The following is a 230,686-nucleotide window of genomic DNA, read 5'->3' as shown; positions in this document are numbered from 1 at the left end:
CCTGTTCAAGTACCTCAAATAATAGCTTCGATATATCCACTTTGATTTCCTATTCACGAGCAATTTAATGGTTGGCTAAAAGCCTAATTGTATTATGCTAAAAATTAAGCATAAAAAAGCTTTTTCGCGAGCTATCTCTATAAATGAATATATTTGATAGTTATCGAGCAGTTAACTGTTGCTACAACAAACAACCTATGCCGCGCATTTATATAGCGCCAGAGTGACACTGTAACTAATTAGCCATCAGCATCGGGGAAATATCAATACACGCAAAATATACAATAATGAGCTCAACAAGTTGCAACTAACGTACTCAGGGCTGCCGACTTACTATTGGTTTAAAGACACCGAGAAGAACAATTTTAGCGGCAATGCATGGTCATTAATTTTAAAAGACATGCCGCCCACAATGTTTGATGGTTTAGAGAAGTCTAAATAACTAGAACCAATCTAATACCGTCTATTTGGGCGGTATTTTTGTATTTGGTGAAAGCAGGGTTAAAGAGTAGGGAAGTTAGTCAGTTACGTAAAACAAGAACATTATATCTAAGGCAATACAGTCAATAGATAGGTGTTTAATAAAAATGTATGCTTGCCGAGTTTTATCCCTTACAGAGGATAACTTGCAAATACCCCCTGCAAGGGATAATATTTAAATATCCCTTACAGAGGATAATTTAAATGTGGTGATAAAATGCAAATAACATCGGCAAAAATGCTAGCAAATGCAGTAAGAGACCAACGCAAAGCACAAAAAATAACGCAAAGTGATACCGCTAAATTAGTTGGCATAAAACAAACGACCGTATCAGCATTTGAGAATATGCCAGAAGGCACTAAGGTTGAGACGCTATTTAAATTATTGGCGGCATTAGATCTCGAATTGCATGTTCAGCCTCGTAATAGTAATACAGAAACACAGAACAGCAATCAACAATGGAATGAGGAATGGTAACTATGGAAAAGTTATCCGTGGCAATGAATGGGATTTTAGTTGGCACATTATCAAAAGCATCATCAGGTGCCATATCCTTTCAGTACCATTCAACATGGCTTGCTCGTGCAGGATCGCGTGCGATTTCACTTTCGATGCCATTACGTCAGGATCCTTATCATGGCGACATTCCCTATAACTTTTTTGATAATTTATTGCCTGATAACGAAGAAATCCGCAATCGCATTCAATCTCGTTTTAAAGCTACTACCAAGCGTCCCTTTGATCTCCTTAGTAAAATTGGAGGAGATTGTGTTGGTGCAATTCAGCTATATTCACCCGATGTAATTTTAGAAGATGTACGACAAGTACACGCAGAGCCATTAACTGATACCCGTATGGCACAAGTATTAAGAGGTTATCAAAGTGATGCACCATTAGGTATGTTAGAGGATACGGATGATTTTCGAATCTCCATCGCAGGTGCGCAAGAGAAGACAGGCTTATTGTGGTATAAAAATCAATGGCATTTACCACAAGGATCGACACCAACAAGCCATATACTTAAACTACCAATAGGGATCTTGCCACATAAAAATATCGATTTAAGCGATAGCTGTGAAAACGAATGGCTATGTTTAAAAATTGCAGCCGCTTATGGTTTTAGTGTTAATGAAGCTAACGTTGTTTATGTAGAGAACATTAAAGCACTAGCACTCAAACGTTTTGATCGCCGCTGGTCGCAAGATGGCAGTTGGCTAATGCGATTGCCACAAGAAGACATGTGCCAAGCATTGGGTGTTGCGCCAGCATTAAAGTATGAATCTGATGGTGGTCCAGGTATCTCTAACATCATGCAGTTTTTGCTAGGTTCTCGAACGTCAAGCCATGATCGCGAGGTGTTTTTTAAAGCCCAAGTTCTGTTTTGGCTCTTAGCTGCCATTGATGGACACGGAAAAAACTTCAGCTTATTTCTAGAACCTGAAAGCCGTTACAGCATGACGCCATTATATGACATTATTTCTGCTTATCCTTTAATGGATTCAAAAAGCATTCCGAAACAAAAAGCAAAAATGGCGATGGCACTCATTGGCACTAAGAAGTATTACAAATGGCAAACTATTCAACCACGGCATTTTTTAAGCACAGCTAAAGCTATTGGGTTTTCAGAGCAACGCGCCAGTGAATTAATGATAGAAATGAAAAGCCAAACACCAGCCGTCATCAACACTATTCGTGAGCAATTACCGAAAGACTTTCCTGATTATATTAGCGAATCGATATTTAATGGAGTGTTAAAGCAAGCCGAACGTTTGCCTGAATAATGAAACTCGTAGTACCAATCATGAATTGATCAGCTAGACATTTTAGTTTTGCAGAAAAGAGACACTTTACCTTGGGAGTTACACCTTAAGTGCGTATTATACTTGCCTTATGTTAAAGTTATTCCTTTATATCTTATTGATTTAATTGAATCACACCAAAATAAAAAGCAAAAAAAAGCATCCATAAAAACTTACCAAAACAAACGGAATGTAATGTTATGAGAACCAACCTTACTCAGAACTATATTTTCCGTAAATTCGTCTGTGGATTATCCAAAAAAGACACCGCTGCACTTTGTTTCAAAAGTGTGACAACCGTCACGCGATGGGATAAGGGAAATCCGATTCCGCCAGAGTGCAAAAGGTTAATGCGCATATACAGAGGCATGGAATTAGCAACCATTAATCCTAAGTGGAAAGGATGGCGGATTGATCACGGGGAGCTGACTAACGAGGCAGGCATCTCGCTCAAGCCAGAACAGATATTAATGGGTCATGCATTAATGGAGATTAACTCAGAGAACGAGAGGGTACTTAAAACAAAGATAATTCAAACAGCGAGAATGCTAAAGAACTTGCCTTGAGATGTCATCATTATTTATAACTTATATTTGAACATAATTTAATTAGATTAATGCTCTAGGTCAATCAATTAACTGGATCGATAGAGTGCTATATTGTTATATTATAAATCCTTTTTATTCATTTATTTATAAACTATGAGCACAACAATTAAACGTCAATATAAAGAAAAAGATGTTAAACAGCTTATTGCTTCCGCAGGAGGCCGATGTAGTTATCGACATGAGGGAGAAATATGCAAGCGGTTACTAATTAATAATAACTCAGTTATTGGTGAAAAAGCACATATTGTAGCTATTGGCAGAAAAGGAGCTAGATTTGATTCTAATTATCCAGAAGAGCAAATAAATTCTTACGAAAACCTGATATGGATGTGTCCCACTCATCACACAATGATCGACAAACTTGATGATGAACATATTTATACTACTGATGTTTTACTTGCTATGAAAAAAGCTCATGAAAAAGACATAGAGGTAGAAAACTATAGCAATGGTACAACTTTATATGACACAGTACTCCATGACTATTCTTCTCTAAGCACTTTATTTTATTATGTGAATATAAATAAGCTATATTCTAGTTCTATAGATTTACCCAATACATTTGATCACGATTTTGGGGAATTACATGAGATGCTAGATCTTTATAATTCTGATTTAGGAGAGTTTCATTTAAAAGATAAATATCTAAACAAATTATTTTTTAAAATGCTAAATACAGATCGTTTACTATCAGATAAAGTCAATGAAACGTTTAAAATTGAATATATTTTAAATAAAATGAAGCCAATAGAAAAATATTCTTGTTCTTTGATTGAAGGGAAATCCTTACAAGATATTCAACTTGTAGAAGATTATCAGTGTGATTACCAAGAAGCCGTAGACAATTTTTTAAACGCTATTCGGAATCGATACCCAGAGCTATTATATGCTCCGACATATGAACCAATAATATAGTTTAATAAATTATATTAGCCGACTAAATCTAGTCGGCTAAATTTATTAATATGGGTCTAGATTTAAACCTAGTTCTGTAAGAAGTGAAATAAATTCATTATTATTTCGTAATGATCTAGCTGGAGGAAGCTCCATAAATTGCATGCTAATCAAAACAAGCCTTAATTGAGAGAACTCCGTAAATGTTATCAATGTCTCTAATTGAGATTTTCGATCGTCATAAGTAAAACCGTTTTCTTCAGACAATTTCGTTGAAATCATTTTAGTCATATTATTGAAAATTCTCATTGTATTATATATTTTTTCTGATTCATCAACAATTAATAAGAATTCTTTAATTTCAGCATCATCAGAACCATTATCTCTAGCCTCTTCAATACAATTTTCTATCGCTACAACAGCTTCAACCCCTATATACTCATTAATAGTACCGTCATCATCATAGAGTTGAAATTTAAATTTTTCAAAAGCTGAACGTTGAGCTTCCAATAAATTAAAAAAATGTGATTCAAAATGTCTGAATTTTTCATTTTTCCTATTTACTTTTGTTTCTTTATGTAATTCTTTATTGGCTATATTCTGCAACTTTAGAGAATGTAGTAGAAATATAAATGACAAAAAGCTGAATGTTGTACCTAGAGTACCGCCAATATAATCACTAAAATCAACCCAATCTGATGGTTTAGATGATAAGGGATAATTTAATTTAATGTGGAAATGATAATAAAAAATAAAAATCACAACTAATGATATTACAATAGCCATACCTTTATATATGTTATACACCTATTCAACACCTTGAACTAGATACTTCACAATAGCACCATTACCATTGCGTAAAGTTGTACATGATAAAGTTAACGTATCCCAATTATCATTAGGAGTACCATTACATTTATCTAAATTATTAGTAAACATTTTTTTTGCATGATGTTTAATTTCTTTATATTTATTTGTAAAACCAAATGCAACAGTTCCATCAGCACCTTTAATATAAAGTCGACCATTACCTGTATTAATATTAAAACGAGTAATACTTGCGTCAATTACAACTTTAGTTAAATCCGTATTAGGAACTAATGATAAATAAGATTTTTGATCAATATTAGCCAATGTCACCTGTGTAGCTTTATTCTTTTTATAACGCAACTTTACTTTTTTACCAAAATTTTTAGAGTAACTATGCAACTTATGAAGTGATGACTTTTGTAATTGTGATACAAGCTGTTCTGGTATATCTTCACCTAAGTTAATAAGAATCTTTTCAGCTTTAGGTGATAGAACATTAGTTTCTAAATATAGAGCTTCATTTATGAAGTAAGATGTTAACTCCGCGAAAACTTCATGACCAATATCATTAATTTTTTGCTTAATTTCAATATCTTCACTTCCAATACAAAAATTCAAGCCATACGAACCTTGAAAAGTTCCCAGCATCGTTTGACTGATTCGACTTTTTTCTTTTTTTAATTTTCTAGCTACTCGGCCAAGTAAAAGAGCATGAGCAATATGACTGGTAGCATCACTAGCACCAACTAATGTTTCTAATCCAGCACTCATTTCTGCGGTGTAATCATCAGACTCTATAACGATATCAAAATTAATAGACATTATAACCTTATTTTATATATGCTTAAGTTTGAGCATTATATGCATATAGTTAAACAATGCCACATAATTAGCATGTTAGTCGTTTTTTTTGGTCATTTATGCTTATTAAATACATAAAATCATATTATGACCTAAATCCTTAAACATTTAGTCATAACTAATTAATCTAACTAAATACTACCATAGCATTAAAAATGCCTATCTCTTAGACAGATTCTGTAAATGTAATTTATCTGTCTGCTCATTATCAGACATACGTAAGTACTCCAAACGGCCATAACAGAACTGAATACGATTAAGTGTGAATACATGGTTTTCGTGTTGATTCATCCAATCTTTAATACCATCCAATAACACCACATCTTTTGGACGTGACGTTTTAAATTCACCGTCACCGGTAAATACCACTAACGATTTAATTTGATCTGTTGGCACAAAATCGAATAGGGCTTGGATAGCTTTTATATGTCTGTAATTTTGGTGGATAGGGTTCTGAAACTGAGAGCGCTTTTTAAATAGCACCTGCATCCATTGCTTTTGTTTAGAGTCCCCATAAATCCAACCGCTATAGTGCTTGGTTTCGATAACAAACACGCCTTTAGTGCAAATCAAAACATGATCAATTTGAGTTGTACTACCATCAATAGATAAAGTAACATTATTTACAACAATACCTGCTGTTTGCTCATGGAATAGATAGTCATTCAATTTCTTTGAAACCAAGGCCTCACCAATATTAAGGTTCTTTTGTTCATGATGTTGTTTCTTTTTATATCCATAAGAAACACCAAAAATGAAACTAACAAGTAGCCCAAAGATGTACCAAAAATCTAACATAATCAGCCTCATAACTAATGGCGAGAATCTACCACTAGCTAAAAACATTTACTAGCAAATAAATGCAACATGGTTCATTAATTTTAGATTTTGTGATCAAATGAAAATGAGTGATAGGATATTTGTGTCTGCCAATAAAACCGCAGAGTAGGGAAGCTAATTATTTTTCTTACTGTATTATTTTTGTCACCCCCCAGTGATGTACGCTATAATGTACACAATAAAGCACAAAAAAGGTGATAATATGACAACACAAAATATATACTCTCAAAAGGCTGTTAGTGTCACTTACGCAAGAAGCCATATAAAAGAGTGTTTAGATAACGGTACAACGGCACTTTTAAACAATAATAAAGTAACAGGATACATAGTTAACGCTGAAACTTTTGAGTCAATGATGAATATTTTGGATGGTTTTACATCAATCAAAAAGCAATTAAGTCCTGATCTTGAATCTAAAATAATTCGAGCCCAAAAAGCACTAAATGGGATTCAGAGTAAAAGTGCTAGTGATTACGAAAAATATAAACATATATCTGATGATGAGTTGTTTGAGTAGTTACTATTATGCCAGATAATATAAGGATTATTTCAACTAAACCTTTTAGAGATAGTTTTACAGATGATGTTGCTAGAGACTCAGTTAAAGAATCTTTTCTTGAGTACAAAACAACAAACAATAATATTCAAGATGGCTGGGTTTTTGGTCGTGATGTCCCATATCACCGCCCTAATGCTGTATTACAGGCTGAAATGCAACACGTCCATCTTTTAACCGTAGATAGCTACAACGAAGATAAACAGCAATACAATAACACCAGCGATTACCACCTTGCATATTGCTTTAATGACGATCAATCTATTTACTGTTTGCTTGATATGTTAACCCATGAAGATGCGGAATCAATGGACATAATGCTAAATCTAGCTGAATTAGCCGAACGCTTTAAAACACATTTCTAAATGAACGACACAGAACTTTAGGGTTTTGAACTGCCTTTGTAAGTGTGGATTAGATTTAAACATTGATCAGCAGATACTGATCACTATAGGAAAACAGGACATTTTAGCTTTGCAGAAAAGAGACACTTTACCTTGGGAGCTACAACCATTGTTTTCTCTCTTTTAAAATGTCCTCATTATTCCCCGATTAAAATGTCTCTTTTTAAGGTAGTTCATTGTGTTGAAATTGGGGTTATAGAGTAGGGAAGTCAGGGCTTTTTTCTGGTGCTGGGTTTAAATTGTTCAGGGTGAACTAACACTGGATTGATGGCTTCAAGTTGACGGATTGCCCGTTGTTGAGCAGTTCGTTTAGGGGCTTTTTTGCTGCGACTACGCTTTTGTTGTTGGTCATATTGTTGCTGTTTCGCTTGGGCAAATTTCAATACTGCGCCCAAACGTTTATTATCGACCACCTGACCTTGGTCAACATCTTCGAGCTTATCAAACACTTTAAATTCTAATTTTCGATGACCGTATTGAATGGCGATGGTGCCATCTGGGCGATCTAGAACGTTAACAACTTGATGTACAAGCCGTTGATTTTCTTCAGTTGGGTCGATTAAATAGATAACTTTGTCGTATTGAAATGTCAGTGACTTTGATAATTTCCTTGGTTCTTGCCACGCAAAAATATCGTGTAATTCATCAGTCGATTCACGTAATAGCCGATGCATGTCTTTAGGATATTGAGCAGCTTTAGCAAAACGTCGGTTAAAATCAGTGATAAAGTCGGGGAGCCACGCATTAGCTTGTTCAATATTATCAATGTGTTGTAAACGCATTTCTTTGACTAAGCGATCAAGGTTTCTAATCCAATTTTAATGCCGTGGCGTTCAATCAATTTTTCACGCGCCAATGTGGGTCCGAAGTCTGAATAATATTCGTGGATGAAATTTAAAATACGCAGCCTAAGATTATCATCATAGCGATGATTACTTGGTACGCCACGTTGTTGTGAAAGTAATCCGCTAGCACCGAACTGAGTAAAGCGTTTTACTAATCGTGATACTTGACGACAGCTCAAGTTCAGTCGGCGAGCAGCTTCAACACCAGTTATTTGGTTATCACAAACATCTTGAATAATTTTGATTCGGCTTAATTCATTTTCAGTCATAGTGAGCAACATTTATTGATTCCAGTTCATAGCAAAACCTATGATCTGAAGATAGTTCAACATGACATTTCTAACGGGTTAAAACCGGACATTTCTAAATGGGACTTACAACCTCAGTGCGCATTATGTACCTTATGTTAAATAGGATATTAGGTATTGATAACATCATACAGTTACACATAGGATATTGATTAATAATAGATAAATACACTCTCTCGCAATTTTTGATTGTGTATTTAACAGTATTCGTTATTTACCATAAAGTACATAATTAACACTTATTCTAAGATGCTACCTCAGACATTCTGTATTCGGTAGCCCCTTAGAAACATGTAATTATTAAACCTAATTTGATCAGGTTTACAAAATAGATCACCACAATGTAAACGCAAAAAATAACCCTGTTTCGAAAAACAGGGTTTAAATTTATTACAAACTTAATACAGCAACTATTTTGCTTACTGTGGGTTAAGTCCTAATTTTTGTAGCACTAGCTTAAAGTTGGCTTGGCGTTCTTTAATGTTATGAACATCACCAGTCGAACAAGTTGAATCTGGGCAGCCACGGTTCACAATACCAGAAACATCATCAATAAATTCAGTTCCTTGTAGACCACCGCTAACATACTTTTTCAGTTCGTTGTAATAGTTCCAATCTGCATAATCACCACCTTCATTAGAGTATGCTTGCACTGATGTTACCCAATAGAATAAGCCTGCAATCCATTTGATCTCTTTATTCTTCTCAGAGCTACAGATTAAGCCTGGGTTTGAACAGAAATCAAGATCAGCATATAGCGGGTTTACAGGTGGCGCTTCAACTGTTACACCATCAATGGTTTGACCAATTGTTGCAGGATCAACATGTGAACGGCCTAAATAATGGTTTAACGTACCAAAGTTTTGACGACCTGTGGTTTGAATAACGCCACGTCCCCACCAACCACAGCCTTCAACACTTTCTTGGCTGCTGCCATCCCATAAGAACGTACCGGCTTTTTGACCAACGTAGATTTTACACTCATCACGTTCCCATACTTGTTTCGAAGTATCGATTTTGTCTGGCACTGCATTACAGTGACCATTGTTAGTCCACCGTCCCACATGACCATTAACCAGTAAGCCTTGCTCTTCTAATACTGCATCGGGAGCTGCAAATACAGGTGCTGGTGCGCCGTACCATTTAGCATGGGTTAATGCGCTGACTTCCATTTTGTTATCACGCGGACAAGAATAAGCATAATCTAAACCTGATACTGGGTTAACACCGTAGTCTGCGTATTTTTGACCTAACTGACCACAACTTGCAGACATTGGGTAATCGGCAGGTGCGCCATATTTAATTTCAGACCAATTGTTTTCATCACATGCGTTATAACGGATTGTCTCTTGCATGCTTTGTGCTAAGAACGCAGCAATGGCGACTTTGGCATAAATAATATTAGTTGCATCATCTGCTTCATCAGTCAATAACCAGAACTTATTACCCGCGACACCAATATTGTGCATCGCATTAAGGCCATCAAGGAAGTCATTCCACTTATACACGGTCGATGGCACCCACTGTGACTGCGGGGTTTCATAGAGGAAGGCTTCATTATCCATGACATCTGAGGCATTCGTTAACTCAGTATTAAGTGCTTCAATACGTGTTAATGAGCCTTTTTCGAGTTCTTCACCAACGTAATATAATGGCACTTTCGCACTTTGGTAAGTTTCAATTTTACTGGTTAAATCTGCGCTGTCTTTATCAAATAAAATCGCAAATATATTGCTGTGAGCCGCTTTACGAATTTGCTGATCACGTGTTGTTTGACCCATAAAATAATTCGCAGCTTGCTCGGTTGGAATATTAGCAAGCATTGCAGGCGTCTTAATATAATCCGTAACTTGTTTTACATATTCAAGTGCGTTGTGCCATTGCTCAGTTGATAATGCAGCCGTTGTTGTTGATTTGGTAAAGCTAATAAAGTCAGCTTTGGTTAATGACTCTGCTTTGTAAACATCGAGAGTATTTAATAGATCTGCGGTGGCACTTGATGCAGCATTCCACACAGATTGGCGACCAGAATGGGTATCAAATGCAAAATCACCAATGCTGAAAGACCAACCAAAACTCGCTTCAGGAGCAAGCGTGGTTAGAATTAAGTTGTGAGCTTGTGACCAACCTTTCAAATCATCACTAAGGGCATTAATTTTATCAATATCAATACTAGCTGCGGTTGTATCTACGGCTTTGAGTAATGCCTCTTTAACTGCAATAACACCCAGAGACTGACCTTTATCTAATGTCGCTTTATCAAGCACATCACTACTAATAATGACAGATGAAGTCCCTGCTTGTGTCGCCGCCTCGATGATGGAAACAAACTTGGCAGTTAATTTATTAACATCAACAAGATCTTCAGTAGCACTCGTTGTAATAGTTATTGTTGGCGGTGCCGTTGATGATGGACTTGCAACCACAAAATCATTTGGCCATCCAGCAACTTCAAGGCGCACAGGATCCATAGGATTTGGTAATGAAAGTACAGCCGCAGTACCTGGCTCAGATCCATCACAATTAAGATGTAGAGTCCATGAGCTATCACTTCCAGGAGCTGATTGAGTCCAATAAACAGCAGAATAAGCAATATTTTTGTTAACCATTATATCGCCAGTACCAGCGTGATCACCCCGCGTCCAATCAGGATAAACATTAAATTCATCACATAATCCCGCAGAAGCCAAAGGTGCAACACTTGATATCTGATTAACATCAGAAGCACACACATAACCGCTAAGCATAGTACTGAATATCGCTATTGTTATTTTATTTATTTTTCTCACAAATTAATTCCTTCTATGTTCATGCGTTTAAATAGATCAAAAATCTAATCTGAGTAGTTATTGGCTAAAAATATTGTTCATTGACTATAAATACAGCACCTTATGTAACAGTTTTTTAATTACTTGCTAACTTATTTATCATTGCAAATTAAAAGCCACAATATGCAACCACTCAATATCAATGAAATATGATCGTTTGATCAAAGAAAAAAACAGTAAGAAGAGAGTATGGATTTTATAAATGTGAGATTGAGCCTAAACAATAAAAGCTGTAGCTAACTGTTGTAAGCGCCCTTTTTATCAAAAATCACCGAATGGCAGCACTCAATTATTGTTAATTGAGTGCGCTGTTTTAAACCATATTAAAAATTAATGGTTTGAGTTTGTGGTCCTCTATGAGCAAATTTCGCTTGCTCCATTGATACTGGTGTATCTAATGGTGGGTTGTTTGAATAACCAAAACGTTCAATAGGCATGCCATTGTTACCTATTGTTAAATTATAATCACCGTCGTTATCTTGAAATACAAGTACCGCATAATTCCCTGAGGGTAATGCACCTATTGTGACTCCTTGTGCTAATTTTTGTGGCGAATAGGCATTTAAATATACCGAGGGATATTGGGTTAAATCATCTTTTTCATCGTAAACCAATACTAATACTGATGTTTTGGGATCATTAATATTGGTAACTTTTATTGTTAACGGGGAAACACCTTCTGCGCTGACAATATTACCAAGCATGATGAAACTCAACATTACACTAAAGCCACTGACCCAATGTAAGCGACTTACTGTATGTGTGTTTAGTTTTTCCGACAGCAATGCTGCTATCCATAATGTTGCAGCAAAAGCGATGATAAGTAGCGTGTAATATGATTCTAAACGGAGATTATGCAGTAACGGTGCGCTTAAGTAGACAATAACAACTTGCCAACTGAACACACGTAATGAATGACGGCCAATATAACTTAATGCTTTAATATGAAGTGCATTAGGGTAACGTTGAATAATAATAGCAATCAAATAAACCCATACGGTGATGTTTAAGGTCCGTAACCAACCAAGTTCAGGTTTATCCGCATATGAAGACAACATCCACCGCTGAATACCATAATCACTGAATACACCGTAGTGCGCAGCAAAAAGACCCGTTGCAATAATCACGGCAATAACGGTTAAAGCAGGATGCTGCCAGCGTAATGTTTTATTTTGTAACATAAATCCAAGGGTTGATCCGCCGACAAACAATAGTTGCCATGCAAAAAGATTAAAATAACCCAGTTGTAGTTTAAAACTCGAAAATACAAACGAGAATAAAGGCAGCAGTATTGTTGTATTAAGCTCTTTACTAAAAATCCAGAGAATAATACTGATGCTAACAACCGCCCACCCTAACCCTTTACGGTATGCCATAATAAGCACAGGCAACAACAACATGAAAATAATATAGAGTGGCAGAATGTCAAAATAGTTAGGTTGATTAACCAACACAACACTGGCTATCAATGTCTTAAAGGGGTTTTCTAATACATTCTGTGCACTGTGTTCAAGTATAGGTAAAGCTGATGGTAATAAATATGCTGCGATAAGAATCCATGCAAACACTATCAACAAACAACCGATATGATAACGGTAGATACTAAATGCTCGGTGCCATGCCTTAGTGATAGTCTCGGTATTGGTTAATGATTCTCGACTGTATATAGCCCCGGCAAGTAAGCCAGAAATAAACACAAAACATTCAGCAGCACCAAACTGCCCTAAAGGCTGTAAAGTCACATTTTGAATGACAGAATACCCGCCACTTATCCATATTAAGTGATTGATTGTCATTAATAATAGTAATAAACCTCGAATACTATCTAACGCTGCTATCCTTTTCATTATCGTTACTCTAAATAATTGTATTGGCGTATTTTTATCAAAAAACATGCCTTTTTATATCTTTCATTGCCATTTGATCTCAAGCTTGGATGAAGCACCACATTTCGCACTGTAATAGTCAGGTAATTACAAAACTAGAATAATAATATTGCTTATCTTTCGCGCTAAATTAGGTATATTGATAATTCAATCTGTATGGAGACAACAATGACAAGCTCAACCTTAACGACCTCGAAAAAAACCATCGGCTTAACCAGTGACAATATTGCAGGTGTGTCACCTCAAATATTGCAACACCTTATTGAATATAGTGTTGGTGATGCCACACCGTATGGTAATGATGATTTATCGTTACAATTAGATCGTAAAATGAGTGTGTTATTTGAAACCGATGTTGCTGTCGTTTTAGTGCCAACAGGAACAGCAGCTAATAGCTTATGTTTAGCCGCAATGTCTCCTGCTTGGGGAGCGGTGCTTTGTCATCCAAATAGCCACATTAATAATGATGAATGTGGCGCACCGGAGTTTTTCAGTAATGGCGTAAAGCTTCTGCCGATTGATGGGGATGATTGTAAAATTGACCCTATAACATTGAGTCAACGTGCTACTTTAAAAATTGGGGATGTTCATACCGTACAACCAGCTGTGGTTAGCGTAACCCAAGCGACTGAAACTGGTAGCGTTTATACTATTGATGAACTTCGCGCAATTGGTGATGTATGTAAAAGCCACAATTTAAAATACCATATGGATGGCGCTCGTTTTGCTAATGCTATTGATGCCCTTGGTTGCACACCTGCTGAAATGACATGGAAAGCGGGTGTCGATGCCCTTTCTTTTGGTGCGACGAAAAATGGTGCTTTTGGCGTAGAAGTAATTGTTTTATTTGATACTAGCTTAAAAAATGAGATCGAATATCGCCGTAAACGTGCGGGACATTTGATGTCTAAAATGCGTTTTCTATCAACACAAATCGATGCTTATATTACCGATAATTTATGGCTTAACAACGCACAACATGCGAATGCAATGGCTACAAAATTACGTAACGGTATTCTGAACATCGATGGTGTTGAGCTACTCCACCCGTCAAAAACAAATATTGTATTTTGTAAAATGTCTCCGGTGACGATTGCAACCTTACATGAACATGGCTTTGAGTTTTTAGCTAATCGCTGGGGTGATGGTGTCGCGCGTTTAGTAACCAATTTTGCAACCAAAGCTGAAGATATTGACGCTTTTATTGATGTGCTTGCAGCTAGTAGTAAGTAGTAAGTAGTAAGTAGTAAGTAGTAAAAGAATAACGGCAATCACCTAATATGATTGCTGTTATTCTTCACACCACATTTATAGTTACAGTATGGTTAGTCATATAACACTACGCTTTACCTTGAATAATACGCGTTAATTTTGGCGCAATAAGTAATGTAAATATAGCAATAGCAGCGGTAACATACCCAATTTCACCAAAGACTTCCGCATAAAGAACAAGAGTTTGTGCTGGTTCAACAATCCCTTCAGGGGCTGCGGTTAAACTTGCGATCCAACCTGCTAAAATAGCCGCTGTGGCTGAGGTTAAAAACCACATTCCCATTGCAAAGCCCATCATGCGTTGTGGCACTAATTGAGCAATCATAGCGAGCCCTAGTCCTGACACTAACAACTCCCCTAGTGACTGTAATAAATAGCTTGCCACTAACCAATTTGAATTGATGATCCCTTGTGAATTTGCAAACCCAGTTGAGAATTTCAAAATTAAAAAAGCTAAACTACATAACACCATCCCAAACGCAAACTTAAACGGCATCGCAAATCGTTCGCCGAGTTTATTATAAAGAATGGCTAATAATGGACTCGCAATCATGATCCAAAATGGGTTCAGCGCTTGAAATTGTTCTGGCTCTACTTTAAAGCCAAATAAATCATGACTGACATTATGAATAGCAAAAAAGTTAAGTGACGTCGGCATTTGAAAATACAGCGCAAAGAAGACAATACCCTGTAGCATTAAAACAAAAGCGACAAACATTTTAGCCCTTTCTAGACCTTGGGTTTTAAATGCCTCTTTGAAATAAATAAACACTATTGTAATTCCGACTACAACCAAAATGGCATGAGCGTAAAACAAGTGTTGTAATAGAAACGCACTCAAAAAACTCAACACGACAGTGGCAACCACAACTGCGAAATAATAGCGTTTATTAACGGGCAACATATCAGGTTTTGAACCAATGTTTTTAACGATTCGACCCATCACCATAAAGTTAACCATAGTAATTAATAATCCAATCGCACTCACACCAAAAGCCACGCCATAACCCATTTTTTCAGCTATCCAAGGACTTAATAGCATTGAGAAAAATGAACCTAAATTAATCGCCATATAGTACATGGTAAATGCACCATCAAGACGCGGATCATTTTCCTCATAAGATTTTGCAAGTAAACTTGAAGGGTTGGCTTTAAATAAACCATTACCCATAGTGATAAAACCCATTGCTATATAGATAAGTTCTTTTCCGCCAAACCCTCCCGCTGCGGATAGCCCTAATAAAGAGTACCCAATAGTAAGAACAAACGCCCCGAGAGTAATGGTCCGTTTCGTACCAAGGATCTTATCCCCAACCCACCCACCAATCGCTACTGAACCAAATATTAACGCAGAAAATGCACCAAATAAGGTAAATGACTCGGCCTCTGACATGCCAAGAATGTTGACCATATATACAGTAAGAATGGCTTGCATGCCATAGAACCCAAATCTCTCCCAGAACTCTACTGAAAATATGAGATAAAACGGTTTAGGTTGTTTAAAAACATTCACATCTGACATACAGTCTTCCTTAAATCAGTCGCAATTGCTTTAATAGTAGTCGTTATATTAAAAATGCGGATTGCGAGACTGATTCAAAAATAGATATTATCGAATAGGGTTTATATCTTTAAGAGGAAGGTTGAAATTAGAAATAATAACGGGATTTAAAATAGATAACGTTACAATGCTGGTGGTTATATATAAACGAATAGAATTAAGGCAATAATCGTTTGAATTATTGCCTCATATAAACTACTGACCACTCAGATTTTTAGCGTATATAATTGGCTATCAACCGCCAGCTAATTTAACTGTATGGCCTTTCTTTTCAAGGTGCGCTTTTATTACATCACGCTTATCACCTTGAATTTCAATTTTACCCTCTTTTACTGCACCACCACAGCCACACACTTTTTTCAATTCAGCAGCAATGAGCTTCAGTTGGGTATCTTCAACATCAAGACCTGAAACAATACAAACGCCTTTGCCCTTACGTCCTTTTGTTTCTCGCTGAATACGAACAATACCATCACCTTTTGGGCGTACAGGTTGTTCTTTTTCTTCTTTAATTCGACCAGTTTCGGTTGAGAAAACTAAACGGCTATTATCACTCATTGTGCAATTTATCTCACTTGGTTGCTTGATTGTGTGAATAACATTAAAAGTTAGCACATCAATCTTGCGAAATACTCATGAACCAATACTATCAATAAATGGTACTCTAACGGAACATCTTATGATTCGTAATGTGATTTTTGATTTTGGCGCAGTACTATTTGAATGGAATCCACACCATATTGTTAATAGTTTCACCACATCACCATCAGAGAGAGAAATATTGCTGCGTGATGTACTTCAACATCCTGATTGGCTATCACTTGATCGTGGTACGATGCTTATTGCGGAGGTGATCCCGAAATTTTCAGCACGAACTCAAATATCATCACAACGTATAGAAGATTTTATCGCACATATTCAATTGAGTTTGACCAAAATACAACAAACAGAAACACTCTTTAATCAATTAACACAACAACCCTACTCACTTTATTATCTGACCAATATGTGTAGTGCCTTTTTTGATACACTGTATGAAAAGCATCATTTTATTTCATTTTTTGATGGTGGCTTAGTTTCAGGCAAAGAATTAGTCATGAAACCAGAACAAGAAATATTTCTAAGGCTCTGCGATCGTTATCAATTAACACCACAAGAAAGTCTGTTTATTGATGATAATAGTGAGAATATTCAAATAGCATCAGCACTCGGTTTTAATACTATTCAGTTTGACCAAACAACATCATGTTTCCAGCAAATCGAAAAGCAACTTTTTCTACATTAAATTCAAATAATTGCCTAAATTTTACATAAAATTGAACATTGTTATTACCACCCAGTCTATTATCTATGAATGAAGAGCTAATAAGATCAGGAGTTTATGTGAAAAAAGTTTTTATGTCTGCCATGTTCGTTGCTGCGGCAACACTATCAACCATGAGCTATGCTGACAACCAGTGTGATGGAAAGTACATTGTTGGCCCTGTTGAGACCATTTACGTTAAAGATCTTGATATGGATTACAAGGCGCGTATTGATACGGGAGCAAATACTACGTCCATTAATGCGTATGATTTACACGTTATCGATGGTAATAATAACCCTAACGATACCAAAAAAAGCTGGCAAGAAAACCTGGGTAAAATGATCAGCTTCAAAACAGCAAATGCACAAGGGCAAGAACAAACACACACAAGCAAAATAATAAAAATCAGTAAGATACGTAACGCTCAAGGTGTTGAGCGTCGCTATGCTGTTGTAATGGATCTAGTTTGGAATGGTAAAAATCATGCGATTCCAGTCAACTTACGTGATCGTAAAAAACTAGAGTATAAATTACTTATTGGCCGGAACTGGCTAGATGGCCGTTATTTAGTTGATGTATCAAAACACGACGATGATGATTAATTCTTCAACAAATAACTAAATCAGTGCCTGTAATCAATAGGCACTGTTTTTTAGGCTGTAAGCGTTCTATCTAAATATTTTTTTATTGAAACAATATCACCTTTAACTAACTGCCCGCGCACCATGACGTACCACTCATTGGCTTTACCGCTATCATTTTTTAAAACAATACCTCGATACTGTTCAGATTTAGCTATTACAGTTGATTGCCTTACCTGAGGATGAGTATTAAATTTTTCTGGCGGCACAAAAGCCTTGGTATCGCACCACCAATCTACACTCTTTTTAATGTTGGTTATCATTCCTTTGACGGTTTGCCCATTAATGGTTGTTTTCCAGTCTGATGTAAGCCCAGTGCTATTTTCAATAGTATAACCACGATGAAAAAGGCGTTTTTTAATTGTCATATCCCCAACCTTATTAAAGTATGAGTTTCTTTAATAATCATTATGTTAACTATTTATATAATATTAATTATTAAATAGCTAGGATAGCTTTTTATAAAAATTCTTTCGTTTTTCGATGATCGTTGTTATTATCAATATCATATAAAGTTATAGTGCATTAGAGGTGTTATGGCTAAGAAGATCACTGTTATTGAAGATGAAACTGTTCGTAATGCAAGTATTACTGACTTTTCAACCATTGCTGAGTCCATTACCGTTTGGCAACGACTAACACACCAACAATATGCCAAAAATACTTTGGTTGCATTTAAAAATGATTGGAATAATTTTTTACTTTTTTGTGAACAACATCAAGCGTCAGCATTACCAGCATCAGCTGAGATTGTTCATCGCTATATAGAAAAAATGGCACAAACCCGTAAGTTAGCCAGCCTTAAACGTTACATTGTCACTATTAGTTTGGTACACCGTTGTCATGCATTACCTAATCCCTGTTTAAGTAATGAAATTAAACTCGCCATGCATAAACAACGCCTTGATAAACACGATGATTACACTAATGCTCAGGGCTTTCGTGATAATCATTTACACGATCTTCTTGATGTTTTTATTCTTTCAACAAAAGCCAAAGATGTACGAGATATGGCTATTTGGGCGATGACTTTTGAAGCTATGCTAAAACGTTCAGAAGTAACAGCACTAACCATCAATGACATTGAAGTAACCCCCGAAGGCTTAATTACCCTGTCGGTGAATGGAACCTTAATTGCCCTAAGTGATGTGGCCTCTCAAGCGATTAATCGTTGGTTAACATTATCCATGATTGATAGTGGTTTTGTTTTTAGACGTATAGATCGACATAACAATATTGGTGATAATCCACTCGATCATTCATCTATTTATCGAATTTTCAGACGAGCGAGCCAAGAACTAGATCTGCCGGCGGATGTTATTTTTTCAGGTCAATCACCACGGGTGGGAGCAAGTCAAGATTTAGCCGATGCGGGGTTGTCTATTCATCAAATACAGCATCAAGGTCGATGGCGAAGCCCTGCTATGCCTGCTCAATATATAGGTCAACGTGCTAAACGAGATAACACCTTAAAGAAATTTGCCAATAAAAATGGAAAATAACACAGGCTCAGTAAACAGCATTAGCATGGCATAAAAAAAGCCAACCCTGTATTCTTTCTCGTTGAAAGTATAATAAGAGGTTGGCTAATAAAACACTTGGTCAGATATTACTTAACGGCGTTTTTAATCGCTTTTTCAATAAAGTCTGTAAAGTCATGGCCATAGTTCTCTAGCATTTTAGGGAACATTGAAATTGGCGTCATACCTGGGAAAGTATTAATTTCATTTAATAGAATTTCATTGTCTTCACTTAAAAAGAAATCAATACGAGATAAATCTTTCAGCTTCATTTGCTCAAACGCTTTACGCGCATAGTGCTGAATCGCTTCAATTTGTTCTTCAGTGATATTACGCGCTTCAACCTGAGTTGTTGACAAGCTGTCTGTGCTATATTTTTCTTCATAGCTATAAAACTTATCATCTGGGCATGATACTTCACCCGGCTTGGTAATGATTAGTTGATCACCAAATTGATAAGCAGCAACTTCTAGCTCACGAGGCTTAATTGTCTTTTCAATAAGCACTTGGTTAGAGTAACCAAATGCATTATTCACAGCTGTACGTAATTCTTCTGCGTTTGCAACGCTATAACAGCCTACAGATGAACCTTGGCACGCCGCTTTAACAAAAACCTTACCCCATTTATTCAATGCAGCTAACGCTTGCTGGTGCGCTTCTTCAGTGTTCTCACTCAAGAAAACATAGGGCGTATTTGGAATATTTAGCGCATCAAACCATAATTTAGTGGTAATTTTATTAAAACAATTCGTGCTTGCTTCTGCACCACAACCTAAATAAGGCAAACCAGCTAAATCAAACAGTGATTGCAGATCTCCTGTTTCACCAGGGAAACCGTGTACACAAGGGATCACGTAATCAATCGTGATAGGTTGCTCACCGACAGCTGATAATGTTTTATCTAAGTTCAATTCACAAGAATGTTGGTTTTCATTTAACCAACCTTCATTTTTAGTCATCTCAACACGTGTATAGCTAACGCCATCAATCGCTTTTAATTGTTGTTCAATAAAGTTTGCAGACACGAGAGAAACTTCATGCTCAGCACTACCGCCGCCGCACAATAATAATACATGGATAGAACTCATTATCGTTCCTTAATTAGACCAATCACAATACAATGCAGATTACAAAAGCCTTGATACACTACCAAGGTCACAAAGAATAAGGCATTCACTACTGAATATAGTAATCAAAAAACGAATGTGAATGCACCCTCTACATCATCTTATCGTGATTTATTTTTAAATCATGCGAAGTTTGTGCTAAAAATGGTGATTAAACCACCATTTATCTGCTGTTTACTCTTGAATTATTGTAATTGCTTCAATTGTGGTGAACGAGTATGTTCAATCTCATAAAAATTCCTCACAAATGCACCATTGTTCTGTACCGCGTCAGGTAGCAAGGCTAGTGCCGCTTTTGCTTGTTCATGATCAGAGTAATGCCCTAATAATAAAGTATAAACTTGGCTGCCATTGATCATTTTCTTATTCAGCCAAGCCGGTTGTTGGCTGTCTAATAGCGACAGCAATGTCACTAATGATTGTTCATCTCTTGATGCGGTAACTTGCACACTATAACCATGCATAACCGTTGTTTTATATTCATCATCAGCTGCTATGGGTTCATTCGCCGAGGCTTGGTCATCGACAACAGTTTGATCATCCACAGTAGTATCATTTGATGACTCAATTGGTTCAGGTTCATCAGTTACAGTCGCTGTCGTAACAGCGGCTGTCGCCGTATTATCTGTTTCTGTTGCCGCATTCACAGCTGATTCAATAAATGCAGCATCCATCTCCGTCACTGCATTTATGGCAGGTTCAGTCGCTACTACATCAACATCCGTTGTTGTATTTTCGGCCGGCTCTGTGGCAGCTGAATCAACATCTGTTGCTGCATTCTCGGCTGGCTCGGTGGCAGCGGCATCAGCATCTGTTGCTGTATTCTCGGCTGGCTCTGTGGCAACTGCATCAACATCTGTTGTTATATTCTCGGCTGGCTCGGTGGCAGCTGAATCAACATCTGTTGCTGTATTCTCGGCTGGCTCTGTGGCAGCTGAATCAACATCTGTTGCTGCATTCTTGGCTGGCTCGGTGGCAGCGGCATCAACATCTGTTGTTGTATCTACTGCTAGCTCATTCGTTTCTTCAATAGCAGTAGGTTCTGAGGTGTTTTCAGTTGTTGGTGTGGCCTTTGCGGCTGGCTGCTCTTTTATAACTTGTTCGCTGACGGCAATCGAATCTATCGATTGATACAGAGGGTCTGTTTTAACGGATTTATCTAACTCAGCAACGACCGTTGGTTCTACAAATTTTTCAGTCGATTGTGTTGTATTAATGGTTTCAATCGGGGTTTGTAATGATGTTTTTGGCGGCATCAATTGAGCACACCCCACTAAGCTCGATAACAGGCTCAATGTGATAATTTTTTTCATTTTATTCTCTCTTATTCTCAACCGAATATTGGGGTGCTCATCATCAAAACAATTGAATGACAAAGGATCTATAATAGTTTGCCGTAGCTTTTGATTACAATCAAACAGATCATAACGATTGATCAATCGAAAAGCATTTATGTTACCATGCTCACAATAAATATTGTTTTGTTAACAATAATATCACCCACCTTTTCTGCTACTGCCTAGGAGCCTCAATGGCTGATCCACATATTAAATGCGAACTCGATATACTTGATAAACTAACCGTTATCCTATACCGATCTGCATTCACTGTTGCTGCTATTATCATGACAATCATTGGCTCAGAAACCAATGCCGCAACCCCTTTTCTAGTTATGGTCGCTTTATTAGCATCAACAACTGTTCATATTTATGACAAACGTTTTCGCTGGCTAATCCAAGGCGCGGGCTTATTCTCAGCAATCTGGTTTATCGCGGGCTTATGGCAACCATTAGCCTTAGGTGCTGCTTTATTTGTCTTTAGCGCACTTTCAATAAAAGAATATTTCTGCTTTAAAGTAAAAATACTCTTATTAACCCCTCTTGCTTTAGCCGGTTTTTGGTTCTGCTTCGTATTTAATACTGCAAATATTGGAGTTGGCTTTGCTATGGTAGGTGCAGCATTACTTGCATTTGCTGCCTTTAGTAAATGGCGTATGCCGCTACATTTTGATATCGGTGATAAAAGCCGTTACCAGGTGTAAGCTACTTATAATAATTGAGCCACCTGCTTTATTATCCACCAGCAAAAAAAGAGATCATATGATCTCTTTTTTTTATATTTACGTGCATCACTTTGTTAGCTTTATAAAAGCGATATTTATACTAATTAATCATATCCAATACGCACATAATATTATAGAGACAACTCGGTTTACTCTATAAGTTAGAACACAATCATATTATGCCAATAAAGATTGTCGCTTACTTTTTCTAAATGCTTTTTCTTGATACATTGCAATATCAGCATGCTTAAGCGCTAAGTCAACTCCTGCTTCTAAAGAAGCTATTCCATAAGAAAAACTAAGTTGTATTTTTTTCTGACTAAAATAATATTCGATACTTTGTCTTAATTGTTCAACTCGTTGCTGAACGTTTTTAATCACATGACTATTTAATAGAATAACAAATTCATCACCACCAAAACGTATCATCACATCAGAATCTCGTAATAAATCTTTCATTGTTAAAGAAAAATCACGTAAGACTTCATCACCAACATAATGTCCTAATGTATCATTAATCTCTTTAAAGCCATCTAAATCAATAAAAACTAAAATCTTATACTGATTCATATAGTTTGATGATAAATAATTCTTTTGGTAACAATTAGTCAGAGGATCGACAACGATAGAATCAACGTTGCCATAAACAGAACAAATAATGAAATGTTGGCCGAAGTGAGATACCTTTTGCCTATATGTATGAACAAGCTCACTATTATCTTTTGTTTCAATGATCTCATCAGCCATCATAAAGCACGAGTCACTAGATAAAAGTTCATTATCAACATTTAAGCAACTACGATAATCTGTAATTTTTTCACATACTTCTTCTACAGGTACATCAACAAGATCAATACCAACAAAATTGATAAACTTTTCATTATTAAAAATGACATTACCGTCTTTATCACGAATAACGACAGCGCCATCGCAACCACATACTAATGATGCAGCAAGTAAAAAATGTGAACTTGTTTTATTTTTTGTAATTTCACGATAATTTTGGTTGATCCGTTGACGTTCACTATGTAGATCAAACGTATTTGATGTTAATCCAATAATATTATATTTATCTATTTCTTTGATTTGATTAATAGCTTTTTTTATATTTTCAGGCTCTTGAGACCGATTTAAATCAAAAATAGCTTGATCTAGTTTTAATGAAAATTCTTTCTTAGGTGCTTTTTTTAAAGATCGAAGATTAGCTATTTGTCGAATTTCACTAATATCAATCGCTTGAGAAAAATAAAATCCTTGATATAGCATATCACCAAATTCTTTTACTAAATTAAATTGCTCAAATGTTTCTATGCCTTCAATAATTACAATTTTACCGAGAACATTAGCAATATGTTCATATTTTGATTTAAGCACTGAATAAGTAATATAGTTATTATTAATATTTTTTATTAGTCTACGATCTAGTATTATATAATCCACGTCAAGATATAAGAAATTATCCGTATTCAAATATCCTTTACCAAAATCCCCAATCGCAAACCTAACCCCTTTATTTTTAAGAAGTAATATTGCTTTTTGGATAGCGTCGAAATTATCTGTTTTATCATGATTAGTTAATTCTAATGTGATATTTTTCTCCGTTTCAAAAATATCCAAGCATTGATTTATAAAATCATTATCGAGTAAACTTGCAATCGAGATATTCAATGATATGGAAACATCATCGCAAATATGCAATGATTTTCTGTCTTGAAGTACTTTCAAAATAATATTCAAATCAAAATGAGCTGAACATTGAATTGAATACACAAAATCCTCAACATTAAAATTGTGTATATGGCTTCTTAATAATGCCTCATAAGAGTATATCTCACCATTATAGTATCTGGGTTGATATCTAAAATATAAATCATGAATCATCTTAATTGTTTAACACCTAGAGCTTTAATTACCCATATATTAAGACACACAATATTAACATTATCAATACAATAATCGTGTATTTATCAATATAAATACGCAATAATACTTATAGGTATAATAATATTCAAAATAGAATATACACACCTAAAATTACCCGCTTATCTTTTCCTTTTATCGATTTTAAGTCACATAATAGCCACTAAATAGATACATTCTTCATATTTCTATATAAAATGTCAGAAATGTAAATATAAAGTGCATACAGTATGGACAACCTTACTTATTTTTTTAAGCCACATAGTATTGCCGTCATTGGTGCATCAAATAATCCCAATCGAATTGGCCATATAGTTGTTAGTAATTTGTTATCAGAATGTTTTTCCGGGCCAATTATTCCAGTCACCCAAAAGTATGCTGCAGTTGCCGGAATTCTGGCTTATCGCAACATTGAATCAATGCCCATTATTCCAGACATTGCTATTGTATGTACTCGCGCAGAGCTTGTTCCCGATATTATTAACCAGCTAGGGGAAAAAGGAATAAAAGCAACGATTGTTATTGCCGCGGGTATGGCTCCTCATACTAACAACAAAGAAGCTATTAGCTACCAGCAACAAATGCTTACCAATGCACAGCGTTATAATATGCGTATTATTGGCCCAAATAGCATGGGGATAATTTTACCTTGGTTGAACTTAAATGCTTCCGTCACCCCTACTCGTGCTAATAAAGGCAATATCGCATTTATTTCACAATCAGCAGCAGTGTGTACCACTATTCTTGATTGGGCACAGAATAAACAAATTGGCTTTTCTACTTTTATTTCTTTAGGAGATGCCTGCGACATTAATTTTGCCGAGTTACTTGATATTTTAAGCCAAGATACAAAAACTGAGGCAATCTTACTTTATATCGACAATATTAAAGATGCGCGCCAATTTATGTCAGCAGCCCGCGCAGCAGCAAGAAACCGTCGTATTTTAGTATTAAAGAGTGGCCGTACAAGCGCTGGACGTTCAGCAGCTTTATTACATACCAGTGGTGAGCATGGGGTTGATGAAATTTATGATGCCGCTATTCGACGCTCTGGTATGTTACGCGTACATACAACCCATGATCTATTTGCTGCGGTTGAAACACTGGCCCATTCAGTACCGTTACGCGGTGAACGATTAGCGATTCTCACCAATGGTGGCGGCCCAGCGATTATGGCATTAGATGCTTTATCGGATAGAGGTGGCAAATTAGCACAATTAAGTGCGGCAACAATAACAAAGCTGTCACAAGTATTGCCTTATTATTGGTCACAGACAAACCCGATAGATATCATGGGGGATGCTAATACAGCGCGTTACCAACAGGTGATTAATATTCTATTGGACAGCGATGATTTTGATGCCTTACTTATTATACATAGCCCGTCAGCGATAGCTCATAGCACTAACACCGCCAAAGTCATTATTGATATCCTCCACCAGCATCCTCGCAGCCAACGATTTAACATTTTAACCAATTGGTCAGGTGAAAATGAAGCGACCAACGCGCGTAGTCTTTTTACTCAAGCGCGTTTACCGACTTATCGTACACCTGAAAGTGCGATTTCAGCTTTCATGCATTTAGTCGAATACCGCCGTAATCAACGTCAGTTAATGGAAACACCTGTATCAGTCAGTGACATTACCGCAGACCCGCATTATGTTCGCCATGAAATACAACGTTTACTTCAGCAAAATATTTACCACCTTGAAACTCATGAAGTACGACCGTTACTAGAAAGCTATGGTTTTACAACATTGCCAACATGGATAGCCTCTGATGTCGCTGAAGCGGTACATATTGCGGAACAAATTGGATATCCCGTGGCTGTGAAGTTACGCTCTCCCGATATTCGTCATAAATCAGAGATCCACGGCGTTGTTTTATATCTACGAAATGCCAATGAAGTGGCTAATGCCGCCGATGCCATCTTATCTCGCGTCGCTTTACACTATCCAAGTGCACGAATTGATGGCTTATTGATTCAACGTATGGCTAACCGCTCCGGTGCGCAAGAATTGCGTATTGGTGTCCATAACGATCCTGTTTTTGGGCCTGTGATCATGTTGGGCGAAGAAACCATTCATTGGGATATTGAACGTGATGCCGTGGTGGCGTTACCGCCGCTAAATATGGCACTAGCCCGCTATATGGTCATCAATGCACTAAAGCGTAACAAAATCAAACAACGCAGCAGTTTAGAGAAGATATCTATTCCCGCGCTATGCCGATTATTAGTGACTATTTCACATATGATCATTGATTGCCCCAATATAAGCACACTGGATATTCATCCTTTGCTTATCTCTGGTGATGAATTAACAATTATTGATGCATCGATGGATATCGCCACATTTAATGGTGATATACAGCAACGGTTAGCTATTCGTCCTTACCCTAAAGAATATGAACAGCAATGCCAACTTAAAGACGGTAAAGTCATATTACTGCGCCCAATATTACCGGAAGATGAGCCTATTCATAAAGCCTTTATCAGCCAAGTATCAGAAGAGGATCTTTATAAACGTTTCTTCTCTGATATAGGGGAATTAAATCATGAGGCTTTAGCTAAATTTACCCAAATCGATTACGACCGTGAAATGGCTTTTGTCGCTATTTATGATGAGATGATTATAGGCGTTGTACGTGCCTTATCGGATGCAAATAATAATGATGCTGAATTTGCGATTCTTGTTCGATCAGATATTAAAGGTGTCGGTCTAGGGCGAATATTGATGAGTAAACTTATCAATTATGCTAAACAACGCGGGCTTCATACACTCACAGGAATGACAATGCCGACCAACCGAGGCATGATCACCCTAGCACAAAAAATAGGGTTTGAAATTAATGTGCAATTGGCCGATGGTATCGTTGATATGCTATTACCGTTAAAATAAGCACAGCCAATATAAAACAACATGCAGTGAATCATTAATAGTTATAAATAAGGTGATTTAATGTTTTTACAGCGTTACCTATTGTCTCATCCGCTATAATTATCACTTATGATACATCTATAGCAGTATGAGGTGACATCGTGAATAAACATTTTATCGCTTTTGATCAACTGGTTGGTGAAAAGGTGAGTGCAAAGGCTAATCCAACATTTTCGCAGTTATCATCCCCACTAAAGTTCATATACGGCTTATTCTGCCTGACACTCTCTTGCTTTAGTTACGCAGGAACAGACCAACCAACCGGCGGTAGCTATGGATTAGCATTAGATCCTGTCCCTACGGTTAACTTTGTCTTTCTCACGCCCGCTAACACCCAACAACAACAAGCAAAAGACATCATTCAACACTCCTCTATCCTCGCAACCATTAAACAACTAAGTCAGACGCGGTATATTTTTGCCCCTAGCTTAAATATCGTTTTTGGTAGCGCTAAAGGACCTAATTTTGATTCAACCAAAGGACAAATCCAGATCCCTTACCAATATATTGATCAACTTTTAGAACATGTATCGAAAACAGGTGCTTATCCAACCCAACAACAACGCTATCAGGCAACAACTGATGCCCTATTACTGACACTACTGCATGAGATTGGTCATGCTTATATTCTAGATCGTGCTATTCCCGTATTAGGCAATAGTGAAACAACCGTCGATAATTTTGTGGTTATTTTGCTACTTAATGATATTCATCGAGGTGATGACATTGCAATTAATGCTAGTCGCTTATTTAGTACTCAAGCCTTAAATAACTCGAACCTTAGAAATAACACTTTTATTCAGCAACATAGCCTTAGCCAACAACGTTATCAGCATATTTTGTGTTTGGTCTATGGCAGTAATCCTGCTCGTTACCAACGTTTGTTTGATTCTTTCCCTTTAGCACAGCGCCAGCAGCAACAAAGGCAATGTAACGGTATTTATTCAACCACCTATCAAGGATGGTTGTATTATTTAGACAATTAGTGCCAACAATAAAAGCGCATAGAAATTCAAACTAAAAGATGTAACACCGTATATTTTGTAACGATAAGAATAATTAGTCACTTTATAGTGAATTCTATTGAATTAATGAAGCGGATGACTTACGAATAGTAGAATCTGGTATATGTTTAAAGATGAGGTAAATGATCATCATTACACCTTATCGTTTATCGGTAGTTTATTACTAATAACGACATTATTCTTTTTCATAAGGTGACCTATCGCTGTGAAATCGCCTGAGCACAATATTACGCCATCACCACCAACGGAGGCTAAAACGTCGCGGTTACGTAGCGGCACTAAAATTGGGTTATCGCTATTGGGATTGATACTACTGATGCCAATAATTGGTCTTATATGGTTGCACATTAACCATGTAACGATCACTGATCTTAAAGGACTGCGTTATGACAATGGTCTTCATGCAGAACATGTTTCGTTACGCATTTTCAGTTACAACGTCACCTTCCACCAGCTTGCTTTACAACATCAAACAGATCCTAATAATGACCTTGATGAAGGCAGTTATCGCTTATTTGCAAAGAAATATGAAATTGAGCTTTCCCCAACGGCCACTGCGATACTCGAAAAACAACAGCTTTATTTACGTTATATCCACTTTTTTGATGCTACGTTTAGATTTGTTGATTTTAAATACCCGCTCGCGATTAACGCCCATGCTCGTAAGGTGACCACGTCAGCAGCACACAGTGATGGTAAAGAAGCCGCTGCAACCCAAATTTTAGAACAGGTTGATGTCACTATCAGTCATAATCCACATCTGGTTATTTCAGGTCATTCAAGTAAAGGTAAATTGAGCCTTTTCTTTCCTCATATTCAGCCCTCACCGCATTATTCCTTATTGTATAATAACAGCCAGTTCTCAATTGCATGGCTAGATAATAAAACCCCTGTTGCCGTTACTATTGCATCTATCCACCCGCAATGGGAAACACTAAATAACACACTAACTGAGCAAATTATCTCTCAATTATCGTTAACGTTTGATCTTAACCGTAGTTTACCCACAATGGTGCTAGCGGCTAAAACAGTAAAGCTCGAACAACCTCAATATTTGCCCGCGTTTATCAATCGCACAGACATCGATAGCAAAGGGATCCATCTCGGACAAGCTATTGCTAATCTTGCTCGTTTACCCATTAAAAAATTAAAAGTAAATGCACTAACTTATGGTGATTTATTAATTGATGCTAAAGTCATTTTAGAAACACCAACAGCAGCGGCATCGTCCACAATGGCAAACCTAGCAACAGCTGCAAACATCAACCACAGTACAATTACATTTGATAAGCCTTCAGCCGTTACCAGTGAGAATAAACAACAACGCCAACGTCGAAAACAAGCGCGTCAGAAAATAGATCAACAAGCTAAAGATTTAAATATAGCGACAGAAAAGAAGACCAAAGCGCGTTTTATTGTTAAGGGAAAAGCGTTAAGCCCACACCCATACCTGCTTGATGTTAATATTTATCATCTATCAAAAACAGACGCTCGTGCTCACACCATAATGACTCGAAGTGACGGTAATAACCTTAATTGTGATATTAAAGTCATTTTTCATCAGCCATTACCACACTATTTAAATTGCAATGCTAACTTCAAAAACACCAAAGAATTTACCGATCGGTTAGGGCTTGAAGATGTTCCTGACGCTAAAATAAACGGCCCATTACGCTTTTATGCGAAGCAAATTGTGAGTGGTTTATCTAAACCTTTTCATCCCATGGTTATTAATAACAAAATTGTTGATGCCCATTACTTGATTGGTATTGAATTACCGCCATCTTTTACTATTGAACTCAATAAATATGCCTTTGAAGCTCCGTTCTTTGCTACTAAAGACAAAACCAAACGCCATAATAATGCCCCCAAACATGTCGCGAATATTCAAATGAACAGCGATGGTAAAATAAACTTTAATATCAATTATCAAAATAAGCTTTTTAGTCTCGCTTTAAGTGATAAAAATGAAACCATCAGTTTTAACAACGCCAAAACAAAATCTAAACTGCAATTACTTATTAATGAATTCAATTGTTTGTACCCTAACTTGCAATGTCACCTTAACGCTAAGATCAATGCTAGTATCAATACATTACGACCCGTCGTTGATAGTCAAGTTGATGACATCATTTTTAGATCAAACATAAAAGCCACGTGGGCTAATAATTACTTGATATCACAATTACAACACACACATTTACAAACCAAAAAGCTTACCTTTGAAGGTGTTCCGACTTTAGCCAGTAATAAGATTGATGATATTGATTTCAGTTTAAATCAATTAATTGGATTGTTTGAAAAAAAGCAGGATCGCATTGCCCTGACGTTATACCAACCTCAACAAACTCAGGCACAGCTAACCGCCAAATTGGCAACCCGTCATCAAACACAAAAAACATTACCGATTACTGACTATAAAGCGCAACTCCACATTGATGTAAGCCAATTTTTATTACGCCATGAGTTCTTATTTGAAAAGACACCATTAAACGATTCTCTTTTGAAAAACCGATCCATAAAAAACACATTTCCCCCAACACCGACAACATTCTCAAGTCACTTTAAAATCATCATGGATGCCGCTCAACGTAATCGTAAACGGTTATTTCCATTAAGTACGCTGTACGGGAAATTCCATTTAGCAGAGAAGACGCTTAACGTTAACGCGACCTTGGCCAATCGTCATGATGATATTTTAGCAAAAATGGATATTAACGCTGATCTCACAACCCCAAAAACCCATGTTAAATTACACCGTCAGACCATTGCTTTTACACCAGCCAATAGCTTAAAAAACTACTACTTTCCAGCATTGGCTTTACCGATTGATATTACAGACGGAAATATCACCTACGGCGCTTCATTTATTATTGATCGTAATAGCCACATCATCGGCAACGCAACAGTTGCAACCGATCTACTTTCAGGCAGTTACTACGGCATTAATATTACTCAATTAGAAAGCAGTGCTAATATTGCTTTCTCTCCGCAAGGGATTCAAACCCTGCATCCTATTTCGTTATTTGCACAACAACTACATGCAGGCATCATACTCACTAACCCTAGTTTACTCATTGATATTAATACGCTAACAAACCAATATACATTACATCGAATATCAGCCGCATTACTGGGTGGAAGTGTCAGTGCACATAATATTAGCCTTACTAACTTGCATAAACTAACGCCCATACCCATCACTGTCTTTGGCCTTAACATTAAACAAGCAGCGGATCTTATTGATCATGAAAGCATTGAGTTCACAGGGATCCTTGATGGTACGATCCCGATCACAATGGTTGATGGTCACTTTGAGATTCATCATGCCACACTTCACTCTCGCTACCCTGGAGGGGTATTACGCTATATTGCAGGATCTGTCATTGATGAGAAAATCAAAGCTGTCGGTCATCAAAGTCCATTAATGGTCAGTGAAATACTTAAAAACTACCATTATCGTACCTTAGCCATAAAAGTTAACTATGCTAAAGATGGCGTGTTAAAAACACAATCTCATTTCAAAGGCTATAACCCTGATTTTCAATCTGGTCGCCCAATCAACATAAACGTAGCCATTGAAGATAATATTCTTGAACTTATTAGAACAATTAACATGCTAAATGCTTCAAATGTCGAGCAAAAAATTAGTGAGCATTTTAACCCCCCATAGCATTAAAGGTTATCAGCATGAACTATTTTCAAGCAACACTGCACCAGCCCAATTTGCATTACGTATTTGCTATTATCATCGTTCTATTGCTTATTGGGTGCACGCCAACCATACAAGTTGCAGCATCAGACAAACCAATAGAGGTTAATCTTAATGTTAAAATTGAACATGAAATCAAAATAAAAGTTGATCGAGAAATAGAACAATTATTTGATAATAAAGCCGTCTTTTAATGGTTTTTGTCATTCAATATTAAGGTAACCTTATGAAATCGTCATCCCTTTACGCTGTGTTACTTGGCGGTTATTTACTGTTGTTCAATTCAAGCACTGTACTTGCAATTACATTGCAGCAAGCCAAACAACAAGGCTTAGTCGGTGAAACAAACACGGGCTTTATTGCTGCGATTAAATCGAGTAATAACGCTGATGTAAGTCGACTTATAAACTCAGTTAATAGCCATAGACAAGAGACATACCAAGCCATTAGCCAATCGCATGATTTATCTCTAAGTACCGTCAAACAGCGGGCGTACCATAAAGCGATAGAAAAAACCCAAGCCGGTCATTTTTATCAAAACAGCCACGGTTCATGGCAAAAAAAATAACAATCAGCATCAATGAATATTCAATATCCCTTAACCCTCGTTTAAAAATATTTAACTAAACTAAATAGAATGACGTGCGTATAATTCGAGATCTTATAAATAACCCATCTCAACCATAAAAATGACCCTAAATCAAAAAATTAGAAACTTACGTCCTGCTGATATTATATTTATATTAGCTGCAATAATATGTTTAGCGCCTTTCATTAGCTCACCCATTGCATTAATTCTTGGTTTTACTTTAGCCAGCTTTGGTTTCGTACCGACCCAATTTAATCTTGCTGCTCTAACCAAAAAACTTTTGTCATACTCCATTATTGGTTTAGGGTTTGGAATTAATTTAAACGAAGCCATTGAAGCGAGCCGTCAAGGATTAGGGCTTATTATCTCTTCTATTTTCTTTACTTTATTTTTGGGTTGGCTAGCAACGCACTTTTTAAAGTTGGATAAAAAAACCGGCCATTTAATCGCTGCGGGTACGGCTATTTGTGGTGGTAGTGCCATTGCTGCGGTATCGCCTGCCATTAATGCGCGTGATGACCAAACCTCATTAGCATTAGCCACTGTATTTGTACTCAACGCCATGGCGCTTTTCCTTTTCCCTGCGGTTGGGCATTTATTAGAAATGAGTCAACATGCCTTTGGTACTTGGGCTGCCATTGCCATTCATGATACATCATCAGTAGTAGGTGCGGCGGGCTCTTATGGGGATGAAGCACTAAAAACTGCGACAACATTAAAACTGGCACGTGCACTATGGATCATTCCTGTCGCGTTTGGCAGTGCTTTAATGTTTAAAGGTGACAGTAAGAAAATCAGTATTCCTTACTTTATTGTGTTTTATTGCCTAGCTATCTTAATTGCGCATTTTATTCCACAATTTCACTCAACCTATATTCTTATCTTTGATGCATCAAAACGTTTATTAGTAGTGTGCCTATTTTTAATTGGCTCAGGTATAACCGTCAGCAAATTACGCAATGCAGGACATAAGCCTTTATTACTGGGTGTTATCCTTTGGTTAGCAATTGGTACTGCATCATTGACTTACATTGAGCTATTTCTTTAACTGACATTAATAAAATAGTGCTTTTATATTGACATAAAAAAACCTCTATTCTTCAACATGAAGATATAGAGATTTTTTATTTAATCTACTTTATTTTTACGTTGTATTACCTTGCTTTTTACAAGACAAAACTTGCGAAAATAAAGCCAAAGATAATACTAAATACCATGCTTAATAAACCTGGAATCATAAAGCTATGGTTAAAGATGTAACTACCAATCTTTGTTGTGCCAGTACGGTCAAAATCAATTGAAGCAATAATAGGGCCGTAGTTAGGAATAAAGAAGTAACCGTTAACCGCAACGAACGTCGCAATAATAACTTCAGGTGGTAAACCAAGTGTAATACCAACTGGCACAAGTACCGCTGTTGTTGCACCTTGGCTATTAACCATCACAGATAATGCAAATAGAGCAAATGCAAACGTCCATGGTGCAACTTCTACTAAGCCAGACACAGCCTCTTTCACCATTTCACTGTGACCAGCGATAAATGTGTCACCTAACCATGCAATACCAAAAATTGCTACAATCGCACGCATACCAGCATGGAAAACAGATCCTTGTGTGATCACATTACCGTCAGGCTTACAGATCAAGATGATCAAAGCTGCAATAGCTAACATCACGATCTCGATCGTGTGTGCCATGCCCATTGCAGATCCATTAAAGTTAGGACGTAGTCCAGGGAACGCACCCATAATAACAACAGCTAACGCACCAAATAAGAATAGACCAACCGCTTTCTTTGCTGCTGGTTTAATAACGATCTCTTCTACTTTAACTTCTTGTTCCATTTCTTTACGGAAAGCAGGATCTTGCATACGGCGTTGATATTCTGGGTCATCTTTTAGATCTTTACCCATTTTATTAACGACAACACACGCTAATGCTAAACCACAGAATGTGCCTGGGATAGTTACCATTAATACATCAGCTAATGTAATACCTTGAGGCTCAAGAAAAGCAACTAAAGCAACAACAGCCGCAGCAATCGGGCTTGCAACAATCGCAAACTGAGATGCAATAACAGCCATACCAAGTGGGCGTTCTGGACGAATGCCACTGCGACGGCTCACTTCAGCAATAACAGGTAATACAGAGTAAGCAACATGACCTGTACCCGCTAAAAAAGTGAACATATAAGTCACTAGCGGCGCTATAAATGTAATATGACGAGGATTTTTACGAAGAATATTTGACGCAATTTTAATTAAGTATTCAAGACCACCCGCCGCTTGCATTGCAGCCGCAGCCGCAACAACTGCCATGATCATTAACATTACATCAATTGGTGGACTGGTTGGTTGCAAGCCAAAAACAAAGCTTAGAATTGCAAGGCCGATACCCCCCATTACACCCAAACCGATACCACCGATTCGTGCACCCACTAAGATACATACCAATACAATCAAAAATTCAATAATAAACACATCTATACTCCCTAATAACAGCGTTTACATTACTGATGTAATATTCAGTAAAAATTCGTGCTGATAATAAAGTTTATATAGAAGCAATAATTAGCACCTAATCACATTTTATTAAAATATATATCAATAAAAGTATGAATATAAACGATTAACTGGTTGTATGTTCTGTTTTATTTGCATAATTGTTGCGTTATTGTATTTGCTTTTACCTATTATTCCTTGTGGAATTATCTCACTCTCCATAGGAATAACATCTTATTAGGGCTTAATTTTTATTTTTACAGAAGGAATTAATTACTCATTCGACTTATATCGGGGCTGTGATTCACACACCTTTAACCATACAACAGTGAATAAAATAGCAAATGCGCTTAAATCACATAATGCACTGATAAACCCTGTCGTAACTAAAGAAATTGCCACCAATAACATTGCAGCGACGGTTGCCATAATCAGTCGTTTACGGTCATGTATTCTAAGTAACCATGCTTTCATAAAAACGATCCATTCAAAACTCAGCTTGTTATTAATATGTTAACTAATGATTTGAGTTTTAAAAATACCGTTTCCCTCTATGAAAGAGTAAAAAAATATATGCCCTATTTAAACATCAATTATTCAAGAGAATATAACCTATTCTCATTTGGAATAGTTGACTTGATTAAAAAACATACATTTAACCTGTAATCTGTAATTATCATGTCAATTATTTGCCGTTTTTCGCTACAATACATTCTAAGTATAAAGACATTTGTTAATAGTGATATTTGCGTCATGAAAAGTCATGAATACTGCTACCACATTTACAAATTATTAAATATTCTTCGGAGAAAACAATGACATCTCGTCCATTAAAGGCAGCAGTTGTATTAGGTCTATTCGCATTATCTGGTTGTGCTTCATCTGATAGCCCTTGTGATTCTGGTTACCTGTTACCGTCTAAAGTTGATAGCGCAAACCTACAGTGTCAACAACAACCAGTAGAAACATCAGCACCAATTGAAACTGTTGCTCCTGAAACAACAGTAACTAACGAGCCAGTTATTGATAGTGATTACATTAATAATGATGATGCACATCTTGCTGATGAAGAATCAATGACCAACGATCAAGCGTTTGGCGATATTAACCCTTCACACTTTACCATTCAGATTTTAGCATTAAGTGAAGAACGTAACCTACGTGGTTACCTTCAGCCAATCACTAGCGATCAACCAATTTGGGTTAACTGGAAACATGCACTAGGTCGTAACTGGTATGCAGTTACTTACGGTAATTTTGCAACCCGTGAAGAAGCAAAACAAGCAATTCAAACATTACCAGCAACTGTTCAAGCGCAAGGTCCATTCGTATTAAGCTTTGCTGCTGTTAAAGCTGATAAAGAAGGTCAAGTGTACCAATTACGTTAATCGTATAACGACACTTCTTGCTGCAACCAATGCTGTAGCCAAAAAAAACCAGACACTCAGTCTGGTTTTTTATTTGTTAACGATTATTGAATCATTAACTATTAGTCATCTTGGCTTACATCAGTATTGCGTTTTTTCTTAGGGATAAAGACATCATTACCCACAGCTTGGTTTTCGTAAAAACGCTTATCAACTCTTTTCTTCGCTTTAGGTGCTTGCGTTTGTTTAGCAGTACCCGTTTTATTCGTTGTTGTTTTCTTAACAATCTTCTTCTTCGGTGCCGGTTTAAGACCTTTAAACTTACCAACTAAGCCTTCGATTGTTGTGAACTCAATCTTTTGTTTCAAGAATGCTTCAACCGCTTTAAAGCTCTTCCAGTCTTTAGGACCAACTAATGAAACAGCATCACCTTTGTTACCGGCACGACCAGTACGGCCCACGCGGTGAACATATTCTTCAGCATGTTTTGGCATATCAAAGTTAATAACAAGCGATACGCTATCAATATCTAGACCACGAGAGGCGATATCTGTTGTCACAAGAATCTTATGACAATTACGCTCAAACTGGCTCATGATGTTATTGCGTTGCGATTGATTCAAGTTACCGCTTAGTGCAACAGCTTTTAATTTACGTTCATTTAACTCAGCGGTTAGACGATCGGTATCAGCACGTGTTGCAGTAAAGATAATAACTTGATTGTAATCTTCTACTTCTAACACTTTATCAAGCAATGCTTGTTTATGATCTAAGTGATCACACAAAATAAAGCGTTGAGTAATATCTGTGTGTTCTTCTGCTGAGTGGCCAATTGAAATGCGCTTAGGGTTATCTAACATTTCAGAAGCCATATCAAGAACATCAACATGGTCCATCGTGGCTGAGAACATCAATGTTTGACGGCGACGGTGGTTAGCCGCTTCGTTAATACGACGTAGTTGAGGTTCAAAGCCCAGATCAAGCATACGGTCTGCTTCATCAAGAATCAGCATTTCTAAGCCATCAAGATGTGTACTGCGGTGCTCAAGGTGATCAGCAAAACGACCAGGAGTTGCAACAACAAACATCGGATCATTACGTAATGCTTTTACTTGGTCGTTGAAGTTTTCGCCGCCAACAATCAATGTGCCATCGTACGGTGTTCCCGCATTAAGCGTGCGTAACTGTGCAAAAATTTGTTTTGCTAATTCACGCGTTGGCGTCAAAATTAGAACACGAGGATCACGACGAGTAAATGGCTTGCTACGGTACATACGTTGCATCGCAGGTAATAAAAATGCCAGAGTTTTACCGGAACCCGTTTTCGACGATGCCAAAATATCTTTGCCTGCAATAGCAACAGGGACTGCCGTTTGTTGAATTTCGGTTGCTCGATCAAACGCCAAATGAGTCAGTTTCTTTAATAGGCGTGGGTCTAAGCCAAGATCTTTAAAATGCAAAATGATGCTCCGGTAAAAACAACTCAGATTATGAGTGTGTACTGTCAAATATGATGAATATCACAATATTGTGAAAACATTAGTTGGAAATTATAACACAAACCAATTTTAAAAAACCTAAAATAACGCACCTCACCTGCGTTAACATATTGATAATCTTTATTGCTATAACTACATCAAAAACGTTATCCTTTGGATCAATACTAATGATAAGGAATTGAAATGATTAAGAACAAATACCCCAAATGGTTAGCGCTGTGCTATATCATCTTTTTTATTGCGCTTGGCCTTAATCCTGCTTTTCGTGCAGTATGGATTGCAGAAGCTATTCCTCTCGTCATCGTATTTTTATTTTTAGTGATCAGCTACCGTTATTTTGTGTTTAGTAACCTTGCTTACACGTTAATGGCAGTATGGCTGGTATTACATAATATTGGTGCCCATTACACGTTTGCAAATGTCCCTTTTGATTGGATTAACCACCTTCTAGATTCAAACCGTAATCAGTTTGATCGCTTTGCACATTTTTCAATTGGTTTATATGCATTTCCAGTCGCCGAATTTTTAGTACGTAAAGGCCATTGCAAACCAATCATTGCTGCACTCTTTGGTTTATTTGCCATTATGGCAACAGCCGCCGCTTATGAAATTGTTGAATGGTGGTATGCCGCCAGTGCTGGTGGCGAAGCAGGTATTGAGTTTCTAGGATCCCAAGGTGATATTTGGGATGCGCAAAAAGACATGCTAGCCGATACTCTTGGCGCTATTGCTAGTTTGATCATCTTCTTTGTAGCGAAACCCTATGCTACCACTAATAAACATTATTAATGTCTATTCTTTCCTCATAAAAAAAGGCGCTAAATTAGCGCCTTTTTATTTAATCCAATCTAGAATTACTCTGCGTCAGGGTAACCATCTGGATTTGTTGACTGCCAACGCCAAGTATCTTGCGTCATATCATCAAGTGTTAGTTTTGCTTCCCAATGCAATTCAGCTTTTGCTTTCGCAGGATCAGCCCAACATTCAGCAATATCACCAGCACGACGTGGTGCAATCTTATAAGGCACTTCTACACCAGAAGCTTTTTCAAATGCTTTTGCCATTTGCAATACACTGTTACCGTTACCAGTACCTAAATTGTAAATGTGTAAGCCTGCTTCACGGCCTTTGTGTGTTAATGCTGCAAGGTGACCATCAGCAAGATCAACCACGTGAATGTAGTCACGCACACCTGTGCCATCAACTGTTGGGTAGTCGTTACCAAAAATAGATAAGAACTCACGACGACCAACAGCTACTTGAGAAATAAATGGCATCAAGTTGTTAGGAATACCTTGTGGATCTTCACCCATAGTGCCTGATTTATGCGAACCTACTGGGTTAAAGTAACGCAGTAATGTCACACTCATTTCAGGATATGCATGTTGAATATCAGCAAGACACTCTTCTACCATTAGCTTACTACGGCCATATGGGTTAGTTGCACTTGTTGGAAAATCTTCAGTGATCGGCACAGATGCAGGATCGCCATAAACTGTTGCTGATGAGCTAAAGATAATTGCATTAACACCAGCGGCACGCATCGCTTCAACAAGCACTAATGTACCACTAACATTATTGTCGTAATACTCTAGTGGCTTTTCTACTGACTCGCCTACGGCTTTTAGTCCCGCAAAGTGAATTACCGCATCGATATCATTTTCAGCAAAAACACTGTCTAAAAATTTACGATCACGAATATCACCTTTATAGAATGCAGGTGTTACGCCAGTTAAGTTATTAATGCGCCCTAATACGGTTTCTTTACTGTTATACAAATTATCAACAATAATTGGGGTCATACCCGCTTCAATCATTTGTACACAAGTATGACTACCAATGTAGCCCATACCACCAGTAACTAATACACGCATAGTGTCTCCTAGTCGTTAATACGTAGTTTCGATCTAAATATTAATACATATTTCGTATGGCAATAATACGATTATATATAAAAATTTATTATAGAAAAAGATTATGCTATCGATTGTTTTCTTTAGCAACATACTGATTAACATAAAATTGAATTTTGACATAATGCTAACTCAAAAAACAAATACAGACTTCACATTTTTATTTTTATTATTAGCTATGAATATTCTTACCAACAACAATAAAACATCGTATAATTAGTTCGTTTTTCAATTATTAGAGCAACCTATGAAACGATTTATACATTATTTTATCCTTTTATGGACATTAGTTTTCATGACTACGGGCTGTGAAGTTGTTCGTTGGAAAACAGAACACGATCAGTCATCTTTAGAGAAAGAAGGCTTTAGCAAGCACCAAATAACACTCAAAGAAGGCGGTAAACTAACCTATTGGGAAGGTGGTCAAGGTCAGCCTCTATTATTATTGCATGGTTTTGGCGGTACTGCGGCTGCGACATGGAAAGCTGAAATGCTACAGCTGAGTAAAAAGTACCATGTAATTGCACCTGATTTACTCTGGTTTGGTGAATCATACAGTGATAATGCCGCACAACTCTCAACCCAAACGAATGCTATTTGGCAATTAGTTGATACGTTACAGCTAAAGAAAGTAGATGTCGCGGGTATTTCTTATGGTGGTTTTATCACCTATGACATGATGTTGACACCTGAACGCATCAATAAAGCGGTGATCATTGCTAGCCCAGGCCCATTATTTAGTGATGACGATTTAGATGATTTAGTTAAACGCGCAGGTATTAACTCGCCAGAAGAGTTATTTGTGCCCAACAGTGGTGATGATGTTAAACGTCTTTATGACAACGTATTTATTGAGAAAAAGCGTATCCCTGATTTTATTGCAAATCAAATTTACCTTGATTACTTTTCGCAATGGAAGCCACAACGAACACAATTAATTAAAACATTGCCTAATGACAGAGATCGAATCCAACAATATGATCCTAAAAAACTGCCTCAAGCGCTTATTATATGGGGACAAAATGACCAAATATTTCCGCTTAATAGTGGCATAAAACTAAGTAAATATATTCAAGCACCTATCATTGTATTACCAAAAACAGCACATGGTATTACTAACGAGCAACCTCAAATAACAGCTGATTTGATTGATAATTTCTTATCATCGTTATAAATCTAAATATAGCTGCAATAAAAAAGAGAAGCCGACCACGCTTCTCTTTTTTTATTTATTATGATTTTTGTTGTAAATAAACAAAGATTTCATCTTTTAATAACAGCTTTTCTTTTTTCAATTGTTCAATGAGCGTTTCATCAAAACCATTTGCGGAAGTCATTACATTAATTTTATCATCTAATTCATTATGCTTTTTAAATAGACGATCAAAATGCACATCATGACCTTTTAGTGATGTAATTAAGCTTCTATATTCTGGAAACATTGTCGCTCCTACTCATTTTAAAACACACTTTATTTATACTAAACTAGAATAATTATTCATGGGAGTAGATCTCATTTTTAATCATTCAAGCTAAAAAGTTTGTATTCTCATAAATAGACATCATAGATAAAATCCATTTTTATACTTTCCATATCATACAGTTATACCTAAAAACCACATCTTTCGCATTCATTACGATAACAAGATCTCTTTTTAAAATATTATTTTACATTAAATTTAAAAAATAATTAGACATCAATCGCAATACTGATATGCTTCCCAAAAAAATGTACAATGTGTTGTATTTGTCCAAATGTTGTTATAAAGGTTTTTTCATATCATGGTTACATTGATTAAAAGTACTCAGCTGCAAGCTACAAACTTTGCCTATATTGAACTGAGTGAGAAAACATTAAAAAAACAACTTTCTTTATTATTTCCTTTTGCTGGCGCCATCTGTGCCATTATTGCCTTTACTTATTTCGTCTCACAACAAGCACATTATTTTACTGTCGTCGGTATACTCGGTATGACATTGTGCTACACCCTTGCAGCATTAAATCGAACCCTCTTTTCTGCCACTATTCTTTTTTGGATCTTTTTAATCGCTACTACACTTATTTGCTCAACTGGTTTTTATTTTACTGGTGCTCGTCATATCAGTAATACCATCGGCTTAACAATTCCATTATTAAGTTTTTTCGCTTTACAAATCAGAACGGCTGCTTGGTATAGTACTATTTTTGGGCTGTTGTATATCATATTGAGTGTGTCCGAAATAACGAACAAACATATGCAGATTTCATCTGCCCTTCAAAACATATGTGCATATTCTATTATCTTTGTCATGGCCTTTTTATTATCTCGTCATCGTTATGATGCTATTTTGCAAGTGAAAAGAACCACTACCAATGATTTCCTCACCGGTTTACTCAATCGTGAAGGGTTACTGCCCCTGTATCAAAACGAATCATCTCGTTGTAAGCGTTATCGCCGCGATATTTCAATGTTATTAATAAATATTGATAAATTTAGAGAAGTAAATGACCGATTTGGACTTGATGCTGGTGATAAAACACTCATGATGATGGCTAAATTCCTACGTGAAACCTGTGGGGATAATATGCATATTGCTCGTTTAAGTAGCCAAGAGTTTTGTATCATTATTCCAGATGCCGATATTCAAGCAGCGGAACAATTTGCCATCAAAATTCGTGATGAAATTAGTCAGTGGATATTAGAACTAACGACTGGACACCAAATAAAGATCACCGTAAGTATCGGTATTACTAACATTGAATATCAAGATTTTAGCTATGACTACATCAAAGCCGAAAGTGCATTGATGCGGGCAAAACGTTGGGGCTATAATCAAATAGCAACCAACGATTAGAGAATAGTAATGAGCATAAAAAAACACTACCAATGGAAATGTTTTAGTATTGAAGAACAGCCGCATTTGCTACCCGATGGCAGAGAAATAGCTTGTACTAGTATAAAACATCCTGGCGCTGTGATTATTATTCCAATAGATCATAATGGTGATCTGGTACTTGTTCATCAATACCGTCCAGCAGTCAGCCAATGGCTATATGAATTTCCAGCAGGCACGCTTGAAGTAAAAGAAGACATTTTCATTTGTGCACAACGTGAATTAGCAGAAGAAACTAACCTCGCAGCTAGTCAATGGCACCCTCTTGGTCAATTACTTCCAGCGCCTAGTTTTTGTGATGAAATACAGTATTTATATGTTGCTCAAGGGCTATCAGCAACCGAAGGCCAACTAGATGATGATGAAATCATTAATGTTGTGACATTATCTGTCGCTGAAGTAGAACAAAAAATTGCAGATAACCACATCCAAGACAACAAAACCTTAGCGGCTTTTTTAAAGGCACGGATTTCAGGCTTTATTTAAAAACAAATAAATATAAACATATTGCGATATTCGATAATAAATAGCGCAATATGTTTAATCTCGCTCATATCTGAAAAATTACTATTCACACAAATACATCGCGTTAAGCTTCATTTCAGTTTATAAAAGCATTTTTACGAGATGAACTATCGTGTCTTTCTTACTCGCTTTGATATTCTCCCTTTCATCAAATCTCGATAATTTCGTTATTGGCCTAACTTATGGCGTAAAGAATGAAAGGATCCCACTTGTATCTAATGCAATCATTGCTTTTATTACTGCATTAGTTACCTTTATCTCTATGCTTGGTGGACAATTAGTAACCCAGCTGATCCCTCATCAAGTCTCTAATGAATTAGGTTCTGTGATTTTCATTTTAATGGGAACGTGGTTCATTTGTGCCGATATGCTAAAAAAACAGCAACAAAAAGAAGAAAAGCAAAGCACTGTGCTAAATTTTAAAGGTGCAGTAATGCTAGGTTTATTACTTTCAATTAATAATATTGGCGTGGGTATTTTAGGTAGTATTACTCATCTCAGTATTTATTTGGTTGTCGCACTGACCTTTATTACAGGCATGATGCTCACTTATGCTGGTAACAATATTGGCGATAGTATGATAGGAAAAATGGTGGGGAAATATAACGATTTGATCTCTGGCGGGTTACTGATTTTATTAGGTATTCTGTCTTTGTTCTTTTCGTTTTAAAACAAATACACTTAAATAATATGAAGCCCAGCAATTATCTCGTAAAACAACAATCTGGGCTTCTATTTCTAAGATTATAATTTAATCTGCCAGCGTTTTAGTGGCTCGCTATGATTAATACCAACACGACCCCAACGATCAACACTATCAACAATGAGTACAGATGTACCTTTAGGCAATAAAGCCTGCTGAGATAAGGTTAATTTTTTTGTACTCAATAACCACAATGCTTTATCTTCTGCTAACAATGTTGTCAGTTTTTGTTTATCCGCTACTGTCCACTCAAGTTCAGGTTTGGTTAAACGATCCACAACAAAGAGCTGATTACCAGACGCGAAATCTTCAAGCTCAGTTGATAATAAGACTACTGAATCAATTTCTGCATCCATTAGCACTTGTTGTTGAGCATTAATCAACTTACGAACATCCCCCATCAGTTGCTGTTGATTTTGTTCAATTTGTTGCGCTTTATTCGGCCATAAACGCTGTAAATCATCACTTACAATAGCAGCCATTCGACTTAAATTGGTCGGATTTAACCACGAATACATTGATACTGAACCGTCATCTAAACGCAATGCAGCAATACCTTGCCCTTGTGGTGAAATCGCCTGTGATGCATCAATTTCAATAATATTAATATTGCCTTGGCGGGCATAGATATAAAGTGGGTCTTGCGGCCAAACAGCGCCTAATGTCACGACAGCTTGTGCATCTTTACTGGCCTCTTGCGTTACAATGTCACCTTTTGAAGCAAACCAATTCGGTAATCGTGACACACCGTAACGTTTAGGAGGCAGATATTTTGTCGTTATACCTGTGTCATGGGTCAGTTCAGATGCCAACATATAAGTTACGGGCGTTGCAGTTAAAATATCCTCTGCTTTTGCTGAATGACTATAACTGCTGCCGCTCACAATAATAGCAACAGCACAAACCGATTGAATCAGTGAACGTATTGGGTGAAGCTGGAGATGACTCATGATGATTCCTTAAACAAAATACAGCAACTACCCTTTACGAACAATGCGGTAACAGGTGGCGATTAAAAAGAACGTAGCAGCAACAATAATAATTGCCGCTCCTGATGGAATAGGTAATTTAAGCTCCATCGGTAAAATAGTACCAATCACACAACTTATGGTCGCTAATAACGATGACAACAAAACAAAGCTACCCATATTTTTAGTCAATAAACGTGCTGTTGCACCAGGAATAAGCAGTAAAGCACCGACCAGCACCGCCCCCACAATTTTAACGGATGCAATAGTGACGAGGGTTATCATGATCACAAACAGATAATCATAAAAATTCGTTTTATAACCTCGAATACGTGCAATGTCAGGGCTGATACAAGTTAATAATATTCGGTTAAATGTTGGTATGAGCACCATAATAATTAAACTACAGCTTATTAATAACACCCACAAATCTTGATCGGTTACTGTTAGAATTGAACCAAACAGGACATTTTCAAGCATATGAATATTTATTTTACGCGCAACATACATCAGTAATGCAGCACCAACGGCTAATGCTAACGCTAAAAATACACCGACTAACGTATCGTAAGGCACATTAGTTCGATTACGAACAAAGTGCAGCAGTAACGCGAAGATCATGCAAAAACTAAATAAACCGATAAAGGGATTTTCTGGCGGTTCACCTAATAACACTCCTAATGCGATCCCTGTTAATGCCGCGTGACCAACTGCCTCAGAGAAAAAAGCTAGTCGCTTAGCAATAACTAAAGTACCCAACCCTCCGAGTAATGGACCTAATAACAGTGCGGCAACGATAGCATTAACCATAAAGACATATGAAAAGCTGTCACTTAACAATCCCGCATCAACCCCCAGTTGTGCCCAATGACGTAATAACTCCATTACGCAACCTCGTGTTGATTTGCCACAATTGGCGCATGACTGTAATGATTAAATAACCGTTCAATTTTTTCAGAAACCAGTACTTCAGAGTGATGACCAGAATCAACAACGATACGATTAACCACATGTACTTGCGCATCAAGGCGTCGAACTGCGGTTACATCATGATGAACCGCTAATACAGTTTTTCCTTGCGCAACAAATTCATGAATTAATGATTCTAAATAACGAACTCCTTGCTCATCCATGCCCGTTGTCGGTTCATCAAGCACTAATAAATCAGGATCATCCAATAACGCTTGAGCAAACAAAACCCGTTGCTGTTCACCACCAGATAATTGCCCCATGCGTCGATCAGCACGATTGGCCATACCGACACGTTCTAGTTGGCTTAATGCAAACAACTTATCTTGTTGACGTTTACGCCAAAACAAAGGAGAACGGGTTAAATTTAATAAAATAAAATCCATCACTGTTAACGGTAAACTTTGTTCAAACATCGCTTTTTGCGGCACATAACCAACGGAGCCGGGTTTACCATTATTGGCAGCATCATTCCATAAAATATCAACGTTGCCTTTGAACGGTGTTAAACCTAAAATTGACCGTAATAACGATGTTTTCCCACCACCATTAGGCCCCATCACAACATGGCATTGCCCTGCTTCAAAACTATGGTTGATGTTAGATAAAATATGGTTTTCACCGTATTGCAGCTCAAGGTTTGCAATCTCAATGCGAGGACCAAAACTCATGCTTGATCCTTACTAACAGCAAATTGCATTGCTTCAACTAATGTGGTTAAGTTTTGCTGCATCTCAATTTCTACTTTATTCGCTTCATATTCGCCGTGCGTCATATGTGAAAAACGGTATAACTTCACTCCCGTTGCTTTTTCTATGGTGTCGACGTAACGATTAGGCATATTTAATTCATAAAACAATACATCAATACCTGATTGCTTTATTTTTTCGATGGTTTCTTGTAATTGACTCGCACTGGGTTCAACACCATGTGCTGGTTCAATCACTGCCGCGACATCAACACCAAATTCTTGTAATAAATAACCGTAAGCATTATGCGTTGTCGCAACTTTCATTCCTGAAGTATCTAAATCACCAAGTGCAAGCATGGCTTTACGTTTCATTAATCGAAATGTTTTTGCATAACTACGGGCATTTTTTCGGTATTCCGCAGCATTGTCAGGATCAAGCTCAGCCAACTTATTCGCAATGGTATACACTTTTTGAATCGTGGTTGATAAACCAACAAAGGTATGAGGGTTTACCGCACCATCACCTACAGACTGCCCCATTGCAGGTAGTAACGGCACATCATTGTTGGCTTTAATAACCACTAAATCATCACGTTGAGCCGCATCAATCACTTTCAGAGCAAAGTCATCGTGACCAATACCATTTACAACAATTACATCCATTTGTTTTAAACGACGTAAATCATTAGGTTGTGGTAAATAGTTATGCGGATTAAAACCTGCATCAACTAGAGGAAGAATATCGGCCTTATCGCCAACGACCGCTTTAACGTAACTATAATAAGGCTGCAATGTGATACCGATAGTTAATTTTTCAGCGGCAATACTCGAAAAGCTTGCGAATAATGCAACAGCTGTTAATGCTGTTTTAATGACTATTTTCATAATATTTTTACTTCAATGTTAAGAAATGAATACACCGCAAGCAATACACGATAAGTAAAACAAAAGAGGTTAATGCGCTAACGCTTGTTTATTACTGTCGTGATTAAACACAATCTGTGTCCAACCTTGATCAATCAATTGTTGCGGTTCAAAAGCACCATCATTGTTAGTGAACAGTGGTGTTGTCTGTTTAGAAAGAGCCAACCAAATATCAGGTTCAGGGCGACTACTATTAAGAATAACGGAAGATGCCCCCTGATTGTCACGGCGTAAACCTTGATAAATTGCGTCATTAATATGCTGCCACTGATGACGGCCTTTACGCTCCCAACTTTTATCTTCAATAAATGGCGCTAACCATAATTCAGATAACTCAGCCATATTTGGCCAATGATTCTGATGTTCAAATTCACGGCTATCTTGATGTAAATTCCGAATTTCTTCATGTGCCAAACGCAACTCAGCTACCATCGCGAGTTCTTCTGAACTTAACTCAGTGACCGCAATTTGATGAGCATCCAATGGTTGTATTTTTGTTTTATTTTGGTGATACGGTAACAACACCGTGGCAAGTAACAGGATAGAAACGATAATACCGCCAACCCATTTCCCTTCCTTACTGCCATTATCTGAAGATACGGCTTGACGGATCATTTTTCTTTAATCTCAACAACATCGACTTCTACTGGACTTTCATGCCCGGAATCAAACACTAAATAGAAATCAGTTTCAGGTTTAGAAAATTCAGCAATAGAACGTTTATCGGTGTTTACTTTAGCAATCAAATTATCATCGTAATCATACATATTAACGTTGTAATCAACTGCTTTACTGCCATCACTGTAGCCGGTTTCACATGCCACTTTATCGCTTTCAAACCAACAACTCATTAATGGAAAATGTGCATGAGCGGCACTTGAAAATAATCCTAACGTTAAGATTGATAACGTGATCATCGGTAACTGCTTTTTCATAACAACCTCAAACCTGCCCATGTAGTGGGTGTAGGTTACGCATTGTGGGTAAAGGTAACGTGCTGTATCTAGATCAGAAACAGCACATTGATAAATAGTTAGTGTAGCGATGCTTCAAAAGTGATATGCACGTTAACGTTAGCAGTATCTACCATTGGGTTATTAGCAACTTCACCGCGGTAGTTAGCTTTCATAATATAGCGACCCGCAATTTCAGGTGTGAAAGTCACCTTACCGTCTTTATCACTGATAACATCAATCTGTTGTTGATGATTACGGTATAACGTTCCTTCACGGGTTACTTCCGCTACAACGCCTGCTTGTGGTTTACCATTAAAGTAAAATTGGAATGTCACTGGCTCACCCTCAATAATATCGGCTGGGTGAGTGATCGGAAGCAACTCTAAATATTTGCCCGTAATCTCCATTGCCTTAGTGCTTGGCTTACCTACAGTTACGTATGTTTCAGCACGGGTGTAACCCACTTGAGTGACAACGTCACGTGATTTTGGTGGTAATACAGCATCACGCTCAACTTTGTTAGCAGCGATCCATTTCACGGTGTCACGACGACCCGCTTTGTATTGAGTAAAATATACTGGCGTTTGATTTACTTGAATTTTATGTGTGCCTTGCTCTTCAAAGTAAAAATCAAAAATAGCACGACGTTTACCACGAATAGTAAAATTAGGACGCTCATTACGCCCATCAGGCATGATCACTTCAGCTGTTTCTGTACTTGCTGGCTTATCATAAACAAACGTGCCGTGTGACGCGGTAACATCAAAAGATAACCAATCGCCACCCTCTTTTGATACGGTAAAATGTGAAGGTAATATCCAACGAGGGTGTGCATTTGCTGTTGCTGATACCGTTAAGCCTGCAATCACCGCACATGCCAGAGAAAACGCTTTTATTTTATTATTTTTCATAACGTTACTATTACTCAAAGTTTATAGTTAAGTTGAATAGCACCTGTTTCTTCTGTCGGTGCAATGACATGGCTAAACGCGTTTTCGCCTAGCTCAATTTTTTGTCGTAAATAGTTGCGGCCACCATGTTCACGCACAACTTCAACGTAGAAAGTATAATTACCTTGATCTACTCGCTGGCCTTTATCATTTAAACCATCCCAGACAAATTTATATTCACCAGCAGGACGGGTGGCTGACGTTACCGCATCAACTAACTCACGATCATAACGTCCTACTTTGCGCCACCAGCTGCGTAAATCTTTCAACCATTCATCTTTACCTACCCACAACTGCACAGTTCGTACGGGTTTACGATCTGCATCTTCAACCCAAACCGCAACATAAGGACGGGCATACATGGTGGTATCAATAGCCGGTAGCGCAAAATTCACTTCTAGTTGTGCCGCTTCCGGTACGGGTTTAGCTATTGCACTGGCCAATGGTGTTAACAATAACGCGACCAATAATGGTTTTTTGATGGTGTGAAACACGGTCATAATGAACCTTCAATAAAATCGACAATCAAATACTGGCTTATGGCACAGCAACAATATAAATCAGTAAACTCACCACAGAGCCCAACCCCATCCATTTCAATGACGTTCGAAAAGTTTTCTTTTTAGGGATCAATAAACACACACCAGTTAAAACAAACAACACCATTAATACTGCAGTAATATCAATAAACCAGCGCCAAACCTCACCACTATTACGCCCTTTATGGAGATCATTAAGCACTGCAATCACACCATAATGGGTACTTTCAATAGTGGCTTGTGCGGTTGTCATATCAATAAATACCGTGGCGTTATAACCAGGGCCTTTATAATCCAGTGAAATTTCACCTTCGACTAACTCATCGCCATCGATATCTGTAAAAATATCTATAGCTGACGGTGTTCCACGAACCTCACCATGCTTGGCAAGATATGCTATTAATGCAGAACGATTTGGTGCAAAAGGCCCTTTTTCTGACGCTAATAACTCATTGGGAATTACAAGTTGTTGCTCAACCACATTTGGTGATTGGCTAACAAAAAGATGCGGTCGATTTAATGTAATGCCTGTGATAGCAAAAAATAACACCACCAGCAGTAGTGCCATTGAAATATAAATATGTAAACGTCGCGCCCATAGTTGCACGGCTTTATTTTTTAACACCATCACTAACATCATGCATAAGAGTAACTGGAATAATGATAATTTAATTGATAATCGTTCTTATTGGCATTCAATTTACATTGTTTACGTTGGTTAGAAACGCGTTACGAAATAGGTGCGAGGTGCGAGGTGCGAGGTGCGAGGTGCGAGGTGCGAGGTGCGAGGTGCGAGGTGCGAGGTGCGAGGTGCGAGGATAATAAAGGCTATAAAAAAATAAACCCCTAATAAAAGATCATTAGGGGTAATATTTAACGTTGATCTATATAAACTGTCTAATTAGTACGACATTGACGAAAAATATCTTGCTTCGGTTTATAAACAGACGTCTTCACATTCATAATACCTAACATGGAACTAAAGACATTATCTTGTGAATAATCCCCTTGCTTCGCGTTAGTGGCAAGGCTTTTAAGGCAAGTGAGATTTAACCCACGATCTTGAGAAAAACCTTTAGAGAACCACATCATCATTGGCACTGTTGTTTGGTATTTAGGCGCTAAACTATAAGGTGTGCCATGTAAATATAAACCGTCTTCACCTAGTGATTCACCGTGATCTGAAATATAAAATAACGCGGTATTATATTTATCACTGTAACCTTTTAACTTTTTGATCAATTGGCTGATCATATAATCGGTATACAAAATTGTATTATCATAGCTATTTACTATTTGTTCTTTAGTGCAATTTTCAATATCAGCACGTTGACAGTCCGGCTTGAAAAATGCGCGATCTTTAGGATAACGTTTATAATATGTTGGTCCGTGACTTCCCATTATATGTAGCGTAATAAACTTGCTGCCCTTCATATTCGCCACTTCTTGATCGAAATTATTCAATAGCGCCATATCAAGGCATGATTCACCATCACATAATGGATCTTCAGTACTATGGTTCAAGGTTATTTTTTGAATACGATCACCTACCCCTTTATCTCCGCCATCGTTTTCTTTCCACAATATCGAAATGCCAGCGCGATGCAGAATATCAATAAATGTATCTTGGTTATAGGCAATCGCTTTTTTATAGTTACTGCGATTCATTGCAGAGAACATACAAGGAACAGAGACGGCTGTAGCGGTGCCACAAGATGATACATTTTTAAATGAAATCATATTATCAGGCTGAGTATATCGATTTGTTGTGCGATCATAGCCATTTACTTGATAATTTTGAGAGCGAGCGGTTTCACCAAGAACAAACACAAACAACGTCGGTTTACCATTAGATGTTGTTGTCGTTACCAACTTAGCATCAGTGCCAATGTGTTGATAAGGGATAGGTTTAGTTAAATAAGTTCGATCAATATATTTAATACCAGTATAAACATATGACGGGTTAATTACTCGATTAAGATATTTATTATTACGCCCTACAGACGCATAGTCTTTGTAGAAGAAGGCAGCAACTAATACAATAACAATAATAGATGCAACAATGGATATTATTTTATATATTACAAATGTTTTAAGAAAAGATTGCTTCTTTACCTTTATAGCTATAATAAATAAACAAGGAATAATACCAAGAGTGAAAATAGTTATAAAACCAGATAAACTTAGATAAGAAAGTGCCTCACCACTATTGGTTTCAAATATATTCTCCATCATTCCATAATCAAAAATAATTCCATAATGATATGATGCATAAGCTGTTATAGCTGAAATAAAGGTAAGAACACTAAACAATAAACGCCCAATATAAGGCCATGCTAAAAGTTGGAAAATAATGTTAAGCGCAGCAATAAGAAAGATAGGGAGTGATATTATAAAACCCACACTCACGATTTCTAGTTTTGATAGTATTTCATAAAACTTTTGCCATAGTGGAATATTTAAGACAATCCCAAAATATATAGCAATAAAAAAAACCAATATATTATAATTTAATTCTTTATTAAAAATAGAAGAAGAACGCTTCATTTATCTAACCTAAAATAATAGCACAACGAAATGTCAACCGATGACGATTTTTATGCGCACAAGTATACTATATGCCTATATAAATAGTAGCACTAAATAACTATGCTTTGGATATATATTTATTGAAGAGTTAATGCTATTTATGAGAAAGAAGCTTCTGTTCTATATAAAAAAAGCGAGCTTAATAACTCGCTTTTATAAAATAATACCTTATTAGTTTATTGCACTAGCTATTAAGCGCTTACATCCATCTTTCGCATCTGGCCTAAATATTTAATCCAACTTTTGGCGGCAGACGATGCCTGAATGTTATTTGCTTGCTTAGCATGAATAATGGCTTGATCGAATTTATTCAATTTGTAATAAATACGTACCTTTGCTAATTCAACGTCAGCGCGTTTATCTTTACGTTTAACACGATTAAGCTCAGTTAGTGCTCGTTGATAATGTCCTTCTTGCAATAGCAATTGTGATAACTGCCAGCGATAATGGTTATCTTTATTCGCTACTACTGCCCACAATGCGATAGCTTTATTCCATTCACGTGCCATTTGCCAGTAATTAGCTTGTTCAATTAATAACGTCTTATCACTATTGGCATCTTTCAATGCGGCTATTTGTTCCGCTGCACGTTCTGGAATACCACGTTGAGCATACAATTGGGCTAATACTTTAAGATCTTGCTGACTCAGTGCCACCCCTTGGTATTTTGCTAACTTTAATGTCGCTAATGCATCAGCATTTTTACCTGTTCGCATTTGAATACTGGCTAATTGCTGCCACCAAATTAACTTATTTGGTTCAAGTGCGATTAAACGATTCAATGTTGCCGAAGCACCTTGCCACTGTTTAAGTTGTAACTGTGCCCCAAGCTTAATCGATAACGGTGACATTGCGTCTTTAAGACGATAACCATCATAATGCTTCATCGCGGTTAACACTTGCTGCCATTGTGCTTGCTGGTAATGCGCTTGAGCAATCCGAAGCCACAATTCATCCCCTTTTTGCTTAGCAGGAATATTTTTAGTCAACTTATAATAATGCGGTAGCGCCTGGCTATATTTAGCTTCTGATAACAAAATATCAGCCAACATGCGTTCAGTCGCCCATGCTTGATCATCATGCAACAAACCACTGTTTACTGCTTTTGTTAACAAAGAAATAGCTTGTGACTGTTTCCCTTGCTGCCAATAAAACACCCCCAGCATTCGTTGCACATACGCTTTATCGTAGGCAGAACGTGGGTTCATTTCAGCTAATATTGCCACGGCTTGATCAAGCTTATTATCTAACTGTAAATTATTGGCACGTTGAACCTTATGGGCTGTTGCTTGTGATAACTGACCACCACTTGCATAAGCATTTGATAATGGCAGTGAGGCCGATAAGGTTAACGCGACAATAAAAGCAATCTTTTTCATTATTGATTCAACCTAAATTCAAGACGTACTGTCTGCCCTTGTTGTGCCATAGCCGTGCCATTAACGACTTGTGGTTGGTACTTCCACTTACGTAATGCACGAATGGCTTCCTTATCAAATAAACGACGAGGCTTAGCATCCATAACAGCAATATCGATTGGTCGACCTTGAGTATCAATGGTGAATTTAAGCACCACATAACCTTCTTTACCTTGGCGTAAAGCTCGAGATGGATAACGCGGCTCAACGCGATAAAGAGGCATTGCTTGTTGAGATTTACCTAATCCGTCACCTATTGCTGCTGCACTACTGAAATCAGTAAATTTAGGCGCGTTAACCGCTAAACCATGAATAGACGTATCTAAACCTAAGCTAGGAATTGACGCCATTGGCATTGTCGTTGATGTTGCCGCTTGTGACTGCGACGGTTGCGCTTCAGGTGGTGGCGTTGGCGTTTCTGGCGGTGGTGGAGCAACACGCTGACGACGCTGTGGCGCTTGTTCGTGTTCTACCATCACCATATTAAACGCTAACGGCGGTGTATTATCTTGAGGTTGATGATTACCGTTATCGACCATCCATGCCATCAGCGTAAACAGACCTAAAGCCACCGCGAGCGCCAATGGCAACGCCATTAATATGCGCATCATTAGTTTTTCTCCGCCGCCAAAGCAATATTCTTCACCCCTGCACCTTTTGCAGCATCCATCACCTTAACGACCGTACCGTTATAAGCATGTTCATCCGCTTGAATCACTAATGCGGCATCAGGTTGTTCTGTTAACATGTGCTCAAGTGTTGCTTGCACACGTTCGGCATCAACAACTCGCTTATCAATATAAATATCATTTGCTGCGGTAATAGCGACAAAAATACCCGCATCTTTTTGGCTAACCACATGGCTTGCTTGCGGGCGATTCACTTCAACCCCAGATTCACGCACAAAAGAACTAGTAACAATAAAGAAAATCAACATGATGAAAACGATATCTAACATCGAGGTTAAATCTATTTGTGCATCTTCACGCACTGACGAGCGACGACTGAGTCTCATTGTTGACTCCTTAATGATTTTTCTAATTTTAACTCACGCATTTGACACGCTTTTGCCAATCGAGCATGAATAAACATCCCCGCTAGTGCTGCCACCATGCCCGCCATAGTTGGTAATGTCGCCAGTGAAATTCCTGACGCCATCAATCGCGGTTGGCTACTGCCTTGGGTTGCCATTACATCAAATACTGAAATCATACCCGTAACCGTGCCAAGTAAACCTAACATGGGACAAATAGCGACTAACACTTTAATAAAATTAAGGTTTTTGTTTAACGCTATTTTAGCATCACTCAACCAGCCATCTCGAATTGCATGAGCATACCAAGATTGATGATCAGCACGTGCTGCCCATAATGTTATCCATTGTTGCTGTTGTTGTGGAAAGTAAAACACAAGGTAAATAACCCGTTCAAACACCAATAACCACAACACCGCAACCACAGCGGCTAACCACCATAAAATCACACCGCCTTGCGCCATAAAATGCGACAGTGATAACCACCACGTTTGTAATACGCTGCTATCCATTAGGCGGCCTGTTCAGTTGTCATGCCAGAATTTTTAATACCACGGTGGTCATTTTTCTCGGCTTGTTCCGCCACCAAGCTAATACCTTGTTTTTCAAGGATCATACGAATATTTTCAGCTTGAGAACTTAAAATGTTATGCGCCAATAGCAATGGCATCGCCGCCACTAAGCCTAGAACCGTGGTCACCAGTGCCATTGAAATCCCCCCCGCCATCACTTTTGGATCGCCATTACCAAACTGAGTGATCACTTGGAAGGTTTCAATCATGCCTGTTACTGTACCTAGCAAACCTAACATCGGCGCTAACGCAGCAAACAGTTTCAGCATTGACAGGCCTTTTTCTAGCCCTTGTTGTTCATCAACAATCGTTTCTAATAAACGCAATTCTAACGCTTCAACGCTGCGGCTTTGCTCTTTGTTATAAACCGCTAGAATATGACCCAGTGGATTATTACCCGGCTTAGAAGGTTGCTTTAGCTGTGCTTTGATTTGTTGACGAATAATGGCTAATTTCACACCACGGAAAATCGCAATACCGGCACCAATAGCCAGTAGTAATAGAATGATTTTGCCAACTGCGCCACCTGCTTGCAGACGATCCATTAATGTCGGTGCTTGGGCTAATTGCTCTAGCATCACCCCACGTGAAGGATCGACCACCAGCATGTCATTGCCCGTAGAGATTAGTTGATCGTAATCAGCCAATGTCGGTGCATGTTCAGGTTGCTGTAAATACGCCATTGCCACATGTTGGCTACCATCCCAATTGAGATAGCCGTTATCACCCACTAAGCCAATACTACCTAAACGCAATGCCTGAATATCACTTTGTTCACCATCACCGTTAATGTATGGCACGGTGACTTTCGCAATTTGCCCGCTCGCAACAATCTGATCAGTCATTGCTTGCCATAAACCTTGCAATTGCACCATTGATGGCAAGACTTTCGCAGCAACAATCTCATTCACAACGGCGTTATCTTGGCTGTTATCAATCGCGGTTACAGCATGTTGTTGTTCTGCTTGTACTTCTTTGGCGGTTTGACGCACCACACCAAATAACTCGCCTAAGCTGCCACTTTCTAGCCGTAATTGTTGCTCTAACGTCGCTAAATGTTGTTCATTAGCACTAAAAGTTGTACTTAATACTTCTGTAGCAGCCTTTAATTTATTACGTTCAGCTAATAACGCATTGTATTGCGCTTTAATATTATGATGAGTGCTATTAAAGCCCGCTTCACGTTGAACATTATGCTGAGCCTGTTGGCTATGCTCTTGTTGTGCTTGCTTTACTACAGATTCTGCATTAACGGTCAATGGCAAACTTGCAATACATAATGCGGCAACTAACGTTTTTAATTTCATGTTATTTACTCTCTACGCTAGTTGATACACCTGAAACAGGTAAGGTAATTAAACTTGGTGCAGCTTGGTTATCAGCAATCGCAAATGCTTTATCGATATTTGTCCCCTCACTTGCGTCAACAGGCTGCCATTGTTTAGCGGCTGTATTCCAACTCCAGTAATGGCTACCATTTAAACTACGGGCAACCAAAGCAATGCGACCTAAATGCAACACATTCACTTCGAGGGTTTTGTTATCAGCAAGGGTTATTTTTGCTTGATAAGCAGCAAGCTTGGTGCCGTAATCCATTTCAATTTGATAAGCTTCTAAAATACGACGGAATTTTTCAGCATCGCTAATATCGGCTTGTGACATCATGGTTTCAAGTTTACCCACTCGCACCAAACGCGCTTGACGTTTAATCGGCTTATCGTGCTCAACAATGGTCTTCAAGCCATCAATCATTTGGTACATCAATGGCACCACACCTTGACGGGTTTGCTTAATGTCAGTAATTTGTTGATCAATAGACGTCACTTCTTGCGCTTGATTTTTTACCAATCGCGCAAGGTGATCATGATAAACCGTTAAGTTTTTCACTTCTTCTTGCAGCTGTTCCATACTGGCTTTCATTGCTAAGACTGAATCTGCACTTTTGTCTATTTTATTCTGACTCACTGCTGATGCAGTATTAGTACTATTTTCAATCGAACGTGCATTATCAAGACTAGAAGCATGCGCTCCAGAAGTAATACTGAGAATAACAATAGCCAGGCTCGTTTTAATAAAATTCATAATATTCAATCAATCGTTATCTGTAATAACCAAAAAACAAAAAAGTGGTGTTAAAAATAAAAAGCACCGCAAAGTTGGCGAACTATAAACAATAACTATTATGATTAACAGTTTATAGACCGCCACATTCAGATCGCAACAAGGGGAAGTTAAGACTCCCCCTTAAATATTCAACTTACTTATTAATACTTAAACTCAATGGTTGCCATAAAGTTACGCCCTTCACCTAGGGTTACACCTGTTGCGCCCACATAATCTTTGCTGGTTGAACCACCACCCGCCATGTAGTCAGTATCAAACAAATTCTCTACATTTACACGACCAATGATATCCAATTTATCGTCATATTTATAAGTATGAGCGACACCCACATCAACCCGGGTATAACCGTCTTTCTTAAAGGTATTGGCTGCATCACCAAAACGTGATCCTTCATAGATAACACCAAGGTTGACATCTGTCGCAGGTGTTACGTTATAGGTTGACCACACACTTGCTGCAAACTCAGGCACATCAACAGGACGATTACCTTCATAATTCTGATCTTTAGTGTATTCCGCATCAAGGTACATAGCAGAAGCATTCATGCTTAGTTTATCAGTAATGTTACCTTGTAACGCAAACTCGACACCATTATGTACCCGTTCACCCGCTTGGGTTAGTGTTTGATTATTATCAGGTCCAACAGCAATCTTTGAATTTTCTTGCGTAATATTAAATACTGCCGCTGTTGCAAATAAACGTTTATTTAATAATTCCCACTTGGTGCCAAGCTCATATTGCTTACCACGTAACGGATCAAGGTTATCTCCCGCATTGGTGTAATCAGAAGACACCACACCTTGAGGCTCAAAACTTTCAGAATAAGCTAAGTAAATAGAGCCATTCTCTGCAGGATGATAAATTGCCGCTAATTTAGGTGATACTGCTTCTTCAGCAATGCCACTCTTCACTTGGCGATCAAAACGGATGCCAGCCAGCACTTGCCAGTTATCATTCAAGGTGATCATGTCTTGCGCATAGAAACCCCATGCATCATATGAAGAATTAGACACTTTTGGATCTTTATTTGAATATACTGGTGTAGGTGTTGTTTGACCTGGCTTAACATCGACTGAATCAAATGAACGCTGGAAACGGTCGTAGCTATAACCTAACCAGTTCGCACCAACTAATAGCTGATGTTGCATACCTAGCGTATCAAACTCACCCACAAAATCGGTGTAAGCGGTTTTAAATGCCCATTCATCATGGCGATCACTACCACCTTGTTTAATGGTGCCATTTTCTTCAAAATTACTAAAACTAGGGTAACTTTCTTTATCGTTACGAACAAAATCTTGGTAATTAAAACCAGTATTCAATGCCCATGTATCATTCAATTGCGCTTTAATATCAAAGCCAACATTCTGTACATCATTATCAATTTCAGACCATTGTGCGTCCCACACATGATCACGGCCCATAACTGGCTTACCATCGACAATATAAGCGCCAGAATCTACGCTGCCTTTATCTTGAGTGCGATCATAATGTAATGACACCATCACGTTATCATTAACATCATAATCAAGGAACATACCGCCAACAAAGCGATCTGTTGATGGCGTTGAACCATCACTGAACTTACGCCATGAGTCGTAGTCTTCTTTCGCTAATACTACGCGTCCACGCAGTGTTTGATCAGCATTAAGTGAACCACTGACATCTAACACACTACGGGTATGATTATTTGAACCCACATCTTGGCTGAAATTCATTTGTGTTTCATAGGTTGGCTTTTTTGACACCATATTGACTAAGCCACCAGGTGCTGATTGGCCATAAAGCAAACCCGCAGGGCCTTTCATAACTTCAACACGCTCTAATAACTCAACTGGTTGGCGGTAATGCGACCAATGCTGGTGGCCATCACGTAAGAAACCACTACTACTGCCTAATTCAAAACCACGTAAAGAAAAACGCTCACGGTTACGACTGGTGCCACCCGCTGAAATACTTGCGTCATTTTGCAACACTTCCCCTAAGGTACTTGCACGCTGTTCATCAATTAGCTTCTCATCGATAACGGCAACTTGTCCTGGCGTTTCTAGTTGTGTCATCTCCATTCGCATTGCGGTCGAATTAGTGTCAGCCTTATAGCCATAATCACGCCCGGTGACCACCATGTGCTCATCTGTATCTGTTATTTCTGCATGAGCAATCGGCGCTGATAATACCGCGCCAATCAATAGTGTTAGCTGACTTTTAGAAAACATATTCCGTTATCTCCAATTACCGTATCTTTGAGAATAAAACCAATATAGATGGGTTGTTCTTACTACTACTGCATCTTAAAAAACGAACAATAGCCCGCTTTTGAAGATACTCTGTATTGAAACCTACCCACCGTAGAGGTGATTTTGGCTGTCCACTGTTTGTTTTTATCAAACGTTAGTGTTAAACCACGAACAGGAATATAAGTGATAACCATTACCATTTGCATTAAATTTACATTCTTTGCATTCGTGAATTTTTTGTCAATAAATACAATTGATAATCAATTCGTTATCAATAATTACAACCTATTCTCAAATTAGAAAGGATTGCGCGCCCTAGAACACACAATTATTCCGTACTCAATACTGTTTTTTCGAAGACATTCAGAACAAACGGGCGTATAATTCGGCCGTTTTTATTGATTTCTGCGGTATTAAAAGTGACTCAATTAAGTCTTGAAGCTATTCATCAACAACTAGAAGAACGCAATTTTATTGCCGAGAAAGTCCGTATTGTAACGGTAGAGGCAATGGATCCTGAGGTATTAGCGGCCTGTACAACCACTGAAGATGAAACATTCTATAACAGTTATATGAATGTGATTTACTGTCGTGGTGATCGCTATGTTTTAGGTTATCGCTGTAATGAAGCAACAATCATTGACCAAGCGATTATTTTTAAAGATGGTAAGTATTACGATCCTACTTTACAAGCAAATGGCGAAGGTGAATTTGTCCCTTATTCCTTTGCTGTCTTAGCGGAATTTAAAGTCTTTGACATGATGACACATGCTAAAAACAATAAAGACTTCCCGCCAGATGTAGACTTCTTATTTACACGTAAGAAGCACTTCAAAAACGTTATTCGATAGCGATATCTGTACCCGTTATTAAGCTTTAATGGCGGGTATTTCTTCTCTAACCAGCCTCAATCTATAAAAATTAGCATAATTCGTCACATCCCCTCCCCTTTATATAATGGCATAAACTGTTTCAGTCTTGATACGCCATAAGCAAATAAACGCACGAACTATCCATTCAGTCCATCAAGCACTTGAGAATAACCACAATAAATGTACTATTTTGATATACACCGTTTTATATTGGATATCAGTATATGGATCAGGCAAAAGGATTGCGAAATTACTTTATAGATAATAAACGTCAGGATATTTTTATACAGCAAAAACACGTTCGACAATTAATCATTCAAAAAAGAAGCCACGTTGAGATTGCAGCGAGCCTCATTGAATTGGAAAAAGCGTGGATTGAATTTGAATATGAGAATAATCAGTAAGCAGCATGTGACTAACAACATAAAGTCCAGCGAATGGTGGACTTTATAGTTAACCTTTTGATGTAAATCTAACCGCTTCACCCCTCAATTCAATTTATCGTTATCGCGAGAGCTTCCTGTTTAATTATCTAAAGGCTACCAGTACGGTAGTTAGCCTAACGCATTCACGTTATTCATATTTAACACGTCCCTAAACTACCTATACGGTAGTGAACTAATAAACCATTGCGTAACAATAACCTCGTAGTTTCTAAGCTGCCTGTGCGGCAGTGAACAATAAACACTTAAACCGTCTTGTCTGTCATTCTTTCTAAGCTGCCTGTGCGGCAGTGAACAAGCAGCTGCAGATGTGATCAGCACTAAAGACTTTCTAAGCTGCCTGTGCGGCAGTGAACCCACTTATTAGTTCCATGCTGCGATGATGTTATTTCTAAGCTGCCTGTGCGGCAGTGAACTCCTGAGCCTGATTTAGATGGCGAGAATCACTTTTCTAAGCTGCCTGTGCGGCAGTGAACATTAATGCTGAGGGTAAAGTGTTTGCATCAACTTTCTAAGCTGCCTGTGCGGCAGTGAACTAAGCGTATTTATCGCCACGTTGGCGGTGGTTTTTCTAAGCTGCCTGTGCGGCAGTGAACACGTATCAATCGGCTAGTGAGTGAACATTATAATTTCTAAGCTGCCTGTGCGGCAGTGAACAATCTTTCGAAATGTCTCTTATGTGGCATCTTTTTCTAAGCTGCCTGTGCGGCAGTGAACTCCTGTTAAATCTGTAAATATTTCCGGGCTTATTTCTAAGCTGCCTGTGCGGCAGTGAACCGAGGTCGTATTATTAGATCATGGCAAGCTATTTTCTAAGCTGCCTGTGCGGCAGTGAACCACGATAGCCGTGCAAACCACGACCGCGCATATTTCTAAGCTGCCTGTGCGGCAGTGAACTCGCCTTAACTGCGTATTGCTGGAACTGTGCTTTTCTAAGCTGCCTGTGCGGCAGTGAACACTGACCACATAGCGTCATCAATTCAGAGTTTTTTCTAAGCTGCCAGTGCGGCAGTGAACTCAAATATCGAGCTAAACAATCTCATAAGTCATTTCTAAGCTGCCTGTGCGGCAGTGAACTTGATGCCTACTTTGTCTTTTTCCGTCAACATTTTCTAAGCTGCCTGTGCGGCAGTGAACTTCGACCTAGGAACGGGTGGCATTCATGGTTCTTTCTAAGCTGCCTGTGCGGCAGTGAACTTATTATTTAGTACAGGTTCGCTGAGTTCTGCTTTCTAAGCTGCCTGTGCGGCAGTGAACCCGTTGAGGTTCGAGGACATTAACTCGTTCGTTTTCTAAGCTGCCTGTGCGGCAGTGAACTTGTTTCAGATTTGCCACGAATTAGCGGCTACTTTCTAAGCTGCCTGTGCGGCAGTGAACAACGCGCCTTAATGTGAGGCATGATCGCATCATTTCTAAGCTGCCTGTGCGGCAGTGAACAATTAGCTTCCACCTTGTATTTCATGCTCACATTTCTAAGCTGCCTGTGCGGCAGTGAACCTGGTGATTCGGGTTCTGGTGATTCGGGTTCTTTTCTAAGCTGCCTGTGCGGCAGTGAACTGCAATCTGTTCAAACAATTGAAAAGCGTTTATTTCTAAGCTGCCTGTGCGGCAGTGAACTAAAAATATGTTTGTGTTTTGCGATTGGAACGATTTCTAAGCTGCCTGTGCGGCAGTGAACAACAGCAGGGGCTAAGGAATATGCTAACGCTTTTTCTAAGCTGCCTGTGCGGCAGTGAACATGGCTGGAGCCGCAGCCAGTGCCACTCCAATTTTCTAAGCTGCCTGTGCGGCAGTGAACTCATCTGGTTTTCGTGGTGGTGATCTTAATATTTTCTAAGCTGCCTGTGCGGCAGTGAACATAACCATCTTCATCAATACCAATTAATTTTGTTTTCTAAGCTGCCTGTGCGGCAGTGAACACACATACGCATCTACATTATTTTCCGATGCATTTCTAAGCTGCCTGTGCGGCAGTGAACTCGCAGTCGGGGCGGCTGTTCTGGGGTTCGCTTTTCTAAGCTGCCTGTGCGGCAGTGAACCTGTTCTGGGGTTCGCTGGCGGAATGTTTACGTTTCTAAGCTGCCTGTGCGGCAGTGAACCAGCGTCGGGCGTAATCACTGTTCAAGACGAGTTTCTAAGCTGCCTGTGCGGCAGTGAACTATGGGGCGGCATTAAAGGCACGTTCTCGACGTTTCTAAGCTGCCTGTGCGGCAGTGAACTGAAGCTTAACTATAATAAGCGATTGTTTAATTTAAATAAAACCCTAAAAACCCTCTTTTACCCCTTTTTTATCTGCTGATTATAAGTCATTGATTTTAAATACAACTAATAACGGCTAAAAAAAAGGGTTAAATGACTACTCATCTAACCCATTATTGCTATTACAATCAAAACAGCACTTAAAATACAGGGATCGTTGCGGTGGCACTTAATCCATAGCTACTAAATATACCGTCAGTTGCAGCACTCACAACTTGGCTATGCTCAATAAACACCCGCATCACATTCTGATTAGATAAGCTTTGTATTTGAACATAAGGCAAAGTTAACTTACGCTCTGCTGTACCAGGAATAGCATGGATCGCTTCATCTACACCGATCCAACCTTTAGCAATCGAACGCTTACGCTTATTATTGGCACTTTTAGTCTGTACACGCTTGACGGTTTGATAACCTTTGATGTCACTCGGAATTTCTGTAATAGTCGTTACATGCGTGTAATCTCTTAGCCCTTTCAGCCAAGTATTCGCCATCATTTGTTCAAGTGCTATTTGAGAACCGTGTAAACGTAGCGTATCACCTAATGTTTTATGCACATTAGGAAAACTGATCCCCACAGCACCATTACCAACAGTTGCTATTTGACGATGTAATTTAGCAAATAAGTTATTCATTAATACTGCCGCAGAAGTTTCTAAATCTGGCAGCACTTGAATATCAATGTAATACAACATAATCGCTATTCTCCAAATACACCGCCGCGCACCAACATCGCCATCACATAATGTTGTTGCTCTAATTCAGGCGCTTTATCTTTCAATAACCAGTTATCTAATAAGTTATAGAAATCTGTTTTTTCTTTAGGCTGACGGTACGCTTTACCGCGATTAGTGACCGAGCCATAAGGTTCAACGGCAATCGGTCCAACTTCTTCTGTTTCAGGATGCCATGTATCAATGGTACGTAATGCATTACCAATTTTTTGAGAGTGCATTGCCGCTTGACCATTAAGTTGATACAAATACTTACTCTTATCACCAGAGCCTGTATTCATAACCAACTCTTGAGATGGGAACACCGTTTGTCCATGACCTAATTGCACAAAAGCAGTCACCGTTAATAGTGTCGCTTTTTCGCCAAGTAATCCTTGCTCGATCACTTGTGATAATGCCGCTAAATCACCTTTTGCAGCTGCGAATTGGCGTAAGCTGAAATCTAAACTGTCAAACGTCCATACTTGATCATGATGCTGTACTGTCACCATCACATTTTCAGCGCCAACACGGTTACGCCATAAGAAACGACCATTAGCAAGATTCGTCGCGTAACGTGTCGCTAATTCTTTAAACCCATGATCAGTAACATAACCTTTAATTAATTGACTTAATGCCGCTTGGTAATCAGGGCTATTACACGTAGAAGGGATATTTAAATCGCCAAGCACACGCAACGTAAAGGTTAATTTGAGCGTATCGCAGTCAAATGATAACGCGGCATTATCAACCGTTTGTAAATTTGCCTTTTGAATTTCAGCATCTAATTTAGCCGGATCATTCGCTTTTGGTCCTTTCATGCGATTAGAGATTGTACCGCGCACTGATTTTTCATTAACAGCGATAGGCTGCCAATTTGCACTAGTGGCTATTTCATTCCAATTACCCGCTGCCATGACGGCATCTGAGCAAGCCAATTTGCCTTCAAAAGCTAATACTGATGGTGTGGTTAACTTCGTTGTCATTGTATACATCCTTGGCTATTTAATAAGAAAAGTCGAAATCTTCATTACTTTCAATAGAATGAATAGATTGTTGGGCGCGGCATAAGTAATACGGTGAACTATATTGATAACGCCATAAGATTTGATTGATAGATTCAACCCGACTCGGACGGCCTATCCACTCACCGACACTATAAACAGCCTCAGTAAATGCAAATGGGGTGGTGTTATCACGAACATTCGCCACCTCTCCGGCAGCAAATACATCACTAATTTGTTTGTAACCAATCATCAGTGGTACTAAATAGCCGCTTTGAGGCTTAGTAATAGACTTCCACTTGCCTTGTTCCGCTTCTACATTGTCACTATCAGTGGGCATTTCATAGCGATAACCTACTGCAATAAAATCGAGCCAATTCATGACCATATTTTGACTATCATTTTTATTTTCAGCATGTTGCTGTAGATAATCACTACGATCACATAAAATAAATCCGGGCAATAACGGTCGTAATATTCTGCGACAATCACTTGCCTCATTGGGCATTGGTTTAAATTGGCATATTTCAATATCAGTAATACGTCCACCAGCACAACGTTGACTTAATGCTAGCGTTTTTAAGGCATCACTGATAAGTTGTTCTTGGGCGCTGTTACCACCACTGAAACCTTTGCATTCAATTAATAACGACACACAAAGGTTCATTTTTCCTTCTTCAACGATAGGCGCTGTTTTACCGTCTTTCGCTAACGGATTACGGGTTAATGCAAAGCCATAATCATCCCAATCACTGCCTCGATAAGCATGCACTTGATGTTGATGACACATCACCGCACAGCCATCAAAACTGATCCCATGTTGAGGTTCAACTTTGCGTGATAATGCATGCACAAACCCTAAAAACTGGGTAATAGCAGGGAAACCATAAGTGAAACCTGCAATTGCGTTTGCACCTTCAATGTGCATATTCTTAATGATAAATAAACTCATCGTCCTGCCTCACGAATAGCGTCATGACATAATGCTTGCCAATGTTGCAACGCTTCACTGCCTAACATTAATTGCTGCTGACTGGCTTTTTCTAAACGATTATTAAGCCATAAGCCAAAATCACGACTGATCTCAGTTTGCCAATCACAGCTATAAAGGTGTTCGGCTTGTGGATCAAGCCAGCATTGTTGGGCAAAAGATAATTCACTATCTTTACTCCAGCCACAGGTATTTGTTTGATGAGCAGCAGCTAAAGTTAAAACTGTATCAATGATCTGATCTGCTAATTGATCTCGACGTTGACGAATACGAAGAGTGCTATCAAATGGTTTTGCTTTTATTAAAAATTCAGCTAATAACTTAACCTGATAATACGTCTTACGACCGACTTCACGGCTATCTAACCAATTTGCGCCAAACATCGGTGGTTGATATTGGCTTTTCCAGTCCGGTGCTGTGCAAGGGAATAAATAGGTTTTTCCATAACGTTTTGAATTTAATTGCGAAATATTCTGTGGTTTTGAGCCACCGCTGATAGTTATGGCTAAATCAGGGTAACGCACCACATCAACATCACTTGGTTGATTTTTCTTACGCGCATCCCTCGCGGCTTTCATTTCATCACTAAAACGTGAATGTTGTACCTGATGAAATAATTCATGAGCCAAAGCAGATGAATATAACGGGCTAATAAGATGATATTGATTATCGCCAATAGGGAAATAAATCTGTTTGGCTAAAGTATGACTACTGGGTGTTTTAACTTCTAATGCTTGACGCAACCCATCAGCCCACAATTGGCATTGTTCATCACAGCTTGCTAGAGGTCGTAAAACATGATCGTCCCCTTGCGATAAATAAATAGCCAATGTGGCATTGCCATCATCAAGTTGGAGTAACTTCGCCACATCTAACGCAGCAGCATTACCCACAGCATCTACTGCGGGGGTCACTATTGCGGAAGAATCAAGGTATGGCGCATCAGTAGCATCAGTATTCGTGGCTAGCGCTAAGATATTGCTACCTTTCGCACTGCCATGAGTAAACTTCACCGCATGGGTTGCTAAACTGATTTGTTTTGCTCTCACCGCAGCACTTGTCAGCCATGCCTGAACATTGAAATCTTGATAAGCAATTTGAGCAAGTTCATTCAAATTAGCTAATTCAATTTCTGACACCCCATTTTTGACGTTCTTTTTCTTTTCTATTTCATCAAGTTTCGTTTGACGTCGTTGTTCAATATACGCTTGAATCAATGTGCTGATTTCGGTTTGCATAGCAACTCCAGAGCCGGATTTCCTATGCCGAATATAAACCTAACCACATAAGCATCAAGTTAAATATTGCTACAATATGTATCACTGCACATTAATTAGGAATCATTCATTAAAATGATAAATCAATACATTATTTTCTATATTTCCCCTCAAACACACCTAACCACGGATGGTAATAAAATCGGGGTGTTTTATTTGAATCATTAAGATTAATACCACCAAATAATTCACTGATCTGCTCACTGTCTTTATCAAATATGTCACTTAATCCGTCATAGACTGTGCTGTATTGACAATCAAACCACGCGTGATTACCACTCGCTATATTGTCTATCGCTGCAAGGTGAAATAACTCAGTTTTATTAACAAACTCACCGCTGTATTCATCACGCACCTTAATGCTCAATGCTTGGTCTTCATTATCGATAAAGAAATGGTATTCCGTTTGCGGTAGAGAATCTCGAAAACGGGTTTGGTTCTGATATTCACCAAATAAGTGTAACTGAGGTTGTAGCCACCAATATTCGACCTTCTTAGCACTGTCTTTAAATAAGGTATAAATCAATGCATAGTGTTCTAACTCAATTAGACTAAAGGGTGGTTTTAATGGTTCTGGTTCCACAAATCGTGGATAAGCAGAAATAACCTGATAATCATCAACCGCTAATAACTGAGTCAAATCATGTTGGTTTAGCTGTAAATACCCTTTATTTATGTCATTTTTTTGCTGTTCAAAACCTGGCTTACAATAAGCAACATCTGCACCTAATAACGCCTTAATATTTTTACTTAATATCATAATGTTTGGCGAATTAGGCACACATTGGCGATGACGCTGAATACGCCCAGCAAGTTGAATAATAGACCGCATTGAACTCGGTTCAACCACAGCCCAATCGTAGTCATGATCACGCCCTACTTCTGCCACCGCAGTAGCGACCACCACAAAGATATGATGTTGCTGAGGCTGCTTCTCTAATACGGTTTTAATTTGAGGTAACTCTAATATCGCTTGTGGATTAGCAGGATCTCGCATTAATACCGTATCTAGCTGTTGCTCTATATGTGCTCTTACTGCCATCGGATGCTGACTATGATAAAAACAATAATGAATACAGGTATTTTCTGATGTCGGCATTGATAATAACGACTCACCCACCGCAATTAATGGCTCAATATTTGCCATTCTCACTAAGCCAATCGAGAATGTTTTACCGGTTGGTGCAATTTGACGATGGCGTTCATCTAAAGTGTAAATCGCTTGTTGAATATGAGTTGCAAGATAATTAACTGCATCGGTTTGCGTTAATTTTTTCGCATCCAAATGGATTAACTCAGCTTGACGTAAAGGTAATGATTTACGACTTAGTGTGTTTTTTCGTTGCGTAATAAACTGCGTGTGCTGTTGTTTAAAATCAGCATCATCAATACAAGCTGATTGCACATTAAATTCATCAAACCAGCCACATTGTACTGTTGTTTCAGTAATGCCGTGGCTATGATTATACTGCTGGCGGCCATGGCGATAGGTTTTAAATAAAGCGGTAATTAATGACGGTGCTAACGTCGCTGATGACAATAATACTCGTGAACCTAACATGCCAGCCCAATGGACTAAACGGCATAATGCAGGTAAATCTTCTAAGCCAAAATCATCCGGCTCATCAAGAATCAGATCCCCGGTAAACAAACGCAACATGGGGGCAATTTGCTGCCCACCTCGCGTACCTTCTGTCGCTGGCATTAAATAATCAATGGTACTGACTGTAATCGGCGCACTGACTAATTTATGAATAGTCGGTTTTTGCTTGAGCCACTGACTAAGATGACCATCATCAAGGCTACCGTCATAGCTGACATACATATGCTCTGAAAATAACGTTTCCGACTCACTGCCCGTTTGTTGTGCTTTTGCTTCTTGCTGGGTTGTGAGCTTACTTTGATGAAGATCTTTAACCGCTTGCGATCCGACTAACACCGCTAAATCATCGCTATCCAGTTTTAAACGATCTTTTAGTGCATCCCCTGTTTGTAGGGTTAATGTACGCAGTCCCAAAGCAATGCTAAATCGACACCCTTGTTGTTGATTAGCCAATCCATACATAATTCTCGCATTGGCAAAGGTTTTACCACACCCTGTTGACGCCATATTGACCCCAAAGAATCCGTGTACTTCAGAAATATCACGCACAGAGCATGCTAAATCATAGGCTTTATCCTGCCAGCGAAATTTATTAATTGTGGTACGTTTTTTAAATAACGAATGCCGAGTAATCGCAGGTAAACTCAAACGTAATTTGGGTAAGCCTAAGCTTAATCGATAGGCTAACTGCGCTACTCCGATATTATGCTCATCTAATTTTTGTTTTAATTTCCCCGTTTTACGATCGGTATTTGCATAAGCTTTATAGAGAGGATCTTGCCAAGCGACAACAGGCTGACTTGATGAATAGCAGTGATCAGCAAGCATTAAACTTAATCGTGCCATATGCAGTGGAAATGCGTTCTCACATTGTCCAAAATGACGCAAATTCGGGTGTGCTAATGCTCGTTTCGCCAGCTGTTGCGCTTTGTTTTGCCATGTTTGACTTTGTAGTGGAATACCATGAGGGAAAATAAAGTTATCCGCTATTTTTGCGATTAACTCAGGGTTTTTATGATTTTTTGCATTCCACTCAGGGCACAGTTTTTGTTCTAACCAATCATCTGAATCACCAATTGTCGGCTTAAAGTCTGACAGTTGATAAGTCGGCAAGCGATGGTGAGAAACAATTAACCATCCAATCGTTTTTGCTAATTCGGTCAGGCCAATAAACGGTGACAACGCTGGGGTATAGTGCACATCATTAACAATCTTGCTGATTTTTTGTGGTGATAAATCCGCTAATTCTGTTAGCCATTGATCATCGGTTTTATTCTTTGCAAATGCTTGAAAAACCAACAACGATAGCCATTCATGCCGCAATGGCTCGGCAATGCCACCTTTACCCGTTAGTTTCTGTTGAAATAAGCTGTTAGCTTTACCTACATCATGAAATAAACCCGCAAGTGATGCCATTAATGCAACAGCATAGTTACTTTGCCAGCCATTTTCATCTTCCGAACGTAGAATATTACGCTCAGTTGTATTTGTGGGTACTGTACCCTGTTCATTGAAACGACGTTTATTACCGACAATCCACATTAGTTCGGTATTATTTGCGCCTCGAATCCAATGGCAAGCGACCGCAGTATTCCGCCTTGCGGTTTGCTTTAATAATTGACGTAATGTTTTTAAGCCTTCTAACGTAATCGGCGTTTGCCATGTGCGATCACCTTTACGTTCTGCAAATTGATCCAGCACTTTACGGGTTTCATCAAGGGCTTTTTTATTACATTGAGAGATAAGAAGAATATTCATTTATAATTTTGCAACCGCTTGTGCTGTGTCTTTAATGGCATCGATCATCACATCTAATGCATTGGCTTTTCTAAATCCATTTAGGCATCGTTGACGAAATTCTTGCTCATCATCCCCGGCCATTGCGGCAATAAACGCATTCGGTAGCACTATCGCATCTTTAATTAAATCGGCAACATCAAACACCAATCCGCCACGACGGGTTTTACCGTGTAGAACAGCTAATCCATGAGGTAATCCGATAACCCAACACGCGGTTGCCCCTAAGCCATAGGCTAAATAATTACCATGATCTAAAAAGCGATTAGCAATATCGGTACTATTCCCCCGCGACGAACGGGTAAATTCACCATATTTCACCGTATTGACCGCAAGTTTATATAAAGCTTTGGTCATGACAGCTTCTAATAACAATAAATCAGTGCTGTTCTGGCAATGACTGAGTTTATTTTCAAACGCAGATAAAATATGTTCCAGCTTTTCCGCATCAATAATGAAATAATTATCACGCTGCATGGTCGCTGATAACCATACTTTCTTTATTTGTTGTAATCGGACTCTCTGGAACAGGATCGCAGCTTCTAATCGTTTCGTATCATCAAACCAAAAACTTACCCACGATTGAAGATATTCTGTTGGTCGATATTCTGATTGTGGTGTTAACCAACTAACATCAGGTTCAACTTCATTAGCTGAGAATAACGGCGTTCCGCCACCACCACAGAATCCAACTAGCACGCCTGCTTTTGCTAATTCACGCATTGCTGCTTGAGTGATCGATGTGCCAGTTCCAAGCATTATGACAGTCGTATTTGCAATGGGGATATTCCAATATAATGATTGTTTACCTTCATCAGTAACATATTCAACCCGTCCACCGTTCACTAACACACGACAATGTTGTAAATAATAAAGATTGGCACGTTTGGAATGAATAATTGTTTTTAGCTCACTCGGAGTGAAAGACTTAGCGCACATAGCGGTCACCAACAGTAAAAAATGCATTATATACATATGCACGCATAATGCTCTTAGTGCCTACTCACAAATACCCTTTTTATTTAAAAACAATTATAACCATATAAAACAATAACTTAAAACATATACTTAAAAAAGGGTTTTTAGCGAGGATTTGTGGTTTAGCTTTTATAAGCAATCACTTATACTAATTACGCTTCAGTTCACTGCCGCACAGGCAGCTTAGAAAATCCTCGCGGCTTTTACCACTGTACGTATATAGTTCACTGCCGCACAGGCAGCTTAGAAAGGGCTTACATTTAATGATAGTGTTGGCGAGTCGTTCACTGCCGCACAGGCAGCTTAGAAAACGCAGGTTGGCACGTTTACCTTTTTTGCCGAGTTCACTGCCGCACAGGCAGCTTAGAAAACGCTTCACTCATATTAGCGAACGTCACACAAGTTCACTGCCGCACAGGCAGCTTAGAAATCGTCGTCACCGTATTCACTGATCGTTAATGTGTTCACTGCCGCACAGGCAGCTTAGAAATGTCGCGTAATTAATCGTCCAGTCGTTACCCTGTTCACTGCCGCACAGGCAGCTTAGAAATGAATACAATATGTGGTGCTGTTAACGTTACACGTTCACTGCCGCACAGGCAGCTTAGAAATGATATAACAATATTACCGACAGGTTCGTGATGTTCACTGCCGCACAGGCAGCTTAGAAAATAACCAACCATCATAATCATGCGAATCTAAAGTTCACTGCCGCACAGGCAGCTTAGAAATCGAATGCTGGTGGCCTTACTGCGCATTTCCCGTTCACTGCCGCACAGGCAGCTTAGAAATTTTAAAGTCGGTAATTCAAAAACCTGAACTTCGTTCACTGCCGCACAGGCAGCTTAGAAACCAGGTATTCGTCAGTAGGGTATGATGAAATTGTTCACTGCCGCACAGGCAGCTTAGAAACCAGATGGAACAACGATCATTCAAGTAACACAGTTCACTGCCGCACAGGCAGCTTAGAAACTCGTAAACATCCAACTTTATATACTGGGGTAGTTCACTGCCGCACAGGCAGCTTAGAAACATGACCAGCCACCCTGTCGGGATTTAATTAAGTTCACTGCCGCACAGGCAGCTTAGAAATTTCAAAGTTGGCGCATCAATAATAGTGATACGTTCACTGCCGCACAGGCAGCTTAGAAAAAACGGCAAATGTACGCGGTGAAATATATTTTGTTCACTGCCGCACAGGCAGTTTTAATTACTTGCAGCAGCCATCGCTTCTTTGATTTCATCTGAGCTATAGCCCTTTGATGACAGGTAGGCATAGGCTTTACTTTTGTCTTTAAAATTCGACAAATCAAACCGCTTTTTCGCTAATACTAATTGGCAATTTTCATAAAAATCGACCTCACCCGCTTCCTCTAAATCATAGAAGACTTGCTCAAGATTAGTAATATCAACATGTTTCATTTTAAGCTCTTGCTTAATCACTGTTTTTCCTTTGAGCTTTCTCACCAATTTCAATACTTCGGTTTCAAGATCCGCATTCATGCCTTTGATTTTAGCTTTAGTTAATAGCGTATCGGCAGCATCATGTTCAGCAATCGCTCTTGAAATATCTTGAAAACTGTACCCTCGCTTAGTGAGATCGTTGGTTATTTTCTCTTTGGTGGTTTGACTAAAATCATCATAACTATCTAAACGACTTTTGATCATATCAAGTTCAGACACTTGTTTTTTCTCCATAATCTCAATTAATGCTTCTTCAATGATTATTGCAGGAATACCTTTACCTTTTAATTTCTGTTTAATGTACTGTTGTCCATGTTCATTAGAGAAAGCCATCTCACTAAAGTGCAGTGCAAATTGAAGATCTTCTTTTACATAACCGAAATCTTTCATTTGTTGCAACACAGTCTCAATCCAATCTTGTTGCTCTGTTTTGGCCTCTAATTTTTTTCGTAGTTCATACTCGGTATGATCACGTAAATTGAGATGATAAATCGCACTGTTAATCACATTCTGGATAGTTTTTGCTGGATACGGTTTTTTCATATGATTAACCCTTATTGATAATAAAAATTCGAATGAAAATGTTATTTAAACACAGCTGATCGTCGAATCGTTGCTCGAACTGTAATCGCGGTTAAGCCAATATAGTAAATAGCAATGATTACAGCGGGTAACGCATCACGATCAAATACTGAATGAACAGCAAAAATGCAGTAACTGATAATAATGGCAGGAATAATAAATACACTATTATTACGAGGATAAAGATTTAAGATCAAAAATAGCTGATGAACGCCCGCTAACACCAACGGTAACGTTATCATTAAAAACCATAACATAGTCAATTCCTTTGAAGCAAAAGTACCTTTAGTTCGCCATTGTATACTGATAATGAAAGAAGCTAACTATTATGCTTCGTTCTTTTTTGATTAAAATAGCAGACATTAAGCCTCCACTTTTAGACATCATTAAACCTTAACCGTCAATAAAGACGCATATGGCTAAAAATCATCAATACTTTAATAACTTACACTCGAAAATTTCAAATCATGAACTAAGATAATGAAGTAACGCGCTACGTTATTTAAATAAAATGAATACCGCATAGGAATGGATGTGCGAAATAATCACTTTAATATATCAGTTGCGTACATCCTTATGCGTTATGTGACTAATATCCCAGATATTTAGTCGATATAACGTAACTATAAACGACTAAGTAATTAAGGAGTTACTATGAATAATATCGCTAATCTTATTTATGACACTTTGGTCGATCTATCAAACAATGCACCAGAACAACACGCAAAAATCCGTCAAAATTTATACGACCAATTAGATCTACCATTAAACAAGCAACGCGACTTATATTCAAATGCACTTGGACCTGCAAGCTCAGGAATGCTAGAAAATAATACTGATATTAACAACACAGTTAATATCGCTATTAAAGCGCTTGAGACACCTGAAAAATAAATTAACGAAGATTAATAACAATATAAAAAAGTAATCACTATTTAGTTGAGGAAACAAAGCTCTCAGATAAAAACAATATCATTGTATGGTATTGTTCAAACGTATCAACTACATACGGAAACGCCCAAGGTTATTAGCCTCAGGCGTTTCTCTTCTTACGAATATGTGGCATTACATTAAAGGTTACAGTGTCACATACTAAGTCGTATAAAACATTATGCTATTGGTTTTAATGCTTTAGTTTGTGTTAAAAACACCCACAAGAAAAAAACCATAAACACAAGGTCATTAGCACCATAGATACTATAAAATATACCTGCAAATAAATCTTGATCATAAACAGCACTCAGATCATGACCTTTAAACCAACAGATCCACGATATTACATAGACTAATTTTTCAATAACAAATGCCCCAGCCAGCCACTTTAGATTAGATGTTATTGACGCCGCACCTAAATATGCCAATCCCCAGATAACAATCATTAACAACCCAAAATTGGACATAACAACAGGATCAAAATCATTAATAACTGAATTAGTAAATAAACGAGAAAAAATTAACACGCCACCGATATTCATCATGGCAGCAGCGACAAATCCCAATTTAACTATTTTGTCTTTCATATTTTACTCCCCTAAACTTACTAGAATAAAAATAAAACATATACATTACCTTAGTAAAAATAAACGCGTATTTATTTATATCTCGATACTTAATTTCACTTTGACAAATATTATACATATCGAATAAAAACAAGATGGATAACACATTTTAAGCTGTCACATAACAAATGTGGCCTGTCTTAATTGAAATATATACACACATTAAGACATGTTAGCATCATTTTTTTACCACAAAAAAGAATAACTAATGAAAAAAATCACCATTTCAGATTTAAATAATTGGAAAGTATTAGGTAAAAAATTTGCAGCAATCACCGCTTATGATGCAAGTTTTTCAAAGGCCTTTGATTCACAAAACATACCAGTATTGGTTGTCGGTGACTCCCTTGGTTCCGTTATACAAGGAAAACCCACAACACTCGATGTCAGTGTTGATGATTTGGTTTACCACACACAATGCGTGAGAGCAGGAAGCCCAAATGCATTTATTATTTCAGATTTACCTTTTATGAGTTATCACACGCCTAATACAGCATGCGAATCAGCCGCCAAGCTAATGAAAGCGGGAGCTAATATGATAAAAGTTGAAGGCGGTAGTTGGTTAATCGATACTGTTAAAATATTAACAGAACGGGCAGTACCAATTTGTGCACACTTAGGCTTAATGCCACAAGCTGTTAATATATATGGTGGATATAAAGTTCAGGGAAAAACAGAAGCACAAGCCACAGAAATAATGGATGGAACTCATTGGACAGCCAAATCTTTTTATTCTGATATAAACTTCAGTTGACTAAAAAGAAACCCCCAACGATTTTAATTCGCACTCACATTGTATTGAATCTTTAAATTGAATAGCAGAAAAACCTAATGTTCTAGCACCTTCAACATTAGGTGACATATCATCAATAAATACAGATTCAGATGCCTGAAGATTATATTTATTAAGTAAACAATGAAATATTGCTACCTCCGGCTTTAAGCATCCCACTTCAGCAGACACAATCGCACCATCAAACATTGGCCAAAAATCATATTGTTTTTTAAGATAATCAACAATTTCAACAACATTATCAGTCAAAGCATAAATATTGTAGCCAGCTAGTTTTACCCTATTAATCAACTCAACAGAGCCAAATAAAAGAATTTGACTTTGCTTTATATAATAAAATAACCGTTCAATATCCTCTTTAGAATACTTAAGCTGCTCTTGATATCTTATTTTAGCTTCTGATTCAGTCAATTCGCCTTTATTCAGCGCTGCCCATAACTCACTATGAAAAATAGTTTTTGTTAATTGTTCTGGGTATTCTATTTCACCAAAAGTTAGCTTAATAATTTCAAGTGGATTCCAACGTACAACTACATTTCCAATATCAAACACTATATTTTTAATGTTATTAGTCGTCATTATTCACCTCCTCTATATAACAATAATTAAACACAATTTATTTAAAATAATACTTGAAGTTAATATTTTAAAATGAGAAATACTCGACAATAATTTAAAACAGGATCGACAACACCCACAATCCTGGCTGTGATCGCGGTATCATTATCTAATAAAGATAAACACATCTAACTTGGATGTAACTGGTGGCTTGCTGATTTTCCCTTGCACCACTGCCCACCAACGCGTTGTTTGAAGGCACACATTTGAGACCATTTACCACTCACGTTGGCATAATGTTCCATAAATTGTTCACTATGCTCAAGCCAAGCATCTGATGTTATACCCATTTTCTGCAAAATTCTTGGTTGGTTGGGTGCAATAAACCCTTTTTTATCATTTCGAATAAATCGACCCGTCCAATCAATAAGCTCAAGATAATCGGCAAAAGTGACATTAACACCCACTTTTTTAGCTTGATGTTCACCACCAACAAAAGGTAATAATTGAAAACGAGAGATATCTGATGATGATTGTTGTGTCGATGTTTTCGTTTGGTGATGTTCACGAATACGTTGCTGAATAGAGGTAAAATCTGATTGTTCTAATGACGGTGTAACGCCAGCCCTGATCGGGTTTAAATCTACGTACATCATGCAAGATAATAATGCCTGTTCGTCTAACAACGCTTGAGATTTAAAACGTCCTTCCCAAAATGCACCTTTGCATTGATCTTCTTTATTGGCTTTTCGCGCGATTTCTTCATTAAGACAACGCATAAACCAGCTAATACTGCCTAATCGTTGTTGCCATTCAGCCACTAAATTTGATAATGCTTGTTGTTTATCTGCGGCTATTTGCCCATCTTTTAAAAAATCAACCGCGATAGGATGGCCGCTAAATAACTGTAACCAACGTGATATTACTTCTTCTGGGGTTAATTTTTGTTGCTGCTCAATATCTATTTTTAGCACTAAATGATAATGGTTACTCATAACGGCATAAGCACAAATATCAATACAAAATACAGCTGCTAATTGTTTGATTTTATTTACTATCCAACCACGACGATGTTGATAGTTTTTACCGTTATACGGATCATCCCCACACAGATAAGCACGACGCACACAGCGATTAATTACATGATAAAAAGGAGTAATTTGAGGTTCTATCAATTTTCGTCTTGAAATTGTCATTCGTTTCACCATAAGCAACTTGAAGCTTAAGTGTAGTCACTCATTATTGATGTGCAAGAATATGGCTGTCCACTGTTTTTTCTGTTTTTTGCTGTTTTATTTTGATATTTATGGTGGCGTAAAAGCCTAATATTTTAAGTCCGAAAGCAAAAAAGCCGCCATATAACGTGGCGGCTATTATCAATATTAATTTTAGTTAAGCGGCATTTCGGTAGGCAATTTACGTCCTGTCACTTGTTTCCAAACTTGATCTTTCGCACTATTACACACTTGCTGACCATTCACATCATGGCAATTAAGGTTAGTTAACATTTTACCCTGATACTCACCTGTTAACGTTTTCAGATAAGCAACCATCGCTTTTGTGTCTTTTGGTGTAAAATCAGTATTACACTGATACTTAGCCATTGCATTAACCGCTTCAGATAATGTCGCTGCGCGACCACCAGAGAAATAAGGCCCAGTTATTGCTATATTACGTAAATTAGGCACTTTAAAATAATGCATTTGCTTTTCATTATGAGTAACTAAATAGCGCCCTTTATCACCCTCAATATGCTTACCCTTAAGGTTACCAAAGAAGCTACTATAAACACCCATTTTCTCGTATGATTGCCCGCCCATACTTTGACCTACGTGACAAGTTTGACAGCCTGTTTTTAAGAATAATTTAAAACCTTCAATTTCTTCAGGTGATAATGCACTTAAATTACCTTCTAAGTATTGGTCAAAACGGCTATTAGGCGTGATCAATGTTTTCTCATACTCAGCAATCGCATTGGTGATATTTGCCCCTGTCATACCGTCTTTATACGAGGCATCAAATAATTTAACTAACTGAGGATCTTGCTTAAGTTTAGCTATAATATTGCCCCAATTTTTTGATCCCATTTCAACGGGATTAAAAATAGGGCCAGCCGCTTGAGCAGCCAAATCTGCGGCACGACCATTCCAGAACTGACTCATATTAAATGCAGAATCATAAACGGTTGGCGCATTCATAGGATCATTAAGATTATTAATACCTAAACTGGTTGGTAAGTTATCGGTACCACCAGTATGGATAGAATGGCAACTTGAACATGCATACTTATTATTAGCTGATAAGTGGATGTTATTGTAAAGCGATAACCCTAATGCAACTTTCGCTGGATCTGTTTTAAATACGGTATGAATTGGTTGAATAGCCAAATTCTTAAACTGTGGTGCTGCAGTTGGGTTTGGATAATATTGTTGACGTTGATGCTTGATCCAATCTAACAGCAACTGTCGATCAGCACTGTTGAGGTATGCTGATGGCCAGTGTATAGCTAAATATTTAGGAATTGGCATTGAGTTATTGTTAAGAACAAACTCTAATTTAGCAAGCGCGACTTGATTTACTGCTTGATGTTGCTCAACTGCCTGTACAACAGGAGCAAGTTCAAACGATTGATTAGCTTTATCAATATCTGCTTGCATCGTTTGTTTCACACCTGGCAATTTAGCATAAAAAGGCAATGGGCTATTGATCGTATGGCAATCTGCACAGCCTTTTTCAGCTAATAATCGCATCGCTTGTGCGGATAGATCATCAATATTATGTAATGATAAAGCATCTAAGCGTTTATTCGCTAAAGTGACATCTTCTTTATGCACAGCGTATACAATTACACCATAGCCAACGATACCTAATGCTACTGCACTCACAATTGCTTTTTTTATATATTTCTTATTAATCATGATATTACTCTTTTGAAAACTTCCGCCAGCAATATATACCTATGCAGAATAATCAAAATAACTAAATCACAAAAAAAACAAATACCTTGATTTAAATCAATATCATGTATCAGAATATTTTGTGTTGTTAATGAAAAATACACATCATAAAAACACAAAAATAATCATTATCTATTCTTTTTTAAAAAGCAGTGCATTAATTAATCACTTAATCGACAAAATAGATTAATAACTATATAACCAATCTACAAAAACTAAACTATAAATTTCATCTTTACATTCAATAAGTAATAATTATTCAAATGATATTCTTATTTATTCATTACTGGTAATAACAATTGAATTATCAAGCCATGAGGATGACGATTCTTCGCCTTCACGGTTCCATTCATTACCGTCATTGCTTCTTTAACAATCGCTAAACCGAGCCCATAACCTCCTGATTGTTTATCTCGAGCAACTTCAATACGAGTAAATGGATCAAAGATCCGTTTAAGATGTTGTGGTGCTATACCATGACCATCATCTTCGACACTCAATTGTACAAATTGCAGCCCTTCAATATCCACCAGCGCTAAATTAAGACTAATATGCGCATTTTCCCCCGCATATTTAATCGCATTTCCTAATAAGTTACTGATAGCTCGAACTATCAACCGACTGTCACCTCGTACCATCGGTATATCATTATCAATACCAATAGTTAATATCTGTTGTGCCCCTAATAGCGCCTCAATATCGGGCACAGTGGTTAAACATAAACTCTCAACATCAATTGGAATCAAGTGCGCATTATCGGTGGTATTTTGAAGCTGATTAAATTCTAAAATTTCATTAACCAGTTGGTTCATCTCTTCAGCTTCACGCTCTAATCTATCAACAAGATGTTGATGTTCAGACGCAACCCGTTTTCTCATTAAATGTAATGATAAGTTATGCCGAGCTAATGGAGTACGTAGTTCATGTGATACATCGCGAATTAGGCGGCGTTGACGTTCTGATAGCATCTGAATCTTTTCGGCCATTTCATCAAAATCAGCAGCAAGTGATTTAAATTCAATGGTGCTATCACTCACTGTATTGGCTACCCTTACAGAAAAATCACCACTCGCAAGGCTACGGCTCGCCTCTCGCAAAGTATTTAATGGACGCTGTAAATAACGAGCAATAAGAAATGAAAACATCAAAAGAATTAATGCGGCAATCACGACCTGAATTAATCCAAAATAAAATGAAAAATATTTGGCAGGATGTAATTGATACGGTAATTGCACCATTAGCTGATTGCCATCTTTTAGAGGGATCGCAAATATAGGCTGATTAACACGAGAATCTAAAATAGCATTAATTCCACGGGCATAAGTCAGTTTGAAAGCAAAATGAGGGTGCATTTTTCTATCCCCCATTTCATGTTGATCTTTATCTAACACAAATAAGTAATAAGGTTGTTGCTTTTCCCATTGACCCAGTTGTTGTTTATTACCTATATCAATTAACTGCTGGGCTTGCTCTGCCATTACTCGTATATTTTGCTGCACTTTCATTGGTACGTGCAGCATTGTTTTAACTAAGGCAATTTCAGCTAAATTTTGCAACAGTAATATTAATAATAAACTCACCGTAAAATACGAAAAAAGTCGTACAACCAAGCCATGTTGTTGATGCGGTTTATACCACGTTTTACGCTGGGAAAGGCTTTCCACTTAATGATCCTTTAATTTACTGGTTAACACTTTCGGTATAACTATAACCTCGGCCACGCACGGTCTTAATATGTAACTTAGACATACCCGCTAATACAATTTTACGGCGTATATTACTTATATGCATATCAAGATTACGGTCAAATGGACTTAATTCTTTTTTAAGCACTTGTTTTTGTAATTCGGCCTTTGATACCACAATCCCATCATGCTTGATTAAATACTCTAATAATTCCGCTTCTGTGCTAGTTAATGGTAAACGTGACATTTCTGCTGCCATATTTTCTTCACCAGAGCGAATATTATGACGCTGACGTTCAAGCCCTACACGCCGTAAAATAGCACTAATACGCGTCAATAATTCAGGTACTTTAAACGGTTTAGTAATGAAATGATCTGCCCCTGCTTGTAAACCATCAAGCATGGTTGCTTCATCACCTAATGCGGTTAACATCAAAATAGGGGTCGCAAACCGCTGACAAATACGACGCGCAACTTGCATTCCATCAAGATTAGGTAACATCACATCCAATAGAACTAAGTCGACGCCTTTATTTTGTAGATACTCAATTGCTGACTCACCACAATGAACACAACTGACATCATGACCTTCATCTTCTAGCACTTCAGTCAGCAATTCACACAACTGTATATCATCATCAACAACTAATATTTTTGACACAATAAATCATCCAAAAGAAAAACATCAGCATAGTAATATGCTTAACCTGTATATATCAACCATGCATCAACAATCACGTTATTCTCCGTATAGTTAGCCAATTCAAATAAGTGATTGTTGACTCAATTAAGCCCATCCTAACTACAACGAATTATTAACCACTGGTGGGGAAACCGTTATGGGTAGTGTTAGTGCTTGGCACATTTCAGCTAAGGTCTTCGCTTCACGTTGTGGTTGATACCAACTATTTAAACCCATTTGTACCGTCATTACCGCTTCTTCTGGGGTCATGGTGCCATTTAGTACTCCCACACTGGTTTCCCATAATTGCAATTCAAAATCGGGTTTGCCACGCGATAAAATTTGAGCTGAATTACGAATGGTAGAATCACAACTGTTACGCCACGTCATCATTTCATTGGCAATAGGATGGTTAACATCGAAAAAGTGATTAGATAACGAGAAAAACCCAGGAATACCATTTGTTAATAATTCTGCGAACTCAGCGGTTGTCATCCATTGTAGAAATGCCGTTGCTGCTGCATTTTGCTCTGATTTAGTGTTTAGTCCCATCCCCAAATCGGTATGATCACTGATATAGCATTCATCTCCTTTGTTAACGACTGGAGGTGGAAAAACACCAAAATCGACACTGTTAGCAAAAGTAGATATATCCCACGAACCTGTTGGATAAATTGCAGCCTGACCGTTTTTAAACAACTCAATAGCTTCAGCATAACTGCGTTGCTGATAATTACTGCCTAAATACGGTGTCCAATTGGCTAAAGCGCGATAAGTGTTCAGATATGGGCTATCAGAGAAACGTGCTTGTGCTTGAATTAAGCTTAAGCGCCCATCTTCACCCTGCCAATAATTAGGACCTATATTCTGAAACCCCATCGTTGCGGCTTCCCATTTGTCTTTGGTGCCTAAAGCAATAGGTGTATAACGTTGGCTTTGTTTGATTTTTTCAAGTACATGTTTAAATTCAACAGTCGTTGCTGGCACCTGAAGTTTTAATTCTGAAAAAATAGTTTTATTGTAAAAAAATCCATGAATAACCGATGCCATAGGTAAGCAAAATGTTTGAGCACCTGAATCTGTTTGCCATGGGCCTAACGCAAAGCTGGGAAAATTCTCCATGCCTTGCATTTCAGTAATATCACTAAAATGCCCTTGCTGAAAGAGTGCCAATGATCCATCAAATGGACGACAAGCAATAAGATCACCCGCAGTTCCTTGCGCAAGATCTTTATCTAGCTGTTGATTAAATGTTGATGGATCGACTGGTGAGCGGTATGTCACTTTAATATTAGGGTAATGCTGATTAAACGCTGGAATGATTGTTTTATCCCAAATAGCATTATCGTTACGCCAGGAATCAATAATAACCTGACCGCTGATTGATTGTGTATTCGCCAAAACTAAACTTGGGATTAATAACACTCCACCGCATACCATTTTGATGATGCTATTAGATGCTGAGCGTGTACGTTGAACAATATGTGAGTTTTGCATAATTAGACCTTAAAGCGTTCAATCAATTGACGTTGTTGAGCAGCCAGCAGCGATAATGCTTCGCTGCTTTGCGCAGATTCTCTCGCTTCATTTTCTGCGTTATATGCGACAGCCGCGATACCATTAATGTGCTCAGAAACATCTTGGCTCACTGAGATCTGTTCTTCCGTTGCATGAGCAACTTGTATCGCCATATCTAAAATAAGATGCATACGATCAACGATTGTCTGTAAAGCAACATCCGTTAAACGAGCTTGCTCTACACATTGTTCAGTTTGTATTTGTGAACGCGTCATAACCTGTGACACCTGCAACGCATTTTGCTGCAAATTAGTTATCATTCGTTGAATTTCTTCTGTTGACTGCTGCGTTCGATTAGCTAAGGCCCGTACTTCATCAGCAACAACAGCAAAACCACGACCTTGTTCACCGGCTCTTGCTGCTTCTATCGCGGCATTAAGTGCTAATAAATTGGTTTGTTCAGCAATACTACGAATGACACCTAATATACTGCCAATATTGTTAGAGAATTCAGATAATTTTTGAGTAATAGCAACAGCTTCCGTCATTTCTACTGCAAGTTGTTCGGTAATCGTTCGGCTCGTTAAGACTAATTCTCGTCCTTGTTGTGCCGCTTGATTCACCTCATCGACTTCAGCCACGGTTTGTTCTGATGAACGTGATATTTCTTTTGCACTCACTTCCAACTCTGAAATAGCCGCTGCAACTTGATCCGTGCGCGATTTTTGGTCTTCAACTCTATTCATCGCTTTTTCGCTCGTCGTCGCAGTTTTGTTCGCTTCTGATACCAAATGCGCAGAGCCAATATGAATCTGAGTTAAAATATCGGCCATGCTGATAGATAATTGATCAATCGATCGCGATAACGCACCAAACTCACATCCAGAATGATAATTTGTACGTTGTGTCATATCCCCTTCAGTCATTTTCTTTAGAACTGAATTAATTCTCACCAACGGTGTGTGAATACGTTTTGCAGTAGTGATCGCGATAACAACAGCAATCATCGTTGATACCAGTGCGGCAATAATAATACTTAGAATGGCTTGATTTGCCGCTTCATCCGCCGCTTGTTGGCTTGCTTTAGCGTTGGCTTGTGCATATTCCATATATACGGTTAATGCCTGTTGAGTCGCTGTTACCTGTTGGTTTGATTTTTCATTTAAAACGGCTAACTGTGAAGCTAATAAATGTTGCTTAGCCATCACCTCTAACATGCTATTCGCCCCTAATGTAAGCGCATAAACACGATTTAGATTTTTGCTATAACGTGCCTTAACATCCTCAGCAATATCAATCCTTGCAATACCCTGTGTCGCCATCTCAATATCTTTTGTGAGCACCGCCGATAATGTTTTAAGATCAGTTTGAGGCGTCGCTCGACGAACATTTTTTAAATCTCGGCTAATACCACTAGTAATTAATTCGACACGATTTCGCAATGAACGTTTATGACTGGCACTTTGAATAAGAAGGTTAGCTGCTGATTGGTAAGTATCTTCAAGGTGAATAAATTCAAGATTTAAACGTTGATGTTGGCGTTTAACCGCTAGCCATTGATCATAACGTTCAATAGCAGTATTTGATGAAGTAAAAAAAGCATTAGCAGCTATTAATGCCGTTGCTAATTCAGATTTTGCTCTTGAGTCAACCGCATAATGCTGTGCTTGCTGCTCTAGTAATCTAAAGTCATGTTCTGCTTTTTGAACATCAGCCTTTTTTATAGCCAACACCCCAATATTGGTGGTCGTTTGATAGTCAATTACCTTCAATTGATTTTCTCGCAAACTTGCCAATAATTGGCTTGCTGAAATAACCATAGGCGTTGATACTTCAGTAACATGTTGTAATCGGCTATGGATTCTGTCGGTATTACCATAACTTATGCCTCCAAGGAGGAGAATAAGTACCAGCATTAGAGTAAATCCAGCAATAGTACGTTGAACAATTGAGAGTGACATACCTGACTCTATTGTAAAGGAATGAAGCCATTACCAATAACTGCATCAATAATGGATAGCCGCTCAATATAATTATTTCATCGCCTAAAATAAAAAAATATCCGCCATTTCAAAGCATAGATCACACTATTTTGCTTCTAAATTCTTCTATGGTATAGGTTTTTTTATACTATGAAACAAAATCCTATAAGCAAATAATTCCCTTCCTAATTAGAAACAAATATTCAACATTCCACTCAGAATAATTTTTTTCCTTCGTTTTATATTTTAAATATTAAACTTTATTTGAATGCCAAATACATAAAATACGCTTTCTGTTTGATCATTGAACTAAATCAATAAATTTATAGTTATTAACAAAATTCAATTAACTATCTGTTGACTTTACCAGAGGCTGCACCAAATCTAGCTTTAGCGAATTTCCCACAGAGTTATGCACAGCTTCTGTGGATAAATGCATTTTAGTGGATAAAATAATAAAACATTATATTATTGATCGAAAATATATTACCAAAAACAAAATAAAAATATAAAGCATTGATATTAAAGTTAAAATATTTAAAAACTCAATATTGATAAATTTAATAACTAAATAGATAAAACTTATTTTTACTTTATTTATTATTTAAAACGCTTTGATTGTTAAAAAAATGTAAGTTATACATACGATTTGGACGATTTTTTCAAGTCAACAATAACCACAAAAGTATCTTTGTACTCTTTTGAGAAATGAGAGCCTGCACTATAAAAATTTAATATTGAAAAAAGCAATATATTGTTTAAATTATAAAAAAAATGGAAAGTAGCTAAAAAGCCACTTTCCACATCAATAACGTCTCAATCTACAATTAGAACCTCATAAACACTCACTTGACTCGGTTACAATCCTCTGCTTACTTTCTTAAACGTCTAAAAAACGCACTTGAACAAAGTAATAATAAGCCTATAAAACCGAAACTACCGCCACCATCACTATCTTTGCCTATATTACAATTATTCGCTGAAATGCTGTCATTGCACCCATCACCATCTTGATCGTCATATTTATCAGCAAGGAAATCTGGTGGAGTAATAGGTTGAGCCGGTACTTTATTGCTGTTCTCAACAATCCAATCGGTGTAGTTTCCCACTCGTGCATAAAAACCAGGTTGTGTCATTGAACCACATTGAAGTTCGGCCATCGAGCCACCACTGACAATACCTAATTGTAACCATTCATCATCTGTGTTTTGAGCTAAAATGGGACCACCGCTGTCACCAAAGCATGCATCAGCACCATAAGGAATAGTGTTTACTTGACCAGAAACATGAGGAGGTAAAGCACATAATTTAGTAATATTTGCAGGGCTATCAATAATTAAACTTGGATTACCATTAGCTTCAAGACGCTCATAGCATAAATCAATAGGGAATAGGCTTAACATTGCTTGTTGTAAAGTATCAGAAACTGAATGGTTACTTCCAGACGGATCAATAACTCCCCACCCCATAACCTTAAGATTTTCATAATGGCTACTTGAACCTAAATTATCACTTACATCCCATTGTTCTTTTAGCTCTTTTTCTATTTCAATAGATTGTTCCCGTGTAGGTAAATTAACATAAGCAACATCATTGAATTTATTGTTTACTCGAATCAATGCAACGTCATTATCTAATGCAGTAGTCACGACTTCTGTTATAACGGAGCCATTATCATTAGACATTGTTTTGATAGTAGGATTAGGACTATAACTTGGATAGACCACTATGTGGGTTGCTGAAAATTTGTGCTCTGCTGATGGCAGTCTGTTATCAAGTAACCCAACCGTGATCGTGATATCGGATGGCGGTGTCACTCTCGCTTTTTCGCCCTCTCCTATCACCACACAATGAGCCGCAGTTAATATCCATTGATCATTTATAATCGTGCCACCACAGAAAAATGCATCATTATTTTTGTTGTTTATCAACGATGCCATGAAATTATCAGTTGGCGCAATAACAGCATCAGTGCCACTAATTACGTATGATGAAACTTCATCAGTTAACGTTAATATATTCGTAGAGGCTATTGCTGGTATACTTATAGTTGCGCTAATGGCTAACATCAAAGCACTGTATTTATTCTGGAACATCCTTTTTCCTTTTTGCGTTAATATCAATCCTCGTAGCTTACCTCTATCATGCTAAAGCCGCAGATCGAAACCAGAACACTGCGATAAGCTTCATTTTTTCATGTAACTGTAAAGAACATTACCTCACATATTATATAAGTTGCGACACTATCTTATTTATATTCTCTGTATCTATATTGTTAAATATGAAACAACAACCAACCAATTCGGTTAATGAAACAAAGCACACTGGATATTAAACAGTCTGTTGTACTATAAATTTCGTGATCAGGGACATGTTTGCTTTTCTTCTGTACAATAGAACGGCATAATATTGGCACAATAAATCAATGGACAATTCCCATGACTATCGAACAAGCATTAAAAACGCGTAGTGAATCAAAATGTGAGCTATGTTCTTCTGAAAACAATCTAGCGGTATACGCTGTTCCTGCTTCTGAAGACAAGAGCGCGGGTTGCTGTGTACTACTTTGTGATACTTGCCGTGGTCAGCTTGAAAATCCAGAAACTACTGACGAAAACCATTGGCGTTGTCTAAACGACACCATGTGGAGTCAGGTTCCTGCTGTTCAAGTTATGGTATATCGCCAGCTTAAGCGTCTTTCAACTAAAACTGATTGGGCAATGGATCTCGTTGACATGATGTACTTAGAAGATGACGTTAAAGAATGGGCTGAAAAAGGTCTTGTTGAAGAAGAACAAGCTTCAATCCCTACTCGTGATGCGAACGGTGCAATCCTTCAAGCTGGTGATAGCGTAACTATCATTAAAGATCTACCAGTTAAAGGTTCAAGCATGGTTATCAAACGTGGTACGCCAGTACGTAACATCAGCTTGACTGATAACCCACTTCACATCCAAGGTCGTGCTGACGGTGTGCAAATGGTGATCATCTCAGCTTACACTAAGAAGTAATTCTTACTGTATTGAGAATAAAGAAAGCCCCTGTTGATATTATCAGCAGGGGCTTTCTTGTATGACATCGATAGTTTTATTGTTCTATTATAATGAGTTAACCACAACAGTATTGGCTAATTTATCATGCCAGCCTTGCTTTCTCTTATCCCAGCCAACCCACATCAAACCCAATCCCAAGGGAATAGTTGACACAAAATAGCCTAAATAACGTATCACCGATTGTTTCACACTGGGTTTGTTACCAGTGTTAGCATCAACTATCTGCGCTTTAATGACCATTTTCCCTGGTGTGGCTGATTTATAAATCCAAAATAAAATCACCCCCACAAACGGTAATAAATAATTGATCATTATATCCATCGGTCCAATAGCAAAACTATCGGTAGATGGGTGCATTTCACCATACGCGAGATACATAAGTGGCGCTGTAATCAAAGCGACAATAGCAGTATCAACCAAGCTAGCTAATACTCGAGGCCAAAATCCGACATACATTATTGTTATTTGCTCATTCATATCGAGATAGCTTTCTATTTATAATAAAGTTAATTAACCGTTTACCGATTTTTCCATAAGGTGCATAGAGATATTTAGTTGAACTTATCGCTGCTTGATGCATTACTGGACGCATTTTTGATAGCTGTTCAAACCCTTCTCGACCGTGATAATGTCCCATACCGCTATGGCCTATGCCACCAAAAGGTAAATCATCCTGCGCGACATGTAACATAACATCATTGATTGCAACCCCACCTGAACGCGTTTGGTTTAATACTTGCTGCTGTACCGCTTTATCATTACTGAATAAATACAGCGCTAATGGTCGCTCTCGCGCATTAATATAGTCCAAGGCTTGTTGAAGTGTTTGATAAGTCACTATTGGCAATAATGGCCCGAAGATTTCACGCTGCATCACTACCATCGCGTCTGTTGGTTGACAAACAAGCTGTAACGGAAATTTACGTTGTTGTGAATTAGGCTCAGACTGAGGAATCAAATTCACCACCGTTGCCCCCAGCTCAATCGCGTCTTGAGCGGTATCACATAAACGACAAAAAGAAGCGTCATCAATAATCGAGGTATAGTCAGAGTGGGAAATATCGGTAAACCGCTGTGCCATAATAGCTTGAGCTTGACGAATTACCTCACCTTCTAATGCTTGTGGGATCAACATATAATCAGGAGCAACACAGGTTTGACCGCTGTTATAAACCTTACCACCCAGAATACGAGATAATGCTATCTTCACATCATAATCATCGACCAAAATAACCGGCGATTTACCACCAAGTTCTAACGTCACAGGCACTAAATTAGTAGCAGCTGCTGCCATAACAGCCTTACCTGTGGTCGTTGAACCCGTAAAAATAAGGTGATCAAATTTTAATTGTGAAAAAGCAATCCCTGTTTGCCCTTCTTCTGCAACAATACAAATATGATCATTACTAAAATCAGCCGCAAATAATTGTTGTAATAGCTGACATAGATGTTGAGAATTTTCTGACATTTTAACCATCACACGATTACCTGCAGCGAGTGCGGCAACCATCGGTGCAATAGTCAAAAAAAGCGGATAATTCCAAGGAACAATAATGCCGACAACCCCTAAAGGTTGTGGAATAACACTGTTTATTGCGGGTTTGAACCATAAAGAAGTATGTCGACGCTGAGGCTTCATCCACGTCTTTACATGTTTAATTGCATCGTTTATCGATGCTAAAGACGTAAATATTTCTAATAATGCGGTTTCACTTGCAGAGCGACAACCAAAATCAGCCGCAATCGCTTCGCAAATCTGAGCTTGATGCTGAATGATTAATTGTTTTACTTTTTTTAGGGCAGCGATACGATCTTCAACCATCGGCATCAGTTGCTGCATAAAAGCATCATATTGACGCTGACGATATTGCTCAAGTCTGCTTGCTATCAACAAATCGCTCATAATATTCCTCTATAATATTCGCTACATGATATATCTAGCGGTAGTGAATAATGAAAATAAGCATGTGCAAATAGTAGTATCACTATCTCTAATAACAATACAGTTGAATACGTTAAATTTATCAATTATCAAGATTTGCACTAAACTTACCCCATTAAGGACGGAATTTTCGGAGGGATAAAATGACGCGACCAATACTGTACACGCTACGTCAATGCCCCTATGCCATTAGAGCGCGGTTAGGCCTACGACTTGCCGAGCAAGAAATAGACATACGTGATATTTCACTCACAGATAAACCCGCTGAAATGCTTAGCATTACGCCAAAAGGGACCGTTCCGCTATTAGTCTTAAGTAATGGTGATTATATTGATGAAAGCTTATCAATTATGGTATGGGCTTTAAATCAGCACGATCCGCACAATTTATTATTGGCAGATAGTACACATTTATTCACTGATATGATCAATCTTATTGCACGTAATGATTGTAAATATATTGCGGCATTAGAACACTACAAAGCAAATATACGCTACCACAATCCTGATGGTGTGCTTTACCGTCATTTATGCCAATCTTTTCTTGATGATCTTGAGTTGCGATTAAATAAACACCGCTTCTTTATGTGTGATAATCCAAGCCTCGCAGACTACGCTATTTTGCCCTTTATTCGTCAATTTTCTCATGTTGAGCGACAATGGTTTCGCCACGCTCCCTACCCTAAATTAAAAGCATGGCTAGATCAGCATTACCAAGATCCTATTTTTTCACAAGTCATGAAAAAGAAACCATTATGGCAATCAGAGGCTTCAGCCCCTTCATCTCATTACGAACCGGTATAACTTTATTCTCATGCAACCATTAGTCTAAATCACCCAGACAATATTGCACTGTCTGGGTGTGAAAATTATTTGTTACGACTCGCAAGATATTCATCTTGAAGCATGTACATACGTTTTACATCAGTGTATTGCCCATTAATAAAGATTTCTTTTACTAGGTGGCCTTCTTCAATAAAACCACATTCTTCATATAAATAAATGGCTTTTTCATTTGCTGTTGCTACATGCAAATAAACTTTGTGTAGATTCAAAATAGTAAAGGCGTAATTCAACGCACGATTAATTAATGCGCGCGCATAACCATTACCTTGAAAATCAGGAGCAATGATGATCTGAAATTCAGCACTGCGATGAATACTATTAATTTCAACTAATTCAACCAGTCCAATTGACTCTTTATCATTATTTTCAGCAATAAAACGTCGCTCAGTGCTATCGTGAATATGCTTGCGATATAGCTCTTCCAGCTCATAAAATGACTCATACGGCTCTTCAAACCAATAAGACATGATGGCACGGTTATTGTTTAGCTGATGAATAAAACGTAAATCAGTTTGTTCTAAGGCACGAAGGCGAATTTCATTATTCATTATGGTTATCCATTTCCTAAAAAATCACTATTTTAAAATAATATACAAATAAGCTTATTAAGCGCTAGAAAATATCACTAAAACGTAAAAATAAAAGGTAAATAATGTAAAATTTTACGTCTAAATACTTAAGCTACTGTTAATTGCTCATTCTACCTTCTAATAAGTCAATAAATCGCCTTACCTTGGCTGATAAATGTTTTCTGCTTGGATAAACAACATACACATTCACCAATGTCTTATCAAATTCAGACAATAGAATCGTTAATTCACCACATTGCAATTGTGGCTCAATATAAAAAGCAGGCACGTGACAAATACCCATGCCATCCACTGCCATTGCCACAGTCATCGGCGTATTATTACAGCGTAACTTTTGTTGAACATCAACATTAAAGACTTTATCTTCCGCATCGGTATATTGCCAGCGATTGGCCTGTTTTAAGTTACTGTAGCAAAGACAATGATGTTGATGTAATTCAGATGGGTGTGTTGGCGTGCCATATTGGCGTAAATATTCAGGCGATGCCACTGTATGAATTTTACAACTAAAAAGGCGTTTACAAATTAAACTCGATTCCGCTAACATCGCTGAAGCACGAATAGCAAGATCATACCCATCAGCAACAACATCCACTGTTTTATCACTCAAGTCTATATCTAACTGCATTTCTGGATACAGCGTTAAAAACTCACTAAATACCTGCTGTAAATATTGAGATCCTAACCATACAGGGCAACTTATTTTAAGTGTACCTTTAGGGTTTACACTATTTTGTGACATCAAACCCAGCGCTTGTTCAGCATCCATGACCAATTGCAAACACTCTTGATAATAGACCTCGCCCTCAGGCGTTAACGCGATAGATCGTGTCGTACGATTCAATAAACGAACCCCTAAACGAGCCTCAAGTTTATTGATCTCTTTACTTATATAAGAATTAGAATGCCCTAAAGCCTCCGCAGCAGCGGCAAAGCCCCTACTTTTTATAACTTGAACAAAGACGACAATACCATCAAACAATTTATTATTAGTCATATGGAAATAGTTAAAACACTTTTATGCTATTAATTATATTTAGACACTAATATACACTTAATCCACGCACTTAGGGATTTATTACCTAACCTTATTATTGATAACAACGTAATGTACGTTACAAGGAACTTAAATGAAATTATTGACCTTAGCAGCAAGTAGCAGCCGTCAATCAATCAATAAACATCTCGCAACATATGCCGCATCATTAGTTACGGATGCAAATGTGGATATCTTAGATATTAATGATTTCGAAATGCCGCTTTATAGTATTGATCGTGAGACAGAAACGGGGATTCCAGCACTAGCACAAGACTTCCTAAATCGTATAGCTGAAGCTGATGCCGTTATTATATCGTTTGCAGAACATAATGGTTCATACACTGCTGCATATAAGAACCTATTTGATTGGGCATCACGCATTGAGCCTAAAGTTTACCAAAATAAACCTATGTTATTATTGGCAACATCACCGGGTCCTGGTGGCGCTAACACTGTATTAACAGCAGCAGTTAACTCAGCACCTTACTTTGCAGGAATTGTGAAAGCATCGCTCTCTATTCCTAGTTTTTATGATAATTTTGATCTGGCTGTCAATAGAATCACTAATGCAGAACTAGATGCAGCATTAACAACTGCAGCGCATAGCTTAACCAATCATAAATAACGTTTAATCATATTTTGATCTTAGTTCCAGAGTTATTAATTTCCCCATACCATGGGCGTATTAATTGCAAGGAAGTGCTATAGCGATCACTATTATTAATAAAACCATCAGTATACTGCACGCTCTCCTCCAATGAACAGCGTGTTGCTAAATTACTGAGATTATTTATGAAATTAATTAAACGTCTTGCTGCGATTGCCATTACTTCAGCATTATTAGCTGGGTGTAATAATCATAATACCAATGACATTACACCTACAGCTAACGATGTCACTGTCGCAACTTTTAATCTTTCGTTTGATCGTAATAGTTTTGAACAACTGGTTGATGAAATGCAAACATCACCAGCAGAACAACAAATATTAATCGATGGTTTTAACACCAAGACGCTAACTAGTGCCCAAACAGACAAAGCACTGAAAATTATTCAAATCCGTAATGTCGCGGCAATTATTCAAACAAAACGCCCAAATGTTATTTTATTAGCTGAATTTAATAATGATGGAACGGGTGAAAATACAGCGGCATTGACTGGCTTTCAAAATAATTATTTATCCATTGGACAAAGTCCTAACAGCATTACTGGTGGCGATACATTAGACCCCATTAAATATCCTTTTTTTGAAAGCTATGCCACTAACACCGGTTTAATGAGTGGCTTAGACCTTAATAATGATGGCAAAGTAAATTCAGGCCCCAATGATGCATGGGGATTTGGTGTCTATCACGGCCAATACGGCTTCGCATTGATGTCTCAATATAAAATTGATACAGCAAAGACACGTACATTCCAAACCTTTAAATGGAAAGATCTTCCGTCAGCTGAAAACCCAATAATCACCAATTGTAATGATGCCAAGAACCCAATTCCAGACGGTATGGCATGTAGCGATAAATGGTACACTGCTGATGAATGGCAGCAACTACGCTTATCATCAAAAAATCACGTAGATGCACCCATCATTATTCCAACAGCGAATGGTGAACAAACTATTCATATTTTGATGTCACACCCAACCCCTCCAGTATTTGATACCGTGACTCAAAATAATAAAATGAAGAACCGTGATGAAATCCAATTCTGGAATAACTACATTACAAGTGGTGACTTTATTTATGATGATAAAGGCACAACGGGTGGCCTTGCGGAAGATGAAAAATTTGTGATTGTTGGTGATTTAAATGCCGATCCCTATGCTGGTGATGGTTATCGCCAAACCATTGAAAGCTTATTAATGCATCATCGTGTTAACCAACAGGCAAGTGATGGAGCATTAACGCCAACGAGTTTAGGCGCTGAAAGTTGCTACAGTGATAAAGAATGTCGTCAAGATAACCCTTATCCTAACCGCTTAACCAGTAACTTTGGTTTACAAGTCGATCATGCTATTCCATCTCATAATATGACTATCGTTGACTCTGGCGTATATTGGCCAGCACATGACGAACAAGGTCGCTTACTTGTTAATGATGATCGAATTGGTACAAAAGGCAAAGGTAAAGACGTTTCTTCTGATCACCGTATGGTATGGATAAAAGCAACACTATAACTAATATTGATATCTTAAATAGTGTACTAAAAACGCTTAATCATCATGATTAAGCGTTTTTTTATTTAAAACAAGCATTGTTGCGGATGATGAGCGACTGTGAGTGACTCAAGAGACGTTACTCCCTCAAAATGAACAATCCATGCCATATTGCTACGCGGGAACTCTTTTATAATCGATTTTTTTAACTGCTTGAGTAAACTTACATTATTGAGCGTCAATGTTTGAGAATCAAAACCAAATTGCTTAAATACGAAATTTTTTGCATCTAGCTTTAATACTAAAATACCACGATCTTTTTTAAAGGTTCTGGCCTCGATTGCTTCACCAACAACCATGACAGATAACGCTCGTTGAAAGGTATAAAATAATTGAGATATATGAACTTTAGACATACCTAATACCATCTAAACTAACAATATCCTCCCATAATAGAATGTTACTATTGTTATTCTCTATTCAATTATTCTTAATACTAATATAAATAAATTTGATACAACCGTTATCGCATTCTTCCTAGCATAGACCACCCTGCAGTATTACAGTTGTTATCACCGATCAGCAAAGATATAATTTATAGAATATTTTCTTATGAGACTTATCGACTATGTCACGCTTTAGCCAATTTTTTTACTCGCATTGGAAACTAATTAGCATTTTGATCCTTGCTTTAATTACTGTCTTATCTTTAACACCACAAGCAGAATTACCCACAGTCTCAGGAACAGATAAAACCCACCACTTTATTGCTTATGCAACACTAATGTTTGCGGTGGCTTTTGTTAAACCAAAACAATGGCAATGGATCGCTGTATTTTTCTTTTGTTGGAGTGGTGCGATTGAATTAATTCAACCTTACGTTCATCGTTTTGGTGAATGGCTTGACTTAGCAGCTAATACCGGTGGTCTGATTTGTGGTTTTATTATTGCAAGAATCTTCGCGTATATTTGTAAAAAAACGAACTAGTTGTTTACGTCTAGTAAACTTTTTTTATTCCCTGACTAACCGTTGACAAAATAATGGTTATTTACGTTTATTTTAATTTAAACTAAATATAGAGCCTATATAATCCTTCTTTTTCACTATTATCAATAATAAAAGACCGTATTATATAGGCTGATAATTCAGCATATATTATGTAAATATCATATTTAGAGCTAAATATAAGATTACTATTTTCAATACTTAGATTAAGTAAAATTTACATAATCAATAAAAAAACATTTTTAATCAAATAGTTATGGTCACCCTATTGTTTTTGTAAAATAAATCATAAACAATGAACATGATTCACTAACTTGAATTACCTAAAAAATGCGAGCAATATCCGAAAAATTATATCTAACTGGAATTTGATGTTTCTATGTATATCGTCATAACACAAAATGACATAACGACAAGGACGCTCAGATAGCATAGTAATGGCTAATTTGTTAACTTAATGTTTTTACAATCAACAACAAAACAAATAAAGCATTACACTAAAGTAATGTGGGGAAAAAAAATGAATCCTGAAGACAAGCAGTTTGCTGTTATTGGCCTTGGCCGCTTTGGTATGTCTCTGTGTGAAGAGCTTAGCGAACGTGGAGCACAAGTATTAGCTATAGATATTAATGAAACATGTGTTCGTCAAGCCGCAGATATTGCAACACAAGCTGTCGTTGCTGACTGTTCAAATGAAGCGACTATTGCAGAATTAAAACTTGATGATTATGATTTAGTCATGGTTGCTATTGGTGATGACATTAATGCCAATATATTAACTACCCTCTTGCTAAAAGATGCCGGTGTAAAAACGGTCTGGGTCAAAGCCAAAGATACTCCACATTGTAAAATCCTTTCAAAAATTGGCGCTGATAAAATCATAAGACCTGAACTGGATATGGGTATTCGTATTGCACGTAACATGCTCGATAAACGTGTCTTTGAATTTTCAGAATTAGGCAGTGGTATTTCATTAGCTGAAGTTGTAGTTACAGCTCGTAATATGGGTAAACCTATCTCGAAACATCCTTGTGCAAGCAGCGATGAAACACAAGTCTTAGCACTTAAACGTGGCCCTGAAGTACGTAAGGCTCCTGATATGGATATGGAAATGCAAGTTGGTGATATCCTTATTATTACTGGTCCTGAAGATGTACTATCAGAAACATTAAGAAAGTTATGAGTTTTATCCCGAATCGGACAATGTATGTCCCAATAAAAACAAATAAGCGCGATAAACGGTGGTCTGAGCCAAAAATTATCATCTTTAGTTTTTTGGCTATTTTGATCCCTGGCGCAATTTTATTAACATTACCCGTCTTTTCTGTATCAGGACTCAGTTTTGTTGATGCTTTGTTCACCGCAACATCTGCTATCAGTGTTACGGGATTAGGCGTTGTCGATACTGGGACTCACTTTTCCACCAGTGGTAAAGTATTATTGATGATCTTAATGCAGATTGGTGGTCTTGGACAAATGACCTTATCTGCTGTTTTGTTATATATGTTTGGCTTACGCGTTAGCCTACGCCAACAATCGCTAACAAAAGAGCAACTCGGGCAAGAAAAATTCATCAATATTCGTTTACTCGTTAAGCACATTATTATCTTTGTTATTGTCTGTGAATTAATTGGTACTTTTTTTCTATCACTACGCTGGGTACCAATGATGGGATGGGATAAAGGGCTTTTTACTGCCGTTTTCCATGCTATTTCAGCGTTTAATAACGCCGGTTTCTCACTTTTTTCAGATAACTTAACTCAATATGTTGATGATCCATTAGTAATCATTACTGTTGCGATGTTATTTATCTTAGGTGGTTTAGGCTTTACTGTTATTTCAGATTTACAACGTAATTTACATCGTGGTTTCCATTTTTTATCACTGCATTCAAAAATAATGATTATTGCAACACCCATATTATTATTGTCAGGTACAGTGATGATTTGGTTACTTGAACACGATAATATGCAAACACTTGGAAGCTTGAATACTTCAGGACAATGGCTGGCTGCATTCTTCCAATCAGCAACAGTGCGTACCGCTGGCTTTAATAGTGTCAATATTGGTGCGTTTACTGAGCCCGGTTTATTAGTCCTAATGCTATTAATGCTTATTGGTGCAGGCCCGACATCAACTGGTGGTGGTATAAAAGTTTCTACCTTTGTTGTGGCTATTTTAGCTACGTGGTCATTCTTAAAGCAGCGTGATCGTGTTGTACTTTTTAAGCGTACAATATCAAATCAAACAGTAACAAAATCATTAGCCATTATTGTGGTGAGTGGCATTGTATTGTTGATCGCGATGTTTGCACTAATGCTAACAGAGAAGGCACCTTTCTATGAGGTGATGTTTGAAACTATTTCAGCCTTTGCAACTGTTGGTGTAACCGCAGGCTTAACGGCAACACTGTCGGAACCGGGTAAATATATCATTATCATCGTGATGATTATTGGTCGTCTTGGCCCACTAACACTGGCTTATATGTTAGCGCGTCCAAAACCAACATTACTGCGTTATCCTGAAGATAACGTGGCTGCAGGTTAATCCTCACAACGCAGTCATTACTACTTTATGATGTTATACTCTACAAAAAGGCGTGTTTCCTAACTAAAGAAACACGCCTTTTTATTTACGTATGATTCACTATCGAGGAATCTCTGCAGCTAAATGTTCATCAAAACCTGCCGCGACTAAATTTTCATAAGCTTGCCATACTTCAGCAGGAATAACTTGCTCAGTTGAAAAACCTAATGTGGGATAGTAACGAATACGTTGTAAATCTCCTACCATCACATTGATCATATCACCATAGCTAATCACATCATTCGCAAACTCATCAAATGTTAATGACGGTGATGTTACTTGTGCTGTTTTATTTGGCCACAATTTTTCAAATGTAGCGAGCGTTCGACGTTCCATGAATGGCTTTTGAACCAAAATAAATCGCTGAGGATCAAGGTTTTTCTCCATGAGTAACTCACGCGTTTTAATTATATTTTCGCCAGTATTTGTCGCTACAGGCTCAATATAAATACAATCATTTGGCACCCCCATTTCACGAGCAATATTCGCAAAATGTTCAGCTTCTGCGCATGGAAATAAACCCTGAGTAAGTTCACCAACATTGCCAGAGAACACAATACAAGGTGCATAGCCTTTCATAAATAATTGAGCGGCATATTCTGCAACTCTAATATCATTACTGCACAGTACAAACAAACAATCACTTTTTACTAATGATTGTTGCAATAAATGATAATCCCAAATGATTTTAGCTGAACGATAAATTCCTGAAGACATAATCAATCCCTTTGTATCAATAGATTATATTTAAAACATAGGCTATTAAAATAATGAGCCTTTATAATAAAATATAACGTTAAAGATTGTCTTTCAATAACGAAAAATTAAATAATAATTTGCGGATTGCTAATATGCAAAATATTAATCCCATAATAAGTCGTATTTTAATATCCTAAACACCAGACACTAATGTATAGCATATCAACAAGGATGGCTTTGTCGTACTCAATAAAAATACACAATGCTATTTTGAACATAAAAAAGTGGAGCAAGCTTACACTTACTCCACTCATCCAATTATCGCCTATTTATCTCACGAGAACGATTAGCGTTGCCACCATTCAGGTAAAATAGCAATGCTAGTGCCATGTTGGTCGCTTAACCACGCTTGCTCACTTTCAATCGTTAACTGCAATTGCATTGAACGCTCAACCAATGTCTCTAGGCTTTTTAATTCTTCATCACGAATAAAGACTACAGATACATTACTTAATGCATTAATTTTGGTTTTATTCGCTTGCCACCATACAGGAGCAGCATGATCACCATAAGCATAAACAATCACTTTCTTGGCGCGATGTGACGCCTTGCGAATACGTTTTTCGTCAGGTAAACCCAACTCTACCCATAATTCAATTTCATCAACTAAGTTTTTAGTCCATAAATCAGGCTCTTCTGCAGAACTTACACCTTTAGTAAATTGTAATTCTGGATCTGCATTTAATCCCCAAGCAAGCACTCGCAGCATGAAGCGTTGTAATGTTTCTGATGGATGACAAGCAACAGTATGTTGACCATCAAGATAAACATGGCGATCCATGTCTGCTACGTTCATGTTTACTTTATATATAGTGGCACTGATCGCCATGGGTAACCCTTTAAATTATTACTAAATAACAAGTGCAAATATTTGCACATACGCTTATTGTCTGCACAAAAAATATGAATATCGTCTTAATCTGAAAACAATGTATATAACGATATATCTTGTTGGATGAGATCTTCTTTTTGTGCTTTTGTTAATCGTTTTTTAATATGATATTCAAACTGCATCGCATCACGTTTACAGTTCACTTGCTGTGACCACATCAATGTTAAAGGCCCTTTTCCCTTGAGATATTTGGCCCCTTTTTTACTGTGTTGATGCTCTTCAAAACGACGACAAACATCAACAGTAACGCCACAATAAAGCATCCCTTTATGGGTCCGAATAAGATAAACAAACCAAGGAGTGGTTGACATAATAACTGGCCCAAAAATAAACAGGCCCAACATACAATGTTGAGCCTATATAAACAATCAAAGCTACAGCAAAACTGGCGAGACAATCTACCAGTATTCTTAAATAATAGAAACTACTCTGTTAATGATTCTAACATTAATTGTAATTCAACGAGTTGTTGCTTTAATTGTTCAACATCTAATTCTAATGCGTTAATTCGTTCTTCATTGATAGCACTACCCGCTACTACCGATTTAGCTGGCGTGTAATTGTCAATATCAATATCACCACTGAGTAAGTGCACATAACGACAATCACGTTTTCCTGATTCTTTAGGTAACTTAACAACATAAGGTCCCTTATCTGCCGATGCCAATAGCTCTAATACCGCTTCAGCTTCTTGTGTGTCAGCAAAATCACATAACCGGTTAGTTCGAGTACGAATTTCACCAGCACTTTGAGGGCCACGTAATAGCAATACAATCATGGCTGCTAGTTCTTGTTTAGTGAACTGTAATGAACCAAATTCAGTATTACAAAAACGATGCTGAAATTTAGAAACACGACTACCAAAACTGGATACGTCGCTCACCATCCGCTTTTCTTTCAGTTCTTCAATTGTATCAAGTACTGTTGCTTCATCGAGCGCCATTACAGGCTCACGACTTGATTTTTGATTACATGCTGTCGTCAACGCATTAAGCGTTAATGGGTATTGATCTGGAGTAGTAATTTCTTTCTCAAGTAAGCAACCAATCACTCGAGCCTGTTGTTCTGTTAATTGCATATCCATGATCATCCTATTCATCTCACCCAATGGCTTTATTCATAAACGTAAGATCTCGACACTCATCACTGAAAAGCCATTACTACAATACAGTGTCAAAATACTCTTAGAAGATTAGCACATTTATCTTTACCAGCAAGTAGTTAGGCTCTCAAAATCATGACTTTTGACCACAGCAAAGTAAAAGTTAGTTTTCATTATGACTCACTAAAGAATATGGATATTCCGCAGTGACAAATTGATCTCGTCCATTATCCTTCGCTTGATATAATAATGTATCAACCGCTTGATATAAATGTTCAACTAATTCTAAGCCCGTTGGAACCCATGAAATCGCCCCTTGACTTACAGTTAGTTGATCACTAATTAATGAATGACTATGTAGTATCGCTAACTTCTTTATCGCATTTTTTAAACGCTGACACTCTTTAATTGCTTGTTTTTCATTACAATTACAAATTAAGATAATAAATTCTTCACCACCATAGCGACCACAAATCTCCCCCGCTCTATTGAATGTTTTTTTCAAACATGATGACAATAATTTAAGACAATTGTCACCTTCGATATGTCCCTGATAGTCATTAAAGAGCTTAAAAAAATCAACATCGAGTAAAATAATCGTCAGCGGCAAATTATTTCGACCATGTAACGCAATAAATTCAGTTAATTTTTGATCCAGATAACGACGATTAGCAAGTGTCGTCAATGGATCTTTATTTGCTTGTTCTAACAATAATTTATTTACTTTCTGTAACTGTGTTGTTGTATGCTCTAACCGCTGCCTCATCACCGCTATACGGCTCATTGCCTGCATTTTCGCCGCTAATATAATAGGATTTACAGGTTTAACTAAATAATCATCCCCACCAACATCAATAGCTTTTGCAATAATATGAGGATCATTTATACCACTTAGAAAAATTACGGGCACCCACTCTGGATATTGATACCGAATTGTATGTACTAATTCAATGCCATTTTGTTGCGGCATTTCAATATCAACTAATAACAGATCAGGCTGAAATGCTGAATAACACTTCAATAACTCCGCGGCTGATGATACTGACTTAACATGATGACCTAGGTTTGTTAGACATGCCGCTAAATATAGTCGTTCACTGGCGACATCATCGGCAATTAAAATCCGCATCATTCCCATATTAAATCCTTTACGATTGTAACCATACAATATAAAACATATTGCATTCTTCATGCCATATATTTTTTTTATAAAAAAAAAACTTAACAGCGTGATTACACCATGACTATTCACTAAAATAAATTTTATTATGACTTTTATAATCATATATTGACATTTATCAGTAGGAATATAGGATTCCTCCTCTCAAAACACAATGCGTTAGGAAAAACTATGTCTGAAATTAATAATAACGAAGAGCAAATCATCGAAGAGACAGTATATACATTAGATGACTGTTCTCCAGAACTTCGCCAAGTAGTCACATTTGAAGAAGTGCCAGCAGAGTTGATTGATATGCTTGTAAACGTTTATAAGGTATCAGAGCCTACATCACGTGAAGCATGGAATACATTACCAGCAAGCGCACAAAATGTTTTGGATAATTTTGAGCAATTCCACTCCCTAGTTGCATTAAGTCAAAGCTACTCTGGCGTTGATTTTCTTGGTGAGATGCAAGAGACCAAATTCCCAGAAGATATGAGTGCAGAAGAGCAAGCGGAATACAAAGCATCAATGCTTGATAAAGTATTAGCTAACTGCGTAAAAGACATGTGTAAGCAATTGAAAAAAGCGCGTCGTAACCCACCAATGAAGCGCGAGTTTACTGAAATTTTTCAAAAGTAATCATTATTACTACGATAATTAATATGAAAAGAAAGAGCGTCGAGCTCTTTCTTTCTTTCTCATCACAACATCAGCTATATATAGATACTCAAAATGAAGAATAGCCACTGTCAAAATTACGTCATATACGCTCAATTATTGATAAAAAACAATCTCTGACAACATAAGCCGTGCTTATTGGGTATATTCCTGTTTATTATTAATTTATAATTATATCATTAAACGATTATCTTTTATTTATCAGATAAATAGCAATTATAAATATTGTGTTTTATATCCATAGTTAATACTATTAGCCTGTTAAAACCATTAAATATGACTTTTAACACCTATAAGTTATATTATCCGCTTTTATGATAGAATAAAAAATTAAGAAAACATTTGAGGTTTATAGATGGCAAATACTGAGCAAATAAGATTTAGGACAAAAGTATGCTTTATAGCAAGTCAAGGTGTACTTAAAACGTCTGAATCCACGCTCAAGTTGAATTTGTCAGAACAATATATTTTAAGCCATCTGATTGAGAACCATAGCACGCCAGTCACTAAAGATGACCTATTAAAAGTTGGCTGGCCCGATCGTATCGTTACAGAAGCATCTTTATTTCAAGTAATTAGAGCATTACGCGTTAAACTTAATGAAAAAAATAAAGGTGATGTTATTGAAACATTACCACGAGTTGGTTATCAAATTCGTGAATTTACTCGTGAAGAAGTTGATCTAACCGAACAAAAAACAAACAATGTTATTCGTAAGATTAATAAAAAAACTATTATTTCTTTAGGTATAATTACTACTATATTATTTAGTAGTTGTGCATGGTATATGTCTCCGTCTCAAATAAATCCTACCAATTTCTTAATTGAACATGAAAATATTGGCTCCAATAATATTACCTTTATTACTAAGAATTTAGAACAACAAGTCGATTTAAGAAACAAGGCTAAAGCTATTTTTTCAGCACAAGCAGACAAGAACCAAAAAATATATTTTTACAAATCACATGATTATTATTCTATTGCTTGGTGTCAAATAATGGTAGACACAAACCAATGTAAACCAAGAACTGATTTTAGTTACAAAATCGCACCTGATGCATGGGAAAATTTCGTTCAAAATATAGCCGATAATAAAAAACGCTTTCATGAAAAAATTGGAAATGATTCCGATTTAATGCGTGAACCCCTATCGATTGTCTATCGTTCATATATTAGTAACAGCGGCATGATTTCAAAGATATCAAACTTTTATATCTCCCCAACAGGTAAAAGTAATGTATTTGATTATTCAAAAGTTAATTTTATTACCAATAGTGAAACTGGCCGTTATCAAGCATTATCACTCTCTGCGGAGTCATTAACAGTAACAAAAAAAGATTCACAATTTATTGCAACATTAAAAATAACACCAAAAGTTTTCCATTGGGCTTATCAAAATAATACTAATTTAAGTAACAACAAAGCGATTATTTTTTCAAGTGACGATAATCAAACAGATATGTATAAAAATAATAACGTTCATTATGATTACATCTTGGTAGCTCAAAAGCGATTAAAACTTATTTTAAATGAAAATTCAGGTCTATATTGGTTACATAGCAGTAGAAATAACCCGTTAACACTATTCCCAGCGGAGCATTACAAATAAATAAACATTAATGAGACAATGATCTCACCATTAAAATACACAATTTTTTCACAAAAAATATCACGAAACGATCACATTTTTTATCATCTCAATTAAGTATATTTAGACCTAAAACAATTACACTTAAATAATGATGAAAAAAAACACAGCGTCACTGCTTATTGGATGCCTTTTTTGTTTAAATTCTACTTTTTCGCAGGCTAATGATTTAGTCACACCTAAAAGTATTGCTTCTACGACGGACCTTTCCTCATATACCACCAAACGTCAAGTTGTTAATCAACTACTCACCGACGCACTTATTGCTTTTCAATCTCCGACTCGCATTTCCCATGCCGGTTTTACAGCAAAAATACCCAGTAATCTTGAAATAGTAACGTCATGCTTATTAGAGGCTTATCAACTCGAACCTTATCGTACTGATTTACTTATTTCAGCTGCAAATGCACAAATATATAACGGTAACGTTGATCGGGCAATTACACTCTTTAAACAAGCACAAGCGACTGCGCCTGATGATATTGATATCCTTTCATATCTTGCGGTATGGCAAAACTTTAAAGGCAATAATGCAGCCTCTATAAAACAGATGGCTAAACTTACATCCCTAAACCCTGGCCGTCAAGCTGATATAGAACACATTATAAATACCGTCGATCACGTTATTGCCACACCGCTAAAAACAATGGTTACCAAACCTTATAACGGTAATACAGCTATCATTACCTTAGGTTATGCACTAAATCCTAACGGAACAATGAATAAGATTCTTATTCAACGCCTAAAACTCACATTAACACTTGCAGAGCAATCCCCTAACTCTCTTATTATTGTCACTGGCGGTGTACCTCAAAATCATAACACTGAAGGTAAACTTATGGCTGACTGGTTAATTAAACACGGTATATCTCCACATCGTATCATTGAGGATAATTACGCACGCAGCACTGTTGAAAATGCGCTGTATGTCAGTTATGCCTTAGCGCGACACAAAATTGATCATGCGACGCTTGTAAGTTCGGCTAGTCATGTTAGACGAGGACAAACTTTATTTGATATTGCCAGTTGGCAAACAGGACCTCGTGGTATTAGTTTTGACAGTGTCAGTGTTGAAGATAAACCATTGGCGGAATTAACGATTCCCTCTGACAAAGAGCTACTTGGTATTTACCGTGATGCATTACGTGTTTATGGCTTATGGAGTTATCGTTCATATCCGCTAGAGCAACGCTAAACATCAACAAAGACAGGTACGCTTAAAGCCATTGTGCTGAGCGTATTTGTACCTGTTTAATCACCCCTCTCGCCATTACCCTGCTGTTAACAGCCTATGTCATTATTCAAACCATTTGTAAATATTCACATGTTATACATCACGAATGTGATAGCGTATAACGAGTATAAGAAACATGTGTGATAATATATTATTAGCTCAAAACACAAACAAATAGAACATTTCATATCAATTAATTAACTATTACATCAGTCTCAGTAAATAACATAAAACCTGAGTGTAATATTAAATAAACAGAAGGAATTGTACGCATGCCATTAGATCTAATTACTAACTTACTCTCCAGCCCACAATTATACTTACTCATATTTATTGTTGTTACGCTAAAATTAAGCATTATCTTTGTACCACAAAATGAAGCATGGCTTATTGAACGTTTTGGGAAATACCGAGCAACTAAAGAAGCAGGTTTAAATTTCATTATTCCATTTATTGATAGTATTGGTGCCAAACGCAGCCTTAAAGAAACAGCCGTTGATGTTCCTTCACAATCAGCAATAACAAAAGACAATATCAGCCTTGTTGTCGATGGTGTACTGTATTTCCGTGTTTTAGAACCTTACAAAGCCACTTATGGTGTTGATGACTATAAATTTGCGGTCACTCAACTCGCACAAACAACGATGCGTTCTGAATTAGGTAAAATGGAATTAGATAAAACGTTTGAAGAGCGTGATCTACTCAATGCAAATATTGTTGCCGCCATCAATACAGCTTCAGACCCTTGGGGCGTACAGGTACTTCGTTACGAAATTAAAGACATTGTGCCACCGAGCTCGGTTATGGAAGCAATGGAAGCACAAATGAAAGCAGAGCGTGAGAAAAGAGCGCAAATACTTGAATCTGAAGGTGATCGCCAATCAGCAATCAATGTCGCAGAGGGCAAAAAACAAGCCCAAGTACTAGCAGCAGAAGCAGATAAACAGGAACAAATTCTTAGAGCTGAAGGTGAAGCTGCTGCTATTTTAGCTGTTGCCGATGCACAAGCTCAGGCAATACGTAAGATCGGTGAAGCCGCAGATACAGAACAAGGCCAAAAAGCGATTCAACTTGAGTTAGCAACCAAAGCTATTGAAGCCAAAAAGGCCATTGCGAAAGAATCTTCCGTTGTTTTGTTACCTGAAGATGGCACCAATGCAAGTTCAATGGTCGCTCAAGGTTTATCAATTATAAACTCAATTAATAAAGCTCAAAAAAGTAACGCTTAGAGCTAAGGGGCAATATGTTTAGCAATATCCCACAAATATTAGTGATATTGGGATTACTTACTCTTATCATTGAAGTGTTAGTACTCGGCTTGAGTACCTTTGTGCTGCTTTTTTTTGGCATTGCAATGTTGATTACCAGTGGCTTAATTTACATCGGTATACTTGAGGCGAATTGGATAACGACGATGTTAACCTTAGCTATCATCACCTTAATATTAGCTATCACACTTTGGAAGCCATTAAAAAGATTACAGAACAAACCCAGTAAGACTGATATAAAGAGTGATTTTGCTGTTATAACATTTGAACTTGAAAAAGAGTTATTACCTTCAGAACGTTATACTTATAATTACTCAGGTATTCAATGGCAAATTAAGTCAAAAACACCCATAGAAAAAGGTGTCATGGTTGAGGTCATCAAAAAAGAAGTTGGTATTTTATGGGTAAAGCCTGTTGATCATTCTGTAAAATAACGTCTCACTTAACAAACCTCGTTATAACCAAGCCGCTAATATTACCTAGCGGCTTTTTCATCCATTATTATATCGATTAATCAACAAGTTCTGTTTTTTCTAATAACTTACAAAATTGATTTTTTATTATTGTCTGACTAATAAATATTACATTAATCGTATTATTAAAATAAGTATAAGCTAATCTAAATACAGCATCCTTTGCTACAACAATTTTATATTCAAAAATCCTCAAGCCACCACAACGTAATTGTCTTGCTGTCTTTATTTTTTCAGAACGTTGAATAATCAATTGAGGTAATCGCTCTCTTACATCCTGACAAATAATTGCCTGATATTGATTATGTAAATGGAAAAATTTACGTAAATGCCTATTTTCACTGTAAGTAATATTCATAATAAATACGTCTTTATATTTTTATTACAGTATATGACGTCACTTAGAAAGAATATAGTTGGAGTAAATTAAAGACGCTATCAAAAAAAGTGAACATTATTCACAATATCGATGTTCACACTGTGCAGAAACCAATAACTTGTACCACAATTAAATTGTACCTGCGATAAAAGGAATACGCTAATGAGTACAAGATTAAATGACACGATAAGTATTGAACTTCAAATTCAGGCTGCTGTCAGAGAGATAGCTACCTTTACTGAATTAACGGCTCAATCAGCGTCGATGGATGATCGTATCCATGAAGCTATTCATCAAGGGAAGATTTTTTTTACACTGTATTTAATGGTACAGTCACTTCACAGTGAAGCTAAAAACACCACAGCTCAGATATTGTCACAACATCATATAACGGCCTCTGAAGTAAACTTCGAAAGTGTTATCCAACAATGCTTTAATATGTTTTATATTTCTAATCATGATATTTCAGTCGACAAAGCAAACACCTGCGAGCAGATAACAACAGTCACATCAAGCGATATGCAACACTGGCAGCAATCTCCTATTCCTGAAAATATTGAGAATATGATAGCGGCACTCGCCACTAAACACGTCAAACTTCTTGCTTCCTTATTCTCACAAGCCGAAGATATTGATAACGAGCTCTTATCTGTTTTTAGCCGAGCTATGACAAACAACACTCTAGATCTAGGTATCAAACTATCATCTAAAGCGGGGACATTATTACTCGAACAAGTTATTCATTCACGTACAGGAACGGTATGCATTATCTTTTTAAATATGACTAAAAATAGTCAAGAAAAACACGCCATCAGTCAATATTTAGCAGATATCGATAATTTTTATACTACTTTAACCTCTCATGGTTTACAGCAAGGCTTACTTTTCTTAGATAAACTATCAAAATAACGTTCTACTTTTAACTATTTAATATTAGCTGATTATAAAATACTCATGAATATGTTATGAAAAATAATATAATTTACAGGTAAAAAACAAACACTATATATAAATATGCATATTTTAATAAATATATTCTGCACGCATTATTCACAGTAATAATAACAATAGATATTTTTGTAATTTAAATTCCAATTCTATTACTTTTCGTTTAACTTAACCTGAAATTGATAATTCATTACTATGATTAATCATCTATTATTTCTAGGATAGTCACGAGTGAAAAAACTTTCTTTGTATATAATGCCAATACAGTTGTTTTTAGCTGCATTTTGGTTTAAAAATGGCTTTCTTGATAAAGTAGTTGGTATATCTTTAGGGATCATACACCCAAAAACAGCATATCATGGTCTAACATGGGGAGGTTGGCATGATAATATTGTTGGAAGTTGGGATAATAGTCGAATAGGGCATTTATTTTTCACACCCTTTTTTGAACTACTATTCCCAATTATTATTATTTTACAATGCTTACCCGTTTTATTTATATTGATGTCAATTATAAATAAAGAGTTTCTTGTTGGCCGTGAACGTCCATGGTTAATGCGATCAGCAATCACATCATTTATTGTCACAACAATAATGTTATTCAGTCAAACATTATCAAATGCCCGTGATGCTGAGTATTTATTAAACTTATTTAGTATTAGTATGGTTTTAATCATCTACATCGTAGTTGTTGAAAAAATACTCGAAAAAAAACATAACAATTAAATATTTTAATCAGTGTGATTTATATCATGCTGATTAATTTCTTGATTGCATAAAAAGACACGGTGCATAACAATAGCTACATTCTATGATTCTTAATGTAAGAACCTAATTATGACTATTGACCCAACAACATTACTGGCTATTGCAATGATCTTTGTCGGATCATTTGTTCAAACAGCCATAGGTTTTGGACTTGCTATAGTATCAGCCCCTATTCTTATTATCATTGCACCTCAGTATGTCCCTGCCCCTATCTGTTTAGTTGCCCTCTTTATTTCATTACTTAACAGTCTAAAGCACCGTAATAGCATTGAATTAGGTGGTTTGAAAATGGCAATCTTGGGCCGAATACCAGGATCCATCGCAGGTGCAATGTTGCTTATTTTTATATCAACCCAAACCTTATCCCTTTGGGTTGGTCTATTAGTACTTCTCGCTGTATTTATTAGTGTAATGCCGTTTAGAATTGAGCCAACACCTAGAAGAATGGTGATTGCAGGATTTTTCTCAGGATTGTTCGGTACCAGTTCTGCTATTGGTGGTCCGCCGATGGCGATTCTATTGCAACACCAAGAAGCAAATCAGCTTCGTGGTAACTTATCGGCTTTCTTTGTGTTTAGTTCGATTATTTCATTAATAACATTAATACCTGTCGGCTTTTTGAATATCGAAAAATTATGGCTAACTTTACCGTTATTGCCTGCTGCATGGGCGGGATATTGGTTAGCACTCAAAACCACACAATCATTACCTAAACAAACCATTCGCTATGGTGCATTAACGTTATGTCTCTGTTGCGGTATTATTGCTGTCTATAAAAGTATAATGTGAATTATTTGGCACCACACGCTTATAGAGCATTTAGCTAGATTATTACTGGACAATTAAAGGAATAAAAATGTCACTTGCTACCCAACTATTATTATTTGCTGATGTTGTTAATCAAGGATCATTTTCAAAAGCTGCGACGTTACACGAAATGGATAATTCATCATTATCAAAAAAAATAAAAAAACTAGAAACAGAATTAGGTGTACAACTGTTGAATCGCTCTACCCGATCTTTTTCATTAACGTCAGCTGGTGAGGATATTCTCAAACAAACAACCAAACTCAGCGATGTTTTAAACGATATTCAATTAATTGCTAATTCATACCAATCGCAACCGAAAGGTATTTTACGTATCACTTCACCTATTTATTTTGGGCAAAACTATCTGCAACCAGTGATTTCACGTTTTATGACGCAATACCCTGATATACAAATTGTACATTCATTAGATGATAGAAAATCTGATATTATTTCAGAACAATTTGATATCGCATTTAGACTTGGAAAACTCACTGAATCTAATTTAATTGCCAAGAAAATTGCAGATACCCATTTTATTTTAATAGCATCAAACGACTTTATTCAGCGTCATGGTTTACCAACAACACCACAGCAACTCTCTGAACTTCCAGCGATTGTATACAGTAATGTCGACTTAACAATTGATCAGTTACAAATCAAAAGTGCCCATAAAAATGAACGTTTCTGTCACTATAAAATGCAAACAAAATATAAGGTCAGTGATGTAAAAACCATGATAAACGCAGCCAAAGATGGTATTGGCTACGCGCTTATTGATTTATCTAATTTAGAGGAATCATTGGAACAGCAGGGATTGGTGCAACTACTACCAAACATGATTATTTCGCGTGTAGATACGGCCATCTATGCAATTTGCCCACACAGAAAACATACCATGCTAGTAAAAGAATTTATTCGAGCGGTACAAGATCATATCGGTACACCACCGCTATGGGAAATGTACCTTTCTCATAAAGAAACAAAATGATAACTATTTATCAAAAAGTTACAGTACAGTAATGATATCTTCAGCGGCTAAACGTGCTTTAGGTAAACCGTAGTTATAATCTTGACCTTCTAAATGGTAACCCATCGCTAATGCAAACTCACAAACATAGCCATCTAACTCATTATTAAACAGGGAACCTATAAGTTCAGAATCGACACCTTCCATTGATGTTGATGCAATGTTTAATCGAGCAAGGACATGCAGAGTATTACCTAACGCAATGTATGTTTGTGCTTTAGTCCAATGACCATTAAATCCATTTTCATCAGTGTTTGATTCAGCGAAGCCATAAGCACCATTTAACATGTTGTCATAGTTTTCTGCGGCTAAATGACCAGAGGATACTTCAACGTCCACCACTTTACGGTAATCATCTTTGGTATAATATGGGTTATGAGCAAATAAAATGATATGAGATGCTTCAGTTGCATGTCGCTGATTCATTTGATATTTATTTGCAAATGTTTCATGGAAACGTAACTTTGCCTCATCACTTTCTAATACAATAAATTTCCATGGTTGTGAATTTATTGATGATGCCGATAACCGAATCGCTTCTTTGATCACATCCATATCTGCTGCGCTAATTTTTTTAGTTTTATCGTATTGTTTAGCAGTATAACGGTTATGAAGGTCTGTAATAATTTGATGTTGCATAATAATATCTCTCTTAACTCATTGATGGAGCAATAATAGAGAGAAATTAAGAGACAATAAATAGCATTAATTTCCAATTATTATGGCTATTTTGTCCATAATCAGACAGATTAACTTACCATTTAGTCATCAATTTTATCGTCTTTTCTTATTAATATTCGTTATGATACTGGCTAAAAATACCAACAAGCGATAAATTAGAGTCTCATCTCTATATTCTTAACTATCGTGCCAACCATGATTCAATCAAATATTTTGCTTCGTTACCCATCATTACGAACCTTTTTCAATTTAAGAACCAATATTGCAGCTCTCAGTTTTGTCAGTTGCTCTATTCCATTGTTTCTAATGGGACATGTCACCATGGGTATTGCTTTCTCACTTGGTAGCATTAGTTGTGGATTTGCTGATACGTCTAGTGTGACCAAATACCGTATCTATGACTTTCTGATAGCCTTACCCCTCTTTTTCTGTATCAGTTTAGGCATCGAAGTTGTCTTTCCACATTCATTACTCTTTGTTGGCTCGTTAGCCATTGTTAGCTTTGCACTATTTATGCTCGCGGTATTAACGCCTCGATTAGGTGCTATTGGGTTTGCAGCTATTCTGTTAGCTATTTATGCGATGTTATTACACCTAGACGGTCGTTCTGTGTGGCTGGTTCCTCTTTGGCTGACAGGAGGTGCGATGTGGTATATTTTCTGGCAAGTATTAGCGATATTTTTTCTGCCAAATCAGGAATCAAAAGATATTTTATCGGACCTTTATCAAGTATTAGCAAAGAAACTCATGCTTCACGATCAAGGTTTTGTACTTGCAACAGATAAAAACCAACTTTTTATTAAATCAGCCCAATTCCGATCTCAAATAGCAACCTTGTCACATACGCTTGAATATCGCATTCATCAGCAATTTTGTTGTGGTGAAGACAACGCTAAACTACAAGATATTTATCGTTTTTTAAAAATTGCAGAACGTATTAACGAACAAACACGTTTAATGTATTTCACGTCAACGCCGTTATTAAAGCAATACAACCCACAATGGCTAGAGAATATTCATTATGCTAACCAACAAATTAGTCAATATTTAGCGCAAGTCAGTGTTAATAACGTACACCATTTAACACTGCCTGAGATCGATTTCAAAACTCTACGTCAATATCAGGTAGCAGAAGAAGCGCAAGACGAAGCAATTACAGCACATTCGTTCATTAATAAATTAGATATTATTTATCTTTTATTACAAGAACTTAAAAACAAAGCAACCACGATTGCAATCACCCCTCAAATCGTATCTAAACCTATTGTTCTAACATGGAAATGGCAAGATATTGTTTCAAAACTTGTTAGCCAAATGACACTGAAATCAAGTTACTTCCGTCACGCACTGCGTGGAACATTAAGCCTTACTACGGGCCTTATCGTTGTACGTTCGTTGAATCTCGATTTTGGTTTTTGGACATTAATGACCAGCTTATTGATATTACGCCCGAATTTATCCATGACATGGACACGGCTGTTACAGCGTCTTACAGGTACGGTTTGTGGATTGATTGTGGTCGGTGGTTTACTGCACTTTCAAGTATCAACCGACATTTTACCTTTTGTCTTCTGTATTGCTGCTGTACTGTTTTTTCATACTTCTGCGCGTCATTATGGGTTTGCAGTCTTCTTCGTTACTTTATTTGTTTTTGCTGGCTTCTCACTCAATGGGCAGGGAGACAACATCATGCTACCGCGGTTAGATAACACTGTATTAGGGGTATTTATTCCTCTTATTTTTGTGTTTATTCTCACTCCAGGTTGGCAAAAGAAATCATTTCCAACCCAACTATCAACCACTATCAAGGGTTATACCGATTACTTAATTAGCTTTCATCTTTACTTAGCAAATAAAGATCCACAACACATTGAGAAATTACAACGTCACTTTCAGAATTGTGTCGTCTACGATACCAACCTATTTGATCACTGGATGGGATATTTAGGCGAACCACAACGTAATTCACAAACCAGTGAACACATTCTTCTTTGTAGCCGTAGTTCTAATATTATTTTACGCATATTAACCCAACTAAATGAAAATAAAGAAAAAATAACACTCAACAACCAGATAGAAGCTGAAATAAAAAGTGCGACTCATTCATTAATACAACTTCAACAGCTGTTGCAGCAAACATTAAATCATACTGAGTTATTCAAACATATTTCTAAACAAGAACAGTTAATTTATCAATCTTTTACTTATATTGAAGATGAGATATATCGTCTGGATAACAACCAGTTAATCACGTTACTGGCAAAAGAAATCACCTTATTTCTTAATGCCATCGACCATCAAGCACAAAAATAATTACGACGTCATTGTTTATAATAGCAGTACGTTGTTTCTCTATAAGCCAGTTATCATGCTGGCTTTTTTAAATACGGGTTAACCATACTATTTAATAACAATTATCAATAACTGAATTAGCGTTATTTAGCTATAAAACTGCTAGAATTGCATCCTTAAAAGCATCAGAAGTTAAGGACAGAATAATGCTAAAAAAAACGCAACTGTGCGGTATTGTTATTGCTTTAATCGCTTCAAGTTCAGCATGGGCAGCGGATCAAACCGTCACACTTAAAGACGGACGCCAGGTTATTCTGCATGATAACTTTACTTGGCAATATAAAGCACAAGCCAATGATCCAGCCACCAGCCCGCTCCTCAAAACAACCGCAACAGCAATTCCCGTTGTCGCAACATCAGCGGTAGCAATTCCTATTATTAGCGCACCCAAAGGTGTTGAAGTTGAATTAGGAACCACAAAAGCGATTCAACAACTCAGTGACAGTGGTATGGATGTGCTATTAACGGCAGCACATTACGAAAATGGCACACTGATTATTCCAACCATGATGACAAACCAAAGTTCGAAATCAGTGGTCAATGTCACCATGAAAGTACGTTTAAGTAATAGTGACGGCCAAACAATAGCCACGGACGAGTTCACTATATGGCGCTCAATTAACCGTATGCCAGACACCTATTTCCGTCCTAAAACACAGCATCAAGGTAAACCAATTATCTTTGATGTACCAAAAGCTGAGCGTTACTTTATTGATGCTGAAATCACTGATGTTGATATGAGATAAACAACAAAAAGCTCAAACTATAGTATAGCTTTGAGCTTTTTCATTAAAAAATTAAATGGTTATTTATTCAGTGCAAATACTGACATCAGTAAGTACCCCAAAATGATCAGATACCACACCATAAAAATCACCATTAAAGATAACTTGATGTTTTATTACAGGTAGTGGTTGATTACTAAAAATATAATCTAATCGTAATGATTCACTATTTTGCTGCCAGCCATCAATATTTTTAACAACTGTTGTCCCTATATCTTTCGTTTCTGCCATAGCATAACAATCAAATAAGTGACATTGTAACGCATAATCATAACCTTGATCACGAATATGGCTAGGGTTATTAAAATCACCTAATAAGAAGCTCAATCGTGGTGATAATGTCGCTATAATTCGATTTAAATGATCAGCAAACGAACCTTGTTCATCATTCCACCAACCACAATGGCAATTATAAAAATCCAACTCTAGTTGTTGATAAGCTACTTTAATACGTACAGCACGACGATGTTTCCAATTACTGACATCATAATTATCACTTAAATCGATCACTTGATGCTCAATAATGGGTAAGCGGCTTAAAAAGGCCAAGCCTTCTTGATAAACCTCATAGCTTTGATGAACAAAATCCCAAGTTAATTGATAATCATGCCCCAATTCAGCTAATTTTTGCTGTAATAAATAACCATAATTATCACTATGTACAGGATAATTACTGCACATTTTATCGCTTATGGTTGCACTAAGATGATGTTGATTAACTTCTTGTAATGCAATTACATCACAATCTTGATCAATAATGGCTTGAGCAACTATGGCTAACTTTTGTAATTGATCTGATTCTTGCCAACTGTGAGTATTTAATGTCAATAACTTCATAAATCATTCACTTACTAATGATGTATTGAGATAAAAGCGCAGTGTTTACCTACGCTTATCATAATGTCATTCTTCACAGCAGCGGATTAAGCCGTTGCAAACTTATCTATCAACGCTGACTTAATTACATCAACACCTGGGCCATAAATAGCTTGAACCCCTTGATCTTTAATCACTAAGCCTAATGCACCCGTTGACTTCCATAAGGTATAATCAGCCACTAATGCAGGATCTTTAACCGTAATACGTAGACGTGTCATGCACGCATCAATCTCTGCAATATTGCTACGACCACCAAGGTTTTGAATAATAATTTCAAGCTTATCGTCTTGTGACATCCCTTCGGCTTTCTCATCAATATAATTACCTGCACGTCCAGGGGTTGGTAAATTAAATTTAATAATAAGCAGGCGGAATAAAGCATAATTAATCGCAAAGAAGGCAATACACACCATCACAAAGCTAATTAAGTCCCCACCAATGCCCGCCGAAATCATCATGGGAACACGGGTAATCAATTCAATTAAACCAAAAGCATGCACACGTAAATCAATCAGATCCACCAGCGCAAAAGCCAATCCGGTTAATATTGCATGGGCTACATACAATACCGGTGCAACAAACATGAACATAAATTCAATCGGCTCAGTGACACCTGTTAGCAATACAGCTAAACAAGCTGAGAAGAACATTGCCTTATATTGCAGACGCTTATCGCTATCAACACAATGGTACATGGCAAGACCAATACCAATTAAAGAAGACGCAGCAATGATCACTTGGCCTGCTTTAAAGCGTGCTGGGTGAACCGTCGCAAGTAGATGTTGATAAGCTGCAGGATCCGTTAATTTGAGGTTGTTTAAATCACTCACCCATGCAAGCCATAATGGATCTTGACCATAAACACTGGAACCTGCACTTGGTCCGGTTAATAACTGATATGCCCCACCCAGCTCGGTGTAGTTCATTGGAATAGTTAGCGTATGGTGTAAACCAAATGGCAGTAATAAACGCTCTAAGGTACCGTAAACAAACGGAGCAACAATCGGTGCGCTATCTTTTGAACTTGCAATCCATTGACCAAATTCATTTAATGCACCTTGTACTAATGGCCAAACAACCGCTAGCACAAATGCAATGATCACTGAATAAATAATCACCATAAAAGGTACAAAGCGTTTGCCATTAAAGAACGCTAACGCTTCAGGTAAACGAGAGTAATCATAATAACGGTTATATAAATTAGCCCCTAAGTAGCCTGAGATGATGCCAATAAATACTCCCATATTCAGTGCTGGTGCGCCTAGAATAGTGGTGAAAAATTGAGAGACCGGCAACTCAGAACCAAACAGACTCATGACCGTTGCATGAGGATCACTCATCATGCCGCCATTAACCCCGAAAATAACCCCAGTAGTGCGGTTAATCAGTATAAAAGCTATCACGGCAGCAAACGCACCGCCTGCACGTTCTTTAGCCCATGAACCACCAATTGCAACGGCGAACAATAGGTGTAAGTTAACAATCACGCCCCAGCCAATATTTTCCATAATATGGCCAAGAGTTTCGATAGCGCCAATGCCACCAGCATACATAGCGACAACTTTACCTAACGAAATCATAATACCAGCAGCAGGCATTACGGCGATCACAACGATCAGTGATTTACCGAACCGTTGCCAAAAATCAAACGAAAGCAATTTACTCATAACTAATTCCTTGATTGAGGTGGCAGGTTTACGTCATCACTGACCTGCCATAAATATAACTATTGTTTTTTCACAAACACATAAGCCGCATAAGCTGGCGCTAATTGTGTCGCCATAAAGTCACTACGGGCGGTGTCATTATTTGGCGTTTGATTATCGAGAATGAGTTCCCCTAGCTGAGTAATATCAAGATCAACTCTTGTTTCGTGATCACTTAAATTCGTAATAACTGTCCACGTCAGATCTGCTTCAATCCGTTGATAAGCATAAATATGGGCATCATTTTCTAGTAATAATTGATAGCGACCTGTAATCAAACTTGGATTGTTTTTTCGAAGGGCGATTAACTGTTTATAAAACTGTAAAATCGAGTGCGGATCGCGCTGTTGTTGTTCAACATTAATATCGGTGTAATTAGGATTAACGACTAGCCAAGGTGCGACCTCAGAAAAACCACCAAATGCCTGCGTATTCCACTGCATTGGGAGTCGACTATGATCACGTGAAACTTGGTTTAGCAACTCTAATATCTGTTGATCTGTTTTTCCTTGCTGCTGTAATTTAATGATTAAGTTTTTAGCTGATACATCATTAAAGTCATCTAATGTAGAAAACGTATGATTTACCATACCGATTTCTTGGCCTTGGTAAATAAACGGCGTACCTTTCATTAGAAAATAACAGGCAGCTAATGCTGTGGCACTGCCATACCAATAATTGGCATTTGCAAACGTATTAATACTACGAGCTTGGTCGTGATTTTCGAGGTATAAAGCATTCCACCCTTTACCTTCTAACGCATTTTGCCAACGGGTTAAAATTTGCTTAAATTCTACCAAATCAAACTGCTCACGATTTTGCTCTTCTGACCACAACTTCATGTGTTCAAATTGGAAAATCATATTAAAGACGCCACCTTTATCGTTGTCAGTAGGCTCAGCCACCCACGTTAATGCATCTTGTGCTTCAACCCCATTGGCTTCACCAACAGTTACAATATCAAAAGGAGCAAAAGCTTGGTCACGCAGTTCATATAGATGCTGCTCAATACCATCAACATTCATGTGGTAATCAAACGAAGACACATAATCATCACCCTTTGGATTAGGTAATGATGGTAAGCCCGGTTGTTTTTGAATATGGCTAATAGCATCCACTCTAAAACCATCAATGCCGCGCGCTAACCACCAATGAATCATGCTAAATAACGCTTGTTTTACTTCAGGATTTTGCCAATTCAAATCTGGCTGTTTTTTAGAAAATAAGTGCAAATAATATTGCGCAGTAGCCTCATCATATTGCCACGCACTGCCATGAAATATACTTTCCCAGTTATTAGGAGCATTGGTAGGACTTGTCGGGGTTGGAGCACTACCATCGCGCCAAATATACCAATCACGCTTAGGATTAGTTTTGCTTTGGCGTGATTCAATAAACCATGGATGCTCGTCACTGGTATGATTAATCACTAAATCCATAATGATACGAATACCGCGATCATGTGCAGCACTGATTAAGCGATCAACATCGGCAAGACTACCGAAATCTGGATGAATAGCTTGATAGTCACTAATATCGTAACCATTATCATCATTAGGTGATTGATAAAATGGACAAATCCATACCAAATCAATACCAAGTTCAACTAAATAATCAAGCTTAGTAATAATGCCAGCAATATCACCAATACCATCTTGGTTACTGTCAAAAAAACTACGTGGATATATTTGATAAGCAGTGGCGGCTTTCCACCATGCAAGCGATGTTGCTGACGTATTATTAGGGTGATTCATCCATTTAACCTTACTAAACGTATACTACATATTTGTATGTGTTACCGATAACACATACGGTAAGATCGAATGTAGTGATATGCAAAAGGTTTTTAAATGAACTGAGAGCTTTCTCTAATTTTTAATTCAAATTGGCCTTCACAAGAACTTGAATCGCGCTTGATTAGCTTCTTCACTGCTTGATAACCCATTTGATAATAATTAAATGCCACCGTTGTTAAACTAGGCACTAACAAGTCGCTATAATCATAATCGCCAATACCTATCACCCAAATATCATGCCCTATTTTGAGGTGTTGTTCTTTGGCTCGACGGTATAAACGTATCGCAATATTATCAGTAGCACAAAAGTAAACATGGTTAGATTTCAATGTAATTGATTGATAAGCTTCTTTTTGTTCAGAATCAGCTAATGCTTGTAATGAATGCGGTAAGGTCGGTGCAATATAAGCCAACGTGGTTTGCATCAATAGAGTACGTGATGACAACATACGCGCGTCATAAATATAATGTATGGCTGTAAAGGGAGCTTGCTGTTGTTGTAACTGATGAATAGTATGAGAAACGAGTGCCGTAATCGCCGCTTGTTCTGGATAATATAAACAACAATGATCAGGAATAGCTTTACCTATAAAAATCAGGTTTTCTAATTTTTTATAAAATGGCTCTTCAACACTGTGCTTTGAAGCAATAACAATAGTACCAAGAGCATTAAGACCATTAAATTCACTTACCGCTTGGCGCTCTGATTCATGGCTAAACCCTGTCGCATGAAATAACATTCGAGCATTAGACTCATTTGCAGCCGCTAACGCACCTTTAATCACTAAGCTCGTCGTGTAAGACTCAATTCGTGGCGCAATAAAACCAATAATGTTCGATTGACTACGAATAGAGCGTGCAAATTTGTTTGGGGTATAATGGTTTTCTTTTACGATCGCATCAATTTTAATCCGATTTTCTTCTGAAACATAACCGCCATTAAAATAACGTGACACTGTCATTTTTGAAATTCCAAGCTGTTTTGAAATATCAGCCATAGTCATTTTTTGCGTCATAATATCTTCATTACTCTTTACTTATCATTTTGATAGTATCCAATATATTAGTTAATTAGACAGTAACTAAATACACAACACGACCGATTATTATCAATATTGTTATTCCCTTCCATAAGCGACAAACAGCGCCACAGCAAATGTCTACTAAATAACCAACAAATCAAAATCTTTTTTCAAAAATACAACCTAAGTACGTTTTTTAACATTTTTAATACATTTAAGTACAAATAGCGTTTTATTACTTACTTAAATTGATCAAGAATAGAGTAATAAAACTCATAACACAGCTTAGCCTAGAACACTTAACGTACAATAAATGATGGAAAAATAGCTTTTTTGTATTTTTAAACATTTATATACAAATAATTTTTATACATTGGTGAGTTATATTTCAATACTTGAAACAACGGAACAGCAACAAATTCACAACATTGAATAACAAAGGGGGTTGTTATCCAATAACGATTATTGTTTTGCCTTGTTATGAGTAATCAAGTTCACGGAGGAAAAATGAAAATAATTCGAAGTAAGAAGGTGATCATCATCCTGCTTACATTACTCTCAGTATTACTTTTGGTAACTCTTTTTACCAGCAGTAACATGGTGCTCTTTGATTCAAAAGGCAGCATTGGTGAAGCCCAATCATCTTTAATCATTACATCCGTGCTTCTAATGGCCATTATTATCGTGCCCGTTTTATTCATGACGATTTATTTTCCTTATAAATATCGCCACAGCAATAAAAAAGCGGAATACACGCCTGAATGGGAACACTCAACCAAAATAGAAGCGGTTGTATGGACTGTCCCCTGCTTGATCGTTTTAGCACTCGGATGGATCACTTACCAAACCTCTTACTCACTTGACCCAAGAAAAGAGATAGTTTCCGATCAAGAACCATTAACCATTCAAGTAGTTGCTATGAATTGGAAATGGCTTTTTATTTACCCAGAACAACAAATTGCAACGGTCAATGAAATAGCACTACCCGTTAACCGTCCTGTGAAATTTTTAGTCACTTCCGATACCGCCATGAACTCATTTTTTATTCCACAACTAGGTAGCCAAGTTTACGCAATGGCTGGTATGGAAAACCGTTTAAATCTCATGGCTAAAGAGGAAGGTTCTTATCGCGGTATTTCCGCCAATTACAGCGGTTATGGCTTTGCTAACATGCGCTTTAAAGCCCATGCAGTTAAAGATGCTGCATTTAAAGAATGGGTTCAAAAAGTCAAAGCATCAGAACTTGTTTTAAATAACAACAGTTACGATCAACTCACAGCCAATGCCAAAGAGCAAATTTCAAAGCCCCATCCAGTCACATACTTTGCCTCTGTCGCACCGCTAAAATTCAAAGATATTATTGAAAAACATGCAGGAGTCCAAAATGGCCTATAAAGGAGATGTATACGCCGAAGCGGATCCGATTTTCGGCAAATTAAATTGGGATGTAATTCCCTTTACCGATCCAGTCGTTTTCCCAGTCATGATGGCCGTAGTGCTTGGCGGACTAGGGTTATTAGGCTTGATTACATATCAGAAAAAATGGCACTACTTATGGAGTGAATGGTTTACCTCTGTCGATCATAAAAAGATAGGCATTATGTATATCATCGTGTCAATGGTAATGCTCGTACGGGGATTTTCTGACGCCATACTAATGCGATCTCAACAGGCAGCATCAACAATTGATGCCAGTTATTTACCACCAGAACACTACGACCAAGTTTTTACTGCCCATGGCGTGATCATGATTTTCTTCGTTGCGATGCCATTTGTCGTGGGTCTCATGAATATTATCGTGCCATTGCAGATAGGTGCTCGCGATGTTGCCTTTCCATTTTTGAATTCCTTGAGCTTTTGGCTATTCGTTGTTGGCGTTATTCTAATTAACCTCTCTTTGTTTGTTGGTGAATTTGCCGCAACAGGTTGGTTAGCCTACCCACCACTTTCAGGTATGGATGCTAACCCTTGGGTCGGGGTTGATTATTGGCTATGGTCACTGCAAATATCAGGTATAGGGACATTATTAACGGGTATTAACTTTGTTGTTACTATTATTCGTATGCGTGCACCAGGCATGAAAATGATGCAAATGCCGGTGTTCACATGGACATCACTGTGTGCCAACGCACTGATTGTACTTGCCTTCCCTATTTTAACGGTGACCTTAACTCTGCTAACACTCGATCGTTATGTTGGTACCCATTTCTTTACCACTGATATGGGTGGCAACCAAATGATGTACGTCAACCTAATCTGGGCATGGGGTCACCCTGAAGTTTATATTTTGGTGTTGCCTGCTTTCGGTATTTTCTCTGAAATTACAGCGACATTCTCACGCAAACGTCTATTTGGTTACACATCATTAGTGTGGGCAACAATGGTAATTATGGTGTTGTCATTTATTGTTTGGCTGCATCACTTCTTTACCATGGGCGCAGGCGCAAGTGTTAACGCCTTCTTTGGCATTGCAACCATGATTATCTCGATTCCAACCGGAGTTAAAATCTTTAACTGGTTGTTTACCATGTATAAAGGACGGGTTGAGTTCAGTGCTAGCATGTGGTGGACAATTGCGTTTTTAATCACCTTTACCATTGGTGGTATGACGGGAGTAATGCTTGCAATCCCTGCGGCTAACTTTGTACTACACAACAGCTTATTCGTTATTGCCCACTTCCATAACGTGATTATCGGTGGCGCGCTCTTTGGTTACTTTGCTGGCCTTACTTACTGGTTCCCGAAAGCCACCGGATTCACCCTTGATGAACGTCTTGGTAAGATCTCATGTGCACTTTGGACCGTCGGTTTCTTCGTGGCCTTTATGCCTGTCTATGTGCTTGGTTTTAACGGCATGACTCGCCGTCTAAATGTCGCGGATAATCCAGAATGGGCGCCTTATTTATGGGTAGCAGCCTTTGGTGTCTGTATTGTTGCAGCAGGTATTGCAGTTCAGTTCTACCAAATATTCGTCAGTATTCGTGATCGAAAACAGAACCTAGATCTTACTGGTGATCCATGGAATGGTCGTACATTAGAATGGGCGACATCATCCCCTCCGCCGTTTTATAACTTTGCATTACTGCCTAAGATTCATGATCGTGACGAACATCATTACGCCAAAGAACATGGTCTAGCTTATCAAAAGCCTGAACGTTATAAGCGAATCCATATGCCTAAAAATACATGGGCAGGTGTGGTTATCAGTATGTTTTCATTGATGTTTGGTTTTGCTTTCATTTGGCATATCTGGTGGATGGTCATTGCTGGAACCATTGGCATGATTGCTTCTTGGATTGTTTACAGCTTTCAACGCAGTAAAGATTACTATGTTGAAGTCTCTGAAGTGGAAGCAATTGAACGTAAACATCTTGCTAAAGCACGTGGTGAGAAGACCGCCGAACACAAAGATGGGAAAGATGATGATGATTTCGATCCATCCGATCTAAAACCAGCTGATTACATAGCATAAGGGGCGAGAGTAATGATGACTACAGAAGTAAAAGATACATTTAATCTCAATGTCTCTGCTCAGTCTAACGACAGTCATGAACTCGATGATCATGACCATCACGACTATGCTGGTGATACTATTTTTGGCTTTTGGATTTACATCCTCAGCGACTGCTTATTATTCGGTACTTTATTTGCAGTTTACGCTGTTTATTCAAATAGCTTTGCTGGCTTAATTGAACCTAAGGAACTGTTCAATCTTGGTTTTGTATTAACAGAAACGGCACTATTACTGTTTAGTAGCTTTACATTCGGCATGGCAATGCTCAAAGCCAACCATGAAGACATTAAAGGTATGTTCAAATGGTTAGCCATTACGTTTGGGCTTGGTTTGTCTTTTTTAATCATGGAACTGTATGAATTCTATCATTTTACTAGTGAAGGCGCGACGTTCCATAGTAGTGCCTACTGGTCAGCATTTTACGGTTTAGTTGCCACTCACGGACTCCATGTTTTTGCAGGCTTAATGTGGATGATTGTATTGGTGTTCCATTTTAAACGGGACGGATTTTCTACAGAGAATAAAACACGTTTAGCCTGTTTAAGTTTGTTCTGGCACTTCCTTGATGTTATCTGGATCTGTGTGTTCAGTGTAGTTTACTTAATGGGAGTATTGTAATGGGCAATTCAACTAACCAACACTCGACTAACGAACATTCAACGGCGCATGGTCAAGGCGGCCAAGCCCACGGCAGCGTAAAAGAATATGTTCGAGGGCTAGTATTCTCTATTATTTTAACCATTGTACCTTTTGCAATGGTGATGGCTGGCGTCGGTTCGACCCAATTCATTATTGGCGTGATCATGGTGTTCGCTGTTGCACAGATATTAGTCCAGCTGGTGTTCTTCCTGCATATGAACACCTCGTCTGAACAAATGTGGAATACGTCGTCAGCTGTATTCGTGGTCGTTATTGTGGCTATTATTCTTATTGGTTCGTTGTGGATCATGGATCACTTAAACCACAACATGCTAATGGGTCATTGATCAAGGAGGTTCTATGATTAAACCTTATCTGAAACTGACCAAACCGGGCATTATCGGTGGCAATCTCATTGCAGCCATCGGTGGTGTATTACTGGCATCTCAAGGTAATATTGATGGCGTATTACTCTTAGCTGTCTGTATTGGTACCACCTTGATTGTTGCATCAGGTTGCGTGTTCAATAATGTTATCGATATAGATATTGATAAATTAATGAAACGTACCTGTGAGCGAGAATTAGTCAAAAAAATCATTCCCGTCTCATATGCATTAATGTGGGCAACAATATTATGTATTGGCGGATTTTTTACACTTTATAAATACACTTCCACCGTTGCCTTTCAATTTGGCGTGCTTGGTTTTGTAGTTTACGTTGGCTTATATAGCCTCTATTTCAAACGTAAATCAATTTACGGCACTTTAATTGGTGGCTTATCAGGCGCTTGTCCTCCCGTTATCGGTTATTGCGCTGTAACAGGACAATTTGATAGCGGTGCCGCAATACTGTTTATTACATTCTGCTTATGGCAAATACCTCACTCATACGCAATTGCAATTTACCGTTTCGATGATTACAAATCAGCCTCAATTCCAGTTTTACCCGTTGAAATCGGCATTGCTCGTGCACGTTACCATATCATTGGTTATATCATTGCCTTTGCGATGGCAGCATTAACACTGACTTATCTTGGTTATGCGGGTAGCTGGTATGCATTAGGAATGGGATTAGTGAGCTTACATTGGCTGTATATTGCCAAAGTAGGTTATCAAAAAGTCCCTAATGCTCAGTGGGGTAAAAAAATGCTGTTATGTTCCATTTTCAATATCATGGTGTTTTGTACGTTAATTTCACTTGATTTTTCATCTGAGACCATTGCTGATGACTATCAAGTTAATGCATTACCTACCGTAGTAATGGAGCCTCATTCATGACTAAAAACCCAACTAAAATAGTGCTTCTTATTGGCGCTCTGTTTCTGGCCACCTTAATGGGATGCTATATTTATAACACCACAACCCCTGTTGGTGAAAATGTAAAATCACTAAAAGATCTTGGCGGTCCATTTGAACTAAACAGTATAAACGGCAATGTCAGCCTTGATCAATTTAAAGGCAATATTGTGGTGCTCTATTTTGGTTTTTTAAACTGTGCTGAAGTCTGCCCCTCTTCCATGGGCACATTATCAGCGGCTTTTTCACGCTTATCACCTGCAACCTATCAACATGTACAAGGATTATTCGTCAGTGTCGATCCTGAACGCGATGATTTAGTGTCATTAAATAAATTCGCTAAATACTTCGATGAACGGGTTATTGGCTTAACCGGTACCAACCAACAAATAGAAGCTTTAACGAAACAATATGGTGTTTATTTTGACATTGTTGATATGGAATCATCTGAATTAAGCTATACCGTTGATCACTCTTCTCGTTTTTACATTATTGATGACACAGGCAAGTTAGTGGGAGCAATGAGCCACAATACTACCCCAGTCGAATTAGCTGCGGGCATTGAACGTATTTATGAAAAAACCATTGCTAAAAAATAGGAGATAACAATGAAAAGAAGTGCCTTATACCTTGCATTATTAATGAGTTGTTTTCATGCTACGGCTTTTGCAGCGGATGTAACTCATGCAGACAACCATGTTCAATCTCAGCAAAACTACACTGAGGTTCAAAAAGTAGATTCCACATTAACAATTGAAAATGCAACCGCAAAAGCCACGATCCCTGGTGCAAGTGTCAGCGCAGGCTACATGAAAATCATCAATAATGGAGATACAGCAATCACTCTCGTTAGCGCGAGTACAGCTATTGCTAAACATACAGAATTTCACCGTATGTTTATGCGTGATAATACGATGGCAATGCGTAAAGTGGATAAACTTGAGATCCCTGCCAATGGCAACCTAATTCTTGCAAGCAAGGGATATCACCTAATGTTTATGGGTGTCAAACAAGACCTTAAACCAAATCAAGTGATCACAGTGACCATGAAACAAGATAATGGTAAACAGTTCGATGTACAACTTTTAGTGATGCCAATTAAAAAGTATTAATGCGGAGTGACGTATGAAAGGTGTACAGATTTTAGTTGCCAGTTTCTGCTTATTACCTAGTGTATTAATCGCGCCAGTTAATGCCAAAACATCAATGGACAATGTGGTAAAACATTTAAACAACTCTTGTTCGAGTGAATTAATACAATTAGCAGAAGTAACATTAAAGACAAATCCACATCGTATTTTATCTTATAATGATAAGCCTACTGATGTTCACCTCTTTAATGCGCTAGCAGTAACCAGCTATCGAGATCGTGATAGCCATGTCACCTTTCATGGTGTAAAAAATATAGCGGGAGGTTGTGATACATCGGTCACTGAAAGTTACGTATTACAAACATCTTGCTCAGACGCACGCCACGAAGCATTCAGTAAATGGGATTTTCAAGGTAAACTCAATGACAGAACTTACGTTTTAAATAGTAAACGTATTAAAGGCAAACAGGCTTTTTTAACCGACCAATTACCGGATATTTGTTTAGTTACAACCCGTCAACTGATCAATAATTAATCTGTATTCTCTTTTTATTTTTACGATCCCTCTTATTCTAAAATAACCAATTAATACATAATAAAAAAGGCTCAAATAAGAGCCTTTTCTTTATTCTTGTTCGCACCACCTATTATTGGTGAGCGACTTTCTTTTCAATTACTTTTTCAAAATGAAAAAATGCTTCTTTCATACACTCATCTAAATTTACATTATGAGCTTTAGCACTTACTTTATTAAATTCTTCTGTATCCATTTTTAAATCAACAGCATAACCTGTATCTTCTTTGATGATATCAACATGAATATGTTTAAACTCAGGATCAATAACCATCATTTCTTCAATATAACCAGCAACTGATGATTTAATTGAATCAGTTAATTCCATATGTTCACATTTGATTTTTAAGCTCATGATACACCTCAGTAATTATCTTAAATATCTGGAATTGACTATAAGCCTAAAGTTTTAAAATGTCGCTATCATAAAAAGTAATATTAATATTCAATTTTTGTTCTTTAATATATATCCAATTACGAAGTAATAAATTTCATCAAAAATTATATTTGAATACTCAAGAAAATAGGAAGCTTACGTTAACTCGAATTTTAACGTTAAAAATGCTAGAATCGCCGCCCTTGTTCGTAATAGATACCATCATGCACGCATCTAATCATCATTTTACTCGCTTCATTGCCGCTATTGATACGCTACCGCTACCTGAGCGTTTTACGTTTCCATTTTGCTACACACCTCATCCATTATGTGTATTAGCGGCTCAAGAATTACAACAACATATCGCGACTCAAGATCAATGGCAGCATAATTTTGGGTTGGACAATAATGATGCGATTGGTCACATGTTTGGGGTGTTATTGGTTCAAAACCAACAAGGTGAATTTGGTTATTTATCGGCATTTTCAGACAAGATTGCCAATCTAACCCATCTACCCCATTTTGTTCCGCCAGTATGTGATGAGCAAAACATCGCCCCAGCAATTCAAGCTCAACAAGCATCGATTGATGAAGTGATGACTAAAATAACCGTAATTGAATCCAAGCCAAGCTACATTCAATTACAACAGCAGTATCAAACAGCTCAAACTCAAGCAGAGTTAGCCGCTGAATCATTTCGCTTACAGATGATCGAACAGCGCAAACAACGTAAATTACAACGCAAAGAGGCGGAGAAAAGTAACGATAGCGAATTCATGACTCAAGAATTCCATCGCTTAGCCCGTGAAAGTGCGTTTGATAAGCACCAACAGAAAACAATTCGTCAGCAATGGGCTCAAACACTGGCTGATATTAGCGATAAGTTACAAGCTGATACAGCAGAGTTGATCTTACTCAAATCAGAATACGACAGCTTAACGGCTGCATTACAACAACAGCGCTACGCACAATATCAATTTCTAAATCAGTATGGCGAAACACAAGATTTAAATGATCTCTTTAGTGATATAACACCGCCACAAGGTGCGGGAGATTGCGCCACCATTAAATTACTTCAGCATGCCTTTAAGCAACACCTGAAGCCTTTAGCGATGGCTAAATTTTGGTGGGGAGCCTCACCTGCTGCGCAAATTCGCAAACATAAATACTTTTATGAAGCCTGCAAAAACAAATGCGAACCGATTCTTCAACATATGTTGGCTGGCCTTAACATTGATGCTAATCCGCTATTACAAAATCCAGCAGAAGGCAAAGAGTTAGAGATTGTGTATCAAGACGATGCGATGGTGGTTATCAATAAACCGGCAGAGTTTCTTTCAGTTCCTGGTAAAACCATCACCGATTCAGTTTATAGCCGCATGCAAACGATGTTCCCTGACAGTGATAGCCCTCTGATTGTGCACCGTCTAGATATGTCAACCTCAGGGCTAATAGTCATTGCGCTTACCAAAGATGCGCATAAAGCCTTGCAAAAACAGTTTATTGAACGCACCGCAGAAAAACGTTACGTGGCATTATTAGATGGTATTGCCGAGCAGAATCACGGTGAGATTAACTTACCAATGCGGGTTAATTTAGACGATCGCCCACGCCAATTAGTCTGTTATGAGCACGGTAAACCTGCACTCACAAAGTGGCAGGTTCTTGAGCGTAAAGACGGTAAAACCAAGGTTTATTATTACCCGAAAACAGGCCGAACTCACCAGCTACGCATTCACTCAGCCCACCAAAACGGTATGAACATGCCAATTGTCGGTGATGATTTATACGGTCAAAAAGCAAACCGCTTACATCTACATGCACAATACCTTGGCCTAAACCACCCTGTTACTGGTGAACCAATGGTATTTGAAGTCGATGCCGATTTTTAAGTAGACTTTGAATGGTGTAAAACTAAAAAGCTAACAACAAATGTTAGCTTTTTTATTGTTTTATCGTGGCTGCTCTGAATAGTACCGTCAAATAACGAAAAGAGAGGTCATTCATCAGGTTACAACTTCGGTAGATATCTGATGTTATGTGAAATGGGTGGCTAATTGAGCCCCGACATATTCCCTTGGTAGTTATCGTAATGACAAAGTCGCTTGGTAATCACAAGTTAACTCACACTCTGACTAACTAAAAACTGGTTATGAGGGCGATAGGGAATCTATTATCCACGCGTTGTAGAGTTAGTGTTTATCTGTGAAATTTTTCGTGTTTCACTGGCGTCTTTCAGGCTCAAGCACACGTTGAGTAGATCACGGATATCCTCGTCTTTCAGGCTCAAGCACACGTTGAGTAGATCACGGATATCCTCAATGGTATGGACTCCCCACCTTACTGACATTGTCAGCTACAGTTATAGCGTCAACCAAAAAGGAGCCCATACCATGAATAAGCCTAGCACTATTTGTATTGATCTCGCTAAAAACGTTTTTCAAGTTGCATTGTTTAATCAACATGGAAAATTAAAGTCTAATCAAAAAATGTCTCAAGCTAAAATGGTCACATTTATAGCCCAATATCCCGCATCTATGATTTATATGGAGGCGTGTGGTTCTGCTCATTATTGAGGGCGATATTTTCAAAATAATAAGCATCATGTTCATCTTCTCCCACCTCAAATTGTCAGGATGTATCGAGCGGGTAATAAAAATGATGCAAATGATGCTCTTGCTATTTATGAAGCAGCCCAACGTCCAGACATACACTTTGTTTCAGTCAAAACAACTGAGCAACAAGATATAGCAAGTGTGTTGCATCTCAGAGAAAGTTATATAAAACAAAGAACAGCGATATCAAATCGGATTAGAGGCTTTGCCTTGGAATATGGAATAAAATTCCCGCAAAGCACCACTAAATTACGTGCTTTACTTCCTCTTGAATTGGAAGATCCTAATAATGGATTAACGTCTTCTGCCCGTTTTGTTTTACATCAGCTTCTTAATCAGCTTATTGAACTTGATAAGCCTATTCAGGAGGTTACTGATTATTTAATCGCTTACGCTAAACAAATACCAGCCTGTCAGTTACTAATGACATTAAGAGGCGTTGGCTGGATAGTTGCCAGCGCACTTTATGCTCGAATGGGCGATGCTTCAGCATATAAATGCGGACGCGATGCAAGTGCCAGTATAGGTTTAGTCCCCGCTCATTCAGGTAGTGGTGGTCATAATAAGCTATTAGGTATAAGTAAAAAGGGAGATCGAACATTACGTGCAGTCGTTGTACATGGGGCAAGATCTGTCGTTAGTAATATCAAAGATAAATCAGATCAACTTAGTTGCTGGCTTCGAGCCTTACTTGAAAGAAATCATTTTAATAAAGTTGTTATAGCATTAGCCAATAAGACCGTCAGGATGGCTTGTGCCATGCTGAAATCAAACCAACCTTACCAAGAAAAGCTGCCTGCTTAGTAGTGCTTAGATAAGGTTGCGATGTAACATGAAGTGCAATATCTCACCAATGTAGTTGCAAGAAACCGTGGATAACGTGTAATCAAAGCAGGCAAGGAAAAATCTGAGAGGGACGACGGTGTTGATACACCTTTAACTCGTATAGAATCCTTGCAACGTGAATGAAGCCATACAGGTTCGGGGTAGCTCCCCATAAAGAAACCGAATATACGTGCACTTGCCAACACGCTTTCTCAAACTCTTGCATTACACGGGGAGTCCATATACGTCCCTCCCAAAATGACCCTGTACAATTATCTTCTTTGTTGGCTTTACGTGCAATTTCTTCATTTAGACACCGCATAAACCAACTAATACTGCCTAATCGTGACTGCCATTCTGCAACCAATATTGATAACGCTTGTTTCTTATCTACACCAACATCACCATTATTAACAAAATCTACCGCAATAGGATGGCCATTAAATAGCTGTAACCAACGGGAAATGATCTCTTGAGGTGATAGCGCCTGTTGTTGCTGTATATCGATCTTTAATACTAAATGATAGTGGTTATTCATAACTGCATAAGCACAAACATCAATACAAAAAACCTCAGACAATTGCTTGATTTTACTAACGATCCAATCACGTCGATGTTGGTAATTTTTACCACTATACGGATCATCACCACATAAATAAGCCCGCCTAACACAGCGATTAATAATATGATAATACGGAGTAATTTGAGGTTCGATCAATTTACGTCTTGAGACTGTCATTTCTTCTACCATAAGCAACATGAAGCTTAAGTGTAGTGCCTTATCGAAAGTCTGCACTATTTTGGCTGTCCATATGACTAATACAAGTTCCTCCCTCGCTTTCATATGTATCTATGAGTTATGGCTGTCCTTGTTTGTTGATAGTCCATATGACTATTCATATGTATCTATGAGTTATGGCTGTCCTTATTTATTTTGTTTGTTGCTTTTGTTTTTGTATGGCTGTCCATGTTAAACAACCTCACTAAACAATGGTTGCCCAAGATATTCATCACGTTTTACTCCTGGTAGTACAAAATAGTAACTGCCGCCAAAGGGTTTGATATAACGTTCTAGCGGTTCGCCATTGAGCCTTTTTTGAGTATCAATAAAACCAGATTGAAGATTTTTCTGGTAGGACATAAAAATAAGCCCCATATCTAACATGCCAAACGTATTTATGCCAAGTGAGTAACTGTAACTACGACGACGTAATTTTGCCGTGTACCTCTCTGGATTACGAGGCTCAGCTCTGCGCATATGTGAATTAAACAAAATACGATCCCCGTGTGGGTCTGTCTCATATTTAGGCGAATCATGCTCGTACTGCATTCCAATAGGAGCACCTGTTATTTTATGGCGACCAAAATCATTTTCTTGATCTTCTAAGGGTGTCCTATCCCAAAATTTTGATCATAAGCCGATTCGTCGTCTTTTAACGTTGGATTTAGCTTATTCCGTTCAGAGTTAGGAGCATGACGTAAAGAAATAGCAATAACCGGAATCCCTTCACTTTCAATCTGCTTAATCATTTCAGCGGGAGCATAATTAGCAACAAAGACCACTTGAGGACGCGTTGCTAAAAGGCTCTCGATATTAACCTGAGTTAAGTCCCCTGGCGTAGGCATAGTAACCAGTGACGGTGCTAAACGAATATAACCTTCACCTAGTTGTTTTTTCCAACTACGTTGAATACCAACAACCTTATTTAAAGCATCTAATTGATTAAGAATATTCAACGTTTGATGCTGTAAGACGACAACACGATTAACATTATCGGGTATTTCAACCGAACGCCCTAGTTGATCGATAATATGACGAGCAGCATAACTAGAAGGTGAATTAATCAATAAAAAAAGGAATACAGTGATGTGTAATATATGATAACGCGGAGAAAAAAGCTTATTTTTAAACATAGATTCAGTTCACTAAAAAACGATATATACAAAACTATACATCGATATTTTCAAACTTTCAATTTAATTTATTTAACGTATCTTCTTACAAAAACTTTTACATAATATAACTAATTATATAAATCTATCTTTTAATTATAATTTATAAACATCTTTGAAAGAGAGCTAACTTACACACTCATGATAATTACTTATTAAAGTGATAATTACTATTAATTATTATTATCAAAATAATGACGTTAATATTTCAGCAGTAACAAATAAGTTCCCATAAAATATTCATAGATTTATAAAAAGGACCATATGAAAAGTATAAACACATTAACTAAATATATTTTAATATTTATGTTATTAGGAATTGGTGTAGGATTTATTATTAATCAATTAGTTGAACCAAAAATACAGCAATCCTGGTCTGACAACATCACATTACTAACCGACATTTTTTTAAATTTAATAAAAATGGTTATCGCACCACTAATATTTTGCACATTAACATCAGGAATAATGAAATTAAAAGATCTATCAGCTATTCGTAATATTGGTGGAAGAGCAATTTCTTGGTTTATTATTGCATCGGTATTATCAATCTTCATTGGCTTGATCATGGTTGTATTAATTAAACCAGGTTCAGGTATGAACTTAATTTCAACTAATGTACAATCACTGAATATTGATACCAATAGTTTATCATTTAGAGCATTCATTTCTCATATGATTCCAACCAGTATTGTTGGTGCTATGGCGAATAATCAGATATTACAAATTGTCATTTTTTCTTTATTTTTTGGCGTCGCGGGAGCATCCATTCCTCAACAACAAAATGAACAATTAGTATCATTATTAGAAGCTATTTCTAATACCATGCTAAAAATGACCAATATTGTAATGCTGTTTGCCCCTTTTGCTATTTTTGCTTCTATTTCAGCCATTATTGCCACTCAAGGTTTGAATGTTCTTTTAAATTACACTCAATTTATTTTTGGATTTTACACAACCATTTTGATTACTAGTCTGATTTTAATTGGTCTTGGCTATATCTTTATCAAACAACAAGTGATCACCTTAGTTTCAATGCTAAAGAATCCCATTTTAATTGCGTTCTCTACCACAAGTTCTGAAGCAGCCTATCCAAAAACATTAGAGCAATTAATTAAGTTTGGTTGTTCTAAGAATTTAGCCTCTTTTGTACTACCGTTGGGATACTCTTTTAATCTCGTTGGTTCAATGTGTTATTGCTCTTTCTCAGCCATGTTTATTGCACAGGCATATAACATTTCGCTGTCTAATTCAGAAATATTCACTTTAATGATCACTCTCATGCTGGCATCAAAAGGCATTGCTGGTGTTCCACGTTCTGCCCTCGTTGTGTTAGCGGCAACACTACCAAATTTCCATATTCCAGCGTCAGGGATCTTATTACTAATGGGCATCGATCATATTCTAGATATGGGTCGTTCAGCCATTAATGTATTAGGTAACGGCATTACAACGGCAGTGATTTCTCATAATATCGAAGGATTACCAAATCAAGATCGTGATTTAGACGATCCTTTACTTGAAGCTGCAAAAGTTAATAGTTAGCCAATGTAGACTGTTCCATTATTTAATAAGGGTTGTTTAGCAGCCCTTTTTTCCGATTATTTATCTTATACCCCCACTCCAGTCATGCATCATCTTTATCAATTACACTAAACGTATACATCCCTCTATTTCATGATTGAGATAACGATGTTATTTCTTTTCAATTACCGCTCACCCACGTATATTTAGTCCACTTTTTTACCATCTGTCGCTCAATACCTCAAAGCATAAAGGAGTATGCCATGCATCAAACAATAACATCATTACTTATCATTGATCCTCAATACGACTTTTATGATGTTCCATTACATGAACAACTCACTTTAGGTAACCAGCCAACTGCGATCCCGCCTTCTCTTCCTGTTCCTCACTCATGGGAAGATGCACAACGGCTTGCTACATTTATTGATAACAAACAAAAGAGCATTAACAATATCGTTGTAACCCTTGATAGCCACCATAAATACGATATTGCTCACGCGGTTTATTGGCAAAATAAGCATGGACAACATCCTGCGCCATTTACACTGATTAGCCATCAGGATATTGTCGATGGTTTATGGCTACCGACCAATTTAGAACTTCTTGATCACGTACTAGAATATACTCAATCCCTTGAGAAAACAGGAAAATACAGCCTGCTTATTTGGCCAACACACTGTGTCATAGATTCAGTAGGACATACCATTGTTGCCCCAATTCAAACAGCAATTAATGCTTGGGAAAAACAAACCGCACTTTTACATCACACCATATCTAAAGGTGAAAACCCGCATACAGAACACTATGGTGGTTGCGAAGCCGAATACCCACTACGCGATGATATAAAAACTCAGTTTGATCCCCAATTAACAGCACTAGTCGTACAAAGTGATCGCATCTTTATTTCAGGACAAGCTCTATCTCACTGCGTCGCTAGTACCGTTGAACAAATGGTCGATAAGCTACCACTTGCTGACATAAAAAAAATAACCCTCCTTATTGATACCACCAGCTCTGTTGCTGGCTTTGAACAACAAGCACAAGCCTTTGTTGAAAAAATGATGGCTTTAGGCGTTAACATTGCTAACACAACGGATATTGTGCCAAGTTAAAAAAAACAAATACTACTTATTTTTAAATAAAAAATCCGAGATGATAAATATTCTCGGATTTTAAGATTTAAATAACGACAACAATATGACCATAATAGGCAATACGGAAAGTTCTGCCGCTGCAAGCACATCTGTTACAACACCACTGAGCAAAAGAATAAAAACAGCCACTACACGTTGTGATAAAAAGCATTAGAATAAGTAATGCTTTAATCATTAACTAGCAATGAATATCCTGCCTAATTACAAAGAGTTTCAACAAGCACCAATACAATAAACGCTCATAAAATATAGATATTAGAACAATCCATTCTCAATATAACGTTAATATTTATTTATTAATGATAATTTTATCTATAATGAAACTTTTTCTAAAATTAACTATCAAACTATCCATTTGAAACAAACCGAAATTATTTAAGTAGTTAATTTATGGATTTTTTTTCCTTGTTAGATCTAATCAAGCAGATAACTGGTGTAATGTTCCCTATAGTTATGTTTTTTATTTCTGGCATTATCATATTAACAATTTCACGCACCTTTTTATGTATTTGGCAAAATGAACGTGTTTCTAATGCACAGGGTTGGAGAGTAATATTTATTTCTGGATTGCGCATGGATATTGTAAGTATGTGCTACTTGGTCATATTACCTTGTCTTATCACACCTCTTATTATTGGCGTTCCTTATTTAAATCATATTTGGTTAATTATTCTTTCCTTATGGATCACATTAGGATTATGGCTATTAGTTTATATGGAAGCAGCAACACCATTTTTCATTAAAGAATATGATGTACGCCCAAACCGCCTATTTGTTGAATATCTTATCTATCCCAAAGAAGTGATGAGCATGATGTGGAGCGGTTATAAACTTGAGTTAGCACTGGGTTTAATCATTTCATTAACAACACTTTACTTTGGTTGGATATTTTCAAACTATCTTATTCAAGACCTTCAAACACCCAATTGGTACTGGCGTCCTATCATTGCCCTAAGCAGTGTTGCTTTATGTGTAATAGGCGCACGTTCGACATTCGGTCATCGTGCTATAAATCCATCCATGATTGCCTTTTCACATGATAACCTCATGAATGATTTTCCATTAAATTCAACGTATTCAGTTCTGTATGCAATGAAACTAATGCGCAAAATAGTTGACTCATCCACTATTTATCCCCCAATGGAAAAAGAAGACATTATTCAGACTATGCAGGAAAATAGTCAATTACCCGCAGACGCTTTCAATTATCAGCCACTACCAACACTTGCCTACCACAAAGCAAGTAATACAGGTAAACGTAAGAACATCGTTATTTTGCTACAAGAGAGCCTTGGTGCGCGTTTTGTCGGTGGATTAGGAGGCTTACCATTAACGCCAAATCTCGATCTATTAATGCAAGAAAGTTGGAATCTAACTCGACTGTATGCCACAGGAACACGCTCAATTCGGGGTATTGAAGCTGTTACTACTGGCTTTTTCCCTACACCAGCTAATGCCGTTGTAAAATTACCTAAAAGTCAAAATAATTTTTATTCAATGGCTCAAACACTTAAAGATGAAAATTATCATACTCAATTCATTTATGCTGGCGAAAGTCACTTTGACAATATGAAAGGCTTCATGCTGGGTAATGGTTTTGTTGATATCCAAGATTTACCCACATTTCATAATCCAGAATTTATTGGATCATGGGGCGCGTGTGATGAAGATCTTTACAACAAAGCACATCAACAATTTAGTATGCTTTCTCAACAAGATAAGCCCTTTTTTAGCTTAGTATTCACAACAACAAATCATTCACCTTATGATTATCCACAAGACAAAATAGAGCCGTATAATCAACCTGCAACCACGCGAGAAAATACCGTTAAATATTCAGATTACGCCCTGGGTAAATTTCTAGAACAAGCTAAAAAATCAGATTATTGGGACGACACTATTTTTGTACTAGTAGCGGATCATGATTCGCGTGCTTATGGTGATCAAATAGTACCAATAGACTGCTTCCATATTCCTGCGGTCATTTTTGGTGGCGGTATTTCTGCATGTGAGGATAATCAATTAGCCAGTCAACTTGATTTACCACCAACGTTATTATCAATGGCAGGCATTAATGCTTATCACCCAATGATGGGTAATGACCTTACCAAAGAAGTAGAACAACATAAGCAAAGAGCCATCATGCAATACCACAATAACTTTGCGTGGCTAAACAAAGATAACCATGCTGTTGTCTTTCAGCCAAACAAAGATCTAATGACCTTTCACTATGAACCGACAACCCATGCATTGATACCACATGAATTACCAGACAGCGAAATAAAAACAGCGAATGCATTCGCGTTATGGGGCAGCTTGTCTTATAAACAAGATTTCTATCAATGGGATAAAATAAAGGCTGCACAAGCTAAAAACACTCAAAATTAATATACCCGCCGCTTTAAGACTTAAGGACAGCCATATATTTGAACACTTTTATGGCTGCCCTGTCTTTCACTAGCTTTCTTGAAACAAAGAGTAAAATGTAAATTAGTGCTGATCATCTAAACAGCGATGACATTTACAGCTCTAATCTATAATCCTATGGCTGTCCTATCTTTTGTCCTTTTTAGCTTTGCTAATTAATAAGTGTTTGTGCATTATTGTACCCGTCGTTTAAATTTCAAAACGCGTCGATAAGTGATTATAGGTGAGTCACATCATCATAACTCTTCTTGTTAAATCAAATAACTAGCAGCTTTTATCCAACAACTGAGCGTGACTATTATGACCTTTTCTTCCATCAAAACCGCTATTATTGGCTACGGCTTTTCAGCAAAAACGTTTCATATTCCCTTTATTAACACCTTGCCAGAATTCGAATTTACAGCGGTAAGCACCCGTAATCGTGAAGCAGTCAATCGTGATTGGTCCAATGTGCAGCACTATGAATCTGCGCAAGATTTATTGAACCACTCTGATGCTGAACTTGTCATTATCACAGCCCCTAACGACGTCCACTTTGAGCTCGCTAAACAAGCACTTGAAAACGGTAAGCACGTCATCATAGAAAAACCATTTGTAACCAACATTGCCGATGGTGAAGCATTAATTGCCCTTGCCGCAGAGAAAGACCGAATCTTGAGCGTGTATCACAATCGCCGTTGGGATGGTGACTTCTTAACAATTAAAAAGATGATTGAAGAAAAACGTTGTGGTGAGTTAAAGCATTTTGAATCTCATTTCGACCGTTTTCGACCAGAAGTTCGTCAACGTTGGCGTGAACAAGCCACCAATGGTGGTGGGCTTTTGTTTGATTTAGGCTCGCACCTTATCGATCAAGCGCTGGTATTATTTGGTGTTCCTGATGCGATTACCGCACAATGCGAAATCATGCGCGAAGGTTCAACAAATGTCGATTACTTCAATATTGTTCTGCACTACCCTAATCATTTAGCGACCTTGCATGGTGATTTATTCAGTGCTGGTCCAAACAAACGTTTTACGGTGAAAGGCACGCAAGGAAGCTATGAAAAGTACGGCTTAGATCCACAAGAAGCGTGTTTAATTGCAGGCGTTTTGGCTAACAAACCACAATGGGCAGACGAAACACCTGAGCAATATGGTCGTTTCTATAATGCAGATAGCGTCGAAACCATTACAACTGAGTCTGGTTGCTATCAACAATACTTTCAAGAACTTGCATTAGCGATTAACACCAATACAGCGCCACCCGTAACCGCAACAGACGCGTTATGGAATATCAAGCTGATCGCACTCGCAATGGAAAGTAGCCGCCAAGGTAAGACGCTTACTATTGATAAATGGTGATAGTGGTTAATTAAGACCGCCATTTTCTCTATCAAGCCAAAGACAGGACAGCCATATGTTTACATACTTTTATGGGTGTCCTATATTTCTTTTAAATTGATTGGTTCACACCAAGGATAACGCTCGACTTCTTTTCAGTATCACCTTTCATGACATTCCCAATATTTACTTATATAAAGCCGCTCGGGCTTGTCCAACACTTCGGATAGGTGTCGGCTGCGCGACACATATCCTTATCTGTTATGTTATGGTCTGATTTTTATGCCAATTTTTGGATTAAGCGATCTGAAATACTCTTCGATACACCTAACCATTCCATTGCTTCAGCCTTAGTAAGATCAATTCCACTCACATGCACAATTTCATTTCTCAAACGATACATTTTTAGAATTAGATCGGCTAAACCACTATCAATCTTCTCTAAACTTTGCAATTGCCGAACTATCTTGGTAATTGGCTGACGCTTACCGTCAGATCCCTTAGTTACAAGGATATTCTCGATATTTTGCCAAGATTGTAAAAATGCCCATTCTGGTGCTGTCTGCATTAATTCTAAATCACTAGCACTAAAAGACGAGCTAGGATAAGCAATTGTGATTCCTAATTCTATTGCATCACCTTTGACTTCATCGATAGCTTCAACCAGATCAATTTCTATATCGCCATACTTTGCTTTTTTTACTCGTTGTAATAGCTTGGCAACATCTTTTTTGAAGTACAACAATGCTCCTGCGACGACTATTGGCCAAGCCAAATGTCCCACAAGGTCAACAACTAACTTTAAATACTCGATCATTTACCTTTCCACTTGAGTAACATAACAACTTCCGCCCGTATTTATCTCGTAATAATATAAAAATCATTATAAATCAGGTACATTTTTAGTTATTAATCCCGATAGTAATCACAAAATCGGATACTTGCCATCTAGTTTCCGGGCTTTCTACTAGTAGTCGTCAGAGAACATAGGACAGCCATATCTTTATTTTAAAAACTCAACGCGCGGTTAGTAGATTCCCTATCGCCCTCGCGGGCATTAAAACAGTCGAGTCCCATCTATGTTCGATTTGAAAAAATGATGGTCGTTGAACCATTAACACTTTTATGGCTGTCCTGTTTTTCGTTTATAGAGTACCGTCAGAATTGATCAAAATGGATTACGAAAATTATGGGTGTCCTATATTTTTTCTTTGATTGGTTGACGCAAGGATAACGCTCGACTTCTTTTCAGCATCACCCTTCGTGATATTCGCAATATTTGCTTATATAAGGCCGCTTGGGCTTGTCCAACACTTCGAATAGGTGTCGGCTGCGCGACACATATTGTTATTTGTTAGAAATTTTGATCCACCCAGATTTATTATATTGCCATGCAACCCACTTATAGGGAACCGCATGCCCCATGATGAACAGAAAGCTTTTATTATTGGATATTTCTTCTGCTACTTTGCTAGCACTGATAATACCATGCAAATAATCAAGCTCTTGAGCTTCAGAAAGCTCATCAGGCGGATATGAAACCACCACCTTTAGATCACAGTTGATCAAAAGAAGATGAGCGACTTCCTGAAACAGACCACTTTTGAAGCTATTTTCATGTTCAAAAGCAATTCGAATACCCGTTAGAAAGCACTGTTCTGGAAAATCCTTTATATAATCATCATTGTCATAGAACACTGAATCTATGTAGTAGTAATCACCATTATAACAATTAAGGCCAAGTTTCTCTGCGACCCCTTTAACAATTGAATTTTGAGAGTGAATTATCAAGTGCGAATAAGCTTTATTGTCACACCACGCTCTTTCTATGTCATCGTTTCGCTCTTCAACAACATCACACCAATAACTAAAAAACTTATCCGCTAACACCATAATTACCTCAAATTTGCTAACAACTTGCCCAAATTTGTTCTTTGAACACGCGCCCGTATTTATCTTGTAATAATATAAGAATCATTATAAATCAGTTACATTTTTAGTTATCAATCCCGATAGTAATCACAAAATCGGGTACTTGCCATCTAGTTTCGGGGTTTCGACTAATAGTCGTCAGCAGAACATCAGAGAACATAGGACAGCCATATGTTTATATTTATGGCTGTCCTGTCTTTCGTTGTCCATGCTGTCAGCATGCCATGCAATTGGCGGGGATTTTTCGATCCAGATAAAAACGTAAAATAATAAGGATAATGGTATTAACGCATAATAATTAAAGAGGATCTAATTATAAATCAATGAATTAAATTGATTGGTTAACGCCAAGGATAACGCTCGACTTCTTTTCAGCACCACCCTTCATAATATTCACAACATTTACTTATAAAGCCGATCGGGCTTATCCAACACTTCGGATAGGTGTCGGCTGCACGACACATATCCTTATGTGTTAGACGAAATCTGCCAAAGTTATTTTTTCACGAGTTCCAAGCTTCTTTTGTTGAATATATTCAATATAACTACGAATATGCGGCCAATTTATTTCAGATAACTTATTAGTCCGAGGGATATGAACTGTCATTGTCTCATTTTCTTGATTAGGTTCATCAACTTGACTAAGTAACTGCCAATAAGCACAGTTCTCATCTGCGATATATTTGACGATCATTACAACTTGCAATTTATTTATTAGCAAATTATATGTAGACAAATTTAAGCGTACTTTTTCACAGGTTTCATCTGCGTTTTTAGTAGAAGTTCCAGACGCTTTCAGTTGAACTAAAATTTCTCGTCCCGAAGCAAAACCCTCATCGTAGATGCTTACTATTAAATCAATGCCATAATCAGACTCAGGTTCAGTAGTTTCCCACCCCCTAGGTAAACATTGTTGAAAATACATATTTGAATCTCTTTCAAGACAATGAGATTCTGGCCTTTGTGGTAATTTCATTCAATTCCTCTTAACTTATAATTTCGCCTAACAACTTATTATATTAACAACTTGCCCGAATTTGTTCTTTGAACATGCGCCCGTATTTATCTCGCAATAATATAAAAATCATTATAAATCAGATACATTTTTAGTTGTTAATCCCGATAGTAATCACAAAATCGGGCACTTACTATCTAGAACATAGGGCAACCATATCTATACTTTAAAAATTAAACGCACGGTTAGTAGATTCCCTATCGCCCTCATGGGCATTAAAACAGTCGTGCCCCATTTGAAAAAATGACGATCGTTGATACATAAAAAACCACACTCCATCACAACGATTAAATATTCACCAAATTAATATGTTATGTGTTAACAATCTCGCGTAGTATTCGTAACGTGTTATTTCTTAATAAAATAGAGTGACAATTAAATTATTCTGAATTAGGATAATTGCCATTAGTCGGGGGGCGTTAAGCTGAGATCACTGTAATGGTGGGACCCGTTGAACCTGAACCAGTTAACACTGGCGGAGGGAACTAACTATCAACGGATTATCAACGTTAATAGATGCAAGCTAAGTCAACTGCACACTCTCATAGCGCAGTTTACACTTCCTGCTTGATAACTTGTTCCTGATGCTAGCGCGTAAGGAATGAAGTATGTCACACACCCCATCATCGCATCACACAACTACCCCTATTGTATTGACGATTGCAGGATCAGACAGTGGCGGCGGCGCGGGTATTCAAGCTGATATTAAAGCCATTTCAGCAACAGGTAGTTATGCTTGCTCGGTTATTACGGCGATTACCGCTCAAAATACGCAAGGCGTTAGCGGCATACTAGCCATTCCTCTTGATATGGTTGAGCAACAGCTGGACGCCGTATTCAGCGATTTAAATATTCAAGCCGTCAAAATTGGCATGCTCGCCGACAGTGATATTATTCAGCTGGTTGCGGCTAAAATTCGTCATTACCAACCACCATTTTTAGTCATTGATCCAGTGATGGTTGCCACAAGCGGTGATGTATTATTACAACAACATGCCATTACTACCCTCAAAACAGAATTACTGCCACTGGCTGATATTATTACCCCTAACCTACCAGAAGCTGCTGCATTAACAGGTTTAGACATTCCACAATCACTGGCTGATATGCAAGCGATGATCAGTGCGTTACGGGAGATTAATCCTCATGCAGTGTTACTCAAAGGGGGGCATTTAGAACAAAGTAGTGATAGCACTGATTTACTCATTCTCGCCACTGACGTTATTGAGCTCACTACCTCTCGTATTAACACCAACAACACTCACGGCACGGGTTGTACCCTATCTGCGGCTATCGCATCTTATTTAGCTCAAGACAATGATCTTACAACGGCAACTACCTTGGCTAAACGCTACATTACTGCCGCCATAACCGCTGCCGATGAACTCAATATCGGTCATGGTCACGGCCCTGTGAATCACTTTTTTGCAGGTCATCATCATGTCCGTTGATCTGGAAATCACCATTACTAATGGCAGTTTACGCTATCACTCAACGAAAAATGACCAGCAAAATAACGCGGTAATTGAAAATCTTAATCTAACTATTGCCGCCAATAAATGGACTTGTCTGGTGGGAAAAAGTGGCTGTGGTAAAAGCACCCTAATCAAGTTTTTAGCCGGATTACTCAACGAAAGTACTCAATGGCAAGGTCAACTGACGATTTCAGACAATCAGCCTTTAACAGGACGAGTCGCTTATATGGCGCAACAAGATCTGTTATTGCCTTGGTTAACGGTATTAGACAATGTTTGTATTAGCAGTAAGTTCGGTCATCACGATTCAATACCCAATTTAAAACAACGGGCAATGACATTATTAGAACACGTTGGTTTAGCAGATAAACATCAACTACTACCACAACAATTATCGGGTGGTATGCGCCAGCGAGTCGCCCTTGCGAGAACACTGTTACAAGACCAACCGATTGTATTGATGGATGAGCCGTTTTCAGCACTCGATGCAGTCACCCGTTATCGCCTCCAAGATCTGTTTGTGAAATTACTCAAGCACAAAACCGTGGTGCTGATAACTCATGATCCTCAAGAAGCAATTCGATTAAGTGATCAGCTGTATATTTTGCAAGGCGAGCCCGCTTTTGCGACTGCGCTATCGTTACCCACATCATTACCACCACGGCGCTTTGATGCTGAATCAGCCAGCCACCAGCAACGTATTTTTGACATATTGGCACACGATCATGACTGATATTACCCGTTTAATCGCTACCAAATCGCCGTATCAACAACGGCACCCACAGCGTGAACTTGCAACACCGATACGATTACTGATCAGTATTAGCGTGCTACTTGGATTATGGCAACTCACCGTAATGGTGTTTCACTTACCGAGCTTTATTTTACCGCCGCCATTGGCTGTAGCGCAGCGGTTAGTCTCCCGCTATGACGTTCTGTTAAGCAATACATGGGTGACCAGCCAAGAGATCATTCTAGGGCTGATACTCGGTTTATCATTAGGGCTATTTTTTGCCTTACAAATGCTGCTGTTTAAGCCCGTTAAACGATGGTTATTACCATTACTGATTGCCAGTCAAGCCATCCCTGTGTTTGCTATCGCTCCGGTATTAATGCTGTGGTTAGGCTATGGCATTGGTTCTAAAGTAGTAATGGCAGCGTTAATTATCTTTTTCCCTGTCACCACATGCTGTTATGACGGCTTACGCAATACCCCCACCGGTTACCTTGAATTATCCGCCACCATGGGCGCGACTAAATGGCAACAGCTTAAATATATTCGCTTTCCTGCTGCTTTACCTGCCCTTGCTTCTGGCATTCGAGTTGCGGTGGTGATTGCCCCGATTGGCGCAGTCGCTGGCGAATGGGTGGGCGCGAGCGAAGGCTTAGGCTATTTAATGCTCCAAGCCAATGCACGAATGATGATTGATGAAATGTTCGCAGCGCTATTTATTTTATCGCTGTTATCAATATCGCTGTATTTCATCACGGACAGATTATTAAAGCGCCTGATCCCGTGGCAACCGTAAACCCCGCTTAAATAGAAAAATGTAACCAGTACTCATTTAATACTTAATATTTAAAGGATCTATTGTGAAACGTATTTTGTTAATTACTTCAACAATGTTATTGCTGTTTGGCCTATCGGTGAGTGCAGAAGCTGCAACCGCTTCCCAAAAGCTCACCAAAGTAAGCCTAATGCTTGATTGGTTTGTTAACCCAAATCATGGTCCGATTATTATTGCTCAAGAACGCGGGTATTTTAAACAGCATGGAATCGAGGTTGATATTCAGCAACCTGCCGATCCATCATTACCACCGAAATTAGTCGCCGCCAATAAAATCGATCTTGCCGTTTCTTATCAACCCAATTTAACGATTGATGTCGCTGCTGGTTTACCTTTAATTAAAACCGCCACTCTGATTGCGACACCGCTTAATACATTAATGGTACTAAAGAAAAGTGGCATTACTGATTTATCACAGCTGAAAGGTAAAACCATTGGTATTTCAGTCGCAGGTAATGAAGATGCAACTATTGGCACCATGCTGGCTGATCACGGAGTGAAACTAAGCGATGTCAATATCGTTAATGTCGGCTGGGCGCTATCATCTTCATTAGCATCAGGGAAAGTTGATGCTATTTGGGGCGGATTACGTAACTTTGAAACCAATCAACTAGCACTAGAAGGCTACCCGACTACGTCCTTTTTCCCTGAAGAGAACGGTATTCCTAGTTATGATGAATTGATCTTTGTTGCCAACAGCAAACATTATAACCGCCAAGCGATCACCGCTTTTAATACTGCTATCGCACAAGCAACCACCTATATCATCAATCACCCAGATGCAGCATGGAAACAGTTTATTCAATACGCCCCCGATACGTTAGATAACAAGCTTAACCATAATGCATGGAACGATACGTTAACGCGGTTTGCTTTGCGTCCTGCGGCTGTTGATTTTAAACGCTACGATGATTACGCCCAATTTCTATTTAAACACCACGTTATAACGCAACTGCCCCAAGCCAAAAATTATATTGGCAGCTTCTAAGGAGAGATCACATGACATACCAAGATTTAATTGATGCTTGCCAACCTCAGTGGACGACTTATACCCAGCATCCATTTGTGATGCAACTTGGCCAAGGCACACTACCTCACCATTGTTTTATGCATTATTTAAAGCAAGATTTTTTATTCTTAAAACAATATGCACGCGCTTATGCGTTAGCGATTTATAAAGCTCGTACTTTAGCTGATATGCGCCGTGCATTACCAAGTGTGGCTGCTTTGCTTGATCATGAAATTGCTCACCATATTGATTACTGTGGTGCTTGGCATTTAACCGAACAAGATATGGAACAAGAGCCAGAAGATGTCGCAACAGTCGCTTACACCCGTTATGTATTAGATGCAGGTATGCAAGGGGATATCATTGATTTATACGTTGCTCTTGCGCCGTGTGCGATTGGCTATGCGGAAATTGGCAACTTACTGGCTAATGATACAAAAACTCTGTTTGACAACAATCCCTACCATAGCTGGATTGCATTATATAGCGGTGAAGAGTACCAACAAGGAGTTGCCACCGCGACGGTATACCTTAATAACCTCCTTGCGGAAATTTCGCTACACAGTCAACGAGGTCAACAACTGGTTCAAACCTTTAAAGTCGCAACCGAAATGGAAATAGCCTTCTGGCAACAAGGGCTCAATGCCGGAACTAGCAACACAAGGGCTATTAACCATAAATCAGGAGTTGTCGATAATGCATAACTCATCACAACACACAGCGACTTCAGCTTCATTAACTGAAAGCATTATCACTGCACTAGCGCTGGTCAGAGAACAAAAACCATTAGTGGTTAATATCACCAATTATGTAGTGATGAATAATACTGCCAACGCCTTATTAGCCATTGGCGCGTCACCTATTATGGCGCACTCACGTCAAGAAATGGCTGAGATGATGCACATTGCAGGATCATTAGTGATCAATATTGGCACCCTTGATAATGAATGGATTGAACGGATGCTATTTGCCGTTGAACAAGCTAATGCCAATAATAAGCCGATAGTGTTAGATCCTGTCGGCTGTGGCGCAAGTGTATTACGCACCCAAACTGCCCGCACTCTGGCAGCGAATGCCAATAATCTGATCATTCGTGGTAATGCATCTGAAATTATTGCCCTTGCAGGTGAAGCCAGCCAAACCAAAGGCGTTGATGCGCTTGATAGCAGCGATACCGCATTAGCCGCCGCACAAGCATTAGTCGCACAATACCAAGCTAATGTGGTTATCTCAGGTGAAGTTGATTATGTAGTGACAGCGTCACAGACCATCAGCCTTAGCAATGGTCACCACATGATGCCTTATGTCACTGGTATGGGCTGTTCATTAACCGCATTAACAGGTGCATTTGCGGCTGTTGGAGAAACTTCAGGGCTGGCAGCTACTGCAATCTATGCCATTGTCGGTGAAATCGCCGCCGAGCAATCAGCAGGCCCGGCATCATTACAACTCAATATTATTGATGGTTTATATCACATCAGTGCCGAGCAAATTCAGCAGCGACTAAATATGGCAGTAGTAACGTCATGATAACCCGCAATCACAATCCTTACTTATTGTATTTAGTGACTGACGATCAGCAGAGCCTCAGCAGACTTGAACATGTTGTCCGTGAAGCCGTTGAGGGTGGTGTAACAATGGTACAAATTCGTGAAAAACACGGTGATGTACGGGCATTTATTCAGCGTGCTCAAACCGTTAAAGCGATTCTGCAACAGGCTTATACGGCAACAGGTCGTCATATCCCCTTAATCATTAATGATCGAGTAGATGTTGCCTTAGCGGTGGATGCTGATGGGGTACATTTAGGCCAAACGGATATGCCTGTTGCACTGGCGCGACAACTATTAGGTAAAGATAAACTGCTTGGACTGTCAATTGAAACAGAGCAGCAACTCATCGATTGTGCCAGTCTACCGATAGATTACATTGGACTTAGCGCTATTTTTGCAACAGCGACTAAAACCAATCTGATCACTCATTGGGGATTGGAAGGTCTGCAACGTACAGCAGCAATATGCCCATTTCCGATTGTGGCGATTGGTGGCATTAATCACACTAATTTGACTGAAGTGATGACAGCAGGAGCTGATGGGGTTGCGATTGTTTCAGCAATAAGTCATGCCGACAATCCTTGCCAAGCGACAACAGAAATATTAGCTGCTATAAGCACGAATAAACAACATCAAAATAAATAGAATAACGTTAGTTTCTACAATAAATATAAATAACAAACAATAATCAAGGTAGCTGAATATACCTTGGTTATTGTTTGAAAGATTATATAAAATAGCGATCGACTTACTTTTAATCTTGCTGTGGTGCTCGTGGTGGCATTGTTGCTCGTTCAATACTGCACTCATACGAGCCCATTTCAAACTCACGGCAAATCCACGGTCGATTTTCATAAATAGTACAAAGCAAAGTATCGCGATCAACAGCGGCACACCAGCCATCGTCAAGGCGTAGCATCACTTCACCGCCCCACTCATCAATATCAATGTATTCTTCAGGTACACCTGTGTCTGTAATGATCATTACTTCCAAACGGCAACAGCATGCTTGGCAAGTACTGCAAGTCATGGTTGGATCAGGTTCAGTGCTTATATTGGTTATATCTATGGTCATATTTATCATCGCCATGTTTTCTTGCGCGCATAGTAACGCAAACCTTTATTAAAAACACGGACATCATAGTAATGACTTATATCGCTATTCATTCAAAATGTAGTATAAAAATAAATATCCCCCCTATTTTAGTGATTACTTTTATATTATTCACTTCCTATATAGATTTACGTTCATAACCTAAAAATCCATGCTATTGTAATAAAATCAATAACAAATTTTTAACCAAAAGGATGGTTATGCACGATATTACTACAATGACAGTCACGGTATTTATGGGTTTCTTTGCCATGATGAATCCAATTGCCAATACCGCTGTTTTTGTCGGCATGACAGGAAGTCAAACGCCAGAGCAACGTAAAAAGACCGCCTACAAAGCCCTTACCGCCGCTTTTTTTATCATCGCCACCTTCTGTCTTTTAGGTAAAGGGATCTTTGAATTATTCAGTATTACCCTACCAGCTCTACGATTATCCGGCGGTATTTTAGTCTTTCTAGTCGGCTATCATATGTTACAAGGTGATAGTTCAAAAATGCATTCTGAATCGAAAACTGATGATACTAACGACGAAAAAGACATTTCTATTTCGCCACTGGCATTACCGATTCTTGCAGGCCCAGGTACTATTGCGACAGCGATGAATTACTCAGCATCAGGTTCATTTCTACATACGATCATTACAATTGTAGCTTTTGCGACCTTATGTTTAATCACTCTCGTATGCTTTCTTTATGGTCCGAAACTGATCGATAAAGTCGGTGAAGCGGGGATCACAATTACTACACGTCTAATGGGGTTAATTTTAACGGTTATCGGTATGCAAATGTTAATTCAAGGCGTACATGATGCTTTCTTATTGTTTGATACTGCTAACTTAGCGAAATAATCCACTTAAATTCATCACCCTTCCTCTTGATAACAGCCTTAGTCTTTCTTTTTACAAGGCTGTTATCTTACATTGGTTACATTTTCGCCCTCGACATTTACAAACAAACTTCTGTATAATGCGCCCCCTTACACATCATCTCTGTTTTCGTGCGTCTTCTTTTGGCTGTTACTGCCAAAAAATCATCGAATAAAACTGCTAGGAATACCTCTTGATATCTACCGCAAACATTACAATGCAATTTGGTGCTGAACCATTATTTGAAAATATTTCAGCTAAATTTGGTAACGGTAACCGCTATGGCCTTATCGGTGCTAATGGTTGCGGCAAATCAACCTTTATGAAAATTCTTAGCGGTGCGCTTACACCAAGTGCAGGCAACGTGTCTATCTCTCAAGGACAACGTTTAGGTACCCTAAGCCAAGACCAGTTTGCATTTGAGCAATACACGGTTGTGGACGCGGTTATCATGGGTGATGCTGCATTATGGAAAGTAAAACAAGAACGTGACCGTATTTATTCTCTGCCAGAAATGACAGAAGAAGACGGCATGGCTGTGGCTGAACTTGAAAGCGAATTTGCTGAAATGGATGGCTATACGGCAGAAAGTCGTGCCGGACAGTTACTTATTGATGCGGGTATTGATGAAGAACTGCATTACGGTTTAATGTCACAAGTAGCGCCAGGTTGGAAATTGCGTGTGTTATTAGCACAGGCATTGTTCTCAAACCCTGATATTTTGCTACTTGACGAACCAACAAACAACTTGGACATTCACACTATTAACTGGCTTGCAGGCGAGTTAAACCAGCGTAAATGTACCATGATCATTATTTCTCACGACCGTCACTTCCTAAACTCTGTGTGTACTCACATGGCAGATATCGACTACGGTGAGCTACGTATTTACCCAGGTAACTACGAGAAATTCATTGAAGCATCAACGCTAATTCAAGAGCAACTATTATCTGAAAATGCGAAGAAAAGTGCTGAAATCAATGAGCTACAAGATTTCGTAAACCGTTTTGGTGCCAATGCTTCAAAAGCAAAACAAGCAAGCTCTCGTGCTAAGAAAATGGATAAAATCAAGCTTGATGAAGTGAAGTCTTCAAGCCGCTTAAAGCCATCATTACAGTTCAAGCCGGGTAAAGCACTTTACCGTCAGGCGTTGATTTTAGAAGAACTGGCTCATGGCTTTGATGGCGAAACCTTATTTGAAGGTGGCGACTTAATCCTAGATGCGGGCTCTAAATTAGCTATCATCGGTGAAAACGGCGTTGGTAAAACAACCATGCTACGTTGTTTAGTCAATGAACTAAAACACAACCATGGTGTTATCAAGTGGTCTGAAAATGCTTCTATCGGCTATTGCCCTCAAGATAGCTCATCTGAGTTTAACAATGATTTAGGTATCTTTGATTGGATTTCGCAATGGCGTACAAAAGATCATGATGATCTCGCCGTACGTAGCATTCTAGGTCGTTTATTGTTTACTGCTGATGATATTAACAAGAAAGTAAAAAACTGTTCTGGTGGTGAGAAAAACCGTCTATTATTTGGCAAACTAATGATGCTAAATATTAACGTTCTGGTTATGGACGAACCAACAAACCACATGGATATGGAAGCAATTGAAGCGCTAAATAACGCCTTAAAAGTGTACGAAGGTACGTTAATCTTTGTTAGCCATGACCGTGAATTCGTCTCATCGCTAGCAACACGTATTATTGATATTCGCGATAAAAAAGTGGTTAACTTCCACGGCACATTTGACGAATACATGTCAAACCTTGCCCTTGAAGAAAAAGTCGCTTAATAACGCTGATCAGCAAGTTATGCCATTGGTATAACTTGCTGTATTTCTTTCATTACTTTTACTGCTTTTGTTACTTTTACTTTAATAAAACTTATTTAGTTACACATCGCGCACAAAGTGACAACGTCACTCATTGAAGTACATCCTATCATACTAGCTTGCTACTATCTGTGACATTACCCATCCAGTATGAGCTGCCGTTACGCCTGTCGATGGATGCAGTTTACCCTCTAGCAACTGTTTACGCATATTATCCACATGATACAACTGAATATTAGTGGGATTTTCAATCACGATCTGCTGTTGTTTATCGGCGGTGATCACCTCTATTGGCGCTTCATCAAATACTGAAAAATGTATTTCGCCTTGGCTACCATATATCACTACTTTATCTTGGCGCGAATGACCACCAAAATTCCAACTACCACAGCCCGTCACCCCATTTGTATGTAACCAGCATGCACTCACAGCATCTAATGCAGTATACAAGTGCTGTTGATTAATGCCTACGCCTTTTACTGTTGCAAAATCACCTAACAAATACGCGAACAAATCTAATCCGTGACTCGCAAGATCATCAAAATATCCACCAGCAGCAATCATTTTATCGGTGCGCCAATTGTATTGTTGTGAAAGATCCATTGGATTTGCGGGTTTATTCAAATGCCAACTGATATGACGTATATCGCCAATATCACCATTTTCAAGCAACTGTTTTACATGATTAAAACGCGGTAAGGAACGACGATAGTACGCAACAAACAAAGGTATTTCTGCCGTTTCAAATGCTTCAACAATAGATTGGCAATCGGCATAACTGGGAGCAAGAGGTTTTTCAACACAACAAATCTTCCCCGCTTGTGCAACTTTTAACGCTAACTCCTTATGGCTATCAGGAGGAGTTGCGATATAAACCGCATCAATCGAAGGATCATTAATTAACGCATCAGCATCCACATAAACCGTCGCGATATTATGTCGCGTTGCGTAATCATGAGCTAAGGCTTGGTCGCGACGTGTAACCGCCGCTAAGGTGAAATTTTCCACTTTATGGTAAGCAGGACCACTTTTCACTTCGGTTACTGCACCACAGCCAATTATGCCCCAACGGATCATGTTCGTGTTCATTATCTGAGTCCTTTTGATTTTCTTTATAGCGTTTGTCTATTAAAAATAGCGAATTCCAACGATAACCAGCATATATAATCTGTGTTAACTACAGTTTATGATATAAATTACGTATACTGCGAGCAACCATCTTAACTAGATAATCCTCATGACTAGTATTACTTTGATCACCAATGTCGGCAATATCGATATCAACCTTAATAAACAAAAAGCCCCTGTTACTGTACGTAACTTTATTCAGTATTGTCGTGATGGTTTTTATAACGATACGATATTTCACCGTGTTATTAATGGCTTTATGATTCAAGGTGGTGGTCATACTGCTGATTTAATCGAAAAGCCAACTCGTGATCCCATTGTAAATGAAGCAAATCGTGGCCTTAAAAACACGTTAGGCACCATTGCAATGGCCCGCACTGATGCACCGCACTCAGCAACCGCACAATTTTTTATCAATCTCACGGATAACGATTGTCTTGATTACACAGCAACAACTAATAATGGCTGGGGATATACGGTTTTTGGTGATGTGACAGCCGGAATGGATGTGGTCAATCATATCGCGCAAGTAAAGACCACAACGATGCAAGGGCATGAAGATGTTCCATGTGAAGCTATCGTTATCAATCAAGTGATCATTAACGAATAATGAGTGACATTTCGTATAATTAACTGATTGTATTGATAGATAAAGGGATAAAGAGGGAGCGTATGATGATTATCACCGCTCCTACTATTACTGTAGTTAATTAGCGCGATAACGATTTTGTTTTTAGAATAATCTCAGCGTGTTCTGCTGATATCGGCATCACTTTTAACGCATGTACATTACTGCCACCGGTGTTACCAATTGGCGCGCTATCAATAGCAGTTAAACATACAGCGCCAATAATGCGCACCAACTGGCCAGTAATTTCTTTAAAATCACGCTGTCTTAATGCCCAACACAACATTAAGTAATGTACCTTTACATGCCAATATGTGGATTCTTGCCCAAGTACATGTGCATTTTCTAAATGTCGAAATGCCGCCGCTACATCACCTTTTTTCTGAGCACGATACGAACGCATCATTTCTCTTTTAATATAAGGTGCGATATTGTGACTAAAATTACTCATTGTCCCTCCGAGTCATTATTCATCCTTAAATAATTAGCCTACAATGGTTGTTTTATTATTATGGTTGCAATGTTACTGCTGTACCAAATGCTAATAGTTCACACGAACCGTCCATGATTGCACTGGTTGTAAAGCGAATACCGACAACAGCATCTGCACCTAATGCTGCGGCATCCTCTTCTAACCGTGTCATCGCTTGGCTACGAGCTTCATTAAACATCTCGGTATATCCTTTCAGCTCACCACCAATAATCGTTTTTAAACCTGCCATAATGTCACGGCCGATATGCTTTGATTGCACAACATTACCCGTAACTACACCCAGTATAGCGGTAATCTCATGCCCAGGAACGGTTTCAGTTGTTGAAAAAATCATTTTGTGAAACTCCTCTTAAAATCACGCACTCAATATTCATCAATAAAATACACGATCATGCTCAATCACCACCTATTTTGTACTGATTGAGCATAATATTATCTCTTGTTAGTGATGGCCTTATACCCACAGATAAGCAAGTTAATCATGGCTGTAATAACATTAGAGTTATTGTATTCTTCCATTACATAAATAAAGTTAGACTTAAAATGCGCAACCGCTTCTGCGCTAGTGTCAGCAAAAATCACATCATCCTCAATCTCAAACCCGGCTGCCAATAATTGTTGTTTCTGCGTTATAAATTGCTTATCCGCCATATCTAAATAGGTAAATTTCTCGCGATTTGAATGCGGTAAACAAAAAAACTGATATTTAGCCATCACATATTCACTGCTATCATTGATTATTCATTAATAGCATATTTTCATCACTAAAAACGTATTTTTCATTACACTATTTTGATTTATCGCACAAAAAATAATAACGCTATAAATTTAATAAATAAGCAGTTGTTTTTATAAATCACTACAACTGCATGTTACAGCCGGAAGATAAGTCATTTTATTATCACGGAATAACATCATTGCAGTATTTATTATGGCTAAGATATCATTCTCATTTTTAGTTAATGGCTGCTCATAAACCCAACCACCACAGCCATACCCCACAAGTGGCAAGCTTTTACTGTCTATCGATTGATCTTCAGCGATCTCTATAACAATAGTGGTCGAGGTTGATGATAAGCACCATGAATAACCTTGTACTTCCCCATAACCTGTTATTTTTGAATCAATATTAATCTCACCACAATAGTTTTCATTGTTTATTTTAATCATTATCTTGGCCTACTTTTATTATTAACTCAGAGTATAGAGCGCATCATGTTTACTATCATAAGGAACTTTAAATACAAAAAATAACAAAATATCAATTTATAAGTATGCAAAAACAACCACAGACTTTAAGTTAAACTTAACCTATCTTTATTTATATTCAAATTTACAAAATAAAAAATAGCGCTATAGTTTATATATCGTTGAATAAACATAACAATACAACTGCTGTAGTTGATCTTTATATCGATATTTAAAGATAGAGGTAATGTCATATCTCATCTAAAAAGATAAATCCTATACGCTATTAATCAATGACACTTTCATTAAAAAGTATATTTATGTCCACAAATAAACAACAAATCGAGCTACAAAAAGAGATGGGACCTAATTGGTTTGCATCCGTTATGGGCACTGGTATTATCGCCAATGCAGCTGTAGGTTTACCTTTTATAGGCAAAGACTTAGTAGGATTTGCAACCGTCGTTTGGTTAATTGCTTTTGCAATGCTGATCGTTATGACTATCGTAAAAACTTACCAAACAATTTCTAAACCCCATATCATTAAACGTCAATTTAACGATCCAGTGATGTCCCAATTCTTTGGTGCACCACCGATGGCATTTCTCACCGTTGCTGGCGGTACGTTATTATTAGGCCCTCACCTTTTCGGACAACATCTAGCCCTAAATATTGCTTGGCCACTCTTTTGGATTGGTACTATCAGCGGCATTATCACGGCCATTATTATTCCTTACCGTTTATTTACTCATAATGAAGTTCATGACGATGCCGCTTTTGGGGGGTGGTTAATGCCCGTTGTTCCGCCAATGGTATCAGCGACTATTGGCTCAATGTTCTTATCCCACATGACGCATTCTGCAGCACAACAAAGCTTACTTTATGGCATGTATGCCTGTTTCGGTATGAGTTTAATGGCGTCAGTAATTATTATTACTTTGATCTGGAGCCGTTTAGCACACGCAGGTACGTCAGGTAGTGCTCGTGTGCCAACGCTATGGATTGTATTAGGACCTCTAGGTCAATCAATTACTGCGGCGGGTTGTCTGGGTACAGCGGCGATGTTTACTGTCAATGAGCCTATTGCGAGTGCAATGAATGTGATGGCAATTTTATATGGCGTGCCTATTTGGGGCTTTGCTATGTTATGGTTCTGTGTCGCAGCATTATTAACCCTACGTGCTATGCGCCGTAAAATGCCATTTGCATTAACATGGTGGGCTTTTACCTTCCCCGTAGGTACATGTGTAACAGGCACAACACAATTAGCACTTCATACTGGTTTACCTGCTTTTCAATGGGCGTCAATTATTCTGTTCGCCTTCTTGATTTTAGCATGGGTCACCGCTGCTTTAGGAACATGCAAAGGCTTTAAACACGGTAAGATTTTTAATAATCCAACCGCTGTAGTGCATATTAAATCGAAAAAAGGCAATAACTGATAGTCAGCACATCCTGTGATATTTAATGGTTATTAATTACATATCACAGGATTATTTGAACAACAGGAACTTAGGCTGCCGTTACTTTATTAGCACGTAAGCTTCCAATAACATTCACTAATGCACCTATGACTATCATCGTTCCTCCCGCTAACGTCCATGCTGACGGCACTTCACTAAAGACTAACCAACCTAAAATGATCGAGAACACCACTTGAATATAAGAATACGCGGTTGCTTTACTTGCCACTTCTACTTTCATCGCTTTGGTTAAGCCCACTTGACCAAACTGGGTAAAAATACCTACAAATAGCAGTAAGAAAAAGGCTTCTTTGGTTGGCATAACAAAATCATCGCCCAGTAATAGCACTGATAATGGCAGGGCAATCAATGGGAAATAAAGAATAATTACCGAACTATCTTCCGTGCTACTCAACCGCTTCACAATAATATAAGACACCCCACTACCAAATGCCCCTAGCAGTGCAATACCAATACTAAATAATGGTAACTGCTGAACATGATCTAACGTCAGTCCTGGCCCCACCATCAGTAATAACCCCATAATTGAGCACAATATACAAATAATGGTACTTATATGGATTTTTTCTTTAAGGAAAAGGATCGCTAACACCGCCGTAAAAACAGGATTAAGGTACTGTAAAATGGTTGCTTCGGCTAAAGGTAGCGTTGAGACCGCATAATATACACAAATTAATGACAATGAACCTGTAATACCACGGGTGAGTAATAGCTTGCGATTATTACCCCAGATATCAATCCGTTTACGTTTAACATCAGCGTAGCTAATCAGCAGTGATACCACTGCACGCGCAGCAACAATTTCAAACACCGGAATACCATAAGTATGGACTAATTTCACACAGCTCGACATTAATGCAAAGGCAAACGCTGACATCAGCATATATCTGACGCCAACAGGTATTTTATTCAAAGAAAAATTGGGCATAGGAAGCAGTTCATTAACATAAACGACCATTTTATGAAAATAAACCTCAACCTCGCAAGTGTTATATCACTCACCACCTTTTATGATTTGAATTATTATATTGGTGCTTACGGCTGAAAAATGAACTGAAAATTAACAAGATGAGATTGTCATTACTGATATGGTCATTTATTCCAACAAGCATAAAATAAAAATCAATTTTATAAACTTAATTAACGACCATGAAAAAACTACCTTTATTAGCATGTGCAATTGCCAGTTTACTTGGTACTCAAGCGGCAAGTGCGTGTACCACTCTGCTTGTTGGTGATCAAGCTTCAACCAATGGTGCCTATTACATGGCACGTAATGAAGACTATAAAGCAATCTGGGCGAAACACTTTGTTCTTCACCCCCATGCAGTAAATCAAAAAGGCGAATTCCATTCCAATACTGATGGTTTTACTTATCCTTACCCTAAAGTGTCATTGGCTTATACATCAATGCAGGATTGGGATACTCATGATAAAACCATGGGTGAAGTGGGTTTAAACTCAGCAGGTGTAGGGATTACATCGACCGAAAGTCTGACTAACCGAAAAGCCGCACTAGCCGTCGACCCTTATAATGTTAAAAATGGTATTAATGAAGATTCAATCGAAAATGTGATTTTACCTCGTATTCACAGTGCTAAAGAAGGCGTTGAGTTACTAGGTAAAATCATTGAAGAGCGAGGAGCATCACAAGGCTTTGGGGTTGGATTTATTGATAAAACCGGAATTTGGTATTTAGAAACAGGCAGTGGTCACCAATGGATGGCACGTAAAATTCCTAAAGATGCTTATTTCATTTCAGGTAACCAGTCACGTTTAAAACAATATCTACCGAATAACAGTGATTATCTCGCCTCTCCAACATTAGTTTCTTTTGCTGAACAACATGGTTTGTATGTTGCAAAAGCTAATCAACCTTTTGATTTCCATGATGCTTATGCCACCACTGGCGGCCAAGAAAATATCACTTATAACTACCCTCGCGTATGGATTGCACAACATATTCTAAACCCAAGCCTTAAAACACAAATTGATCGCGACCAACCAAACTACCCTGTCTTCTTAACACCGACACATAAAATCTCCCTTCAAAAAGTGGAAGAAATTATGCGTAATCATTACCAAGGCACTGCGATGGACCCATATGCAAATGCGGATCCACTCGGTCACTATCGTCCAATTTCAGTATTCCGTTGTGCTGAATCACATATCATTGAAGTACGTCCAAACCTACCGATTGCGATTGGTGAAACAGAATACATTAACCTGGGTATGACTGCGCTTGGGGTTTACATTCCTTTCTATCAAGGAACCACTGAAATTCCATATGGTTATGATATCGGTACAGATGTCGCGAGTAATGGTTCTATCTTCTGGGATATGCGTAAACTACAAACCTTAGGTATGGCGAATTGGAAACAAAACGAACCTATTATTCGTGCTGCCTACGATAAATACGAAACTGATACTGCTATTGCTCAGAAAATAATGGAACAAAAATACCTTAGCCTTTATAAGCAGCATCCAGAACAAGCGACAGCTTTAATTAATAAATTTGAAAAAACTGCCACAGATAATGCATTAAAAGTTACCAATGAATTGTTTACGACACTAACTCAAAAAGCAGATATGGCGTCACACTTCGCAGGGGCATAACCTGAAACGTAACCTAATGTATAGTTTGAAATAGCATTAAACCTTAGTACTTATTTAACCTTTAAAAGCGTCATTGTTGGCGCTTTTTTGTTACATTCAGCAAGGGCTCATGCTTGATCTTAATCTTCCCCACCCGCGCCCCCATCAAAAACAAATCATATCCCCACTAACGGATTACGTTATAATCACCATCCAGCTCAACAATAAATAGAATAATATGTACCAATTGACGTTTTCATTTGAAGAATTTCTTGCCGAGTTTTGGCAAAAGAAACCCACCATTATCAAAGGCGGTTTTAAAAACTTTGTCGATCCTATTTCAGCAGATGAACTCGCTGGACTGGCAATGGAAGAAGAAGTTGATTCGCGTTATATCGCTAAATTAGCCGACACTTGGGATGTGCGTCATGGACCGCTGACTTTTGATGATACACCCGCAGATAATTGGTCATTCATTGTTCAAGCGGCAAACCATTGGCATGAAGGTGCTGCGCAACTGATCACTCCATTTCGTCAGTTACCCGGTTGGTTACTAGACGATCTAATGATCAGCTACTCAACCCCTGGCGGTGGTGTTGGCCCTCATATCGATCAATATGATGTATTCATTACTCAAGGTTCAGGTAAGCGTCATTGGCGCGTGGGCCCTAAAAAAGACGATTACGAAGAAGAATGTCGTCATCCTGCATTACGTCAAATAAAAGGTTTTGAGCCAATTATTGACGATATTTTAGAACCTGGTGATATTTTATATATTCCGCCAGGTTTCCCGCATGATGGCTACGCAATTGAAACATCAATGAGTTTTTCCGTAGGCTTCCGTTCACCAAAGAAACAAGAACTATTGAGCAGTTATGCCGACTTTGTGATTGCGAATGATATTGGTGATGTGCACTACCATAATCCAGCATTACCAGCTCGTGCTAACAACGGTGCTATTTTGGCAGAAGAAGCCAAAGATCTAGAAAACATGATGCGTAGTGTGCTGGATCACCCACAATTATTAAAACAATGGTTAGGTGAGCATCTAACACAAAATCGTCATGAACTTGATGTAATGGCATCTGAGCCGCCATGGCAAAATAACGAGACTTATCAGTTCTTAGAAGACGGTGAAGCATTTAAACGTATTGGTGGTTTACGTGCGTTTTATCATCCCGACCAAGCTCATATTGTTTATATTAATGGCGAGCAATATCAATTACCGCCAGAGTGTGCTGATGCCGCTAAATTATTGTGTGATGAAGAACAAATCACTCATGCACAATTAGGCGAACAACTTGATAACCCAGCATTTTTAGCCATGTTAACCCAGCTAATTAATATTGGTTATTGGTATCCTGTTGAATAACTAAATTAAAAAAAGCGGCTATTAATGAATGTTAATCGCCGCTCTTTTATTATTGTTTATATTAGACAATTACTGTTTATATTGCGCCAAAGTCAGAGATAATCGCTTTACCCACCAATTAATTGCATCTTTAATATCATCAGAAGAATCAATCATCGTACTCAAGTCTTTATTGCCGCTTTTACGATCAATCGCCGCCATAATTGGCTCACCAGTTGTCGCATCACTGATCAATATTTCCATTGACGCTGAACCAACATTGGTATGCTCACCTGTAAGCACTTTTGAAATGGTTGAGATCCCCAACCCTACAGGTAATACGCTACTTGTGATCGCTAAAATAGGATTAGGTGTTTGCACATTGGTGATCGCAATCGTCACCCGTAATGTTTTAGGTTGTGGCTTTTCAACAACGGTTAGCTTTGTATTTAGCGATTTTAACTGATTGATAAAGTAATCTTTTATCATAATAATGTCAGCTTCTGATAAGTGATCACTTTTTTCTTTATCAAGCACGATATACACCTGATCATAAATAATATTATCGTACTGCGCTATTTTACGTTGCAGTGAACGCTGATTAAATATACCCCGTTGTGCCCACACTAAATCAACCCCATCCTTTGGGCCTTGGCGAAAATCTTCAAAGGTTGTAAATGTCTTTGGTTTCACTATTTGGTGATTATTAGCACAACCACCTACACCTAAAATAACGAGCATTAATAACCAAATATTGCTTTTCATTGCTTCACCTTGCATCCATGTAGTGAAAATACAGTACTCCATACTATAAATTAATAATCAACATGATGCAAAGGTAATAGTACTGATCTCTGTTGATTGAGCGGCTCAAAATGAAAATAATTTGTGAGGATCTCTGTTAATGATAAATAACACCAAACGTTCACAAATATTCATTTTAGGTTATCTCTTCAACCAAACGCATCCAATAATACCAGTAAAAAAAAGCTAACACATAGGTTAGCTCTTTTTAGTTATTCAAATGAAATCATTAGTTATAAGCGGGCTAATTCTGCTTTGCGAGTTTTATTTGTCACACAGAAATTACCACGACGAGTACGGCACTTTGAACAACGTTCACATTCAACGTCAGCCTTATACCCCTCTAACCAACGTTTAATTAACTTAGGTTCAGACAGTAATGGACGTGATAATGCGAAAAATTCAATACCTGTATTATTCGCCATCGCTTCAATAGCATCAAACTCACTTAAGCCACCAACAGTAATTATTGGCACATCAACATCTTGGCTGATCACATCACCGTATTGGTGGAAGTAACCTTCAGCTTCAATGGTGTAACCGTCGTAAGACTCGCCCACCATAGTGTCAGCCTTGCCATGCACGTTACCTGAAATAATAATCGCATCCACACCAACCGCTGCTAGCTTTTTACAAATAAGACGCGTATCAGCAAACGTTAGTCCACCATCAAAGAATTCAGAGGCAGTTAATTTCACCAAAATCGGAAAATCATCGCCGACTAGCGTTCTAATTTTCGCGTAAATTTCTAATAGAAAGCGCATACGATTATCAAGGCTACCGCCATACTGATCATCACGTTGATTATAATACGGGCTTAGAAACTGGTTAATTAGATAAGTATGTGCCGCATGAATTTCAACACCATCAAACCCCGCATCTTGAGCGCGTTTAGTCGCTAATGCAAAAGCTTCAACAATATAATCAATGTCAGCTTGCGTCATAGCCTGACCTAATGTTTGAGTGCCTTTCTCGCACACCGCACTAGGTGCAAAGATCACCCGCTCGCCAAGGTTGTAAGTAGTTTTAGTGCCACCATAGGCCAGTTGCATCACGATTTTAGAATCGTATTGATGAACAAGATCTGTCAGTTTTTGATATTCTTCGATAAACGAATCGTTATACATCCCCATCATGCCAGCATTGGGTTTTTCTTCTGCGACAATATTTGCATAACCCGTTACGATCAGCCCCACTTCACCTTGTGCAAGCTCTTCATAAATAGCATAAAGCTTATCGGTCATATGGCCATCTTCTGTTGCCATATTTTCCCATGTTGCACTACGAACAAAGCGGTTTTTTAATGCCATGTTGCCAATACGGGCTTCTGTAAATAAAGTACTCAAATCACGTCCTCTTAAATATCATGTCGTCTTATTTTCACCAACGCCATAAAAACAAAAAGAACAGCATTATTGAGCTGTTCTTTTTTATGTGTTGTTATCATAAACGCTAAGCTGACATGAATAATACCGTGACTACATCTAAAAATCTTTAATCTGGATTAAGATAATGTCAGTTGTATCGATTATGATCTCCAGCCATCCTGATAATTTAATATGCTACAACACTCAAACATACTTGTTGATTATGATGTTAAAATTAAACTAAAAATTATCGTAATATTTTACCTAAGCATATAATAGAGAAAAAGCTGCACAAGGCAGCTTCTTCTATCATTAATAAATCAGTAACTTTAATATCTAAAATAGATACTTAATTAATAAAGTGTCTTACTCAATTTAAAGTTCTTAAATAATGATGATGTGAATGGATTAGCGTCCTCTTCCGTATTTAGACGGTAAACAACATTACCGCCGTTGATCGAAAATCTGTAATCAATACTTGTTTCACTCGCACTTACAACCTGCCCTTGCTCAAGAAGACGGAAAAATGCCCATGGCCCTTGAATCGTAATAGCTCGCGGTGATAAATTCGCCGATGCTGGTACTAATGATAATTTAGATATCGAAGAATCCCGTAATGTATTGGGCCAAATGAGTTCTACTGGCCGACGAGAACCATGACTATATTCAATATATTGTCCATCAACATTAATAACGCTACGACGTTGGTTAGCACTTAAATTAATAGGTTCAAGTGTAAATTCAACATCCAAGATTCCTTTACGATTAAAAAATGCTTGCTGAATCTTTTTCGCATTGGCAAATTGCTTCAATACATCATTACGTAATAAGGATGACTTATTAGTACTATTCATATCCATTGAGAGCTTGTCATCAATGAATAATTTCAGCTCATTATTATAAAAATTATCCAATGTACCATTAGGTGCAAAGAAAGCTTCAAAATCCTTTAACGAGACATCTTTCGATGTATTATTATTAAATGGATAGCGAGACATTAACTTTTGTTGATATTCCTTATACACATCACTTTGCCAGCGTACTTCAACATACTTAATCGCTTCTTGTTTAACCACATACCAACTTTCTTCTGCGATTTCTTTAACTAAATTATCAAGTGGCTTGGGTAAATTAGTTGCTATTTGTTGAAGTGTATAAATAGGATCATTGCCTTTTAACGCAAGCCTATCTTTTGTTGCATCTAAAGCTGCTTTACCCCTATCCGGTGCATCTTGAATCGCTTTCATATAATGATAAAGTTGCTGTATTGAGGTCATCACTTCTTGTAAATACGCAGGCTGTTTATCATTGTTATCTAATATTAAATCTATATCAGTAAACGGGGTTGCGATCATTGACGCTACTTGATATTGCGGTGACGTCATTAACGCCAAACGCGCTTTATCATTTTCAGGTAATGTTGGAAATAACTGCGTATTTATATCAACAGTTTTAATAAAGCGCTCTATTGGTTGCTTATGTCCAACTATATTACTCAAAATAGTTACAGCGTCATTAATGTCTGAAAAATATTTAATTTCAATATTATTTAATGCTAATTGCCATGTATTCACATAATCATCAACATACAAATCACGAATTTTCTGGCGTAACACTTGTTTATCTTCAGCACTAAATTTAGCGACGGTTGACTCACCTAATACCCAACTATCAACAAGCGCAACATCAGACAATGACTCAACTTTAGGTAAAAAATAGCTATTAAAGCCTTTTTTAGTCAATAACTGTGGAATGTTTAGAGCATCATCTTCTATATGCTGGCCAAACACAATTTCAAACACTGGACCAACTGATTTTTTAATATTTAAAGGAGCACCAAGCTCTTGCTCTGCTGTATGCTTTAAATTGTCATAAACACGATCAGCTAAGTCTACAGAACTAAGATCTTGTTGAGTTCCTTCAATTAAATTATCGTATGGCTTCATGACTAAAATCGCATTTCTATTATCATCATTACGAAGGCCTTGAAGATCAGTGTACTCTAATGAATAATTTAAATGCGCAAGCAATTGTTCTTGAGTTTTAGCATCATTAGGAAAAGCATGCTGCCAAATCTTTGAAAAATATCGACTTACAACATCATCCTGTCGCCCACTGCGATCGGTTAACATTCGAAATACTCTCAATGCTGATAACTCTTGTTGCTCTGAATTAGCATCATTAATATCGACAGCAAGTTGTTTCATTAATGAAGGCAAGAATTTAAATTGTAATAGCCCTAAATAGGTTTCTTCAACTTTGGGTCCAATCTTATGTCCTTGATAGAGCCCCATATCAGATACAAACTTAGGTTTATCTTGAAATACTCCAAACTCTAGTGTTGCTTGACGGATTGAATTTAATGATGCTAATAACTCTTGTTCTGAACGCATCAACTTAACGTTTGAATATTCATTTTTAAATTGATTAACTTGACTCAGTACTGCATTTTCATGAGCAATATTTTGAGTATAATAACGCTGCCATCCACCTATCAATAATACAGATGCAATACTACATGCTAATACTGACATCCAGAGTACTTTTGCTTTATGTCTGATAACACGTAAACTGTCAGATGCAATACCCGCTTCTGGATAAATAATTTCATTAAAAAGTTTCTTTACAAAAAAAGTGGTCGAGTTTTTAGAGTGTTGTGCACTATTAATCGTATTTGATAAACCGTAACGACGAGATGCGGCATCAACGAACACATTAGTTGGTACTCCTTGTTGATAGACAGACATAAAGTAAATACCACGAATTAATGCCGGTGTTGAAAATTGATCACTTGCAAAAGCATCTTTTAATAACTGCTTTAATACATCATGTAACCCAGCTACTTGACGAGAAAAGCTGTAAATAGCACTACGTTCTTCAGTATCAACAGCATGACGTAATACAAAGGGTAACGAATCGTTAACACGTTCAATAAACTGAATATAATTTTGATCAAATTCAGTTAGCCAATAATCGAAATCTTTTATAGTATTAAGAGAAAAAGTAAAACCCATTACTTCTTCTCGCTGACTCTGAGTATAGTTACGGAAATAGGGATCAAAACCATGCAACAAATCTAATTTTGTCAGCGTAATATACACGGGCATTCGTGTTGATAATATCTCCATCAACTCACGTAATCGAGCTCGTAATAAATTAGCGTATGCAAGACGTTCAGCAACAGTTGAACTTGCAAGATGCTCAATATCAAGAGCAATAACAACCCCATTTAATGGCCGTTGGGAACGCGTTTTTTCTAGCCAACTAACAAAATTAAGCCATAAGCGTCGTTCCATCTCTCCGCTATTCTTTTCTTCATTTTGACGCTGCGTCAATAATTCACCATCAGGATCAATCAATACGGCGTCATCACTAATCCACCAATCAAAAGAATATGGATTTTCACTTTTTTTCCCTGATGCACGCATGACACTAGAAAATACAAAATTCTGGTTAGAACGATTAATCAGGCTTGTTTTACCTGCATTTTCTAACCCTAATACCAAATACCAAGGCAAACTATATAGATAGTTACGTTTATTTAAATTTTGTTTTAGCTCACCCATAACTTGGTTAAGTTCAATCTGCTGACGCTCTTCTAACCGTTTAATAGGATCTTCAACTAATCTCTCTTCGTGTGCTTTATCTTTATTTATACGTTGTAAACTATGCCATTGCATCAAGCCCCATACCGTAAAACAACACAACGAAAAAATAATGCTCAAGACAACACGAGATGTGACTGTCGTTAAAGGTTGCTGACCTTCAATGTCTAACCAAGGTCCCGCCCACCAGATAGCAACATTTATTAGAATAAATGTTGCTAACATAATCACAGGTAATGATGTTTTAAAACTTGAAGCAAGCCTGAAGCCGATTGATCTTATTAAATTCCACATTTTATATTTTCCCTGTGGTTATTCTGCTGCAATATTATTTTCAATTTGTTTAATTAATGCGGGTTCCCATTCTGTAACCGACATTGCATTTACTTGATGATGTAAAGTCTGATATTGCTCTGCTGCCATTGCGGTCAATGAATTAGCCTTCATCACATCGGCTGATAATAACCGCCAATAAAAGGCATCACGTGGTTCTGTCGCTTGTGATAACCCCTCATTAAGCATTTTAAGAGAAGGTGCAATTCCCTCTTCTTGTACGAGTACAAGTGCTTCATTACGTTTATCATTCCAACAACCGATTTGGTTAACTTCTGCAATATTGAAATCACCGACAGAGGTATCTAACCACGTCAAGGTCGCTTCGCTAATAAATGGAACCCCTCCTTTAAATAAATACGTTTTCAATGCTGGTAATCGCTGCATAAAACGGTGTAATTCATCTTTAATAATTTCTGCCCATGTGTCTTCTTCCAGCGCCATTGCGATGCGGTAACTTAAATAATGCCCATCTAACCAATAAGGCGCTTTAGTTAAGCTTTCTTCCACTCGACGCCACAATTCAATATCAGCTCCACGCTGTAAGCCATCTTCATAATCACTAATACGATCCAATGAAACGGGCATTAACTGCGTTTCTCCATTCATATTGGCATCAGGTAAACTATGAATTGAATACCACATTGCAAAACGACGAATACGGATACTTAACATCACACCATCACCGCCAAGATCAGAAAGACATTCAACTGCTTTCAGGAGTGATATTTTAAAATTACGATCACTGCTATTATCGATGTCTAAATTAGGTATCGGTACTGATGTTGTGACATTGCTACACGAATCTATAGTTGAGGGGGCTATTACCTTTGGATCATTAACTTTATATGTACTATCGACTTGCGCTAATTTATGGCGCAAACGTGCATTAATATCATCAATAACCTCTATTGGTAACTTCAGCCCTTCAGCATGCAGATAAAGCTCTTGTAACAACGTTGTTAACTCGGTTTTAAGATCAGCATCAAACAAAGTACTGTCTAATTTATCTGTAGCGACATATGTTCGCTGACAAATTTGATTAAAAAACTTTTTACGGTGAACAGCACCACGTTCACCTGGTCTTGGTTGACATTCAAGCCAAAAACACGAGATAAAATCGACCAACACACCAATAGATAAAGTGAAGCGTTCAGGCGTAGGTTTATATTGCAGGCACTGTATTAACACTGTCAGTAATTTGATATCTTTCGATTTTGTTGAGAGTAAATTTACGGCACTCTTTTCAACTTTTTCCCATTGCACTTCACCATGAGCGAGGGAGCCAACTTTCATCATCTGACTATCAATAAAATTCAGCTGAGGATCATCTTTCAAGCGCTCACCAACAGGATTGTCTGTCATTATTGGAGTAAGCAGTTGCTCTCTAAAGCTTGTCATTGACATTTAATACTCCTACCAACGACAAATTTCTCGCATTGGCTTAACAGCCTCAGCAAGATTTTTATTATCAAACTCTACATTATCAATACCGGCTATATCTGAGCGTAATATCAATTGTGGAGCAGAAATCATCGCCTTTATTGCATCAATTGCGGGTATTCCACGGCCAGAGCGCAATAAATAACCACTGTCATCACTGATCCAATCTTGCGTTACAACAGGAGAACCAGGGATTGATACAGTAACTTTTCCCGCTTTAATTGGGTGCGGTAAAATTAATTGAATACGAGTTATTTTTTCAAAACAAGATAACATCAAAATTGGAGCCAATTGAGTCTTAGATTGTGACGAAACATTTATTGCAGTTACAGTTAACCACATACGTGAAAAGTCATTCCCTTCATCTTGCTGATTTAAAATAAATCCTTCTTTTTCTCCACGTTTTTTTTCACTATTAACAGCTCGTACCCATGATGGAGGGTACTGAATAACCTCCTTGTCTATCAATGATTTAGATGTCACTGGCGTATTTAAAACACTATCAAAACAGTGTAGCCTTTCAAGCTTTGATTCAATATCTCGGCATTGTTGAGCCTGCTCTAACGTAGTCAATAGATTTGGTTGCGCAGACACTAAACTAGGTACGAAAGCCAAACTTAGCGATAGTACTATCCATTTCATTATCATCTGATCTGGATCTCCAATTTTTGACATTTATGTGCCAATGTTCGTTTAGGTAAACCTAAACTTGCCGCAGCTTTGGCACGATCACCATTGTATTGTTCTAATCGATTGCAAATAATGGCTTTTTCGTAAACTTCTAAAGCGGTACGTAAATCATTAATCATTGAAAAATCATTATCATTAGTAACAAGCTTCTCCACTTCCATTTTTATACCCAATGGAAGCTTGGTGGTAAATGCTGACTTTTCAATCAACACTCCACATTGAGTTTGCACACAAGCAAATTCAATTAATGACCGTAATTCACGGACATTGCCCGGATAATCAAGACTTTTAAGTTTATTAAGTGCCGAAAGTGACAAGCCTAAAATATTGCGTTGTTCACGATCGTTATATTGGCGAATAAAATAAGTTGCTAATTCATCAATATCATTTAATCGACTATTTAAATTTGGAACCAATAATGGGTATTGGTATATACGATAATAAAGATCTTGCCTAAAACCGCCGTCATTCACGCTTTGACGTAAATTAACATGGGTTGCAGCAATTAAACGAAAGTTAGAAGATTGTTCTTTATTCGATCCTAATGGGCGATACTGACACGTTTCCAATACACGTAATAATTTAGCTTGCAAAGCTAAGGGCAACTCCCCCATCTCATCGAGAAACAATGAACCACCATCAGCTTGGGCAATCAATCCCTTACGGCTAGTCAATGCACCAGTGAATGCGCCTTTCTCATAACCAAATAATTCACTTTCAAGTAGATTCTCTGGTATTGCAGCGCAATTAATCGCTACAAAAGATTTATTACGACGAGATGACAAACTATGTACTGCTTTTGCTACCAGTTCTTTACCTGAACCAGTTTCTCCCTGAATAAATACCGTAAGATTAGAACTAGCAGCCATTGCTATCTGCTCTCGCAGCTGTTCCATAACAGCACTATTTCCAATCAACTTACATGCCATATCTAACCAAGCATTTTTTTCCTGTTGCTGCGCTTTTAACCGTACAATAGAATCACTCAATTGTTGTTTATGCGAATTTTGCATATCCATATCTTTGAGTAACATCCACTGCGCCACAAAAGCATCACTAAACTCGTGCCAATTGTCGTCTGTCAATAATCCATTAATAATATCTTGCTTACCGATCAATACTTGAATTGCAGCAATTTGTTTATGACTATTAAATAATGGTGCAATTAATAAACTACTATTAATATCAACCAGTTCAGCTAATTGCTTAAATGCTTTATTCTGTTGCCAATAAACCAACCGATTATGATCAAGTAAAATCAATGATGCTTGTTGTAATACATGAGAAAATGGATGATCAAAATCATTAACATCCCACACCCAATCTGTATTATCGGCAACAGATAAGGCTCGACCATCCTCTGTTGGATAAACAATATAGCTAGCCGTTAACGCTAACTCCTGTTTTAACGTAGTGTTATAAAACTCAGTCTGAAGTGGTCAAGTAAAATTGGCCACTGATTTGTATTCATTATTAAATCGGCGTTCTGATTCATTAGGCGTCAAGCCACCGTTATATTGATGGGGCCTGACTTGGTTGTAATATCGGATAATATATTCAGTGATCGCCACTTTAGCTTCATTCGATGAGCGATAACCCGCAGTTGGCATCCACTCTGTTTTAAAACTTCTAAAAAATCGTTCCATTGGGGCGTTATCCCAACAATTTCCACGTCGACTCATACTTTGTGTAATTTGATACCGCCAAAGTAATCGGCGATATTGTTTACTTGTGTAATGACAGCCTTGATCTGAATGAAACATAACACTTTTAGGCGCCCCTCGAACTTCATAAGCCATCGAAAGGGCTTTACCTGTTAGATCTGTATTGGGTGAGCCTGACGTTGCCCAACCAATCACTTTACGGGCAAATAAATCAATCACAACAGCAAGGTACAACCAACGTTGTCCTGACCAAATATATGTCACGTCGCCACACCAAACCTGATTAGGCTCAGTAACTGCAAACTGGCGATCTAATGTATTGGGAATATTTAAATGTTCATTTTCTACTTTTTTATAACGATGTTTTTTAACCTGACAACTGACTAATCCTAGTTGTTTCATGATGTTAGTTGCCTTATATCGACTTAACGGCACGCCTTTAGTCGTAACGATACCTGCAATTGTTCTGGCTCCAGCAGAGCCACTACTGGCACGATGTGCAGCCTTCACTTCACTAGATAATAGCACTTGCTCTTTTGACTGCGTTTTAGGCCGTTTAGTCCAATATTTATAGCTACTGCGATGAATATCAAAGACATGACAAAGGATAGATACAGGATAATAAGCTTTTAATTCATCAACTAATATGAAGTTTTGAATGAGTCCGAGGCCAAAAGAGCGGTTGCTTTTTTTAGTATTTCTTTCTCCATTTCAATCCGTTTAATCTTCTTCTCTAATTCACGAATTTTAAGCTGATCAGGCGTCATTGGTGTTGCTTTCGGTGTCATTCCACCACGTTCATCTTTCAGCTGTCGAACCCACTTATCCATTGTTGATTTACCAACATTCATTGCTTCCGCAGCTTCTTTTACAGAGTAGCCTTGGTCTAAAACGAGTTGTGCTGATTCTAATCGAAATTCAGGTGTAAAATTAGGGCGTATTCTTTTAGTCATAGTGTCACCTATTAAATTATGAGGTGATGATATCACCTCTAACTAGGTGGCCAAATTAACTATGCCACTTCAAGTGTCTATCTTGCTTTTTCAGATATAAACAAAAATACAATAAAAAACGCAATTAAAATAGGTGATATTAAATTAAACAATTGGTGGGGTGAACGGTTAGTGTACATAAAGAATAAATCCTTTATTTCAGATGAAGCAAAACGTTTGAGCCACCGAATTTTAAACCAAGCAACATACAGTAATGTGAATATTAAAACCTTACCCCCAGAAACGATTGGAATAATGCTTAATACTTTAATTCACACCTATTGGTGGAATCTAGAAGAACCACAAGAAAATGCTATTTGTTTATTGTTAAAAGGAGCTATACGTTCTTGGCGTAAATTTATTGAAGTGTTAGCACATATGAATGAAACAGGTAAAAAACAAAATTCTGACACAGATCTTATAGATAATTTACAAAGAATTAATTATATTTTAGATGGTAGGCAACAATTTGAATTTAATCAATGGCTAAGCCAATTAGCATCGTTAAATCATTTACAAAATCTAGGAATGATTCCTCCCTCTTTAATGCAACCACAACAAGTAAAAGCACCATTCACTGTGTCTAATTTAACGCAAAAAAGAAAAAAACAACAAAATTTAGATCAATAACATTATAAGTGGACAATAAGCAATAATTATTGTCCACACAAACTATGTATTATTTGACAGGTATTATTTGTTGTACTGCACAACGGAAACCATTTGATAAATAATATATTTGTTGAATAGGAACAGCATGAGCTCTACTAGTTGTCAAAGGCTTAATAATACTTCGGAGCACTTTTTCTGTTCCATTCGCTGGACCTTGAGGATCATATTCAGTTGAATGTTGATAATAATCTTTTGCATACCAATCATTCATCCATTCTCTAGCATTACCAGCCATATCGTATAGACCTAACGGATTAGGTGGATAACGTTTAATATGCCCATACTCACCATAGTTCCACTCATCTTTTTTATAATCCACATAGATATCACCCACTAAATAATGACCGCCTTCAGGTTGAAGATAACCGTTATTCGTTGGGTAATAAATATATTTACCTCGATCCCTAGCTGCATATTCCCATTGTGCTTCTGTCGGTAAATCAATTGGATACCCTGTTAGATCTCCTAGCCATAAACAATAATCTTTTGCTTCCTGCCACGTTTTGGTTGGAGTCGGCTTATTTTTAAATTGTTCATCAGGAATATTGTATTTTTCTCTCATATCAGCATCAACTATAGGGAGATCATGTGCTCGTTGAAAAGCATCAAAGCCATAATATGTAGTTTCATGATTAGCTAATGAATAGTTACTCAATGTCACTTTATGAATAAAGTCAGCACCAGTTTCAGGATTTGACATTGAAGTATTACATTTAACATCTGGCGACCAATCCATCCTATCGGTTGTTATCGGATCACAAGGACCTTTAAATGCGCCCATCATAAAGGTCCCCCCCTTAATAAACACCATGCTTTCTAGTGATTCAACAGCAACAGCCACGATTTGATGTTGAAGTTTGGTATCTGCATCAGGGTAAAGCTTTTTTACTTTCGCTTCTATTTGATTGATTTTTTCAGCTGGTACCGTTTTACTGGTTACTGAAGCAGTTGTCTCTCCATTACATGCTGTTAATACACATGTGCTTATTAGTATACTCAGATATTTTCTATACATCACTTAACCCAACCTTCCTTATTCTTATCCATTCATTAAACAATGCTCATAGTCTTTAAATATTTTTACTTAGACTTTCTAATTGTGAAAATTTTAATGCTAAGCCTTTTATTTCACTATCAAGTTGTTGAAGCTCTTTTTGTACTTCTGGCTGATTTTTATTAATTATTTGTTGCTCAATATAACTAATTCTTCCATAAACGGGTGATAAACCAATCGCGTAATCGTTGAGATCTTCTGATAATGAGGCCATCTTATTGTTTTTACTTTGGCTCATTGTTTGTTGTAAGTTTGCAATATTGGTTCTGGTAAGCTTAAAACGTCGATATTGTGTCTCAAACCGCTCTTTAATATCGGCAATATGCGTTTGATTTGGTTCTATTTGTATATCAGTCGCAGGGCGTAAAGATAAAGGAATACTCAGTGATTTATTCACACTAGACACAGGGAACGAATCTTGATGATCCACCTTAGGCGTTGTGGGCTCTAAATACCCTTTAATCACAAAAACTGATAATCCTACTAGTAAACCTAAGCAAAATATCCAATATGGACGTATGCGGTGTTTATTCTTATGCGATGGTAATTCAGGCGGAATATCATCCACCTTATCCATCTGCTTTTCTTCAACTAACGCTATTGGCTTTATATTCCCTTCAAGATAATCGACATGTTCAAAAATCACATAGCTAATGGCTTCTAAATCAGGAACATGTTGAGGATGGACATCAAGAAACAGTTCATAAATTTCTTTACAACAACGCTCACAACGATAAAGATCTTTTAATTGTGACTGCTTAGGTTCTAATCGACGTAAGTCATCACCTAATCTGGCAATCAACCAACGATAGAGATCTGCACATTTTATGAGATTAGCATCGTTATTATTATAAAGGTGCATCAGCGCAGCAAGTTGAAGTTCAAGACCATTAGCGAGCCCACCTATCCCACTCTCTTTTACTAATGCTGTCGTATAATAAAGTGTCGTCAGAAAGTTTAATCCGTCAGTGCGAGCAAGATCCTCACACAACCTCTTAACTTTATCCCAATCGATTTTTCCATAGGAGGGATTATTAAGGCGATTAATCTCATCTCTAATCAATTGATATCTTGTTGAATTTCTAAGTGTGCTTTCGTCATCCACAAACGTAAATTGTCGACCGTGATAAAAACCCATCGTACTCAATGGTTACTACTCCCCATAAAAATAGATCAAACGCTGTGACAAAGCACATATGTTATTTCGTACTACCTACAACGAGCTATATCATGCAATTATCAAGCCAACAGTAAAAATTACAACCTATTGAAATTAAATGAATATTTTCCTTTGCCTCCATTTTAGGCAATAACTTGCTCAATATGAGCAACATCTTGCCCGTTGAGCAATAAATGGCCCGGCATAAGCAACAACTCGCCCACAGCTATTTCCACTTAAAACAAACAGCATTAAAAACAATAAGTTATATTAAATTAAATCTTGGCATGCATCCTGCTTTAAGTACAAATACATTCTAACTTATTAATATAAAGGACATTACAATGCCAACTCCTTGTTATATCTCTATCCAAGGTCGTACTCAGGGCAACATCACCGCAGGTTCATTTACCGCTGATTCAGTCGGTAACATTTACGTTGAAGGCCACGAAGACCAAATGCTAGTGCAAGAGTTTAAGCATGTCGTGACCGTGCCAACTGATCCACAATCAGGTCAACCTGCTGGCCAACGTGTTCATAAACCTTTTAAATTTACTGTGGCATTAAACAAATCTGTACCACTGATGTACAACGCATTGGCATCAGGTGAAATGCTGCCAACAGTTGAGCTTAAGTGGTACCGCACTTCTGTTGAAGGTAAGCAAGAGCATTACTTCACAACTACGTTAACCGATGCAACGATTGTAAATATCGACAATCAAATGCCACATTGCCAAGATTCAACCAAAGCTGATTTCACTCAGCTTATTGAAGTTTCAATGGCTTACCGTAAAATTAACTGGGATCATACGGTTTCAGGCACATCTGGTGCTGATGACTGGCGCGCACCGTTAGAAGCATAAATATCAAATAACTATTGCCCGCACTGTCATTACCGCGCGGGCTTTTGTCGTTTATGTCTTTGCTAAGGCATTATTCGCTGCTATTACAGAGGTTCCACAAGAAATTAACCCTATATTTCCCCTACCTCAACTAGCACGTATTTACTGTAAGTAACCGTATTATTAATATGAATATCATTAAATTTAAGCTTGGCAATATTACTTATCACTTTACCGTTTCAAAACAGCAAGAAGCATTATTATCATTAACAGATGAAGTCACTATCGATCTAGCGACATGGCAAGGATTTTCTGAAGCATTAGATGCCTCTATTTTAAAAGCTATTCCTGAAGCGCTAACACCGCCATCAACACAAGAAATTAAGCACGCTCAAACTATTGCACACGAACTAAATCTCTCTCTACCAGAGAATTACACTAAACAAGCTATCGTATGCCGACAATTTATTCAGCAGCACCTTATTGCTCATCAACGGTTATTATCAATGTTTAATAACGTAAAAGGTAAATTACTAAAATAGCAATTTAATAACTAATACGATTAATGCAACTAATAGATACGGCGATTATTATAATAAAAAATAGATCAACAAAGGTTAATATATTGATTTGCAAATAAAACTAATGCGTATCGTTCGTGTTTGTAGTATTGAATACAGCCTATAACGTTATACTTGAGGTATAAATCTCAAGTACTTTTATAATAATTGGAATTTCATAAGAATTGGAACTCAATAATAAAAATAACTTTCTTATTAAGTCCCAATAAAGAATTAGATAATCTTAACACCTTCCGTTTCAAGCACACTGTTAGCACCCGCACGATCGATGATCTTAACGAGAACAGATTGAATCGTTTCATCTTCTCGAACGTCATTTTCACTTACAAACTTTTGTTCTTGAGGCTCGGCACCTTCTGCAAGCGTAAAGGTAACAACCACTTCCGTTGCAATATTCGATGTTTTACCAAAGTAGGCAAAAGAAAGCTGAGGGTAACCTTTAAAGCCTTTTTTAACTTGTTTTGCGATACGTTTTTTAGCTTTATCTACATTCATCATTAACCCTTGCTTATTATCGAATAAAATCAAAATGGTACCAAAACATAATACGTTGATTATAGCGACGATAATACTTAAATTATGCATTAAGCAGCGTAAAACCACTCTGGAGGAGATCGTTTGGTCCATTTAGCAAAGGCTGCCTTGTCACCGCGATAAAAATTACGATAAGCCTCAATCGCATTCGCTTCTACTTTATAATCATTTGGCATAGCCTGAGCAAATGGCGTTAATCCTATGGCATCATACGAATGACGCTCAATCTTTGCTAATACCGCAATCGATTTATGATCAGTTGTTTTATTGTACCTAAATTTATATTCTTTATTTAATGCTAACGTTAATGCTTTTAACCAGAGAAAGTTATCATAAGATTGCTCAACCCAGAGCACGCAAGGATGATTCATATGGGTTGATTTATACGGTGTCGTAAATCCTTTTTTATTAAGCGCCGTACATAAAAGCTGCACACTTTCTAAAATCATTTTAACCACATGTTGATCACAATGATATTGAGCACATTTTTCAATATCATGATCTAAAATAAAAATATTCATCGCATCATCCCTTATTGAACATACTAATAGCTTAGCTCAATATAAAATGCTGCTCGTGGATTTTATATCTCTATTTCAGTGTACTGACGTTGATAATGCGCTAACAGTTGTTGTATTCCCGTTATCGGAATCTCTAATGTTGCAGTATTTGTAAAGGGATGACACTGTATGGATGAGTAATTAAATATACTTTTATCAATAATTAATTCAACCGCTGCTTGTGTATCTTTAACAATATCCAAAATAGAAACAGAGCCCGCACTGGTGCCTAAGTATTTCTCTAAGCGATTACCGGATGCGAAACTTAAACCTGAAACGTTTAACATTTGGCTTAATCTTTTAAAATCAACGGTTTTATCGTCCATCATAATAATTAAGAAATGACGATTACCTTTCTTATTTTTAATAAACAGATTTTTGGTTGCTGCACCATCAATATCTAAAGCTAATAAGTGCGCTTGCTCACAATTAAACACCGCAGGATGCTGAAACTTTTTATAATCAATGCCTAGCTCATCAAGTATCTTATATATATTCATGCTTAACTCCATTTTAGCGAATATTTAAATACTTTATTACTATTTCATTTATTACCCTCTAAGTAAATATGAATAATAACCAATAACAAGTATCGAACTAATCGCGATAAATCAGCCGCAATGTATTTTTAATAACCAGGCAATTTTAAATAATAAGGGGATGTAAAATAAGGAAGGAGTACAGTAGCTTTTTTATTGATCAAATAGGGCCTAATCATTATTAGACCCTAAGATCATCATATCGATTGCTACCTACACGGTAAACAATGATAGTAATGCAGTTAACGGTCAACCATTAACTCAGTGCTGCATCTTACTTATAAAAAGCTTCAACAGTGCCTTTTAGCGTAATAAGCATTGGGTTACCGCGACGATCTAATGCTTTAGGTGACGGTACTTTTACCCAACCTTCACTGATGCAGTATTCTTCAACATCAAAACGCTCTTTACCATTTAGTCGAATGCCAATTTCGAATTCAAAAGCAGCTTCTAGGAAGTGTGGGCTACGAGGATTACCAGAAAGGTGATCAGGTAAAGTTGGTCGTGATGTAGTATCGGTCATGATGGTGCCTGTTGAAAATAAAAAGTGCGCTATTGTAGACAATCTCGGACTAACGCTCAAGAGCTGTATTAATAGAACTAAAAACTAAGCATTAAATGACTGCAATGCAATCATAGCCACATCTGCTTTTGTCGCCTGAACAAAAATATGATCATGGTAATAAGCAGCAACTACATTTGCGCTAATATTATGCTCGGCTAACTTCGCCGACACAGCAGCAGTTAGCCCAACCGCCTCTAAACTTGAATGAACCGTTAATGTAATTTGACGAAAAGAGCCACTAAACGCTAATTGTGCCTTCTCTGCTACCTTTTTTTCAAGGATCAGCGTTAGCCCTTCCGCTTCTATAAACGTGGCTTTTGGCTGTAAATCAACATACTCTTTTAACTCACCTGTAACCGTACAGAATACAAACTCTGACTCGACTAGAACAGGTTTCATTGAGGCTAACAATTCACTTAACTCTGTAATACCTGACATAACTTATCTCTCTCCATGATAATTACATATCAATAAATGTTTAACCCATATTTGATTAAACATTTATCGCATTAAGCTCATATCTTTATACAGAGATTGACTGAGTTTCAAGTGTTTTTGTTACTCGACAAGGATTCCCAACCGCTACACTATTAATTGGAATATCACGGGTTACTACGCTGCCCGCCCCTATCACACAATTATCACCAATGGTTACCCCTGGTAATATTGACACATTGCCACCAATCCAAACATTATTACCGATACTAACATTCGCGCCATATTCTTGATGTTGACGTTCGATAGGATCTAAAGGATGTGTGGCGGTTGAAATCATCACATGGGGACCAATCAGCACATTATTGCCAATCGTGACTTTGCAGACATCAAGAATAGTTAAATTATGGTTTGAATAAAAATTACTGCCGACTTCAATATTATAGCCATAATCACAGAAGAAATTTGGCTCAATGTGAGCTCTGTCTTTAATGATCAATAATGCTTTTAATATCGCCATTTGATCTTCAAGCTGCGTAGGATCAGCGATATTAAAGCGATGACAAACAGATTTAGCATGCATTCGATCAGCAAAGAGTTGTTCATCACCCGCGTTATAAGCAAGGCCAGCTAGCATTTTGTCTTTTTCGTTCATGGTGACTTTCCAGAGTAAAATAAAGCCACCATTAAAGTGTATTTCTCAATTTTAGTATGTGTGCTATTACTCAATTATGAAAAATCACTCAAGTTAAGTGCCATTATTTCAATCACATAATGACACTTATTATTTATAATAATTACTCAGGTAATACCCAATCCGGACGAGGGAAATGACAGGTATAGCCATTGGGTTGATGCAACAAATAATCTTGATGTTCAGATTCAGCATGCCAAAAATCACCAGCAGGCACGACTTCCGTCACAATTGGTCCCGGCCACACACCAGAAGCATCCATCCGTTTAATCAGATCTTCAGCAATGTTTTTTTGCTCATTAGAGGTATAAAAAATAGCTGAGCGGTAAGATGTACCAAGATCATTGCCTTGACGATTTACGGTCGATGGATCGTGTATTTGAAAAAAATAAGCGAGGATTTTAGTAAAATTAGTCTGTGTGGTATCAAAGATAATCTCAATCGCTTCAGCATGAGTTCCATGATTGCGGTAGGTCGCATTTTCAACATCACCGCCCGTATAACCGACCTGCGTTGCAATCACGCCCTGCTGACGACGAATAAGATCTTGCATACCCCAAAAACACCCACCAGCCAGTATTGCTTTTTCGAGACTCATATCATTACTCCTATTGCCACATTGCGTGAACTTATGACTTTTCATACAACCATAAGTTGATATTTATCGCAATTAGAAATTTTTCTCGCATTTAATCATGGCAGAAATTGATTAACTACTAGAATTAATAAGATTTCACTGATGTTCTATTGTTATATCAATTTATAAACTATTAACAATATCAATAGTATGGCTAATAATACTCGTGCCTTTACTAACATTACCATGCCCAGGAACGACGAATAAAGCTTCAGGATATTTAGTTAATACTTTTTGAGCAGACTCCGCCCATTCTTTTATATCGGCATCACCAGTCCATCCTATCGTATTAACTTCATTTGCTCGCATTAAACAACCACCAAGTAATACTTTTTCTTTAGGTAACCATACAACTGAATTGTCTTGAGAATGACCAGCGCCTGGATAGAATACCTCTATTTTATTTTCTAATAACACAAAATTATCATCTGAAAAATCATGGTTAGCGGCTGTTTTTTTATCACCTTTCAACAATTTATTGGTCAATGCTGAGGCGTATGTCTCAAAGTGATGATCTTGTAAATATTCTAACCCGCCAGTTTGATCTTCATGAAAATGAGTAAATACCGTTTTCTTTAGCGTTAATCCTCTATTTTCAATCCACTTCGTCAATTGAGGCATATTCGACGAATTCCATGGTGTATCAATTAAATAAGCATCCTTGCCATCAACATACACTAATGAATTAGCATCCATTAAAATAGGTTTATCTGGATTCTTTGAATTCTTAAATTCACGGTACGATTTAACCAAAAAGATGTTATTTGTGATGTTTTCAAATTCAAGAGGTTTAACTAACCTATCTGTTGCAGAAGCATTAAAGCCAATCAACGTACTGAATAGTACTAAAGAAAATTTAAACATAAATTCCATTCCTTTTGTTTAATATTATTGTGAATATACAATATTTACTCATCTTTAATCGTTAGAAAAATGTAAAATAAATCCTTCCACCAGCAATAAGCTCTCGAATATAAAATTTACAGTTCATTATTTTAAATTCTTTGTTAAATCAGTTCTATTCCCATATTTCAAGATCAACAAAACCTACAATCCTGACGGTTATCGCAGTATTTTCAGGTAATTATAAGAAACTATCTCTAATTAGGGTGTGACTAACTGACTTTCCTTTGTATCAATGCCACCTACATGTAGTTTGAATACACACATTCAGAACCCTCTACTACTTACGTTAGCATAATGTTCTATAAAACAGTTTACAATGTTCAAGCCAAGCGTCTGGTGTTATTCCCAATTGCTATAAAATCTTTGGCTGTGGTTTGTTGTTTCCTAATAAATACCTAATGTTAAAAAACCTATTAGGAATCCAAATGAAACACCCCACACATCTGCGTTTGTTTGCATTTTTATAAATTTACCCCATATGTACTTATTCTCAATCATCACCAATAGGGTAATAATTGGAACCAAACACATAAAAAGCATGGTTTTATCTAGCAAAAAAGGAAATTGACCAAGCAATAAACTGTGAAAACTATCGCACTGACGAGCCAGCCAATAACCGACTACCGACCCGACAATACTGGGAATTATACATTTCTTTGGTATCAAGCCAATAATCCTTCTTTGTTCTTTTTATAAACGAAAAGTGAGGGATGTGCTTGGCGTTCACTCTGCCCAAGATTCACATATCGGAAGTCGAGTTACGAAGCTATCCGTGATCTACTCAACACGTGATCAAGCCTTAAAGAAGACAATTAAATTTTACGTAGAAACATAAATGATTATTTGAACTCGCTTATTAAAGGGCTCTTATAAATTAACTACCCCCGAAACGGAGCAAGATCGATCCCTTCTATCTTACAAACAGCCTTTATTGTTGAATCGTCACAAAGGCATTTTAAATAAGCAGCAAGGTTTTCAAACATTAACGGGGATTTTTCGATTGGTAACGACCACTGTGCCAACATAAATAAAAAATAATCACATACGGTTAGCGTATCCCCAATAAGATATTGGTTATATTTGAGTTGATTATCAATAATAGCTAGGGCTTCTGCAATTCTCTCGTCTTGTGCAGCAATAATATTGGAAATGGTTGCTGTATCATTTGTATGGCGATGTGGATAGTAACGTACCATTAGTTCGGCTTGTAGCGTGTTATTTAAAAATGCTAACCATTGATAAAATAGAGGGCGCTTAGGATCTCCCACCGCCGGCATTAAATTTGATTGAGGATGCAATTCACAAAGATGAATACAGATAGCCGAACTTTCAAAAATAGGCTGTTCACCAATAACTAATGTAGGGATTCGGCCTGCTGGGTTTAACTTCAAATAATCTGCTGATTTTTGTGCATTAGACTGCTTATCAACTAACAACAATTCATAATCTACATTTAAGTGATGTAATAAGAAGTGAGGTGCTAAACTGGCATTATTGGGATAGTAATAAAGCTTGAACAATATCGACTCCTTGTCTAATCGTTTTTTATTAATGCATTACATTAACTCACCCTATAGATTACAAGTTAACCATTCAGTTAAAAGCGCGACTAAATAACCTTATTTTTTTAAATTTTTGCGAGCTAGGCGACAAAACACCACTACTAATCGTTGTCTAATCTCACCCTATAAAATTATTTTAATAATCATACGATTGTACAGCTAACGAAGATAGATATGAATAATATAACGATAGCACCATCACAAGCTACAATAGCATTAACAACAGATTTGCTTGCTGCTCAAGTAAACGCAGAACTTACGTTACATCCTCTTGATTTAGTCAAAATAAAAGGTTCATACTCGCAGTTTTTTGCTTACTTTGAGGCCAAATTAGCCCCCTATATTGATGGCTGGGTTGATATGGTGAATCGCGATCATACAACTCTAGCAAATCTTGAAAGTGACTATGGCTATTTTGCTTTTGCACATTATCTCGCACGTCAATATGATCCTACACGCTGGTCAGAAGAAGTGATGGTGATGACGAAAGGCTTTATTAATATTACTGATAAAAAGCTTTCTTTTAATCCTATCAGCATTCATCATATTTACGATTATCTGATGACAGAATTATTAGATATGAATAATTTAAAACACCAGCTACGCCATTTATTGATTACCGATAATATTAACTATTTATACCGCAACACTCCACCTTGTATTCACCGATATGCGGTTGACGATTCAGAAAATATAGCAAAACGTATTCAGCAGAATATCTGTTTCTTATTCATGTTATATATCAAAACAATCGCGACAACGACAAAATCAATGATTAACGGTAAATAAGCACTGATATCAATCTCCACATCATTCCTGATGTTTTATATTAATGAATGATGTGGTGATAGTAATCAGTAACAGTCTTAACGGGATTATCTTACAGTAGCTGTCTTAGTTTATGTTCAACTAATGGGTCGTTAGGAACCAGTTGTTGCGCCATTTCTAGTAATTGAATCGCATCTTGTGGATGATCATCTTGATGTTTCAAGGCTATATCAATCAAAGGTTGTACATCAATTTGAGCTTGATGCTCTTGTACATGCGCTTCTTTTTCATCAATCAAAATATTATGTGCTTTACTCAATAACCCTAATCGGTGTTCTGAATATGCATTGGCCTTACTTAGGCTTTGATAATAATCTTCTTTAAAGCGTAATGTTTTTGTTTGTTGACGAAACTGAGCAATATCAAGTTGCTGATGGCGAATAAAATCAACAGCGACCTGCTTATAGAAACCAAACTTATTAAGGTAAGTAGCATGAGTGCCATGCCCCATTCCAAATACACGTAAATGGGTCAATTCTGGATAACGTTTGGCATGTAAGCGATCGATATTATTGGTGGGATCGTAAATAATATAGCCTTTAGCTTTACCTAAATCGAGATCATGGTAATCCCCTTCCCAATCAAATTGCTGCGCTAGTTCAGTACTAGAACGACTATCCCACGGGGCGATGGTTTTATTCTTGGTACTCACTGGATGAAATAATAAAACTTGATCAAGTTGCAATAAATTGGCAAAAGCACCCACCGCAAAACCACCACGACTGAGACCATAGCCTAAGCGATAGCTAAACGGTTCAAGCAACGTAGTTAACTGTTCAAGAAAGAAAATTAAGTTACGACTACGAAACCAATTACTCTTTCCTAAATGTTGAAAAGAGATAACATTCACGTTCTGTTTTTTAGCGAGGTGGAATCCCCAAGGTGCAAAATTCTCATCAATATCTTGCTGCTGTACGTTGGTTCCCGCAGGCGAAAATGTAAACAGTAGCGGCTTATTTACATCAACAAACTCATACTTAACAAACACATCATCAAGTAAGTCCCCTCCTGACATTGGAAGTTGCGCTTGCTGCTGTGAACGAGAGTGTGTTAGCCACTCATCTAACCAATACAATAATTTCATTTTACCCACCTTTAAAAACAACCGCGGGATTGTAGCAAAGATAGGCATTAAACGAAAATTTTAGTTAGAACACTAATTATTTAATTTAACTTGCTCGATTTTAAAGATAAAAAATATTCCATACGGTTTTTTACTTTTTAATGAAAAATAAACCAAATAATATTGACCTGTCTATAGCTTTACACTTCATACTAGCCAAATATTAACAATACACATATACACATCGGATCCGTCATGTATTTGATTTCAGAATTAGCGACTAAAGCAGGAATATCACGTACCACGCTACTCTATTATGAGAAGCAAGGGCTGATTAAAGGCCACCGACTGGATAATGGATATCGTCATTACAGTGAAAGCGATTTGCAACGGTTATTTTTAATTAAACAACTTCAAAGTGCAGGCTTGACGCTAAAAGAATGTCAAAGCTGCTTAGAAGCCAAGTTGGATAAAAGTATCTTGTCAGAACGGTTAACTCAACTGACAGAAGACATTCAAAAGAAGACCCAAGCGCGTGAGTTGTTATTAGGGTTACTTGGGGAACGATCACAGCGAGAATTACACAGTTCTTTAAGTAAAAGTGCACCCAATGTTCACCTTAACTGGCTCAACACGCAAGGCTATGATGAAAAAGAAGCTCTCAGACTAAAGTGGTTATCAAAAGACATGAATGAACACAATGCGTACATGAACGATTTTATGACAATATTTACACCATTAGAGCAATGGGCTCCGGGTAGTAAACAAGATACCTTAAATGCCATATCACTGATGCCTAATCAGCAAATGCGCCGTATTTTAGAAATTGGCTCAGGCAAAGGCGGATCGACAGTATTACTGGCTAACAATACCAAAGCACATATTACCGCGGTAGATAATGAACCCGTTGCAATTGAACAACTTAATCAAAAAATCAAAGACTCACAATTGGTCGATCGTATATCACCTGTTTGCGCATCAATGACAGCTCTACCCTTTGAAGCCAAGAGTTTTGATGCTATTTGGGCTGAAAGTTGTGTTTATATTATGGGAATGGAAAATGCACTTCAACAATGGAAACCGTTATTAAAAGATGATGGTATTCTGGTCGTCAGTGATTTGGTTTGGCTTACTGATATGCCTGATGAAAACGTTAAACAATTTTGGCTATCCAATTATCCCGATATTCAAACGATACCTACAAGACTCAAGCTATTTCAGGCTCAAGGTTATGACGTAATTGATCATTTTTCACTGGGGCTAAACGCTTGGGAAAATTATTGGCTACCATTAAAAGCAAGGGTTGAAGCATTACAACCAACCATGCCAACCTCTCAAGCATTACTGGATGTAGAACAAGAAATTGGTATTTATGAAACCAGTGTTGCCAAAGATTTCACCTATCATTACTTTATCGTAAAACCGAGTAAATAAAGCTTATGAGCACACCATCATTAGTTGATTTAGGTTTACGTCCCTTTTTCCAACAACAATTATCGTTAGAAGAAGTCGCAAACTGTTTCCTTGGACGAATCATTGAACAACATAAATCCGACGTGATTATCTTAGCTGGCGATGATGCACTAAGGTATAAGCTACCACCAAATTTTGAGGCAATATGTGTTGGCGACTGGGTGGTTTTTAATCAAAACAGATTGGTTCGCGTTCTTGAAAGGCAATCCCTTTTTCAGCGAAAAGCCGCAGGTAGTAGCCGAGACCGCCAACTTATTGCAGCAAACCTCGATGTGGTATTTATCGTTAGCTCACTTAACGACGATTTTAATTTAAATCGAATCGAACGTTATTTAGCGCTGGTAAAAGAAACCCATGCCGAGCCTGTTGTGATCTTAACCAAAGCTGATTTATGTGATGACGTAGAAGATATTCGACAACAAGTTCAACAGTTAGACTCACTGTTAAGTGTTCACTGTGTTAATGGGCTTGCCCACAATAGCCTCTCCGCATTAAAAAGTTATTGTCAGCGTGGTAAGACCGTCGCCTTTTTAGGTTCATCTGGCGTGGGTAAATCGACACTGGTCAATAATCTACTTAACCATAATGAAATGGAAACCAATGCGATACGAGAACAAGACAGCAAAGGACGTCACACAACAACGTACCGTACTATAAAATGGCTACCTGAAGGCGGGCTGTTGATGGACACCCCAGGAATGCGAGAACTACAACTTAGTGATGTAAAAGAAGGGATAAAACTCACATTTGCTGATATTGAATCTCTCGCTACTGCATGTCGTTTTAAAGATTGTCAGCATCAAAATGAACCCGGCTGTGCGGTAGTAAAAGCAATCGCAAACGGCGAATTATCGACAAGAAGATTGAATAACTTTCATAAACTATTACGCGAAGACGCTCATAATAGTGCGACATTGGCACAAAAAAGAGCAAAAGATCGCACCTTTACTAAAATGGTCACCGCCATTCAAGATCAAGCGAGGTCGATAAAAAAATTCAAATAAAAGAAAAAACAGCATAATCATCTTGACCTTCCCTGTAATGGAAGCTTTATGCTGTCATTCTAATAACAAATACATATCGAGCTCATCATGAAAAAATTATCTTTAGCTATTGTTTTATCAGCACTACTTTCTACCACTGCATTTGCAAGTGAAAATGTGGTCGATCACAGTCATGCAATGCCAACTAAATCAGTCGTTAGTCTACAAGCATCACAAACAATGATGAAAGACTCGATGGCGGCAATGTCAGGTATGCATACGTTAAAATTAACCGGTGATCCTGATTTAGATTTTATAGCGGGTATGCTTCCTCACCATGAAGGGGCGATTGTGATGAGTGAATCAATTCTACCAACACTGACTAACCCTGCGGTGCATAAATTAGCACTTAATATTATTAAATCACAAAAAGAAGAAGTGGTTTATATGAAGCATTGGTTAGCCACACACAAAGAAATACCACTAGCACAACGTGATATTGCTAACTCACAAGAAATGATGACCAAATCAATGAAAATCATGCACAACATGATGGAAGTTAAATTAACCGGTCATCCAAATGTTGATTTCATTGCGGGTATGATCCCTCACCATGAAGCAGCAGTAGAAATGGCAGAAGTCATCATGCCTTATCTAAAAGATCAATCAACGAAGACTCTCGCACAAAGTATTATCAAGTCACAACAACAACAAATTAGCTTTATGAAAACATGGCTAAAAGATAATACACCAGCGACAGTGCCTGCGAAGTAAATAAGATCACACTTACTTATACATAAATCCGACTTAAATAAGTCGGATTTATTTTATCTGTTTTTAATCAATCGAAAACTCTCGATATTGACCACTTTCAAGCCCAGCTACCGATAAGTGTCCTACCGATACACGATGCAGTGCTAATACTTCATTTTGAAAAAAGCCAAACATACGTTTCACTTGGTGGTACTTCCCTTCAACCAATGAAAGCCGTGCTTGATACTCTGAGACGATCTCTAAATGCGCGGGCTTAGTGGTGATATTCTCATACCCAAAATAAATACCCTCTTTGAACACGGTAATATATTCTTCAGTAACAGGTTTTGATAAAGTCACTTCATATACTTTTGCGAGTTTGGTTTCAGGTAAACTTATTTGACGTGACCATGTGCCATCGTTAGTTAACAACACTAATCCTGTCGTATTAAAATCTAACCGCCCAACAATATGTAATTCATCTTTTTGAGGATGATCAATTAAATCTAATACAGTTGTATGTTTAGAATCTTTGGTCGCACTGACAATACCTTGCGGCTTATTCAACATAATATAAATCGGTTTATTATCTTGAAGGCTGTGACCATCTAATTCAACATGCATAAATTGAGTCACTTTCTGATGCGTTGAATGTGCAGCTTCTCCATCCACGATGATCCTTTTCTGAGCAACCAAAAGACGAGTGTCTGATATAGAGTAAATACTATGTTGACTTATAAAACGATCGAGTCGAGTGGTAGACGATTTCATAACATAACAATATCCGCAGTATGTAAAAATGCATTCGAAAATGTACTTTTTAAGAAGTGAACATCTTTACATATAACAACAAAAATAGAACAGCTATATTTTGAAAATTAATGTTCAGGTGTACTTGATGTTATTTACTTTTAATAACACTTTAAATATTGATTAATTATCATGGGCTAAATATGATATTATTCTGTTAAATATTTCACCACAGAGTTAATTTTTTGAAATTCTCACTCTTACAATATAAGCGTCAAACTCTCGCTTCATGGTCACTGATTTTAGTGAGTATTGTGCTATTAGTGTGTATTTCTCAAAATTTAGGCCTTTCTACATTATGTTCTTTAACGCCGATAACTGACGCAACTGAACAGCTTCAATCTCATCCACAAACGCACTCAGATCTAGAAACGCAATGCAGTAATAGTGAGCATCTTGTTAATGCCAACACGATTAACATTGATTTTGCGATTCCAATGTTTATCCTCGCCCTTGTTATTATTGCAGCGATATTAAAGCAATCGGAGGTTAAGTACTTCCCTCCTGAGCCAACAACCTCCTATGGTGTACGGCGACATTTAGCTTTTTGTACCTTTCAAGAATAAACACAATCAGGGTCTGAAGATCGAGCATTATTACGCCTTAAAAAACCAAGGCATCATAGTGTGTAATAACAGCCCCTCCTAATACTTATATCTTTTTATATAATTATTCACGGAGCAACATTGTGTTTAAAAATCAAATTATTAGTACTGTTTTATTTACGGTATCGTTAGTATCAGTGCTATTTCTAGCGACGATCCCTGTCGCTACGCCATCGTTAAAAACAGGCATGTTAACCCATCCACCAGCACAACTCTGTTTAATACTAACGGAATTACTCAATCACGATACGGTGATTCAAACACTAGAATTTGGAAGGGGGAAATAATAATGACAACTAAAAAAAACCAATCGAAAAAAGCGACCAATATAGCAACTAAGCTATGGCTAAAAGCAAAAGAAATCATAAAACTGGTGCTCATTTTATCACTCTTTTTTATCGCTATAGATGCTTGGCGCAGTAAAGATATGCCATCAGACGTGATCCCTACATTAGCGGCAAATACACTGGATCAGCAATGGGTTGATATTAAAAAGATGAGTGATGAAAAACCCGTATTACTCTATTTTTGGGCGACATGGTGCTCAGTGTGTAAATTTGTTAGCCCTAGTGTTGATTGGCTTGCGGATAATCATCAAGTGGTATCGGTTGCGGTTACATCTGGCGAGAACCAACGGGTTGCCCAATTTATGAAGTATAAAGAATACAATTTCCCAGTCATCAATGATCCAACAGGTAAAATTGGTCGAGAATGGGGCGTTACTGCGACCCCTTCAATCATAATCATTAAAAATGGTCAGATTTCGTCAATAACAACCGGAGCAACAACCCCGATAGGCTTATGGTTACGGCTGATTTTTGCTTAGCTCGTGATATAAATCATGTCATAGTTACTACCAACAATGGTTGTTGGTAGTAACTTATGCAATAACTATCGTTGTAAAATAAGCTGTGCAAAATAGCCGAATTAACGCTTAAATTTATCAGCCCATTGTGGCCATATAGCCGCGAGATCCATGTATTCTTCGATAGTATCAGCAATACAATCAATGCCTTGCTGACGAATTTCATCAAAATCAGGAGTTTGGGTCGCTTCTAAACCAGCCCACCGTAAAATAGCATCACATGCACCTTGTTGTTCGAAAATACCATGCAAATAGGTGCCAAACACTTGATCATCACAACCTAATTGGCCATCAGGACCATCGGTTAACTGTAATGGTGCATTGGCACTCACACCTTGAGTAACACCCGCATGAATTTCATAACCTTTAACGGTAACAGGCATTTGATTAGGCATGGTTAGTGTGCCCTCTGTTTGTTGCAGGCATTTGTTTTTCTCAATGGTGGTAGCAATAGATAAATACCCTAAACCTTGGCTAACCCCCGCTCCACCTTCAATGGCATGTGGATCAGCAATGGTTTCACCTAGCATCTGATAACCACCACAAATACCCATCACTTTGCCGCCTAAACGCAAATGACGTTGGATCTGTTTATCCCAACCTTGTTCACGTAAGAACGCTAAATCACTGCGAACGCTTTTGGTTCCTGGGATAATGATTAAATCGGCGGCAGGAAAAGGCTGACCTTTGCCGACAAACTGCAAGTTAACTTGCGGATGCATGCGCAGGGGATCAAAATCAGTATGGTTACTGACGCGGGTTAAAACAGGCACTACCACCTTTAATTGATGATCAGCGGCATCAACTTGTTGGCAGTTAATCGCATCTTCAGCTTCTAACATTAAGCCATGTAAATACGGTAACACGCCTAATACTGGCTTACCTGTTTTTTGTTCTAGCCACTCTAAACCCGATTCAAGTAACTTAATATCACCACGGAAACGGTTGATAACAAAACCTTTGACCCGCGCTTGTTCTGATTCAGACAATAACGCTAACGTGCCATAGATATGAGCGAACACCCCACCGCGATCAATATCTGCAATAATGATCACCGGCACATCGGCTTTTTCAGCAAAGCCCATGTTTGCCACATCATTTTCACGTAAGTTGATTTCAGCAGGACTACCCGCACCTTCAATAACAATGGTTTGGTATTGTTGTTGCAGCAATGCGAATGATTCCATGATCGGCGCCATTACCACTTTCTTGTAGTTATGAAAACCCACAGCATCCATATCAGCTAAAGCGTGACCTTGTACGATCACTTGTGCGCCAACATCGGTATTGGGTTTAAGCAATACAGGATTCATATGTACACTAGGCTCAATACCACAGGCTTGAGCTTGAACGGCTTGTGCTCGCCCAATCTCACCGCCATCTTTGGTCACAGCGCTGTTTAATGCCATATTTTGTGATTTAAACGGTGCCACACGAATACCTTGGCGTGCCAACACGCGACATAATCCAGCCACCAGCACACTTTTACCTGCATCTGACGTCGTACCTTGTACCATTAATGCACGTGTTGTCGATTGTAATGTATCCGTCATTTCCTAATTCCATATTCATATAATAAAAGTGAGTAATCGCAGATCATCGTTATCTATATCGAATTAACCATCTTAGCTACTGCTCATATTTGGTAATAAATCATAAAAAACAAGTTTGAATAATCATCAATCTGGTGTATATGATAACGATTATCATTTTTTATCACTTCTTTTTTATGAATTATCTTATTTTACCGACCATGTTGGTATGGCTATTGTTGGCAATTAGCATCGGTTGTGCGTTAACAAAAACAACTTCTTGGCGTATACCACTACTATTGTCACTGATCACAGCCGTAACGTTTAACGTTTTAACAGTTATCGGTGCAGCCATTATGATCAGTGGTATTGCTATTGCCAGTTTTACTGCTCGGCAACAATCTAAGCCCTTGATCTACGCGGGTCATACCATTGTGATTTTGTGGGTCATCGGGCTAATTCTACATTTATACCCTGGTATCAATAATTTGTTGGTGCTTGATCACGTCAATAGTGGTCCACTTAGTCGACCGTTTACGCTTTACTTTAATATCGATAAACCCATGCTTATTTTTGCACTGCTACTACTCGTGCCCAATATAGTAAGCAATAACGAATATAACTGGCATCATCTTTCGCTCTCACGCATGCAAAAAAGTATTATTGGTGGCGGATTAATCACATTACCGTTATTAGCATGGGCATTACAACTGGTGCAGCCTGAATTCACTTTACCGTCATGGTGGTGGATCTTTGCTATTAATAATCTCATTTTTACTTGTGTCGCTGAAGAAGTACTTTTCCGTGGTTATATTCAGGGACTGCTATGTAAGAAATTAGCTCCACCTATAGCGATTATTATTGCGAGTGTTTTATTTGGATTTGCACACTTTGCTGGTGGTCCATTGTTTATCGTAATTGCGACACTGGCTGGCATACTTTATGGTTTAAGCTATTATTGGACTAAGAAGATAACGGTCGCTATCGTGGTTCATTTTGCATTTAACTTACTTCATTTAGTCTTTTTTACTTACCCACTGCCCTTGTAATAATGCAAAATAAAAAAGAAGTCTTATCCCTTCTTTGAACACAGCACCGTGTGCTTCAAAAGCATAAACAGGGATAAGGAACAGGATGGAATGTCACAATTATTGCTTATAGATGTTCTCAATAATCCAACACTATTATTGAATGCTAATCATAAATGCAGTTATCAGATCATGACTGAAGCCCGCCACCTCTCATTATTAGGGCAATTAAAGGCGTGTTGTGAGCGGGCGAATATCGAACACGATCTTCCCCTCCACACCCAACAGCAATTACTGTCTGGGTTTCACAGCTACCAAAAACAACAACAACAATTGTTACTTGAACATCAATATCTCACTGAGCACTTACAAGGGGTTATTAGTTCATGGCGCTACTTACGCGGTAGCGCCTTGCAATTACTTGATAACGATATGTTTGCTGGCAGAATTAAGCATAATATTGATATTTATGTTCCGCAGCAACACGTTGCCAATGTAGAAAAAGCACTGTTAAATAATGGCTGGCGCTATAAAAACATCGCTGATTATGAAGAAACGTTTTATCGTCGTTGGGCACAACAAACCACGCCATTGATCCACAAACAAAGGCGTACTGAGCTGGCAATTCACTTTCAATTATTACCTAAAACATTAATCAACAAACTCGACCCAACCCCTTTACTCCACCACCACTTATCACCGCCATTGTGTGAACCTGCCACATTATTATCGCCAGATGCAATGGTACTTCATCAAGCAATTATGTTATTTCACCAAATGGATTACCATTATGGCTTACGGGATATTTACAGCCTATATTTGCAGTTTGTTTTCTTCAGTAAAGACCCCACGTTTTGGCATAATTTAATTCAACTTCACCAACAAGTCGGCAATGATAATAGCCTTTATCTTGCGGTCAATTTATGTCACCGCTTATTTGATTTATCTGTGCCTGATAATGTATGGGCATATTTTAAGCAACATAAGTTAAACCGATTATCCTATTGGTTCTATCAACAACATTTTATTGATGCCTTTCTCTACCAGTTTCCTTTGCATCGCAACATTGGTTATCGTGACGCCGTAAAATCACTGCGTTTTCGTGGCCGTTTAAAACAAATGCCAGTCTACTGTATTGTGCCGCATATTATTAAACGATTAATTGTTAATAGTATTCCGCATGACGATGAAGAAGTGATCAACTAAATACGACTAACTTCCAATTATCATTCTTTGATACCTAATAAGACAGGCACGCGTAAGAATTCTCATGTTACTATGCTAAGCCATTCTCAAGGAAGGAAGAAGAATTTGGATAACATGCTGTTTTACAAAACATACCCACATAAACAAAGTAAAGAGTGGGTCGTATTTGTCCATGGTGCGGGGGGAAGCTCTGCTATTTGGTTTAAGCAAATAAAAGCCTATAAACAGCATTTTAATTTATTGCTCTTAGATTTGCGTGGTCACGGTAAATCTAACACCATGTTTCAGGATGTAATGGACAATCGCTATACCTTCAAAATGGTGACTAAAGATATTATAAATGTGCTTAATCATCTTAAAATTGAGTCGGCTCACTTTGTTGGTATCTCATTAGGAACAATCATTATCCGCCATCTGGCTGAACTGGCGCCAGAGCGAGTACAAACCATGACATTAGGTGGCGCGGTAACACGTTTAAATACACGCTCTCAAGTGTTAATTAGCTTGGGGAACTTGAGCAAACATGTTCTGCCTTATATGTGGTTATACCGTATATTTGCTTATGTAGTGATGCCACAAAAAAACCAGCGTCAATCACGTCATTTATTTATTCGAGAAGCTAAAAAGCTTTGCCAACAAGAATTTAAACGATGGTTCAAATTGGCAACGGATGTTAACCCGATTATGAAATACTTTAAGGAAAAAGAACTCGCTATTCCGACTTTGTATTTAATGGGTGAACATGACTACATGTTTATTAAGTCTGTCAAAGAGATGATTAAACGTCATCAAAATAGTGTGTTAACCCAATTATCAAATTGCGGCCATGTATGTAATGTTGAACAGCCAGAAGCATTTAATCATCATTCAATTGAGTTTATTCAATTGCACAGCCAACCATTACCGGCCCACTAAAATAATAAAACCCAGTGAGAATTGAATCTCACTGGGCTTAACATGCTGTACTGAAACACGCTTTAGTTAAATAAACCGAGCTTACATCGCGACCACTTTATTTAAAAAACGCTGTAATTGAGCGGTAACAAATTGTGGTTGTTCAAGGTTACTAATATGCCCAGCCTCAGGAATCAGCACATATTCACTGCCATCAATTGCGTCATGCATTAATTGTGCTTCAAGTGGCGGGCGCGGATTATCTTCTAAGCCAGACATAATTAATGTCGGAACCGTAAGTTGCTCGATATCATCAAACGTATCACGACGCCCAAACACCATGCGTCCCATCTCAGACACTGCCACCGCACGTTCACCTTGTAATTGTGCAAGAGAATTACGGAATTCACTCACTAACTGCGGATTATGCAAGTGACCATCACGACGGAAAAATAATGGTGCAATCATATCGATCAATGGCGCAGGAACATGTTGCTGATCGCGTAAAGTATCTAACATCGCAAAATATCTCGCGTGCAATACTTCAGGCTCATAACCTAAGAAGGTATCCATTAGTACTAATGCCGTCACTCGCGCAGGCGCTTTAAGGGCTAATTCTGCGCCCCACATCCCCCCCACGGACAAACCAATAACAGCAAATTTTTCAATCTCTAAGTGATCCAATAATGCCAACACGTTATCAGCATAATCACGCAATGTTCGTGTTGCTGATGGCGCACTGTCAGAGCCACCATGCGCCCAAAAATCTGGCACAATACAACGGTAATGTTGGCTTAATACCGCGATCTGCGGTGCCCACATTGCACTATCCCATAAATAGCTGTGACCAAAAACAAGCACTGGCCCTGTTCCTTGATCACGGTAAGTCATTTGCTGACCATCAATAGCGAATGTTTGCATTGCAGGTATCCTTTCTTGATTCACATATCGTGAATATTAATTCGTTATTTTATTATTAAGCTAAGATTATCCATCTGAATTATCACGCACATTATCATAACCGTTACGCCATTGATGTAACTCGATACTTATTTCTAATGTGGACTAATCCTTGGCGATAGAACACCCACGCGCAGAGTCCAGCGGCAATATTACCCAACATTGCGCCAGTGAACAGCCCTGACAAACCTGCGAAATGCGCACCCAACCATAATACGGGCAAATAACACACAAATAATCGTAATGCAGAAATCAATAAAGCTCGCATCGGTAATCCCATGGCATTACAAACAGAAACCATCAGCATGCAAACTCCTAATGCACCAAGACTAATAGGCACCCGCGTTAAATGGATCATCAAAATGTGTTGTACCGAACTATCACTGGTTAATAGCTGGGTTAACGACGGCGCACTTAAAAAGAGCACGATCGCGATAACCACTTGCCATATCAATACAAATCGCACCGCTATCATGATCAATTTTTCAATACTGGCAATATCTTTACGACCAAGTAAACGTCCCACCATCGGTGGCATCGACATGGTTAATGCCAAAACGATAACCAGTGAAAAGAACTCTAATCGTGATCCTAATGCCCAAGCAGCAACGGTTGCCGCACCAAAACTAGCCACTAATTTTGTTGCTAAAATGGCAGAAACAGGGGGTAACAATTGGCTTAACATTGCTGGAGCCATGATATGAACTAATTCTTTGATGGCTTTATAAACGGCCAATCCACGCCAGTCAAAACTCAACCATTGGCGTTTAAATAATAATGGAAACACCACCAGCATACCGATGCTAAACGACACAATAGTCGCCCATGCCGCACCATTAATACCCATATTAAAGGTAAACATAAACAGTGGATCTAAACCAATATTTAGCACACTGGTGATCACCATCATAATGCCGGGTAACAAGGTATTACCGTTGGCACGACAAATACTGTAGGCAAAGTACACCATCGAACCGCACCATGCACTTGTTAGCCATACGGGCCAATAGCTATCAATAACACCAAAAACATTATCAGGCGCACCAAGTAACCATAACAACTGATGTCGGCCAAACCAGATTGCCGCACACAGCGCCATGATGCCAATATCGCCAAGGATCACCACTACCCCGCCTAATTGACGCGCACGATGATGATCATTATTACCTAATACCCGTGAAATTAAGGCGGTAGTTGCAATTCCTAATCCCACTTGTAAACCAATGACTAACATTTGCATCGGTAAAGTAAAACCTTGCGCGGCTAACGGTAAAATACCAAGTTGGCCAATAAACGCACTGTCGACTAACTGAAAACTCATCAGTGATAATACGCCAAAGAGCATTGGCCATGTCATGGTAAACAATTGATGAGCTAAACTGCGGGACGCTGGAAGTGTCATTGTTTTTACATTCATAATAACAACTTAAATAAAACGTTAGTAACGAGTACAACGCATCGATTTTCGACTTGGTACTGATTACCAATAAAAAATCCCCGCCATAGCGAGGATCAAAAATAACTTTAGCTGTAAATTAACGAATAACTAATTTAACAAGATCAGCCGGACGGTAATAAACAGATTTCAAAACTTTACCGGTGCGGATCAGCTTACCATTGACTTCAACATCTTGTGCACATTTAGCAATGATATAATCACCTTTGGTACTTGCCATCAGTGCAACACCTTGCTCGGCGTAAAAAGCTTCAGTCTCGTCATACTGCTGCTGGCTACGACATACTTTGCTCATGTTGCTTGAGTGGACTTCATTCCAACAATCAATGAATGTAAATCCTAAACGCTCAGACATCTGCAATAAAATATCAATCAAGTAACTGATACCAATATTATCAGTGATTTTTTTATCACCTAAATGTACTAAACGCCCCATTAATACATACACCGAATCAACAATCGCGTCAGCTTGCTCAACCAATGAATCAGCTTCAGCAAGCTCTGTCATTTCTTCAACCGCTAATGAAGTATGTAATGCATCAGCTTGAGCATCTAGGCTCGCAGGGGTTTCAATATCTAAGTCAAAGGTGGAACGAAACTCTCGAATATCGCTGTAAAGGTGATCGAAAAGGGGTTGGTCTAGCGCAGAAAGCTTCATTCGAATATCCTTGTTTCAGATTTAAGGGAAGAGATTATTTTATTACTCACAGCGCAAGGTTATGCTTAATAAAATAACACGACGGGCAGAGATACTAATCCAATCTCGTACCAGATACAAAACCAATCACCTAAAATCTGTTAGCTTGATGACAAAATAGACTTAACCATTATAGCAATGAGTTAAAACGTAACAATTGAGATATCATTATTCGTATTTAATCACTTGCGAATTAAAGGAAAGCCAATAAAATTTCAACCGTAACTCTCTATGTTGAGATAATAATATGTATGTTGGAGAAGTGATGATTGCAGGTCACCGTGGCGCGCGCGCAGTTGCCCCAGAAAACACATTAATATCCATGAAAGCCGCGGCAAATGCTGGCGCTACATGGATTGAAACGGATACCCAACTTTGCGAGGATCTCATTCCCGTTATTATTCATGATAAAAGTGTCCGTCGTTGTACCAATGGTTCCGGAAGTGTGCGTCATAAGCCACTCAGTGAACTAAAGCAATTAGATGCAGGAAGCTGGTTTGCTGCTGAATTTGCCGATGCTACCATTCCAACATTGACAGAATTACTGCAAGCTTGTGATGATTATGGCTTAAATATCAACCTTGAAATTAAAGTCCATTATGAGGAAGAAGTTGAGCTTCAAGTTCGAAAAACCATTGAAACAATTAAAGATTATGGTTTCGATACCGATAGGCTCATTTTATCTAGTTTCTCTTATAACGCAGTAAAACACTGCTTAAAACTATGGCCTGAAGTTCGCCGAGGCTTAATCATTGAAGACTGGGTGCCAGACATCGCTCGTTTAGATGCCAAACTTAACCTATACAGCATCCACTTAGATCACCACTTACTCAATGAGAAGTTGGCAAAAGAAATTACGGATGCAGGGAAAGTACTACAAATATGGACCATGAATGATCCTCAGCAAATAGATAAATTTACCCGTTGGGGTGTTAGCACTATTATTAGTGACAACCCTGGTTTATTAATCTCAGCAGCAAAGCAATAATCACCACCTCTTAATATATTGTTCACGAGTCAATGAATAGCCAATATTGACTCGTAACAAACCTCACTTTCATTTCCTCTTATTCTTTTTACACCCCACATATTGATTTTCATCTATATTTTATACGGCAGTTTTATTACCACTAAAAGTGGAACTTTACATTTCAAAACAATATAAACAATTTATGTTTGATATCATTAAAATGTAAAAATATGTTTATAGAGAATATAAATTAAACCCCATTTATTTATAACTCTCTTTTATTACACACAATATCAGATAATTATGCCAACAACTGTCTAACGACAACTTATTTGATGCCTAGTGGAGCACATTATTCATGTCAGCTTATGACACCGTCTGTATAATGGCAGCCATTGCTGTCTTTATCTCAATTATTAACCACCGTATTGGTAAGTTTCAACCAACCATTGCCATCACTGGCTGGTCAATTGCAATATCACTGACTCTCTTAACACTCAGTAAATTAGGCTATATTCCTCATAAAGAGGAACATGAAGTCATTCAGATGATACAAGCAGTCAACTTTGATGACTTCTTACTCAAAGGCGTATTAGGCTTTCTCCTTTTCGCTGGTGCATTAAATATTCAATTGCCTCACCTTAAAGATCAAAAATTTGAAATCACGTTTTTAGCACTTATTGGCACTCTTTTCTCAACCTTCTTCATCGGGATTGTACTGTGGGCGCTATTTAAACTTTGTACCATTGATATCGATTTTATTTATTGCTGCCTATTTGGTGCTTTAATTTCGCCAACCGATCCCATTGCTGTTTTGGCTATTGTTAAAAGACTTAATGCTCCTCAACGTATTTCAACTCAAATAGAAGGCGAATCGCTGTTTAATGACGGTGTTGGCTTGGTTATTTTTGTTACCTTATTTGAAATTGCATTCAGCAAAACAGCGCCAACAGTCGCTAGTACTGCGCTATTATTTGCCCGTGAAGCATTAGGGGGTATTGCATGTGGTGCGGTTATTGGAGTGGTGTTCCACTTCTTAATTAAAAGCTCACATGACAATATGTTCCGCTTAATTTTAACGATTCTAATTCCAACATTTGGGTATGTCGTTAGTGAACATATTGAGGTCTCTGCACCATTGGCGATGGTGGTTGCGGGTATTATTATTGGTAACTGGACTCGTAATTCAATCTCAGAAGAAGCTGCGCATCAAATATCACATTTATGGGAACTCGCTGATGAGATCTTAAATGCGGTCTTATTCTTATTAATTGGCTTAATGATGATCACGTTCACCTTCCATGCCATTGATATCGTAGCAGTAGTGATTGCAATTCCATTAGTATTACTGAGCCGTTACCTCAGCGTAAAATATTCTTATAAAATCTTTAACCGTTACCGTACCTATAACCCATTATCGATTAAAATTCTAACATGGGGTGGATTACGTGGCGGTCTAGCGCTTGCGATGGCAATGGCGATTCCAAGCGGCATTCCAATTGGTTTTAGCCCAGACATTGATGTAAAAGAAATCGTGGTGTTAATGACTTATGCTGTAGTTATTTTCTCTATTATTGTGCAAGGTTCAACAATTACACCAATGATTTACAAAGCGAAAGCAGAACAAGAGAAAATGGATCACACACCAGCAAATTCTGCATCAACAGTGAACATTTCAAATACCACAACAGAAACTAATACAACTAACAGCTAACAGCTAACCAGACGCGATTGTAAGCTCAATTTAATAGCCACTGTTGATCACGGTGGCTATTTTTTATGTTGTTATTTTTATTCAACAAATACGTAACAAAAATATTGACCATCGCTAAATTAGTCATATGATAATAATTACCTATTGATGAATAGTTATGACGCTTATGAGCAAGGATTGCACTCTCGTTGAATGGGCTACAAATCGTATTTGGTATTGTGATATGCCATACCGAGTAGCCGGTGCACCTATGGGTCACCGAATGACCATTATTCGATTAGATAACCATAAACTCTTTATCCATTCCCCCGTTGAAATAACCACATCCTTACAACAGCAACTTAGCCAACTGGGTGAGATTACCTATGTGGTAACACCTAATAAAAACCACAATATTTATCTCTCTGATTGGTGGTTAACTTATCCTCAAGCGTATTTTTATGCTCCTCCGGGGCTAGTATATAAGCGAAGCGATCTTACTTTTGATGGTGCGCTTAGTAGTCACACCCCCTCCCTCTGGCAAGGACAATTACTACAAACGGTAATCAGAGGCAGTGACAGCATGGAAGAAATTGCTTTTTGTGATCCACAATCAAAAACCCTGATTGTCGGTGACGCATTAGCATGGATGGTCGACAGTCATCACCCTCTCACCTTTGCTCTTGCTGTAATTAATGGTTGTTATTTTCATCCAGCAATGCCTTTGTATTGGCGGATCACCTTTCGCAATCGCACCCAATTACGCCAATCAATTCAAGAAATCCTAACATGGCCTTTTGATCGTATTATTTTGTCTCATGGGCGGGTGATAGATAACAATGCAAAAGCTTATTTTTCCGCCGCATTTCAGTGGGTAATACCGCATAAATTAAACATCACACCAGTTCAATAAATAGAAACACGCATATTTATCGGCTATTTAAATGTATAAGCATTAATTTATGTGCAAGATCAATATTGCTCTTATTTTGAAGGCGCATAGTAATAAAATAACGGTGGAAACACGCTCTTATTTATTCTTTATGCAATAACAAACCGTCGAGGTTAGGAGTTAATTAATGAACCTTTTTAAACTTTACTCTCGAGATATTCTTGGTCTTGGTGTCGTTGGCTTTTTTATATTAAGTATTCTCGGTGTTATTTTTGGGACAATTGCATTCTTCAATTATGCCTGTGGTAACACAGCATTAGCTGCGTCAAATGTGCATTTAGCGTTATCACACATTATCTTTGTTATTCCCGCACTGATCATCGGTCACTATATCAACCGCCCAGCTTGGGTTGCAGAGGTAGATAAAATTAAATTTGCACGCGAAATACAATGATCACACACAAAAATAACCCAGCTTCATCGTATTATTTATTGTTGATCTGCAAATCTCTCACGTAACATCGTCACCATTGCGCGCGTTTTTTCTGGTAAAAAACGCCGTGATGGGTACACCACTGTCATCATGATATCGGAGTAATTAACATCCGTTAGCACTTGCACTAACTTTCCCTGCTGTAAAGATTCTTGCATTAAAATGTTAGGTAACAACGCGATTCCCTGCCCTAAAATAGCCATCTGCTGAATCATATTAATATCTTCAGACATTAACCGTAACCGTGTTCCCTCTTGCAGCAACGTTGAATTATAACGGCTCGCTAATAGCCAATGCTGTTGCAGCTCAGCCGTTGATTTAGGTTCCGTATGCTTTTTTAAATAATCAGGTGATGCAAATAAACCATTACTAGAGGTCAAAAAGGCTTGCTGTACATAATCTACATTAATAATTTCAGCCATATTTGGCAACAACTGCAAATCAATATTTTCCCTTTCTAAATCAACACTTTCCTGCAAATAAAGCAATTCTAACCGCACCAATGGAAACTGGCTTGCATAAGCATCTAATACTTCTGCAAACATTGGCGACGAAATAAAAGATGCTGTTGCAGCTAAGCGCAAAACACCTTGTAAACTGTTTTGCTGACTTTCAAGTAAATTAACCGCGTGATTCACTTCCGTTAATGGCTGGTTGATATGTTGATACAATAAGCGTCCATTTTCAGTTAATTCTATGTGGCGAGTAGTACGAATTAATAACTGACAATGCAGCGCTTTTTCTAATTCTTGTAAGCGCCGGCTAATTTTTGAACGTTGTAATCCATGCGCTGTTGCCGCAGCACTGATTCCACCATGACGTACCGTTAACATAAACAAATACAAGTCATCCATTGATGCTTTCATTATGCGTCCCCACATTGTCCTATATTTAGCTCATAAGTGTGACATTTGTCGCAGTATTCTAGCAAGTTAATTTTTCTTATACTGATCAGCTTGATTGTGATCACTGGAATATCTCATGACTAATTCTCATACTACTTTTCAACATTGGATGCGGTGTCTAATTGTTATTTTTATTTTACTTATGGCCTATATTGTTATTGCAGATAGGTATGTACCGTTAACCAGTGAAAGTCGTGTGCAAGGTTATGTAGTACAAATTGCACCTGAGGTTTCAGGCACAATCACACAAGTAAATATTAAGAATAATCAGGCCGTTGTTAAAGGTGAATTACTGTTTAGTATTGATGATCAAAAATACCTTTTAGCGGTAGATCAAGCGCAAGTTGCTTTAGAGCAAGCACATCAGCAAGAACAAGCGCTGTATGCTCAAGCCAGTGTTGCTCAAGCCAATATTGCCACCAGCCAAGCAAATTACAATAATGCCCATAACGACTTTAACCGCATAAACAAATTAGCGAAAAAGAAACTGGTTTCAGCGTCAATGCGTGATAATGCTTATGCTAAAAACCAAACAACCCAAGCAAATTTAGCCGCAGCAAAGCAACAAGCCGTTGTCATACAAACTCAATTGGGCGCTAAACACGGTCAAAGTACGATTGTACTCGCGGCTGAAAATTCCCTTGCACAAGCTAAACTTAATTTAGCCCATACAAAGGTTATTGCACCCAGCAATGGCGTAATCACCAACCTGCAAGTTGATGTTGGTACGATGGCAAACACTAACCAACCTATGCTGACCTTTATTCCAACCGATTCAATGTGGGTTGCGGCAGATTTTAGAGAAAAATCAATAGCTAACTTTCATTCCAAGTCAATGGCTTATGTCGCTTATGATGCTTTGCCTGGCCAAGTATTCCCGCTCACTATTAATAATCGTGACTTTGGTGTTGCCGCGGCACAACAAGTCGCCAATGGACACCTAACAAGTATTGAAACCAGTAACCGTTGGGTACGAGATGCGCAGCGAGTACGAGTCAATTTCATCAGCCAACAGCCCTTACCACCGCAATTATTCGTAGGTTCACGTGCGACTGTTGTTGTCTATCCGCAAAACAATCCTGTATGGCAGTTGTTAGCAAAAATAGAAATCCATTTAGCCAGTGTGCTGCATTATATTTACTAACCACAACAATAAGTTAAAGCGATTAATTATTAATTTTCGGAGTCATAACTTATGAAAACAATGCGCCTTTGGTTTGGTTGTGTCGTGGGCTTAGCAATCAGTATGATCTTTGGGTGGTCGTACGGTTTTTTTATTGCCTTATTACCCATTAATATCATGATGAATTCAGATAGTTGGCATTGGAATAGCTATGTCCAATTAGTGATTGGTGTGGTGTGGGTGACGCTTGAGGTCAGTTTTATTCATGGCTTTTTTCAGTCATCACCACTGCTATTAACCATTGTCGTCGGCATATTCTTCCTTGAAAAATGTATTGCGATGAGTAACAAGAATAGCTATTTGTTTGGCTTTATTGGACTACTTGTTGGCTCAATAGCGCTTAACTTTGCCAGCTACAGCAGTTTTGATTTAGAAGATTTTTCAATAACGTTATGGTGCAGTGCGATTGTAGCAGTGCCTATCTGTGCGCTGGCTTATTATTTTTTTCCTGAACCAAGTGTTGATCCAATCATCGATGCGGTCAGTGATACTACGAATAATACCCAGCGTTACGATCATATCGGCATGATAAGACAAACCGCACTGGGTTGGATCATCGCTATGTTGGCTTTTTTGGTATTTCAATTTGGCGATCTAAATGATTCATTATCAGCACAAGCATCAATATTGATCGTACTGTCACCGATGACATTAATTGGATCACTCGCTGCATCAAAAATACGTATTATAGGCACGTTTCTTGGTTGTTTAGCCGGGTTATGTATCCAAATAGGACTCTATTCATGGGCTGATAATGGAGTGTTATTTATTATGGCTTACGCGATTGCTGCAGGATTCTTTTGCTCTTGGCTCGCCCTTGGCACCATCAAATCGAGTATTGCGTTTTCGGCAATGTCGGCATTAACCGTACCATTAACAACATCTTTAATTCCCGATCAAAAAGATGCCGTATTTGCTATTTTTTATCGCTTTAGTTCTATTTTGGTTGCCGTTATTTTAACCTCAATGGCTATTTGGATTATTCACCATTTTCTAGTACGGGTGATCAAATCACCCAATGAACATTTTAGTCACAGCTAAGATTTGTTGATACAACCATAAAGTGATATTGCCTCTTTTTATAGCTGAAGTGGATAAATTTGAGTTAGCCATTCGAGCTAGCTCAATGTTGGACAAAAATTGGTTAGATTATTTGTTCTACTCTGGTGAGTAGATATTAGAAAAAGTATGGATAGGTGTGACCCTGTCCCAAAATCTGTGTAATTGCCTATCATTAACTTAATCATATTAAGGATAGGTAATTATGACCAAGCAAGAACTTGAAGCCTTTGCGAAGGAAGCTGCAAAAGGTTTGAAATCTCATCAAGATCTCCTCGATTTCAGCCAAATGCTCACTAAAATCACAGTTGAAGCTGCTCTTAATGCAGAACTTGATGAGCATTTAGGTTATGAAAAAAATCAGAAAGACGCCTCAATAAACTATCGAAATGGTTCATCAACTAAGACTTTAAAAACAGAAGATGGGCAATTTGAACTCGATACACCAAGAGATCGTGAAGGTAGTTTTGAACCACAATTGGTTAAGAAAAATCAAACACGTTTTACATCGATGGACGACAAAATTCTAAGTCTCTACGCTAGAGGCATGACAACACGTGATATCGTTGATTCGTTTAAAGAAATGTATAATGCAGACATTTCACCAACACTAATATCCAAAGTTACTAACGCCGTCATTGACGAAGTCAATGAATGGCAAAATAGACCATTAGACAGTCTTTATCCCATTGTTTATTTAGACTGTATTGTGGTTAAAATCCGTCAAGATAACCGTGTAATTAATAAAGCGGTTTTTCTCGCTTTAGCAATTAATCTTGATGGAGAAAAAGAATTATTAGGTTTGTGGTTCGCCGAAAATGAAGGCGCTAAGTTTTGGCTTAATGTCTTAACTGAGTTAAAGAACCGAGGCGTTGAAGACATCTTAATTGCTTGTGTAGATGGCCTTAAAGGCTTTCCTGATGCAATTAATACTGTTTATCCAGAAACACATATCCAACTCTGTATCGTCCACATGATAAGGAACTCACTACGATTTGTATCCTGGAAGGATTACAAAGCAGTGACCGCAGATTTAAAACGAATTTATCAGGCAGATACTGAAGAAATAGCACTTATGGAGCGAGATACTTTTTCAGAACGTTGGGATGAAAAATATCCTCAAATATCAAGGTCGTGGATAAATAATTGGGAAAATTTAAATACGTTTTTCAGATATCCAAAGGATATCAGAAAAGCGATTTATACAACGAACGCTATTGAGTCACTGAATAGTGTTATTCGTAAAGCGATTAAAAACCGAAAAGTATTTCCAAGTGATGACTCGGCTAAAAAAGTCATCTATTTGGCAATTCGTTCAGCATCAAAAAAATGGTTGATGCCAATTCATAATTGGAAAGCAGCGATGAACCGTTTTATTATTGAATTTGAAGACCGTTTAAAAGATCACCTGTAAAAGGTAATTACACAGAATTATTTACAGGGTCATAGGTGTCGGTTGCGCGACACATATCCTTATCTGTTCGCGACTATTACTGATTACCCTTTTCACTTTTTCTAACGACTCTACTCTCCAACATTTTTCTAGAGCCAAGCTCTGTCAAATCCCATTTAGAGCCAGTATCATCATTATTAATAGAGATTAGATTTAGAGCAACAAACTGAATGCGAATAGTAAATAGTACCTGTGTATCAACCCGTAGGCCACTAATATTATAATCATTTGTATCGGTATCACTATAGTGAGAAGCAATAAACTCACTAATAGAGTTTTCATATGGGCTATCAGCTAAAAATGGCGATATTGTGCTAAAGAGCTCTTCCCAAGTAGTTTCTTTAGACCAATTATCATATCGAGTATCGCGGTTAAAGTTTAGTGCATAAATACTATAATCACCTTTAAGCATTATATTACTATCAAAGTTAGCTAGCTCTGTTTCAGGAATGAGCGATGAGTGGGAGTTACTTTCAGCTAACTGTGTAGTTAATCTATTATTTTCTTTTCTCAACTCATTTATTTCAGCTAGTAGCTCAGGTGAAGCTGTTGAATCTGCTCGCACCCAGCCGATTGCGGGAAACATTTTCATAGTTTTGTTTAAACTGAGTGAGACAAGACCGGGTAACTGCTCTGGATTATCCCAAAAACGAATTAAACGACCGTCACCTACTTTGTTACGAAACTCTTGCAGCTTTTGATAATTTCTTTCGTCATTTTCAGATTTAGCCCTTGGTAATTCATCTGGAGATTGATGTAATAACGCAATTACTTTAATACCTTTACTTACAGCATAATCAAATTCTTTTTCGGTATAACTAAGCCCGTCATCAGCAGTTGAACCATAACGACCTCCAATTATTAGCAAGTAATAGTCACAGTCATCAATTATTTTTTTAATAAACTCCCACTGCTCTTCATCCGCCGCTGGAAACAACTCCATTCCCGCAGGAATGCAGTCCATCTCCATCAATGTTTGCAGCACGCTTTGCCTTTCATCTTTAAGGTCAACATAGGTAGAACTCACAAAGACCTGATAGCGCTTATCCATAACTCTCCTAATTACTTAGACTAAAACTGGTTGAATCCAGTATTACTACTCATGTCACCTAACAGCTTATTAATAAATATTCTTACTTCCACGCAAAATAATGCCCTAAAATCTTATAATTATAATTAATTTAATTCATTAATATCATGAGATTGGTTGCATTATTTTGTTTCAAATTTGCCAATTAGAGCAACTTAGTTCAGTACGCACTTTGTCTAGTTGTTGTGATAGTGCGATCACATTAACTAATTGCAATCGATTTTATCGAGAAACTTTTTCATTGAAATATCCCGAAAAGTAGTGGGTGTTTAAGATGAAATTGTCTAAGGTGTTAGGCCTCAACAAGTATTAGCAGAGATTATTCTTTCGGGATTCAAACTGAACTAGAAATTAAAACGTCGAATGACTACCAAGAATTACAAGCTCTATAAATCATATCAAAAAAATAAAATGTGATATTTGGCAGTGTTTTTAGCTAAATCAATATGTTAACGAGTATCATCCACGTAATATAAAGTTAAGAATAATGTTGAATTGGTGAAAAAATGATTACTCGAACAATTAATAATTTGGCGGACGGAGAGAAATCGTTCCATGAATTTTTAAAATCTCTTGCAGAAGACATTAACCCTAATGAGGCAAGTACTAGATTTCACATCATCGATAACGTAATTCGATGTCTTGGCTGGGCTGATAAAGATTTTGTTGTAGAAAACTACGAACAAGGAGAGTATTCAGATTATGAGATGGGACATCCACGTTCTCTGATCATTGAAGCCAAGAAAACGGGTATTCATTTCGAATTGCCAGTAAACCCGAACAAAAAAGTTATTCAATGTTTGTCTTCTATTACTAAAACGTCAAAGGCTGCTAAGGAAGCTCTTGAACAAGTGCAAAAATATTGTTCTGACCGAGGCGTAAAAAATGCCGTAATAACCAACGGTAACCAATATATTGCATTTATTGCCACTAGAGATGATGGTGTTTCTCCGTTTGAAGGAAAGTGTCTAGTATTTTCCTCACTTACACACCTAAAAAACAACTTCTCTTTAGCTTGGCAAGCTCTGTCACCTGACGGAATTTTAGACTTTTACTTACAGAGGACATTAAAGAATGGGGATATTCATATCCCTAAGAAGTTATCTGCCAGTCTAACTTATTACCCCAAATATCGTTCAAATACCGATCTGCACTCCACACTTAAAACTCTGTCTGACTTGCTGATACAAGATATTTTTGAGTCTGAAGAACAAGAAGAATCTTTTATACACAATTGCTATTGTGAAAGTGGCGCACTTTCGAAACACTCGTTACTTAGTAAGAATATCTTGAATGCTAGATATTCTTCGATTTTCGATAAAAATGAAGCTCAAGTTCAAACTTCAGATGTAAAGAGTAAGGGAAAGAAATTTGACGAGGAAATTTTACTCGAAGCTTTAAACAAAAGACCTATCGTTCTACTTGGAGATGTTGGCGTCGGCAAAACATCCTTTATCAAAAACTTACGATACAGCTCTGCATATGAAGAATTTAATAAGTCAATTTTCATAAATATTGACTTAGGGTCTTCTGCTACCTTAACAAATAACCTGAATGAATTCGTTGTTGATCAAGTTAAAGTCCAGCTTTTAGAAAACTATGACGTTGATATTCAATCAATGGAATATATTAATGGGGTTTACTCTAAAGAGATCCAAAGGTTTGCGAGTTCAATTTATGGAAGCCTTAAAGATACAGACCCTAAAGAATATAACAAAGAAAAGCTAAGTATGTTGCTGTCTTATGTCAAAGATAAGCCAGAACATCTCAGAAAATCAATAACCTATGCTTCTAAGCAGTTGAGACGACAAATTATTATAATTTTAGATAATGCTGATCAACGTGATTTTAATACACAACAAGATGCTTTTTTAATTTCACAAGAGCTAGCAAAAAAATGGGATGCGATAGTATTCGTTTCTGTTCGTCCAAAGACATTTTTTCGTTCTAAAAAGTCAGGTGCATTGAGCGCGTACCCTAATAAAATTTTTACTATTAAACCTCCTAGAATTGAAAATGTTATTAAAAAACGCTTACTTTACGCGACAAAAGTAGCTAAAGGCACCATCTCAAATGAGGAGTTCTATAACTTCCTTGTACGAAGTGATAACTTGGTAACTTTTTTAGAATCACTTGTTTATTCATTGGACGAAAACAAAGACTTGGCTGAGCTAATAACTAATATTACTGGTGGTAACGTAAGGTTAGCCATTGAAATCGTAAAAGGTTTTATCGGAAGTTCGAATGTTGATGTTGACAAAATCATTGCTGAAACAGAAGCAAATGATGAACCTTACTTCATTAAACTTCATGAGTTCTCTCGCTCTGTTTTGCTAGGTGAGTTAATGCATTACTCGGATGAAACGTCGATATCAATGAATATCTTTGATATCAACACACATGATCAGAGAGAGCATTTCTTATCTTCGTTGGTTATTTCCTATCTGAACAGAAATTCAAACAAAGACAAAGACGGTTTTACATCTTATGGAAGTCTCATAATTGAAATGCAGAACATTGGATTTCATGTTGAACAAATTGAATGTTCTCTAGAAAAGCTGATAAACAAAAAGCTAATTGAGACCAACAAGCGCTACACGTATGAAGAAGACGAATCTACAATGGCAGATTCAAAGCCAGAGCTATTAAGGTGTACATCTTCTGGCATTTATCATGTAAACCGGTGGTCACCAACATTTGTTTACATGGATGCGATTGCTCATGATACACCTATCTTTGCACCTCAAGTATTTGATGAATTATTGCCGGAGAGCGAGTCAATACAAATACTCGAAAGAAATAAAAGAGCTAAGATCATCAAAAATTATTTACTTGCCTGTTGGCGAGAAGCAAACATAAACGTTTCATACTATGACTTTGAAGATAACTTAAAGTTGGGTGCTTTAACCTTTGATTTTGTACAACATGCTTGTAAGAAAATCGAAAAAGAAACAATTACTATTATGCCTTCCACGGAGTGACCTCTTTCATTAAATTAAAAAATTAGAGCATTCTTTGAATGTTGATAGCTATGTCTAATTTACCCCGTGATACATCACGGGGATTTACAACAAATTTCATTAAATGAATGGATAACTTTTAGTAGGGCAAAAGCCCATGAACAAGATATGAACGAGTAAAAGCACTAAGTAGTAATGGGGCAATTATGAGTTAGCTTAATAGCTAACTCACTTGTGATCACCAAGCGATTCTGTCGTACCTTAACTACCAAGCGACTTTAAAGCTCAAAATTGATCAAACTTTTTTGTATCTTGACAATTTTTATTGTGGTCGATCAGACTATCTTGTTAGCCGACAGCTAACCGAGAATATTGAGATAGTGGCGAGAGTCAGCGCGGTGATTAAAGGCCAGATAAAACAAAACCGCCATGCTCGGCGGTTTTATTAGCGATAGCACGGCGGTTATTAATCAATGAAGGTTTCAAAAGGTAAATTGAAATACTCACTGAAGCCTTTTGCTTGAGCTAAATTAATAGCTCTTTTGCCATTTAAAATATCGCTGATCACGCTTTGAGGCGCGATATGTTTTAAATCAGATTGTTTAAGCTCCTTAATATCCATCAAGCCCTTTAGCATTTCTACAGCAGGAACTTTAGGCATAATTAAATGGTTCGTTTCAAATTCTTCGATGCGGTCTGAAATCGCATGGGCATAAACCATACAAACATCAGTTTCAGAGGTCGCCATATCCATTAGCTCATCCATTAATTCAGCGCGTTCTAGCACTTCCGCTTCAGTTTCAATTGGTTTCGTTGAATAGTTAAATAAAATTAGGGCATTCTGTGAGTAGTCACTTAGGACATCTGACATTGCCTCAAACATGCCGCTTAGATTTGCGGTGTTCAATCCAACATTTTCATGGTGTTTAATCATAACTGCTCCAAAATATACGGAGGTGATTACTTAATATGACTTTTAATCCATTTGTCATAGTCTGCATGAGATAAAATCTCACGAATAAAAATCTTGCTGCGAGTGCTATCAATACGAGCCAAAATGCGACAGTTGTTCTTATGAACGTCAAAAATGTAAAGGTCGTAATTGTCACCGTTAAAAGCCGTTTCACCTACTTTACACGCAGGGACACGATCAACATTCCAGCCACTTTGTGTACGCCAAAGCGCTTTAATTTGAGCAAAAGATTCAAACTTTAAGCCTGCTCGATTGAATGTCTGTTGCCAGAGAGTCAACCCAACCCGCCACTGTGGGTACATCAACATTGCCTGTTTAATTCGAGTTGTAGTGATGATCCGCACGCATATTAACCCTTTGCTGTGAATTTTAGACCAGATTATCGCAAAGTGCGATATATAGCAATATGCGATATGGCTTGTTTTCAGAAATGAGATGCAACAGAAAAGAAAAAAGCCTCCACTGTGGAAGGCTTGATATGATGCTAATACTGACTATTACTTACAGAATACGCGGGCTTGACGTGGTGTATAAATACCAAATGTAACGACACTCAATAGACCGTTAACAAACGTTTGTTGTACTTCAACTTTAGCCACGTTATCGGCACCACCACATAGCTTCGCAGCATCAACAGTTTTATGTTGACCAATACCTGAAACGAAAAATGGTTGTGATTTATTTAATTCAGCTTTTTTTGTTTGTGGTGCAGGTGACATAATAAATGTTTGGCGTGCACAACCTGTCATAACTGCCGCTGCAATTACTGTTGCTAAAATTACTTTTTTCATTAAGTTAACTCTAAAATGGATAAATAAAAGTGATATTCATTTAATCACATAAACAACAGTTAACATATTCTTTTGGGGTATAATTGTGCTATAAATTCATACTCTCAATTTTTGCGGTTATATTTTAACCATGAATGGACAATAAATATATAAATCATAGCGTTATTTATAAGATATTAAGCTAAATCATCTTTCGTAACACTCACGCCTTTAATCTGAGCAAACACCTGATCACCGACTTTTAGTGCTAATTCATCCGCTGCCCATGCGGTAATATTGGCCCATAAATGGGTTTCACCAATACGTAATTTAACTTCCACACGTTCATCATTAGCGTAATGAATCTTATCAACCCTTGCCGCAAGAATATTACGAATACTGCTCGCTTGAGGATAATGACGCGCAATTGAAACATCATTAGAAAATATACGTACCCGCACCCACTCCCCTCGTTGATGTGGCAACTGTGTCACCCATAATGAGGCATCGTGGCTCAACATTACTTGTGTTAAGGCATAACGAGGATGGTTAATATTTACTCGCGCACTTAATAGTGAACTCTGCTCTTTTGCAGGTAACCACGGTCGCATTTCAGGAGAACTCCACACAGAATTCACATGCCCTGAAATCAGTACCTTGCCTTGGTTTAACATCACCATTGAATCGGCTAAACGTAGAATCTCATCTAAACTGTGGGTTACATAAATTATCGGTGTATTGACCTCTTTGGCTAACTTCTCCAAATAAGGCATCAGTTCTTGTTTACGTGGCATGTCTAATGAAGCTAAAGGCTCGTCCATTAATAACATATCGGGTTTAGTCAATAATGCTCGCCCAATGGCTACCCGTTGCTTTTCACCACCAGATAACGAAGCCGGATAACGTGATAATAACGGTGCAATACCTAGTAAGTTAACCACATCATCAAAATGTTGTTGATCAGTATGTTTAACACCATAATTTAAATTACCTTTTACCGTATAATGTGGAAACAAACGCGCATCTTGAAATACATAACCAATATTACGTTTATCAGCACTTAACGCTATACCTTGCTGGCTATTGAATAAGACACGATCACCAAGCTGTATATAGCCATCGTCAGGATGACTTAACCCACTCAGCACATTCACTAATGAGGTTTTTCCTGCGCCAGAGCGTCCAAAAATAGCCGTAATACCCTGCATAGGAACATCAAGATCAATGGCTAACGCCAGATCACCTAATTGTTGGGTAAAGCACATTTTTAATCTTTTTTGCGCTGTTTTCGTACTCATTACGCAGCCCCTAATCGTTTTCTTGCCACGCGAGTTAACCATTCAGAAGCAAACAATGATAATAATGCAATCACAATAGCGACAATACATAAGCGTGCCGCTTCACTTTCAGCGCCGGGAGTTTCAATAAAGGAGTACATCGCCAAAGGAATAGTTTGAGTTTGCCCCGGAATATTTGACACAAAAGTGATCGTTGCACCAAACTCACCCAGAGCACGCGCAAAAGCTAGAATTGTACCCGTCAAAATACCAGGGATCATTAATGGTAAGGTGATGGTCATAAACACACGAGTAGAAGATGCACCTAGCGTGCGAGCCGCTTGTTCTAACTTCTTATCAACACCTTCTAAAGCTAATCGAATTGAGCGTACCATTAAAGGAAACGACACCACCGCAACAGCTAACGCAGCACCGCGCCAACTAAAACTGAACGTAAATCCAAACCAATCATACAGCCACTTGCCCACCATACCTTGGCGACCCATAGTGATTAATAATAGGTAACCGATCACCACAGGTGGTAGCACTAACGGTAAATGAATCAGTCCATCGAGTAATGATTTACCCCAAAACTGGCGGCGTGCCAATAACCAGGCACAGCCAATCCCTAATGGTAAACTGAAAATTACCGCGACACTGGCAATTTTCAAACTTAAAAATAACGCTTCTAATTCATATTCAGTGAGCACTACCAACAATCCTGTAAAAACTTTTATTCGTTATAGCAATAGCATAGGTAATCATTTACCGTCAGTCAGCAATGATTTGATTTCTGTGCTTTATTCGCTGTATTTTTAAACACAATCAAGGGTAAAACATAAAAGGTACTAAGCTTTCACTCAGTACCTTATCGTTAACCTATTACTATTATGCGTTTAATCAATCACGCTATTTTTTTGTAACCTGATCAAAGCCATAAGATTTGAAAATTGCTGCAGCTTGAGGCTGTTGTAAATACTGGTAAAAACCTTTAGCTGCTGGTGTCACATTGCCTTTCACTAGCGCCATTGGATATACAATCGGTTTATGTGAATCAGCGGGGAATTGATAGACTGTTTTTACTTTTTTAGAAATTTCAGCATCTGTTTTATAGACAATGCCCAATTGAGCTTCCCCACGTTCAACTAACACCAGCGCTGAACGCACATTATTGGCACTGGCTAACAGTGGTTGTGCTTGTTTCCATAAACCTAAAAACTCTAATGCTTGTTTTGCATAAATACCAGCAGGCACATAGTTAGGATCACCAACCGCTAAACGGGTGCCATCTAATGCCTTGGCTAAATTCCAGCTCGCGCTAACATTCACTTTATTTTGTGGGTATGCCAAAGGAGCAACCATCACTAAGCTATTTTTAACGATATCTTTACGGGTATTGGCCGCTATAGCCCCCTGCTGCTCGGCATAATCCATCCATTTTTCATTCGCAGATAAATAAATATTAGCAGGTGCACCTTGGCTAACTTGGCGTGCTAAAGTTGATGATGAAGCAAATGATAATGTGGTTTCAACACCGGTTTGCTGTTGATATTTTGCCGCAATGGCATTTAACGCATTGGTTAATGATGATGCAGCAAAAACAGTAACATTATCAGCAGCGAAAGCGGGTTGTGCAAAAAGAGATAATACAGCAGCAGTAATAACCGCAGATTTAAGTGACATAACAACCTCCATAATATTTCGATGTATAGTAATGTACATATCGATATTTACCAAGCATAAATTTTAATTCCTAGAGCCAATACTTCCCTTTTCCCTGATTCAAACTTATGTCATGTAAAGCTTAAAAATTCACAAAACAGCAAAAAGCAATCGATTACCAATCTGATAATTGAGCATTTTTACACCCTTTATTTAAAAATTCAGGTTTTCAATACGATCTTCGTCACAAATAAAAGTAATGCATAAAATAGTTATTTTCATTCATTTATTGCTCTGTATTATCAGCAAAAATCCATCGTTACGGTAATACATAATGTTTAAGAAGACTTTACTTGCTGTTTCTTTAGCTGCAACTTCGCTTATTAGCCCATCTGCTTATGCCATCGAAAATGTCGACTTGTTAATAACAAATGCGACTGTCCTCACCATGGATCAAGATAAAACCGTCTTTGATAATGGTTTGGTCGCAGTAAAAGGCAATAAGATTTATGCCGTTACTGATGGTACAAACATCAAAGAATACCAAGCAACTAAAACTATTGATGCTGATGGTGACATTGTTATGCCTGGCCTCATTAACTCCCATACTCACGCCTCAATGACCGTTTTCCGTTCAATGGCTGATGATGTGCCCGATCGTTTACACCGCTATATTTTCCCATTAGAGAAAAAATTAGTTTCACGAGATATGGTGCGTATTGGCGCCCAACTGGGTAACGTCGAAATGCTAAAAGGCGGCGTGACCACTTACGCTGACATGTATTACTTTGAAGATGAAGTGGCTAAAACCGTTGATCAGATAGGTATGCGTGCCATCTTGGGTGAAACCATTATTCAATTCCCGGTGGCGAGTGCTAAAACACCGGAAGATGGTATTAAATACACGCTCAACTTTATTGAACAATATAAAGATCACCCGCGTATTACACCAGCATTTGCACCACATGGCCCTTATACAAACTCGACTGAAACGCTGCAAACCATTGCCAAGCTATCGTTAAAACATGATGTGCCCGTAATGATGCACCTTGCAGAGTCTGATCGTGAGCGTGAAGTGATTGCTAAGCGTTCAGGCGGCTTATCCCCAATTAAATACATGGAATCGATTGGCGCACTTAATTCAAACTTCTTAGCCGCGCACGTCATTGATGCTAATGATGAAGATATCGCTATTTTGAAAAAGCACGATGTTGGTGTCGCCCACAACATGAGTGCCAATATCAAATCAGCCAAAGGCGTTGCACCTGCATTGAAAATGTTTAACGATGGGTTACGTATTGGTTTAGGCACAGACGGCCCAATGTCCGGTAATACATTAAGTACGATTGATGAATTTAACCAAGTAGCGAAAGTTCACAAATTAGTCAATAAAGATCGCGCGGCAATGCCTCCAATCAATGTGATTGAAATGGCCACCATTGGCGCGGCACGTGCATTACACATGGAAGATAAAATTGGCTCTTTAGAAGTGGGGAAACTGGCTGATATTATCGTGATTGATACCAAAGCACCCAACATGATCCCGGTTTATAATCCATACTCTGCTTTGGTGTATTCAGCGTATGCAACCAATGTTAAGCACTCAGTGGTTGACGGTAAGTTACTTATGGAAGATCGTAACATTCTGACGGTGAATGAAAAAACCGTGCGTGATGAAGCATTGAAATTTGCTGATGTAGTACGTAAAACCGTGGTTGAGAGCGGCGAAATAGTACAATAACACGCAAAAAATGGGTTATGAGAAAAGAGTGTCGTGCACTCTTTTCTCTACTTTATGCTTAGTTCTTAGCACATAGATCACATAGCACTAATTACTCAGGTGCTATACGCGCAATACCTCTAATGGTTGGCTGCACGACGGCAATCATTTTACGCATTTTTTCATATTGAATATCTTCAATCACAAAGCCTGCATCAATGATTGACTGCTCTGTATTTCGGTTAAGATGGCAATTATCTGCAACTCGACGCCAAATAAAATTCAACCGTTGTTGCCAATGATAACAACGAGAATTTGGCTCGGCGGCAACATGTTCTAAAAAAATGAAACGCCCTGTCGGTTTGAGTACCCGTTTAATTTCTTGTAATGATGCAGCCACATCTTTAACCGAACAACACACTAATGACACAAAAACATAATCAAAAAAGTCATCATCACTATCAATATTTTCAGTTGAACAAGATAAAACGGTCGCTTTAATATTCGATTGTGAATGTAATTTTTGCTCTAATTGCATTCGCATATGTTGATCTGGTTCAGATAAATAAAGCGCTAATGACGATTTTTGTGGATAAAGGCCTAAACTCGCTCCAGTTCCCGCACCTATTTCTAATACATTACCATCTACATTTTCAAGCAACGTTCGACGCCATTCCACCAAACAAGCTTCTTCGGTATATTTCATTACATTGTCATAAAATAAAGCAGTAAAGAAAGACATTACAACGCTCCAAAGTGATAAGTGGCTACCTTAACACTTTAAAAAGTGACAAACAGAGTTTTTAACTAATCTTTATTGTTAACAATAAAATATAACAACAAAGGAGTAAAAACTTGCCAACGATTCACCACACAGATAACATTAACAATAGTCATCCGTAGTCATGTGAAATGTAATGAGCATTAAGCAAAGAATAACCAGCGCTTACCGCTATATCGAGCCAAATCTATTTTTTATAGGATTATTTGGTTTTCTCGGCTTCCCTGCTTATTATCTTATTTGGGCTTATGTTTTCCCCCAGCCCTATGAAAATTTACCATTACGGTTAGTTTGTGCCGCATTATTTTTGCCGTTTGCGATTAAAAATCATATGCCAAGCTTATTTTCTCGTTATAAAGAAAAGCATTTTGTTTTTACTATATGTTTTTGTTTACCTTTTTTCTTTTGCTATATGATGATACGCAATGAATGGTCTGTTGAATGGATCATGTCTTTTATGGCCGCTATTTTTCTGTCTATTATTATTATCTATGATTGGCTAATTATTCTAATATGCACCACAATAGCAGCATGCAGCGCTGCCTTATTGGGCTATCTATCGATGGGCAATATTGGCATTGGCTTCCATTATTCATACCTTATTGTGTTTAGCTTTTCTTATTTCACAGGTATCTGTTTTAATTACCGTAATCGAATTGAAATTGAAAGTAAGCAATTATTCTCACGATCATTCAGTAGCGGTATCGCCCATGAAATGCGTAATCCCCTAGGTGCTTTATACGCCTCTCAAGAAGTCTTATTAGAATTACTTCCTGAAACATTAACCAATGATCCTCAACAACATCGACTGATCTCAAATGCTGAAATACATAAATTACGTAATATTATTCAAGACAATATTTCAATAATTAATAATGGTCATAATACTATCAATCTTTTACTTAATTCTATTGATAGTCAAAAAATATCACCTCATTCTTTTCAATACCTTTCTATTAACGATGTGATTATTGACGCACTTAATGTTTATGGCTATCAACAAAAAAGTGATCGCCAATTAGTCAGTTTTCAAATTAACAAGGATAATCTATTTTTTGGTAATGATATTTTATTGCGCTATGTTATCTTTAATTTATTAAAGAACTCTTTTTATTATAAAGATAAACTAAACTTTAAAATTGTCATTTCTGTTTATAGTAAAAAAAATGAAACAATTATCAGTGTTAAAGATTATGGGAAAGGTATTCCACTAACCGCGATTAAAAATATTTTTACCGAATATTATACTTCAGGGAAAAAGAACAATTCAGGTTTAGGGTTATCTTTTTGTAAAAAAGTCATTACAGCTTTTGCTGGGAACATTGAATGTTATTCAACTGAAGATATTTCAACAACGTTTATTATTCGATTACCAAGCGTAACATCTTCAATCGTTGAAAAAATGAAATATGACCTAATGTGTCATAAAAAAATATTATTCTTAGGTCGTCAAAATCAGTTATTAACAGATATTAGTCATCTTGCGTTCTTTTATAATTTCACGTTGTATTATAAACAAGCATCGACTTACGACATTACTGACATTAATGCAATTGATTATGATTGCATCGTTATTGATATGCATTCAATTCAAAATGAATTATTAATGAAACTGTATAACCATATAACGACAACAACAATAAAGATGATACTAATCCATCATTTAAATGATACTAAAGAAATAGTGTTATCAAAAATTTATCAGCCCTATTTATTTACATATGACCATATTGATGAATTACAGAAGAAATTAAGTACTCAAATTTTTACACATAAAACACCAGTAAATGACGTATTTAAAACAGTCAATATAACCAAAGCTAAAATCATGCTTGTTGATGACAATATTTCATTACGTTTGTACTCAGGTATTTTATTAAAAAATGCAGGTTATGACGTTGTAGAAGCAGACAATGGACGTACAGCCCTCTCTTATCTACAAGAATCTACAGTTGATCTTATTTTGATGGATTCACAAATGCCGATCATGTCAGGTATCGATGCGACCAAAGAAATCAGAACTAATCTTCAATATTCTGCACATCAAGACGTTCCTATTATCTGTTATTCAGGATCTTTAGATGAAGAACATAGAAACCATTTAATCAATATTGGAATCACTGACTTTTTACTAAAACCATCATCAAAAACAACGTTATTAAATATCGTTCACAAATGGTTAAAGGTATAAATTCACCAATAAAAAGTAGGTATGGTTTCATACCTACTTTTAAAAAATGACTTAATTACATTATTTTACGACGGCCATAAGCCACCAGCGACATCATCATCACCCAAAATAGAGACAAGCTACCACCTGAACCTTCTTTTTTATCATGATTTAATGGCCACTGTGTATTGTGATCCAATAGGTTAATATCCGTTGGCACTACTTCATCTTTAGTCACGGCAACTAAGTACGTACCTTCATTAGAGATTGCGTTATCAAACAATGGATATACTTGATCAAAAGGTAATGTTAACGTCGCAGTTTTACTGCCTGCGCTAAACCATACCTCTTTAGGTGCTAGAGCGGCTTGTTGCTTACCACTGACTTTAGTCGCAACATAAACCATTGCTTGCTGCGCGTTATCAATATCTTTGCTTCTAGTAAGTGTGACTTCAAATTGTTGAGCATTGATATCTTCGCGTACTTTTGCAGCTAATGTTTGTACATTCGTTAATGGCGTAAGGCCTTTTTTTGCAATAGCCGTTTCATTTAATAAACTCACGACATCACCACGACCTTGATCACAACCAGCTTGACCATTGATAAACGGTAAGCCATTTGCCGGGTTATAGCTGCTAAAGCCAGACATTAAACTGGTTGTTCCTTCCGCATTACATTGTTTGGTGCCGTAAGCGTTTTTAAACAGAGCATCAGTACTATCAACAGTATTCGCCTCAGTATGCTTAGCGCCAAAAGTATGTCCAACTTCATGAGCATAAACAAATTTATAACGACTATTTATTACACTATCAGCACTTAAGATCAATTGAGCATTATTCATTGACTCTAGATCTTCAAATCCTATTGGTGAACGTGCATGCCCCTTGGTTGTATTTGAAACCTGTGATGCAAAAGTCGTTAGTGTATTATTAATAATACTTGGGTCATTTGCGATCATTTGTTTAATATTGTCAGAAACTTCTTCAATGGTCTCATAAGGATAGTCAAGGTAACTAATAGTAGCCGGTGACAATTTAATATCAATATTATAATGATTCCAAACTCGGTTCGCTTGCTTAATATTTTGATAATGACCAACAGCCCATTGTGATGCAACCTCTGTATGGGCAATCTCTGTTGGTAAAATTAATGGTGACTCAAACTCAGCAGCATTTACACTTCCTGTAAACATAGCTAATAATATACATAATTTTTTCTTTTGCATGAGTATCCCTTAAAATAACATCTGCATGTTTATTTTATTTGGTTAAATAATTAATCGTTAATCTTGTAATAAATACTACAGCTGCAAAAAACAATATCAACAATTAATTAAAATAATCGTATTCATTACTCATTAAAGTATTAATATCGACTCAAAAATACATTAGAAGTATATATTTAATAATATAAAAAACTGTATACTTAAAAATAAATAAGCCCACTAAATACTATTAGCAGGCTTAATATTATTTACTATTTTAATACCATCTATTTAGCTATTGGAACATATTAGTAATAATTATGATGCTAATTCGATTTTCATCAAATAACACGCTTGTAATATAGCCTCTATTTCTTGATCTGTTAATTCACTATTGACAGAAAAACGAATAAGATTTTTATTTTTTGGTGTTGCGGGCGCACAAAAAACAGAACCAAAGATATTCATATTTTCTAAATGATCACGCATTATTTCAGTATTTTCTTCATTACCTGTTTCAAGAGCAATAATTTGAGATTGGCTTTGAATATTAAATCCAAGTTGGATTAAGCCATAACGTAATTTGTCAGCTTGCTCTACCAATCGTGAGCGGCGATCATCACTGTTTTTAATAACATTCAATGTCGCCTCTAATACTGCAATTTCATGAGGTAATAACGCAGAACTAAAGATAGCAGGACGCGCAACAAACGGTAATGCTTGCCCAATTTTGTGACTACACAATATCGCCCCTGCGCGATAAGCAAATGCTTTTGCTAAACTAACTGTTATAAAATCAACATCATCGGTTAAACCTAATTCAGCAACGAGCCCCGCACCTTTTGGTCCATGAGTACCTAATGAATGTGACTCATCAACCAAAATAGCACAACCATAATCTTTGGCTAACGCGACAATCTCAGTTAAAGGCGCGACTGTACCTAAGGTACTGTAAACAGAATCAACTAAAATAAGTCCTGGGCCATTACGCTTTATTAGCTTTTCTAGATGACGAATATTATTGTGTAAAAAGCTATGAATCTGCGCTTCTGCAACCCGAGCCCCTTCCCATAATGACATATGAGCAAAGAAATCAATGTAAACTGGCGTATTAACAGGCAAAATTGTTTGAATTAAGCCCACATTTGCCGCCCATCCAGATTGAGACAATATACAATGCTCAAAGCCAGTATAACTCGCCAACTGATGCTCAAATGAATGATCATCTTCTTTATGTAAAAATATAGCGGACATAACAATGTCTTTTTTATTATTACTGAGCGACTCTATATATGCTTCTCGAATGTGATCATGATTAGAAATGGCAAGATAGTCATTACTCTGTAATAACACCCCATTTTCTGTTGGTTTTTTACCTAAAACTAAATGTTGTTGGTTTTTTCGAGGATAAATAAGTTCTTCAAGATGAAATTCAATTTTTTTTTATAAAGTCTGGTAGTGGCTTAGATAGGTTATGGTTTGTCATGGTATATTCCTTTTTAATTAAAATAATATTATTTACATATTTATAAATAACGAAGATATATTATTATCAAATAAAAAATACACAACCTATTATTTGCTCATCTTATAAAATCATCCTGATAAAACAATTATCATTATTTGTTATATATAACCTATTCTGAATTTTAATATTATGAGAGACTACCTAAAAAAATAACCACACTGAGAATATGATGAAATATAGTGCAGCAATTTTTGATATGGATGGATTACTGCTTGATACCGAACAAGTGTGTATGACTGCTTTTAAGCAAACATGCTGTGAGATGGACCTTCCTTTTAAGCAAGAGGTTTATCTTTCTATGATTGGACGAAACCAAGCTGGGATTAAACCTATCATTAAGCAAGGCTACGGTGATATGTTGGATTATAGCCTTTTTCACCCTCGCTGGATGCAGCACTACCACGCCGTTGTTGAACATCAAGCCATTCCCGTTAAACACGGTGTCATCGAATTATTAAACTGGCTACAAGCCCAAAAAATCCCCATGGTTGTCGCCACTTCCACTCACAAAGCACTCGCACAGAAAAAACTTCATCTCGCTGGATTATCAACATACTTCTCACATATAACCTGTGGCGATGAAGTAACTCAAGGTAAACCTCACCCTGAAATATATTTACTCGCGGCACAACGTCTGCATGTAGAGCCTAATCAATGTATTGCCTTTGAGGATTCAAATAACGGCGTCAAAGCGGCAGTCGCTGCCAATATGGCTACGTTACAAATTATCGACCTTGTAGAGCCTGATACTGAAACTCGCGCTTTAGGACATGATATTTTTAACACTATGGATGATGCATTAACGTTTTTACAAACACACCAATAAAGCGTAACTACCACATTAAAAGTAATAAAAAAGCCCACAAGCTATTAACCTGTGGGCTTCTTTTTAAGTGAATATATTACTTCACTGCATTTGCTATTTGAGTTGTTAATTCACCAACCGCAGTTGATAGCGCTTCAACTTGGGCGCTATAACCGTCTTTAGATAATGGCACACTAAACTCAAATGGATGCACTGTTTGCAGGTCACCACTAGCACCAATGATCATCCACTCACCAGCCACATTAGCGACACCTGTATATACACCATTAAACTGGTTAATACGTACCTGTAAACGCGGTGCTCCCACTGTTGATAAGGTTGGTGTTAGCTGTGTTGCCCATAAACGATGTTGCTTTTGGCGTAAGTCATGAGTAATGCGACGTGTTAGCTGTTTCGCTAATGCCTCACCCCATAAGTTTTGCTGTGCTTCCACTATTTCTGTTGCTGACGTTTGATAAACTAAGCCAGTACCTGATAAGTGTGCTGCAACTTCAACCGGACGCACAATCAATAATGGTTGATTATTGGCGTGTGATACGGTCAATGTTTTACCCGCGGGCAACAAGAAGGTATTTATTCCTTCAGGTGCACTACTACAACCCGTTACGGCTAAAGTAGCCATTGCGATGATTAACCACTTTTTCATTATTAACGACCTCCAACAGGTACTGGATCTTTTGTTTGCTCATCACCAAACACAAGTGAATTTGGTTTTTCATTTAGTTGGCGTAACACAGGTTGTAATTCAGTCATCACTGCTTCAAAACGTGTTAATGCACCTTCAAGGTTCTGATATGGTGCTGCATCAGGACCAAACCCATTGAGTGTTGTCTGAATCTGTTTTAGGCTCGCACGTACATCACCAGGTAATGCTTGTGTGTCTTTTTGCTTTAATAAACGATCTAAATCATTGATCGTTGTTTGCATAGTCGCCATGGTTTTTTCAGATGCTTTTAACGTTGCCGTCATTGAGTTTAAAGTATCTTCAACAGGCAGCTTATTAAATTTCGTTAATAAGTTTGTTAGTTGCTTCTGTACCTCAGCTAAATCACCAGCTTTAGTTGGGAAGATATCATAACCATCATATTCCAATGCTTGAACTGGCTTTTCACCTTTATAAACATCAGTGCCAACATACAATGCACCAGTCAATAAATTACCGGTTTTCAATGTTGCTCGTAGGCCTTTCTTAAATTCTTTTTCAAGATTGGCATGCAATGACGCTAAAGTACCTTCATCAGTATGATCATAAACACGACCAAGATCGATGCGTACTAATACTGGAATCTGCTTACTGGTAAAACCTTCTTGGCTTGTTGGTAAACGTAATGGCACTTTTTGTACTGTACCAATTTGAATACCACGATATTCAATTGGAGCGCCAGCTTTTAAGCCACGAATAGATTCACTAAATAGCATCACAAAATCAAGATGTTGTTCAAACGTCTTCTCGCGAACTTCCGCTGTATTATCGTATAAACGGTAGTATGATTTTTGCTTCGCTTGTTGTGTACCTTGGTCATCAATCGGCGTAGAGAATGTTACGCCACCTGTAATTAATGATTCTAATGAGCCAATTTTAACATCAAAACCTTCAGCACCAACTTTCACTTGGACACCAGAAGATAAGATGAAGTTACTACTGGTGCGTACTAAGCGATCGTAAGGTTCAAAAATAAACAATTGGTAATTAGCGCGTTTACTATTGATGTCAAAACCTACTTGTTCAACACGACCAACAGTAAATCCGTCATAAAGAACTGGATCACCAACACCTAATTTACCCGCCTGACGACTGGTTAAAATAACACGTAACCCTTTTGCATCCGCAGGAGCAACTGGCGGAACATCAAGTGCAACAAAATGATGCTTATCTTCTTTACCTTCACCTGGTTGCATTTCAATATATGAACCAGAAAGCAAAGTATCTAAGCCAGATACACCACCTTTACCGATGCGCGGCTTAACCACCCAAAATAGCGTGTCATTTTTAAGCATGCGCCCTGTATCGTTATCCATTTGAGCTGTCACGGTAATGTAACTATAGTCTTCACTTAATTGGACTTTGGTTACCACACCCACTTTAACGTTCAACGATTTAATCGCGGTTTTACCCACTTCAATGCCTGATGCATTTGGCAATCGAATCGTAATGACAGGCCCTTGGCTATTTAGATATTGAACAAACATCCAAATACCAATGCCTAACGCAACCAATGGAACAATCCATATTGGTGATACTTGTTTCAAACGTTGCACTTTAGCCTCAACCGGCTGGTTATCACTCATAATCTGCTTTCTCATTTATGTACACTAGGCACTACTGAATGGGATTCAGTAGCATCTAACTCTGAATCTTGTTTATACGACTTACCTTTAGGTATCCAAAATACCCGCGGATCAAAACTCATCGCTGATAACATTGTAAATATCACCACCGTTGCGAAACATAACGCCGCAGGACCAGGTGAAATTGCCATCACATTTTGTAACTGTACTAAAGCCACCAAAATAGCAACAACGAAAATATCAACCATAGACCAACGACCAATAAATTCGGTTAAACGGTATAATTTTAAACGTTTAATTGCGACATGGGCGGAATTATCTGCTTGCTTACCCGCACAAAAATAGAGCCATGCTAAGGTAAACATTTTTGCCATAGGAATAAAAATACTGGCAATGAAAATAACTAATGCAATCGGCCACGACCCCATTTTCCAAAGTAATACAACACCGCCTAAAATCGTAGAGCCTTCAGTTTGACCTAAGCTCACGGTGTACATCATTGGATATAAGTTAGCGGGAATATAAAAAACGATGGAGGCAATTAAATATGCCCAAGCAAATTGCAATGAATGGGTAGCATCAAAGACATGTAATCGGCTATCACAACGTAAACAACGTGCGTGATGGGTTGTTGGCATTGGATTTATTTGATTACAAGCATGGCACCCAACATGGTTATGATCCATATGTGTATCACCATCATGAACCCCTGCTACGGGAACCATGGCAAAAAACTGATCCCACAACCACGTTCTATCAACTAATGAAACACATTTAACGACTAATACACTGTAAAGACAAAACGCCCAAAACGAATTCCCTAAGCCTATGTGAGCTAATGCGGATATTTTAACAAGACTCACTAACACGCCAATTAAAAATACATCAACCATTAGCCATGGCTGGATTTTAAACAATACTCGGCATAAAAATTTAAGCCAACTACGCGCATGAATCACATGTCCAATATTCTTTACTTTGTGGGCACAATAATAAAGGTAAAGAACTAATACTATATATGCCGCAGGAAACACAATAACGGTTGTCATTAATAAAACTGCTAAAACACTATTTTCAAAATGCTGCAATGTTTCCGCCGCATTTAATAGTGTAATTTGATGCCCCATACCATTTACAGTAAAAGATAAAAATGGAAATGAGAGGCTTAATGCTAGCATGATCAAACACGCGATACCGTAAGCAACTGGACGTTGAAAAGGTAAACTAACGGTTTTGATTAAAGTATGGCCACAACGAGGACACGTCGCTTTTTCACCTTCATTTAAATTCGGGATATCAACGACTAACCCACACTCTTCACACGCAATCATCATCGATTGTTGCACGTCAACCGCCTTTCGTGCGAGTTTACTTTGTTTACTCAACGTACATCACCTATGACAAATAAATCTGATAGTATAGTTTACTAACATGTTAAAAATCATTTTCAAAAAATAGACAAATGGTCAGCAGTCTTTCGCTGAGCCCCCCAAACCGCATTATTATCACATCCTAAATCTATATCGCTACATATGATTATTTTAGAATATGCCAGTTATTCCATCATTCTAAAACGCAATCCAATAATTACAAGTAATGCATTAAACATCAAAAACTTAACAACAAAAGTTGGCTAATTAATATAATTAATCCTTATATATTGTTTAATATAGTTAGATTATTTATGATTAGTTATCATTATCTTTACTATGAAATTTTATTTTGAACGGTATACATTATAACAGTATTCTCGCTCTATGCTGCATTACATTTACCAACAGTTAATTTTTACTTATGCTCTTCTTCTAATAACAGAATTATGCTACTTAGTTTAATAAAGCACAAATCTCCAATAAAACGCCTTTTTTTCACACAAAAATACTGCTTATTGTAAATTTAACCACTTTTATCCCTACTTATGATTTGAAATCATGATGAATTGTTACAAATAAAGACTATTCATCTGTATTTCAAACACAGTAATATAGTATTTCATTAAGTATCAATATATTATCCGATAAAAGACACCACAACATGAACATTAGCCATAGTATTAGAAAGAAGATCACCCACTACATTTTACTATGTCTAAGCTTATTAGTTATATTCAATATAGGCTATTGGTCCTATAACCAATATACTAATATTCAAAAGATGCTGACACGAAATCAGACCGTCACAGAGAACAATGTATTAACGATTGTTAGTAAACATACTGACTTATTAACAGCAATATCGAATGATACCGTCATGCAGGATCTATCATTACAGTTACCCCAACGAATTGAAATTATTCGCCCCTATCAACAAGCATTTAATATCGAAACATTAGGTATTAGTGACATGAAAGGTAATGCTGCAACAACTTACCGAATGAATGCTGAAAATATAAACTATCGTCATTATTTTCAGCAAGCAATACAGGAAAAAAGATTAACGATTAGTAACTTAATCTACTCTCCTATCTCTAATAGCTATGTTTATATAATCTGTAAGCCGTTTAATAATAGCATTAATGAAGGTACTATCTTTGCATCAGTCTCTTATGCTGATATCAATCACGCCTTAACTTATCAAGAAAACACCAGCATCAAAAATAATATTCTCAATGATTGCAAAGACACCCGTAATAATTGTAAGAACACGAATACACTCAAGAAAAATAATATTTATTCTTCATTAAATAACGAACAAATATCACATAACATTAAGAATAAAAACACATTTAGTTATCATGTTATCAATAATAAAAATCAACTTGAAATATTATCATTACATCCATTAAAAAATACACCTTGGTATTTAGTTACAACACTTAACTATAATCAATATTTAAAAGATAGAGTTCTTTTTATGATTATTAATATTTGTATCTCTGTCATTGCATCAATCGCTATTGGCTATTACCTAATGAAAAAAGTATCTATCATTACATCTCCGATAGATGCATTTATTAAAGAAAGTACCTCTATTGTTCCAATTCAATCACCATCTAAAAATAGCAATATCGATATAAATCATCATTTTAAAAACATCATTAACACGACTAAAGATGGTGTCTATTGTTCTCGAACAAATTTACTGAATCGTAAGTACTTTATTCAACATGCAAACATTACGATTCAAAAACGTCATCAAAATTTAGCCTTACTTTTTATAGACCTAGATAACCTTAAAACCATCAATGACACCTTAGGTCATTATTACGGTGATGATGTTATTAGTATCTTTGCCCAACATGTGAAGTCATTTTTTAATAATCCAATCGATTTAATTGGTCGTTTTGGTGGGGATGAATTTATTGTATTAACCAGTGGTTTCAATAATGAAACAGATTTAATCAACATATTAGAAACTCTGATTAGTCAGCTAAATGGTTCCGTAAGTAATGGGGACATAGTCATTCCGTTTTCAGCATCGATTGGTGTTGCCGTAACAGATAATCAAACACGCGATATCGAACAATTGATCAACAATGCAGATCAAGCGGTTTATGACAGTAAGAAAAAGGGCAAAAACTGTTACAGTTTTTATGTTAACCATTAAAAAAGCCCCTAATGTTATCATCAACATTAGGGGCTTTTTTACATTATTCGGTATTAATCTTGTGGTACTACTGGCACTCGAAATAAGCGGTCATAAGCAATGTTGTACACATATGCATAAATGAGATAGAAGAGTACCATTCCAATATCAAGCACAAAAGCTTCCCATAACGTCACTTTTAGCGCCCAAGATAAGATAGGAATCGTAACAAAAAGAAGTCCAGCTTCAAATCCAATACTATGAAGAATACGAACAATTGTAGTTTTTACCGTTGTTTTATAACGACGATAAAGCATACGATCAAACCATATATTGTAAATATAGTTCCAACCCGTTGCTAAAATTGAAAAAGCAATCCCGACTACGCCAACATGACTACCATCAAACCCGAATTGGCTTAATACACACACCAATAAAATTAAACCAATAACTTCAAAACAAATCGCATGGC

212 protein-coding genes, 6 pseudogenes, 2 CRISPR repeat arrays and 1 riboswitch (2 of these 221 only partly in view) are annotated in these 230,686 nt (G+C 37.6%); of the genes and pseudogenes, 97 read left to right on the top strand and 121 right to left on the bottom strand.

The annotated features are described in order from the left end of the window. Positions 1 to 40: the start of an NERD domain-containing protein gene (locus ACJZU6_RS19010; RefSeq protein ID WP_408901102.1), read on the bottom strand. 755 nt of this gene lie to the left of the window's left edge; the window shows 40 of its 795 coding nt (coding positions 1-40); it begins with the start codon at positions 38 to 40; its stop codon lies off the left edge, out of view. A 657-nt stretch (positions 41 to 697) separates the two neighbouring features. Between ACJZU6_RS19010 and ACJZU6_RS19005 the strand changes: the two genes are divergently transcribed. From ACJZU6_RS19005 to ACJZU6_RS18995, 3 genes are all read left to right on the top strand, one after another. Further along, positions 698 to 958, top strand: a complete 261-nt coding sequence (locus ACJZU6_RS19005; protein WP_297480532.1) for a helix-turn-helix domain-containing protein — start codon at positions 698 to 700, stop codon at positions 956 to 958. Positions 959 to 960: 2 nt separating this feature from the next. Beyond that, entirely contained in the window at positions 961 to 2,262 is a 1,302-nt protein-coding gene (locus tag ACJZU6_RS19000) for a type II toxin-antitoxin system HipA family toxin (RefSeq protein ID WP_408901101.1), read from the top strand. A 719-nt stretch (positions 2,263 to 2,981) separates the two neighbouring features. Then, entirely contained in the window at positions 2,982 to 3,803 is an 822-nt protein-coding gene (locus ACJZU6_RS18995) for an HNH endonuclease (protein WP_408901100.1), read from the top strand. Positions 3,804 to 3,848: 45 nt separating this feature from the next. Here the strand turns inward: ACJZU6_RS18995 and ACJZU6_RS18990 are convergent, their stop codons facing one another. From ACJZU6_RS18990 to ACJZU6_RS18980, 3 genes are all read right to left on the bottom strand, one after another. Next, on the bottom strand, positions 3,849 to 4,589 hold the full coding sequence (locus tag ACJZU6_RS18990) for a hypothetical protein (protein WP_408901099.1): 741 nt from the start codon (positions 4,587 to 4,589) through the stop codon (positions 3,849 to 3,851). Next, positions 4,590 to 5,414, bottom strand: a complete 825-nt coding sequence (locus ACJZU6_RS18985) for a hypothetical protein (RefSeq protein ID WP_408901098.1) — start codon at positions 5,412 to 5,414, stop codon at positions 4,590 to 4,592. Positions 5,415 to 5,612: 198 nt separating this feature from the next. After that, positions 5,613 to 6,251 (bottom strand): nuclease-related domain-containing protein, encoded by a 639-nt coding sequence (locus ACJZU6_RS18980; protein WP_408901097.1) that lies wholly within the window; start codon positions 6,249 to 6,251, stop codon positions 5,613 to 5,615. A gap of 244 nt (positions 6,252 to 6,495) precedes the next feature. Between ACJZU6_RS18980 and ACJZU6_RS18975 the strand changes: the two genes are divergently transcribed. Continuing rightward, positions 6,496 to 6,810: a hypothetical protein gene (locus ACJZU6_RS18975; RefSeq protein ID WP_408901096.1), complete on the top strand. Its 315-nt coding sequence runs from the start codon at positions 6,496 to 6,498 to the stop codon at positions 6,808 to 6,810. A gap of 8 nt (positions 6,811 to 6,818) precedes the next feature. Then, positions 6,819 to 7,214, top strand: a complete 396-nt coding sequence (locus ACJZU6_RS18970; protein WP_408901095.1) for a type II toxin-antitoxin system YafO family toxin — start codon at positions 6,819 to 6,821, stop codon at positions 7,212 to 7,214. A 248-nt stretch (positions 7,215 to 7,462) separates the two neighbouring features. Here the strand turns inward: ACJZU6_RS18970 and ACJZU6_RS18965 are convergent. From ACJZU6_RS18965 to opgC, 3 genes and pseudogenes are all read right to left on the bottom strand, one after another. Next, a pseudogene (locus tag ACJZU6_RS18965) lies at positions 7,463 to 8,367 on the bottom strand (helix-turn-helix domain-containing protein). Positions 8,368 to 8,825: 458 nt separating this feature from the next. After that, complete coding sequence (locus ACJZU6_RS18960; protein WP_408901094.1) at positions 8,826 to 11,195, bottom strand: cellulose-binding domain-containing protein; 2,370 nt, start codon at positions 11,193 to 11,195, stop codon at positions 8,826 to 8,828. Positions 11,196 to 11,557: 362 nt separating this feature from the next. Further along, the gene (opgC, locus tag ACJZU6_RS18955; RefSeq protein WP_408901093.1) at positions 11,558 to 13,081 is read right to left on the bottom strand and encodes an OpgC domain-containing protein; all 1,524 of its coding nucleotides are present in this window, start codon (positions 13,079 to 13,081) and stop codon (positions 11,558 to 11,560) included. Positions 13,082 to 13,288: 207 nt separating this feature from the next. Between opgC and ACJZU6_RS18950 the strand changes: the two genes are divergently transcribed. Then, positions 13,289 to 14,353: a threonine aldolase family protein gene (locus tag ACJZU6_RS18950; protein WP_408901092.1), complete on the top strand. Its 1,065-nt coding sequence runs from the start codon at positions 13,289 to 13,291 to the stop codon at positions 14,351 to 14,353. 106 nt (positions 14,354 to 14,459) lie between these two features. Here ACJZU6_RS18950 and dtpA read toward each other — a convergent pair whose 3' ends face one another. Then, on the bottom strand, positions 14,460 to 15,914 hold the full coding sequence (gene dtpA / locus ACJZU6_RS18945; protein ID WP_408901091.1) for a dipeptide/tripeptide permease DtpA: 1,455 nt from the start codon (positions 15,912 to 15,914) through the stop codon (positions 14,460 to 14,462). A gap of 273 nt (positions 15,915 to 16,187) precedes the next feature. Continuing rightward, entirely contained in the window at positions 16,188 to 16,511 is a 324-nt protein-coding gene (gene yciH / locus ACJZU6_RS18940) for a stress response translation initiation inhibitor YciH (protein WP_080155930.1), read from the bottom strand. Positions 16,512 to 16,632: 121 nt separating this feature from the next. On the opposite strand from yciH, the gene ACJZU6_RS18935 reads away from it, so the two are divergent. Both ACJZU6_RS18935 and ACJZU6_RS18930 read left to right on the top strand, forming a co-directional pair. After that, on the top strand, positions 16,633 to 17,238 hold the full coding sequence (locus tag ACJZU6_RS18935) for an HAD family phosphatase (protein ID WP_080155929.1): 606 nt from the start codon (positions 16,633 to 16,635) through the stop codon (positions 17,236 to 17,238). A gap of 98 nt (positions 17,239 to 17,336) precedes the next feature. After that, positions 17,337 to 17,861: a RimK/LysX family protein gene (locus ACJZU6_RS18930; protein WP_199190732.1), complete on the top strand. Its 525-nt coding sequence runs from the start codon at positions 17,337 to 17,339 to the stop codon at positions 17,859 to 17,861. A 50-nt stretch (positions 17,862 to 17,911) separates the two neighbouring features. Here ACJZU6_RS18930 and ACJZU6_RS18925 read toward each other — a convergent pair whose 3' ends face one another. Then, complete coding sequence (locus tag ACJZU6_RS18925; RefSeq protein WP_235865765.1) at positions 17,912 to 18,268, bottom strand: DUF3319 domain-containing protein; 357 nt, start codon at positions 18,266 to 18,268, stop codon at positions 17,912 to 17,914. Positions 18,269 to 18,436: 168 nt separating this feature from the next. On the opposite strand from ACJZU6_RS18925, the gene ACJZU6_RS18920 reads away from it, so the two are divergent. After that, the gene (locus ACJZU6_RS18920) at positions 18,437 to 19,402 is read left to right on the top strand and encodes a tyrosine-type recombinase/integrase (RefSeq protein ID WP_080155927.1); all 966 of its coding nucleotides are present in this window, start codon (positions 18,437 to 18,439) and stop codon (positions 19,400 to 19,402) included. Between the two features lie 107 nt (positions 19,403 to 19,509). Here the strand turns inward: ACJZU6_RS18920 and ACJZU6_RS18915 are convergent, their stop codons facing one another. Next, positions 19,510 to 20,508: a D-alanine--D-alanine ligase gene (locus ACJZU6_RS18915; protein WP_080155926.1), complete on the bottom strand. Its 999-nt coding sequence runs from the start codon at positions 20,506 to 20,508 to the stop codon at positions 19,510 to 19,512. A 224-nt stretch (positions 20,509 to 20,732) separates the two neighbouring features. Next, positions 20,733 to 21,860 (bottom strand): SPOR domain-containing protein, encoded by a 1,128-nt coding sequence (locus ACJZU6_RS18910; protein WP_408901090.1) that lies wholly within the window; start codon positions 21,858 to 21,860, stop codon positions 20,733 to 20,735. Positions 21,861 to 22,078: 218 nt separating this feature from the next. Here ACJZU6_RS18910 and ACJZU6_RS18905 point away from each other — a divergent pair, with 218 nt between their 5' ends. Beyond that, the gene (locus tag ACJZU6_RS18905; protein WP_408901089.1) at positions 22,079 to 22,588 is read left to right on the top strand and encodes a hypothetical protein; all 510 of its coding nucleotides are present in this window, start codon (positions 22,079 to 22,081) and stop codon (positions 22,586 to 22,588) included. 198 nt (positions 22,589 to 22,786) lie between these two features. Here ACJZU6_RS18905 and ACJZU6_RS18900 read toward each other — a convergent pair whose 3' ends face one another. Further along, positions 22,787 to 24,490, bottom strand: a complete 1,704-nt coding sequence (locus tag ACJZU6_RS18900; RefSeq protein WP_408901088.1) for a GGDEF domain-containing protein — start codon at positions 24,488 to 24,490, stop codon at positions 22,787 to 22,789. Between the two features lie 269 nt (positions 24,491 to 24,759). Between ACJZU6_RS18900 and ACJZU6_RS18895 the strand changes: the two genes are divergently transcribed. From ACJZU6_RS18895 to ACJZU6_RS18870, 6 genes are all read left to right on the top strand, one after another. Further along, complete coding sequence (locus ACJZU6_RS18895) at positions 24,760 to 27,429, top strand: GNAT family N-acetyltransferase (protein WP_408901087.1); 2,670 nt, start codon at positions 24,760 to 24,762, stop codon at positions 27,427 to 27,429. Positions 27,430 to 27,569: 140 nt separating this feature from the next. After that, positions 27,570 to 28,454, top strand: a complete 885-nt coding sequence (locus tag ACJZU6_RS18890; RefSeq protein WP_408901086.1) for a DUF4344 domain-containing metallopeptidase — start codon at positions 27,570 to 27,572, stop codon at positions 28,452 to 28,454. A 244-nt stretch (positions 28,455 to 28,698) separates the two neighbouring features. Continuing rightward, complete coding sequence (locus ACJZU6_RS18885; RefSeq protein WP_408901085.1) at positions 28,699 to 32,166, top strand: YdbH domain-containing protein; 3,468 nt, start codon at positions 28,699 to 28,701, stop codon at positions 32,164 to 32,166. 17 nt (positions 32,167 to 32,183) lie between these two features. Beyond that, positions 32,184 to 32,399, top strand: a complete 216-nt coding sequence (locus tag ACJZU6_RS18880) for a YnbE family lipoprotein (protein WP_080155920.1) — start codon at positions 32,184 to 32,186, stop codon at positions 32,397 to 32,399. A gap of 32 nt (positions 32,400 to 32,431) precedes the next feature. Continuing rightward, positions 32,432 to 32,773, top strand: coding sequence for a YdbL family protein (locus tag ACJZU6_RS18875; protein WP_080155919.1), 342 nt, complete (start codon positions 32,432 to 32,434; stop codon positions 32,771 to 32,773). A 121-nt stretch (positions 32,774 to 32,894) separates the two neighbouring features. Next, positions 32,895 to 33,842, top strand: coding sequence for a YeiH family protein (locus tag ACJZU6_RS18870; RefSeq protein WP_080155918.1), 948 nt, complete (start codon positions 32,895 to 32,897; stop codon positions 33,840 to 33,842). Positions 33,843 to 33,960: 118 nt separating this feature from the next. Here ACJZU6_RS18870 and ACJZU6_RS18865 read toward each other — a convergent pair whose 3' ends face one another. Together ACJZU6_RS18865 and ACJZU6_RS18860 are read right to left on the bottom strand one after the other, a co-directional pair. Next, positions 33,961 to 35,274, bottom strand: coding sequence for an anaerobic C4-dicarboxylate transporter family protein (locus tag ACJZU6_RS18865; RefSeq protein ID WP_080155917.1), 1,314 nt, complete (start codon positions 35,272 to 35,274; stop codon positions 33,961 to 33,963). 294 nt (positions 35,275 to 35,568) lie between these two features. After that, positions 35,569 to 35,769: a hypothetical protein gene (locus tag ACJZU6_RS18860; RefSeq protein WP_080155916.1), complete on the bottom strand. Its 201-nt coding sequence runs from the start codon at positions 35,767 to 35,769 to the stop codon at positions 35,569 to 35,571. 341 nt (positions 35,770 to 36,110) lie between these two features. Here ACJZU6_RS18860 and ACJZU6_RS18855 point away from each other — a divergent pair, with 341 nt between their 5' ends. Further along, positions 36,111 to 36,683, top strand: a complete 573-nt coding sequence (locus tag ACJZU6_RS18855) for an SPOR domain-containing protein (RefSeq protein ID WP_080155915.1) — start codon at positions 36,111 to 36,113, stop codon at positions 36,681 to 36,683. A 101-nt stretch (positions 36,684 to 36,784) separates the two neighbouring features. Here ACJZU6_RS18855 and ACJZU6_RS18850 read toward each other — a convergent pair whose 3' ends face one another. Further along, positions 36,785 to 38,122 (bottom strand): DEAD/DEAH box helicase, encoded by a 1,338-nt coding sequence (locus tag ACJZU6_RS18850; RefSeq protein WP_107275504.1) that lies wholly within the window; start codon positions 38,120 to 38,122, stop codon positions 36,785 to 36,787. Between the two features lie 222 nt (positions 38,123 to 38,344). On the opposite strand from ACJZU6_RS18850, the gene ACJZU6_RS18845 reads away from it, so the two are divergent. Then, positions 38,345 to 38,950 carry a DUF2238 domain-containing protein gene (locus ACJZU6_RS18845; protein ID WP_408901084.1) on the top strand — a complete coding sequence of 202 codons (606 nt, stop codon included), beginning with the start codon at positions 38,345 to 38,347 and terminating at the stop codon, positions 38,948 to 38,950. A 65-nt stretch (positions 38,951 to 39,015) separates the two neighbouring features. Here ACJZU6_RS18845 and galE read toward each other — a convergent pair whose 3' ends face one another. Next, positions 39,016 to 40,035, bottom strand: coding sequence for a UDP-glucose 4-epimerase GalE (gene galE / locus ACJZU6_RS18840; RefSeq protein WP_408901083.1), 1,020 nt, complete (start codon positions 40,033 to 40,035; stop codon positions 39,016 to 39,018). A gap of 286 nt (positions 40,036 to 40,321) precedes the next feature. Here galE and ACJZU6_RS18835 point away from each other — a divergent pair, with 286 nt between their 5' ends. Next, the gene (locus tag ACJZU6_RS18835) at positions 40,322 to 41,248 is read left to right on the top strand and encodes an alpha/beta fold hydrolase (RefSeq protein ID WP_408901082.1); all 927 of its coding nucleotides are present in this window, start codon (positions 40,322 to 40,324) and stop codon (positions 41,246 to 41,248) included. 58 nt (positions 41,249 to 41,306) lie between these two features. Here ACJZU6_RS18835 and ACJZU6_RS18830 read toward each other — a convergent pair whose 3' ends face one another. Further along, the gene (locus tag ACJZU6_RS18830; RefSeq protein ID WP_080155910.1) at positions 41,307 to 41,516 is read right to left on the bottom strand and encodes a DUF465 domain-containing protein; all 210 of its coding nucleotides are present in this window, start codon (positions 41,514 to 41,516) and stop codon (positions 41,307 to 41,309) included. A 340-nt stretch (positions 41,517 to 41,856) separates the two neighbouring features. Here ACJZU6_RS18830 and ACJZU6_RS18825 point away from each other — a divergent pair, with 340 nt between their 5' ends. The 3 genes from ACJZU6_RS18825 (at position 41,857) to ACJZU6_RS18815 (ending at position 44,143) form a co-directional block, all read left to right on the top strand. Continuing rightward, complete coding sequence (locus tag ACJZU6_RS18825; RefSeq protein WP_080155909.1) at positions 41,857 to 42,909, top strand: GGDEF domain-containing protein; 1,053 nt, start codon at positions 41,857 to 41,859, stop codon at positions 42,907 to 42,909. Between the two features lie 9 nt (positions 42,910 to 42,918). Next, positions 42,919 to 43,434: an NUDIX hydrolase gene (locus tag ACJZU6_RS18820; protein ID WP_080155908.1), complete on the top strand. Its 516-nt coding sequence runs from the start codon at positions 42,919 to 42,921 to the stop codon at positions 43,432 to 43,434. Positions 43,435 to 43,585: 151 nt separating this feature from the next. Continuing rightward, positions 43,586 to 44,143: a manganese efflux pump MntP family protein gene (locus ACJZU6_RS18815; RefSeq protein ID WP_408901081.1), complete on the top strand. Its 558-nt coding sequence runs from the start codon at positions 43,586 to 43,588 to the stop codon at positions 44,141 to 44,143. Between the two features lie 74 nt (positions 44,144 to 44,217). Here ACJZU6_RS18815 and ACJZU6_RS18810 read toward each other — a convergent pair whose 3' ends face one another. The 17 genes from ACJZU6_RS18810 to ACJZU6_RS18730 form a co-directional block, all read right to left on the bottom strand. After that, positions 44,218 to 45,126, bottom strand: a complete 909-nt coding sequence (locus ACJZU6_RS18810) for an ABC transporter substrate-binding protein (RefSeq protein WP_080155906.1) — start codon at positions 45,124 to 45,126, stop codon at positions 44,218 to 44,220. Between the two features lie 27 nt (positions 45,127 to 45,153). Continuing rightward, complete coding sequence (locus ACJZU6_RS18805) at positions 45,154 to 46,029, bottom strand: metal ABC transporter permease (protein ID WP_080155905.1); 876 nt, start codon at positions 46,027 to 46,029, stop codon at positions 45,154 to 45,156. Then, positions 46,029 to 46,784: a metal ABC transporter ATP-binding protein gene (locus ACJZU6_RS18800; RefSeq protein ID WP_408901080.1), complete on the bottom strand. Its 756-nt coding sequence runs from the start codon at positions 46,782 to 46,784 to the stop codon at positions 46,029 to 46,031. Before ACJZU6_RS18800 ends, ACJZU6_RS18805 begins: the two co-directional genes overlap by 1 nt. Continuing rightward, positions 46,781 to 47,689 carry a metal ABC transporter solute-binding protein, Zn/Mn family gene (locus tag ACJZU6_RS18795; protein ID WP_080155903.1) on the bottom strand — a complete coding sequence of 303 codons (909 nt, stop codon included), beginning with the start codon at positions 47,687 to 47,689 and terminating at the stop codon, positions 46,781 to 46,783. Before ACJZU6_RS18795 ends, ACJZU6_RS18800 begins: the two co-directional genes overlap by 4 nt. A 69-nt stretch (positions 47,690 to 47,758) precedes the next feature. Then, complete coding sequence (locus ACJZU6_RS18790) at positions 47,759 to 48,343, bottom strand: DUF6162 family protein (protein ID WP_080155902.1); 585 nt, start codon at positions 48,341 to 48,343, stop codon at positions 47,759 to 47,761. Further along, positions 48,340 to 48,663: a hypothetical protein gene (locus ACJZU6_RS18785; RefSeq protein WP_080155901.1), complete on the bottom strand. Its 324-nt coding sequence runs from the start codon at positions 48,661 to 48,663 to the stop codon at positions 48,340 to 48,342. The genes ACJZU6_RS18790 and ACJZU6_RS18785 overlap by 4 nt, the downstream gene beginning before the upstream one ends. A gap of 98 nt (positions 48,664 to 48,761) precedes the next feature. Then, on the bottom strand, positions 48,762 to 49,595 hold the full coding sequence (locus ACJZU6_RS18780) for a DUF4198 domain-containing protein (protein ID WP_297481959.1): 834 nt from the start codon (positions 49,593 to 49,595) through the stop codon (positions 48,762 to 48,764). A gap of 14 nt (positions 49,596 to 49,609) precedes the next feature. After that, on the bottom strand, positions 49,610 to 50,134 hold the full coding sequence (locus ACJZU6_RS18775) for a DUF2271 domain-containing protein (protein ID WP_408901079.1): 525 nt from the start codon (positions 50,132 to 50,134) through the stop codon (positions 49,610 to 49,612). A 37-nt stretch (positions 50,135 to 50,171) separates the two neighbouring features. Beyond that, a complete protein-coding gene (locus ACJZU6_RS18770; protein ID WP_080155898.1) occupies positions 50,172 to 50,801 on the bottom strand; it encodes a PepSY-associated TM helix domain-containing protein in 630 nt (209 codons plus the stop codon). 269 nt (positions 50,802 to 51,070) lie between these two features. Further along, positions 51,071 to 52,720 (bottom strand): phosphoethanolamine transferase, encoded by a 1,650-nt coding sequence (locus ACJZU6_RS18765; protein ID WP_408901078.1) that lies wholly within the window; start codon positions 52,718 to 52,720, stop codon positions 51,071 to 51,073. A gap of 233 nt (positions 52,721 to 52,953) precedes the next feature. Continuing rightward, positions 52,954 to 54,141, bottom strand: a complete 1,188-nt coding sequence (locus tag ACJZU6_RS18760) for a hypothetical protein (protein ID WP_408901077.1) — start codon at positions 54,139 to 54,141, stop codon at positions 52,954 to 52,956. Continuing rightward, the gene (locus tag ACJZU6_RS18755) at positions 54,141 to 54,791 is read right to left on the bottom strand and encodes an energy transducer TonB (protein ID WP_107275492.1); all 651 of its coding nucleotides are present in this window, start codon (positions 54,789 to 54,791) and stop codon (positions 54,141 to 54,143) included. Before ACJZU6_RS18755 ends, ACJZU6_RS18760 begins: the two co-directional genes overlap by 1 nt. Continuing rightward, positions 54,791 to 55,195 carry a biopolymer transporter ExbD gene (locus tag ACJZU6_RS18750; RefSeq protein WP_036789967.1) on the bottom strand — a complete coding sequence of 135 codons (405 nt, stop codon included), beginning with the start codon at positions 55,193 to 55,195 and terminating at the stop codon, positions 54,791 to 54,793. Before ACJZU6_RS18750 ends, ACJZU6_RS18755 begins: the two co-directional genes overlap by 1 nt. Continuing rightward, positions 55,192 to 55,725 (bottom strand): MotA/TolQ/ExbB proton channel family protein, encoded by a 534-nt coding sequence (locus ACJZU6_RS18745; protein WP_408901076.1) that lies wholly within the window; start codon positions 55,723 to 55,725, stop codon positions 55,192 to 55,194. Before ACJZU6_RS18745 ends, ACJZU6_RS18750 begins: the two co-directional genes overlap by 4 nt. After that, positions 55,725 to 57,092 (bottom strand): MotA/TolQ/ExbB proton channel family protein, encoded by a 1,368-nt coding sequence (locus tag ACJZU6_RS18740; RefSeq protein ID WP_408901075.1) that lies wholly within the window; start codon positions 57,090 to 57,092, stop codon positions 55,725 to 55,727. The genes ACJZU6_RS18745 and ACJZU6_RS18740 overlap by 1 nt, the downstream gene beginning before the upstream one ends. 1 nt (position 57,093) lies before the next feature. Next, positions 57,094 to 57,867, bottom strand: coding sequence for a DUF3450 domain-containing protein (locus ACJZU6_RS18735; RefSeq protein WP_107275490.1), 774 nt, complete (start codon positions 57,865 to 57,867; stop codon positions 57,094 to 57,096). A gap of 182 nt (positions 57,868 to 58,049) precedes the next feature. Further along, positions 58,050 to 60,125, bottom strand: coding sequence for a TonB-dependent siderophore receptor (locus ACJZU6_RS18730; RefSeq protein WP_408901074.1), 2,076 nt, complete (start codon positions 60,123 to 60,125; stop codon positions 58,050 to 58,052). Between the two features lie 440 nt (positions 60,126 to 60,565). Here ACJZU6_RS18730 and ACJZU6_RS18725 point away from each other — a divergent pair, with 440 nt between their 5' ends. Both ACJZU6_RS18725 and ACJZU6_RS18720 read left to right on the top strand, forming a co-directional pair. Then, positions 60,566 to 60,997 (top strand): hypothetical protein, encoded by a 432-nt coding sequence (locus ACJZU6_RS18725; protein WP_080156542.1) that lies wholly within the window; start codon positions 60,566 to 60,568, stop codon positions 60,995 to 60,997. Positions 60,998 to 61,242: 245 nt separating this feature from the next. Continuing rightward, on the top strand, positions 61,243 to 61,422 hold the full coding sequence (locus tag ACJZU6_RS18720; protein WP_408901073.1) for a hypothetical protein: 180 nt from the start codon (positions 61,243 to 61,245) through the stop codon (positions 61,420 to 61,422). 247 nt (positions 61,423 to 61,669) lie between these two features. Further along, positions 61,670 to 63,680: direct repeats of the CRISPR family, unit length 28 nt; unit sequence TTTCTAAGCTGCCTGTGCGGCAGTGAAC. A 180-nt stretch (positions 63,681 to 63,860) separates the two neighbouring features. Here ACJZU6_RS18720 and cas6f read toward each other — a convergent pair. From cas6f to ACJZU6_RS18680, 8 genes and pseudogenes are all read right to left on the bottom strand, one after another. Beyond that, positions 63,861 to 64,415, bottom strand: coding sequence for a type I-F CRISPR-associated endoribonuclease Cas6/Csy4 (cas6f, locus tag ACJZU6_RS18715; RefSeq protein ID WP_327779598.1), 555 nt, complete (start codon positions 64,413 to 64,415; stop codon positions 63,861 to 63,863). Between the two features lie 5 nt (positions 64,416 to 64,420). Further along, positions 64,421 to 65,419 carry a type I-F CRISPR-associated protein Csy3 gene (gene csy3, locus ACJZU6_RS18710; RefSeq protein ID WP_408901072.1) on the bottom strand — a complete coding sequence of 333 codons (999 nt, stop codon included), beginning with the start codon at positions 65,417 to 65,419 and terminating at the stop codon, positions 64,421 to 64,423. A 19-nt stretch (positions 65,420 to 65,438) separates the two neighbouring features. After that, entirely contained in the window at positions 65,439 to 66,389 is a 951-nt protein-coding gene (gene csy2 / locus ACJZU6_RS18705) for a type I-F CRISPR-associated protein Csy2 (protein ID WP_327779596.1), read from the bottom strand. Next, positions 66,386 to 67,666: a type I-F CRISPR-associated protein Csy1 gene (gene csy1, locus ACJZU6_RS18700; protein ID WP_408901071.1), complete on the bottom strand. Its 1,281-nt coding sequence runs from the start codon at positions 67,664 to 67,666 to the stop codon at positions 66,386 to 66,388. The genes csy2 and csy1 overlap by 4 nt, the downstream gene beginning before the upstream one ends. Before the next feature lie 130 nt (positions 67,667 to 67,796). Further along, on the bottom strand, positions 67,797 to 71,066 hold the full coding sequence (cas3f, locus tag ACJZU6_RS18695) for a type I-F CRISPR-associated helicase Cas3f (RefSeq protein ID WP_408901070.1): 3,270 nt from the start codon (positions 71,064 to 71,066) through the stop codon (positions 67,797 to 67,799). Next, the gene (gene cas1f, locus ACJZU6_RS18690; RefSeq protein WP_408901069.1) at positions 71,067 to 72,044 is read right to left on the bottom strand and encodes a type I-F CRISPR-associated endonuclease Cas1f; all 978 of its coding nucleotides are present in this window, start codon (positions 72,042 to 72,044) and stop codon (positions 71,067 to 71,069) included. Positions 72,045 to 72,245: 201 nt separating this feature from the next. Then, a CRISPR array of direct repeats spans positions 72,246 to 73,295; the repeat unit is 28 nt; unit sequence GTTCACTGCCGCACAGGCAGCTTAGAAA. 24 nt (positions 73,296 to 73,319) lie between these two features. After that, a pseudogene (locus ACJZU6_RS18685) lies at positions 73,320 to 73,937 on the bottom strand (regulatory protein RecX); the annotation flags it as partial. Between the two features lie 194 nt (positions 73,938 to 74,131). Then, entirely contained in the window at positions 74,132 to 74,386 is a 255-nt protein-coding gene (locus tag ACJZU6_RS18680) for a hypothetical protein (RefSeq protein ID WP_080155883.1), read from the bottom strand. Between the two features lie 406 nt (positions 74,387 to 74,792). Between ACJZU6_RS18680 and ACJZU6_RS18675 the strand changes: the two genes are divergently transcribed. Then, positions 74,793 to 75,023: a PAS factor family protein gene (locus ACJZU6_RS18675; protein WP_327769409.1), complete on the top strand. Its 231-nt coding sequence runs from the start codon at positions 74,793 to 74,795 to the stop codon at positions 75,021 to 75,023. 215 nt (positions 75,024 to 75,238) lie between these two features. On the opposite strand, the gene ACJZU6_RS18670 is transcribed toward ACJZU6_RS18675, so the two are convergent. After that, the gene (locus ACJZU6_RS18670) at positions 75,239 to 75,649 is read right to left on the bottom strand and encodes a hypothetical protein (protein ID WP_408901068.1); all 411 of its coding nucleotides are present in this window, start codon (positions 75,647 to 75,649) and stop codon (positions 75,239 to 75,241) included. Between the two features lie 247 nt (positions 75,650 to 75,896). On the opposite strand from ACJZU6_RS18670, the pseudogene ACJZU6_RS18665 reads away from it, so the two are divergent. After that, positions 75,897 to 76,388: pseudogene (locus tag ACJZU6_RS18665) on the top strand (3-methyl-2-oxobutanoate hydroxymethyltransferase); the annotation flags it as partial. Positions 76,389 to 76,442: 54 nt separating this feature from the next. Here the strand turns inward: ACJZU6_RS18665 and ACJZU6_RS18660 are convergent. From ACJZU6_RS18660 to ACJZU6_RS18625, 8 genes are all read right to left on the bottom strand, one after another. Further along, entirely contained in the window at positions 76,443 to 77,060 is a 618-nt protein-coding gene (locus tag ACJZU6_RS18660) for an HAD family hydrolase (RefSeq protein WP_408901067.1), read from the bottom strand. A 167-nt stretch (positions 77,061 to 77,227) separates the two neighbouring features. Next, positions 77,228 to 78,235: a transposase gene (locus ACJZU6_RS18655; protein WP_080155877.1), complete on the bottom strand. Its 1,008-nt coding sequence runs from the start codon at positions 78,233 to 78,235 to the stop codon at positions 77,228 to 77,230. A gap of 192 nt (positions 78,236 to 78,427) precedes the next feature. Beyond that, positions 78,428 to 79,957: a cytochrome c peroxidase gene (locus ACJZU6_RS18650; RefSeq protein ID WP_107275480.1), complete on the bottom strand. Its 1,530-nt coding sequence runs from the start codon at positions 79,955 to 79,957 to the stop codon at positions 78,428 to 78,430. Between the two features lie 311 nt (positions 79,958 to 80,268). Next, positions 80,269 to 81,660: an ATP-binding protein gene (locus ACJZU6_RS18645; protein ID WP_408901066.1), complete on the bottom strand. Its 1,392-nt coding sequence runs from the start codon at positions 81,658 to 81,660 to the stop codon at positions 80,269 to 80,271. 16 nt (positions 81,661 to 81,676) lie between these two features. Next, positions 81,677 to 82,342 carry a response regulator transcription factor gene (locus tag ACJZU6_RS18640; RefSeq protein ID WP_080155874.1) on the bottom strand — a complete coding sequence of 222 codons (666 nt, stop codon included), beginning with the start codon at positions 82,340 to 82,342 and terminating at the stop codon, positions 81,677 to 81,679. A gap of 141 nt (positions 82,343 to 82,483) precedes the next feature. Further along, the gene (locus tag ACJZU6_RS18635) at positions 82,484 to 83,803 is read right to left on the bottom strand and encodes an ABC transporter substrate-binding protein (protein ID WP_408901520.1); all 1,320 of its coding nucleotides are present in this window, start codon (positions 83,801 to 83,803) and stop codon (positions 82,484 to 82,486) included. A 59-nt stretch (positions 83,804 to 83,862) separates the two neighbouring features. Then, positions 83,863 to 85,842, bottom strand: a complete 1,980-nt coding sequence (locus ACJZU6_RS18630; RefSeq protein WP_408901065.1) for a methyl-accepting chemotaxis protein — start codon at positions 85,840 to 85,842, stop codon at positions 83,863 to 83,865. Between the two features lie 893 nt (positions 85,843 to 86,735). Continuing rightward, entirely contained in the window at positions 86,736 to 87,959 is a 1,224-nt protein-coding gene (locus tag ACJZU6_RS18625) for a trypsin-like serine protease (RefSeq protein WP_408901064.1), read from the bottom strand. A gap of 342 nt (positions 87,960 to 88,301) precedes the next feature. On the opposite strand from ACJZU6_RS18625, the gene ACJZU6_RS18620 reads away from it, so the two are divergent. After that, positions 88,302 to 88,874 (top strand): alkylphosphonate utilization protein, encoded by a 573-nt coding sequence (locus ACJZU6_RS18620; protein ID WP_065176687.1) that lies wholly within the window; start codon positions 88,302 to 88,304, stop codon positions 88,872 to 88,874. An 87-nt stretch (positions 88,875 to 88,961) separates the two neighbouring features. On the opposite strand, the gene ACJZU6_RS18615 is transcribed toward ACJZU6_RS18620, so the two are convergent. Then, the gene (locus tag ACJZU6_RS18615) at positions 88,962 to 89,393 is read right to left on the bottom strand and encodes an RDD family protein (protein ID WP_107275476.1); all 432 of its coding nucleotides are present in this window, start codon (positions 89,391 to 89,393) and stop codon (positions 88,962 to 88,964) included. Further along, positions 89,386 to 90,819, bottom strand: a complete 1,434-nt coding sequence (locus ACJZU6_RS18610; RefSeq protein WP_408901063.1) for a coniferyl aldehyde dehydrogenase — start codon at positions 90,817 to 90,819, stop codon at positions 89,386 to 89,388. Before ACJZU6_RS18610 ends, ACJZU6_RS18615 begins: the two co-directional genes overlap by 8 nt. Before the next feature lie 182 nt (positions 90,820 to 91,001). On the opposite strand from ACJZU6_RS18610, the gene ACJZU6_RS18605 reads away from it, so the two are divergent. Next, on the top strand, positions 91,002 to 91,661 hold the full coding sequence (locus tag ACJZU6_RS18605; RefSeq protein WP_408901062.1) for a glutathione S-transferase: 660 nt from the start codon (positions 91,002 to 91,004) through the stop codon (positions 91,659 to 91,661). Positions 91,662 to 91,726: 65 nt separating this feature from the next. Here ACJZU6_RS18605 and speG read toward each other — a convergent pair whose 3' ends face one another. Together speG and ACJZU6_RS18595 are read right to left on the bottom strand one after the other, a co-directional pair. Further along, positions 91,727 to 92,251: a spermidine N1-acetyltransferase gene (gene speG, locus ACJZU6_RS18600; protein ID WP_408901061.1), complete on the bottom strand. Its 525-nt coding sequence runs from the start codon at positions 92,249 to 92,251 to the stop codon at positions 91,727 to 91,729. Between the two features lie 139 nt (positions 92,252 to 92,390). After that, positions 92,391 to 93,290: a LysR family transcriptional regulator gene (locus tag ACJZU6_RS18595; protein ID WP_408901060.1), complete on the bottom strand. Its 900-nt coding sequence runs from the start codon at positions 93,288 to 93,290 to the stop codon at positions 92,391 to 92,393. A 133-nt stretch (positions 93,291 to 93,423) separates the two neighbouring features. On the opposite strand from ACJZU6_RS18595, the gene ACJZU6_RS18590 reads away from it, so the two are divergent. Beyond that, positions 93,424 to 93,957 carry an NADPH-dependent FMN reductase gene (locus ACJZU6_RS18590; protein WP_080155867.1) on the top strand — a complete coding sequence of 178 codons (534 nt, stop codon included), beginning with the start codon at positions 93,424 to 93,426 and terminating at the stop codon, positions 93,955 to 93,957. Between the two features lie 167 nt (positions 93,958 to 94,124). Beyond that, positions 94,125 to 95,507 carry an endonuclease/exonuclease/phosphatase family protein gene (locus tag ACJZU6_RS18585; protein ID WP_408901059.1) on the top strand — a complete coding sequence of 461 codons (1,383 nt, stop codon included), beginning with the start codon at positions 94,125 to 94,127 and terminating at the stop codon, positions 95,505 to 95,507. A gap of 65 nt (positions 95,508 to 95,572) precedes the next feature. Here the strand turns inward: ACJZU6_RS18585 and ACJZU6_RS18580 are convergent, their stop codons facing one another. Next, on the bottom strand, positions 95,573 to 95,902 hold the full coding sequence (locus ACJZU6_RS18580) for a hypothetical protein (RefSeq protein ID WP_408901058.1): 330 nt from the start codon (positions 95,900 to 95,902) through the stop codon (positions 95,573 to 95,575). A gap of 212 nt (positions 95,903 to 96,114) precedes the next feature. Here ACJZU6_RS18580 and ACJZU6_RS18575 point away from each other — a divergent pair, with 212 nt between their 5' ends. The 3 genes from ACJZU6_RS18575 to ACJZU6_RS18565 all read left to right on the top strand — a co-directional run bounded on the left by ACJZU6_RS18575 (position 96,115) and on the right by ACJZU6_RS18565 (position 99,039). Then, on the top strand, positions 96,115 to 96,474 hold the full coding sequence (locus ACJZU6_RS18575; protein ID WP_408901057.1) for a VanZ family protein: 360 nt from the start codon (positions 96,115 to 96,117) through the stop codon (positions 96,472 to 96,474). 538 nt (positions 96,475 to 97,012) lie between these two features. Next, on the top strand, positions 97,013 to 97,675 hold the full coding sequence (locus ACJZU6_RS18570; RefSeq protein ID WP_080156539.1) for a TrkA family potassium uptake protein: 663 nt from the start codon (positions 97,013 to 97,015) through the stop codon (positions 97,673 to 97,675). Next, positions 97,672 to 99,039 carry a TrkH family potassium uptake protein gene (locus tag ACJZU6_RS18565; RefSeq protein ID WP_080155863.1) on the top strand — a complete coding sequence of 456 codons (1,368 nt, stop codon included), beginning with the start codon at positions 97,672 to 97,674 and terminating at the stop codon, positions 99,037 to 99,039. The genes ACJZU6_RS18570 and ACJZU6_RS18565 overlap by 4 nt, the downstream gene beginning before the upstream one ends. 99 nt (positions 99,040 to 99,138) lie before the next feature. Here ACJZU6_RS18565 and ACJZU6_RS18560 read toward each other — a convergent pair whose 3' ends face one another. The 5 genes from ACJZU6_RS18560 to ACJZU6_RS18540 all read right to left on the bottom strand — a co-directional run bounded on the left by ACJZU6_RS18560 (position 99,139) and on the right by ACJZU6_RS18540 (position 102,969). Next, positions 99,139 to 99,795, bottom strand: coding sequence for a YdcF family protein (locus ACJZU6_RS18560; protein WP_080155862.1), 657 nt, complete (start codon positions 99,793 to 99,795; stop codon positions 99,139 to 99,141). A gap of 328 nt (positions 99,796 to 100,123) precedes the next feature. Then, entirely contained in the window at positions 100,124 to 100,666 is a 543-nt protein-coding gene (locus ACJZU6_RS18555) for a YaeQ family protein (RefSeq protein ID WP_080155861.1), read from the bottom strand. A gap of 86 nt (positions 100,667 to 100,752) precedes the next feature. Continuing rightward, complete coding sequence (locus ACJZU6_RS18550; protein WP_080156538.1) at positions 100,753 to 101,040, bottom strand: GIY-YIG nuclease family protein; 288 nt, start codon at positions 101,038 to 101,040, stop codon at positions 100,753 to 100,755. A 113-nt stretch (positions 101,041 to 101,153) separates the two neighbouring features. Then, positions 101,154 to 101,813, bottom strand: coding sequence for a YceH family protein (locus ACJZU6_RS18545; protein ID WP_199190730.1), 660 nt, complete (start codon positions 101,811 to 101,813; stop codon positions 101,154 to 101,156). A 181-nt stretch (positions 101,814 to 101,994) separates the two neighbouring features. Beyond that, complete coding sequence (locus tag ACJZU6_RS18540; protein ID WP_408901056.1) at positions 101,995 to 102,969, bottom strand: diguanylate cyclase; 975 nt, start codon at positions 102,967 to 102,969, stop codon at positions 101,995 to 101,997. 213 nt (positions 102,970 to 103,182) lie between these two features. On the opposite strand from ACJZU6_RS18540, the gene ACJZU6_RS18535 reads away from it, so the two are divergent. The 5 genes from ACJZU6_RS18535 to ACJZU6_RS18515 all read left to right on the top strand — a co-directional run bounded on the left by ACJZU6_RS18535 (position 103,183) and on the right by ACJZU6_RS18515 (position 108,258). Then, a complete protein-coding gene (locus ACJZU6_RS18535; RefSeq protein ID WP_080155858.1) occupies positions 103,183 to 103,635 on the top strand; it encodes a DUF3069 domain-containing protein in 453 nt (150 codons plus the stop codon). Positions 103,636 to 104,029: 394 nt separating this feature from the next. Further along, complete coding sequence (locus ACJZU6_RS18530) at positions 104,030 to 105,283, top strand: transcriptional regulator (RefSeq protein ID WP_408901055.1); 1,254 nt, start codon at positions 104,030 to 104,032, stop codon at positions 105,281 to 105,283. A gap of 133 nt (positions 105,284 to 105,416) precedes the next feature. Further along, positions 105,417 to 106,517 carry an ElyC/SanA/YdcF family protein gene (locus ACJZU6_RS18525; protein WP_408901519.1) on the top strand — a complete coding sequence of 367 codons (1,101 nt, stop codon included), beginning with the start codon at positions 105,417 to 105,419 and terminating at the stop codon, positions 106,515 to 106,517. A 311-nt stretch (positions 106,518 to 106,828) separates the two neighbouring features. Continuing rightward, positions 106,829 to 107,785 carry an SPFH domain-containing protein gene (locus ACJZU6_RS18520; protein WP_080155856.1) on the top strand — a complete coding sequence of 319 codons (957 nt, stop codon included), beginning with the start codon at positions 106,829 to 106,831 and terminating at the stop codon, positions 107,783 to 107,785. Between the two features lie 14 nt (positions 107,786 to 107,799). Beyond that, positions 107,800 to 108,258, top strand: coding sequence for an NfeD family protein (locus ACJZU6_RS18515; protein ID WP_408901054.1), 459 nt, complete (start codon positions 107,800 to 107,802; stop codon positions 108,256 to 108,258). Positions 108,259 to 108,334: 76 nt separating this feature from the next. Here the strand turns inward: ACJZU6_RS18515 and ACJZU6_RS18510 are convergent, their stop codons facing one another. Next, positions 108,335 to 108,655, bottom strand: coding sequence for a hypothetical protein (locus ACJZU6_RS18510; protein ID WP_107275467.1), 321 nt, complete (start codon positions 108,653 to 108,655; stop codon positions 108,335 to 108,337). A gap of 183 nt (positions 108,656 to 108,838) precedes the next feature. Here ACJZU6_RS18510 and ACJZU6_RS18505 point away from each other — a divergent pair, with 183 nt between their 5' ends. From ACJZU6_RS18505 to ACJZU6_RS18490, 4 genes are all read left to right on the top strand, one after another. After that, positions 108,839 to 109,585: a hypothetical protein gene (locus tag ACJZU6_RS18505; protein ID WP_080155853.1), complete on the top strand. Its 747-nt coding sequence runs from the start codon at positions 108,839 to 108,841 to the stop codon at positions 109,583 to 109,585. 270 nt (positions 109,586 to 109,855) lie between these two features. Next, on the top strand, positions 109,856 to 110,350 hold the full coding sequence (locus ACJZU6_RS18500; RefSeq protein WP_408901053.1) for a hypothetical protein: 495 nt from the start codon (positions 109,856 to 109,858) through the stop codon (positions 110,348 to 110,350). Positions 110,351 to 110,461: 111 nt separating this feature from the next. Then, complete coding sequence (locus tag ACJZU6_RS18495) at positions 110,462 to 111,181, top strand: sulfite exporter TauE/SafE family protein (protein WP_408901052.1); 720 nt, start codon at positions 110,462 to 110,464, stop codon at positions 111,179 to 111,181. A 67-nt stretch (positions 111,182 to 111,248) separates the two neighbouring features. Then, complete coding sequence (locus ACJZU6_RS18490; protein ID WP_327769206.1) at positions 111,249 to 112,190, top strand: LysR family transcriptional regulator; 942 nt, start codon at positions 111,249 to 111,251, stop codon at positions 112,188 to 112,190. An 18-nt stretch (positions 112,191 to 112,208) separates the two neighbouring features. On the opposite strand, the gene ACJZU6_RS18485 is transcribed toward ACJZU6_RS18490, so the two are convergent. Next, complete coding sequence (locus ACJZU6_RS18485; protein ID WP_080155849.1) at positions 112,209 to 112,868, bottom strand: nitroreductase family protein; 660 nt, start codon at positions 112,866 to 112,868, stop codon at positions 112,209 to 112,211. A 237-nt stretch (positions 112,869 to 113,105) separates the two neighbouring features. Here ACJZU6_RS18485 and ACJZU6_RS18480 point away from each other — a divergent pair, with 237 nt between their 5' ends. Together ACJZU6_RS18480 and ACJZU6_RS18475 are read left to right on the top strand one after the other, a co-directional pair. Continuing rightward, positions 113,106 to 115,223: an FUSC family membrane protein gene (locus ACJZU6_RS18480; protein WP_408901051.1), complete on the top strand. Its 2,118-nt coding sequence runs from the start codon at positions 113,106 to 113,108 to the stop codon at positions 115,221 to 115,223. A 185-nt stretch (positions 115,224 to 115,408) separates the two neighbouring features. Next, the gene (locus ACJZU6_RS18475; RefSeq protein WP_408901050.1) at positions 115,409 to 116,008 is read left to right on the top strand and encodes a DUF3157 family protein; all 600 of its coding nucleotides are present in this window, start codon (positions 115,409 to 115,411) and stop codon (positions 116,006 to 116,008) included. Between the two features lie 63 nt (positions 116,009 to 116,071). On the opposite strand, the gene ACJZU6_RS18470 is transcribed toward ACJZU6_RS18475, so the two are convergent. The 4 genes from ACJZU6_RS18470 to ACJZU6_RS18455 form a co-directional block, all read right to left on the bottom strand. Continuing rightward, complete coding sequence (locus ACJZU6_RS18470) at positions 116,072 to 116,884, bottom strand: endonuclease/exonuclease/phosphatase family protein (RefSeq protein WP_408901049.1); 813 nt, start codon at positions 116,882 to 116,884, stop codon at positions 116,072 to 116,074. An 86-nt stretch (positions 116,885 to 116,970) separates the two neighbouring features. Then, positions 116,971 to 118,593, bottom strand: coding sequence for a PTS transporter subunit IIBC (locus ACJZU6_RS18465; protein WP_408901048.1), 1,623 nt, complete (start codon positions 118,591 to 118,593; stop codon positions 116,971 to 116,973). Positions 118,594 to 118,652: 59 nt separating this feature from the next. Then, the gene (locus ACJZU6_RS18460) at positions 118,653 to 120,386 is read right to left on the bottom strand and encodes an alpha-glucosidase (RefSeq protein ID WP_408901047.1); all 1,734 of its coding nucleotides are present in this window, start codon (positions 120,384 to 120,386) and stop codon (positions 118,653 to 118,655) included. Positions 120,387 to 120,478: 92 nt separating this feature from the next. Then, a complete protein-coding gene (locus tag ACJZU6_RS18455; protein WP_408901046.1) occupies positions 120,479 to 121,444 on the bottom strand; it encodes a LacI family DNA-binding transcriptional regulator in 966 nt (321 codons plus the stop codon). Between the two features lie 513 nt (positions 121,445 to 121,957). On the opposite strand from ACJZU6_RS18455, the gene cyoA reads away from it, so the two are divergent. Genes cyoA through ACJZU6_RS18415 form a run of 8 tightly spaced genes read left to right on the top strand, consistent with a single transcriptional unit; the run spans position 121,958 to position 128,525 of the window. Further along, the gene (cyoA, locus tag ACJZU6_RS18450; RefSeq protein WP_408901045.1) at positions 121,958 to 122,845 is read left to right on the top strand and encodes a ubiquinol oxidase subunit II; all 888 of its coding nucleotides are present in this window, start codon (positions 121,958 to 121,960) and stop codon (positions 122,843 to 122,845) included. Next, positions 122,835 to 124,922: a cytochrome o ubiquinol oxidase subunit I gene (gene cyoB, locus ACJZU6_RS18445; protein WP_408901044.1), complete on the top strand. Its 2,088-nt coding sequence runs from the start codon at positions 122,835 to 122,837 to the stop codon at positions 124,920 to 124,922. The genes cyoA and cyoB overlap by 11 nt, the downstream gene beginning before the upstream one ends. A gap of 15 nt (positions 124,923 to 124,937) precedes the next feature. After that, entirely contained in the window at positions 124,938 to 125,582 is a 645-nt protein-coding gene (gene cyoC, locus ACJZU6_RS18440) for a cytochrome o ubiquinol oxidase subunit III (protein WP_080156534.1), read from the top strand. Further along, the gene (gene cyoD / locus ACJZU6_RS18435) at positions 125,582 to 125,950 is read left to right on the top strand and encodes a cytochrome o ubiquinol oxidase subunit IV (RefSeq protein ID WP_080155840.1); all 369 of its coding nucleotides are present in this window, start codon (positions 125,582 to 125,584) and stop codon (positions 125,948 to 125,950) included. Before cyoC ends, cyoD begins: the two co-directional genes overlap by 1 nt. A 13-nt stretch (positions 125,951 to 125,963) precedes the next feature. Continuing rightward, positions 125,964 to 126,881: a heme o synthase gene (cyoE, locus tag ACJZU6_RS18430; RefSeq protein ID WP_080155839.1), complete on the top strand. Its 918-nt coding sequence runs from the start codon at positions 125,964 to 125,966 to the stop codon at positions 126,879 to 126,881. Then, positions 126,878 to 127,498: an SCO family protein gene (locus ACJZU6_RS18425; protein WP_408901043.1), complete on the top strand. Its 621-nt coding sequence runs from the start codon at positions 126,878 to 126,880 to the stop codon at positions 127,496 to 127,498. The genes cyoE and ACJZU6_RS18425 overlap by 4 nt, the downstream gene beginning before the upstream one ends. 9 nt (positions 127,499 to 127,507) lie before the next feature. Continuing rightward, on the top strand, positions 127,508 to 128,011 hold the full coding sequence (locus tag ACJZU6_RS18420; RefSeq protein ID WP_327766951.1) for a copper chaperone PCu(A)C: 504 nt from the start codon (positions 127,508 to 127,510) through the stop codon (positions 128,009 to 128,011). Between the two features lie 13 nt (positions 128,012 to 128,024). Further along, a complete protein-coding gene (locus ACJZU6_RS18415; RefSeq protein WP_408901042.1) occupies positions 128,025 to 128,525 on the top strand; it encodes a hypothetical protein in 501 nt (166 codons plus the stop codon). A gap of 112 nt (positions 128,526 to 128,637) precedes the next feature. Here the strand turns inward: ACJZU6_RS18415 and ACJZU6_RS18410 are convergent, their stop codons facing one another. Beyond that, complete coding sequence (locus ACJZU6_RS18410) at positions 128,638 to 128,919, bottom strand: methionine sulfoxide reductase (protein WP_080155835.1); 282 nt, start codon at positions 128,917 to 128,919, stop codon at positions 128,638 to 128,640. A 245-nt stretch (positions 128,920 to 129,164) separates the two neighbouring features. On the opposite strand from ACJZU6_RS18410, the gene ACJZU6_RS18405 reads away from it, so the two are divergent. The 3 genes and pseudogenes from ACJZU6_RS18405 to ACJZU6_RS18395 all read left to right on the top strand — a co-directional run. Further along, the gene (locus tag ACJZU6_RS18405) at positions 129,165 to 130,832 is read left to right on the top strand and encodes an RluA family pseudouridine synthase (RefSeq protein ID WP_408901041.1); all 1,668 of its coding nucleotides are present in this window, start codon (positions 129,165 to 129,167) and stop codon (positions 130,830 to 130,832) included. A 501-nt stretch (positions 130,833 to 131,333) separates the two neighbouring features. Continuing rightward, entirely contained in the window at positions 131,334 to 131,516 is a 183-nt protein-coding gene (locus ACJZU6_RS18400; protein ID WP_408901040.1) for a hypothetical protein, read from the top strand. A 15-nt stretch (positions 131,517 to 131,531) separates the two neighbouring features. After that, a pseudogene (locus tag ACJZU6_RS18395) lies at positions 131,532 to 132,359 on the top strand (IS110 family transposase); the annotation flags it as partial. 82 nt (positions 132,360 to 132,441) lie between these two features. On the opposite strand, the gene ACJZU6_RS18390 reads toward ACJZU6_RS18395, so the two are convergent. From ACJZU6_RS18390 to ACJZU6_RS18380, 3 genes are all read right to left on the bottom strand, one after another. Beyond that, positions 132,442 to 133,119, bottom strand: a complete 678-nt coding sequence (locus ACJZU6_RS18390; protein ID WP_408901039.1) for a hypothetical protein — start codon at positions 133,117 to 133,119, stop codon at positions 132,442 to 132,444. 231 nt (positions 133,120 to 133,350) lie between these two features. After that, positions 133,351 to 133,731 carry a Dyp-type peroxidase gene (locus tag ACJZU6_RS18385; RefSeq protein ID WP_408901518.1) on the bottom strand — a complete coding sequence of 127 codons (381 nt, stop codon included), beginning with the start codon at positions 133,729 to 133,731 and terminating at the stop codon, positions 133,351 to 133,353. 32 nt (positions 133,732 to 133,763) lie between these two features. Beyond that, positions 133,764 to 134,294, bottom strand: coding sequence for a hypothetical protein (locus ACJZU6_RS18380; protein WP_408901038.1), 531 nt, complete (start codon positions 134,292 to 134,294; stop codon positions 133,764 to 133,766). Positions 134,295 to 134,597: 303 nt separating this feature from the next. Between ACJZU6_RS18380 and ACJZU6_RS18375 the strand changes: the two genes are divergently transcribed. The 4 genes from ACJZU6_RS18375 (at position 134,598) to ACJZU6_RS18360 (ending at position 140,785) form a co-directional block, all read left to right on the top strand. Then, positions 134,598 to 135,878 (top strand): dicarboxylate/amino acid:cation symporter, encoded by a 1,281-nt coding sequence (locus tag ACJZU6_RS18375; RefSeq protein ID WP_408901037.1) that lies wholly within the window; start codon positions 134,598 to 134,600, stop codon positions 135,876 to 135,878. A 242-nt stretch (positions 135,879 to 136,120) separates the two neighbouring features. Beyond that, the gene (locus ACJZU6_RS18370) at positions 136,121 to 136,972 is read left to right on the top strand and encodes a hypothetical protein (protein ID WP_080156105.1); all 852 of its coding nucleotides are present in this window, start codon (positions 136,121 to 136,123) and stop codon (positions 136,970 to 136,972) included. A gap of 432 nt (positions 136,973 to 137,404) precedes the next feature. Beyond that, positions 137,405 to 139,402 (top strand): LTA synthase family protein, encoded by a 1,998-nt coding sequence (locus ACJZU6_RS18365; protein WP_408901036.1) that lies wholly within the window; start codon positions 137,405 to 137,407, stop codon positions 139,400 to 139,402. A gap of 339 nt (positions 139,403 to 139,741) precedes the next feature. Continuing rightward, positions 139,742 to 140,785 (top strand): oxidoreductase, encoded by a 1,044-nt coding sequence (locus tag ACJZU6_RS18360; protein ID WP_408901035.1) that lies wholly within the window; start codon positions 139,742 to 139,744, stop codon positions 140,783 to 140,785. 259 nt (positions 140,786 to 141,044) lie between these two features. Here ACJZU6_RS18360 and ACJZU6_RS18355 read toward each other — a convergent pair whose 3' ends face one another. From ACJZU6_RS18355 to ACJZU6_RS18345, 3 genes are all read right to left on the bottom strand, one after another. After that, positions 141,045 to 141,581 (bottom strand): hypothetical protein, encoded by a 537-nt coding sequence (locus ACJZU6_RS18355; RefSeq protein ID WP_232574620.1) that lies wholly within the window; start codon positions 141,579 to 141,581, stop codon positions 141,045 to 141,047. Between the two features lie 530 nt (positions 141,582 to 142,111). Beyond that, positions 142,112 to 142,657 carry a hypothetical protein gene (locus tag ACJZU6_RS18350; RefSeq protein WP_232574621.1) on the bottom strand — a complete coding sequence of 182 codons (546 nt, stop codon included), beginning with the start codon at positions 142,655 to 142,657 and terminating at the stop codon, positions 142,112 to 142,114. Between the two features lie 514 nt (positions 142,658 to 143,171). After that, complete coding sequence (locus ACJZU6_RS18345) at positions 143,172 to 143,672, bottom strand: DUF4365 domain-containing protein (RefSeq protein ID WP_408901034.1); 501 nt, start codon at positions 143,670 to 143,672, stop codon at positions 143,172 to 143,174. A 439-nt stretch (positions 143,673 to 144,111) separates the two neighbouring features. Then, positions 144,112 to 144,212: riboswitch (TPP riboswitch) on the top strand. 107 nt (positions 144,213 to 144,319) lie between these two features. Between ACJZU6_RS18345 and thiD the strand changes: the two genes are divergently transcribed. From thiD to thiE, 7 genes and pseudogenes are all read left to right on the top strand, one after another. Beyond that, positions 144,320 to 145,162, top strand: coding sequence for a bifunctional hydroxymethylpyrimidine kinase/phosphomethylpyrimidine kinase (thiD, locus tag ACJZU6_RS18340; RefSeq protein WP_408901033.1), 843 nt, complete (start codon positions 144,320 to 144,322; stop codon positions 145,160 to 145,162). Next, positions 145,152 to 145,919, top strand: coding sequence for an ABC transporter ATP-binding protein (locus ACJZU6_RS18335; protein WP_408901032.1), 768 nt, complete (start codon positions 145,152 to 145,154; stop codon positions 145,917 to 145,919). Before thiD ends, ACJZU6_RS18335 begins: the two co-directional genes overlap by 11 nt. Before the next feature lie 70 nt (positions 145,920 to 145,989). Next, positions 145,990 to 146,715, top strand: a pseudogene (locus ACJZU6_RS18330) (ABC transporter permease); the annotation flags it as partial. A 64-nt stretch (positions 146,716 to 146,779) separates the two neighbouring features. Next, positions 146,780 to 147,742, top strand: coding sequence for an ABC transporter substrate-binding protein (locus ACJZU6_RS18325; protein ID WP_370738012.1), 963 nt, complete (start codon positions 146,780 to 146,782; stop codon positions 147,740 to 147,742). 11 nt (positions 147,743 to 147,753) lie between these two features. Beyond that, complete coding sequence (tenA, locus tag ACJZU6_RS18320; RefSeq protein ID WP_408901031.1) at positions 147,754 to 148,467, top strand: thiaminase II; 714 nt, start codon at positions 147,754 to 147,756, stop codon at positions 148,465 to 148,467. Further along, positions 148,460 to 149,293 (top strand): hydroxyethylthiazole kinase, encoded by an 834-nt coding sequence (gene thiM / locus ACJZU6_RS18315; protein ID WP_408901030.1) that lies wholly within the window; start codon positions 148,460 to 148,462, stop codon positions 149,291 to 149,293. The genes tenA and thiM overlap by 8 nt, the downstream gene beginning before the upstream one ends. Next, positions 149,290 to 149,961 (top strand): thiamine phosphate synthase, encoded by a 672-nt coding sequence (gene thiE, locus ACJZU6_RS18310; RefSeq protein ID WP_408901029.1) that lies wholly within the window; start codon positions 149,290 to 149,292, stop codon positions 149,959 to 149,961. Before thiM ends, thiE begins: the two co-directional genes overlap by 4 nt. A gap of 109 nt (positions 149,962 to 150,070) precedes the next feature. Here thiE and ACJZU6_RS18305 read toward each other — a convergent pair whose 3' ends face one another. Further along, on the bottom strand, positions 150,071 to 150,391 hold the full coding sequence (locus ACJZU6_RS18305) for a YkgJ family cysteine cluster protein (RefSeq protein WP_080156117.1): 321 nt from the start codon (positions 150,389 to 150,391) through the stop codon (positions 150,071 to 150,073). Positions 150,392 to 150,630: 239 nt separating this feature from the next. On the opposite strand from ACJZU6_RS18305, the gene ACJZU6_RS18300 reads away from it, so the two are divergent. After that, positions 150,631 to 151,278 carry a MarC family protein gene (locus tag ACJZU6_RS18300; RefSeq protein WP_408901028.1) on the top strand — a complete coding sequence of 216 codons (648 nt, stop codon included), beginning with the start codon at positions 150,631 to 150,633 and terminating at the stop codon, positions 151,276 to 151,278. A 211-nt stretch (positions 151,279 to 151,489) separates the two neighbouring features. Then, positions 151,490 to 153,094, top strand: coding sequence for an ABC-F family ATPase (locus ACJZU6_RS18295; RefSeq protein ID WP_080156119.1), 1,605 nt, complete (start codon positions 151,490 to 151,492; stop codon positions 153,092 to 153,094). Positions 153,095 to 153,247: 153 nt separating this feature from the next. Here ACJZU6_RS18295 and ACJZU6_RS18290 read toward each other — a convergent pair whose 3' ends face one another. Further along, positions 153,248 to 154,222, bottom strand: coding sequence for a Gfo/Idh/MocA family protein (locus ACJZU6_RS18290; protein WP_408901027.1), 975 nt, complete (start codon positions 154,220 to 154,222; stop codon positions 153,248 to 153,250). A 148-nt stretch (positions 154,223 to 154,370) separates the two neighbouring features. Here ACJZU6_RS18290 and ACJZU6_RS18285 point away from each other — a divergent pair, with 148 nt between their 5' ends. Beyond that, positions 154,371 to 154,871, top strand: coding sequence for a peptidylprolyl isomerase (locus ACJZU6_RS18285; RefSeq protein WP_408901026.1), 501 nt, complete (start codon positions 154,371 to 154,373; stop codon positions 154,869 to 154,871). A gap of 100 nt (positions 154,872 to 154,971) precedes the next feature. On the opposite strand, the gene ACJZU6_RS18280 is transcribed toward ACJZU6_RS18285, so the two are convergent. From ACJZU6_RS18280 to ACJZU6_RS18265, 4 genes are all read right to left on the bottom strand, one after another. Continuing rightward, the gene (locus ACJZU6_RS18280) at positions 154,972 to 155,340 is read right to left on the bottom strand and encodes a DUF3703 domain-containing protein (protein WP_408901025.1); all 369 of its coding nucleotides are present in this window, start codon (positions 155,338 to 155,340) and stop codon (positions 154,972 to 154,974) included. Positions 155,341 to 155,398: 58 nt separating this feature from the next. Further along, positions 155,399 to 155,716 (bottom strand): YbjQ family protein, encoded by a 318-nt coding sequence (locus tag ACJZU6_RS18275; RefSeq protein ID WP_107275657.1) that lies wholly within the window; start codon positions 155,714 to 155,716, stop codon positions 155,399 to 155,401. 98 nt (positions 155,717 to 155,814) lie between these two features. After that, on the bottom strand, positions 155,815 to 156,096 hold the full coding sequence (locus ACJZU6_RS18270) for a hypothetical protein (protein WP_080156124.1): 282 nt from the start codon (positions 156,094 to 156,096) through the stop codon (positions 155,815 to 155,817). Between the two features lie 135 nt (positions 156,097 to 156,231). Further along, complete coding sequence (locus ACJZU6_RS18265; RefSeq protein ID WP_080156125.1) at positions 156,232 to 156,552, bottom strand: hypothetical protein; 321 nt, start codon at positions 156,550 to 156,552, stop codon at positions 156,232 to 156,234. A gap of 338 nt (positions 156,553 to 156,890) precedes the next feature. Between ACJZU6_RS18265 and ACJZU6_RS18260 the strand changes: the two genes are divergently transcribed. Then, a complete protein-coding gene (locus ACJZU6_RS18260) occupies positions 156,891 to 158,012 on the top strand; it encodes a TDT family transporter (protein ID WP_408901024.1) in 1,122 nt (373 codons plus the stop codon). 70 nt (positions 158,013 to 158,082) lie between these two features. Here ACJZU6_RS18260 and ACJZU6_RS18255 read toward each other — a convergent pair whose 3' ends face one another. After that, positions 158,083 to 158,982 carry a DMT family transporter gene (locus ACJZU6_RS18255; protein WP_408901023.1) on the bottom strand — a complete coding sequence of 300 codons (900 nt, stop codon included), beginning with the start codon at positions 158,980 to 158,982 and terminating at the stop codon, positions 158,083 to 158,085. Positions 158,983 to 159,203: 221 nt separating this feature from the next. Here ACJZU6_RS18255 and ACJZU6_RS18250 point away from each other — a divergent pair, with 221 nt between their 5' ends. Beyond that, positions 159,204 to 160,670: a C69 family dipeptidase gene (locus ACJZU6_RS18250; RefSeq protein WP_408901022.1), complete on the top strand. Its 1,467-nt coding sequence runs from the start codon at positions 159,204 to 159,206 to the stop codon at positions 160,668 to 160,670. Between the two features lie 217 nt (positions 160,671 to 160,887). Further along, entirely contained in the window at positions 160,888 to 162,021 is a 1,134-nt protein-coding gene (locus ACJZU6_RS18245) for a cupin domain-containing protein (protein ID WP_107275663.1), read from the top strand. Positions 162,022 to 162,090: 69 nt separating this feature from the next. On the opposite strand, the gene ACJZU6_RS18240 is transcribed toward ACJZU6_RS18245, so the two are convergent. The 7 genes from ACJZU6_RS18240 to ACJZU6_RS18210 form a co-directional block, all read right to left on the bottom strand. Next, entirely contained in the window at positions 162,091 to 162,765 is a 675-nt protein-coding gene (locus ACJZU6_RS18240; RefSeq protein ID WP_107275688.1) for a DUF3313 domain-containing protein, read from the bottom strand. Between the two features lie 272 nt (positions 162,766 to 163,037). Next, positions 163,038 to 164,150 (bottom strand): NADH:flavin oxidoreductase, encoded by a 1,113-nt coding sequence (locus ACJZU6_RS18235; RefSeq protein ID WP_408901021.1) that lies wholly within the window; start codon positions 164,148 to 164,150, stop codon positions 163,038 to 163,040. Positions 164,151 to 164,524: 374 nt separating this feature from the next. Continuing rightward, positions 164,525 to 168,070, bottom strand: a complete 3,546-nt coding sequence (gene tssM, locus ACJZU6_RS18230; RefSeq protein ID WP_408901020.1) for a type VI secretion system membrane subunit TssM — start codon at positions 168,068 to 168,070, stop codon at positions 164,525 to 164,527. A gap of 18 nt (positions 168,071 to 168,088) precedes the next feature. After that, entirely contained in the window at positions 168,089 to 169,516 is a 1,428-nt protein-coding gene (gene tssA / locus ACJZU6_RS18225; RefSeq protein ID WP_408901019.1) for a type VI secretion system protein TssA, read from the bottom strand. 9 nt (positions 169,517 to 169,525) lie between these two features. After that, complete coding sequence (vasI, locus tag ACJZU6_RS18220) at positions 169,526 to 170,227, bottom strand: type VI secretion system-associated protein VasI (RefSeq protein WP_408901018.1); 702 nt, start codon at positions 170,225 to 170,227, stop codon at positions 169,526 to 169,528. Continuing rightward, on the bottom strand, positions 170,197 to 171,561 hold the full coding sequence (locus ACJZU6_RS18215; protein ID WP_408901017.1) for a sigma-54 interaction domain-containing protein: 1,365 nt from the start codon (positions 171,559 to 171,561) through the stop codon (positions 170,197 to 170,199). The genes vasI and ACJZU6_RS18215 overlap by 31 nt, the downstream gene beginning before the upstream one ends. Before the next feature lie 120 nt (positions 171,562 to 171,681). Beyond that, positions 171,682 to 172,859, bottom strand: a protein-coding gene (locus ACJZU6_RS18210) for an IS3 family transposase (protein WP_408900069.1) whose coding sequence is annotated in 2 segments (ribosomal slippage) — positions 171,682 to 172,601 and positions 172,601 to 172,859 — 1,179 coding nt in all. Because the reading frame shifts where the segments join, the coding sequence is not laid out codon by codon here. A 171-nt stretch (positions 172,860 to 173,030) separates the two neighbouring features. Between ACJZU6_RS18210 and ACJZU6_RS18205 the strand changes: the two genes are divergently transcribed. Beyond that, a complete protein-coding gene (locus tag ACJZU6_RS18205) occupies positions 173,031 to 173,528 on the top strand; it encodes a hypothetical protein (RefSeq protein ID WP_408901016.1) in 498 nt (165 codons plus the stop codon). Between the two features lie 49 nt (positions 173,529 to 173,577). On the opposite strand, the gene ACJZU6_RS18200 is transcribed toward ACJZU6_RS18205, so the two are convergent. Both ACJZU6_RS18200 and ACJZU6_RS18195 read right to left on the bottom strand, forming a co-directional pair. After that, the gene (locus ACJZU6_RS18200; RefSeq protein WP_408901535.1) at positions 173,578 to 174,585 is read right to left on the bottom strand and encodes a formylglycine-generating enzyme family protein; all 1,008 of its coding nucleotides are present in this window, start codon (positions 174,583 to 174,585) and stop codon (positions 173,578 to 173,580) included. A 55-nt stretch (positions 174,586 to 174,640) separates the two neighbouring features. After that, positions 174,641 to 175,762: a type VI secretion system ImpA family N-terminal domain-containing protein gene (locus ACJZU6_RS18195; RefSeq protein ID WP_408901534.1), complete on the bottom strand. Its 1,122-nt coding sequence runs from the start codon at positions 175,760 to 175,762 to the stop codon at positions 174,641 to 174,643. A 365-nt stretch (positions 175,763 to 176,127) separates the two neighbouring features. Here ACJZU6_RS18195 and ACJZU6_RS18190 point away from each other — a divergent pair, with 365 nt between their 5' ends. Together ACJZU6_RS18190 and ACJZU6_RS18185 are read left to right on the top strand one after the other, a co-directional pair. Beyond that, positions 176,128 to 176,646 carry an Hcp family type VI secretion system effector gene (locus ACJZU6_RS18190; RefSeq protein ID WP_045038862.1) on the top strand — a complete coding sequence of 173 codons (519 nt, stop codon included), beginning with the start codon at positions 176,128 to 176,130 and terminating at the stop codon, positions 176,644 to 176,646. Positions 176,647 to 176,813: 167 nt separating this feature from the next. Continuing rightward, on the top strand, positions 176,814 to 177,167 hold the full coding sequence (locus ACJZU6_RS18185) for a hypothetical protein (protein ID WP_408901015.1): 354 nt from the start codon (positions 176,814 to 176,816) through the stop codon (positions 177,165 to 177,167). Between the two features lie 252 nt (positions 177,168 to 177,419). Here the strand turns inward: ACJZU6_RS18185 and ACJZU6_RS18180 are convergent, their stop codons facing one another. The 9 genes from ACJZU6_RS18180 to ACJZU6_RS18140 form a co-directional block, all read right to left on the bottom strand. Further along, positions 177,420 to 177,701, bottom strand: coding sequence for a hypothetical protein (locus ACJZU6_RS18180; protein ID WP_080156562.1), 282 nt, complete (start codon positions 177,699 to 177,701; stop codon positions 177,420 to 177,422). Between the two features lie 89 nt (positions 177,702 to 177,790). Further along, entirely contained in the window at positions 177,791 to 178,261 is a 471-nt protein-coding gene (locus ACJZU6_RS18175) for a pyrimidine dimer DNA glycosylase/endonuclease V (protein WP_327764877.1), read from the bottom strand. Positions 178,262 to 178,323: 62 nt separating this feature from the next. Then, positions 178,324 to 178,800 (bottom strand): prolyl-tRNA synthetase associated domain-containing protein, encoded by a 477-nt coding sequence (locus ACJZU6_RS18170; RefSeq protein WP_158258972.1) that lies wholly within the window; start codon positions 178,798 to 178,800, stop codon positions 178,324 to 178,326. 313 nt (positions 178,801 to 179,113) lie between these two features. Beyond that, positions 179,114 to 179,362 (bottom strand): DUF3297 family protein, encoded by a 249-nt coding sequence (locus ACJZU6_RS18165; RefSeq protein WP_327764875.1) that lies wholly within the window; start codon positions 179,360 to 179,362, stop codon positions 179,114 to 179,116. 84 nt (positions 179,363 to 179,446) lie between these two features. Beyond that, entirely contained in the window at positions 179,447 to 179,842 is a 396-nt protein-coding gene (locus tag ACJZU6_RS18160) for an ACT domain-containing protein (protein WP_408901014.1), read from the bottom strand. 85 nt (positions 179,843 to 179,927) lie between these two features. Next, on the bottom strand, positions 179,928 to 180,494 hold the full coding sequence (locus ACJZU6_RS18155; RefSeq protein ID WP_327764873.1) for a sugar O-acetyltransferase: 567 nt from the start codon (positions 180,492 to 180,494) through the stop codon (positions 179,928 to 179,930). A 142-nt stretch (positions 180,495 to 180,636) separates the two neighbouring features. Next, positions 180,637 to 181,131, bottom strand: a complete 495-nt coding sequence (gene msrA / locus ACJZU6_RS18150) for a peptide-methionine (S)-S-oxide reductase MsrA (protein ID WP_408901013.1) — start codon at positions 181,129 to 181,131, stop codon at positions 180,637 to 180,639. A gap of 162 nt (positions 181,132 to 181,293) precedes the next feature. Beyond that, complete coding sequence (blaALI, locus tag ACJZU6_RS18145; RefSeq protein ID WP_408901012.1) at positions 181,294 to 182,034, bottom strand: ALI family subclass B1 metallo-beta-lactamase; 741 nt, start codon at positions 182,032 to 182,034, stop codon at positions 181,294 to 181,296. A 920-nt stretch (positions 182,035 to 182,954) separates the two neighbouring features. Next, positions 182,955 to 183,596, bottom strand: coding sequence for a glutathione S-transferase family protein (locus tag ACJZU6_RS18140; protein WP_408901011.1), 642 nt, complete (start codon positions 183,594 to 183,596; stop codon positions 182,955 to 182,957). Between the two features lie 216 nt (positions 183,597 to 183,812). Here ACJZU6_RS18140 and ACJZU6_RS18135 point away from each other — a divergent pair, with 216 nt between their 5' ends. Further along, positions 183,813 to 184,427, top strand: a complete 615-nt coding sequence (locus ACJZU6_RS18135) for a hypothetical protein (protein ID WP_408901010.1) — start codon at positions 183,813 to 183,815, stop codon at positions 184,425 to 184,427. A gap of 91 nt (positions 184,428 to 184,518) precedes the next feature. Here ACJZU6_RS18135 and ACJZU6_RS18130 read toward each other — a convergent pair whose 3' ends face one another. Continuing rightward, on the bottom strand, positions 184,519 to 185,550 hold the full coding sequence (locus tag ACJZU6_RS18130; RefSeq protein ID WP_080156159.1) for a cytosolic protein: 1,032 nt from the start codon (positions 185,548 to 185,550) through the stop codon (positions 184,519 to 184,521). Positions 185,551 to 185,784: 234 nt separating this feature from the next. Here ACJZU6_RS18130 and ACJZU6_RS18125 point away from each other — a divergent pair, with 234 nt between their 5' ends. From ACJZU6_RS18125 to ACJZU6_RS18115, 3 genes are all read left to right on the top strand, one after another. Beyond that, a complete protein-coding gene (locus tag ACJZU6_RS18125) occupies positions 185,785 to 186,963 on the top strand; it encodes a MerR family transcriptional regulator (RefSeq protein WP_080156160.1) in 1,179 nt (392 codons plus the stop codon). Positions 186,964 to 186,968: 5 nt separating this feature from the next. Beyond that, entirely contained in the window at positions 186,969 to 188,006 is a 1,038-nt protein-coding gene (gene rsgA, locus ACJZU6_RS18120; protein ID WP_408901009.1) for a ribosome small subunit-dependent GTPase A, read from the top strand. A gap of 87 nt (positions 188,007 to 188,093) precedes the next feature. Continuing rightward, positions 188,094 to 188,759, top strand: coding sequence for a DUF305 domain-containing protein (locus tag ACJZU6_RS18115; RefSeq protein WP_107276545.1), 666 nt, complete (start codon positions 188,094 to 188,096; stop codon positions 188,757 to 188,759). Positions 188,760 to 188,822: 63 nt separating this feature from the next. On the opposite strand, the gene ACJZU6_RS18110 is transcribed toward ACJZU6_RS18115, so the two are convergent. Further along, on the bottom strand, positions 188,823 to 189,410 hold the full coding sequence (locus ACJZU6_RS18110) for a pseudouridine synthase (RefSeq protein WP_408901008.1): 588 nt from the start codon (positions 189,408 to 189,410) through the stop codon (positions 188,823 to 188,825). 323 nt (positions 189,411 to 189,733) lie between these two features. Between ACJZU6_RS18110 and ACJZU6_RS18105 the strand changes: the two genes are divergently transcribed. From ACJZU6_RS18105 to ACJZU6_RS18095, 3 genes are all read left to right on the top strand, one after another. Then, the gene (locus tag ACJZU6_RS18105; protein ID WP_408901007.1) at positions 189,734 to 190,114 is read left to right on the top strand and encodes a hypothetical protein; all 381 of its coding nucleotides are present in this window, start codon (positions 189,734 to 189,736) and stop codon (positions 190,112 to 190,114) included. Positions 190,115 to 190,236: 122 nt separating this feature from the next. After that, positions 190,237 to 190,440: a hypothetical protein gene (locus ACJZU6_RS18100; protein WP_080156165.1), complete on the top strand. Its 204-nt coding sequence runs from the start codon at positions 190,237 to 190,239 to the stop codon at positions 190,438 to 190,440. 2 nt (positions 190,441 to 190,442) lie between these two features. Beyond that, on the top strand, positions 190,443 to 190,979 hold the full coding sequence (locus ACJZU6_RS18095) for a protein disulfide oxidoreductase (RefSeq protein ID WP_408901006.1): 537 nt from the start codon (positions 190,443 to 190,445) through the stop codon (positions 190,977 to 190,979). Positions 190,980 to 191,080: 101 nt separating this feature from the next. Here ACJZU6_RS18095 and ACJZU6_RS18090 read toward each other — a convergent pair whose 3' ends face one another. Next, positions 191,081 to 192,571 carry a cobyric acid synthase gene (locus ACJZU6_RS18090; RefSeq protein ID WP_408901005.1) on the bottom strand — a complete coding sequence of 497 codons (1,491 nt, stop codon included), beginning with the start codon at positions 192,569 to 192,571 and terminating at the stop codon, positions 191,081 to 191,083. Positions 192,572 to 192,711: 140 nt separating this feature from the next. Between ACJZU6_RS18090 and ACJZU6_RS18085 the strand changes: the two genes are divergently transcribed. The 3 genes from ACJZU6_RS18085 (at position 192,712) to ACJZU6_RS18075 (ending at position 195,699) form a co-directional block, all read left to right on the top strand. Then, positions 192,712 to 193,599, top strand: coding sequence for a lysostaphin resistance A-like protein (locus tag ACJZU6_RS18085; protein WP_408901004.1), 888 nt, complete (start codon positions 192,712 to 192,714; stop codon positions 193,597 to 193,599). 90 nt (positions 193,600 to 193,689) lie between these two features. After that, positions 193,690 to 194,784: a nucleotidyltransferase family protein gene (locus ACJZU6_RS18080; protein ID WP_080156169.1), complete on the top strand. Its 1,095-nt coding sequence runs from the start codon at positions 193,690 to 193,692 to the stop codon at positions 194,782 to 194,784. Positions 194,785 to 194,898: 114 nt separating this feature from the next. Then, positions 194,899 to 195,699, top strand: a complete 801-nt coding sequence (locus ACJZU6_RS18075; RefSeq protein ID WP_080156563.1) for an alpha/beta fold hydrolase — start codon at positions 194,899 to 194,901, stop codon at positions 195,697 to 195,699. A gap of 81 nt (positions 195,700 to 195,780) precedes the next feature. Here the strand turns inward: ACJZU6_RS18075 and ACJZU6_RS18070 are convergent, their stop codons facing one another. From ACJZU6_RS18070 to ACJZU6_RS18060, 3 genes are all read right to left on the bottom strand, one after another. Further along, positions 195,781 to 196,599 (bottom strand): alpha/beta fold hydrolase, encoded by an 819-nt coding sequence (locus ACJZU6_RS18070; RefSeq protein ID WP_408901003.1) that lies wholly within the window; start codon positions 196,597 to 196,599, stop codon positions 195,781 to 195,783. 103 nt (positions 196,600 to 196,702) lie between these two features. Further along, positions 196,703 to 198,055, bottom strand: coding sequence for an MATE family efflux transporter (locus ACJZU6_RS18065; RefSeq protein WP_408901002.1), 1,353 nt, complete (start codon positions 198,053 to 198,055; stop codon positions 196,703 to 196,705). A 118-nt stretch (positions 198,056 to 198,173) separates the two neighbouring features. Next, complete coding sequence (locus ACJZU6_RS18060) at positions 198,174 to 198,752, bottom strand: nucleoside triphosphate pyrophosphohydrolase family protein (RefSeq protein ID WP_080156171.1); 579 nt, start codon at positions 198,750 to 198,752, stop codon at positions 198,174 to 198,176. A gap of 286 nt (positions 198,753 to 199,038) precedes the next feature. On the opposite strand from ACJZU6_RS18060, the gene ACJZU6_RS18055 reads away from it, so the two are divergent. The 4 genes from ACJZU6_RS18055 (at position 199,039) to ACJZU6_RS18040 (ending at position 202,800) form a co-directional block, all read left to right on the top strand. Beyond that, positions 199,039 to 199,779, top strand: a complete 741-nt coding sequence (locus ACJZU6_RS18055; protein WP_235865782.1) for a glycerophosphodiester phosphodiesterase family protein — start codon at positions 199,039 to 199,041, stop codon at positions 199,777 to 199,779. 340 nt (positions 199,780 to 200,119) lie between these two features. Continuing rightward, a complete protein-coding gene (locus ACJZU6_RS18050; RefSeq protein WP_408901001.1) occupies positions 200,120 to 201,475 on the top strand; it encodes a cation:proton antiporter in 1,356 nt (451 codons plus the stop codon). 166 nt (positions 201,476 to 201,641) lie between these two features. Further along, positions 201,642 to 202,367 (top strand): DUF4336 domain-containing protein, encoded by a 726-nt coding sequence (locus tag ACJZU6_RS18045; RefSeq protein WP_408901000.1) that lies wholly within the window; start codon positions 201,642 to 201,644, stop codon positions 202,365 to 202,367. A gap of 166 nt (positions 202,368 to 202,533) precedes the next feature. Next, the gene (locus ACJZU6_RS18040) at positions 202,534 to 202,800 is read left to right on the top strand and encodes a hypothetical protein (RefSeq protein WP_408900999.1); all 267 of its coding nucleotides are present in this window, start codon (positions 202,534 to 202,536) and stop codon (positions 202,798 to 202,800) included. Between the two features lie 35 nt (positions 202,801 to 202,835). Here ACJZU6_RS18040 and ACJZU6_RS18035 read toward each other — a convergent pair whose 3' ends face one another. Beyond that, positions 202,836 to 203,705: a LysR family transcriptional regulator gene (locus ACJZU6_RS18035; protein WP_408900998.1), complete on the bottom strand. Its 870-nt coding sequence runs from the start codon at positions 203,703 to 203,705 to the stop codon at positions 202,836 to 202,838. Between the two features lie 115 nt (positions 203,706 to 203,820). Between ACJZU6_RS18035 and ACJZU6_RS18030 the strand changes: the two genes are divergently transcribed. From ACJZU6_RS18030 to ACJZU6_RS18020, 3 genes are all read left to right on the top strand, one after another. Then, positions 203,821 to 204,888 carry an HlyD family secretion protein gene (locus tag ACJZU6_RS18030; protein ID WP_327780003.1) on the top strand — a complete coding sequence of 356 codons (1,068 nt, stop codon included), beginning with the start codon at positions 203,821 to 203,823 and terminating at the stop codon, positions 204,886 to 204,888. A 51-nt stretch (positions 204,889 to 204,939) separates the two neighbouring features. Continuing rightward, complete coding sequence (locus ACJZU6_RS18025) at positions 204,940 to 205,968, top strand: DUF2955 domain-containing protein (protein WP_408900997.1); 1,029 nt, start codon at positions 204,940 to 204,942, stop codon at positions 205,966 to 205,968. A gap of 223 nt (positions 205,969 to 206,191) precedes the next feature. Then, complete coding sequence (locus ACJZU6_RS18020; protein WP_408900996.1) at positions 206,192 to 207,400, top strand: IS256 family transposase; 1,209 nt, start codon at positions 206,192 to 206,194, stop codon at positions 207,398 to 207,400. 76 nt (positions 207,401 to 207,476) lie between these two features. Here ACJZU6_RS18020 and ACJZU6_RS18015 read toward each other — a convergent pair whose 3' ends face one another. Next, a complete protein-coding gene (locus ACJZU6_RS18015; protein ID WP_327771756.1) occupies positions 207,477 to 208,490 on the bottom strand; it encodes a DUF4062 domain-containing protein in 1,014 nt (337 codons plus the stop codon). Positions 208,491 to 209,035: 545 nt separating this feature from the next. Here ACJZU6_RS18015 and ACJZU6_RS18010 point away from each other — a divergent pair. Beyond that, positions 209,036 to 211,510 carry a hypothetical protein gene (locus tag ACJZU6_RS18010; RefSeq protein ID WP_408900995.1) on the top strand — a complete coding sequence of 825 codons (2,475 nt, stop codon included), beginning with the start codon at positions 209,036 to 209,038 and terminating at the stop codon, positions 211,508 to 211,510. A gap of 445 nt (positions 211,511 to 211,955) precedes the next feature. Here the strand turns inward: ACJZU6_RS18010 and ACJZU6_RS18005 are convergent, their stop codons facing one another. The 6 genes from ACJZU6_RS18005 to modA all read right to left on the bottom strand — a co-directional run bounded on the left by ACJZU6_RS18005 (position 211,956) and on the right by modA (position 216,192). Continuing rightward, complete coding sequence (locus ACJZU6_RS18005) at positions 211,956 to 212,423, bottom strand: type II toxin-antitoxin system HigA family antitoxin (RefSeq protein ID WP_408900994.1); 468 nt, start codon at positions 212,421 to 212,423, stop codon at positions 211,956 to 211,958. Between the two features lie 26 nt (positions 212,424 to 212,449). Continuing rightward, the gene (locus ACJZU6_RS18000; protein ID WP_408900993.1) at positions 212,450 to 212,806 is read right to left on the bottom strand and encodes a type II toxin-antitoxin system HigB family toxin; all 357 of its coding nucleotides are present in this window, start codon (positions 212,804 to 212,806) and stop codon (positions 212,450 to 212,452) included. Between the two features lie 153 nt (positions 212,807 to 212,959). After that, positions 212,960 to 213,253: a Bor family protein gene (locus tag ACJZU6_RS17995; RefSeq protein ID WP_408900992.1), complete on the bottom strand. Its 294-nt coding sequence runs from the start codon at positions 213,251 to 213,253 to the stop codon at positions 212,960 to 212,962. Positions 213,254 to 213,429: 176 nt separating this feature from the next. Next, complete coding sequence (gene modC, locus ACJZU6_RS17990) at positions 213,430 to 214,530, bottom strand: molybdenum ABC transporter ATP-binding protein ModC (protein WP_408900991.1); 1,101 nt, start codon at positions 214,528 to 214,530, stop codon at positions 213,430 to 213,432. After that, positions 214,530 to 215,219 carry a molybdate ABC transporter permease subunit gene (gene modB, locus ACJZU6_RS17985; RefSeq protein ID WP_080156182.1) on the bottom strand — a complete coding sequence of 230 codons (690 nt, stop codon included), beginning with the start codon at positions 215,217 to 215,219 and terminating at the stop codon, positions 214,530 to 214,532. Before modB ends, modC begins: the two co-directional genes overlap by 1 nt. A gap of 199 nt (positions 215,220 to 215,418) precedes the next feature. Next, complete coding sequence (gene modA / locus ACJZU6_RS17980; protein WP_327769102.1) at positions 215,419 to 216,192, bottom strand: molybdate ABC transporter substrate-binding protein; 774 nt, start codon at positions 216,190 to 216,192, stop codon at positions 215,419 to 215,421. A gap of 313 nt (positions 216,193 to 216,505) precedes the next feature. Here modA and ACJZU6_RS17975 point away from each other — a divergent pair, with 313 nt between their 5' ends. After that, positions 216,506 to 217,912: an amidohydrolase gene (locus ACJZU6_RS17975; RefSeq protein ID WP_080156184.1), complete on the top strand. Its 1,407-nt coding sequence runs from the start codon at positions 216,506 to 216,508 to the stop codon at positions 217,910 to 217,912. Between the two features lie 91 nt (positions 217,913 to 218,003). Here ACJZU6_RS17975 and ACJZU6_RS17970 read toward each other — a convergent pair whose 3' ends face one another. Next, complete coding sequence (locus ACJZU6_RS17970) at positions 218,004 to 218,633, bottom strand: class I SAM-dependent methyltransferase (protein ID WP_327769101.1); 630 nt, start codon at positions 218,631 to 218,633, stop codon at positions 218,004 to 218,006. Positions 218,634 to 218,808: 175 nt separating this feature from the next. Here ACJZU6_RS17970 and ACJZU6_RS17965 point away from each other — a divergent pair, with 175 nt between their 5' ends. Further along, complete coding sequence (locus ACJZU6_RS17965; protein WP_408900990.1) at positions 218,809 to 220,863, top strand: response regulator; 2,055 nt, start codon at positions 218,809 to 218,811, stop codon at positions 220,861 to 220,863. Positions 220,864 to 220,918: 55 nt separating this feature from the next. On the opposite strand, the gene ACJZU6_RS17960 is transcribed toward ACJZU6_RS17965, so the two are convergent. Both ACJZU6_RS17960 and cqsA read right to left on the bottom strand, forming a co-directional pair. Continuing rightward, on the bottom strand, positions 220,919 to 222,067 hold the full coding sequence (locus tag ACJZU6_RS17960; RefSeq protein ID WP_107276531.1) for a M12 family metallo-peptidase: 1,149 nt from the start codon (positions 222,065 to 222,067) through the stop codon (positions 220,919 to 220,921). 297 nt (positions 222,068 to 222,364) lie between these two features. Further along, a pseudogene (cqsA, locus tag ACJZU6_RS17955) lies at positions 222,365 to 223,532 on the bottom strand (alpha-hydroxyketone-type quorum-sensing autoinducer synthase). Between the two features lie 211 nt (positions 223,533 to 223,743). Between cqsA and ACJZU6_RS17950 the strand changes: the two are divergent. Then, positions 223,744 to 224,400: an HAD family phosphatase gene (locus ACJZU6_RS17950; protein ID WP_080156188.1), complete on the top strand. Its 657-nt coding sequence runs from the start codon at positions 223,744 to 223,746 to the stop codon at positions 224,398 to 224,400. Positions 224,401 to 224,476: 76 nt separating this feature from the next. On the opposite strand, the gene ACJZU6_RS17945 is transcribed toward ACJZU6_RS17950, so the two are convergent. Genes ACJZU6_RS17945 through ACJZU6_RS17935 form a run of 3 tightly spaced genes read right to left on the bottom strand, consistent with a single transcriptional unit; the run spans position 224,477 to position 228,023 of the window. Then, entirely contained in the window at positions 224,477 to 225,046 is a 570-nt protein-coding gene (locus ACJZU6_RS17945) for a membrane integrity-associated transporter subunit PqiC (protein WP_080156189.1), read from the bottom strand. A gap of 2 nt (positions 225,047 to 225,048) precedes the next feature. Continuing rightward, positions 225,049 to 226,689: an intermembrane transport protein PqiB gene (gene pqiB, locus ACJZU6_RS17940; RefSeq protein ID WP_080156190.1), complete on the bottom strand. Its 1,641-nt coding sequence runs from the start codon at positions 226,687 to 226,689 to the stop codon at positions 225,049 to 225,051. Between the two features lie 11 nt (positions 226,690 to 226,700). Continuing rightward, the gene (locus ACJZU6_RS17935; RefSeq protein WP_080156566.1) at positions 226,701 to 228,023 is read right to left on the bottom strand and encodes a paraquat-inducible protein A; all 1,323 of its coding nucleotides are present in this window, start codon (positions 228,021 to 228,023) and stop codon (positions 226,701 to 226,703) included. A gap of 820 nt (positions 228,024 to 228,843) precedes the next feature. Here ACJZU6_RS17935 and ACJZU6_RS17930 point away from each other — a divergent pair. Then, positions 228,844 to 230,235, top strand: a complete 1,392-nt coding sequence (locus ACJZU6_RS17930) for a diguanylate cyclase domain-containing protein (RefSeq protein ID WP_408900989.1) — start codon at positions 228,844 to 228,846, stop codon at positions 230,233 to 230,235. Between the two features lie 53 nt (positions 230,236 to 230,288). Here ACJZU6_RS17930 and ACJZU6_RS17925 read toward each other — a convergent pair whose 3' ends face one another. Beyond that, on the bottom strand, positions 230,289 to 230,686 hold the 3' portion of the coding sequence (locus ACJZU6_RS17925) for a PACE efflux transporter (protein ID WP_408900988.1). It continues 25 nt past the right edge of the window; only the last 398 of its 423 coding nucleotides appear in the window; the start codon falls outside the window, past its right edge — the gene reads right to left on this strand; its stop codon occupies positions 230,289 to 230,291.

Origin of the sequence: Photobacterium piscicola (assembly GCF_046058925.1) — a bacterium.
Lineage (GTDB): Bacteria > Pseudomonadota > Gammaproteobacteria > Enterobacterales > Vibrionaceae > Photobacterium > Photobacterium piscicola.
The sequence above is the reverse complement of the archived record's forward strand: the minus strand, read 5'-3'. Positions and strand labels throughout refer to the sequence as shown.

Excerpts from the sequence above, each read along its gene's own strand:
- ACJZU6_RS18255 (WP_408901023.1), bottom strand. The coding sequence starts at position 158,982 with ATGCCCAATTTTTCTTTGAATAAAATACCTGTTGGCGTCAGATATATG.
- cyoB (WP_408901044.1), top strand. The coding sequence starts at position 122,835 with ATGGCCTATAAAGGAGATGTATACGCCGAAGCGGATCCGATTTTCGGC.
- ACJZU6_RS18545 (WP_199190730.1), bottom strand. The coding sequence starts at position 101,813 with ATGGATATGCAATTAACAGAACAACAGGCTCGAGTGATTGGTTGCTTA.
- ACJZU6_RS18825 (WP_080155909.1), top strand. The coding sequence starts at position 41,857 with ATGGTTACATTGATTAAAAGTACTCAGCTGCAAGCTACAAACTTTGCC.
- ACJZU6_RS18870 (WP_080155918.1), top strand. The coding sequence starts at position 32,895 with ATGACCCTAAATCAAAAAATTAGAAACTTACGTCCTGCTGATATTATA.
- ACJZU6_RS18855 (WP_080155915.1), top strand. The coding sequence starts at position 36,111 with ATGACATCTCGTCCATTAAAGGCAGCAGTTGTATTAGGTCTATTCGCA.
- thiD (WP_408901033.1), top strand. The coding sequence starts at position 144,320 with ATGTCACACACCCCATCATCGCATCACACAACTACCCCTATTGTATTG.
- ACJZU6_RS18465 (WP_408901048.1), bottom strand. The coding sequence starts at position 118,593 with ATGAGTAAATTGCTTTCGTTTGATTTTTGGCAACGGTTCGGTAAATCA.
- ACJZU6_RS18265 (WP_080156125.1), bottom strand. The coding sequence starts at position 156,552 with ATGATTAAAATAAACAATGAAAACTATTGTGGTGAGATTAATATTGAT.
- ACJZU6_RS18605 (WP_408901062.1), top strand. The coding sequence starts at position 91,002 with ATGACGCGACCAATACTGTACACGCTACGTCAATGCCCCTATGCCATT.
- ACJZU6_RS18670 (WP_408901068.1), bottom strand. The coding sequence starts at position 75,649 with ATGAAAGACAAAATAGTTAAATTGGGATTTGTCGCTGCTGCCATGATG.
- tssM (WP_408901020.1), bottom strand. The coding sequence starts at position 168,070 with ATGTGGAATTTAATAAGATCAATCGGCTTCAGGCTTGCTTCAAGTTTT.
- ACJZU6_RS18615 (WP_107275476.1), bottom strand. The coding sequence starts at position 89,393 with ATGAATGAGCAAATAACAATAATGTATGTCGGATTTTGGCCTCGAGTA.
- ACJZU6_RS18260 (WP_408901024.1), top strand. The coding sequence starts at position 156,891 with ATGTCCACAAATAAACAACAAATCGAGCTACAAAAAGAGATGGGACCT.
- vasI (WP_408901018.1), bottom strand. The coding sequence starts at position 170,227 with ATGTCAAAAATTGGAGATCCAGATCAGATGATAATGAAATGGATAGTA.
- ACJZU6_RS18155 (WP_327764873.1), bottom strand. The coding sequence starts at position 180,494 with ATGAACGAAAAAGACAAAATGCTAGCTGGCCTTGCTTATAACGCGGGT.
- ACJZU6_RS18535 (WP_080155858.1), top strand. The coding sequence starts at position 103,183 with ATGTCTGAAATTAATAATAACGAAGAGCAAATCATCGAAGAGACAGTA.
- modC (WP_408900991.1), bottom strand. The coding sequence starts at position 214,530 with ATGAGTACGAAAACAGCGCAAAAAAGATTAAAAATGTGCTTTACCCAA.
- ACJZU6_RS18910 (WP_408901090.1), bottom strand. The coding sequence starts at position 21,860 with ATGAAAAAAATTATCACATTGAGCCTGTTATCGAGCTTAGTGGGGTGT.
- ACJZU6_RS18115 (WP_107276545.1), top strand. The coding sequence starts at position 188,094 with ATGAAAAAATTATCTTTAGCTATTGTTTTATCAGCACTACTTTCTACC.
- ACJZU6_RS18495 (WP_408901052.1), top strand. The coding sequence starts at position 110,462 with ATGACTATTGACCCAACAACATTACTGGCTATTGCAATGATCTTTGTC.
- ACJZU6_RS18510 (WP_107275467.1), bottom strand. The coding sequence starts at position 108,655 with ATGAATATTACTTACAGTGAAAATAGGCATTTACGTAAATTTTTCCAT.
- modA (WP_327769102.1), bottom strand. The coding sequence starts at position 216,192 with ATGTCACTTAAATCTGCGGTTATTACTGCTGCTGTATTATCTCTTTTT.
- ACJZU6_RS17930 (WP_408900989.1), top strand. The coding sequence starts at position 228,844 with ATGCTGACACGAAATCAGACCGTCACAGAGAACAATGTATTAACGATT.
- cas3f (WP_408901070.1), bottom strand. The coding sequence starts at position 71,066 with ATGAATATTCTTCTTATCTCTCAATGTAATAAAAAAGCCCTTGATGAA.
- ACJZU6_RS18775 (WP_408901079.1), bottom strand. The coding sequence starts at position 50,134 with ATGACCGTGTTTCACACCATCAAAAAACCATTATTGGTCGCGTTATTG.
- ACJZU6_RS18610 (WP_408901063.1), bottom strand. The coding sequence starts at position 90,819 with ATGAGCGATTTGTTGATAGCAAGCAGACTTGAGCAATATCGTCAGCGT.
- ACJZU6_RS18015 (WP_327771756.1), bottom strand. The coding sequence starts at position 208,490 with ATGGATAAGCGCTATCAGGTCTTTGTGAGTTCTACCTATGTTGACCTT.
- ACJZU6_RS18030 (WP_327780003.1), top strand. The coding sequence starts at position 203,821 with ATGACTAATTCTCATACTACTTTTCAACATTGGATGCGGTGTCTAATT.
- ACJZU6_RS18360 (WP_408901035.1), top strand. The coding sequence starts at position 139,742 with ATGACCTTTTCTTCCATCAAAACCGCTATTATTGGCTACGGCTTTTCA.
- ACJZU6_RS18805 (WP_080155905.1), bottom strand. The coding sequence starts at position 46,029 with ATGGAGTTATTACGTCATTGGGCACAACTGGGGGTTGATGCGGGATTG.
- ACJZU6_RS18090 (WP_408901005.1), bottom strand. The coding sequence starts at position 192,571 with ATGACGGATACATTACAATCGACAACACGTGCATTAATGGTACAAGGT.
- ACJZU6_RS18755 (WP_107275492.1), bottom strand. The coding sequence starts at position 54,791 with ATGATGCGCATATTAATGGCGTTGCCATTGGCGCTCGCGGTGGCTTTA.
- ACJZU6_RS18730 (WP_408901074.1), bottom strand. The coding sequence starts at position 60,125 with ATGTTTTCTAAAAGTCAGCTAACACTATTGATTGGCGCGGTATTATCA.
- ACJZU6_RS18780 (WP_297481959.1), bottom strand. The coding sequence starts at position 49,595 with ATGAAAAATAATAAAATAAAAGCGTTTTCTCTGGCATGTGCGGTGATT.
- cyoE (WP_080155839.1), top strand. The coding sequence starts at position 125,964 with ATGATTAAACCTTATCTGAAACTGACCAAACCGGGCATTATCGGTGGC.
- ACJZU6_RS18550 (WP_080156538.1), bottom strand. The coding sequence starts at position 101,040 with ATGTCAACCACTCCTTGGTTTGTTTATCTTATTCGGACCCATAAAGGG.
- ACJZU6_RS18485 (WP_080155849.1), bottom strand. The coding sequence starts at position 112,868 with ATGCAACATCAAATTATTACAGACCTTCATAACCGTTATACTGCTAAA.
- ACJZU6_RS18180 (WP_080156562.1), bottom strand. The coding sequence starts at position 177,701 with ATGAATGTAGATAAAGCTAAAAAACGTATCGCAAAACAAGTTAAAAAA.
- ACJZU6_RS18950 (WP_408901092.1), top strand. The coding sequence starts at position 13,289 with ATGACAAGCTCAACCTTAACGACCTCGAAAAAAACCATCGGCTTAACC.
- ACJZU6_RS18480 (WP_408901051.1), top strand. The coding sequence starts at position 113,106 with ATGATTCAATCAAATATTTTGCTTCGTTACCCATCATTACGAACCTTT.
- ACJZU6_RS18190 (WP_045038862.1), top strand. The coding sequence starts at position 176,128 with ATGCCAACTCCTTGTTATATCTCTATCCAAGGTCGTACTCAGGGCAAC.
- ACJZU6_RS18595 (WP_408901060.1), bottom strand. The coding sequence starts at position 93,290 with ATGACTAATAATAAATTGTTTGATGGTATTGTCGTCTTTGTTCAAGTT.
- csy2 (WP_327779596.1), bottom strand. The coding sequence starts at position 66,389 with ATGAGTTTATTTATCATTAAGAATATGCACATTGAAGGTGCAAACGCA.
- ACJZU6_RS18045 (WP_408901000.1), top strand. The coding sequence starts at position 201,642 with ATGAGCAAGGATTGCACTCTCGTTGAATGGGCTACAAATCGTATTTGG.
- ACJZU6_RS18025 (WP_408900997.1), top strand. The coding sequence starts at position 204,940 with ATGAAAACAATGCGCCTTTGGTTTGGTTGTGTCGTGGGCTTAGCAATC.
- blaALI (WP_408901012.1), bottom strand. The coding sequence starts at position 182,034 with ATGTTTAAATTTTCTTTAGTACTATTCAGTACGTTGATTGGCTTTAAT.
- cyoC (WP_080156534.1), top strand. The coding sequence starts at position 124,938 with ATGACTACAGAAGTAAAAGATACATTTAATCTCAATGTCTCTGCTCAG.
- ACJZU6_RS18165 (WP_327764875.1), bottom strand. The coding sequence starts at position 179,362 with ATGACCGATACTACATCACGACCAACTTTACCTGATCACCTTTCTGGT.
- ACJZU6_RS18820 (WP_080155908.1), top strand. The coding sequence starts at position 42,919 with ATGAGCATAAAAAAACACTACCAATGGAAATGTTTTAGTATTGAAGAA.
- ACJZU6_RS18245 (WP_107275663.1), top strand. The coding sequence starts at position 160,888 with ATGTACCAATTGACGTTTTCATTTGAAGAATTTCTTGCCGAGTTTTGG.
- ACJZU6_RS18200 (WP_408901535.1), bottom strand. The coding sequence starts at position 174,585 with ATGTATAGAAAATATCTGAGTATACTAATAAGCACATGTGTATTAACA.
- ACJZU6_RS17995 (WP_408900992.1), bottom strand. The coding sequence starts at position 213,253 with ATGAAAAAAGTAATTTTAGCAACAGTAATTGCAGCGGCAGTTATGACA.
- cyoA (WP_408901045.1), top strand. The coding sequence starts at position 121,958 with ATGAAAATAATTCGAAGTAAGAAGGTGATCATCATCCTGCTTACATTA.
- ACJZU6_RS18680 (WP_080155883.1), bottom strand. The coding sequence starts at position 74,386 with ATGTTATGGTTTTTAATGATAACGTTACCGTTGGTGTTAGCGGGCGTT.
- ACJZU6_RS18035 (WP_408900998.1), bottom strand. The coding sequence starts at position 203,705 with ATGAAAGCATCAATGGATGACTTGTATTTGTTTATGTTAACGGTACGT.
- ACJZU6_RS18135 (WP_408901010.1), top strand. The coding sequence starts at position 183,813 with ATGAATAATATAACGATAGCACCATCACAAGCTACAATAGCATTAACA.
- ACJZU6_RS18520 (WP_080155856.1), top strand. The coding sequence starts at position 106,829 with ATGCCATTAGATCTAATTACTAACTTACTCTCCAGCCCACAATTATAC.
- ACJZU6_RS18400 (WP_408901040.1), top strand. The coding sequence starts at position 131,334 with ATGAATAAGCCTAGCACTATTTGTATTGATCTCGCTAAAAACGTTTTT.
- ACJZU6_RS18905 (WP_408901089.1), top strand. The coding sequence starts at position 22,079 with ATGGCTGATCCACATATTAAATGCGAACTCGATATACTTGATAAACTA.
- ACJZU6_RS18095 (WP_408901006.1), top strand. The coding sequence starts at position 190,443 with ATGACAACTAAAAAAAACCAATCGAAAAAAGCGACCAATATAGCAACT.
- ACJZU6_RS18290 (WP_408901027.1), bottom strand. The coding sequence starts at position 154,222 with ATGAACACGAACATGATCCGTTGGGGCATAATTGGCTGTGGTGCAGTA.
- ACJZU6_RS19000 (WP_408901101.1), top strand. The coding sequence starts at position 961 with ATGGAAAAGTTATCCGTGGCAATGAATGGGATTTTAGTTGGCACATTA.
- ACJZU6_RS18660 (WP_408901067.1), bottom strand. The coding sequence starts at position 77,060 with ATGACGACTAATAACATTAAAAATATAGTGTTTGATATTGGAAATGTA.
- ACJZU6_RS18995 (WP_408901100.1), top strand. The coding sequence starts at position 2,982 with ATGAGCACAACAATTAAACGTCAATATAAAGAAAAAGATGTTAAACAG.
- ACJZU6_RS18935 (WP_080155929.1), top strand. The coding sequence starts at position 16,633 with ATGATTCGTAATGTGATTTTTGATTTTGGCGCAGTACTATTTGAATGG.
- ACJZU6_RS18985 (WP_408901098.1), bottom strand. The coding sequence starts at position 5,414 with ATGTCTATTAATTTTGATATCGTTATAGAGTCTGATGATTACACCGCA.
- ACJZU6_RS18795 (WP_080155903.1), bottom strand. The coding sequence starts at position 47,689 with ATGAAAATAGTCATTAAAACAGCATTAACAGCTGTTGCATTATTCGCA.
- yciH (WP_080155930.1), bottom strand. The coding sequence starts at position 16,511 with ATGAGTGATAATAGCCGTTTAGTTTTCTCAACCGAAACTGGTCGAATT.
- ACJZU6_RS18275 (WP_107275657.1), bottom strand. The coding sequence starts at position 155,716 with ATGATTTTTTCAACAACTGAAACCGTTCCTGGGCATGAGATTACCGCT.
- ACJZU6_RS18195 (WP_408901534.1), bottom strand. The coding sequence starts at position 175,762 with ATGGGTTTTTATCACGGTCGACAATTTACGTTTGTGGATGACGAAAGC.
- ACJZU6_RS18475 (WP_408901050.1), top strand. The coding sequence starts at position 115,409 with ATGCTAAAAAAAACGCAACTGTGCGGTATTGTTATTGCTTTAATCGCT.
- ACJZU6_RS18835 (WP_408901082.1), top strand. The coding sequence starts at position 40,322 with ATGAAACGATTTATACATTATTTTATCCTTTTATGGACATTAGTTTTC.
- ACJZU6_RS18175 (WP_327764877.1), bottom strand. The coding sequence starts at position 178,261 with ATGAATATTTTTATTTTAGATCATGATATTGAAAAATGTGCTCAATAT.
- csy1 (WP_408901071.1), bottom strand. The coding sequence starts at position 67,666 with ATGCAAACCGAAATCAGCACATTGATTCAAGCGTATATTGAACAACGA.
- ACJZU6_RS17960 (WP_107276531.1), bottom strand. The coding sequence starts at position 222,067 with ATGCAAAAGAAAAAATTATGTATATTATTAGCTATGTTTACAGGAAGT.
- ACJZU6_RS18970 (WP_408901095.1), top strand. The coding sequence starts at position 6,819 with ATGCCAGATAATATAAGGATTATTTCAACTAAACCTTTTAGAGATAGT.
- ACJZU6_RS18460 (WP_408901047.1), bottom strand. The coding sequence starts at position 120,386 with ATGAATCACCCTAATAATACGTCAGCAACATCGCTTGCATGGTGGAAA.
- ACJZU6_RS18980 (WP_408901097.1), bottom strand. The coding sequence starts at position 6,251 with ATGTTAGATTTTTGGTACATCTTTGGGCTACTTGTTAGTTTCATTTTT.
- ACJZU6_RS18455 (WP_408901046.1), bottom strand. The coding sequence starts at position 121,444 with ATGACGCAAAAAATGACTATGGCTGATATTTCAAAACAGCTTGGAATT.
- ACJZU6_RS17970 (WP_327769101.1), bottom strand. The coding sequence starts at position 218,633 with ATGTCTTTCTTTACTGCTTTATTTTATGACAATGTAATGAAATATACC.
- ACJZU6_RS18875 (WP_080155919.1), top strand. The coding sequence starts at position 32,432 with ATGAAATCGTCATCCCTTTACGCTGTGTTACTTGGCGGTTATTTACTG.
- ACJZU6_RS18270 (WP_080156124.1), bottom strand. The coding sequence starts at position 156,096 with ATGGCTAAATATCAGTTTTTTTGTTTACCGCATTCAAATCGCGAGAAA.
- opgC (WP_408901093.1), bottom strand. The coding sequence starts at position 13,081 with ATGAAAAGGATAGCAGCGTTAGATAGTATTCGAGGTTTATTACTATTA.
- ACJZU6_RS18920 (WP_080155927.1), top strand. The coding sequence starts at position 18,437 with ATGGCTAAGAAGATCACTGTTATTGAAGATGAAACTGTTCGTAATGCA.
- ACJZU6_RS18305 (WP_080156117.1), bottom strand. The coding sequence starts at position 150,391 with ATGACCATAGATATAACCAATATAAGCACTGAACCTGATCCAACCATG.
- ACJZU6_RS18770 (WP_080155898.1), bottom strand. The coding sequence starts at position 50,801 with ATGGTGTTAAAAAATAAAGCCGTGCAACTATGGGCGCGACGTTTACAT.
- ACJZU6_RS19005 (WP_297480532.1), top strand. The coding sequence starts at position 698 with ATGCAAATAACATCGGCAAAAATGCTAGCAAATGCAGTAAGAGACCAA.
- ACJZU6_RS18565 (WP_080155863.1), top strand. The coding sequence starts at position 97,672 with ATGAGTTTTATCCCGAATCGGACAATGTATGTCCCAATAAAAACAAAT.
- ACJZU6_RS18750 (WP_036789967.1), bottom strand. The coding sequence starts at position 55,195 with ATGAGACTCAGTCGTCGCTCGTCAGTGCGTGAAGATGCACAAATAGAT.
- thiE (WP_408901029.1), top strand. The coding sequence starts at position 149,290 with ATGATAACCCGCAATCACAATCCTTACTTATTGTATTTAGTGACTGAC.
- ACJZU6_RS18915 (WP_080155926.1), bottom strand. The coding sequence starts at position 20,508 with ATGAGTTCTATCCATGTATTATTATTGTGCGGCGGCGGTAGTGCTGAG.
- ACJZU6_RS18525 (WP_408901519.1), top strand. The coding sequence starts at position 105,417 with ATGAAAAAAAACACAGCGTCACTGCTTATTGGATGCCTTTTTTGTTTA.
- ACJZU6_RS17975 (WP_080156184.1), top strand. The coding sequence starts at position 216,506 with ATGTTTAAGAAGACTTTACTTGCTGTTTCTTTAGCTGCAACTTCGCTT.
- ACJZU6_RS18355 (WP_232574620.1), bottom strand. The coding sequence starts at position 141,581 with ATGATCGAGTATTTAAAGTTAGTTGTTGACCTTGTGGGACATTTGGCT.
- ACJZU6_RS18280 (WP_408901025.1), bottom strand. The coding sequence starts at position 155,340 with ATGAGTAATTTTAGTCACAATATCGCACCTTATATTAAAAGAGAAATG.
- ACJZU6_RS18160 (WP_408901014.1), bottom strand. The coding sequence starts at position 179,842 with ATGTCAGGTATTACAGAGTTAAGTGAATTGTTAGCCTCAATGAAACCT.
- speG (WP_408901061.1), bottom strand. The coding sequence starts at position 92,251 with ATGAATAATGAAATTCGCCTTCGTGCCTTAGAACAAACTGATTTACGT.
- ACJZU6_RS18860 (WP_080155916.1), bottom strand. The coding sequence starts at position 35,769 with ATGAAAGCATGGTTACTTAGAATACATGACCGTAAACGACTGATTATG.
- ACJZU6_RS18925 (WP_235865765.1), bottom strand. The coding sequence starts at position 18,268 with ATGACAATTAAAAAACGCCTTTTTCATCGTGGTTATACTATTGAAAAT.
- ACJZU6_RS18130 (WP_080156159.1), bottom strand. The coding sequence starts at position 185,550 with ATGAAATTATTGTATTGGTTAGATGAGTGGCTAACACACTCTCGTTCA.
- ACJZU6_RS18415 (WP_408901042.1), top strand. The coding sequence starts at position 128,025 with ATGAAAGGTGTACAGATTTTAGTTGCCAGTTTCTGCTTATTACCTAGT.
- ACJZU6_RS18575 (WP_408901057.1), top strand. The coding sequence starts at position 96,115 with ATGTCACGCTTTAGCCAATTTTTTTACTCGCATTGGAAACTAATTAGC.
- ACJZU6_RS18810 (WP_080155906.1), bottom strand. The coding sequence starts at position 45,126 with ATGAGTCATCTCCAGCTTCACCCAATACGTTCACTGATTCAATCGGTT.
- ACJZU6_RS17945 (WP_080156189.1), bottom strand. The coding sequence starts at position 225,046 with ATGAAAAAGTGGTTAATCATCGCAATGGCTACTTTAGCCGTAACGGGT.
- ACJZU6_RS18350 (WP_232574621.1), bottom strand. The coding sequence starts at position 142,657 with ATGGTGTTAGCGGATAAGTTTTTTAGTTATTGGTGTGATGTTGTTGAA.
- ACJZU6_RS18010 (WP_408900995.1), top strand. The coding sequence starts at position 209,036 with ATGATTACTCGAACAATTAATAATTTGGCGGACGGAGAGAAATCGTTC.
- ACJZU6_RS18760 (WP_408901077.1), bottom strand. The coding sequence starts at position 54,141 with ATGAAAAAGATTGCTTTTATTGTCGCGTTAACCTTATCGGCCTCACTG.
- ACJZU6_RS18590 (WP_080155867.1), top strand. The coding sequence starts at position 93,424 with ATGAAATTATTGACCTTAGCAGCAAGTAGCAGCCGTCAATCAATCAAT.
- ACJZU6_RS18505 (WP_080155853.1), top strand. The coding sequence starts at position 108,839 with ATGAGTACAAGATTAAATGACACGATAAGTATTGAACTTCAAATTCAG.
- thiM (WP_408901030.1), top strand. The coding sequence starts at position 148,460 with ATGCATAACTCATCACAACACACAGCGACTTCAGCTTCATTAACTGAA.
- ACJZU6_RS18070 (WP_408901003.1), bottom strand. The coding sequence starts at position 196,599 with ATGCAAACATTCGCTATTGATGGTCAGCAAATGACTTACCGTGATCAA.
- ACJZU6_RS18040 (WP_408900999.1), top strand. The coding sequence starts at position 202,534 with ATGAACCTTTTTAAACTTTACTCTCGAGATATTCTTGGTCTTGGTGTC.
- ACJZU6_RS18585 (WP_408901059.1), top strand. The coding sequence starts at position 94,125 with ATGAAATTAATTAAACGTCTTGCTGCGATTGCCATTACTTCAGCATTA.
- ACJZU6_RS18250 (WP_408901022.1), top strand. The coding sequence starts at position 159,204 with ATGAAAAAACTACCTTTATTAGCATGTGCAATTGCCAGTTTACTTGGT.
- ACJZU6_RS18365 (WP_408901036.1), top strand. The coding sequence starts at position 137,405 with ATGGATTTTTTTTCCTTGTTAGATCTAATCAAGCAGATAACTGGTGTA.
- ACJZU6_RS18065 (WP_408901002.1), bottom strand. The coding sequence starts at position 198,055 with ATGAATGTAAAAACAATGACACTTCCAGCGTCCCGCAGTTTAGCTCAT.
- ACJZU6_RS18800 (WP_408901080.1), bottom strand. The coding sequence starts at position 46,784 with ATGAGTTTTGGTCCTCGCATTGAGATTGCAAACCTTGAGCTGCAATAC.
- ACJZU6_RS18380 (WP_408901038.1), bottom strand. The coding sequence starts at position 134,294 with ATGTTTAAAAATAAGCTTTTTTCTCCGCGTTATCATATATTACACATC.
- ACJZU6_RS18570 (WP_080156539.1), top strand. The coding sequence starts at position 97,013 with ATGAATCCTGAAGACAAGCAGTTTGCTGTTATTGGCCTTGGCCGCTTT.
- tssA (WP_408901019.1), bottom strand. The coding sequence starts at position 169,516 with ATGTCAATGACAAGCTTTAGAGAGCAACTGCTTACTCCAATAATGACA.
- pqiB (WP_080156190.1), bottom strand. The coding sequence starts at position 226,689 with ATGAGTGATAACCAGCCGGTTGAGGCTAAAGTGCAACGTTTGAAACAA.
- ACJZU6_RS18390 (WP_408901039.1), bottom strand. The coding sequence starts at position 133,119 with ATGACAGTCTCAAGACGTAAATTGATCGAACCTCAAATTACTCCGTAT.
- ACJZU6_RS18490 (WP_327769206.1), top strand. The coding sequence starts at position 111,249 with ATGTCACTTGCTACCCAACTATTATTATTTGCTGATGTTGTTAATCAA.
- ACJZU6_RS18125 (WP_080156160.1), top strand. The coding sequence starts at position 185,785 with ATGTATTTGATTTCAGAATTAGCGACTAAAGCAGGAATATCACGTACC.
- ACJZU6_RS18655 (WP_080155877.1), bottom strand. The coding sequence starts at position 78,235 with ATGACAATTTCAAGACGAAAATTGATAGAACCTCAAATTACTCCTTTT.
- msrA (WP_408901013.1), bottom strand. The coding sequence starts at position 181,131 with ATGAGTCTCGAAAAAGCAATACTGGCTGGTGGGTGTTTTTGGGGTATG.
- ACJZU6_RS18830 (WP_080155910.1), bottom strand. The coding sequence starts at position 41,516 with ATGTTTCCAGAATATAGAAGCTTAATTACATCACTAAAAGGTCATGAT.
- rsgA (WP_408901009.1), top strand. The coding sequence starts at position 186,969 with ATGAGCACACCATCATTAGTTGATTTAGGTTTACGTCCCTTTTTCCAA.
- ACJZU6_RS18880 (WP_080155920.1), top strand. The coding sequence starts at position 32,184 with ATGAACTATTTTCAAGCAACACTGCACCAGCCCAATTTGCATTACGTA.
- ACJZU6_RS18630 (WP_408901065.1), bottom strand. The coding sequence starts at position 85,842 with ATGTCACTCTCAATTGTTCAACGTACTATTGCTGGATTTACTCTAATG.
- ACJZU6_RS17935 (WP_080156566.1), bottom strand. The coding sequence starts at position 228,023 with ATGATGATTGCGTGTGAAGAGTGTGGGTTAGTCGTTGATATCCCGAAT.
- ACJZU6_RS18050 (WP_408901001.1), top strand. The coding sequence starts at position 200,120 with ATGTCAGCTTATGACACCGTCTGTATAATGGCAGCCATTGCTGTCTTT.
- ACJZU6_RS18060 (WP_080156171.1), bottom strand. The coding sequence starts at position 198,752 with ATGAAGCTTTCTGCGCTAGACCAACCCCTTTTCGATCACCTTTACAGC.
- ACJZU6_RS18170 (WP_158258972.1), bottom strand. The coding sequence starts at position 178,800 with ATGAATATATATAAGATACTTGATGAGCTAGGCATTGATTATAAAAAG.
- ACJZU6_RS18375 (WP_408901037.1), top strand. The coding sequence starts at position 134,598 with ATGAAAAGTATAAACACATTAACTAAATATATTTTAATATTTATGTTA.
- ACJZU6_RS18740 (WP_408901075.1), bottom strand. The coding sequence starts at position 57,092 with ATGAAATTAAAAACGTTAGTTGCCGCATTATGTATTGCAAGTTTGCCA.
- ACJZU6_RS18345 (WP_408901034.1), bottom strand. The coding sequence starts at position 143,672 with ATGAAATTACCACAAAGGCCAGAATCTCATTGTCTTGAAAGAGATTCA.
- ACJZU6_RS18765 (WP_408901078.1), bottom strand. The coding sequence starts at position 52,720 with ATGAAGCGTTCTTCTTCTATTTTTAATAAAGAATTAAATTATAATATA.
- galE (WP_408901083.1), bottom strand. The coding sequence starts at position 40,035 with ATGCGTGTATTAGTTACTGGTGGTATGGGCTACATTGGTAGTCATACT.
- cas1f (WP_408901069.1), bottom strand. The coding sequence starts at position 72,044 with ATGTGCGCTAAGTCTTTCACTCCGAGTGAGCTAAAAACAATTATTCAT.
- ACJZU6_RS18420 (WP_327766951.1), top strand. The coding sequence starts at position 127,508 with ATGAAAAGAAGTGCCTTATACCTTGCATTATTAATGAGTTGTTTTCAT.
- ACJZU6_RS18425 (WP_408901043.1), top strand. The coding sequence starts at position 126,878 with ATGACTAAAAACCCAACTAAAATAGTGCTTCTTATTGGCGCTCTGTTT.
- ACJZU6_RS18720 (WP_408901073.1), top strand. The coding sequence starts at position 61,243 with ATGGATCAGGCAAAAGGATTGCGAAATTACTTTATAGATAATAAACGT.
- ACJZU6_RS18055 (WP_235865782.1), top strand. The coding sequence starts at position 199,039 with ATGTATGTTGGAGAAGTGATGATTGCAGGTCACCGTGGCGCGCGCGCA.
- tenA (WP_408901031.1), top strand. The coding sequence starts at position 147,754 with ATGACATACCAAGATTTAATTGATGCTTGCCAACCTCAGTGGACGACT.
- ACJZU6_RS18080 (WP_080156169.1), top strand. The coding sequence starts at position 193,690 with ATGTCACAATTATTGCTTATAGATGTTCTCAATAATCCAACACTATTA.
- ACJZU6_RS18560 (WP_080155862.1), bottom strand. The coding sequence starts at position 99,795 with ATGTCTTCAGGAATTTATCGTTCAGCTAAAATCATTTGGGATTATCAT.
- ACJZU6_RS18900 (WP_408901088.1), bottom strand. The coding sequence starts at position 24,490 with ATGATTCATGATTTATATTTTAGATATCAACCCAGATACTATAATGGT.
- ACJZU6_RS18370 (WP_080156105.1), top strand. The coding sequence starts at position 136,121 with ATGCATCAAACAATAACATCATTACTTATCATTGATCCTCAATACGAC.
- ACJZU6_RS18745 (WP_408901076.1), bottom strand. The coding sequence starts at position 55,725 with ATGGATAGCAGCGTATTACAAACGTGGTGGTTATCACTGTCGCATTTT.
- ACJZU6_RS18790 (WP_080155902.1), bottom strand. The coding sequence starts at position 48,343 with ATGATCCGTCAAGCCGTATCTTCAGATAATGGCAGTAAGGAAGGGAAA.
- ACJZU6_RS18410 (WP_080155835.1), bottom strand. The coding sequence starts at position 128,919 with ATGAGCTTAAAAATCAAATGTGAACATATGGAATTAACTGATTCAATT.
- ACJZU6_RS18285 (WP_408901026.1), top strand. The coding sequence starts at position 154,371 with ATGACTAGTATTACTTTGATCACCAATGTCGGCAATATCGATATCAAC.
- ACJZU6_RS18580 (WP_408901058.1), bottom strand. The coding sequence starts at position 95,902 with ATGTCTAAAGTTCATATATCTCAATTATTTTATACCTTTCAACGAGCG.
- ACJZU6_RS18405 (WP_408901041.1), top strand. The coding sequence starts at position 129,165 with ATGCACGCATCTAATCATCATTTTACTCGCTTCATTGCCGCTATTGAT.
- ACJZU6_RS18335 (WP_408901032.1), top strand. The coding sequence starts at position 145,152 with ATGTCCGTTGATCTGGAAATCACCATTACTAATGGCAGTTTACGCTAT.
- csy3 (WP_408901072.1), bottom strand. The coding sequence starts at position 65,419 with ATGACAACGAAGTTAACCACACCATCAGTATTAGCTTTTGAAGGCAAA.
- ACJZU6_RS17950 (WP_080156188.1), top strand. The coding sequence starts at position 223,744 with ATGAAATATAGTGCAGCAATTTTTGATATGGATGGATTACTGCTTGAT.
- ACJZU6_RS18975 (WP_408901096.1), top strand. The coding sequence starts at position 6,496 with ATGACAACACAAAATATATACTCTCAAAAGGCTGTTAGTGTCACTTAC.
- ACJZU6_RS17965 (WP_408900990.1), top strand. The coding sequence starts at position 218,809 with ATGAGCATTAAGCAAAGAATAACCAGCGCTTACCGCTATATCGAGCCA.
- ACJZU6_RS18895 (WP_408901087.1), top strand. The coding sequence starts at position 24,760 with ATGGACAACCTTACTTATTTTTTTAAGCCACATAGTATTGCCGTCATT.
- ACJZU6_RS18635 (WP_408901520.1), bottom strand. The coding sequence starts at position 83,803 with ATGGTATGCGGTGGAGTGTTATTAATCCCAAGTTTAGTTTTGGCGAAT.
- ACJZU6_RS18735 (WP_107275490.1), bottom strand. The coding sequence starts at position 57,867 with ATGAATTTTATTAAAACGAGCCTGGCTATTGTTATTCTCAGTATTACT.
- ACJZU6_RS18845 (WP_408901084.1), top strand. The coding sequence starts at position 38,345 with ATGATTAAGAACAAATACCCCAAATGGTTAGCGCTGTGCTATATCATC.
- dtpA (WP_408901091.1), bottom strand. The coding sequence starts at position 15,914 with ATGTCAGATGTGAATGTTTTTAAACAACCTAAACCGTTTTATCTCATA.
- cas6f (WP_327779598.1), bottom strand. The coding sequence starts at position 64,415 with ATGTTGTATTACATTGATATTCAAGTGCTGCCAGATTTAGAAACTTCT.
- ACJZU6_RS18020 (WP_408900996.1), top strand. The coding sequence starts at position 206,192 with ATGACCAAGCAAGAACTTGAAGCCTTTGCGAAGGAAGCTGCAAAAGGT.
- ACJZU6_RS18005 (WP_408900994.1), bottom strand. The coding sequence starts at position 212,423 with ATGATTAAACACCATGAAAATGTTGGATTGAACACCGCAAATCTAAGC.
- ACJZU6_RS18240 (WP_107275688.1), bottom strand. The coding sequence starts at position 162,765 with ATGAAAAGCAATATTTGGTTATTAATGCTCGTTATTTTAGGTGTAGGT.
- ACJZU6_RS18470 (WP_408901049.1), bottom strand. The coding sequence starts at position 116,884 with ATGAAGTTATTGACATTAAATACTCACAGTTGGCAAGAATCAGATCAA.
- cyoD (WP_080155840.1), top strand. The coding sequence starts at position 125,582 with ATGGGCAATTCAACTAACCAACACTCGACTAACGAACATTCAACGGCG.
- ACJZU6_RS18620 (WP_065176687.1), top strand. The coding sequence starts at position 88,302 with ATGACTATCGAACAAGCATTAAAAACGCGTAGTGAATCAAAATGTGAG.
- ACJZU6_RS18785 (WP_080155901.1), bottom strand. The coding sequence starts at position 48,663 with ATGAAAAAGCAGTTACCGATGATCACGTTATCAATCTTAACGTTAGGA.
- ACJZU6_RS18515 (WP_408901054.1), top strand. The coding sequence starts at position 107,800 with ATGTTTAGCAATATCCCACAAATATTAGTGATATTGGGATTACTTACT.
- ACJZU6_RS18530 (WP_408901055.1), top strand. The coding sequence starts at position 104,030 with ATGGCAAATACTGAGCAAATAAGATTTAGGACAAAAGTATGCTTTATA.
- ACJZU6_RS18300 (WP_408901028.1), top strand. The coding sequence starts at position 150,631 with ATGCACGATATTACTACAATGACAGTCACGGTATTTATGGGTTTCTTT.
- ACJZU6_RS18540 (WP_408901056.1), bottom strand. The coding sequence starts at position 102,969 with ATGGGAATGATGCGGATTTTAATTGCCGATGATGTCGCCAGTGAACGA.
- ACJZU6_RS18625 (WP_408901064.1), bottom strand. The coding sequence starts at position 87,959 with ATGTTCCAGAATAAATACAGTGCTTTGATGTTAGCCATTAGCGCAACT.
- ACJZU6_RS18085 (WP_408901004.1), top strand. The coding sequence starts at position 192,712 with ATGATAACGATTATCATTTTTTATCACTTCTTTTTTATGAATTATCTT.
- ACJZU6_RS18650 (WP_107275480.1), bottom strand. The coding sequence starts at position 79,957 with ATGATTAATAAGAAATATATAAAAAAAGCAATTGTGAGTGCAGTAGCA.
- ACJZU6_RS18075 (WP_080156563.1), top strand. The coding sequence starts at position 194,899 with ATGCTGTTTTACAAAACATACCCACATAAACAAAGTAAAGAGTGGGTC.
- ACJZU6_RS18555 (WP_080155861.1), bottom strand. The coding sequence starts at position 100,666 with ATGGCGATCAGTGCCACTATATATAAAGTAAACATGAACGTAGCAGAC.
- ACJZU6_RS18185 (WP_408901015.1), top strand. The coding sequence starts at position 176,814 with ATGAATATCATTAAATTTAAGCTTGGCAATATTACTTATCACTTTACC.